Origin of the sequence: Nodosilinea sp. FACHB-141 (genome assembly GCF_014696135.1) — a bacterium.
Classification (GTDB): domain Bacteria; phylum Cyanobacteriota; class Cyanobacteriia; order Phormidesmidales; family Phormidesmidaceae; genus Nodosilinea.
On the sequence record NZ_JACJPP010000007.1, the window covers coordinates 344682 to 574141 of the forward strand.

Below are 229460 nucleotides of genomic sequence, written 5' to 3' on the forward strand. Positions count from 1 at the left end.
TGCACCACGCCGCTGATTACCACCATGCCCACACCCAGCTCTTGTTAAGAGCTTTGGAATGGGAACGACAGCGGCGCCACCCAGATCTGCTGCTTGAGGGTGACGAGCTAGATCAATACCAGCGTTGGCTGGTGCAGGCTAACGGGCGATCGCACCATCGACCCATTCAGCTGCAAGCCCTATATATTACTGAAAGTGCCCGCCACCAGGCCAGCCAGGGTAGTGCCGTAGCTCTAGGCATGGGCTGGATCAGGCGCTGGCTTTAGCTGACCTAGCTCGATGCGCTGGTGTAAAAGCGTAGGGCAAACCGCCAAAACCGATTTGCCACCACCATGAGTACCATCGCCAGCAGCGCCGAAGCCAACAGCCAGCCGCGCCCGCCCTGGTTGAGCATGGTCTGGGCTGGTACGGTCGTCAAAAACGCCACCGGTACCACAAAGGTAAAAAACGCTCGGTAGGCCACCGGGTAGGCTGCGATCGGAAATCGCCCTGCCTCTAGCAGTCCCCGCAGTACCTCGGTGACGTTGTAGATTTTGACAAACCAAATGCTAGTGGCACCCAGCATAAACCACAGGCTATAGAGGGTCAGCGCCCCGAACAGCAGGGGCAAGATGGCCAGGGCATAGTCGGCCCAGCCCAGGCCCAGGCGCGTGCCGCCGTAGCCAATCATCACTAGGCCAAATAGCACGTCGGGCAGGCCCCAGGGCGAGACCACCCGGGTTGAGAGCCAAAACTGCGAGCTGATCGGCTTGAGCAGCACAAAGTCGAGGGTGCCCTGTTGCACCTGACTAACGATTTTGTTGAGGTTAGGAATGAGCACCGTGGCGGCAAAGCCTTGTAGCACGGTAAACAGCCCCAGCACCAGCAGGGCGGCTTCCCAACTCCATCCAGCGAACTCATAGCCGGTGCGATAGAACAAAAACAAGCCAAACAAGCTGCCCACCAGCCCGCCCAGGCTAATTAGAGCAGTGACCAAAAAGTTGAGGCGATACTCTAGCTCGGCGGCGATCGCCGTGCCCCAAAACAGTCGCAGCACCTTCCAATAGCGCTCCATTAGGCCCCCATGCCAGAATATTGCTTCAGCCCCTGCCGCCACAGCCAGCGGTTGAGCCCCCAAAACAGCGCCGACCAGAGTACCATCGCCGCAAACCCTTGGGCCACATGATCCGGGCGGTTAATCAGCAAACTGGCCGGGAAATAAATCAGGTACGGAAAGGGCGTCCACAGCACCACCTCGCGCACCGCGTCAGGAAAGAGAGAGAGGGGGGCAATCATGCCCGACAGGAAGGTGTAGAGCAAAAACCAAAACTGCTCTAGGGCGCTGGCCCGCTCCGTCCAAAAGGCCGCCAGAGCAAAGGTGTACTGCATGAGAAACCGCAGGCAGAAGGCCAGGGCGATCGCCAGCAGACCCAGAAGCAGATTGCCTAGACTGGGCAACCAGGCAGCGTAGGGGTAGAGCAGCAAAAACAGCCCCACCAGCAAGAAAGCAAAGGGCAGTCGGGCAAAGCGTTCCGACACGTGGCTAAAAAAGTGCCGCCAGGCCGGGTCGATGGGCTGCAACAGGTAGGGCGACAGCCGCCCTTCCACCACCTCCCGCTCAAATTCCCAGATCACCCAGACCACGGTGAACTGCCGCACCAAGAACACCGCCAAGAAATATTGCACCAGCTCGGTTGGGCTGAGGTCGAATTGGTTGCCTTGGGCCGCTTCGACCCATAGGCCCATGAGAATCAGTGGAAAGGTGCCAGACAGCACCCAAAACACCAGCTCAGCCCTGTATTCCACCATATAGGCGTAGTACACCGACAGCATGACGCGAGAAATTTTTAGTGCTTGTTTCACCTGGAGCTCCTCGTTAGCCTTCTCATACTAGGATGCTACCGCTGGTTGGAGGGCTGAGGTGCGACGGTCTGTCGATGGGCAGATATTTTCCAAAGTTTGATGTTTTCTGCGGGTAGCTTTAACTTTTTGCCCAAAAGAAAAGATATGCTTGGAATTGTATTCGGTAACTTTAGATACAGAATTTTTGGAGTGTTCGCTATGTTATCTACTCAAGAGCAGGCTCGGCAGCTATTGGCCCGTACCCGTCAGCAGCAGCAGCATCGCCGAGCCAACATGCTAGGACGTTCTACCCACGAAGTTTTGCCTTCCGAGAACCCTCAGGCCTAGGCTGAAATTGTCAGCTTCGACAGCTGGGTCATTGAGTAGGTTGACCACTTAGTCCGGTGTCACTCAGCAGGGACTTGGGCTAACTTAACCGCTCATTAACCCCAGCGATCGCCCCCACAACCATGATGAAAGTGAACCAACCATGCATTTCTGCAATGCGGTTCGCACCTGACTCATATCTAGACCCAGCGATCGCTGGGTCTTTTTTATGCTTAAAGCTGCTTGAAATCACAGATCTGGGTTTCACCTCCAGGCGGTACCAGCCGCACGACGTTCCCTCATCTCCCTTAAGATCAGGTCTTCCAGACCTAATTCGCGCCCGCTGTTAGTGAGAGTGTTTCGCTTTATGTTCTGGTTGAGTATTGCGTTAGCGAGTGCCCCGGCAGCCCTCGCTCTGGCTCAGGGATCCGGGGCAGACCCGTTGTTTTTCGCGTCGCTTCAGCAGCAGCTGGTGCAGGCACTGGCCTGGATTGACGGTCTAGGGGCGATCGCACCCCTAGTCTTCATCCTGCTCTACGTCGTGATTACCGTTGCCTTTGTGCCCGCCTCAATCGTGACCCTGGGGGCCGGCGTGGTGTTTGGGGTGCTCAAAGGCTCGGCCCTGGTGTTTGTGGGGGCTATGCTGGGGGCCACGGCGGCGTTTTTGGTAGGCCGCTACGTAGCGCGGGGCTGGGTAGCCAGCAAAATCGCCAATAACCCTCGCTTTCGGGCCGTCGACGATGCGATCGCCAGGGATGGCCGCAAGATCATCTTGCTGCTGCGGCTGTCACCGGGGTTTCCCTTCAACCTGCTCAACTACTCCCTAGGGATAAGCCAAATTTCCCTCAAAGACTACGTGGTGGGTACGGTAGGCATTTTGCCTGGCACAATCATGTACGTCTACCTAGGGTCGCTGGTAGGCAACCTGGCCACCCTAGGAGCCGACAGCAGCCAACCCCCCGTAGCCGCCACAGTGCAATGGATCCTTCGCATTGTGGGCCTAGTGGCCACGGTAGCAGTGACGCTCTACGTCACCCGCATCGCTCGCCGTGCCCTCAACGAAGCCATCCCCGAAGACTCCCCTTCTCCAGAAAACCCTTAGTTAGCCCCACCCCCTCACCCTCCCACTCCCTACCCCTTACCCTCCCACTCCCCACCCCCCGGTCCGCTATGCTGGTCTACGGTGTTTCGGGTCTAGACGCATGCCCACGGCAATCAACCCGATGAGTTGGCTAGGCCGTCTGGTCTGGGGAATCGTGCTAGCGCTGGCGCTGCATGGGGCCATGGTAGGGCCGGGATTGGCCCAGACTGTCGACACCGAGCCGGTATTTCTAGACGGCCTTTTTCTATTTGAGGTACCCGCGGCCGGGGATCTCACTGCGGTAGAGCGGGCCCTGGCTATTGAGATCAACCTGGAATCGCTGATCGAAAATGCCAACCCGGTGCTGGTGCGCACCGAAACCCGCAGCACTGGGGAAACAGGGGGGAGTAACACAGTTATTTTCGCGGGCGATCGCTACATCATGACGGTCACCAGCGCCGATGTCGGCGTGGGTGGAGCCAGCACACCCCAGGTGCAGGCTGATCGCTGGGCAGATGCCCTGGCTGTTGCCCTCACTCAGGCGCGTGCCGAGCGTCAGTCAGGCTTTTTGACCCAGGCGCTAGTCAAAGCTCTGGCCGCCCTGGCTGCTGCTCTGGTGCTGCATCTGCTGACGGGGTGGCTGTGGCACCGCTGGCTCAAGCCGCTGCTTGAACGCCTATCCTTTTGGCCCACCGATTCAGAGCACCACAGCACGGGGCTGAAGCTGTTGTTTCGGCTAACGCTGGTGCTAGTGCGTGGGACGGTGTGGTTTACGGCGGTGAGCTACATTGCCAAGCTGTTTCCCCTCACGCGCCGGGTGAGCTACCGAGTGTCGAGTAGTTTGCAGGAGGGCCTGTTTGACCGCAGCCTGCTGCTGGGCAGCCGCTCCTACTCACTGTTTGATTTGCTGATGGTCATGGCCACCCTGCTGGCATTGGTGGTGATTGCCAGCACCTTGACCAATCTGATGCGATCGCGCGTTCTGCAGGTCACCGGCATTAGCCTGGCCGCCCAAGAAGCGATCTCGGTGCTCTCGAAATACACCCTAATTTTGCTGGGCACCGTGGTGGTGCTTCAGCTTTGGGGCATCGATCTCAGCTCCATTGCCCTGATCGCTAGTGGTCTTGGTATTGGAGTGGGCCTGGGCCTGCAAGGGCTAGTTAAAGACTTTGTCAGTGGTCTCGTGCTCGTGTTTGAGCGCCCGGTGCAGGTGGGTGACTTTGTTGATTTTGGTCAGGTCAAAGGCACTGTTGCCCGCATTGGCTCGCGCAGCACCGAAATTCGCACCCTTGACCATGTCTCGATCATCGTGCCCAACTCCCGTTTTTTAGATTCAGAGGTGATCAACTGGAGCCACGGCAACCCCGTATCGCGCATTCGCCTGCCGGTGGGGGTGTCTTACAGCGCTGACCCTCAGCAAGTCAAAATTGCCCTGCTCGAAGCCAGCCAAAAAAATCAGGAAATTTTGACGGCTCCTGCCCCCCAGGTATTTTTCCTAGGCTTTGGTGACAGCGCCCTCAACTTTGAGCTACTGGTATGGATTGCTCAGCCTAGCCGCCAGCTGGTGATCAAAAGCGATCTGTACTTTGTGATTGAGGCTAGCCTACGCCACCACGACATTGAGGTGCCGTTTCCCCAGCGCGATCTGCACATTCGTTCGGGGTACCTGCCCATGTCCCGCCCATCGGAAGCACAGGAATATTTGGACCAGGCGGGCAACGAGTCAGCCCGTAGGTCAGAAGAGGCCTAGCAACACCGTTGATTTCTGTAAGGCCAGACTGAGGCGGATCGTTCTCCTGGTGGTTATGACAATAGAGACCTAATGCTGAATGCTGGTTGGCGATCCTTAGTGGAGTAGGAAAAATAACGGTTTTTCTGGTAGAGGCGCCTCTTTTTAAGCTGAGACAATTGAATTTAGACCTAGCCTGATCAGGGCGAACCACAGCGCTTTGGAGGGCAGCAAAAAATAAGGAGCGCTTTAGGGAAAGTTAGCTAAAATTACAGCCGTATTTGCAGAGAAACCGGGGTTCTATACCCACACGTTCCCGAATTGGTCGCCTAACGGGTTTCTCGAGTGAGGAGTATAGGGAGCTAATTTCCATGAAACCAGTCTGGCCCAACGTCCCCCTTAGCCGCTGGTCAAAGCGGCTGTTTAAGTCGCTTGCGCTGTTTATTACCTCGGTCTTTCTGGTCACTGGCCTATCGGTGCCAGGGTACGGTGCGGCTCAGCCCACAGCGCTAACGCCCAACACTGATGCCGAAGCTGGATTGGAAGTGTTGATGGCCCAGGAACCGAACACCTCGGGCAACGCCACCCTCTACTTTGAAACCTCTACCTTTACCATTAGCGTCTTTCCCAGGAATTCTCAAACCCTGCGGATGAATGTCTACAACAGAGAAACTCGGCAGTCTGAACAACTCAATGCTCCTGTTACCCGCCGCGACGGAATTATCAGTAGCGACTGGATAAGCTATGACAGCTTTGGCTCGCGCGGAGGCCGCAACGTTGTCTACCGGGCTAGTGGCAACCTAAGAAACAACCAGGCCCGCCTCGAAATCGTTGAGGTCTCCACCAGTGCCATATTGCTGAGCCAAAACAGCACCAGCGTTCGAGACTTCTTCCTTCCCGGAGCTAACCCTAACCCTGGCCCTAACCCTAACCCTGGACAGGGCGACCTGCTCAACCGCACGCTTGTGGGCTTTGATACCCAAAATCACTCGGTTCGGGTGTTTAACGACAACGGCGTAACCAAGCTGAATGTCTACAACAGAGTCTCTGGTCAGCCGCTGGTCAATGGTCTGACTGCCACCGCAGAAGCCACTGAGATTGCCCCCTACCGATGCTGGGTCAACTACTTTGGCGGTCAAAGTTATGGCGGTGCTGCGGCCCGCTACTTCGTTCGAGTCAGCGGTGATGGACAGGCACGGCTGGAGGTGATTGCCGCCAACGGCGGGGTGCTACTGTCAGAACCTAGAGTCAACTCTGCGCCTCTGATCACTAATATTCCCCAGGCCGATCGCCCCGCTTGTTTTGGCAGCGGCGCCACCGTGCCCGATGGGGCTGGCCTAGAGCCTTTTGTGGCTGCCGTCTTTGGTGGTGACAATGAACTCCAGCGGGTGCGCCAGGTGCTACCTAGTGGCAGCAGCCAGGGTGTAGGTGGTTTGACCTGCGTCATCAACCCTCGCTTTGAGGATGCGCCCCAGGGTCGATTTATCAGTGCGGCGGAGTGCAGCGATCGCAACGACGCCAGTGCGGTAGTCAATTTCTTGCGGGGCCGCGGGCTCAACTCTCGCTTGGTCTATCGCAACTTTAGATATCGCTAGAGCTGAGTAGCCGGAGTTCTCGGCCAGAAGTCGAAAAACACGCAAGAAAGGGGGAGACAAGGCTGTCTCCCCCTTTCTTGCGTCATGGACTTTACGGGGCTAAGCGGGCCTTTTTGAGGCGGTTCTCTTCATACCAAGCGGCGATCGCCGGTACCCAAGCGGCAAAGTGGGGCCAGATCTCTTCGCACATCTTCTGCGCCTCGAGTTGGGCGTCGGCCTTCCAGCGTAGGTCGAGCAGGTGCATTACCGATCGCACATTGGCCGACATCACCCAGTGCTGACGAATATCAAAGGGAATCAGCCCCCGAGCGTGCTCTTCGGCAAAGCCCTGGTCAATACGGGTCTTGTAGCGACGGCTGGCTTCCAGGCACCAGTCAACATCCTGCTGGCGAGCTTCAGGGGTGTATTCGTACTTCTTGCCCTGGCGATCGGTGTAGTAGCCCAGGGGTCGCAGGTAGAAGACTTCTTCCACCTCGCGTTTGCCGTCTACCACGTCGAGAATGCGCTGCCCGGTATATCGAAAACTCTGTACATCGAACGAAACGCCGACCCGATGAGTACGGATCTGCTGCATGGTGCTGTGGGGAAACCAGCCGACGTTAAACACAATCTGCGGGTGCTCTAGTGGGCCGTAGTGACCCCGTCCGCCCTTGAGCAGACTGGTGACTAAGATTTCGCCGCAGCGCTCCTCGCTGGGCCATTGCGCGCGATCGTGCGCCACAAAGCCCTCAGCGTAGTCTTGGTGCATGGCGGCATACATGGTCTGTTGAGGGTTTGGGGTCTGGGAAATGACCTCAACGGTGAAGCGATCCATAGCGCAGATTTCTAGAGTTTAAATGTCTAAGTATTCCACGTATTCAACAGTGCGCCGTCCCTTGGGAGCAGATTCAGACGCACGAGTCGGTGTGGTGGTAGATGCCTCTGGCGTTTTTTCTAAGGCGCTACTTGAATGCTGCTCCAGGCCGATTTGCTCTGGTGATGCTTCCAAATGCCCCAATTCTGAGGGCTTGAGAGATTCTGAAATGTCTGGTGCTGCAACAAACTGCGGCTCTAATTCTGGCTGTTTCAGCTCGGCAGCGTCGGATGCAAAGTCTACAACGAAGGCAGCGGAGGAACTTGGCGGTAGTGGTTTGGCCGATCGCAGTAAGCTCTGCCCCTCTTCTAGGGCCGATCGCACGATCGCATCGCTCTCTTGGCCCAGCCGGATTTGAAAGCAGTCGAGCAGGTGCGATCGCACCGACATTCCCACCAGATACTCTTCATTGCCCTGGGCCAGGCGTACCAACCGTCGTACGGCCACCAGACGCTTTAGCGGGTCAGGGTGGCTCAGCAGACCCAAATTGTGATCCACCTGAGTTACGGGGGCAGCATCCCACAAATCATCGCTGCGCTCGGTCGAACGAGACGATCGCAGCAGTGCCCCCACCGCAAACAGTGCTAGCGCTCCCTGTCCGGTGAGCAGCAGCGCCATCAGCAGCGAGTGGGTATTGTGCCACAGGGCGGTAAAGGTATAAGTGCTAACTCCCGTGACCAAACCCAACATCAACGCCTGCTGCTGTGGGGTAGACGGCAGCGGTAGCCCCTGCTGAAGACGCTGCATCAACCCCTTGCGCTGACGCGGCGAGAGCTGCAAAATCTGTTGATAGGCCACCAGCCCGATCCCCGCCGAGATGACCAAGGCACCGTTGACCAGGCCCAGGGCCAAGCTACCCAAGCCCAAGCCCCACATCTGAGGATGCTTGAGCAGCAGCGATCGCCCCTCAGCGCTGTTTTTCGACCACGGCAGCGACAGCCGCCACCCCTGACGCAGAAGCGCTGACCTAGGGCGCGGCGACGGCGGCGGTGAAACATTTAGAGCGGGTCGAGAAATAACGGGAGAAACCACGGGAAGCTTGTTGTAGGCGTGATGAACCAAGGCTTAGCATAGCCTGCCCCCCTATCTTAGGCTCCTTTTCGCAGGAAAACTAAAAGCTCCAGCCCTCGAAATTATCTAATAATTGCCGACAGCTAACCCTCTCCCTCTCCCTCCTTACCTCCCTTATCTCCCCCACCTCTAAGCCACACAGATACCGTACTGAGGCAGCAAATCATGGATGACATAAAAGTGGTGAGCTCGCAGCGCATCGTGAAAAAGCTTCCAGTTGCTGTCTAAAAACTGGGGCGAGTAGGGCAGGCGAGACTCTATGCGATGGCCTAAGGCCGGTCTTTGACCATCGCCCTCGCCGACAATACCCAAAGCCTTGTGTTTCCACGAGCCGTAGCCATTAGCGATATAGCTCACCTGGGCAGGGCCAAAGCTAAAGGAACCCTGGGCAATGTGGTCTATCCACTGGCGGTGACGACAGTCGCCCTCTCCTAGAGTGGTTTCAAACAGCATCGCGATTTTGTCCTTGTCGGCCGCTGGCAGCCCTGGCACATCGGCATCGGCATTCCCCAATCGGTAGCGCTGCATGGCTTTGCAGAGTTCATTAGCCGCTGCCAGATAGTCTTTGGGGTTGTCGCGGCTGATTTTTTCGCCCCGACCGTTGGTGTAGCCCCAGCGCAGGTAAGGTTTATCGGGGTTGCTCAGCACCGTGCCGTGGCCCAAAGGCAGCGCTCCGCCAATGAAAAAGCCCTTGAGTCGATTCATCAAGCTTTGATCGGGCCTGTCGTTGCCGTCAACCAGGTCACGGGCGCTGTTGATTTCGTGGCTGACCCCCGCAAAGCCCTGGTGAGCCCAGGTATCGGCAAACACGTGCAGGGTAATGCCCAGGCGGTGCAAACCATAGCTGCGGTAGCGCTGCTCAATACACTCACGCACCATGGTTTGGGCGACGGGGCTATTGGGTCGGCAGATCAGTTTTTCAATAAAGGTGCCCGGTGGGTCTTGGCCAGCCGGTAGACCGCCGTTGCCCGGCAAAAAGTGAAAAGGGATCCACACCTTGCAATTCGCCAGTTCTTTGAAGTTGCGGTAGTCGAGCATTTTGTGGGCCGAGCTGATGCGATCGAACATCGCGCCGTTGTCGAAGCGAATCAGCCCCGCTTGGGTAGAGTCGTCAACATACTGAGCGCTGTGGGCCACAATGTCGGCCTCTTGGTGCTCAAAACCGGCCAACCGGGCGCACACGTAGGTAACCCCGTGGTGAAAATCAATTTGCATAACACTGCACGGCTAGCGGCGATCGAAGGGCAATACATCCCAAAACCCAGGGTATGGGTTAGTGTGCCCTGCCAGCGTTAAGCATTGTGATGTGGGGTCTAAGGGTTTCAGGTTTAGGGTTCAGGGAGTAAGAGTTGCGATCGAGGTTACGCCCTAACCCTTATACCTTGCACCCTGAACCTTTTATCCTCTCTTAGTTGACTTGGGGAGTCGCGCTGGTGGCTTGCGATCGCGCAAACGACTGGTGAATCGCATTCAACACCGGGTCGATATCGTCGGTGGTGTCGCCGTAGTAGCTGGTAATGGTGGCGGTTGCGGTAGGGTAGCCCACGTAGGTGATGAATGCGTTGGGCAACGCATCAGGAATGCCGCTAATCCAGAGGCGCACGGCGGTGACTCCGTCGATGGTGACGGCATCGTAGCGGGTGACGGTGTAGCCATTGGCGCGCAAAGACTCTAGCGACTCGCCCACGACCTCGCGGGGAGGTGCCTCCTGCCAGGTGACCTCGGTGCGCATGGCGGGCAGGCTGCCGCTGGCTCCGGCGCTATCAGCGACGAGTTGGGGGGCATCGGCTTGCTCACTCACCTGCCACCCGGCCGGAAACGCAATAGAGAATAAATCTGCGTAGCTGGCGGTTTCTAAAACCGGGGGAGCCTCGGCGGCGGGGGCGGCCTCAGCCGCTACCAGTTGGTCTGGAGCCTGCGCCAGGGCAGGAGATAGGCCAACGGTCAGGGCCGCTGCTCCTAGTATTAAGGCCCAGGTTTTAAGTTGTCCCATCACGACTCTCCCTTGTACTGACTCAACCACTGCTGTTTAGTATGGCCCATGGATAGGATAGGGCGATCGCCTTGCGGGCAGGTCTCCACCGTCACTTCGAGGGCGGCTCTTTGAGCATTGCTCTGGGGATGGTGTTCTGCCCTGGCCCTAGGCGCGAATGCAGAAACTTGCTCACCTGCCAACGCTACACTAACCTTTTAGACCCACCTCTCTCTGCCCATGCCCCCGGCCCCCGACTCTGACCCTAAACCTGGCCATCTCTACGTGGTGGGCACGCCTTTGGGCAATCTCGAAGATATGACTTTCCGAGCGGTGCGAATGTTGCAGTCGGTTGATTTAATCGCTGCCGAAGACACTCGCCACACAGGCAAGCTGCTCCAGCATTTTCAGATCACTACGCCGCAGATCAGCTACCACGAGCACAACCGCCATAGCCGCATCGGCGAGGTGCTGCACCACCTGCAAGCGCGGCAGCACGCCGTCGCCCTAGTGTCAGATGCGGGGATGCCAGGCATTTCTGACCCCGGCTATGAACTGATCGCAGCCTGCGTGGAGGCTGATATTCCCGTGGTGCCAATTCCAGGACCAACGGCGGCAATTACGGCGCTGTGCGTGGCAGGGTTGCCCAGCGATCGCTTCGTTTTTGAGGGCTTTCTGCCCCTCAAGGGTAAGGAGAGAACCGCGCGGTTAGAGGCCATCGGCCAAGAAGATCGCACCATTGTGCTCTACGAAGCACCCCATAAGCTGCTCAAAACCCTTGAGGATTTGGTAGCGGCTTTGGGGGGCGATCGCCCCGTCACTCTAGGCCGCGAGCTGACCAAACGTTTTGAAGAATTTTGGCGCGGCACCCTAGGCAGCGCCTTAGCTCACTATCAGAGCGAAGCCCCAAAGGGCGAATTTACCGTTGTTATCCAGGGGGCGACCCATGCGGTTCCGGTACTGTCTGAGCAAGCCATCAAAGCCGAGCTAGAACGTTTGTTAAATACGGGCATGTCTCGCGCCGATGCCAGCCGTCAACTGGCTAAAGCGACGGGGCAATCGAAGAAAAACATCTACCAACTTTCCCTTGGTATTGACACCGAAAACCCTGCCAACTAGAGGTCTGGCCCTATTGCCCTCTGCCGATAGCATCAGTCCAGATAGGTCTGCAATAGGCGAATTACCGCTGCGACCGAGGCCAGCGATGCCGTCTCCGTCGCGGTGTGGTACTCAGTGGTAGGAATTTGCAGCGTGGTGCCGGTCACTGATCCTTCTGTAGCGGCGGTGAGGCGACCCATCTCGGTGCGGCCCAGGGAGTAAGGTTTTGGGCGGCCCAGGTTTTGGGCGGCGATGTAGTCGTCTTTATAGCTGTAGGAAATGTCGAGCTGGGTGCAGCGATCGGCTAGCTCTTGGGTCGTAGCAGCGGCAAAATCGGCGCTGGCGTCTTTACGGCGCAGGGTGACGAGCTGTTGGTCGGCGGCTTCGCGGCTGTGGTAGGGGCTGGTGTCGAGGGCCACCAACCGCTGAGTTGCGATGCGCTGCCGCTGAAACCACGAAAGGGCATAGCGCCAGCTGCGGCCCGACTCTTCCTGGGCGGTGAATAGGGCCGTGCCCTCGAACCCGCAGCGAAATAAAAAAATGATGATAGCGGCGCTGATCACGTTGTCGAGCTGAGCCGAAATGTAACCATCCTTAAATTGCAGACGATCTAAGAATGAAATCGGGGTACCGGGCTGAAGGTAGTCGAGCCCATCGACCTCAAAAATCAGGTTCTTGCGCTCGGGGCAAATGTAGGAGTTGGTGATGATCCCCTGGCCGATGTAGGTGCCGGTGTAGGGTAGGTGAGCCTGCACCCGCTGCCCCTGAAAGCGGTTCTCAATGGTGTGGAGCATTTGTTCAGACACCGAGTCGCCGGTTAACTCACTCTGGTTGCCCGCAATGAAGGCGGCGTACTGAAACTCGTTGGGGCCGGTGCAGAGCAGCCCGTGGCGATCGATGTGGGCCGACAGCATCAGGTCGTGGGGGCGGCGACCTTGGGCCACCAGCACGCCATGATAGTAGCTGACCTCAGCCCCCACTTCATCTAGTTCGCGCCGCAGCACTCGAAAGAACGAGTCTTCGCTGCCGACCACCGAGGGTTCGCGAATTAGAAATTGCAGAATTTCAAGAAAGTCGGCTAGGCCTTCTAGGGGTGTTGGGGCAGGGGCTAACGAAGACTGGGTTGAGGCCGCGGGGCCAACGAGTTGATCCACAACCAGGTTCAGTGGGCTCATGGGAAAGGGCCTGCCAGAGGTTTGCCTGCGGTGCTGAAAACGTGACTGGGAGGGATGACGCTGGAGCGACGGCCGGCAGCGAGAACGCGATCGCCTCTATATCTATGTATCCCAGAACACCTTCCGCATCCTAGAACAGTACCCCGAAGCCCTGTGACGTTTAGTGAAGCCCAATACAAATCCCGCAGTTTTTTCGCGATCGCATAATCCTGCAAACCCCAGTGGAGAACCGGAGTATAATAGAACGTATCGCTCTTTACCCCGCTTCCCTGTGGATTTGTCTTCTAAAAGTGAATACGCGCTGCTAGCGCTGCTAGAGCTGAGCCCCCACTATGCCAGCGGCGAGCCGCTGCAAATTCGGCAGATTGCTAGCCAGCAGAATATTCCCGATCGCTATCTAGAGCAACTGCTGGCCACCCTGCGCCGGGCGGGCCTAGTCAAGAGCCAGCGCGGGGCACGGGGGGGCTATCTGCTGGCCCGTGATCCGTGGAAGATTACCCTCTATGATGTGGTGAGCTGCATAGAAGGGTTTGAGCCCCAGGCCGACCCCACCCAGGTGTCTAACACGCCAGAAGCGCAGGTTATTCAGGGCGTGTGGGGAGAGGTGCGCCAAGCCGCCGAGGGGGTGCTGCAAAAGTACACCCTGCAAGACATGGTCGAAAAGCGCAACGCCCAACAGCAAGTCGACATTATGTATTACATCTAGGCCAGGCCCATGCGAATTGCCGAAAACGTGACTCAACTCATTGGCCGCACCCCGCTGGTGCAGCTCAACCGCATTCCCCAAGAGGAAGGCTGTTTGGCCCGGCTCGTGATCAAGCTGGAGGGCATGAACCCCTCTGCCTCTGTTAAAGACCGCATTGGCATCAACATGATTGAAGCCGCTGAAGCCGAAGGGCTGATCACCCCCGGCAAAACCACCCTGGTCGAGCCCACCTCGGGCAACACCGGCATTGCCCTGGCCATGGCGGCGGCGGCCAAAGGCTACCGCCTGATTCTCACCATGCCTGAAACCATGAGTTCCGAGCGGCGGGCCATGCTGCGGGCCTATGGGGCCGAGCTAGAGCTCACCCCCGGCGTAGCCGGAATGTCGGGCTGCATTCAGCGGGCGCAGGATATTCTCGACAGCCTGCCCGATGCCTATATGTTGCAACAGTTTCGCAACCCAGCCAACCCCGACATTCACCGCCGCACCACCGCTGAAGAGATCTGGGCCGATACCGATGGCCAAGCCGACATTCTGGTGGCGGGCGTTGGCACGGGCGGCACGATTACCGGCGTGGCAGATGTGCTGAAGCAGCGCAAGCCGGGATTCAAGGCGATCGCCGTCGAACCCATCAACAGCCCAGTGCTCTCAGGCGGGCGACCCGGCTCCCACAAAATCCAGGGTATTGGGGCGGGGTTTGTGCCCGAGGTGCTGAACGTAGCCTTGATTGACGAAGTGGTGCAGGTGGCCGATGAGGATGCGATCGCCTACGGTCGCCGCCTCGCCCGCGAAGAGGGCCTGCTCTCGGGCATTTCCACCGGAGCCGCCGTCAAGGCCGCCGTGGAGGTAGGTATGCGCCCCGAAAACGACGGCAAGCTGATTGTGATTATTCAGCCTAGCTTTGGCGAGCGCTACCTGAGCACGCCACTGTTTCAAGACCCCGAGCTGATGGCCCCCTTGGTGATGAGCTAGTAGTCTGCCAATCCAAAGGTGATGGGTTAGCGAGGTACAGGGTTCAAGGTTTAAGGTTCACGACTGGACTTGAACCATACACCATAGACCCTAAACCCTAGCTATTTGAGCCTGTCACAGTTAGCTTACTTAAGTGCAGTTTCTCTAAGATTCTGTCAATTAGTCCTGCAACCTGTAGCCTAGTGACTGCCAAGGAATTTGACATCGACCGGGCGATCCCGCTGCTGCGTAAGGCCGTGGCCCCGTTTCCCAAAGCTGCCATGTTTCAACTGGCGGAAGAGGGCTTTGACTCGCTCTACGAGCAGCTCGTCGCCTGCATTATTTCCATTCGCACCTACGATGAGGTGAGCGTGGTGGTGGCGCAGCGGTTGTTTGCTCGGGCGCGATCGCCGGAGCAAATGCTAGGGCTAGAGGTAGAAGAGATTTTGGCCCTCATCGACGGGTCTACCTTCGCCGAGAACAAGGCCCCACAGATCTACCAAGTTTCTCAGCAAATTTTGGCTGAATGGGGTGGCAACCTGCCCGCCGACCCCGAAGTGCTGATGCAGTTCAAAGGGGTGGGGCCGAAGTGTGCCCACTTAGCGCTGGGGGTGGCATTGGGCCACCCCTGCATCAGCGTCGATGTGCATGTGCACCGGGTCACTAATCGCTGGGGCTATGTGCAAACCAAATCGCCCGAAAAGACAATGACAGCCCTGGAAGCCAAACTGCCGCAGCCCTACTGGGTTGAAATCAATCGGCTGCTGGTGCCCTTTGGCAAGCACATCTGCACAGGCAATCGGCCCAAGTGTGGGCGTTGCCCCCTAGCTGATATGTGTGCTCAAGTGGGAGTCGCAGCGGCGACTCCCTAGTACTCCCTTAGGAATTCAGGCCTAAAGCGCCTTCACAGCCTCTGGCTGCGTCGCTAAGTATTGCTGAATTGAGGCAGCATCGTCCTGACCCAAGGTGATCTGGTTGTAGGCTGCTTCCAGATTGCCGGAAAATAGCGCCTGGAACCGGAAGCTGCTGTACTGGGTGGGTAAGGGGGTGGCTAATGCGTCTTCCTTACTGATGCCTGCGGCTTTCCAGCCCTCGGCCAGAGTAACTAGATTGTCCAGGTAGCTCTTGAAGGCAACTAAACCCTCGATATCTGTGACGGCACCATGCCCTGGCAGTAGCGTAGCTGTGGGGTAGTCAATCGTGAGCTGCTCTAGGGTAGCCTGCCAGGCGCGAATATTACCGTCGGACACATAGGGAACGCTCTCGTTGAACAGCAAATCGCCCGCGATTAGCACGTTGGCATCGGGCACGTAGACGACAACATCGGTGCCGCCAGAGTGACCTTCAAACTCGCGAATTTGCACGCTGCGCTGGCTTTCTGCCGGTTCTTGCCCATCGCTCAACCACAGATCCCAGGTGCCGCTGATGCTCACGTCGGGCGGTGTGGGGTTGGGGTCATTCTCGCCGTTGCGAGTAAGCATGAACTCGCGAATCGGACCACGCCCAAGAATCGGCAGCTGACGGCTAGCAGCAGCTGGATTTCCCCCTGTGTGGTCGAAGTGGTAGTGGGTGTTGACCACGTACCTTACCGGCAGATCGGTGAGGGTGGCCACGGTTTCAAACAGCAGGTCGCCTAAAGCTTCAGTTTGAAACGGATCGACCACCAGCACCCCGTCGCTGCCGATGACGATGCCGCCATTGCAGATTGCCATGCCCGGGTCGGCGGGCGGAAAGTCTACGCTAGCGATCAGCCCATAAACGCCATCGCTCAGTTCCTCTAGGGTGAGCCCGGCTGACTCTAAGGTGGCGGGGGTAGGGGTATCTTGGGCCGTAGCACGAGGTTGCAAAGTAATCAGACCCACTGCCGTCAGCGTCACCAGTAGCAGCCCTAATACCCATTGCTGTAGCTGTTTCATTGCTTAAAGTCCGGGAAAAATACGATTTGCGGTTTGTCACCCTAAAGTGAACACGTTTCAAACTACAGTTGTTCCACAATATCGAACTTTAGAAATTCTGGCTAGGTGGTCAAGCAATGCCATAGGCTAGAGTCACCTTCATCTAGCAGTATCGAATCCTTTCTGAACCCTCTTTTATAGAATCAGCGCAACCGCACCTCAGCCTGGATGGGCAGATGGTCCGATGCCTGAGCCGCCTCGGCAACGACTTCGGCAGACACCATCTCTAGGGTTTCTGGGGTGTAGAAGATGTAGTCGAGGACGTACTGGGGCTGGTCAGACGGAAAGGTGAACGACGACGGGGCTGTGGGCAGTGCCGATGCCAGCACCGGGGAGTCGAGCAGGATGCCAATCGATCGCGGATCATCGCCCTCGTCACGGTTGAGGCTGCTGTTAAAGTCGCCTATCAGCAGCACGGGGTAGTCCTCGGCGTAGCCTTCGGCTAGATCCCGTACTACTTTGGTTTGGCGGATTCGGGTCGGGGCGTCAAACGCTTCGAGGTGAACGTTGATCACGATCAGGGTTTGGCCCGATACGTCGATTTCGGTGACTTGGGCAACGCGATCGAGGTACAGCGCATTGTAGTAAAACGGATTCGTCGGCACCTTCTCTAGCACTAGGCGTTCGTTGCGGCGAACGGGATAACGGCTGAGCACGGCCTGCCCGGAGATTACTTGTTTGTAGTGGGCCTGGGGTGGCCAGTAGGGAAAGGGCACGTAGCGTTTGTCCCAGTTAACGGCGATCGCCCCAAAGGCCATCTCCAGCGCCGCCGAAACCGCATACTGCTGGTTGAGGTTGAACGATCGGTAGGCGTCAAAGTCAATTTCTTGCAGCGCCAGAATGTCGGGCTGGAGGGTTTCTAGGGCAGCGATCGCAGTGGCCTGGTTGTCATCAAAGAGCGCTTTGTCGCGCTCGACCGCCTGCTGGTTCGTCAGCCCCGACAGGTAGCCAATGTTGTAGCTGACTACGCTAAGCTGCTCAGGGTTGGCAGTGCCGGAAGGGTAGGCCTCGTAGGTGACCAGGTCGTCGTAGTCTGCCTCATTCCAGTTGGGCGAGCTGATGTAGGCGAAGGTGCCCACCAGGGCCACTACCGGCAGCCCCAGGGCGATCGCCACCCCTAAAATAATGTTTTTCATGGACTAATTTTATGGCCTCAGCTGACCCCTCGCGCCTGCCGCTGCGGTTTTGGATTGCCGCGTTGGTGGCGTTTATCAATGCGGTAGGGTTCACGCTGATTATTCCGCTCATCTACCCCTATGCGGTGGAGTTTGGCCTCAGCGATTTTCAGGCCAGTTTGCTAACTACGGCTTATGCTGCAGCCCAGTTTATTGCCACCCCCATTTTGGGGCGGCTCTCCGATCGCATGGGCCGCAAGCCCCTGCTGATTGTCAGCTTGCTGGGCACGGTGGCGGCAAACCTGATGGCGGGGCTGGCCCCGGTCGCCTGGATGCTGTTTGTGGCGCGGCTGCTCGATGGGATCACGGGCGGCAATACCTCCATCGCCCAGGCAATTGTCAGCGATATCACCACGCCAGAGCAGCGGGCGCGGGCCTACGGCATTTTTGGGGCGGTGTTTCGGCTGGGGTTTGTAGTGGGGCCGCCCTTGAGCTACGTGGCACAGCTGGTGCCGCCGCTGCCGGGGTTTACTAGCCTAGGCACGGGATTTTTGTTTTCGGCGGCGATCGCCCTGTTCGCTACCGCGCTCTGCCTGGTGCTATTGCCAGAAACACTGGCAACCGGCTCCAGCAGGTTTCAGTTTTCCTGGCAGGACTTCGGCTTTGGTCGGCTGGTCAGGTCGGCCACCGATAAACGCTTTGGCCGCATTTTTTGGCTGACCTTCTTTAGCGGCTTCACCTTTACGATCTTTACCTTTGCGTTTCAGCCCTTCTTTCTTAAGGTGCTGGGGCAAGACGCTCGCAACCTGGCGATCATGTTTGCAGCGGTGGGGATGATTGGCTTTGTAACTCAGGTGTTTGCCCTAGAGCCGCTGCGGCGACGGTTTCGTCTGGTGCAGATTTTAGCGGGGGCGTTGGCCGCGCGGGGAATTTTGTTTTTGCTGATGCCCGCGTTTCCCAACATCGTGGCGTTTGTGGCGATCGCAGTCGTCTTTAGCGCTGTCAACTCGTTCCCCATGCCGCTGATCGATGCGCTGCTGTCGCTCAACAGCGGCCCGCGCGAACAGGGGGAAGTGATGGGGCTAAACGCGTCGTATCTGAGCATTTCCAATGCGATCGGCCCGGCGACAGCGGGGCTGCTGGTCAGCGTCAGCTACAGCTTTCCGTTTTGGATTGCTGGAGCGCTAACGCTGCTGACCGCCTGGTTTGCCATGACGCTTTCTGGGCGCGGCATAGCAAAGGCATAAGGATTCAGGACTGTGGGATAGCCATCTTGGCTGTCCATGGTCAGGCAGGATGCCTAACCTACAAAAGGTGGATGCTATTGAATTTCTATTCCTAAGCCACCTCTTCCAACACCTCAGCTCCTGTTTCGGCTTCGCCCAGCACGGTGAGAAACTGTAGCGCCATGGCGATGTAGGTAGCGCACTGGGTCGGCGGCAGCTGGTAGAAGGCCTGCCAGGCAGCGGCTTTGTCAGACTCGTAGGCGGCGATGCGATCGGGCTGGTGGTCGAGCCAGCCGAGGCGTACGGCGTGGCCAATTAGCACATCGAGATAGATGTGGTCTTCAAAGTAGAGGTCGGGGTTGACCTTGAAGATTTCGCCCATTTCGCGCAGGGCTTCGAGGTTGACGTGGCGGTATTCAGGAGCCTGGATTTTGTTTAGCAGGTGGGTGATGCGGCGCTCAAAGTTTTGCTCGCCGGGGGTCATTTCAGAGAGAATGCGATCGCTATCCAATCTGTTCTTGCGGTCAAACTTATTGCCGATCACAATGCCCTTGGAGTGCTTCAGCACCTCCCAGACCTGGGTGTAAAACTCCTCCGAGATGCGGGCGATTTCGCCGTCAATTACCCGCTTACGCCACCAGTCGTGGGAAGTGGGCGCTTCGGCTTCTTCGGCGGCTGGTTCGATGTCGTCGGGCACCACCTGCCAGTTGATTGGGTTATGGGGCTTAACGTGCAGCGACTCCCGCCGAAAGATCGCCTGGTTGAGCCCGTCGAACCCGGCCAATACCTGGCGCAGGCGAGTCTTCAGCTCAAACGGGCTGAGGTCGATCAGCTGACCGTAGGCCTCATCTTGAGTAATGCCGCGCTCGCGGGCCAGCTCGCTGGTAATCAGCAGCAGCAGATAGCCCACCCGCAGGGTCATCAGCCCTTTGAAGAGGGAAGGCTCGGCTTTGATCAGAATGCTGAGGTCGATCAGCACCTCCTGGGTGAGCACGTGGTCGCGCACGTCGTCGCCACAGAAGGTGCGAATTTTATCGACAATCTCGCTGTGGCCCATGGGCTCACTAATCAGCGATTCTTCGCTGTAGGATTTGCCCACGGAGATTTGCTTCTGGCGCACCAGCAGCTCGGTCACCGCGTCGGACAGGGTGATGTCGGCCTTCTCTAAAAGCCCGGCTGCTCGGCGCAAGATGCCCCACTGCTCTAGCTGGCTGGCCTTGGCATAGACCTCATCCAGCAGGTCTGCGACAGTGATCGCGTGGTTGGGGCCGCCAAAGCCAGTGTTAAAGCCGCTGCCGTGCAAATGCTTGAGGGTGCTGAGCAGCTCAATTTGCTCGTAGATGTTGTTTGACTGGCGCAGCCGGGTGAGCAAACTGTCGAGGTCGGTTTCGTTCTCTAGGGTGTATTCTTCGAGCAGCGATAGGGGGCCGTCGCGATCGGGCTCAAAGCCCAAGTAGGCTGTCCACAGGGGCGTGTAACCCACGGAGGTGCTGCCCAGCTGGTAGCCGTTGACGTTTTCGACCCGCTCAAGGCTGGTAGTCATCATCAGCTGATGCAGGGGGCCAAGTTTGACGGGGACATGATCGCAGCGATCGTCCTGCAGCTCTTGCATCAGCGCCATCAGCGGCGACTCATAGATCGGTTTGTGACCCAGCTCAAACATGGCGTGGGTCAGCAGCAGTGTCACCGTGGGTCGACCTGGCTCGCGCCAGTGGTCGTAGATGTAGGCTAGCTCGCTGCGAATTTGGGCTACCAGAAAGTGGTAGTCGAGGGTGAGATAAAACCGCTGCTGATCTAAGAACGACGGCAAAAACACCACCGACTTGCCCTTGATGCGAAAAATTCGCGAGGTGGTCAGGCTGCGCAGCCGCCGCACTGGGCGACCACTAAGGTCGAGCTTGTCGTTCTTGCCAATTTCGGCGTAGGTCGACGACAGCTCGGTGGCTGGAAACACCTGCACCGGGTCAATCTCTTCTAGGGTTTGGGTGGGCAGGCCGTAGGTGGCTAGCTCCGTTTGCAGCGCCTTGTCTTCGGCTAGCAGCGCCACCTGCACCACGGGATAGCGGTGATCGCCCAGGGCGCGGTGCCGCCCTAGGGGGTCAATATCGCTGGGTTTGAGCAGCCCGTCTTGAAGCAGCTGCCCCAGTAGGTAGAGGCTCTGGGCCCAAACCAGAGGCAAGTTGTCGTTGGGGAGACGGAGCTGGCTGCCGGGCTTCTGGCGCTCTGCTGCCAGGCTGGCTTCGGGCACATAATAGAGCTCGGGCAGTAGGCCATGGCCGTCGCGATCGACGGTGAGAGCCGCCAAGCGCTCTTGGTAGAAGAGAATTTGGTCGCGATCGCCCTCAAACAAACTGTCTAGCCACAGGTAGGTAAAAAACAGCGGCCACTCGCACTCGATGTGCTCAAACTGCCGCAGTTCCTCGGGTTCATAGTGCAGTCGGTTGGTGTCTTCAATCACGGTCTGGTGACCGTCGCGCAAAAACCGCTTGCAGCCGTAGGGGCCTTGCAGTTTGTCGATAATTTTTTGCCGAGTTTTTTGGGCCAGCTGCTCGTCGTCGATGGCAAAGGCCGGGTAGCCCACCACGCTCAGCAGCGCCGCATCAATCTCCTTAGACCCCGACTCACGGGGCAGCAGCGACTCTAGGGTAATGCGGGCGCGGGCAATCTCATCGGTGAGCACGTGAATAGTTGAGGACTGCCCCCCACGCATGCCAAACAGGTTAAATCCCCGCAGCGCCTCCAAAGCCGCCTTGGCCATGCCCACAGAGCTGGCGTTGAGCTCGGGCTTGCCGTGGTTCATTTTGTTGCCCCGTTCCCAGATGCCGTAGTCGGGGGTACGGTAGGCGCGACCAATGTAATAGACCAGGTTCTGCACAAAGTTGACTTCATCCTGGGTGTAGATGATTTGCAGCCCCGAGGCCGTCATCTGAGCCAGCATGAGCAAAAACACTGAGGTGGCGTCGATTTGCAGGTGACCCCACTCGTCGTCCCCTACTACCGGTAGTCCAGTGTCCGTATCGTACTTGGCGTGCAGCGCCTGAAGCGGATCCTGTCGTTCTTTAAAGTGCTCAACTTTTCTGGCCTGGCGCAGCATTGCCGTGAGTAGGCCGCGCATCAGCTTGACGACGCTCTGCTCTAGCTCCACCGTGCGGCCCCGGTCGTCGTCGAGGTGGCGGTAGGCCAAGCCCACCCCCCACACCGCCAAAATACTGTAGACGTTGTCGCGCACCCAGGCATCGGTGTAGTTGCCGTGGACGTTCACTGCCGTGCTGGCGGGCAAGAGGCCGCTAACCGGGTGCTGCCGCGACAAAATCACGGTTTTGACCTGCTGGTAGTAGCGATCGAGCCGCTCCTGAAGGGAAGCTGAGGACATAGACAGTGACGATAGGAAACGACGGCAGACAGTGAGAGTTAATCGAGTTTTAACCCACTGTAGGGGCGATCGGTCAAGTAATAGTCATGGAGATTACGGAATTCTGATGATTGAGCATAGGGCATTGCTAGGCAGGTGTAGGTTAGATGGCGCGCTAGCAGAACCCAACAAACCCTAGTCCGTTGTTGGGTTTTATTTCGTTTTACCCAACCTCAGTGGATTGGAAACAATCCTTCCTGACAAGATCTAGCCCGCACCCCTCTCCTCCCTGGGAGAGGGGCTAGGGGATGTAGCTTGCTTCCCGCAGGGTGGGCTAGCCGGGACTTTGCGATCTACTGAACCTATGATTTGCTTTGCAGCTAACCTTTGGGCAGTGTATTTAGCCAGTTTAGCAGCAGCGGATTGACCACCTCGGGGCGCTCATCGTGGGGGCAGTGGCCGGTGTCGGCAATACCGTGAAAAGTAACTAGGCTGGGGCGAGCTACATCTTCAGCTAGCCGGCGGTAGACCTCAGCGCCTTTAATGGGCGTCCAGGGGTCATTTTCACCCCAGAGCACCAGGAGCGGTTGGGCAATCTTGGGCAGCAGTTCCTCGGGTTTTGGCCCTGGCGGTGCGGTGACAATGGCAGCGAACACCTTCTGCGCCGTGGGTTTGCAGGCGGGGGTGTAGATCATCTCGATCAGCTCGTCGGTGATGGCGGCGGAGTTGCGGTACACCTGCTTGAGCGAGTTGCGAATGCGACCCTTGCGGCGCACCTGGTTAAACACCAGTGGCCCCACTCGGGGCGAACTCACCAGCCAGGTAAAAGCTCCCATCACCCAGTTCAGCGGCGGGTAGAGTTCTTCAGGGCGGTGGTTGAGGCCCCCGGCGCAGTTGAGCACGGCCCCGGCCCTAGCTTTGTCGGGGTGATTGGCCAGCATCATCAGGGTCAGCAGCCCGCCGATGGAGTTGCCGACGTAGACAGCAGGAGTGCGGATGAACTCAGCCCAGAAGTCGGCCAGCAGGTCTTGCCAGAGGTCGAGGGTGTAGGGTATTTCGGGCTGATCTGAATCGCCAAACCCCAGCAGATCGATCGCATAAACCCGGTGCCCTGCCGTCGCCAGAGCGGGAATGTTTTTGCGCCAGTGGCCGAGGGAGGCCCCAAACCCGTGGATGAGAACGATGGGTGTTCCTTCGCCTGCGACGGTGTAGGCGATCGCATAGCCCCGCCAAGTCCAGGTGTGCTTTTCGATTGACGCCAGCGAGAGGGAAACCAGTTCAGCAACCATAGTTAGAGATGTAACGAAGTGTGACTGTACTCATAATACAGCCGTCCTAGGTTTACTGGTTTTCATTCAAGCCCCAAAACGTTTTCCTCATAGCATTTTCTCGATAGCAGCACTTGGATTTGCTTTTTCTGACAAATGCTAGACAGCACTTGAGTTAGGGCAATTCTCCTGCGTTGTTCTGCTGAGGAGTTGGGGCTCTGCTCTGTCAAATCACTCAAAGTCTGGGCGTAGAGAGTAGTCAGATGCGGATCTTGCTGGACGGCGGTTTGCTCACCCAGCTCATCTAAAAGCTTCTCAAACCCCACGCAGGCCAATCCATAGATAACAAACTTAGAGGAGATCGCCTCAGGTTTGTAGGGACGCTGTTGATCAAGGTTATTGAAGTATCCACCGTGGGTATCAATGCGTCCGCTAAAGTAGTCTTTGGTCAACGCAAAGTAGTCTCCAATGCTCAAAGATTTTTTCCGTTTTGCGTGGCTGAGTACGCCGACGAGTTTTCTATCTGCGTTGGGCTCAATGTAGTCTGTGCAGTCAAAGAAGCTAAACAGCTCACCGATGGGGGTCTCTCCAGGCGCTAGAGCAACACTTCTTTGACGCTCAGATAGCGGAGTTTTATCACGGATGTAGAGGTAGTCAAGGGGAAAACGCCAGGTGATAGAGACCCTGCCCCCAATAGCTAGGGGTTCTCCAGCAATCTCCTCTTGGTGTTGGTATTTGACAAATTTCCCGTCTTTAAACACAGTAAGCTGATCACCGCTTACCTTGAGGGGTTCTCCATAGGCTGAGGCCCAGGATTGATCCTCGGCTTTGTCAAGAATTTCTAGTTTTTCGCCTTTGATTTTGGCGATATGCCCACGCTCAAATATGACGAACTGATCGTCGTCAAAATCAAATAATTTGTCACCTTGAACTCGGCAAAGATGATTTTCTTGAACTGCTTCAAAATACCAGTAGCTATTAGCTTTGTTTTGAAGTGAAACAACCTCTCCACTGGGGAGCTTAACGATCTGCCCCTGCTGCAAACAGTCGATCTTGCTAGCTTGAAGATTGTAGGGCTCAAGAAAATCGTGCAGCACCTCGTAGAGAGGAGCCGTTTCCCCTTGCTCAGAGTAAGTGAGCATCTCGCCTTGCAGGTTGGCGATCGCGTTGCCCTCAACTTTTGCTAGCTGTCCGCCACAGATAGCGCTTTGTACGTGCCCTTGGCTGGTCAGCGTATCCTGTAGTTTAACTAACAGTCCATTAGGAAGTCTCGCTAGAATGCCGTAGTCTTCAAACTGTTCTTTGCTCTCTTCTTTTATCTCTATTCCAGAGCTTCTAACGGTAACATTGCCGAGGCGATAGCCGCCGTCTTGAGTTCTTGAGGGATAGCTAAAATAGTTGGCCGCTGTAGAGGCCAAACGCAGTGCCATATCGCCTTCATTACTAAACAGATAGGCCTCTTCAAATCGACGTAGGGAGGACTGAAGAAAATTAGCCCTTCCAGAGATAATGGTTTCGGCAGGAATATCCGGTGAAACTAGTACCAAACGGCTGAGGCAAAACACATTGCCAACAGCGGGCGAGGGTTTTTTCTGGGGATCGGCTGTGCTCATAGTGCCGACAGATCTTGAGTCAAATACATCCGAAAGAATTCGCACGGTATTGGTGACCACAAAGCCCCCCATGCTGTGGCCAATAAATGATAGCTTGATGCGGCTTTTGCCCCAGTCTTTTTCTGACTCGGGGACATCTTTGGTTAGGGTATTGTCAATTTGGCGCATCAGCTCTACAAGGTCTGGAGTGCCAAAGTTGTTAGCCCGATAGTTGTCTCGAAAGTAAACAACGAACCGCAGCAGGATAATGGTGAATATAGGCGCAAAGAATAAGAGTGCAACAGCCGTTGCTAAGCCAGCAACAATCAAAGATAGAACTGTACCCGGAATCTGAGCAGCAGTTGAAAAAAGACCAAAAAACCAGGATACTAAGCTGATTAGCAACCCTATAAAGCCCACTAAAAGCAGCAGTCCAGGCACAAAAGGCAATGCGTTTCTATAGTTTTTTAGCTGTCTGCTTAAGACCTTTAGTTTGTTCTGTCCTGATTTTGTTAACTCGCTGGGGACAATCTGCTCGGAGGGCCAGCGATAGCCAATTAACACAAAGCCTTTAGATCGGCGTGGGTGGTGGAGGGCAATGTGTTCTTGAATGCTATCAAACCATTCTTTGACGGAGTCTTTGTTGGTGTTATAGCCGTGGATCACAACCAGGATTTCTGCATTGCCCTTGTGTTCTTTGAGATAGCTGGCCATCTCTTCAACATGGGATTCGGGAGTTGCAGAGATAGGGGTGTTGGATGAGGTGCTGTAATCGAGGGGGTCGTCTTCGACGTTGTGGGGGGCGGTACTGGCTACAAAATAACCTGGAAATTTGTCTGAATTCTTAAGCTTCTGAATGAAAAGTAACGATGCACTCATGGTTGATTTCTGGGGGCGTTTGGGAGATTTAACGGGGGCAGAGGTAGGTTTGGTGAAATGAAGCAAACCCTAACGGTCACAGAATTTCGTCGGGGTCCTGTTGGCACTTCACTCAGCCTACGTTGAGAGAGGGGTAAGCAGATTGCTCAAGGTTAGCCCCATTTTAGAGTCAGCCGTCACATACCCCCATTTATTTCAACGAATTGAGGATTACCGTTGGTACAGTGTCTCTGTAAGTAGGCCAAATAGTGGACCGAATGCAAAACCCCTCGGTAGGTTAAGCCTGCCGAGGGGATGCTGAAAGTTCGATGGATAAGCGGGTCAGGCCACGCTGTCTATCCTGCGGGTGGGGCGCTTGCGATCGCTCTTGCGAGTGCCGCCCGCCATTTCATACTCATAGCTGTCTTTGCCATACTTAGCCGCCACAGCAATCAGCATGCGTTCTGAAAGCACTCTAATGTCTTTTTCGGTGTCGCGCACGACGCTAAGGGCGCGGTCTACAAACGATAGCGATTCGTTATAGGTAGCTAGCTGCGATTGCAGCTTATCTAGCTCTAGCTGATAGTTGTCTAAGGTCAGCCCGTCGCCCAGATTTAGGCTGGCGCTGATTGATTTGAGCGCAGCGGCGCGGCGAACGCCCTTTTCGAGCACGGGTGAGCTTCTTTTTTGTCGAGGCATGGGATGCACCTCCATAGAGTTTGCCCCTTTAAAGTGGCACAGGGGTTAATGTCCCGAAACCGATGGTTTTGCGGGAGTTGAGATGTGCTTGCTAGGCTGAAGGGCTCAGTAATTTTGCCGTCATTTTTGAAGAAGAGGGCCAGCATTTCAGCTGGTGAGGATGATGTTTTCTGACAAAAAGAGGACGTTCGTTGAAAATGGGCAAATGAATTCCATAAATAAGAAGCCATTCATAATAAACACTTTCATTTTGGCTTAGATCATGAAAGTGATCCTTATAGATGAGGCAATGAATTCCATAGTCATCTCCATGAATTCAACCAACAGGAACCTATTCACAATAAACACCGGCATCTTCCTTTAGATCATGCCGATGGTCCCTATGAGCGGCGCAATGAATGCGATCAACGCCACTGACTAGAGCGAAGTCAAGCCGCTGCGCTAGGGTGATGGCCTTCTATTTTGCAAAAGAAACCCGGTTGTGGGTGATGACTTTCATTGATGTTGAGCTGCTTATTACAAAGCATCAACGGTGGCTTCGATCTCAGGTCGGGTCGGTAGCGGGCTGCTGAAACCGTTAATCAGCGGGCTTCCCTCCAAACGCTCCTGCGCTGCGGCCCGATCGAGGGGCTGCACTTGCTGACTCAGCGCCTCGATGTCTCGCTCGCCTGGGTATATAAACAGCTGCTCGCCACTGGTTAAAACTACCTCGTTCTCGCTGTCAGCGAGCCGAAAGGCCACCTCCCCTTCCCACGAAAAAATTTCGACCGGGGCATTGGGATCATCTTCAATGTTGACAAACACCGTGGTGCCTCGAATACCGGCAATGCCTGCCGGGGTAACAATTTCTATGGGCTCTGCTAGTGCGCCTTCAACCCAGGTAATCATTTGTCCGGCATCGAGCCGGAGCTGGCTGGGTTGCAGGGTAAGGGCCGCATTGCCGCCGATGCGAAACATTGCTCCGTTGACTAAGCCCACCTCAGCTAGAGCCTGATCGGCGGTGCGAATTTGGTCGCCGTAGGCCATGGTCTGGTTAATCTGAGCTGGCTCAGGCTCTCCCTGTCCTAGGGTGACCGATACGGGGTTGGCGACAATGGCTTGAATGGTGGCGATCGCCTCAGTTTGCCCCTCCGAGCCGGTTGCCGGTTGTGATTCTTGGGCTGGCTCAACCGGCGTCTCAGGGGTGGAGGCGCGATTCCGGAACGGATCGCTCTGCGAATCGCAGCCTGCTAGGGCTATGCCCCCTGCAATTGCCAAGGCAATGGTTAAAGATTGCCCCTTAAGGGCGACGGTTAAAGAGCGGCCCCGCAGGGCCAACGCGATTCCTCTTAAAACATGTTGCATAGTTAGGGTGGGGCTAAGTGTCAGAAGGCTAGGTCGTACCTTTAGGTTATTCAGTTTGAGACGCTGATTTTCCGGCAGGGTGGGGCAGCGAGTCGGTGCTATCGTCGGGTTGACCTCGGCCTTTGGCAGACGCGTCAAAACGGTTGTTGGTCTAATTATTGGAGGTTGAACCCCGTGGAACTGGTGATTTGGCTATCGGTGGTGCTGGCTGTGCTGGGCTTTGGCATGGGGGTGATGGTGCGGGCTTATCGCCGCCCTCTGGGCAACAGCGCCCTCTTTCCGTCCCCAGTGATGGAACTCTCTATGCCTATCGGTGACGATGCTAGAACTCAGTTTGAGGCGGGCTGTGCGGCTTTTGCTAAGGGCCGTTACCCGGCTGCTATCGACCAGTTCACCGCCGTGATGGTGGCCGAGCCTAACTGTGCCGAAGCCTTCCACAACGGTGGACTGGCCTACGCCAACATGGGCACCGATGGGCAGGCCGTGCAGGCGTTGCTCAAAGCCAGCGAGCTGTACGATCGCCAAAGCACCAAGCCTGGGCTCGATCTGGTCAAGCAGCAGCTCGAACAAATCGCCAGCCGCCGGGGCCTCAAACCCAGCACCGCTGCCTAGGGGATTTACCGATGGCCAAACAGCGTCTAGATGCCCTGCTGGTAGATCGGGGCTTGTGCGAATCGCGGCAGCAGGCCCAGCGGTTAATTAGAGCTGGGGAGGTGCAGGTGAACCACGCCGTTGTGGATAAACCGGGCACGGCCTTTGCTGAGGATGTGGAATTGCTGGTGAAGTCGCGATCGCCCTTTGTCTCGCGCGGCGGCGAAAAGCTGGCCAAAGCCCTGAGCGAATTCCCGATCGAGCCCAAGGGAAGGATTGCGTTGGATGGGGGGATTTCGACCGGCGGCTTTACCGACTGTCTGCTGCAAGCCGGGGCCGAGCAGGTCTACGGCATTGATGTGGGCTACGGCCAGGTGGCCTGGGCGCTGCGCCAAGACCCGCGTGTGATGCTGCGGGAGCGCACTAACCTGCGCCACCTTACCCCCGAGCAGCTCTACGGCGAGAATGCTCCTCGCCCTGATCTGGGGGTGATGGATGTGTCGTTTATTTCGCTGACCAAGGTGCTGCCCGCTTTTTGGGCGCTGCTAGTGCCGCCACGCGAGGTGGTGCTGCTGGTGAAGCCGCAGTTTGAGGTGGGCCGCGATCGCGTCGGCAAAAAGGGCGTCGTGCGCGACGCTGGGGATCAGGCCGATGCGATCGCCAGCGTGCTAGCCTCGGCCCAATCCCTCGGGTGGACATACCAAGGGCTCACCTGGTCACCCCTGCTCGGCCCAGCGGGCAACATCGAGTACCTGCTGTGGTTGAGCCAGCCACAGACGGAAGAGAGCTGCCCGGTACCCAGCCTGGATGACCTGAAAACCCTGGCGATCAACGCCCGCCTCAGCCTGGAAAATTAGCCTTGGGCTGCGGCCTTGATTAAAGTGGTCGCGGCGGCTTTGGCCTGGCTAGCGGCATTGGGGCAGCCGTGCATCATGGCGACGACGGTAGCTCCTTGGATCAAAATCAGCAGCTGCTGGGCTAGAGCTTCGGGGTTGGGCAGGTTAGCTTCTTTGACCAGGTTGAGAATGTAGTCGGCGACGGCCTGCTCGTGGGCGAGGGTAATCTGGTAGCCAGGATGCTCGGCATCGACCAGTTCTACCGCTGAGTTGATAAAGGCGCAGCCGCGAAAGTTGGGTTTCTCAATTCCCTCCTGCAAGACGTCAAAAATAGCCAGCAGTGGTGATTCGCCAGAGGCAGCAGCGTGGCGAGCGATCGCGTTTTGGAAGCACTCACGCCAGCTGTGGTGCTGCTCATCGAGCCAAGCGGCAATCAGGGCATCTTTTGACTTGAAGTGGTTGTAGAGCGACATTTTAGCCACCCCCGACTCGGCAATGATGCGATCGATGCCGACGCTGTGAACGCCCTCTTTGTAGAACAGCTCAGAGGCCGCCGCCATAATGCGATTGCGGGCGCAAGGGCGCGAAGCAGATGAGCGAGCCATGAAGTGCATGATATACAGGTCTGTCTGTATAATAACTCAGATGACAGCCCTTTGCCTAAACGCCGTTACCGGGCCAAGCCTTGTTTGTCCGCCTACAGAATTTCTCCAGCTAGTGCAGCAAGATGAATGAGTGCTTTTGCCCCAAGGCTTTTGGCGACTCTTCTAACGATGCTTAGCTAGGCTCTCAAACAAGGGTGTTCTCAGCAGGCTTGACAATATACAGACCTGTCTACATAATTAAAAGTATACAGACCGTTCTACTTAGATTGTTTCACCCCGCAACCCGAGTCTCAGCCTTTTAAGGAGGCATTTGCATGACTGCTACCCTTGCTCCAACTGCCAGCGCAGAACGTTTGACCGCCTTGGCCGAAGGGTTGCGCTCCGTTAGCCCCTTGCCAGCCTGGCCCGGTTTGCCAAGCGCAGAGGCAACTCCTGCAACCTCTGCCGCCATTGTCGAATGGGCCGCCGATGCCTTTGGCCCTGGGCTAGTGATGAGCACTAGCTTTGGTATTCAGGCGGCGGTGATGCTGCACTTGGTCACTGAGGTTATCCCCAATATTCCTGTCGTCTGGGTCGATACAGGCTACCTTCCCGAGGAAACCTACCGCTTTGCTGACCAGCTCACCCAGCGGCTAAATCTGAACCTCAAGCCCTACCAGTCGCCCCTCAGCCCCGCCCACATGGAAGCCCTCTACGGCAAACTGTGGGCCGCAGACAGCGTTGAGGCTCTGAATCAGTACGACCAGATTCGCAAGGTTGAGCCCATGGGGCGGGCACTGCGGGAATTGGGGGCAACGGCCTGGCTGGCGGGGCTGCGATCGCAGCAAACTCACCACCGCAAAACGCTCGATGTGGTGGGTCAACAGCACGGCATTCACAAAATTTTGCCCATCTTGCACTGGAACTCCAAGGATGTTTATGAGTACCTGCAAGCCCACGATCTGCCCTACCACCCGTTCTTTGACCAGGGCTACGTTACCGTCGGTGATTGGCACTCTAGCCGTCCGCTTGTGGCCAGCGATTTAGATGAGCGCGACACCCGATTCCAGGGGCTGAAGCAAGAGTGCGGTATTCACCTAGCGTAGTGGCGTCTGGTTGGAGATCTAGATTCTTCTAAATTTCGGCATCGGTTTGGCTAGGGCAAACGACTGTTTGCCCCTACGAGAGACACTACACCTGGAGCTGACCTCAATGATTGACCTGTACACCTTTACGACTCCCAACGGTCGCAAGCCCGCTATTCTGCTTGAAGAGTTGGAGATGCCTTACACCATTCACTCGGTCAACATCGGCAAGGGCGAGCAGTTTGCCCCCGAGTTTGTGACCATTAGCCCCAACAGCAAAATTCCGGCCATTGTCGATCGTGACACCGACTTGGCGATCTTTGAGTCGGGGGCCATTTTGATTTACCTGGCGGAAAAAGCGGGTAAGCTGCTGCCTACAGAAACCGGGGAGCGCATCAAGGCGATCGAGTGGCTGATGTTTCAAATGGCGAGCGTTGGCCCCATGTTTGGCCAATTTGGCCACTTTCGCAACTTTGCTCCAGAAAAGCTGCCCTACGCCATCAACCGCTACGAGAAAGAAACCCTGCGGCTGCTGGGCGTGATGGAAGGGCAGCTGGCTAAAACCCCCTTTCTAGCGGGCGACTACTCCATTGCCGATATCGCCACCTATCCCTGGGTAGCGGCGGCTCAGAGCCCCTACATGGAGCTGTCCTTCGATGAGTTCCCCCATGTGCAGCGCTGGGTTGAGGCGATCGCGGCGCGTCCGGCCGTGAAAGCTGGCATGGATGTGTTGCAGCCAACCTTTGAGAGCCAGGTTGGCACCGTGGCCTAAGGGGCTGCTGGCAGATCCTTAGGCCGCTCTGTCTTAGCTGTGTACCCCACCGTGCCCCACCGACAAATTATCAGCTTCTGCTGACCTTTCTAAACTCAGTCTCAGCTCCAAGCTTTAAGGTTTTTCCCGGTCCCTTGTTCTGATCTTCCTCTCTGAAGTATTCCCATGTCTTTTGATATCAACGGCAAAGTAGCTTTCGTCACTGGTGCCAACCGCGGCATTGGTAAAGCGATCGCAGCATCTCTCCTCCAGCACGGGGCCACCAAAGTCTACGCCGCGGTGCGGAACCTCGATTCCGCCGCTCCTTTAGTGGCAACCTATGGCGATCGCGTCGTTCCCCTACGCTTTGATTTGGCCCAGCCCGAGACCATTGCCGAGGCCGCCCAAATCGCCACCGATGTAGCGCTGGTGGTCAACAATGCCGGGGTGCTGCGCAATGCCGGGCCGCTGGCTGGAGATGCGATCGCGGCGCTGCAGTACGAGATTGACATGAACGTGTTTGGCCTGATGCGGATGGCCCAGGCCTTTGCCCCGGTCCTCAAAGCCAATGGCGGTGGTGCCTTTGTGCAGCTCAACTCGGTAGCCTCGCTCAAGAGCTTTGCTGACTTTGCTACCTATGCAGCCTCAAAGGCGACGGCCTACTCGATCACCCAGGCGCTGCGGGAGGTGCTGGGCGCTCAGGGCACTGCCGTGGTCAGTGTGCACCCCGGCCCCATTGCCACCGATATGGCCAATAGTGCCGGCTTGGGAGAAATCGCTGAGTCACCGGCTCTCGTAGGCGAAGGCATTGTCATGGCGCTAAAGGATGGCAAATTTCACCTCTTCCCCGACACCATGGCCAAGCAAGTTGGCGCTGCCTACGCCAGCTTTGCCACCAACGTGGTCGAGGCCAGCCTGGTGGAAGGCTAAATTCGATCGCGATCGCGGGGCTGCCCGTAATCAATTGCTGGCCCAGCAGGCACAATGCCGCTAGGGTTAAGCTCGGGCAGCCCCGCGTAGTAGAGCTGCTTGACATGCTCCGCGCTGCACCACTCGGCCACCCCCGGCCGCTGGTAGAGCTCACGGCAGTAGCCCCATAGATTGGGGTAGTCCACCAGGCGTTTAAGGTTAGTTTTAAACAGCCCGTAGTAGGCCAAATCAAAGCGAAACAGGGTGGTGAACATACACCAGTCGGCCAGGGTGATCTGGTCACCCACTAGGTAACGCTGCTGCCCTAGCACCTCCTCCCAGTGATCCAGCGCTTCGAACAGTTCCGTCACCGCGTCATTGTAGGCCGCTTGGGAAGCCGCAAAGCCGCTGCGGTACACGCCGTTGTTGATTGGCTGGTAGATGGCATCCATCGCTGCGTCGATTTGGGGCCGCAGCGCATTGGGGTAGAAGTCGCGCCTGGGAAACTCCGCAAAATCGTTGAATGCCGAGTTCAGCATTTGAATGATTTGGCGCGACTCGTTGTTGACAATGGTTTGGGTCTGCGTATCCCACAGAACGGGCACGGTGACGCGTCCGGTGTAGCTGGCCTTGGCGCGGGTGTATAGCTGCCATAGGTATTCCGCCCCGTAGAGGCTGTCGGGAATGCTGCTGAAGCGCTGTGAGAATTTCCAGCCCTGGTCGCTGATCACTGGGTCAACGATGGAGAGGCCGATCGCCCCTTGCAGCCCTTTGAGTGATCGCAGTAGCACCGTACGGTGCGCCCAGGGACAGCCCAGCGATACATATAAGTGGTAGCGCCCCGGCTCGGCCTTAAAGCCGCTAGAGCCATCCGCCGTGACCCAGTCGTGAAACAGGGTCGGCATGCGCTGAAATTCGCCCGATTCGCTGCGCTCTGTCCATTCTGTGGACCATTTGCCGTTGATCAATCTGCCGAGTGCCATGGGGATGTCCTGGGGTGAGGGGAAAGGTTTGAGTTTTGAATTTTGAGTTCTAAGTTGTGGAGTGAATTCAACACTCAAAACTTAGAACTCAAAACTAATTGAATTGGTAGGCGGCCATGCTGAAGGCTCCGTAGGTGAAGCCGTGATGAATTTGTTTGCCGGGGCCGCCAGCGCCGAGGGCCACGAACAGGGGCAGCAGGTGCTCTTCGCTGGGGTGGTTTTTGGCGGCGTAGGGGGCGTGCTGACGGTAGTCGAGCAGGGCTTGGATATCGTTGGCGGCGTTGGTTGAAGACCTACCCGCCTGGGTAATCGCCTCTGCCAGCCAGTCATCAAAGGCTACGGCCCAAGCGGGCGGTGGGGCATCGTAGTTGCCGTCAAAGGCCCCTAGGTTGTGGGTGGCGGCACCGCTGGCAAAAATCAGTACGCCTTCATCGCGCAGGGGGGCGAGGGCTTTGCCGAGTTGGTAGTGGTACAGCGGCGTTTCGTGGGGTTGCAAAGAGAGCTGCACGACGGGGATGGTGGCCTTTGGGGCTGCCAGAAGCAGCGGCGTCCAAACGCCGTGGTCGAAGCCGCGATCGCAATCTACACGGGTCGAAAACCCGGCCTCAGTGAGTCTAGATATCACCTGCTCTGCCAGCTTTGGACTGCCTGGGGCGGGGTAATTCAACTCGTAGAGCGCCTGGGAAAAACCGCCGAAGTCGTAGATTGTCTTGGGCTGCTCGGCAGCGCTAACGGTGGGCTGCGCCGTGAGCCAGTGGGCCGAGATCGCCAAGATAGCCTTTGGCCTCGGCATGGTCTGCAAGAGCGATCGCAGAAAGTCTTGGGTCGGGCCAGCGCGCAGGGGCAAATCGGGTGCCCCGTGAGTGACAAATAAACTGGGTAGGGAAGCCATAGTTCTAATCTAGATAGTTTTAACTAGAACTATCTGATACAAGACTAGCACCTCCGTCTTGAAACCGACAAGCCGATGCTTAAGGGCTGCTGGTGTCGCTTTCTGCTGCAAGCTCGTGGAGTAGGGCGATCGCGGCTTCAGCCTGAGCCACGGGCACAAACAGGTGGTCGTGGTAAAAGGCTGAGACGGGGTTGACACTAATGCCATGGCTGGCGAGTTTGGTGGCGATCGCCGCCAAAAACCCCACCGCCTCCAGGCTGGAGTGCACCGAGAGCGTAATCATGGCGAAGGTGGCTGAGTAGGGCAGGCCCGCCGCCTCGGCCTGGTGCCGCAGCAAGATCAGCGTTACCCCCTCATCTTCCCTAAAGAACCCAATGGGGTCGAGGTCGAGACCGCTTGAAGCTGCAACGGTGCAAAACACATATTCCCCCTCGCGGAGAGTGGGTTGCATAGACGATAACAGCCGCGTGAGGTTGGTTTCGCCGACCATCTGTTGTTACCTGCTGCTGGTTCTTCCTGAAGAGTAGGGAGCCAAACTCTTGTCCCCTCTCCTCTCGGGAGAGGGCTAGGGAAAGGGTCAATTTTGGCCAATCATACGCTACTCAGCAACGCCTGAGAATTTAGAAACAATGTTGCCGACGGAATATTGACTCGGCGCTGTCTAGAGTTTTCTGCCCCAGTGGAGAGGACGCAGCCAGCGAAACGCTGCTGAATAAATAGCGTAGGGATGCCATGAATGAATGATCAACGCAGACTCGCTATCGTCTGGCTGTAATTCTCAACCTGCTCCGCGAGTTGTGGTCTACACAGATTCTTTGGGAATGGGGGGCGCGGAGTTTAGCCTAGGTCATTTGGTGGCAGCGGTGTCGAGGGATATTGCCATTACGGTGCTAGGGGTCTCGGCTACCGTGGTCGATGCGATCGCCAGCCAGCGGCCCGGTGCTGAAAAAATTGTCTTACCCCCTACAGGGTTTACCTCTATCGCCGCCCATCTCGCTACTCTGCATCGGCTGCGCCCCGACATTGTGCATCTCAATCTGTGTACACCCTGGGCTGGAGCGACGGGCCTGGCGGCGGCTCTGACTCTGCCCCAGGCGCGGGTCGTGCGGGTCGATCAGCTACCGCTGCGAACTACGGACGCGATCGCCCTATGGCGGACGCGATCGCTGTCGCTGCGGGTCGATGCTCACGTCGCGGTAGGCGAAGCCTCGGCCCGGCGAATGGAGGATTTCTATGCTTTGGGCCGCAACACGGTCATCTCTGTGCCCAACGGCGTGCCCGACGTCGAAGTTGAACCTGCCCCAAGCCCAGTCTTAAAAGAGCCCATGCTGGTGGTAGGCAGCGTGGGCCGCCTAGACGCGATGAAGGCCCATGATATTTTGTTGCGGGCGATCGCTCAGGTTGACGATACCCACGTGGTCGTGTGGGGCGATGGGGCAGAACGCCAAGCCCTGGAACATCTGGCTCAGGATCTGGGCATTGGCGATCGCGTTTCTCTGCCGGGATGGGTCAATAACCCTCGCGCCCACTTGCCCAACGTCGATATTTTTGTCTTGCCGTCGCGCTCTGAGGGTTTTCCCTTAGCCATTGTGGAAGCCATGCTGGCGGCCCGACCCGTGATTGCCACGCGCGTGGGCAGTGTAGCAGAAGCCGTGATTGAGCAGGAAACAGGGCTACTGATTGAGAAGAACGATGTCATGGGGCTAGTCAACGCCCTGCGTCGCCTCAAAAATGATGCTGCCCTGCGTGAGCAGATGGGTCAGCGGGGTCGAGCGGTGGCGGTGGCGCAGTTTACGGCTCAGGCGATGGCCCAGCGCTACGAACAGATTTGGCGACAGCTGCTGGCCTCACCGCGATCGCCCCGGCTACGGGTTCCCCGCCCCCGCGACTGACGGAGCGGGCGGCTCCCCCTGCTTAAGCCCATGCTGTTCGATTGGGAAGATCACCGTAAAGGTGGAGCCTTGGCCTGATTGTGATGACACCAAAATTTCACCCTGCATCAAATTCACCAGCTGGGCCACAATGGCTAGGCCCAAGCCTGTGCCTTGTTCGGTATCAGGTGTAGGGCGATGGCTAACCCGGTAGTAGGGTTCAAAAATATGTTTTTGCTCAGCCTCAGTGATGCCGATGCCGCTGTCGGTGACGGTAATTGACCAGCGGCCATCGCTCAGGGTTTCGGCCGCAATAGAGACATGGCCAGTCTCAGTATAACGAATCGCGTTGCTCAGCAGGTTGGTAATGATCTGCTGTAGGCGCAGGGGGTCAGTTTGCACCACTGGGGGAATGCGATCGCACGCCACCTTCAGCTCCAACCCCTTGTTGCGCACTAGCGGTTCAATAATCTCGATGACCGACTGAATCAGCTCGTGAGGGTCGATCGTGACGAGCTTGAGCTTAATTTGGCCATCACCTTTCTGAAGTTGGAGAGTGTCGTTGATCAACCGCAGCAAAAGCCGACCGCTGCGCAATACGCGCTCAATACTTTCTAGATGAGCATAGGAATCTTTGATTTCGGTCTGCTGCTGCTGGCGCAGAAATAAGTCGGCATAGCCAATAATTGAGGTCAGCGGAGTTTTAAGCTCGTGGGTCAGTTTTGACATGTTGTCGTGGCTGGCCCGCACTAAACGCGTCAGCTCTTGATTGGTGAGCTGCATTTGAGCTCGGAGCTGGTCTAGCTCCTCCATGCGGGTTTGGGTATAGCTGTCAAAACAGCGGGCGATCGCCTCGTCAATTACCGCATCAATCAGCCGAATCGCCCACAGCACATCCTTGGGTTCGGCCTGCACCAAATCGGCTTCTAGCTCTGAAAAAATCACCGATCGCAGCAGACGATACTCGCGCGCAATTTCTGCCGGTTCAAACCCTTGCTCAGCGCGAATCAGCCCGTGTTCTAGACTGGCATCATCGATAGTCTCAAAATTTTCTGCCTCGCTGTCGGCCATCATGGCGGCGAGAGATTCGAGCACCCTGGGCAAACTGTCGCGGACCGCATTGAAAGTTAATTCATTGGTGGCTTCAATTTGCTGATCGTTAAAAACCGCGTTGATCCACAACTCAATAATCGTGTCGCGTTTTTGATTCAAAATGGTGCTGAAATCAATTTTCACAGCATTAGCGACTATAGAGCTGAGTCAGGGTCCGGAGGCGATCGCTCAAAGCATTGGTCAGCAACGCCGAACTGCGGTAGCGCCAGCGCCAGTTGCCGTCGTTGCGGCTGGGGTCATTCATGCGCGATCGCCCGTCTAGGTCCAGCAGGTCTTGCAGCGGAATGATTGCCAGATCGGCCACGGAGGCCAACGCCATGCGAATCAGCAGCCAGTTGATGTCTTCGATCGCCTCGGGCGAGTTGTAGCCAGCATAGCGGGCCACAAACTGTTTCTCGGTGTCGCTAGCCTGCTGCCACCAGCCGATCGCCGTGTCGTTGTCGTGGGTGCCGGGGTAGACCACGGTGTTGCGGGTGTAATTGTGGGGCAGGTAGGCGTTGTTGGGGTCATCGCCAAAGGCAAACATTAGAATGCGCATGCCGGGAAAGTCGAAGCGATCGCGCAGCGCTTCAACCTCAGGCGTAATGATGCCCAGGTCTTCCGCCATAATCGGCAGCGTTCCCAGGGCTTCACCCAGGGCAGTGAAAAATTTCTCGCCGGGGGCTTCAATCCATTCGCCGTTGATCGCTGTTTCTTCGCCCGCTGGCACCTGCCAGTAGGCTTCAAAGCCGCGAAAGTGGTCGACCCGCACAATATCGACGTACTGCAAGGTCACCTGAAAGCGCTTAATCCACCAGGCAAAATTAGTTTTTTCGGCCTTATCCCAGTTGTAGACCGGGTTGCCCCAGAGCTGGCCGGTCTCGCTGAAATAGTCGGGGGGCACGCCAGCAATAAAGGCGGGTTCAAAGGTGTCGGGGTCGAGCTTAAATAGCTCGGGAGCGGCCCAAACGTCGGAGCTGTTGTGGCACACGTAAATCGAAATATCGCCAACAATTTTGATGTTTTTGTCGTTGGCATACTGGCGCAGATTCTGCCACTGCTCAAAGAATTTGAACTGCACAAACTGATGGTATTGAATCTGGGCTTTCAGCCTCTCCCGCTGAGCTTGCAGCGCCTCCGGTTCGCGGCGGGCGATCGCCGGTTCCCAAAAATTCCAGCTTTTGCCGTCGTGGTCCTCTAGCAGGGCCATAAACAGCACAAAGTCATCTAGCCAGGAGGCTTGCTCTTGGCAGAACTGGTCAAACTTGGCCTGCTGCTCGGGCGATCGCGCATTCAAAAAGCGCTCGTGGGCCTGTTTGAGATACTGCGTTTTGTGGGCAATCACCTTGTCAAAATCGACCTTCTCCGGATCGACGTCTGTCAGAGGCATCAGCTCGTCCTCCTCCAGCAAACCCTCGGCGGCCAGCTGATCTAAATTGATCAGCAGCGGGTTGCCCGCAAAGGTGCTGAAGTTCATGATGTAGGGCGAATGCTCGTAGCCAGTGGGCCCCAGGGGCAAAATTTGCCACAGCGTTTGGCCACTCTTCGCCAAAAAATCGACAAAGGTATAAGCGGCTGGGCCCAAATCCCCAATGCCGTAGCGGCTGGGAAACGAGGTGGGATGCAGTAAAACACCACTGGCACGTTGAAAGCTCATAGGGGTTCGGCGATCGCACTTGCAAAAGAGTAATTTAGGCCGCATCGAGCAGCCAAGCTGAAACAGTGTGTTGCCACACCATCAGCAATGCTATTGATAGAGGCAAATGTCGGTCGCACGCATCCTCCTAAGGGGTGGGGGTGCCTGGTTCCCGAATACTTGGATAAGCGCGCGTTCTTAGCGTTCTATTTACGTTCTTGGCCTTCCTGTGAATTCTGTGAACGTGTCGCTGCGCAGTCTGACGCGCCGCAGTTGGCAATGGTGCTGTGCTCACTCTGTTGAAGATTCAAGGCTTTCGGCGCTCAGCCGTAGGTTCAAACCAACGCCGTAGCCTGGGGCGCGATCGCGGGATCGCTATTACTTCGGGACGATGACGCTCCTGGCGAATTCCGCTACCGTGGGGGCGGACATTGCGTTGCTAGTGGGTAGGTTGACCTTGAAGAATGAGCCCCTGTGGTTTAAGAATGCCATCATCTACGAAGTGCCTGTGCGGGCCTTCGCCGACAGCAACGGCGACGGCATTGGCGACTTTCGCGGCCTGACTGGCAAGCTAGACTACCTTCAAGACCTAGGCGTCACCGCTATTTGGCTGCTGCCCTTCTTTCCGTCGCCGCTGCGAGATGACGGCTACGACATTGCCGACTATGTGAATGTCAACCCGATCTACGGCACCCTGGACGATTTTAAGGATCTGCTACAGGCGGCGCACCAGCGGGGCATTCGCGTCATTATTGAGCTGATCGTCAACCACACCTCCGACCAGCACCCCTGGTTTCAGCGGGCGCGGCGATCGCCCAAGGGCAGCCCCGAGCGCGATTTCTACGTCTGGAGCGATACCTACGAGAAATACCAGGAAGCGCGGATCATCTTCCAGGATTTTGAAACCTCCAATTGGACCTGGGACTCGGTGGCCAATGCCTATTTTTGGCACCGATTTTATTCCCACCAGCCCGACTTGAACTATGACAACCCGGCGGTGCAGCAGGCCGTGTTTGACGTCATGGATTTTTGGCTAGAAATGGGCGTTGACGGGCTGCGCATGGATGCCGTGCCCTACCTCTACGAGCGCGAAGGCACCAACTGCGAAAACCTGCCCGAAACCCATGCCTTTCTGAAAAAGCTGCGGAAGCACGTCGACGAGAAGTTTCCCAACCGCATGCTGTTGGCCGAGGCCAACCAGTGGCCTGAAGATGCCGCCGCCTACTATGGCGACGGCGACGAGTGCCACATGAACTTTCACTTTCCCCTGATGCCGCGCCTGTTCATGGCCCTGCGCATGGAGGACAGCTTTCCGATCGCCGATATTTTGCAGCAGACGCCTGCCATTCCTGACAACTGCCAGTGGGGCCTGTTTCTGCGCAACCACGACGAGCTGACGCTGGAAATGGTTACCGATGAAGACCGCGACTTTATGTATCGCGTCTATGCCCAAGACCCCGAAATGCGTGTGAACTTAGGCATTCGGCGGCGGCTGGCCCCGCTGCTGGGCAACGATCGCCGCCAGATCGAGCTGCTCAACAGCCTGCTGCTGTCGCTGCCGGGCACGCCTGTGCTCTACTACGGCGACGAAATTGGCATGGGCGACAACGTCTATGTGGGCGATCGCAACGGCGTGCGCACCCCCATGCAGTGGAACTTTGACCGCAACGCCGGCTTTAGCAACGCCAGTCCCCAGCGGCTGTTTTTGCCCCTGATCGTCGAGGCTGAGTACCACTACGCCACGGTCAACGTTGAGGCCCAGCGGGCCAACCCCAGCTCGCTGCTCAACGCCACCAAGCGGCTGATCTCCATGCGCAATCACTTTCGCGCCTTGGGCAGCGGCGATTTTCAAATTCTGCATCCCGACAACCGCAAGGTGCTGGCCTTTACCCGCACCTACGAAGACGAGCGGATTTTGGTGGTGGCAAACCTGTCTCGCTTTGTGCAAACCGTTGAGCTTGATCTACCGGGGTTGAAGGGGTGGGTGCCGGTCGAGATCTTTGGCCGCACCGAGTTTCCCCCCATCGATGAGTCGCCCTACTTCTTGAGCATTGGGGCCTACGCGGTCTACTGGTTTATGCTCAAGCCCCAGGTTGTGCCCCTACCCGAGGTCAAACCCAAGGTAGAGCTGCCGATGCTGCAGCTAGCGGGGGCTTGGCCTACGGCGTTTTCTCAGCTGCAATCGGCCCAGACGCGCGGGTTCACGGCGAGCTTAGAGATCCTGCTGCCCCAGTATTTGTCTAGCCACCCCTGGTTTGGCGGCAGAACCCGCACGGTGCAGACGGCTCGCATTACTGAAGTCATCGCCATCCCCTATCGGGATAGACATGCTCAGATGCTGGAGCTACAGGTCGATTACATCCAGGGCAGCCCCCAGACCTACGTGCTGTTTTTGGCGATGGCCGAAGGGGAGAAGGCGCTCCGTCTGCTCAATGAGGCCCCGCAGTCGGTGGTGGCACGACTCAATCTGGCCAGCAGCGACAACGTAGCGGTGCTATTTGATGCGATCGCCGACAAGTCGTTCTTGACCGCCCTGCTCGAAGGCATTGCTCAGCACCGAGTCTATGAAAATGCCGCCGGTAAGCTGGTGGCTGACACCACAGCCCTATTTGCTGAGCTGAGCAAGGGTGATCCCAACCCATCCCTGGGTGAGGAGCCAACGGGAGACGGCCTGCCCTTTGAAGCTTCGCTGATGAAAGGCTTCCACAACAACACGTCGATTGCCTACGCTAAGACCGGCAGCGTCGCCGCCCAAAACCGACTGATTCTCAAGCTCTTTCAAAAAGTTGAAGAGGGTCAGCACCCCGACTTGGAAGTGCGCCGCTTTTTGGACGAACACCAGCACTTTACCCACATTCCTTCGATCGCGGGCACGCTGACCTACCATCGCCCGGCGGCGGAGCCGATCACCATCGGTCTGCTGCAGGAGTTTATCCCCGACACCCGCAGCGGTTGGGACTACACCCTCGACCATTTGCGCGACTACTTCGACCTCGTGGTGATGGATCAGTCGGATATCGCTGAAGCGCCCATGCCGGTTGGGTCGCCCCTGGCAATGGAGCCAGTGGCCGTGGATGAGCCTCCGACCGAGGTCTTCTTCCCGTTGCCCTACTGCCCGCTGCCCTCCGTTGATTCTCCGATTCCGGCCTGTAAGGCGATCAACAGCTACCTGGCCAACATGCAGCTGCTGGGGCAGCGCACCGCTGAACTCCACCTGGCCCTGGCGGTGGATGCGGATCAGCCCGCCTTCACGCCGGAGCCCTTTACCTCGCTCTATCAGCGATCGGTCTACCAGTACAGCCGCAACCTGACCGGTCAGGTCTTTTTGCTGTTAAAGAATCGCCTGAGTACGCTGCCGCCGGAGACGCGAGCGCTCGCCACCCTGGTCTTAGAGCAGCACGATGCCTGTTTGCAGCAGTTTCAGTCGGTGTTAAACCACAAAATTACCGCTCTGCGGACTCGCTACCACGGCGACTATCACCTGGAGCAGGTGCTCTACACCGGCAAAGACTTCTACATCATTGACTTTGAAGGTGATCCAGCTCGCAGTCTCAACGAGCGCCGCATGAAGCGATCGCCCCTGCGCGATGTCGCCTGCATGCTGCAGTCGTTTTACTATGCCGTCAACGTTGCCCTCGACAAGGAAGTCGAGAGCGGCATGGGGCAATCCGACCATCACCATCAAATGGAGCAGTGGGCCGAATTTTGGTATCGCTGGGTCAGCAGCACCTTTGTTAAGGCCTACTTGGCTACCGCTACCCGCGATAGCTTTTTGCCCAAGACCCAGCAAGAGCTAGAGGTGCTGCTCAATAACTACCTGGTCGAGCAGGCAATCTACAACCTGGGCCGCGAGCTCACCAACCGAACCAACCGCATCAATATTCCTCTGCGCCGCATTCTTCATCTTCTGAAGATCGCCCCCGAGGGCGCTCTGGCTGAGCCTAGAGCCTTGAAGAAGGCCTAACTCAAACCTCAAACTTTAGAAGCCAGCAAGTTGTCCCTGCGGTGGCCATCGTCCCGCAGGAAATTTTCTGCCACCTGCTTTTTGGCCAACAGACCCAGGGTTTGCATCGCCTGCTCAACCTGCTCTGACCAAGGGACCGCCGTATTCAGCCGAAAGCAGTTGCCGTAGCACTGCCCCGAAGCCGAAAACATGACGCCGGGGGCGATCGCAATTCCTTGGGCGAGCGCCTCCTGGTACAGCCGCAGTGAGTCAAACCCTGCTGGCATTTCGAGCCACAGCACATGGCCCCCGGTGGGCCGGGTCACGCAGGTCTCGGCGGGAAAGTAGTCGCGAATTGCCTGTTGAATGTGCACCATTTGGTCTTGGTAAACGCGGCGCAGGTGGCGCAGGTGGCGATCGTAGCCGCCGTTGGCCAGAAAGGCCGCCACCGTGAGCTGAGGTGCGATCGCCGTGTTTTGGTTGAGAATTGACTTCATGTGAGCGATCTTGCCGTGGTAACGGCCCCCGGTGCACCAGCCTATCCGCAGGCCTGGCGACAGAGTTTTGCTCACCGAAGCACAGTAGAGCACGCGATTTTCGGTATCAAAGGCTTTGATTGCCTTAGGGCGGGTGCCTTCAAAGCAGAGATCGCCATAGACATCGTCTTCGATCAGTGGCGTGTCGTACTGGTTGAGCAGCTCCACCAGGTGCTTTTTCTTGCGATCATCCATGCAGCTGCCCAGGGGGTTGCTGAAATTCGACACCAGCAGCACTACCTTGACATCGCCGGTTTGCAGCGCTTCTTCGAGGTGGGGCAGGCTAATGCCGTCGCGGGGGTGGGTGGGCAGGGTCAGCGCCTTCAACCCCAAACACTTCAGCGCTTCTAGCACGGCGAAGTAGGTGGGCGACTCGATCGCCACGGTGTCGCCAGGCTGAGTCAGCGCTTGCAGACAAAAATAGATCGCCTCGTTGGCCCCGTTGGTAATCACCATCTGGTCAGGGTGCACCGAGCAGCCCGCGTCGAGCATGCGCTTGGCAAACTCGGCCCGCAGCTCAGGGCAGCCCAGGGGCGTGCCGTAGGCGTGGGCCGCATTGGTGTTGTCTCGCAGCACCTTGCCCATCAGTCGGTTGAGCTGGGCTAGGGGTAGGTGTTCTAGGGCTGGCAGCGCCGCCCCCAGCTGAATCAACCCCGGATCGCGCATCAGACTAATCACCTCAAAGGCCAGGGAGATATCAATGTCGGTGGCCTGGCGCGGTGGCGCGGTGGGGGCGGGCTCCTGGGGCAGCTGTAGGGTTGTCTGTTTGACGTAGTAGCCCGACTGGGGCCGCACCACCACCATGCCCCGATCTTCTAGTAGGCGGTAGGCTTCCATCACTGTGGAAGTGCTGACCGACAGCTGGGCGCGCAGTTTTCGCACTGAGGGCAGGCGATCGCCCGGTTTGAGGGTGCCCTCGGTAATCAGTTGCTGAAGGCGATCGGCCACCTGTTCGTAGAGGATCTGGTGCGGGGCGAGGGTGATAGGGGAGAGGGGCATGGGTAGGGGGTGGGAGGGTAGGGGAGTGGGGAGATGAGGGAGTTGGCGAAGGGGGAGGATTCTGAAAAGGGGTTTGTTTTGGGGTGAAGTGGGAACAGTTTTGGGGTGAGGTGACCAGAACAGTTGTAAAAACTCAAACTGTTACCAAGACAATTTACGCTAACTGCCTCTGTTTCGATAGGGGGCGATCGCAGAAACTTTACCTATGCCGAATCGATTCGTGCTGTTCCCGTTGGCCAATCGCCTTTCTTAGAGGACAGCTCCATGAAACCCAATAGTTTGTACGCTCAGCTTGAGCTAATTCAAGAGCCGCTTGATCGCCCCATCCAAACCGATTACTCTATTGCTCGGGCTTGGGCAGAGGCTAAGCGGCGTCTCAGTCTGGTAGGCAGTGCCCTGCTGACTTACCTCTGTGGTTCCGCCGACCTAAGCGTGACTGTGAAGCGCGATCGCTGGGGCAATACGCTGTTTGTTGCCCACGACCCAGTCAGCCAGCAGCGCCGTACCTTCAGCTCTGAGCAAGAGCTGCGGGTGTGGGTTGACCAACGCTATTACCAGTAGTGGGTGACATCTTCGATCCTGCGGGGCGGGCCAGCCGACTGGCCTGCCCGCGGGATGGGAGCCAGGGAATAGCAAAGGCTGCGCCCTCAGGGTTTGCGGTGACTACATAGACCTGTGAACTTTGCTCGACGGCACGGGTTATGTGCCAAAGTGAGCGTGCAGATGAGTAGGCTAGACTTGAGAATTTTCTCGGGACTCGCCTTTCTCAAGGCTCAGGAAACTGCCATGCTAGAGCCACTTCGGACTGATTTTGCGCGACGTTGGCCAAAATTAACCTGGAAGCTGGGTTACTGGTTTTTTAGCCCCAAAAAAGTCACCCCGGTTCTGTTGGTGGTTATCGCAGTAGTTTTAGTTACCAGTGAGCCTGAATACAGTTGGCGTATGGCTGTGGCAGGTTTGGCGTTACTGGTCGCCTATGGGGTGGTGATGTCGCCGCTATTTTCAATCCCAGCAACGGCGCTGCTGTCGAGTTGTGTGCCCCGAGACACTGGGGAGTCAGCCGATGCCATTGTGGTGCTGGCCCGGAACGGCCGCATTCAAGGCGATCGCTACAATACAGCGGTCGATATGTTGGCCGAGGGGCGATCGCCCAATCTTTTGATTATGGGCCTCTCCCAGGGAGTCACTGTGCTTAAAGCCCTCGATCAGCGCCACCTGTCGCCCAACCTCATGCTCAGCGCCGTCTGCGTCAAAACCACCAAGCAAGAGGCAGAGTCAGCCGCCGTCGCCCTTGGCGCTAGGGGGTTGAAGCGGGTTATTTTAATCACCGATACTCCCCACATGCTGCGGGCTTGGTTGACGTTCAAGGGGCTGGGGTTTGCCGTCGTCCCTCACATTGAGCCGTTGCCCGTTGGGGTGGCTGGTCGTGAGCGATCGCTGCTAGCCATTCGCGAATATCTAGGCCTGGTTAGCTATGCTGGCCTGGGGCGTTTTCAAAGGAAGTCACCCATTACCCTGCCCCAAGTGGCCGGGGCAATGGCCGACGACTTATCTGCCGATCGCCGCTTTATGACCGCTGAGCAAATTCGGCAAACGTTTAGACTCAGCTGAAATTTTAAGGAAAAGGGTGGAGCCCGATGACCATTTCGCTAACTCAGGTTGATGCCTTTACCGACGCTGCCTTTGGCGGTAACCCCGCGGCAGTGTGCGCCTTACCCGAGGCCCGCCCCGATCGCTGGATGCAGCAGGTGGCCCAAGAGATGAACCTCTCAGAAACCGCCTTTTTCTACCCCGAGGGCGACGGCTACCGGCTGCGCTGGTTTACCCCCACCGTAGAGGTCGACCTGTGCGGCCATGCTACCCTGGCCACCTGCCACGTGCTGTGGAGCGAGGGTCACCTGAGCAACGAACAGCCCGCTATGTTCCATACCCGCAGCGGTGTGCTCACGGCCCGCCGCCTCGGCGATTGGATTGAGCTCAACTTTCCAGCTAACCCGTCTCACCCCATCGCTGAACCTGACGGTTTAGCAGAGGCTCTAGGCGCAACCCCCCAAGCCGTCGTAGAAAATTCCCTAGGCTATCTAGTCGAGCTAGAGTCGGCGGCGGTGGTGCGCGATCTGAGACCCGACTTTGTCGCCCTCGGGCAATTCCCCGTTCACGGCGTGATTGTCACCAGCCGGGGCGAAGCGCCCTACGATTTTGTCTCTCGGTTTTTTGCCCCTGCCCTCGGCATCAATGAAGACCCAGTCACCGGGGCAGCCCACTGCTGCCTCGGCCCCTACTGGCGCGAAAAACTGGGCAAAACCACTTTTCTCGCCCACCAGTCATCGACCCGAGGTGGCATAGTCAAAGTGCAGGATGAGGGCGATCGCATTCGCCTCAGCGGTCAGGCTATCACCGTCTTTAAAGGAGATTTGCTCCACTGATGCAGATCGAGGTCACCACCTGGTATTTGGAAATGCTCGACCCGGCCCAGTTGCGGCCCAAGCTCAGCGAGCATCCCCATCTGGAGATTCGCCAGGCCGAGGTGCCCTGCCCAGAGTTGAGCCGGTTCCTCTATGCCAGCGTGGGCGGCCAGTGGTACTGGTGCGATCGCCTCCCCTGGAGCCGCGATCGCTGGCTCACCTACCTCAACCGCCCCCAGGTCGAAACCTGGATAGCCTACATCTCGGGTACCCCAGCGGGCTATATCGAGCTAGAAGAACACCCCCAAGGCGACGTCGAAATCACCTGCTTTGGTCTGCTGCCCCAGTTTATTGGCCAGGGCATTGGAGGCCATCTGCTCACGGTGGGCATACAGCGCGCCTGGAACTGGGGAGCCAACCGCGTATGGGTACATACCTGTAGCCTCGATGGCCCCTTCGCCTACAAAAACTACGAGTCACGTGGGTTCACCCGCTACGACACCAAAGTCGCGATCGAAGATCTGCCGGATAGCCCCCCCGGCCCTTGGCCAAACAGCAACATCTCGCTCCCTGCCTCCTGAGCGCTACTTCATCGCTTTCTCAGGACGTTGTGCGTTGACGCTCATCGAACAGCATTGTGCTGAGTTGCGCCTTAGGAATGCAGTCCACGCAAATTGTCAACGATCAGAAGCTCCTTGACAAAGCAAGATTCTTTTAATGACGTAGCTTTGGCGCAGGCCGACCGCTCTTTAAAGCGCCCGGCATCACCAGCTTTAGCGGAGCGAGATAATATTTTGGGGACGGCTGATGACTATATATCGAGAATCTTCTGCTGCTGGTCAAGAAATACCTCAGGTCTTTGCCATAGCCTCGCTGCTCAATCAGCCTCTCTAGGTCTAATCCATAGGCAGCCAAAAATAATTTCCCTAGCTGGTGGCTGCCTACCCAAGGTGAACCCGTGCGCTCTAACTCAGCCACAAAAAGATCGTCGATGGCCTCCAACACCTGATTCATGGAAGAAAACGTTGACAAACTTTGCTGAGATACCATAGTTGCTCAACTGCCTGTAGCGACAAATAATCATCTCCGTAACTACAGACTTGCTTAGTGCTATTTCATACCTGAATTTGTGCGGGTTTCCCTACGGCGAGGGCAGAATCATGGCGGCAATCTTCACTGTCCTGCGTTCCTCACAGCATTCGTCCAGATAACGCTTGGTGTTGTTTAGATCACAGTGCCAGAAAATCCCCTGCTCCTACACCAAGTAAAGCCCTTGGGTTTGAACAGCCCAAAATGAATGGATTTAGGCCCATCGGGCGTTTTCGATTTTTGCTCTTGTACTCTCGCTCTTTTGCTATGGCGCTAGTCTTTGGCCCCAGCGCTAGTCTCACCAGGCTTGTCGAGAGTAGCTGAGGCTGAACCAGATTGTTGATCGAGGCGCAAGGCCTGGGCTAAGGCCGATCGCGCCTGGGCTTTTTGTACCAGCGGGTCGAGTTGCTCTACCGATAGCCCACTCAACAGACTCAGTTCCTGGCGGTTCAGCCCCCTCAGCAGCATCTCAACACACCAGGTGGCACGGGCCTGCTCAACGCCAATTGGTTCGCCAGTAGGCGACATAATGCCGGTTGTTACCTCGGCCCATAGCTGCCGCACTCTTAAGGGCGTAATCGGCTGATCGTCTGGCCCCAAAAACATGGCCGATGAAGCATCATTGCGGCTTTTGAGCCAGCGGGTGAGCGGGTTTTTGGTGTAGGTGCCGTAGCGCCGACCCATGATCCACTGATTGAGGGGCACCTGGCGATGCTGAGGGCCAACAAGCAAAATGTGCTGGCTGCTGTCGTAGAGGGCGCTAGCGCGGCTGAGCAGCGGCACCTCTGCTGCCGCTACCCCGGCCCCCAGCAGTACGTAGATCAAGGCATGGGTCTGGTTGCCAGCCTTGCGGGCCGCTTGCATAATCTCATGGACTAATGGGGCGGGTAGGTCGCTCCAGCTCTCTGTGTTGGCGGGAGTAAGGCTAAGCTGGGCTGGGCTAATAGCGGCCACATCGGTCGGGGGGCGCAAGCTGAGCAGCCAACTGACGACACTATCGATAAAAGCGCTCCGGCTGGACCACAGACTGTGAAATTCTGCGCTGCCTTCACCGGCTCCACTGGTGGTGCCGTCGATCGCGGCATAGCCCAGCAGCAGCGCCATCACTAACCCTGCTACTTCCTCAGGGGGGAGGCCGACGGCTTCCCCTGGGGCCAGATGCGCCTCCAGGTACTCAGCAATGAAGTTGCGAATGGTTTGTAGGCCCCGCCCCATGGCCTGGCTATTGTCTGCAGAAAACTGTCCGGCTTCACCAACTACCGATCGCACCAGCTCGGAGAGCTGATCGAGGGTGGCCAAGCACTGGCCCAGAAACTCCCTCAAGGCCTGGTCGATGGGAGCTTGGGCTAGAGCTGCCAGATCAAAGCCGTGGTCTGGGCCAGACAACACCTCAGCCTCAGTCATGACCGCTGCAAGCAAGCTGTGCTTGCTACCAAACTGGCGGAACAGCGTGACCTCGTTAACCCCCGCCAAATCAGCCACCTGCCGAGTGGTAGTAGCGCTTACTCCCTGGCTAGAAAATAGCTGAAATGCCGCATCTACTAGACGCTGTCGAGCTGATTTGCGCTGATCTGCCATGGCAAAAAGAAAGCAACACTTGCATTTTACCAGAGAAGTTTGTTAGGATTAATTTGCAAGCGACACTTGCAAAAGACTCCAGCCGGTCCCTCAGGGGTGCAAAGGAGGCGGGCAAGGACTTCCCTTCGGTCGGACTAACAGACTGGTCGAGGGTTTAACCCTAAAAGAAGAAAAGGACGTGCTATGACAACACTACTGAAACCAGCCCCAGAGAAACGGGAAATCAAAGGCCTAGATTGGACATTGGTCGGCTTTTTAACCGCCATTCACGGCGTTGCCCTGCTAGCCCCGTGGTTCTTTTCGTGGTCGGCCTTGGGGGTGATGGTGGCGCTGCACTGGCTGTTTGGCAGCATCGGCATTTGTTTGGGCTATCACCGACTGCTCACCCACCGCAGCTTGCAGGTGCCCCAGTGGTTAGAGTACGTCATTGCCACCATTGGTGCGATGGCGCTTCAGGGGGGCCCGATCTTTTGGGTGGCAGGGCATCGTCAGCACCACCTCTACACCGAGGATGCTGAAAAGGATCCCTATGCCGCCAGTCGGGGGTTTTGGTGGAGCCACATGTTGTGGATGGTGTACCGCAATCCGGCAGTCTTTAATGGCCAGATTTACCGTCGCTATGCTCCAGATATTGCCCGTGACCCTTACTACCGCTGGCTCGATCGCAACTTTCTACTGCTGCAAGTGCCGGTTGCGATCGCCCTCTTTGCCCTCGGCGGCTGGTCCTTTGTAATCTATGGTGGCTTTCTGCGAATTGCGTTGCTGTGGCACTCGACCTGGCTGATCAACTCGGCAACCCACATGTGGGGCAAGCGACGCTTTCATATTGAAGACAACTCGGGCAATCTGTGGTGGACAGCGCTGCTCACCTACGGCGAAGGCTGGCACAATAACCACCACGCGTTTCCTAACGTGGCCCCGGCTGGCTGGCGCTGGTGGGAAGTCGATGTCACCTGGTACGCCATTCTGTTGCTAGAAAAACTGGGTTTGGCCCGACGGGTAGTGCGGCCTCCAGTGGAAGCTATGGCTCAAGCGCGGTGATACGTGAGGAGCTGTAGCTGTCTCCAGCAATCTCTAGGCTGAGCAGAGCCTAGGCTTAGGGATTGCTCAGATTATCAGGGGGATGGAAGCGAGGGTGGAGGCGATCGCGCACCAGTTCCCCCCTCCCCAAATGCTCTTCGACAATTCGCGGCACATCCCCAGGGGTGACCCGGCAGTACCAGGTATTGCCGGGCATCACTTTAACCGTAGGCCCAGCGCTACATTGGCCCATGCAGTCGCTCTCGGTCACTAAAATGTTGGGGCTCTGGTGCTGCTGAAATGCCGCTAGTACCGCCGCCGAACCGCCGCGATCGCACGAGCGATGCCGACACACCTGCACTAGCCAACGCTTAGAAACCACAGATCGATATCCCTCTCAATGGGTGTCTTGTCGTGAAGCAGTTGTCCTTATATCCACAATGCCCCTGGGATGACTCTCACACCCTACGACAAGCGGGTTAGAGGCTGGTCTTTGAGCAGGGTCCGTAGGCGGCTAACAGTTCGTTCACCCAGAGCGCATCGATCGCACCCTGAAGCTGCCGCTGCTGCTGGCGGAGCGTCTGGGGACTGAGACAGGGCTGCAAGCACGCCACTAGCTCATCGGCTTCGTCAATCAAAAAGTTGAGCAACGGCTCTGCTTCAGCCTGCTGCAAAATCTCACCCATGCGCTCTGCGGCGGCCTGATCAAGGGTAGGGAGCAGCGCTAGCTGGCAATATTCATAGACCGTGGGGCGGTAGGCTAGGGCGCTACTGAGCCATTCGTCAGAGTCTGACATGGAGGTCTCCTACAGCCATTAACCCAAGCCAATTAGGCTCAGGGTTTGATCGAACAACACAGCAATGGGTTACTGTACGGCAACCCGCAAACCAACCAACGGCCCATGACGATACCCAGACCAAGGTTGGTTCCTTGAGGGTTAAGTGTACCCAGCTGCACCGCCGTGACAAGGGTTTTGGTGAAGTTTATGCCCCGGGAGGCAGATCTTGTTAAAGGAATGACGAAGCTTAACCTAGGTGGCTACTAGCGATCGCACCAACCCCTCAAACAGCGGCAGCCCATCTACCCCGCCCAGCACCGCATCGGCAGCCCGCTCGGGGTGGGGCATCAGGCCCAGCACGTTGCCCTGTCGGTTACAAATACCCGCAATGTTACCTAGAGAGCCGTTGAGGTTGGATTCCTCATCCACAGACCCATCGATGCCGCTGTACCGAAACACGATTTGCTTATTGGCCTCTAGCTCGGCTAGGGTAGCCTCGTCGGCGTAGTAGCAGCCCTCACCATGGGCTATAGGCAGGGTGATCACCTGACCCGTGGAATAATTAGATGTCCACAGCAGGTCGGTGCGCTCGACTTTGAGGGGCACGCGATCGCAGATGAACCGCATATCTCGGTTGCGCACCAGCGCTCCCGGCAGCAGCCCAACCTCGGTCAAGATTTGGAACCCGTTGCAAATGCCCAGTACCGGCTTGCCTGCCTTGGCGTGCTCTACCGTAGCCTGCATGGCGGGCGAAAAGCGGGCGATCGCTCCACACCGCAGATAATCCCCATAGCTAAAGCCCCCAGGCACCACCACGATATCCACATCGCTCAGGTCGCTGTCTTCATGCCAGACCATACGGGTGGGCTGCCCAAGAATGTCGCGAGTGACGTAGGCCACGTCGCGATCACAGTTGGCCCCAGGGAAAACGATGACGGCGAATTTCATGGAGAAGGGAGAGGTAAGGGGGAAGTTTTGAATTTTGAATTTTGAGTGTTGAATGAGTTGCCTGAACTCAAAACTAAACACTCAAAACTCAAAGCTTTTACGCTGTCGCTAGGGTTTGCAGCTCAAAACGGTAGTTTTCAATCACCGGGTTAGCCAAGAGCTGATCGCACATGCGATCGAGTTGCTGGCTGGCAGCGGCTTCATTTTCAGCATCGAGGGTGAGCTCAATGTATTTGCCAATGCGAATCGGGCCGACGTTGTCGTAGCCCATGTGGGCCAGTCCAGACTGCACTGCGGTGCCCGCCGGGTCGAGCACCGAGGGGCGCAGGGTGACATAGATGCGAGCGCTGTAGTGGGGCAAGGCTGACTCCGGTGGCGGGGAAAATCCACAATAGTTTGTACCCCTCATCCTACCGTATCAACCGATTGATAAAATTGAGTCAGTACAAGTGAGCCAGCATGGTACGACGCACCCGCAGCCAAGAGAAAGTTTTGACCGTTCTAAAGGGTTTGAGTAAGCCAATTTCGGCCCAAGCTCTCTACGTCGAAATGCGGCAGGACGGCAACACCACAGGGCTTGCCACGGTCTACCGAGCGCTGGATGCTCTCAAGCTGGAGGGGGCAGTGCAGATGCGCACCCTGCCCTCGGGCGAAGCGCTCTACAGCCTGCCCCAAGAAGACCGCCACCACCTCACCTGCCTTCAGTGCGGCAACACTATCGCCATTGACCAGTGCCCCGTCCACGACCTGGAAAAACAGCTGCACAAGGCCCACGAATTCAAAATCTTCTACCACACCCTGGAATTCTTCGGCCTCTGTCCCCGCTGCCAGGGCAGTCTGTCCAGCGCCGAAGCTTCAGTTTCTTAAAGTTCAAGGCTACGGATTGGACTCCTGTTGCCATCGGTAAACCCGCCTGCGTCAATGGGGCAATAGATGACTCCCTAGGGCAAACCAACTAAACGTTCTGCCTTGTAAGTAGGGACGGCACCGATCGGTAGATAGTGCCGGCGAGGGGGGCGATCGCAACTACTACCGATGATTGATGGCGAAGCCAGCCAAGAGAACAATAATCAAAGCTTGAAGGCAGCGGCTATGCGGATTTACTCTACTCCAGTCCAATGCCGGTAGCTCAGTCCTTGTGCTCCTAGGCCGCTTATCCATGGTCAAGTTTAAATCTTACTTTGAGCGCCACTATCCCAACCTAGAGCGCGTTATCGCCATCATTGCTTTAGTCAACTTGGCGCTAGTCTTTTTTGATCTCACCTATCTCAATTTGCGGCCGGTTTATAGGCAGTATTTGTCCCCTGTTACCCAAGTCTATGACCCCGTTAAAGGCATTAAGGCCCATCCTCTAACCGAGCGCTATTCATCTCAAGTTGAACAGCTCAAAAGCCAGCTTGATCAAACTGGACTGCGATCGCAGCCCACCCAAAATTCACTATCAGACTTGCAGAATCTCAGTCAGCAACTGTCGACAGAGCGAGCCTTTGCCGAGCCCCACGGCGACCTTGCCCTAGTTGCCATTCAGCAGGCCCTGCGATCGAGAACAGGTCAGCTCTCAGCCCAGGATGCTTTTAGCCAATTTTGGAGTGCGGATTATCTCGAACAGGCGAATTGGCAAACGGAGCTTGAGTTTTGGGACAGGCAAATTCGACCGTTTTTCCAGGGCAACTATTACCGCACCGTCAACCGGTGGGGTGCGCCAACCGATTATTTTTGGCTGATTGATCTGCCATTTGTCCTAATTTTTGCGGTAGACATTCTGGCGCGCATTAGTGCTACCCGGCGGCGCAACCCGGACTTAACCTGGGTAGAGGCTGGCCTGCGGCGATGGTATGACCTGTTTTTGTTGCTGCCATTTTGGCGCGGATGGCGAGCTTTGCCTGTAGCCCTGCGCTTGTACCAAGTAGATTTGCTAGCGCTAGAAGCGGTGCAGGCCGAGGCCCAGCGGGATGTAATTGTCACGGTTGGGGCTGATATTGCCGGTATTGCCGGCATTGAGATCATCGAGCAACTTCAGGATTCGATCCGACAGGGAGAACTGTTGAATTGGATAGCTCTAATTGACCCAGTGGCTGACTCTGAAAACTCAGTTGATCTGGTGGCCGAGGAAGAGATCACGGCGATCGCCAGCCGCCTCTACCAAGTTGGGGTAGACAACATCTTGCCCCAGGTTCAACCCGACATTGAGGAGCTGGTGCAGCACAGTATTGCCAGAACGCTAGAGCAGATGCCAGGATACCCCCAGCTCAACTATCTACCAGGCTTAGAACAGGTATCTGTGCAGATGATTAAGCACCTGTCTCATTCGGTGGCTCAGGGCCTTTACCGCAGTGTTGCGGGGAGCTTGTTAGACGCTAGAGGTGCAGAAATTACCGCTCGCTTACAGCACAATCTGCGAGAGGCGCTCGCCAGTGAATTGAGTCAATACAACACCCGCAAAGAGATTGAATCGAGGTTAGTCAGCGCCTTAGACAAATTCAAAATCAAATATGTGAAGGCCTTGGCAGAGGCGGGTGGCGAAACGCTGGCTAACCACACAGAGCTCTTGCGCAAGCAGCTCAGCTAACATTGCTGCTCTCATAAGCCTTTGCATCAAGCAGCTATATCTTTGATCCCCTAACCTATTCCCTCCCAAGTAAGAGGGTGAACAGGTCGAAAAACCTTAAACTTTTAAATATTGTTTAGCCGCGAGCTGACCCACCTAGAGTTGGTCAGGCTTGAAATGGCGCCAGCTTAAGTTTGAGGCTGTCTTATTGCAAAAATAGATTGGTAGCGATACCTCAAGGACGGCCTTAATACGGTTATCAAAAGACTCTAGTTGAAGGGTTTTGCTTAGTTAGTTTTTAACTTCTATTCTTCTAAAAACTTTTGGTAGCTATGAATTGCAGATATTAACCACAAATTATGCAACGAGTACTAATCATCGGCGGCTGCGGACGAATCGGCGGCAGTATTGCTAAAGACATTTTGGCTCACACTGATGCTGAAGTGACTATTACCGGGCGCAACCCCCAACTGGGTACCGCAGCTTTAGAAAGACTGGGTTCCAAAGTGCAGTTTCAGCTGTTGGACCTGACGAATCAACCGGAGGTGGAAACAGCGGTCGCTAAGGCAGATCTGGTCATTCATTCGGCTGGCCCTTTTCACTACCGAGATGTTGGTGTTTTGCGCGCCTGTATTGATCAGGGAGTTGGCTACACCGACGTTAGCGATGAACGCAGTTTTACCCGCAAAGCCCTAGCCTTGCACGCTGAGGCCGAGGCTGCCGGGGTGACAGCCGTCATCAATACTGGGGTGTTTCCTGGTATCTCAAACAGCATGGTGCGCCAAGGGGTCGAAGCCTTAGACAAAGCGACCTCGATTCAACTGAGCTACATCGTTGCTGGTTCTGGTGGTGCTGGCGTGACGGTGATGCGAACTACTTTTATTGGTCTGCAACGCCCCTTCGAGGCCTGGCTGAACGGTATCTGGCAATCGGTGAAACCTTACTCAGGTCGAGAAACTTTGGAGTTCCCGGCTCCCTACGGCAAGGCCAATGTCTACTGGTATGACATGCCCGAGTCGATTACTCTACAGGAAACCTTTCCGGTAGATAATGTAATTACAAAGTTTGGCGTAGTGCCCGACTTTTATAACCACGCTACTTGGGCAATGGCCAACTGGCTGCCACCAGTGGTGTTGCGCAATCGGCAAACGGTAGAGTTTTTAGCCCATGTCAGTCATTCTATGACCAGTGTGACCGATCGCTTTAGCGGTACTGGGGTGGCTATGCGCTGTGACATCAAGGGGCAGCAAGGGGGGCAGGATGCTCACTACGTCAGTACCTTTGCCCATGAAAGCGCTGCGATCGCCACTGGCCTGGGCACAGGCAGTATTGCAGAGCTGATGCTAACTGGCAAGCTCAAATGCCCTGGGGTGCACCCCGTGGAGCAAGCGCTACCCACAGATTTATTCAAAGCCACGATGGATTCTCGTCAGCTAGAGATTCGTGAAACCATGAGCCAAGTCGAGGTGACTGCTTAACTTGCTCAAGAGCAAAAATAGAAGGGCGAAAAACTAAAAAATGCTCAATAGGCTTGAATCAGGACATTCTGCGCTGTCCTGATTCAAGCTTTATCTGCTATATAAATCACACTTTTGGGCTGGGCGCGATCGCACAACCTATTGAGTTAAGGCTCTAGGTGTCGATACGCCTTTTTTTGTGCTAAATCATAGGGATTTTTGTTTTAGTGCTCATTGAACAAGCACTTAGGAGAGCCCCTTTGTAGCTATTCCTGAGCTTAAGCGAGAAGTACCTCGGAAGATTTTTTTAATCTATCTACCTGTAGATTGTCAAACCATCTCATCCTTGGGGTTGAGGTTGGTATTACGACGAAAAAATTATTGTTTGGTTAAGTAACAAATTTTTTTCTTATTCCCGAAAAAGGGGATTGTTATGTATCGGCCAGAAAAAGTACAGGCTTACTTGACCTCCATCAGTGAAAGCCGTTCTCCTGTGGAAGACGCTTTAAAGCGCAACATTTTTAAGTATGGTTTGTGGTTGCTAGGAATTCCGGCAATTATTTATGGTGCGATTGACCGAGGTGTGGCAGCCTTCTCCGGTCCTGTATTCGATGTGACTGACGTTTCCTACTGTTTAATAGGTCTAGTCATTCTGCTGGGATGGGTTTGCATTGGTTTGGCCGAAGATCATTCTGACGGGACCATCCTAAAGGCAGCTCAATCAATTGATTCTGCGATCGCCCCAGCCTCAGAATACATTGCTCAGCAGACCTATCGGCTACCGTTTCCCTACCTGTGTCAGGTTTACCATCTGCTCAACGTTCAACATTTAGAAGACATTCATCGCTTCAGCTTAGGAAATTTGAAGGTAGTTAAAGTCAGCGACTTCCAAGCAACCCAAGAGGGCGGCAAAATTCGCTTTGAAACGATGCTAGACTCTCCTTTCAACGTTCTTCGCATGTGGCGAAACCCAGTGGTTGAAGTGGAGCTGACGATTCATTCACCCCATCAAATTGAGCTAAAAGTGCCAACTTACGGCCAAAAGTTTATTCGGGTTCTATTTAACGTGTTGCCTCTCAATGACAAAGAGCATCACCTGTCAATTCAATTGTTTAGCAACTTAGCATGGCCCAAGGAATTGCTGAAAGCCATATTAATTGTGGCTTCTAGCCTCACCCTTCTTGAGGACCTGCCCTACCTAAACCACTTAGCCAGACGTAACTATGACCGACTGTTTAGCCAAACTTCTGAAAAACGTCGGTCAAGTCAGGCCATGCAGCTCTTTCATCGCTATGCCGATCTCTACAATGGCTCTTGGAAATATCGGCAAATGCAGCTGCTAGATAATTAATGGCTCGTCAATATGGAAAGTCATTCTTCAGACAGTTGCAGTTTACTACAAGTGGCGCAAATTTAGAGGTAGACGAACCTTAGTAGGCTTGGAGGTAAAAATGCCCTGGACTTACGACGAATTCCCAACCTCCATGAAGAATCTGACTGCTGAGGTGCGGCGAAAGGCGATTGATATTGCCAATGCTCTTTTAGACGATGGGTATGAAGAAGGTCGGGCGATCGCGATCGCCACTGCCCAGTCTGAAAAGTGGGCTAAACGCCGCCACAAGCAAATCGCTAAGAAAAATACCGGTGGCACCACAGGTCAGGCCGTTGCTCCCGATGATGAAAAAGATAATGGAGAATCCATTCACGTCTTTGCCGATCCGGAAGAGTCGGGCTGGATTGCAACCCAGGGCCAAAAACGGATTGCTCAAGGTAGCAAAAAGACTGACGTAGTCGACGAAGCAAAAGAGAAGGCCAAGGCTCAAAAGACGGAACTTTGTATTCACAACAAGCAGGGCGACCTTGTTGAAGAACACGACTATTCATAAGAGCGCTAGATCCCTACTTAGATAAAACCCAAATCTCTTTCTTTTCAGGACTTTTCTGAAGATCTTAGAAATGTCGGTCAGTTTCGCAGGATGTGAGTGTACTGGCTTAGCGTGGATTGTGTGATCATCAGGATGGTCAGCGCTAGTTTCTTGAAAATTCTTCAGCTTCAAGCGGCCACCCTTCAATAAAAGCTGCTTGGAAGATGCTAATAGCTTGTAAAGCCTTAATCTGCTGCCGGTACGATGCAGGAGAACTAGCATTTGCTTTAAAGGCGCTGCTGGAAGCGAGCCTATTTAGTGCGCGCGCTTAGTGAAGTAGGGTGGTCTAGACGGTTGTTGGGTCACTTCCAAACTGGCTCGGCAAGTTGCGTTGGATAGCGTAAACGGTGGCCGAAGCGACGTTAGAAGGGGGCTTTCACCCGGTAGGATACTACAGGATATTTAACGCTTCAGCGCGTGCGCCCTCAATGGCGGGGTTGCAAGGTCTATGGAATTACCAACGGAGTAGTCGTTATGGTCGCAATTACATCGGTTCACGGTAGGCAGATTCTAGATTCGCGGGGCAACCCCACGGTTGAAGTCGATGTAGTGCTAGAGGGTGGAGCTAAGGGGCGTGCTGGCGTGCCTTCTGGAGCGTCCACCGGTATTCGCGAAGCGCTAGAGCTGCGGGATGACGACAAAGCCGTCTACGGCGGTAAAGGGGTGCTCAAAGCCGTAGCCAACGTCAACGACACCATTGCCCCAGCCATCCTCGGCATGGATGCAATGGATCTCGCCGCCGTAGATCACAAAATGCTGGCCTTGGACGGTACCGAGAACAAGGGCACCCTAGGCGCTAACGCCATTCTGGGCGTGTCGATGGCCGTAGCTCGGGCTGCTGCCGTTGCCGCCGATATTCCCCTATACGTGCATTTGGGTGGGTCCGACTCGGTGCTGCTGCCGGTGCCCTGCTTCAACATCATCAACGGCGGTGCCCATGCCGACAACAGCGTCGATTTTCAAGAATTTATGATTGCCCCGGTGGGTGCGCCGACCTTTTCTGAGTCGCTGCGCTACGGAGCCGAGGTCTACCACGCGCTCAAGTCGGTGCTGAAAGCGGCAGGATACAGCACCGCTATCGGCGACGAGGGCGGGTTTGCCCCTAACCTCAAGAGCAATGTGGAAGCGATCGAGGTCATTCTCAAGGGCATTGAGAAAGCCGGTCTGCGGCCTGGGGATGACATTGCGATCGCCCTCGACCCAGCCGTCAGCGAGCTGTACCAAGAGGACGGCAGCTATCTATTCTACAAATCCGACAACAGTCGCAAGTCCACCGCCGACATGATTGACCTGTGGGAAAGCTGGGTCAACCAGTTTCCCATTGTGTCGATTGAGGATGGCCTCGGCGAGCAGGACTGGGCAGGTTGGCAAGCTATGACTCAGCGGTTGGGCGATCGCATTCAGCTAGTCGGCGACGATGCTTTTGTCACTAACCCAGCCATCATTGCCCAGGCGATCAAAGACGGCGTTGGCAACTCGACCCTGGTCAAGGTCAATCAAATTGGCTCGATTACTGAAACCCTCGAAGCAATCAAAATGTCCCACGAGGCGGGCTACACCTGCATGGTCAGCCACCGCTCCGGCGAAACCCCCGACGACTTCATCGCCGACCTAGTGGTAGGAGCAATGACCGGCCAAATTAAGTCCGGTGCTCCCTGCCGAGGCGAACGCCTATCGAAGTACAACCAGCTGCTGCGCATCGAAGAAGAACTAGGTGCTAAGGCCCAATACGCCGGTCTCAACACCTTTAAGCGCAAAACTCTGACTGCCTAGGGATCACAACCTCCCATCCCTCTCACGCAAAAGAGGGATGCCTGAACTCAGACTGCCGTGGCCCTGCTGCGGCAGTTTTTGTCTGTAGGGACTGAGCATGCTCAGCCCCTACAGCGGAGTTCACTAAACAGCAATTCGGTAAGAGCCAAAAAATCCCGGCTAAGTCAAGCCGGGATTCGCCATGCCTTCCTAATCCGAACATCGGACTCCTATGGATCGCTAGGCCTAAAGTTATCTGGCAGCTCACACTGCCCCGTCGGTCCCACAACTCTGATATAGCCTCCTCCATCCTGCAATTCCATCTCAAACTCCCCCTGAAATTCAGACAGCACTAGCGCCACCAGCGCCCCGACCAACACAAAACCCGCCGCCGCTGCCACCCCTTTCAACCCCTGCTGAAACGATTCGCTCAACATCCCCGCCCCCTCGGCAATGCCTAAACAACCCTCTAGTGCTTAGTAAGCGTTAGCGAGCAACTGAGACAGCAAGCTGGGTACGGTTATCCCCGTCTAGGGCTGCAAATATTGTCGAAAAAATTCGATTTGCAGCTGTGCGGCTAGAGGCTGATGGCCCGACCCATAGAGGCTGTGCCCTACCCCCTGAAACTCATAAAGGGTAACGGGCACCTCTGCCCGCTCAATCACATCGTGGAAGTTGCGGGCTACATCGACCTGCAAAAAATCTTCGGCCCCATGAAACAACAGCGTGGGGGTGCGAATTGATGCCGCATTGTAGAGGGGCGACGTCTGTAGGTAGGCGCTAGGAGCTTCCATCGGTGTTTGCCCCACCAGGTACGACAGCAGCGACGAGTAGCCCAGCTGCCACTCAGTCAGCGTGTCGAGCAGTGAGCACTGGGGGTTGGCCGCCGCCACTAGCTGAGGGTACTGGCTGGTGAACTGGGCTGTGTAGTAGCCCCCATAGGAGCAGCCCGTGATCCCCACCTGGTCGGCGGTCGTCCACCCCTGCTGAATCATTTGGCGAACGATCTCGGCCCCCTCTTGGAGGTCAAGCTGCCCAAAGTTTTGGTTGTCGGCCAGAGCGCGGTAAAACTCGGGGCCAAAGCCCTCGCGCCCTGACAGGGGCACCACCAGCACCGCTAGGCCAAAGTTGGGCAGCAGATTCAGCGGCATTTCTACCTCGGTGGCAAACTCGTTCGCCATCGAGAAGCCCGGCCCCCCCTGCTGCCAAACTACGATCGGCACCTTTTGGGGCGGGAAGGCGCTGTCCGCGGGTTGAATCAGAAAGCCCTGGCGCTCCCCCTGAGCAGTGGTAAAGCTTACCGGATCCATCCGCACCCGGTTACTGCTGGTCACGGCTTCGTTGATGGTAGTAAGCGATCGCGGCTCTGACGCCCCATCGGTGGTAAGCGCAAACAGCTCGGGCGGCTGGGTCACCGATGAAAAGCCGTAGACCACGGTGTCACCCTTCTCACTAGTCACAATCGACGCCGCATCCACGGAGCCTGGCGGCATCGGCAGGGGAGTAAGGGTTCGCTGGCTCAGGTCGTAGACATGCAGATGGCGGTTGATGCCCTCGGTGCCCCAAAACAGCAGGCGATCGCCGCCTAAAAACTGCCCTCCCGACTCCGTTGGCCCCCGCAGCGCGTTGGCTGCAATCGTATCTAGCACCGTCCCCGCCAGGTCATACACCTCAAAGTAGGCCGACTCAGGAAACACGTAGGAGGGGTATTCCCGACCCGCCACCGCGCTAGGCCGATAGCGCTTGAGCAGCAGCCGAGTGCCATCGGGACTGAGGCTGGCCCCAGCAAAGGTATCGCTACCACGAGCCGGAGCGGTTAGCTCTAGACGTAGCGGTTCAGACTGGGTGAAGTCGAACACCCGCACAGTGCTGTGCTGGTGAAAGGGGTTATCTACCGGATCCAGACGACCCAGGGCATCTTGCACTACGGGCTTGGCCAGGCTAGGGGTGTTGGGAGTGCGATCGTACAGGCGGCGTTCCTCCCCTGATGACATTACCAGGGCCACCTGGTCGCCGCTCTCTGACCAGGCCAAGGGCTGAATCTGCAACCCCTCGGGCAGTTTGGCTACCTCCACTCGACGCAGCGACGGCAAAAACACCACGTAGATGGTGTCCTCGTCTTCGCCGTAGACCCGCAGGGCAAACTTAGAAAAGTCGGGGGCCATGCCCAAGATTTCCCCCTCTTCGGGCTGGGTGGGGTAGACCTGGGTGCGCGATGCGATCTCCGTCACCCGGTTGACGCTGATAATTTCCCAAGGACCGTAGGGATCCTGCTGCACAAACCGCAGGGTGTCGTTGCTGACCCAGCGCAGGGGCAGGTCAGGGCTGACCATGTCGTACTCCAGGGCGAGGGCGTCGCTCAGGGCCCCGGTGCGCAAGTTGAGAAAGTGCAGACTGCGATCTTCTGTAAAGATGCGGCTACTGACAGCTACTACCAAGGTAGATCCGTCGGGGCTCAGGGTGCTGAGCACCTCAATCTGCCGCACCCCGAGCAGGGCATCGAGCCGAGTTTGTTCGGCCTCGGGCAGGGGCGGCACTTCAAATCCCTCAAGCTCTACGGAGATGATCTCTGCTTGGCCTGGAACTGCCGCTATCAGAGCCGTCAGGGTGGCCAGGGTGAGCGATCGCAGCATTGCGGCCCTAAGAGAACAGCGGCGACTTAACCCACTGCCCCAACCACTAAAATTACGCCAGGAATTCGCCACCGTGGCCCTGTAATTAAAGACAAGTCATCATAGCGCCATCCCCATACCTGGCGGGCGATCTAACCAGAGTTTGTTAACAACCCCGCCGCCCCTCTCGCCGAGAGCAGCCCAGCGAGCTACCGTGAAAGAAATTCACCCCCTACCGCCCGTGACCCAGGTCGTGACCCAGGAATTTCAGCTTTCGATCACCCCCCTGGGGCCAGACACTTACCTGCTGCGCACCGAAGTCGTGGCTCCTGGGGTACCCCTGGCCGAGGCCCAGGTCACCTGGCCTCTAGCAACCTGGCTGTCCCAGGCCGAGGCGTTGTTTCAGGATCCACTACAGGCCCTGCTCGCTGCCCCTGCTGCCCCCGTCCCCACCTCTGACCCTTGGACACAACTTGGTCAAACCCTCCACCAGGGCTTGTTTCAGGGACGCATTCGCGATAGCTGGGTCGCCGCTCAAGGCGTTGCTCAAAACCGACGGCAACCTCTGCGGCTGCGCTTGGGGTTTAAAGATAGCCGGGTGCAGCGCCTCCCCTGGGAACTGCTTTACGACGACGATCGCCCCCTAGCCACCGGCCTCGATGTCACCCTGTGCCGCTATTACCAAGCCCAAACGGTAACCGACCTAGCGGCCATGGTGCCACTCTCCCCCGCCAGCGATCCCATCCGCTTACTGGTGATTATCTCGGCCCCCAGCGACCAGGAGCGCCTAGCCCTGCGCCAGGAGGTACAAAGTTTAATCGATAGTCTCCAAGCAACCCGGCTAGGCTACCTAACCTTAGAACTGACGATTTTAGAACAGCCGGGACGGCCTGAGCTGGCCCAGGCCTTAGAGCAGGGCAAGTTCCAAATTCTTCACTATGCAGGCCACAGCGAGGCCGGCGATACTGGCGGCGATCTGTTTCTAGTCAACCGTCAGACTGGTCTGACGGAAAGGCTCAGCGGCGAAGACCTGGCGGGCCTGCTAGTCAATAATGGCGTTCGCCTAGCGGTGTTTAACTCCTGTCGCGGGGCCTACACTCCCCAAGATGATGCTCAGGCCGGCTGGCGTGACCAAAACCTGGTGCAGGCCTTAGTCAACCGAGGGGTTCCTGGCGTCATCGCCATGGCCGATCGCATCCCCGACGATGTGGCTCTCACCTTTACCCAACTGCTTTACCGCAACCTGCACCAGGGCCATCCCATCGACCTCTGCCTCAGCCGAGTACGACAGGGACTGATGTCAGCCTACGGATCAGATCAGCCCTTTTGGATGCTGCCTTTGCTCTACCTGCGCCCCGACTTCGACGGTTATCTCTATGCCCATGACAGCGCCGCTACTTCAGAAAGTGGTTTTGGCGATGATGATCTAGCCGAAACCGCCCTGCTGCTGCCTGACTACAGCACCGACCCCGAAATCTCTAGTTTGGCGGCGGAGGTCTTTACCCAGCAGGCTAAAGATGTCGCCATCGACAGCGCTGCCTCACCCCTCTACGACTGGCTGCAAGATCTGGAGCAGCCCGAGCCTGCTGATCCCGCTGTGACCAACCTGGTACAGCGGTTATCTCAGCCCCAACCTTCAAATAATGGCAGCGGGCCGGGCTCCGATCGCCCCCTAATCGCCGACCCCGCCGAAAGCCTGCTGCCCCAGACCCAGCCTAGCCCGACGCCGCTGTACCCCCTACCCCCAGACCCGAACGCTACTTCAACCGCAGGAGTGCCGCCGCTGACTTGGGCGCTGCCTCGGCGCTGGTCGATGTCTCCTAACCTGCTGGTGTGGGGTAGCTTGGGCCTAGCGGGGTTAGGGGCAGTGCTGGGGCTAGCGACCATCACCCTGACCACCGTCAACCGCCCCACGGTGAGCGACCCGGTTGAGCCACCGGTGGCTAATGACGCTGGCGGAACCTCGTCAACTGCCAGCCCGGCGCTGCTGTCAGGGGCGCTAAATGCGATCGCCCTAGGGCGTACTGACACCGCTCGCATTTTGATCGAGCAGTTACTCGATCGCAACGATCTGACCACCGCTGAGTCAGCGGTGAGCGCCATAGCCGAGTCACAGCTGCTCGACCCAGACCTTGCCTATGTGCGAGGGCGATTGGCCTGGCAGCAAATGGTCGCTGGTAGCGCCGCCGATACCTCCCCCAACGATGCCCTACGCGCTTGGACTCAGGCCATTGAAAGTCGCCCCGACTTTCTTGAGGCTTGGGTGGCGCTGGGGTTTGCCCACATGGCTATGGATGACTACGACCAGGCCATAGTGGCTTGGCAACGGGCGATCGACATTGACCAGCGCCAGCGGCGCGACATTAACCCCGGCAGTGGTCCCCAAGTGGCCGTTCCCGTAACGGTCAATGCCTATGCGGGGTTGGCCCTGGCTCACCACAAGAACAGCGAGCTTGCCATTGCGGCCGAAGAGCAGGCCCAGCTCCAGCAGCAGGCCCAGTCCTACTTCGCCCAGACCCTGGCCCTCGATTCCACCATGGTTAACCCCAATGCCCTATCCCTCAACTGGCGGTGGTCGCCAGCTCTGATTGGCAGTTGGCAAACCACTGTCAGCCAGCTGGCCGTTAGCAGCGGCAACGCAGTAGAGACCAATAACTGAGCTTTTCTCACCGGCTAAAGCGGGTGTTAGCATGATTAGACTACTGAGAATCATTTATGCCCAGCACTCTCGCGATTCTGGCCCATCCCACTCAGGCTACCGCCGTCCTGGATTGGCTCTCAAAGCATGAGGGGGTGTTGACCCACTTTCAAATTATGGCCCCGGCAGAAATGGCCCGAGGCATTGAGCAGGGTTGGGATCTACAAAAAATAGAGCTAGTTGCCCTCAAAGAATCCAACCAGGGGGGCGACATTGAGCTAGCTGCCCACATTCTTGCCGGGGAGGTGGCAGGGGTAATTTTCTTCACTGACCCGGAGGCGCTCGCCTTCGCCTTTCCCAGTTTTTCCCTGGTGCTGCGGGCCTGCCAACTTCAGGGTATTCCCGCCGCCCTCAACGCCATGTCGGCCACACTGCTGCTGCGGGGCATTGCCGAAAGCCAGATTGCTTACCTGATCTTTAACCCGGTGGCCGGTCAGGGTAACCCCAACACCGATCTGGCCTTGATTAAAGAGGTGCTCGAGCCTCAGATTCTGGTCAACGTGATCATGACTAAGCCCGAGCTTGATCCGGCGGAGCAGGCCCAGGAGGTGATCGCTCACATTCAGTCCAAGACTGAGCACGACATGGGCCGCAGCCTGATCATTGCCTCCGGCGGTGATGGCACGGTGTCGGCAGTCGCCGGAGCCACCATCGGGACGGGTATTCCTCTAGGCGTAATTCCGCGGGGCACAGCCAACGCGTTTTCAGTGGGCTTGGGCATTCCCACCAACCTGCGCGCTGCCTGCGAAACGATTTTGGCGGGCAACACCCACGTGATTGATGCCGCCCGCTGCAACGACATTCCTATGATCTTGCTGGCTGGGTTAGGCTTCGAGGCCGGCATGGTCGATGGGGCCAGCCGCCAGCTCAAAAACGAACTGGGTAACTTGGCCTATGTGCTCTCGGGGGTGCGACAACTGGCCGCCGCTGAACCCTTTACCGCCACCCTCGAAATCGACGGTGAGGTGACGACGGTGGTTACTACCGCTATTACTGTCGCTAACGTAGCTCCGCCGACCTCTGTGCTGGCTCAGGGTTTAGGGGAGGTGATCCCTGACGACGGCCTGCTAGAGATTACCATTGCCACCAGCACGACCCGGCTCCAGGGCATTAATGCTCTGGCGTCTCTAGTGGCGGCAGCGGCCTGGGGTAACCCAACCCAACGGGACGACATTACCTGCCTGCGGGCTCGCCGCATTAAGGTAAGTACCGACCCGCCGCAAAAGCTGGTGGTCGATGGCGAGATTTTAGAAGTCAACCCAGTATTGTTTGAGTGCCTACCCGACGCGCTCACGGTATTTGCGCCCCTCCAAACGCTTTAGCCAATTCCAGAGCTGGCAATACGCTTAGCTGAAGGGTCTGGTCATGAACCTATGGGTTGGGTCCAAAGTCATGACCGCGTACCAAGTGCAAACCTTACTTACAGAAAAGGGCTTTGGAGTTGCGATCGCCCAAAGCAAACGTCTATTGGGTCAGAACAGATTCGACGTAGGGGCACTGCATTGCAGTGCCCCTACCAGAAGATTTTGCCTGTCAACGTGTTCTAACTAAATTAACAGCTGCAATAGCCTGGTTCTTTTTAACGAACCGCGCTATGGGCTGTGCTCAGTAACTGAGGAAGTCTAATAGAATTTAGCATTAGGGGCTGTGGTGCCGTTCAGGCCGATACTCCCGCAGCCAGCAGCGTTCTAGGTAGCGCACTTGGTGCAAATACCAAAACCGCCAAGGATTAAGGACGGTTTTGTAGTTGCGACAAAAAACTGGTTGGTGAAGATAGGGCAGGATGGGAAACCGCATTGTTCTAAATAGGATGATCAATAGTGACGAAGCTGGGCTAGCATTCGCTCAAGGTCTTGTTTCAAGGGCAACACAGCAGTCAGCCGGGGCTGCTTCCTCAGTATAGGCAGATGAAAAAAGAGACCCAACACTGGGTCTCTCAGATGGAAAGATAATTAATAATCGAACACAGAATTTAGAGATGGAGCTGACGGGAGTCGAACCCGTGTCCGCTTTGAGTATTAACACACCACTCATTCACAGGCTTAGCCCGTCTAATCCTCAGGGCCGGAACCGCCACTTATCCCGGACGGCGGGATTCTCTGGCTAAGTCTTAGTCAATGAATCCACCAGAGGAGAATCATTGAAGCATCCGTTGGGGTTTGTTCATAGCTCTTAACGGAGTCAAACTATGAACGCTCGCTAACTAAGTTAGAACTAAACTAGGTTTAGGTTAAGCGGCAACAGGTGCAGCTTTACGAGCAAAAGGAACGATGTTGTTCGCATTTACGTTTGTTTTGAGCCTTGATTTACGAGAGTAGACTCACTCTCGGCCTGTATCACAGCGTGACTTTCGTCAAAACGTCGAAACCGTTACAGCCCCACGATATTGCTTACCTAACCATTATAGATCATTGATTTGGATGATCGGTATTTCCCCTGTTCCCTAAATGGGATCAGAGGAATGAAATAGCGGCTAAACGGCTTTGTGAAGGCGATCGCGCCATGGAGACTCTGCCCTCAACATCTCTCTGGGGCAGAAAACCAACGATTCCCACTCTACCCTTGAGCCCACTGCAACCTTGATTAGAAATCCCTTATGCCGCCAATAATCTTTCGTAAACTCGATGGTGTAGTCATCAAAGTATAATATTTGCTTAACGGTTCTGTTTCTGGTGGGGGTTGCCCATTGGCAGCATGCGCCGAAGCAGGCTCTAGATTTTAATCACATCTCATAGTCATAATCAGCATTTTGCCCCATGGGCAGCTGTTTGCAGCAATAAGGACTTCTTACCCCTATGACCACGACCAACGACTCTAGCAACGGTAGTGCCGATACCCCCGAAAAAGAACCAGCCCGCGCCACCCGGGGCCGCACTAAGCGTGCTGCTGCTGGTGGCATTGTCAAAGCCAGCCCTGAGAACGGCGATGTTTTGGTGCTGGCCGACAGCACTCGGGTTGTAGAGACCGATACGCTGCCCAACCATCGTCCTATTGGCTTGGACACCTTTGAGATTGTGGGCACCCTCGGCCCCAGTCACTCCATAGGTCGTCCGATCGGCGCTAACACCTTTGAAATTTTCACTACCGACACCCTGCCGGGCCACCGCCCAGTGGCCGTAAGCACCCTGCACATTGCTGATATTCACACGCTGCCCGGCGATCGCCCCATTGCCGACAATGACGATGTGGATCCCCATCCTTCTATTTTGATGGGCTATCTAGATTAGCTAAACGTCGGGCTGCTGCTGGTGCCCGAATGGGTTGAGCTAAAGGAAATCCGGAGCGTTGCTAGATATAGGTATGAACCAAAACTCCAACGTCTCTTGTAGGGGCAAACGGCCGTTTACCCCTACCCGCATTCATGCTTCGGTTCAGCGACACCAAATCTGGGTTTCCTAAATCCTTTCAACAAAAAAGCTCCTCTAAATGAGGAGCTTTTTTGTTTGGGAAACTGTCTGAATTGAATCAGCAGTTACCTAATCTGCAATCATCTCAAAGCTATACGGCGGGTACGGCAGCAGGATAAACGCTAACTTTCTTGCCGTTCTTGCCGCGACGCTCGAAGGTAACAACACCGTCTACTAGGGCAAACAGCGTATCGTCACCGCCGCGACCCACGTTGTTGCCGGGGTGAATTTTGGTGCCCCGCTGACGAATCAAAATGTTGCCAGCGATCACGGCTTCGCCACCATAGCGCTTGACGCCAAGGCGCTTAGCGTTTGAGTCGCGCCCGTTGCGAGTACTACCTGTACCTTTCTTGTGAGCCATGGGTGTATTCCTTCAACCTACCTACTGTTTAATTTAGCGTGAGTTGGGGAGGCTTAGCTTTCGGCTTCGGCCTCGACCGCCGCCTGCGCAGGAGCGGCAGCAGATTCGCCGGCGATCGCCTTGCCGTTCATCTCAATGGAGTTAATCATGACTCGGGTGAGATCTTGGCGGTGGCCCTGCTTTTTGCGGGTTTTCTTCTTGGGCTGCATCTTGTAAACGATCACCTTGCGGCCTCGCAGATGGCTGACTACGCTGCCTACGACGGTTGCCCCTTCAACTACAGGCTGACCCACCACAGATTCGCCATCGTTGTTGATAAACAGCACCCGTTCTAGGGTGACTTGGTCATCTACATCTAGGGCTAGGCGGTCTACGTCATAGAAGCGACCCGGCTCTACCCGCAGCTGCTTTCCGCTGGTTTCAACAATTGCGTACGTCATTCTTTTACCTCATAACCGCCGTACAGGTGCCAACGACCCCAAGACTGGGGCTCCGCTACGGGAGGCGTTAGCCTTAGGAACCTGATCCGAGCGCATAAACACAGTCTTTCATTATTACGAGGCAGTTCCAGCTCTGTCAAGGGGTAAAGACAGCTGTCTGGGGCTGCGATCGGGGTGAATTTTGGTTTGCCCGTTAGCTGTGCTGCATAAATGGCACAGAATGCTGCCATTTCATCCTGATGGGCGACGGGCCGGCCTGGAAAACGAATTGGGATGTTGAGGCACGTGGGTTTATGGATATTTGGCTATTGGCGGCTCAGCTTGCCTTGGGTGGCGGGGTGCCCCCCTTAGAGATTGAGGAGACAGAGGCACCTCTACAGAGAGGTATCGCAAATGCGGCCCTACCCTCCCTAGCTGGCCCAAACTTGTGCTCCCCTGCAACTAACCCCGACAATATTGAGGCTTGCCCTGCGAAGGGGGGCAGCATGGCGACGGTAGCCCCCACGCCGCCGCCTCGGTCGATGAGTGCTGCCGCCGCTCGCTGGCCTAGCCCCGAGCAGGTTATGACCCCTGGCCGCCGTCCCACCCTTCCCCAGGTAGACCCTCAAGCGCGCCCTGTTACTGGGGCGCAGCTGTATCAATTTCGCACCGCTGCTCTCCAGGCTGGAGAACTCTACGCCCAGGTGGCCCCCTACCGCTACATAACCCGGTGGCAGCGGGCATTTGTCTCCCCGACCCACGGTGACTGGCAGCGGCTGCTGGCGGCAGAGGCGGCAGCTATGGCTCGCGACCAAAGGCAAGCTCCGCTAACCGTGATGGTCGGCGATTCGCTGGCGCTGTGGCTGCCGATAGACGAGCTGCCCGCTGACCAACTGTGGCTGAACCAAAGCATTTCGGGGGAGACCACGACCCACATGCTGGAGCGGCTGCACTATTTTGCCGACACCCAGCCCCAAACCATTCACCTGATGGCCGGTATTAACGACCTCAAAGCCGGAGTGCCCGAGGCTCAGGTGGTCGACAATCTCTATCGAATGATGACCCGTTTACAGCAGCAGCACCCCCAGTCGCGGTTGGTGGTGTATTCCATTTTGCCGACGCGGCTGCGCGAAGTGTCGAGCGATCGCATTCAGCGAGTCAACCAGCGCTTGGCAGCCCTAGCGGTTCACCAGGGGGCTACCTATGTGGATTTGTACACTACCTTCAGCGATCGCCAGGGGCTACTGCGGGTAGACCTCACCACCGATGGGCTGCACTTGAGTTCTCAGGGCTATACCCTGTGGCAGGCAGCGTTAGTCAGTTATTAGCTAGCTTCATATTTGGCGGCAACTCAGGTGAAACGCTATGAGGATACGGCATCGTTGTGGGTCGATGGCGCGCCATAATAGGATCACAATTGCCCTTTGCCAGAGCGAATCACCTGTGCCTAAGCGAGCTGCCAAACCCAAGCTGGGACGACTGGAAAAACTCGACCCCACCGATTATTGGCAGACACAGGCCGATTTTCAGCAGTGGCTCACTGAGGCAGAAACCCTAGACCTGCTGGGTGAAGCGGCTGGGCTGAGCTTAGACTCGCCAGAGAGTGATTCCCCTCCTGAGCTTGGCTATGCCCTGCTGACCGAGACCGACACTGGGGCGCTGGTTCTGGTGGCAGCTCACCTAGAGGAGCCTGATTTGAGCGATCTGGGCCAGCTGCTAGCTTGGGCTGCTACTGAGAATGCCGCCACGGTGATCTGGGTCGCCCCCGATTTTTCTGCGGCAGCCGCGCTAACCCTTGACTGGCTTGACCAAAGCAGTGAGGTCATGTTTTTAGGAATGACCGTGGAGCTTTGGCAGATTGGTAAGGCCGCTATGGCCGCCAACTTTATGCCGGTGTGCGGAGCGGTGGACGATAGTGAAGCGGATCCAGAAGCCGAGAACGTTGAAGACGTTTCCCCCAAGGAGCCAGAGCCAGAGCCGCTGACGCCTTTACAGCAGCAGAATTTAGAGTTTTGGAGCGGATTGTGCGATCGCATGGATCGCCAGGGCAGTTTGGTTAAGCCCGGTTCGCCTACCCCTGAAGCCACCATGGGCTTTGCCATTGCTCGAGCAGGGTTTCGCCTCAACGCCATTCTCGATCGCGACCACGGCAGTCTCTACACCGAGCTGCTGCTCTCAGGTATCGATGCTCAGCCCCACTTTCACCTGCTGGCCGAGGAGCGCGAGGCCATCGCCGACGAAATGGGCCTGCCCTTGATATGGGACGGCACCGGCGACCAGGCCTGCATGGTGGCCAGCACCCTAGCAGAGGTGACTTTGGACGATCGCGATCGCTGGCCCGATTACCAGGCCTGGTTCTGCGACTGCCTAGAGCGGTTCTACGAAGCCTTCTTTGACCGCATCAAGCGACTCGATGCCAACGGCTATCAGCCCTTGCCCAAGCGGGCGGCGGGTTTGACCGATGCGCTGATTTTACCAGCGCGGCCTCGGGGGTAGGGGAGTGGATGGGTAGATGGGTGGATGGGTGAGGGGCGTATGGGGATAGGGGCTGCGGAGCGGTGTCCTTGCGGCAGTGGGGAGAGTTTTGGGGATTGTTGTCGGCCCTATTTACTCGGGAAGGCGGAGGCTCCAACGGCAGAGACACTGATGCGATCGCGCTATACGGCCTACTACCAGGGCAACATTGACTATTTGATCGCTACCCACCACCCGACCCAGCGGTACGGAGGCCAGCGGGCGGCGATCGGGCAGAGCGTGGCGACTACTACCTGGCTGGGGCTGCGGGTGGTTGCTACGGAGGCTGGGCAAGCCGCTGACAGCAAAGGCGTTGTCGAGTTCATTGCCTATTACGCGGGCCCTCGATTGGGTCAAGTGCATGAGCGATCGCGCTTTGTGCGGCAAAAACAGCGCTGGTTTTATCTGGACGGGGATGCTCTGCCCCCGGTGGAGCCTAAGCGCAGCGACCCTTGCTGGTGCGGCAGCGGCCAAAAGTATAAAGCCTGCCACGGCCCCTAAGGAAAATTTGAAGAATTATCGGAAACCCCAGCCATCCTTGCGGCGGCATTCCATACTCATGGCAATCCTGTCCTGATGTTTTGTCAATGTATCTGGGCCGCTACTATGACCGATACCCTACAACCCGCTGAGCTAACTGCTGCACTGACGCCAGAGGCCATCGTGCGAGTACAAGAGGGGGTGGCCACGTCGCAAAATCCAGCGGTGCGCCAGTGCATTGCGATCGATTTGGCCGAGCTGAGTGCGATCGCCCAGGGCACCGCCGATCGGCGCGTGAGCGGTGGCATTCGCCGCTGGGTGATGCGCCGCTTTATCAAAGCCTGCTTTCGGGTGCGCATCGAAAATCCAGAGCATATTCCTACTGAGCCCAATGTGCTGACGGCTAACCACCTCAGTCATTTAGACCCGTTCCTGCTGCTGGCTTTTTGCCCCCCTACCCCCTACTACTACATCCTGGGCGATGCCCGCACCCTCTACAACAAACGCTGGAAGCGCTGGCTGATTGGCTGGGCGGGGGGCGTGATTCCTCTGGAGCGCTGGTGGAAGGAAGAAATGGCCGTAATGGCCGCCGCCGACAACGGACGGGACGATCTCAAGCCCCTAGCGGCGGCGATTCGCGATCACGTGCCCAACGGTAGCTCAATTCAGCAAATGCGGCAGATCGATCAGGCGGTGCAGGCTTTACTAGCCAGGGGCGACGGCGTCATGCTCTTTCCCGAAGGTCGCTTGGGAGAACGGGAGGGGCACATGCATCCCCTGCGGCGCGGCACCGTGCTCTACGCCATGCGCTCTGGGGTACCTATTTACCCAGTGGCGATCATTGGCACCAAAATTCTCTACTTTCGCAAACAAATTACCCTGCGGTTTGGCCCAGCCGTGCATGTTCCCCACCAGGCCCGACCCAAGCGAGTCGCCATCGATGCCGCTCTGGCCGAGCTAGAACAAGCCTTTCAGGCTCTATTGCCGTCCCATTACCAAGAGCCCGAGGGGCCACAGCCGCTGCGCCACTGGCTGAGCCATCTGTTCTGGTAGCTATTCGCCTTAAATAATCGAGCGGAATTCGCGCAGCACAGATTGCCGATAAAAACCCGAAGCCTTGATGTCCAGAGCATTGTGGATTAGCCCTAGGCAAAATATTTGGAAGCCCTTAACGAGATTTGAACTCGTGACCTCTCCCTTACCAAGGGAGTGCTCTACCACTGAGCTATAAGGGCAAGTTGTCGTGGATGGGCCGGGCTGGATTTGAACCAGCGTAGGCGTAGCCAGCGGATTTACAGTCCGCCCCCATTAACCACTCGGGCACCGACCCGCTCTATCCACGATTTATAATCCTAGCATGGAAGGGGAATTACTTTTGGTCAACTTAAAAAAGTTCTGCCTATTTTTTTTGGAAATACGTTTATCGGGCATAGACAAACCAGGCCAAAGCCCAGCCCAGCAAGAGTCCCAGCCCGCCAAACCGCACCGCCTGCCAGAATGGTTCTTGCAGATGCTGCCACGATACAACTCGGCTGGCCAGCTCCATTTCAAAACTGTCGGCGGCTTCCTGCAAGTTTGTTACTTCCTGGGCTGAGTGCTGAGCATCCTCCTCCGCCCCGCCCGCTTGAATCTGCTGAAGCTGTAGCAAATTGGAGACTCCGACCTTAAGCTGGTGTAGGCGTGCTTCTAGCCCTTCTAGCTGATGCATAAGGTCCGTAAGAGAACGGGGCGCTTCGTCGGCACTGCTGCCTATGGTGCCGCGCTGGCTGTGATATCGCTTTTGCCGGTAGCCTGGTTTCATTGTGCAGAATAGAGAAATAGGGATGTTTCCCCAGCAGGGCTGCTAGGGCAGGGTACATCTTCTAGTTAACCCCAACTGGTTTCAGTAACTATGGCTTTTTCGTTTGATCCGTCAATGACGCCCCAGTCGATCGCCCGGGCTGCTAAACCGGCTGCTGAGCTAACCGACCTGGAGCTGGCTCAAATACTGGCGGAGCGCCTAGCCGTTAAGCCTGCTGACTGGCACCGCCTCAACCGCGATCGCCGCGTGCGTGCCAGCGAACAGCTAGCGGCGGCGCTAGTGTTTCTGCTCAAGCAAAATTCTGAGGAAGCTTTGGTACGAGTTGAGCAGGCTGCCGGCTGGCTGAACCGCAGTCTGCAAGCGCCCCCCTGCCCTAGCCACGGCGATCGCAAAACTCGTCTAGCCGAGCACAGCGACTAACTGCCCAAATTTGGCTGAGGAAGCCAAATCAGCTGTCTACAATACTGCTTAGCGAAATTAGTTAGCGAATGAGCGGTAGCCGACGAGGCTGCCGCACCACTTTGCCCAAGTGCAGCTCTCGGCCCTCGTTGTGCCAAATCACTTGATCAAATATTTGGTAGAGAATGTAGAGACCGCGACCGCATTCTCCAGGGTTAGAGGTGCAGTTGTCATCAACGGCTTCGTCGCAGCTACAGGGATGGCTAAATCCGCCGCCTTGGTCAGTGATCACCCACCATAGATGAGACGCTGATGTAGTATATTTAACCGAAATGCACTTAGCCGGATCAAGGCGATTGCCGTGCTTAGCAGCGTTGACAAGGGCTTCTTGCAAGCCTAGCCGCACCTCGGCTTGCCAGGTCGCAGGAACATCTCTCAGCAAGAGTTCTAGAACTGGCTGCAAATATAGGGTAGACACGAAACTCAGGGTGTCCCACTTTTGCTGCTGTGCAGATGGAGAAGTTGCTATCACTCAGGCCATCTCCAATGTCTTGAGTTGAATATTGGTTGAAGACTCTGACTCGCAGTTCAGAGATTAATCAATAAAAACGAATGTGTAACAAGCGATAAAATATTTATATTTTTTGTGGCTTGCTCAGAGTTAGCATTTGTGCAAACCCTCTAACAACACTTCCTCAAAAGCTCCAAACCAAAACAGTAGTTGGTCTAGAAACTTGTGGGAGTGAAATTGTTTTAGGCAGAGCATTACAGCCACTATTTCACTATAGCAAACTTTGCCAGGGCTTCGTCAACGGGAGGCAGTTTTTGGAGCAAACCGCTATTTCAGCACCTGTTTACCTGCACAGAGTGCGGCGAGCCGCATGTTTGAGCCTGCTTGCCTATACCAGGGTAAACGCAACTCTATCTACGCTAAACTCAATCTCCAAGGCATAGAAACGTAATCTGAAAGAGAGATTGCGTAATATTAAGTAACTTAGAAGCGTGAATTTACCCTGGCAAAAGCCGTTTTTTTAGAGGCCTAGGTGCTGTTTGGCCGTACCAGCAACAATGTCAGATGTATCGGTGGTGAGCTGTTGCAGCGCCGATTTAGCATCGGGCTCAGAAAACTGAGCTAGGGCCTGCACTAAGCGGTGGCGCACCTGCCAGTCAGGATGAGTAGTGTAATTGAGCAGCAGGGGTAGGGCACGGCGATCGCCCAGTTCGCCCAGAGCACCAATGGCAGCAGTGGCAATCAGCTCATTGTCTGAGCCTAGGGCTTCTTGCAGAAGGTCAAAGGCCTGAGGCTCACCCAGCTCACCTAGGGCCGCGACTATGCTAAATTTCACTAGCCACTCGTCGGTGCTGTGGTAAAGCGTAGCCAGTTCAGGATAGGCACTTTTGAGCTTGAGCCCACCAATGGTGTCGGCGGCGGCGGCTTGGACGTCGGGGTCAGGGTCTTGGGTGAGCGATCGCCGCAGTAAGGGCTCTACGGTGGCTACGTCTTGCTGCCCCAAACTGGCAATCTGGCTAATAGCGGCATAACGCACCCGAGCATTGCTGTCGTTAGCCGCTAGTTGCACTAGCTCAAAGGCATCGGAGGAGTCCAATTCGCGCATTTGGTTGACCGCCCGCAGCCGATCCCCGTAGTCATCGGAGTGGAGCAGTTCTCGAACCGAGTTTGGGGTAATAGCCATTTTTGTAGAGATAAGTACAAATCTGCTTTCTCTACTATCGGCCATTTTGGGGATCGGCGATAGGGGGAGCGGAGTGGGGGAGTGATGGAGTGGAGAGTTTTGAATGTTGAGTGTTTAGTTTTGAATTGAAGCATTAGCAGGAGAACTCAACACTCAAAACCAAACACTTAAAATTCACCGCCCCATCGCCCTAGGCGTAGCTATTCGCCATTTCTCGCACAATGTCGCCTCGGGTGAGGATGCCGACCACCTGCTTATCAGCATCTATCACCGGCAGACGGCGCACCTGCTTGTCGTGCATCAGGTGGGCGGCTTCGCGCAGAGATTTATCTGGGGCAATGGTGACAACGTGATCGGTCATGACGTCTTTGACCAGTTGGCCGAGGGCTTTGTGGAGTTCCTGGTTGTACTGGTTAGGGGTCTTTAAATAGATCACGCTGTCGAGCAGCATGATATAGGCGGGCATATCGACCCCGGTAGTTTGCCACATCAGATCAGATTCCGACAAAATGCCGACCAGATGATTGTCTGCATTGATCACAGGCAGCCCGCCCACGTGGTTGTCGGCCATCAGCTGAATGGCATCCTTCAGCACGGTGTCGGGGGCTACCGAGATCGGGTTTGAGGTCATTACATCCGCAACGGTTTTGGCCATGGGGTTAGTTCAATACGGGTTGGATGGGTGGGCTGACTGGAATTGATTTCATTCTAGAAAAGGTTCATCGCTAACCGGGTGGCTGTCACAGGTCGTTACAGTAGTGCTCTAGAATGGCGGCGCAGTGGGCGATCGCCCCTAAATGAGCGATCTCATAGCCGTGGGTGTTGTGGGTTGGGAAGCTCAGGCAGGCGGCCCGCGACACGTGGCCAAACTTCATGGCGATCGAGCCGTCGCTGCCAAAGCCGCTAATCACCGCCATTTGAATGGGTAGGTCGTGGGCGGTTGCAGCCCGGCTCAGCTCTGCATTTAGGCCTTCGTCGTAGAGGCCGTAGCCGTCTTGACTCAGCAACACCGGCACCTCGCCTGGCTGAATAGAATATTCAGCCGCTAAAGGGCAAATTTCTAGAGCGATTAGAGCCTCTAGTCGATGGCGTTGGGAGAAGTACAGAGCGCCTACCGCCCCCACTTCTTCTTTGGCAGACGCGACCAGGTAGACGGTCACGGGCGGTTGCTGCAGCCGCTCGGCCAGCATCAGCAAAATCGCCAGTGAGGCTTTGTTGTCGAGGGTGTAGCTGGCGATATGGTCGCCCAGGCGAAAGGGCTGTTTGCGGTGCTTGCCCACCACCACTCGGGTGCCGGGGCGAATGCCGGCGGCAGCGAGCTCTTGGGGCGATCGCTTGGTCTCTACCCAGGCGGTCTCCCAGGTGACCGGCTGGCTCTCTTGCTGGGCTTTCTGGGGCGACTCGTGGGAGACGTGGCGCGAGCCAAAGCTCAAAACACCGCTGATGGTGTGCTGATCCCCCAGCAGATCCATCACGCCCTCACCGTAGACCCAGGGAAACGAGCCGCCCAGCTTGCGCACCGACACTCGCCCGTCGGCGTAGATGCTTTTGACCAAGGTGCCGATCTCATCTTTGTGGGCGGTGATCGCAATGGCCCGGCTGTCATCGCGCCCTGGAATTTTTGCAATGACGTTGTCGGCCTCATCGCGCCAGTGCTCTACCCCCAAGTTGGCCAAGTCAGCCATCAAATGTTGATTGATTTCGTCCTCCGCACCACTGGGCGAATGGCACATGACTAGGTCGGAAATCTTTGTAAACAGAGCGTCGTAGGACATGGGGGGCGGGGAAGATATGGGATGTGAGGAAGATAAAGCAGGTGAAACCCATTTTTGATAGGGGTTTTGATTCTAGCTACTTCCTTATCACCCCATCTTCCTCATCACCCCTATCTCTTCTCGTTAGTCAACTCTTTCCCTTGGGCTCTCTAAAAGCAGAATTATTTGCTTTAAACTTGTGCATCAATCACGTCAGCCTCTCTGGCCTAGATCTCCTTGGGTGCGTTGGGGGATCGGCATTGGGATTGGGTTCCTGCTGTTTGTGGGGATCAGTAGCCAGTTTCGCAGCGAGGCTACGCTTCCCACCCTCGCTCCGCTGCCGCAGGATCCATACATTCGAGCGTATTTTAACCACAACCAGGCGGCGACCTATACCGACCCCTACCGCCAGATCACTCGCCATGGGGATGATTTAGAGCAGGTGGTGGTGGATGCGATCGCCACTGCCCAAACCTCCATTGATGTGGCGGTCCATGAGTTCTCGCTGCCGGGGATCGCCCGCGCTCTGGCCGATCGCAAGGCCGCAGGGGTAGAGGTGAGGGTGGTGGTCGAGAACACCTACAGCACGCCGGTAGCCAAGCGAAATTCTGGAGGGCTGGCCGAGCTAGACGAGCATTTCCAGGACAAGGTCAACGATCTGTATGCCTTCATTGATGCTGACCAGGATGGGGTGCTGAGTGATGATGAGTTGCGCGATCGCGACGTGCTCACCATTCTCGCCCAGGCCAACATTCCCCTCATTGACGACACAGCCGACGGCAGTAAGGGCAGCGGCCTGATGCACCACAAATTTATGGCGATCGATGGTCGTACCGTTGTCACTGGATCCGCCAACTGGACCTTGAGCTGCACCCATGGAGACTTTTCGGATCCAGATAGTCGGGGAAACGCCAACAGCATTCTCGTGATCGATAGTCAGCCCCTGGCCCAGCGGTTTCAGCAAGAGTTTAACTGGCTGTGGGGCGATGGCCCCGGTGGGCAACCCAATAGTCTGTTTGGGCTACAAAAACCTCACCGGCCTTCGGCCCTAGTTTCGCCTCCCGGTTCGGCGCTGGAAGTGCAGTTTTCGCCCACCTCAAAAACTCGGCCCTGGGCCCAGAGCGTCAACGGGCTGATTGCCAAAACCCTGGGCCAGGCCACCCAGAGCATTCACCTAGCCCTGTTTGTCTTTTCTGAGCAGGCGATTAGCGACCAGCTGTTGCCGGTGGCCAATCGAGGAGTGCCCATCAAAACTTTGATTGATCCTGGCTTTGCCTACCGCAGCTATAGCGAAGGGCTCGACATGCTGGGGATCACTATCCCCGACCACAACTGCAAGCGCGACAACAGCGTACCCTGGGCGAATCCAATTACTACCGTTGGGGTGCCGGCCTTGCCGCCTGGCGATAAGCTGCACCACAAGTTTGCGGTGCTTGACCAGAGCGTAGTGCTGATTGGCTCTCAAAACTGGAGTCAGGCCGCCAACACCACCAATGACGAAAACCTGCTGGTGATTCGCAATGCCACGGTGGCGGCCCACTTTGAACGCGAGTTTCAGCGGCTGTACGACGGGGCAGAACTGGGCATGACGCCGCAGTTGCAGGGAGCAATCGCCCGTCAACAGGAAAAATGTGGGTTGTAGCCTTTGCCCCTAGGCCGCCGGAGGACCGAACCAAAGCGCCATGGCATCGCTCCAGCTAACCCGGTAGCTTAGCGGGTCTTCAACGATCAAGGCATCGACGTGGGCTGGCTGAAGTTCTAGCCAGCGTAGGGTTTGGCGCACGCTCCAGCCGCGATATTGGGCAATGCAGCGAATGTCTTGCAGAGTAACGGTGGGCAAAGATGACTGCAACCAGTGGCTTAAGGTATGAGAAGGCACCTGCAATGCCGTTGACAAATCGCGAGAACTACCGTGGTGGCGCAGCTCGAGCCTGAGCCATTCGACTAGTACCTGTACGTTCCAGGGATAATACGCTGTGCTCATGGGAAAACCCGCTAAGTCAATCCCATCAAACTATGTATTTAGGCCTATGTTTCTTAAAGGCAGGTTCGAGGGAGCAGGTTTTTACAGTTCAGTTGATTCTTCAAAACCACGGCCTAAAAGTTGAATCCGCTCACCTCAGCGGCTCGTATCCTAAAAACGTCTTCGGTGACCTGACAGGCACTCTTCCTCAGAAAAGCATCCTCAGGACTGTCCAGGAGATGGCATTTTGAGATGCGAAGACAGACTGAATCAGGGTTTGCATTCTCTAGAAGTGGGTGGGTGCAGGGGTTTGGCTTAGGCTTGTTCAGTCTGAGACTGTTGCCAGTGCTTCATTTCTTCGGCGATGAAGTGGTTGACTAGGTCGCGATAGAGGGCTTCGATCGCATCACCATTCAGCCCTTCTTCCTCGGCCCACACCCGGCGCTGCTGAAGCATGGCCTGAAAGCGATCGGGGGCTTTGACCGCAGTCTCGCTGGTTTTGAACTGAGACGCCGCTTTGACGTAGGCAAAGCGCTGGCCCAGGAGGGCAATCACCTGGCGATCGAGCCGATCAATCTCGGCGCGAATGTCGGCCATGTTTTGGCACTGGTCGGGGGTAGGCATGGGGTTCAGGGTAAAGCGATGTTGCTGAGCTCGGCTTGCAGGGCGGCGATCGCATCATACTCCCGCTCAAACACCCCGGTTAGGTGCTCAAACACCGGCAATACCTTTTGGTAAACCGTCACATTTGCAGGGATTGGCAGATGGCGGTAAGTTTCCCCAATCATCGTCGTCACTGCATCTAGCGACGGCACTCGACCCAAGGCATAGAGGCCCAGCACGGCGGCCCCCAGACATGAGCTTTCGTAATGCTCAGGGATTGTCACCTCGCGGTCAAAGATGTCAGCCATCATCTGCCGCCACAGGGCTGCTTCGGCAAAGCCCCCCGTCGCTTGAATCAGGGTAGCTGGGCCAGCAAAATCTTCTAGCGCCTTGAGCACTAGGTAGAGGTTGTAGACAATGCCCTCTAGCACCGATCGCACCAGGTGTGATTTGGTGTGTTTGACGCTGAGGCCAAAGAACGAGGCCCGCGCGTTGGCATTCCATAGGGGCGATCGCTCGCCCATTAGGTAGGGGTGAAACAGCAGCCCCTCTGAACCGGGAGGCACAGTCTCTGCCATGGTCATCAACAGGCTATAAACGTCTTGGCCCAGGCGTTTGGCAGTGGCCACCTCGGCATCGGCCAGCTGGTCGCGCACCCAGCGCAGGGCAATGCCGCCGTTATTCACCGCGCCACCAATCACCCAGTGGTGCTCGGTGAGGGGGTAGCAAAACAGGCGCTCTCGTGGATCAGTGATGGGGCGATTGACCACAGCTCGCACGGCACCACTAGTACCTACGGTCACGGCCACTCGACCCGGGGTCACTGCCCCCACTCCCAGATTTGACAGCACGCCGTCGCTAGCCCCAGCGATTAGCGGGGTCTCAACTCGCAGGCCCATAGACCCGGCCATGACGGGTTTTAGCCCGGTGAGCACGGCGGTGGTGGGCACGAGTTCGGATAGGGATGAGGGGACAACTCCGGCGATCGCCAACGCCTCTGCATCCCAATCCAGCGTTTCTAAATTCAGCAGACCCATGGCCGTGGCAATGGAGTGGTCGACCACGTAGCGACCCAGCAGCCGATAAAACACAAATTCTTTAATCGAAATAAACCGCGCCGCCTGCTGAAAGAGTTCGGGCTGCTCGTGGCGCAGCCAGGTGAGTTTGACCAGGGGCGACATTGGGTGGAGGGGCATGCCCGTGCGCCGATAGACGGCGTGGCCATTCATCTCGGTCTTGATGCGCTTTTCCCAGCCAGCGCTGCGGTTGTCGGCCCAGGTGATGCTGCGGGTGAGAGGCTGGTCGTTGGCGTCAACCAAGATCAGGCTGTGCATCGCCGAGCTAAAACACAGCCCCAACACCTGCGCTGGGTCAAGGGCGTGGGTATCGACCAGCCCTCGCACGGTTTTGACCACGGCGGCGAAAATTTCTTCGGGGTCTTGTTCGGCGGTGGCTATGTTGGGGGTATAGAGGGGATAGGTCACCAGAGCTTTGCCCACCACCTGCCCCGCTTCGGTAAACAGCACCGACTTGGTACTGGTGGTGCCAATATCGACCCCAATGATGTAGTTCTGATTGGTCATAGAGTAATGGCCTGATGTAGCAGCGATCGCTCGGTGCGCTTAATCAGGCTATACCCCAGCGGCACCGACGACAAAATCAACGCTGCGTCAAATCATGTCGCAGGCTCAATAGATCGCAAAGTCCATGCTAGCCCTCTCCCCCAGCCCCTCTCCCAGGGAGGAGAGGGGAGCCGGAAAAGCCTTTAAAGTTCCTCTCCCAGCTTGGGAGAGGGATTGAGGGTGTAGCTTGCTTTCCGAAGGGCGGGCTAGATCCCGTCAGAAGGGATTGTTTTCGACCTACTGAGGCCATACAACCCGGTCCCATACCCTTTGGGCATGGGACCGAGCCTAGCCGGTTAGTCGACGATCGCTACTCTTTGTAGTGATCGCGCATCGCCTTGTGAATCGTCTTCCACCGCCGTTTGCTGTTGAGAGCAGCGCGGGCATCGTGTCGCTGGTCGAGCCACTGCTGCTCGCGCTGGAGCTTGTGGTAGCTGTGCAGGCGATCGCCGCTTAGATCGCCTGCTGCGATCGCCGCTTCCACCGCACAACCGGGTTCGCCCTGGTGCCGACAGTCCCTAAATCGACAGTCTTCAGCGAAGGCCTCGATATCGGCAAAGGTCGCCTCCAGCCCCTCGCTAGTCGTCCAGAGCTGTAGCTCGCGCATGCCCGGCGTGTCGATCAGCAGTGCCCCCGAGGGCAGGGGCAGCAGGTGCCGCCCGGTGGTGGTGTGCCGTCCGCGACTGTCATCCTCGCGCACACTTTGAGTGGTCTGTTGCTGACTGCCCAAAAAATGGTTGGTCAGCGTAGACTTACCCACCCCCGAGGAGCCAATCAGCGCCACGGTTTGCCCTGCCCCCAGGTAAGGGACGAGCTGTTCTAACCCAACTTCCGTAGCGGCACTAACGGCGTGAACCGGTACGCCAATGGCAACGGATGCGACCTGGTCGAGACAGTCCGCCAGATTGTCGCAGGTGTCCGCTTTATTCAGCACCACAACGGGTGTGGCCCTGCTCTCCCATGCGGCCACCAGGTAACGCTCAAGGCGGCGCAGGTTGAAGTCGCCATCGAGACCAGTCACCAAAAACACAGTGTCGACGTTGGTGGCCACCACCTGGCCTTCGGTTTTGCCGCCCGCTGCCTTGCGCACAAACTCGCTCTGGCGCGGCAGCACCGCATGAATGACGGCATGGGTGCCCTCATCCTGCCGCTGTATGACAACCCAATCGCCTACCGCCGGGAAGGCTTGGCTGTCTGCTGCCTGGTGACGAAATTGCCCAGCGATTTCTGCTGATAGTTCTCCGGCTGGGGTTAAAAGCCGGTAGGCACCGCGATGCTCCAGTGCCACTCGGCCCGCTTCAAAACCGGCCTCTGCCCAAGGGGCAAAGGCGCGATCGCAGGTGGTGCTCCACCCGCCTAATTCAGTTAAGTTCAAGGGTTTTTCCTCAAATGAAGCCTACGTGGGGCAAGGCTTCACGCGGTCAGCCCAATATTTAGGTGCCGCCTAGCCTTGCCGGGAAAAATGTTGGTTGCCACACAAGACCGACTCAGCCATAGGTCATCTCCTTGTCAATCACTTATGGGGCTTGCCCACGACTAGGGCTGCCCACATTCAAGCCTACAGCTCCGATCGCCGCGATCGCGGCAACTCGGTCAGCTTTGCAGCAAATCTATAAATATTGGCAAGCTCGCTAAGACTCTTGCGCGTTCAGGGAACACTAGCGCCCAGAGAACTTTCTATAGCAAACTAGCGACTGTTGAAGGGATAGTGATGATCAATGTTACTGCGGCTATCTTGTTAGCGCTTGGCATAACACTAGATTCTCTAGTAGAAAACTACACGCTTTTGGCGGCGATCGGTATTCTGTTTGCCATGGGGTTCTTCTTATTGATGTATCTGCAATACCCGGTCTTGTTTACCGGCGCGGCGCGATATCCCTTAGCTAGAAAGTGCTTTCCGCTCGTTCGCTGGGCCATCTTTGGCATTTACTTCGCTGACCTGTCTGCTACGCTCCTGCGCTACTACGACGGTCCTGCCCTGAGTGTTTCTATCCACGCCTACAGCATTTGGGCTGGAGTTTATCTGGTGGCCTACAGTCTAGCCATCTTGACCGGGCCACCTAAGCAGCGGCGACGCAAGAAAGTTCTTCGGCACTATCAATGGCGGCAGTGGGAAGGGCAACTGGTTCCCGTGCCCATTTCATCGCTACGGTAGCCAAAACTGGGGCAACCCCTGCAACCCCTGCCGCACGAAGCGATTGACCGATCGCAGCGCCTGAATATGCGGCTCATCGAGAATCACGGGCAAGATCTCCGCAGGCTGCCCTTGACCCGGCTTTGCAATCACCTGGTTCGCCGCCTCTAGCCCCGTCAGTAGGCCTTCTCCTGCGGCCAAAGGTCGTGATGGGGACGATTCAATCATCCGCTATGAGCAGGTTATTGATGGGTGTCTTGGATAACCTCTAACCTCACTATCAGTAACTCTCCTAATCAAGTCGTATCGCGAGGTAATTTACTCTCATCTAACAACCATGCTGTCTGTTAACTCTCAGCTGCACAAAACACCGTTCTAGTCTCATACCGTTCTCTAGGAGTAGTTGAAAGCGATGACAAACTTACCCTTTGAGAGACTGTAACTACCCCTATAGAGCCTGCAGAATGAAGGCTGATTATGTCAAAAATTGAAAGAACAAGTTGATGCAATGCTGAGGATAATAGATATGGCCAAGTCAATACGTTCCCGATGCAAATGCGGCCAAATTACTACAGTTCAGAACAATTTTTGCAAAGAATGCTGGAGCTTGCTGTGGTGGCAGGCGATCGATCTGTCTATGAAAGGACAGCTTCAAACCCCTGTTTCTTTAGGATTCGATAGTATAGGCCAGCATAACCATCGCAGGGTTAACGATTTAGCCGCTTAGTAAGTTGATTTGGATGGATTCGCTATTTGCGGTCAAAATAGTGGCGAACGTAAGAACTTTTCAGAATTAACGCGATTCAGCGTGCATCTAAGCTTTGTAAACGTGCTGCATCATTTTCGTCTAACTCGGTATCAGGAGCGTCATTCAAAAGCCGCTGTGACAATGGTATTTAGGCCTTGAGATGCTGTAAGGGCGGCCAATGCTCGCCAAACGCTAGGGTAGCCAAAACTGAGGCAATTTCTGTAATCCCTGCCGCACCAAATGATTAACCGATCGCAGCGCCTGAATATGCGGCTCATCAGGAATCACCGGCAAAATCGTGGCGGGCTGCCCCTGCCCCAAAGTCGCAATCACGCGGTTCGCCGCCTCTAGCCCCGTTACATAGGCCTTCTCCTGCGACCACGAGCCGTGGCGCGTCACAATCCAATCGCCCGCCATGAATAGGTTGTCGAAGCTGGTGGTGACGGGCAGCAGGTAGCAATAGCTGCCGGGGGCAAAGTGGGTCACCCCCTGGGGAATGCGTACCACGCTGTGGTCGATAATCTTAGCCTCGCCAAAGGCGGGGATGCACCCAGCAAGATCCTGCTGCACCTGCCTGAGCACCTGGTCGTCATCCAGTGCCAGGAGTTGGTTGGCGTGATAGTAGTCGGCCTCAACCACGGTGCCCGGTTCGTCGCGATACTCGTCATGGAGGGCGTTGAGGTCAAAGAATGTCCAGCCGGTGGTGGGGTGAAAGCCAAAGCAGGCGTTGGAGGGCAGGGGAATATTGACTTTGCGATCGAGCCACAGCCGCGCCGCCAGCACGTCGATCGCCCCCAGGTTGCGAATGTCGCGGAATTCTTGGCGATCGCGCAACCCCGCCGACTGCTCCACAATTTTCTTGAGACCGCTGATACCGACGGCAAACACTACGGCATCGGCCTCAAACACTTCGTCGCCGCAAACCACCGCCGTCACCCGGTTGTTCTCCACCGTCACATCCGACACCCGGTGATTGGCGAGAATCTTGCCGCCCGCCCGCTCGATCGCCTCCGTCCAGGGCCGAAAGATCTGCGCCCCTACCGTGCCCCGGCACCAGCGCACGTCAAAATCGGGCTGGTGAGCCAGAATGAAGTAATAGAGCATTCCCAATGCCGCCGCCGCCGAGCACTGCTCGCCGGGGGCAAACAGACCCACCAGCAGCATTGGCTCAAACGACTCGTGGTAGAGCCGGGCCGACACGCCGTACTGGCGAAACAGTTCGCGGGCGGTGATGCGATCGTACTTTTGCCAAGCCTCGTCAGAGTTGTCGAAGTCGATTAGCGCTTGCAGCAGCGGCAGGGCCGAGAGGCGATCGATCAACGGCAGGCGCTTGAAATCGGTATATAGAAAGGTGCCTAGCGGCGTGGGCAGATAGGGCTGCTCCTGAAACAGTGGCGACTCGACCTCTAGCCCCTGGGGTGAATACTGAGACGATCGCGTCCACTCGGTAAAGGGCTGAATGCCCAGCTGGTCGGTAAGGGCAAAAATATTGCGGTAGGGGTACCAAAACCCGTGAATGCCAGCCTCAACGGCGCGGCCCTGGGGCGTTTGCCAGCCCGCTACCAGGCCACCGGGGTAGGCTCCGGCTTCTAGAAGCGTAACCGCGTAACCCTGGCGAGCCAGGTGGTAGGCCGAGCCCAGCCCAGCCCAGCCGGCTCCCACGACAACTACCTTTTTCTGTCCGGTATATTCCGTTGTCATGGCCCACCCATCGTATTGACCTTTTTTACCCTACGTCATTTAGCGGAGGTAGGCATCGACCAAGGCGGTAGATAAGGGCACTGCGACCCAGCAAATCCCCTTACAATTTCTAATTAAAGGGGCTTGTGAAAAACGCTGTGAACGACGTTAGCCTGATCGAAGCCTGGACACTCTGGTTCTCTAAGGATTTGCCCACCAACACTATCCTTTGGGGAATCAGCATCTTTTGGTGGGAGCGCATCGGCAAACTGATGCAGCTTTTGGGCGCGGCTACCATTATTGCCGACATCATTGGTCCTGAAAAAATTCGCCGGTTTGGCACCTCTTTGCAAAGTACCATCGCGCCCAACATCCTAATTCAGTTCCTAAAACAGTGCTTTGATTGGTATGCCGTAATCTTTAGCCAAACTATCCTGAAAGAGTTTGCCGACGGGTCAACAAGAACTGAAACAAAGCGCAAAAATTCTCAACTCGATTTTCTAAACCACGTAATTTGCTTCCTGTTAACGGTCTTGATTATGGCTTCGGCCAACCTATATTCTTTCCACTGGGTCTTCTTGATTGAATTTGTGATTATTTATGTCTGTTTATTGATTTCCGTCGCGCCAATATTGACGGTTTTATTAATTATCGGCCTGACTCTACTGGGATTGGTCATTAATACCACCCTGATCAAGCCTGCGGCGTGGGTTTTAGAGCACCCCTCCCTCGATCGCTCGACAAAAATTGCTAGCCTATTGCTTCTATTGGCTGGCTTTCACTTTGAACTGCTGGCCTCTTAGTGAAAATACCGCCTGTGCCTCAACTAGGTTCATCTATAACTCTTGTTGCGGATTGAGTGCGCCCCGCCAACCAATTACTCGCCTGGTTTTCCCTCAACAGCTTAGGATCAAGGTCAGGCCGGGCATGCATTGCCAATCTATTGTCTTAAACCACCATTTTTAGCTCGATGAACCGTAAAAACCTTGTGAAAAGCGGCGTTAACACTGTGATGGGGGTCAACGAGGCTACCCGCGATACCACCATCCGCCCTGATTTAGCCAATCCCCAGTGGGACAAAGCGGCTACGCTAATCTATTTAGGGGCAACGATCGCCCAGATAGCTGCAATGACTGGGCTGCTGTGGGCCATGGATTTTGCCCTGGGCTACCTCGACACCGCAGCGCTACCTCAGGGGGCGATGGGCGCAATTGCTTGTGCATTTTTTGCCGTGGTGACGCTGCGATCGCGCTTCTTTTCTCTGCTCGACAACACTCGCAACAGCGGGCGCTACCAGTCGCTCCAGCGTCCAGGTTGGGCACCGCCGCCGTTGGCTTTCCCCATCGTGTGGATGAGTATTGCCGTGCTGCGGGTGGTCTCGACCTATTTAGTGTGGTCGGCGATGGGGCAAACTTTCCTGTGTCTGCCGCTCATTCTCTATGTAGCTCACCTCAGCCTAGGCGATACCTGGAATACAATTTTCACGGTCGAAGGGCGCCTAGGGGCCGCCGTGCCGATGGTGATTGTGGGGCCGTTGCTCTCGGCAGCGGTGGTCACGATCAGCTATTACCAAACGCTACCGCTGGCGGGGTGGATTATTTTGCCGTCGTTGGTGTGGCTGGCGATCGCCACCGCTCTTTGCATCAGCCTCTGGCGCTTGAATGGCCAGGAACCCCTCTATCCAGTAGTATCCACAGCCGAATCGTAGGGTGCATCCGCGCAGCGATGCACCACGGGGGACTCGATCCTCGACAACACAAGCGGTACATTACGTTGAGGTCCGTTGACCAAGGTTGAGGGGCCGCGAATGCACCTTACGCAATGGTGCGGCTACCCTAGCTCTTTGCCACCGCTGACATAGGTTAGGCTAGCCGTAATGGCTGCTAACAATGCTGAGCATCCTGTTCTCTTTCCTTGGTGAAGCACCTATGGTCACCCTTGAGCTACGCCAAATTGAGGTACCTCTGGGCAAGAGCCTAGTGCTACGCGACGTGAGCTGGGCCGAGTTTGAAGCCATTTTGGCCGAGCTAGGGAACCACCGCAGCACCCGCATCGCCTACGACAATGGATTTTTAGAGATTATGGCCCCTCTGCCAGAGCATGAATACTTTAAAGAGACCCTTGGCGACGCGGTCAAAGACATGGCCGAAGAACTCACTATAGAATTTGCAAGCTATGGCTCAGCAACTTGGCGGCGTAAGGCCAAGCAGGCCGGCATAGAACCCGATAATTGCTTTTACTTCCAAAACGAGACGCTGGTGCGCGGCAAGCTGGACTTTGATTTAGATCGCGACCCACCCCCCGATCTCGCCCTTGAAATCGATCTCACCAGCAAATCCCTCGATCGCTTCCCGATCTATGCCCGCCTAGGTATACCGGAAATTTGGTGCTACGACAGCGGTGTGCTGACAATTCATCTGCTGGAAGGCGATCGCTACGGGGCATCAGAACAAAGCCAAGTGTTTCCCACTCTGGATATTCGCGCCCTGCCTCAACTGATTGAATCGCAGCGATCGGCAGGGCGGCTGGCACTGCGACGAGCCGTAAGGAACTGGGTAAAAGAACAATCGCAGAGTGCACAGAGCTAAGGCTGCATGACCTCTCTGGTCAGGCCAATTCTCTCGCCAAGTTCAAACACGTTTTCGGTGAACTCGTTGACGTTACCAGAAAATGTAGCGGCTCCCCCGACAAGAGTGGCGGCTGCTGTCCCTGCCGCCATCAACCGCTGCAGCCGTTTGCCAATGCGCTTTGGTTCTTGCTTCTCTGGCTTGCTGAGGTCACTTTCTAGATCATCCAGTTCCATTAGAACATCTGCTTTTTGTTCTTCTGGAAATGCTTCAGATAATTGACGGAGAGATGTTAGCAGACGAACAACATCATCAGCGTTTTGACCATAGTTGTTGATGATTCCGCCGACATTATTACCTTGAACTTGAATGGTTTCGGCAAACCCGCCCGCAAACTGAGCGCCGCGCATGTCATACTTAGGAGCTTTTTGCTCATTAGCCATTGTTTCTACAACCTTTGATAGTCGAGTTCGTTCTTGTCGCTCAAAGCTAAGAAAATCTCTGATGTCTCCTAAGTGGGCTCCTTGCAATCGGAGCTTTTGCTCATACTGAGCTTCGAGGGCAGCGAGTTGATAGGCATAGCGCTGCTTTATTTCTGTTTCAATAGCCGCTCTGTCGGCCTCAGCGCTAACCTCTAATCGAACAACAAAGGCACTTCCCTTGCTCTCCATACCTTGAATGGAGATGTCTTCGTCGGGGCAACTGGTTCTCAAGTCTTGGAAGGATTGGAAAAAGGCTTGCCAGTCAATGCCCTCGGTGAGAGTGATGTCGATGGTTTCTAGCGCACTGGCGATAATCTGAAATCGCTGAGTAAATTCGCCTGAGGCAAACGTGCTCTCTGGGGCTATGGGAAGACGACTAGAGAATTGCCCAGTTTGCTGGTCATAGGTGCGAAAAATGTAATCGCATTTGACATCCTCAAGGACGGTTGAGCTACCAATCTGCCAGTCGGCTATACAGGCTCCTGTGAGTCTTGTTTGGGTGAGATTGGCGTGAAGAATCTGAGATGCATTGAGGTTGGCGTTGCTGAGGTCGGCATTGCTTAAATTGGCGTTGCTGAGGTCGGCGTTGCTGAGGTTGGCATGGCTGAGGTTGGCGTTAATTAAGTAGGCTTTGCTGAGGCTAGCTTTGCTAAGGTTGGCATGGCTGAGGTCGGCGTAGCTGAGGTCGACGTTGCTCAGGATGGCGTTGCTGAAATTGGCCTCGTTGAGAGCGGCGTAGCTGAGGGCGGCATCATTGAGATTGGTGTTATTGAGATCGGCACTGCTGAGGCTAGTGTTGCTGAGGTTGGCGTTGCTAAGGTTGGCATGGCCGAGATTAGCGTTGCTAAGGTTGGCGTTGCTAAGGTTGGCGTTACTGAGGTTGGTGTTACTGAGGTTGGTGTTGCTGAAGTAGGCGTTGCTAAGGTCGGCACCGCTGAGGTCGGCACCGCTGAGGTCGTCGAACCAGAGGGATATTTCAATTCTGGGATTTTGCTGTCTCCAGGCATTCCAGACCTCGCTCCCTTGCTTGAGCAAAGTAACTTGGTTTTCATTTGCCATTGCCGTTGAGCCTGCATCTTCTCACCCTAGACTAGGCGTTTCGCCGATCGGTTCCCTATCCTTGCTGGCCCTTTGGCGAAATTGTTGGAGGAGATAGCGGCAACCGGGAAGCAAAATATTGACCGCGACTATTGCTATGAGCGATCGCAACTCGAAGCCCGTGGCCCTGCCAAATTATAATAAGATGCCAACGCTGGTAGAAGAACTGCAGGAAGCAGCGGCCTTTGACGGTGAAGCGCGATCGCTGCAACATTATTGGCCGCATTAGCCTACGACCAGCGCTAAGGTTACTTGATCACGGCACAGGCAATGCGCCCGCCCGAACCGCCAATGGGTTGCGAATAGTGGTCATCTTTGTCGGTGTGAATGATCAGCGCTGTACCGTCGTCATCCAGCAGTTTGGCAGCCCCGGAGTCTAGGGCAACGATGTCGCTGTAAAGCTCAACTTCAACAGTGCCATCGGCAGCAACAACCAGGTTGGGCAAATTGCCTTCGTGGGGGCCATCAAGGTTGCGAAACCCATGAGGCTGGTTGAAGGGGTTCACATGGCCGCCTGCCGATTTAAACGCGGTTAAATCAGAGCAATCGCCCACGGAGTGAAAGTGCATGCCGTGGTAGCCGGGGGGCAGATCTTTGGCCTTGAGATTCACCAATACTCCTTTGTGCCCCTGCTCGACTTGCACCGTGCCAATGGTGTTGCCGCTGTTGTCAATTAAGTCAGCCTGGGTAACGAGCGCATCGGCAAAGGCGGGGCGAGCCAGCAGGGTCAGGGCACCCAAGCACAGGGTCACACAAATAAGCTTGAATCGATTGAGGAGGGCCAGCATAGGTTTATCCATAGCATCTGCGGTTAGATCTTAATGGATTGAACTGCTGGGTAACGGCAGGCTCCTACGCTTTTAAGGCTGCCGTGGTAAAACGTAAGCATTGCCACGCCTGTCAGAGCACTCCCTGCACGGGGCACTCGTAAAGCAATGCATCCTATGTGGATCCTCAGAAATTAAGCCTGACAAACCCCTAGGCCGATCGCACTACTGTCGGATGGAATGATGCAAATTCTCCACGGCACTTGGATACCTCAGCCCGCTACCGACTTTGTGCAGACAGGGGGCTTTTACCTGTGGATAGAAACCGAGGCTAAGAACTGCCAGCGTTGGCAAAGTCTCTCTAAAGGAGAATCGCCCCACACCCATCCTCAACATTTGTCCGAGGCCGATTTAGCGGCAGTGCTCACTGATGAGCTAGGCCTGAAGTCGCCCGATCGCCGTCCCCCAGAGTCCTTCATCGCTCCTCGCACCTTTTTACTGCCCACAGTGGATGGTCAGCCTCTTCCCTCCCTAGAGCTATCCCGCTATTTAGAAGTAGACATCCCAGACAGCTTTGACTGGCAGTACTGGCAGATCGATTGCTACCAACCCGTGCTCGCCGACATCATTGGCCTGCTGAACAATCTGCACTTTCTCGCTGTCTACAACCTGGCGGAGGTGCAGATGGGTGCCGATCTGCTGTTTTGGTACCACTACACCCAGGCGTTTAAGCAAGTCATTCTGCGCGATCAGTACATTCCAGCTTTGAAGTATCGGCAGCCTGCTGGTGCTGAGGCATCTACCCAGCGCAAAGCAGCAGGAACAAAGACGACAACCAAACAGCAGGCCGCTAAGTCAGAGCCAAAGTTTGAGATTTACCCCGGCTGGGAAATTATTGGCGATCACTACCACGAACACATCCAAACCTACATCGACTACATGCCCCTGCTCTGCGTCGCTGGGTTTGAGGAACCGCCCCCAACGCCGACGTTCTACGATCGCGAAACCCTGCTGCGTCACTTTTCAGAATGCTGGCTAAACGAACTGGTGCGGGGTACAGCGTTTCCCCAAAACTTTCTTAAAACTGTAGAAGGTACGCTAATTCAGGATTGCTTAAAGGCTGATCTTCAGCGTCCTACAACATCGGCGGCAGCATTAGAACAATATCAGCAGTGGCAGGGATGGCGCGATCGCATCGTTCGCACCCAAACCGATCGGACCTTCTATCTCTACTTTCATCTGCAAGACCCGGTCAAATCAGACGATCCCTGGCAGCTTCAGTTTCAGATCGCCCCCAAGCACGATCCCTCCCTTAGAGTGTCTCTCGACGACTACTGGCGCATGCCTCCCAAGCAGAAAAAGGAGGTGAAAGCCCAGCTCGGCAATGACTTTGAGCAGCATTTACTCATGAACTTGGGCTACGCCGCCCGTATCTACCCAGATCTGTGGCATGGCCTAGAGACCGACAAGCCCGTCGGCATCTACATGAATTTAGACACCGCCTTCACCTTCCTCAAAGAATCGGCCTGGGTGCTAGAAGATGCCGGCTACAAAGTGATCGTCCCCGCCTGGTGGACGCCCAAGGGTCGCCAGCGGGCCAAGGTGCGGCTGCGGGTCAAAGGCAAATCGGCGGGCGGTAGCGACAAATCAAAGGGCTACTTTTCCTACGACACTCTAGTGCAATACCAGTACGACCTAGCGATCGGCGACCAGCCCGTCACTGAGCAAGAGTGGCAGCAGCTCGTCAATGCTAAGTCGCCCCTGGTCAAATTTCGCGGCCAGTGGATTGAGCTAGACCAAGACAAAATGCAGCAAATGCTGGAGTTTTGGCAGCAGCAGGCAGCCGAAAACCCTGAGATGAGCCTGCTTGATTTCATGCGCCTGACCAGCGGCGAGGCCGATGACAGCCTGGAGGTGGAGTTCGATCGCGATGACGCCCTAGCCACCATGCTCACCCACCTCAGCGACAAAACCCGCCTCGCACTTACCCCCGACCCCACCCAGTTCCAGGGCCACCTGCGCGACTACCAAAAGCGCGGCCTTTCCTGGTTGCACTATTTAGAGAATCTGGGCCTGAATGGCTGCTTGGCCGACGACATGGGTTTGGGCAAAACCGTGCAGGTAATCGCCCGCTTAATTCAAGAGCGAGAAGAGACGGCCCAACCGATTCCTCCTACACTGCTGATTGCGCCCACCTCCGTCGTCGGTAACTGGCACCACGAAATCCAAAAGTTTGCGCCGCACCTGCGGGCGGTGGTGCACCACGGCGGGGAACGCAACCAAGACACCAAAGCCTTTAAGGCCCTCTGCTGCGCCCACGACGTGGTGATCACCTCCTTCACCCTGACCCGCAAGGATGCCAAGCTGCTAGAGGGCATCACCTGGCACCGCATCGTGCTTGACGAAGCCCAAAACATCAAAAATCCCAAAACTGCCCAGACCAAAGCCATTCTCAAGCTCAACGCCAACCACCGCTTGGCCCTCACCGGCACCCCGGTCGAAAACCGCCTGATGGATCTGTGGTCGATCTTCAACTTCCTCAACCCCGGCTACTTGGGCACCCAGACCCAGTTTCGCAAGCAGTTCGAGCTGCCCATCCAAAAAGAAAACAGCCCCGCCCGCTCCGCCACACTGAAAAAGCTGGTGGAACCCTTCATTCTGCGGCGCCTCAAAACCGACCAATCGATCATCAAAGATCTGCCCGACAAGGTCGAGCAAAAGCTGTTTTGCAACCTCACCCCCGAGCAGGCTTCCCTCTACGAAGCAGTGCTCAAAGACGTCACCGAACAGATCGAAACCAGCGAGGGCATCCAGCGTCAGGGGTTGATTCTCGCCACCCTGACTAAGCTGAAGCAGATCTGCAACCACCCCCGCCAGTTCTTGCAAGACAACAGTGAGTTTGCACCGGAGCGATCACACAAACTCAGCCGCCTGCTGGAAATGCTCGACGAAGTCGTAGCCGAAGGCGAAAGCGCCCTGATCTTCAGCCAGTTTCGCGAGATTGGCGACGCCCTAGAGTACCACCTGCGCCACACCTGCCACTACAACACCTACTACATCCACGGCGGCACCAGCCGCAAAAAGCGCGAGCAGATGATCGCCGCATTTCAAGACCCCGACACCGAGCCCGCCATCTTTGTGCTGTCGCTGAAGGCGGCGGGGGTAGGCATCACCCTCACCCAGGCCAACCACGTCTTCCACTTCGATCGCTGGTGGAACCCCGCCGTTGAAGACCAGGCCACCGATCGCGCCTTCCGCATTGGCCAAAAGAAAAATGTTTTCGTCCACAAGTTTGTCGCCATGGGCACGCTCGAAGAACGCATTGACCAGATGATTGAGGATAAGAAAAAGCTGGCGGGTGCGATCGTCGGAGCCGATGAATCGTGGCTGACAGAGCTAGACAACGACGCCTTTAAACAACTGATCGCCCTCAACAAAAACGCCATCATGGAATGACCAAGTAGCGATTTACCTGAGCTTCGTTTGTTAAATCCCTGCTTTGACAAGTGAAGCTTAGAATTCTGTTTATGAAAATCCCCAACGCGGCTCAAGCTATTGTTGATATTCGTAAGTTGCGGGAATATTGCCTAAATCTTAAGCACGACGATGGCAAGCACAAAGCCCGATTATTTCTATCCATTCTTGGCATGACGGCTGACGACGCAGAAGCGTTACGGCAAGTGCTGCTCGAAGTCGTGCAGACCCACGAAGCCCGATTGGGCAGACAAGACCAGTTTGGGCAACGCTACACCTTAGATTTTGAAATCGAGTGGCAAAATAAAAGAGCAACGTTGCGGAGTGGCTAGATCATCGAACCTGGTTCAGAGGAACCCAAGTTGACGACCTGCTTTTCCCTTTAGTTTATGGAGGTGACCCGCAACATGAATAGCTCTCCTAAGCTCTTAGATGTTGTAGCTTTGGCGGTTGACCTGCCTCAATACAACCTCTGGCGGGGGCAAGTTGGCACTGTTGTTGAGACCTTGGTCGATGGGACTGCCTTTGAAGTCGAGTTCAGCGATCGAGAAGGACGTACCTACGAATCTTTAGGGCTGCTCCCAGAGCAAATAATGGTGCTGCACTTTGAACCTGCACCGCCAGAGACCAAAGTTGAAATGGTTACGGCTTAATCAGTGAAACCAGCACTGGAAGCTAGCGATGGCAAACTTTAGCCGCACTTGGTGGGGAAAGAACTTTATCAATGCGATCGAGCGCTTGACCGACTCGGGCCGATTGCAGCGGGGGCGATCCTATGCCAGCGGCGGCAAGGTTAAAAGCTTTGAGATCGACGGTGGGCTAGTCACTGCCAAGGTGCGTGGGTCGGTGAACCCCTACTTTGGAGTAACTACAGAACCAACGTACACAACCACGATCGACTTTACGCCGATCAGCAAAGTCAAATGGGCGGATGCGATCGCCCTCATTGCCTCCAAAGCTAGCCTCATCTCCCGGCTGCTGCTGAATGAAATTCCCGACAATATCGAAGACAGTTTCAAAACCCTTGAACTAAACCTGCTGCCCGCCAGCGCCAAAGACTTTAAGACCCAGTGCTCGTGCCCCGACTACAGCAACCCCTGCAAACACATCGCCGGGGTCTACTACCTGATCGCCGCCGAACTCGATCGCGATCCGTTTCTGCTCTTTGAGCTGCGAGGCTTACCCAGGGAAGCGCTGAAAGCAGAGCTAGCTAAGTCTCCCCTAGGGCAAGCGCTCTCATCAGAACTCTCGGCCCAGCAGCGATCGCCCGACCCTGTAGAGCACTACTACACCCAGCCCCAAACTGTCGAGGCGTTGTCCCCCAGCCTGAAGGAATTTTGGCAGGGAGAGAAGCGCCTACCTCAGACGATTGAGGCCGCCACAACCTCGACGGTGCCAGCAATTTTGGTCAAGAAGCAGGGCGATTTCCCCGCCTTTTGGACGCGTGACAACTCATTTATAGAAGCGATGGAAAGCCTTTACGATCGCGTCCGTAGCAAAAACAAAGACCGCCTGTAGTGGTTAGTTGATCTTGCGGTGTTGTTCTCTAATCCACTGGCGAAAAGCTTTAACCCAACTGGTTTCTCCCATAGTTTGGCTGGTCTGCAAAAACCGCAGCAGGGTATCTTGCCGCAGGAGTGGTAAGACGGTTGATGCGGCTTGAGAGCAATACCTGCCATTAATTAGAGCGAATATTGTTAGCGTTGCACCGTCAAATCGCCAGACCTCTGGCACGCCCAGGGCTGCATAAATCGCTATGCGATCTAGAAAACTGCTAGTGTGATCGATCTCGATCGCCAAATCGGGCGGCGGGTCAACGGTCAAATCGATCTCATCCTTGCCGCGAACCGCCTGCTCATGCTGAATGTAGTAGCACTGATCTGGTTCCAGCCCTTTGCTCAGGTCTTCTCGGCTCCAGGTGGTAGAGCCCAGGCTGCGAATTTCGGTCTCGGTTTCTTCAGTGGTGACTTCCACCATGCGACCCATGAGCTTTTTGTAGCTTTCGTAGGGAGGCAACGGCACCATGATTTCTAAGGCTCCCTGGTCGTAGGTGAGGCGTTTACTAGGGGCGGCCTCCAAATCGCGGCTTAAGCTCTGGTAAGTGGCCCAGCTTACCCCCTGCAAGACCACCTGGCGCTGGGGCGGAACTAAAACTGCGGTCATGGAAGAACTTTTAGACCAATCGTTCCTGTATGCCTATCTTAAGATCAGTGCAAGAACACCGCTACGGGTACGCGTTTATAGGCTGGGGTCCCCGCTCGTTTCTCAATTCGCGCCTTCATCAACACATTGGCTTCGGGGTAAAACATCAGCGCCGCGCCCGATCGCACCTCCCCAAAAATAATCTCAATGTTGTCGAGCTGCCCCGCATCCCCCCGCACGCTGACCCGCTGGTGCTGCGCAAAGCCCGATCGCTCAGCATCTGAAGGATTCATCAAAATGCAGTGGCGGTGGGGCATACCTCGATACTCGTCGGCTTCCTTGTAAACCACGGTGTTGTGCTGGCCGTAGCTGCGTCCGGTAATTAGCGCCAGCACCATAGCAGAAGGTTGGGTATTAGGTAGGCCAAAGTCTTGCAACGTAGGCAGCGTCAGGTCGGGCAGCGGCGTTGGCTGCATCTCCGCCTTGCCCGAGGGCGTGGGGAATTTGGGTTCTAGAAAGATGCGACCGCTAATGGTGAACTCAGCGCTGGTGTCATCGATCTCGCCAATTTTTTCGTAGCCGGGAATAGCCTGGGCGATTAGCTGACGCACGTAGCGGGTGTCGTGTAGTCGCCGCCACTGAATTGGATCTTCCCCATGAATGCGGTGGGCCAGCTCCGCCAAAAAGTCGATCTCCGTCACTAGGTCGCCCTTAGTAAGGTGGGTTTTGCCTGGGCTATTGAGCCGCACAAAGTTGTTGCCCGACTCGACGGTGGTTTTGTGGGGGTTCTCAAAGCGGGCGTAAACGGGCACGATGATCGTGTTTTGTTGCGCCAACCCGTGGAAATGGCCCTGGTTTGGCTTGGTCGCGAGGTAGATAATCGTGTCAATGTTGCCCAAGGCGCGCTTGGCTTGGGTGAGATCCGGGTTGGCGGCGTAGAGGTTGCCCCCCAGGCACAGCAGGGTATCGACTTCACCGCGATCGCTAGCTTCGATCAGAGCACGGGCGTCGTAGCCCGATTCGCGTTTGAGCGATTTGCCCAGCAGTTTCTCTAGCGCCTCGCGAATGCTGTCTTTGAGGTGGGCCGTCACCCCCATCGAGCCAAAGCCCTGCACGTTGGAGTGGCCCCGAATGGGCATCAGGCCCGCGCCGGGTTTGCCAACGTTGCCGGTCATCAGGGCGGTATTGGCGATGCTATAGATGTTGTCAACGCTGTTGGCCTGGTGGGTGATGCCCATCGCCCAGGCGAAGACGACGTTCTGGCTGCTGTGAATCATCTCCGCAGCGGCAATAATCTCCGTCAGCGTGAGGCCGCAAGTGGCAATGATCGACTCCCAATCAGCAGCGGCCACCTGGTCGATCACCGCTTGCCAATTCTCGGTGTGAGCCTTGAGGTAGTCAAACTGCACCCAACCCCGCTCTAGCAGCACCTTTTGAATGCCCACAAATAGGGCCAGGTCGCTGCCGGGTATCGGCTGCAAAAACATTGATGCAATGTCTTGGCCCTGCACTAGGCGCAGCGGGTGCGCCGGGGAGCCAAACTTGGCCAAGCCCACCTCTCTAACCGGGTTAATGACGAGAACTTTGCCGCCGCGATCGCGCAGTTCGATCAGCTCATTCATCAGCCGGGGGTGGTTAGCAGGGGCGTTTGACCCTACTAGCACCACGCAGTCAGCTTGGCGCAAGCTCTCCAAGCTAACCAGCGAAGTGCCGGTGCCAAACACCTTATTCAAACTGACGGTCGAGGGGGCGTGACACAGGTCAGAACAGTCGGCCAGGTTATTGGAGCCGAGCGCCCGCACCATCAGCTGGAGCAAAAAGGCCGCCTCGTTGGACGATCGCCCCGAGCTGTAGGAGGCCACCCGTTCTGGCGGCAGCGAAAAACCAGCGGTGGTGAGCTGGTAGATCTCTTCCCAAGCGATCGGTTCGTAGTGGTCAGACCCGGCCCGCCGAATCACTGGAAAGCTGAGACGACCGAGGCGATCGGCTTCGCGGGAGGTGAGCGCTTGCAGCTCAGAAATAGTGTGGCGGGCAAAGAAATGATCGCCCAGGCCCGGTTGCAGCTCGGACGAAATGGCCTGCACGCTTTTCATACAGCGCTGAAGCGGTTCTTCTAGCTCGTTGATAAAGCCGCCGTTTTGCCCCCCGGTACCCCAAGCGCACGATAGGCAGGCGCTCTTGTGAAACAGGGTTTGCCAAATCTGTGGCCCCTGGGGTGAGAGAGTCTTTTGTGCCCAATATTGAATGATCGGTAGACCGCCACCGATGGGCATATGGTCTGCCGTTGGCTCAGTAGCAGACAGATTTTCGGGCAAATCGCGATCGCTGGCGGCAGTTGAAGGAGCTTGATCCTCAGTCTGGTCAAGTTGAGTCATGGTCAAAGTCTCGCAACAGCTGCCCTCTATCACTATAGCGAGGGTGCCGGATGCCAGAAGGTCAGCCAAAAGGTAGAGAGTGAGCTGTTTGGGGCAGCCGCGCACTCTGTACCAGAGTTACCGGGTCGTGAATCTGAATTTGCCCGGTTCTCACGACCGTTCCGTAGACGCCGGCATTGTTGTCGTTCAGCTGCGCAACCGCCTTCATCACACGCGGCGTTTGCTCTCCCGTTTCTGGATCGAGGTTGATGATTATGCACCGTCCGTTTTGCTTTGTGACGTACACGGCTGGTCCGGACTCTTCTTCGCCAAACACCAATGTGCTCCCGACCCAGTTGTCTTCGGCAAAAGCTCCTTCGCCACCATCAAGCACAATATTGGCTCTGAAGCGCCTCCTATCGATATCAACTCCACCTGCGCGACACACGTGTGCGACGGTCGCCGAGTTAATTACAGAGACGGTTGAGTCGTCGAAGATGCCGTTCCGCAGGTGCATCATCTCGACGCGCCTGCCAAAGCGATCGCTGACCTCACGGTTCAGTTCTTCGCTCAACAGTTCAAAACAATCTCCGGATGGTGTCAGGACGTGAGTTGGCTGGGGCTCATCAAACGATTGCTTAAGTCCGCAGGGCCGATAGAGAATTAACTGCGGTAATCGACTTGCCGTCAACCATGGAGATCCACTGTTGGTGTTGAGGCGACGGAAAGCAAACCGGCGATCGCCGAGTAATCCGTGCCAGTCTAGAAATGCCGACTCCATCGACGTACCTGCCATCGACTTGACTGGATAACACACGAGTTCGCCTACACGTCCGGGTTTGATGGTCATGTGTCTTCCTCCATCTAACTACTGATTTAATGCTGCCGCGCTACTACTTTTGAACCATCTATTTCTTTGCTATCGTCATTTACAAAAGCCAGCAATTATCGAAGCTTTTGTCGCTACGTTGAGTGTGGAGCGTATCTCTAAAAACTAGGAATGAAAGGCGAGATTTTTTTGTTAAGAAAGGTTAGCGTGGGAGGTTAAATCTTAGTGCTTGTTGGATTACTCTGTGAGCTGGCAAAGCCTATGCAGGCTTAACCCAAGCAACAGCTGAGTTTTGACGGATATGTGGCGATCGGTCGTTTTGAAGGTCTCTCCACAACCGTTATGCAATAACTATATGAAAGGGTAGAGGCAGGTGTATAAGCCTCAAGATAGAAAGTTTTGGGGTGGTAGCTCTATGTAAGGGGCCTCAGTTGTTTTGTTGCTTTAGCTGTGGCAACGCAGTTGAGTTCATGGTTGCCCCTCTGTTTGCATTTTCTTTGTCAGCTCAATAAAATTTTCGGCTCTGCTTTTGAGAGCGTCAGGATTAAGAGAAGAAAGTTGCATTAAACTACCCTTTTGTCAGGATTTAAAGGGGTAATCTCCTGGGTCAAAGAGTGTAGAACTACTGCTATTCATCGCGGTGCGCGACAAATTAGGAAATATTTGCTCAGGTTCATAGGCCATATACTTTATCAATTTTGCTAAAGATTCTGCCCACTGATGACGCATAGAGACATAGGACTCAACGCCTGCTTCTGGGTTAGCAGTGATTGAAATGCCTTCCATTTCCAAACGTTCTAATGCCTGGTAGTAATGCTCCCGCCATCGGGATTCTTGCAGCTCCTGGGATGGGACTCGAATGTGAGGTAGGAGGGTATGACAGATTTCTTCTAGTAAATGCTTGCTGCCAAACCAAAGCTCTGCCGCACCGGCTGAACGTATGATAGAGCGGTACTTTCTCTGATCCAAAGCACTGCCGACTAGGGTGGCCACATCCATTGTGAGATACAAGATGCGGGGCAGGGCATAGTAGTCTTGAGAATAGCGAAAGTAGAGCAGAACTGGATAGGATTTATTAGATTCCAGCAGCTCCATCAAATTTTGGGCAGTTTCCGAAATATCCTGATTGAGAGTATTGATATTGTTGTCTGCGGCTAAACGAGCTAAAAGTTCTGCGGAGTCAGCAGTATCGGCAGTACCATGATGCAAACTGAGGGCAAATGACTTGCGTCTAGTGAGATTGCTATAAATCGCTGTGACGTAGGAAAGGGTCAGAGTCAGCACTGAGTAACCCAATATGCCTTGTAGGACAATCAATAATCGCTGGAATGACGTTTGAGGAGTAAAATCTCCTATCCCTAAGGTTGTTAGAGCAAAGCCTACATAGTAAACAGCGGCGAAAAAGTCTGTTGGAGATTCTCCCTCTTTTACTTGAATCGTGGTACCGAGGGCAGGCCAAACAATCAGAGCAAACCCGACCAGCAGCAGCAGCACCCACACTCCAACAATCGTGACGATGATAGCGGGACCACCGTAGGACAGGAAGTGATCGCGTCGTTTCTTTAACGGAGCAATGCGGAGAAATAGCCACCAGACCGCTCTCGCAACTGGGATACTCAAGACACTACTTTCAGACCGGGGATGCAACACGGTTAGAAAAATATCTGCCAGTGCCAGTAGAACAATAACAGTACCAAGACTTATGAGGATAATTTGCATGATTGCATGAGTGACATAAATAGCGTGAGAAGGTATGCACCCCTGCAAGAAACAATGGCTAAACTGGCATGAAATGACGCTCTAATCTGCTTATTCTCCTAATTTTAGAGGCAACGCTATCTTCGAATTGACACAATTTAGAAGTACTTAGAAGAGATATAGATATTCCCCAATTAATGAACTCTCAGTTCTTTGCCCTTAGAGCTTCTTTTCAACATCCAGAGAAAAGACTAATAAATTTTTGGGAAGATTGGCTCTGACCTAGGTAAACCCTTTGTTTCTTAAGGGATACCTCTTTAGGAACATGACGAAGTGTTGGACGAACCAAGTGTATATAGTTACGCTTGTGCGCCCGGTGAAGGGGATTGCGGAAAGTGTGGCAATTCATCATTCAGGTAGACCCAAGGGGCTGCGCTTGATGTCCAAATATCCAGCGCGGGAGCAAAACCGCTTTGATCGTCAAACGTTGTAAAGCGTATGGATGTGAAATCTGGCATCGCTTCGCCGGCAGTGAACAAGGGACTACCGCAGTTTGAACAGAAGCTTCGCGTTGTCTGAGAGCCACTTGATGCGCGAACAGAATATTCTTTGGGTGAGCCGGTGACTTTGATGGTCTTTGTTAATACGACTACGCCAGATGCGAACGGTGCGCCACTGGAGAGTTGGCAATCACTGCAATGACAATTCAGCATTGCCAGAGGCGTACTGTGACACTCGTAGCGCACAGCACCGCAAGCACAGCCACCTGAAAATGGAACGTTCATAAAAGACCTCTTTGCTTGGCTCTTCGTGGAATTTAGTTAGTAGGTTGAGTTGAGCTAGCGATCGCGATCGCATAGCGTGTGCTTTGCACTCAGCGTCTCCTTTAGGAGAAAGCCCAACACCTGCCGCTGAGATTGTTGGGTTTCCTTGGTTAAGCCAACTTACAAGAGATCTGCGATCGCACTCGTTAAACAATTACCCTGCAATAGTATCAGGCAAGAGGTTCCACTTTGCTTGCAACTTTATCAACGGAATGTCCCAAAGGGTATTCCATTGCATACCGAATAGGGGATAGGCTTGTTTGCCCATACGCCACCCCTCAGCTAAGGCATCCATTAGCTGTTCTGCTAAATCTAAATCCTCGACTGCTGCTTTTAGCAAGTTTTTAGCCAGCATCGCAAATGAGAATCGTGAGGCCCTCAATTGTGCTGCCACAAATGCTTGCAACTTGGTTTCACCTGCCATACTAGTATCAGCATTAATGACAACGTGCCAAATATCATGAACTTCGGCGAGATGGGCTATTAGGTAGTCGTAGTCATTCTCAACTGTCTGGCTTTGAATTGGATTTAAGCTGTTACGAAGCAAATGATCTGAGTAGGCATGGCCTAGAGTTTCTGAGGGCAGAGAATGGAGTTGTTGCAGGTCTATAGCACCTAGAAGCAATCGGTTTTGAATAGCCGCTCTTGCTAAAGGATGAAGGGAGAGAAATTCTACTGTTCGTCTAAATCCCTCTTCATCATTCAAGGCACTTGCTAGATTCCAGATGGCCTGAAAATCACCGTAAGGGGCCTTTACTATTTGCATGAAGCGCTCAAACGCCAGCGTCTTCCATTGGGAGTGCTGACTAATCGAGTCTTTGGCGTTCATGGAACCCCCTTACCTCGACGTTTTTACAACCCTATCAAGGCTTCCGTCGAGATGATTACTTAAGTTCTAATACATCACGACAATAACGTCTGTAAACCCTTTCAAATCTTAAAGTTTTGACGAGCGGCTTTAAGTACTTTTGAGTGAGTAAGTTATGCCAAAGCACGTTTGCTGATCACCTCTCTCGCGAGAAAACTCAACATCTATCCTTGAAGGTGTTGGGTTTCCTCGTAAACCCAACCTAAAAGAGATCTGCAATCTCCCTTAAATATCAATTGGCAAACACTTCCATACAAGGCTGTAATACACGATCAAAGCCAGAGTATTGACTCGTATCAAATTGAAAAAGCTTTGAACTACTAATGCTACCGTCTTCAACTGTGGTGCTTTGTGTACCCTCCATCGGGTCGTCAAGAGTTGTCTCAACCTCTAAACTTGATCTGACAACTTGCTTAAAGCAGTTTCCGCTACCGTCCTCACTTGCCCAACCGATTATGGTGTTACCTTGTTTTTGTAACAATAAAAGATTACTGAAATCATCAAACGGTGGTTGTTCTGTACTGAAAAAATAATCTCCATCGGATAAGTCCTGTACTTTCATGCCTGTAGAGATAGCCGATTCTTCATTACTTGCCTGAGGATTTGCATCAGAAGATTGGGTTGAGTTTATATTCGTAGGAGGATCAATAGCTTGTTCTCCCTTGCAACTCGCAAGTGACATAACCAAGCTAACAGAAAAGCCAATTCTAAAGATAAATAAAATAGTTCTCACGTTAATCAAAATCCCACAAAAATTAAAGTCTGCTGCTCGATTAATTGCACTCAATCTTCAGTTGAGTTAATTAGTAGATTGACTAGATCACCAGGGTTCATTCTTGCCCAGAGAGAGCAAATGTTCATAGAGAGCCTCATCTATTCGATCAACAAGTTTTGTCACGTGGGCTAAAAAGCTTTTACCCCAAGTTTTATGAACTGTTTCCTCATGTCTAACTCGATGCGCAATGTCGCCTCTGACGCTAATGTAGTGATCTAACTCCGCACATACAGTTTCTACAGTTGTATCATTCCATGTCCAATTAGAAGTAATATCAGATATTCCTAGCAAATCTGAGAAAAGTGCACGAACTTGTTTCGACTTGGGTGTATTAAAGCTTGTGATCCATTTGTCTTGTGCAACATCTTTGTGGTTTCTCAATACACTCTTCCACCCTGAACCAGCTAGTTCCCAAATTTTTCTTTCATCCTTTTGGCTCATTAACTCCCGAGACACAAGAGCTTTAACTTTGGAAGGAATAAAACTGGGATCGTCAGATTGACTAAGTAGGAAATCGAAACTCTCCACAGATACATCTTCAATATAAGCCTCCCAACATGCTGAAATCAAGATAATAGCTGATCGGTTAAGAACATCGGCTTTGTGTCTGCGTTTCTTTCCCGTGCCTGGCAACTCAGCGTGAATATGCCATAACAATTCAATATCTTTTTTATTGTCATGGAAATTTATGCTAGACCGTGAAGACATAGAACTAATACTACAAATAGCACTTGTGCTTGATAAAGTGTCTATACTCCTAACTCCTATGGATAATTGAGTCAATGCGGCATGTTTCAGGCATACCTAATGTTGCCCGTCACACAACCTTGGAGCCTAACTGATAACTCTTGGCGGTCGGTGTACATCGGCGTTGTTAGGCAGCAAGTTTAATTCAATCCAACATAGCCACATAAATCGGAGTACCAACTATTAAATCCTTTTCCTTATATAACACCTTTGCCACGAATTCCAGGTTATGCGTTATCGGCGGAAGTGCTTTTAACCCAGCCCACACAGCCCTCGAGAAAACATCGGATTGCTCACTTTTGTCTTCTTCAGTCTCAATTGCACTTTTTAAGAACTCTAATATGTAGTAATTAAGAGAATGATTGGCATCAGCACGTTCGGCTGCACCAATAACACTTGTGCTTGATCCAATCAACGCAATTGTCTTTCCATTAACAATGCCGCCAAAAAAAACAATATCAGCGGCATACTCAGATACAATTCCATATTTAAAGAAGGTCGTACCAGAAATGTATTTACCTGGTGAAGTAACTGTACCAGTATCCTCATGCTTGTTTATGTATTGGCTCACTGCATGAAGTCGCTGGGGTAAACTAACATCATTCCCAGTTGGATTTCCTTTAAAGGTTCCTGACAGAACACCAACATTAACTGTAACTTCCGCAGATATACCTTTTAGAAATTCAGGCGGAAGCTGAGTGTAAAGCATGTCAACTTTTGCGCGAGAAATGTAAATGTAATATTTCACAAGCAATTCCTATTCAATAAAAATATTCGATTTCTCAGTCTAATACTGTAGTAAAAGAAGCGCCCTAAAAACAACCTTGCTGTACTGCCTTAGCTAGAAGATGAAGCCGCCTAACTATATATTAAGTGTCAGAGCCGCTGGATGAGATTCCTCATGCTCGGCATTATCCATTGGATTTTTTGAATAATACTTGCTTCTTAAGGAATTAAACATCAAACCTGTCAATGAGCCCTGCACCTCAGGGTGCCATCCAGCAAGTTTGAAAGTCAAGCATGGGGAGTGAGGATGTTATCTATCAGAAGTGCTGGATAATACCCCACTACCAGGGGTTATTCATTGTCTACTAAGGCCATCATCTCAGCACTTCCACTCGACCAAGCGAAGGAAGCAAATCGCCTCAAGCATTTTACTACGGTTGACGAGTTGCTTTTGCGCTAGTACACTCATCCACTAAGCCGTTCGACCAGAGCGGTTGCTACACAGAACTCGAAAACTTTGGCGCTGCCGGAAGGTGCGGCTAACACCGACCGACAGCTAACCCCGCAAATCTAACGGGCAGATTGCGAGGCTAGGGAGATCGTACCCTAGTCACTCCAGTTTGCACTTCAACTGCGGGTGGCTAGGGTTTTCGCGTTCTGTTTTCCTCACCCTTCCACCCCTTGCGGGGGCAGGGCTTGCTCACTGCAACCAAAAAAGGAAACAGAACCGATGTTTGAATATCTCGAACCAGACGCCAGCAATAACCAAGAAACCGGCTCCCTACCGCTGCCGCCCGGAGGCACTAACAAAGGCACCCGGCCTCTAAACCCCGAGAAAGTGCGCCACCTGCTCTACGGCAGCCTGGCCGCCATCGATCGCACCATCAAAATTCTCCATTCCTTCGGCTACGCCGACCCCAACGACTGGAGCGACCCCATCCCCGTGCCGCCGAGCAGTGCCGCCGCCACCGACCACCCCAACCAATGGATGGTGATCATGACCAAGACCTTGCTCATTAAGTAGCGGTCCCCAAAGAGACCGGGTGCCTGCTGCTACTAGCAACATCTTGAGTCAAAACAACAAACACCCGGTCTCTAAACGCAAACTGGCACAGCTGTTTAGCGATCTGCGCCCGCTGATCGTTAATTGCAGCCCTGCGATCGCTAAACTGGCATAGCTGTTTGGCAAACTGGCACAGCTGTTTAACGATCTGCACCCTGTGATCGTCAATTGCAACCCTGTGATCGTCAAACTGGCACAGCTGTTTGGCAATTTCACCCCGCAGTTTAGCTCTGCGCCAGCTACAGCAATTCCTTTGCCCTGCGTTTGCTAGTTTCGCTCCGCCATTTGACCGAGGTTTGGCTAAAACCTCCTGTTTCTGGTGCGATCGCAAACTCCCAGGGGCAGCATTACCTCATAAGACTACGCAGAACCAATCAAAAAGCCGCTTTATTGTTCTGTGTTGCAGAGTTCCTGAAAATCGGGCCTTAGGGCCAAAAAATTCCCTTAAAAAAACCAAACTCCTAAATGTAATGAGGTAACTCTTATGGCTATTGTTGACACCAGCCGCCGGCTACCAACCCGCTCCATGCTGCAAGATATCCAGGCCTACGAAGGGCTTGCCGCCGTCAAAGACTACACCACCCGTCGCCCAGAAGCTTCCGCCGAAGCGCTGCAAGCCAACCTGGCTGCCATGCAGGCCAAGCAGCAAAAAGAAACCGAACTAGCAGCTCTAGCCAAAGCCGCTGCCGACGAAGCCCGCCAAGCCGAGTGGGAATTCCACAAAGGCGTGATTGCCATGAAAGAAAACGTACGAGGTACATTTGGCCCCGATAGCCACGAAGCCCAAGCCGTCGGCTACAAGAAAAAGTCTGAGCGCAAGCGCCCCCGTCGCCGCGCGGTGGCTTAGCAACAGGTACTCACATTTTAGATCTACAACCCAAAGCACCCCGGCCTCTTGATGAAGTCGGGGTGCTTTGAGCTCATCTTGGTTTCGGTAGTAGTCCCAACTTTACTGCTAGAGAGTTTAGCCAGGCGCTCCTACAACTTCTTTTTTGACCGCCCATCAGTGAGCGTCTACCTGCGACAGCATGTGAGTGCCCAAAATGCCGGCATCGCACATGCGGCACTGCCGACGACCGTAGTTACCCACTGTATTCACCCCCATCACCGCCAGGGCCAGGGCCGACGGCAGCTCGTAGGGGTCTGCGGCCGTGTAATTCACCGCGTAGCCCAAATCTTCTAGACAACCTACCGTCAAACGGCTCAAAGGATTTTGCCCCAGATTTAAGAAGCCCGTCATTAGCTCATTGCCAAATACAGCTTCTCGCCAGTGGCCATCTCGGGTGCCTTGCCCCCCCGTATTAGCCACTGGCACTGGCGTCATACCCTGGGCTCCAACCAGCGCCGCAAATTCCCGCATTCCATTTTGGCCCACGTAGGTCGGGTTGGCCGACCCCGCCCCCACCAGCAGGTTCTTAATTTGCCAAATGGTGCCAATCCCAAACACATGGCCCATCTCGTGAATAATCACATCCAGCAGGCCGCCTTCCATTTCCAGGCGGGCCAAATCGCCCATGTCAAACTCCATGACTCCGGTGATGGGCAGCATCGAGCCGCTGCGCAAGCGAGTCGGGCCTGCCTGCCCTAGCACTCCGTTGGGGCCATCGATCGACAGACCCCGTGCTTCAATCAAGATATCGTCGATGGTTTCGCCATTGACCACGGCACTGGGCAAATCGCCAATGATAATCTCTGACCAACGGGCTGCCGCGACTTCAAAGACGGCTCGCTGAGTAGCGGTCAGCCCCCCCAAGAAACGCAGTTGAATGGAAAACTGAGAGGCGGGCAGCGCATCTGGCTGATCGGGTTCAACCACCAAATCGAGCGACCAACGGTTGAGAACTCCCCCGTCCATAAAGGCTTCGTCTTGAATTTGCAGCGTCCAGGTGCCGTTAGGATTGCTATCAAGCAGCGGGGCTAGAGGCTGCTGGGGCCGAAATGTTCCTTGAAAAGGCGCTATGCCCTCGCTGATCACAATTCCCGCCCCATCGTCAAAGGTAGTATCAAAAAAGTTGTCGCCGTTGCCGCCAGCATTGCCGACTAGCAGCACCGATGCTCCGCTGGGGGCACTGAGAGAAATTCTCAGATCGCTGGTATAGGTATGTACTAGATCGAGAGTGACACTGATACGTTGAAGCGAACCTGGAATGTTGGCTACGTCAATCGAGGATGTGACGGCGGTAGGCGCAAATCGCGAAATTTCTACCGCCGTCTCGTTAGAGAATACTTGCTTCATAAGGAGGCTAGATGCACTCGAAAACTTCAGACCAAGGGCGCGATCGCGCGATCGAGGGACTTCTCTTACTCAAAGACGTCCGACCCTAGGGTAAGACACCTAGCCACCAAAATAATTAGCCAAAAGGTAGATCAACTAGGGCAGCAATGCGCTTTGCCACACTGCAATTTTGCCTTTATCTGCGTGTGGACGGGCGATCGCTAAAAATCATCAATCAAGCCGCTCAGGCGAGCCAGCACAGGGTCTTCAGGCACCTCTTCGACCTCTTCTGCATAGTGCACATCGTCTGAGACTGGCTGGGGAGAAACTGGGACAGGAGAAACAGTGCCCCCCAGTTGAGTCATCTGGAGAGCCAACTGCTGTATCTGAGCCTCTAATCGCTCTAACCGGTTTTTCTCTTGGGCAAAAAAACGCTGCTCTACGCTGAGCAGCTGGACCTCAAGGCTCTCAATTCGTTTGTCCGCTGATGTTTGACTAGGGTAAGAGTGATTACTCAGCAAAAGCTGGTGGAGAGCTTCTTTACAAAGGCCGCTAAAACTCAAGCCCGGTTGTCTATCTAGCTCAGCTTTCACAGCCGCTAATAGATATTGATCAAGCTCACTTTGGCGAAAAAGAACCAACTTTTTTGTCTGGCGTAACCACTTCAATACCATTACTCTTATCCTGAAACCATAGTGCCACCCACTGGTCAAAACCTCTTCCCAATCGACCGCAGAATTCGCTTTCCTAAACTATTCAAGCAAGCAGAATCAACCTTCAATTGGGAAGAGACTAGGCATGGCTAACGCCAAATCAAGAGACCTAAGCTGCCGTACGGGCCGCACGGGCCGACGCCATTTGGGCTTCCCCATAAATATACTGCCCTAGGGCGTTAGCTTGTCGGCTCGGCGTAGCGAGGTGAGCATTGATCTTGGCCTCTCTCAGCAAGCGCTGAATATCTTCCCAAAAGAATTCGCCACCACCACCGGTGAGAATGACATCTGTAACTCGCTCTGGCAACCAGGCCAACAATCGGTTGCACATCTCTCGCGAGAAATTCTCTTTGAGGTTGGGCAAAATATCATCTAAGTTAGTGGGCCGATTAGCTCCCCGCGGGCGGTAAAATCGTTGCCCTTGAGGCTGATTTACAGCCGCGATTAACGCTAAAGACTGACTATCAGCTCCCTCAATTTGGGCTGCCACCTGCTCATAAAACTGGCTCATGGCAAACGCTTCACTTCTCGAAACGCCACGAGCAAACCTAAAGTTATCGACCATGATGCAGTCGGTGGTTTGGTGCCCAATATCTACGATCGCGACCGGCAGCTTAGTAAAGTCAACGTTAATGTCTTTCTTCTCTTGCACCTCATTCCACAGAATGCTGCCATACCCCTCGGGCATGACCCAAACCTTGTTGATGTTAATAGTAATCGGTTCACCCCGATAGCTCATCACATGCGGCCCCAGCAGCAAGCTCATCAGCTGCTCTTTCTCGCGCTCAAACTGATCTTGGGAATGATAAGGCAGCCCCAGAACTACCGAAGTTTCATCTCGCATCTGAAAGTAACCGACACAGGCCAAAACCTTGACCAAAGCATCGTTGACTTTAGATTGGCCTACCCCTAAATTAGCGCCAAAATCTTCTGCCAGCTGTCCCATGGCATAGCCGCTACCCTGGTAAACCATCCAAATGTCAGATAGAGGATCCGTTGCACGGGCCTCGAATGCGCCTCCCTGCACTTGTTCTATCGACAGATGTTTGACATTCGCCGGAATGAAGACAACACCACTAGGATCGCGGCTGATAGAAGTTTTTGTAGAAGTTCGCCCCAAATCGACACTGAGAATAGATTTGGACGACACAATGTTTTCCTTAGGTGCTGCGGCATCGCCTGTAGTTCTCACTGGCGAAGTCTGGTTCATCGGTATAGAAGCAGCTTGTGACATGGTCATTGATTCTGAACCCTTTATCGAGCATCACAAAAACCACCAACCTCATACCCCCGCAGCAAAGCTAAGTCAAAGACCTCTAGGGGCTTTGACGGGGATCGGGTTTTAGACTTGATGGCTAACTGTCCAAGACTCCTAAATCGAAGAAGTGTTCCAGAAAAAGTTTTTCTTTTAAAAGCTGCACTTTAGTATTACAATGCCGAGCATTTAAATAGCTTTGTAGATAACCTACCTGTCAGTAATCTCTGTCCTCGACAGGTCAAAAAGATCACAGAGATTCTTCATCAAAGCCTATAACTCTTACGTTCTATGCCTATTTGCTCCGTCTTTGCAAACATCTATCTGATGGCAGAATAAGCAAAGCTGATGATTCCAGCCCATACCTTATATGCATTAATCAGTTCATGGTATCAATAAACCTCAATTTATTTTAGGTTTGAATGGGCTTGGGCCAGGTATTTTCTCCCGATCAAAAAGAGTCCCGGTTAATTGCATTAGCCGGGACTCTTTTTGTTTACCTCAAAGCAACCCGTGTTGGGTCTGCTTTAGCGGATTAGTAGTCGAAGTCGCCGCCCATGCCAGCGCCAGCGCCAGCGGCAGGAGCCTTAGGCTCAGGCTTGTCGACCACAATGCACTCGGTGGTTAGCACCATCGAGGCGATGGAGGCCGCGTTCTGCAGGCCAGAGCGAGTCACCTTGGCGGGGTCCACAATGCCAGCCTCGAACATATCGACAAACTGGTTGTTGGCCGCGTCATAGCCGATGTTGAAGTCTTTCTCCTTCACCTGCTCAACGATGACGGCACCGTTGAAGCCCGCGTTCTCAGCGATGCGGCTAAGGGGGGCGGTGAGGGCGCGAGTGACGATTTGGGCACCCAGCAGCTCTTCGCCGCTGAGGTTGTCGCTGGCCCAGGCTTCGAGCTGGGGTGCCAGGTGAGCCAGGGTGGTACCGCCGCCAGGGACGATGCCCTCTTCCACCGCTGCCTTGGTGGCGTTGATGGCGTCTTCGAGGCGCAGCTTGCGGTCCTTCATCTCGGTTTCGGTGGCAGCACCGACCTTGATTACGGCCACACCGCCAGAGAGCTTAGCCAGGCGCTCTTGCAGCTTCTCTTTGTCGTAGGTCGACTCGGTCTCGTCAATCTGACGACGGATCTGCTCGCAGCGAGCTTTGACCTGCTGCTCATTGCCTTCAGCCACAACGGTGGTGGTGTCTTTGGTGATGGTGATGCGACGGGCGCTGCCCAGCATATCCACTTTCACGTTGTCGAGCTTGAGGCCAGTGTCCTCAGAGATCACCTGACCGCCAGTGAGCACGGCGATATCTTCGAGCATGGCCTTACGGCGATCGCCGAACCCAGGCGCTTTCACAGCGGCCACGTTCAGCACACCGCGCATGCGGTTCACCACCAGAGTAGCCAGTGCCTCTTTCTCAATATCTTCGGCGATGATCATCAGGGGCTTGCCGGAGCGAGCGACTTGCTCCAGCACGGGCACCAGATCCTGTACCAGGGCAATTTTCTTGTCGGTGATCAAGATGTAGGGCTCATCCAGCACCGCTTCCATGCGCTCGGTGTCGGTGACGAAGTAGGGTGACAGGTAACCCTTGTCGAAGCGCATACCCTCGGTGACCTCCAGTTCGGTAGTCATCGACTTGCCTTCTTCGAGGGAGATGACGCCTTCGCGACCGACTTTATCCATGGCGTTGGCAATCATTTGGCCAACTTCGTCGTCATTGCCGGCGGAGATGGCACCGACCTGGGCGATCGACTTGGAGTCGCCAACGGGACGGGCGTGCTCAGCAATTTTCTCAACCAGGAAGGCGGTGGCTTTGTCGATGCCGCGCTTCAGCGAGATCGCGTTGGCTCCAGCGGCGACGTTGCGCAGGCCTTCTTTAACGATCGCATGACCCAGCACCGTAGCGGTGGTGGTGCCGTCGCCAGCAGCGTCATTGGTCTTGCTTGCAGCCTGGCGCAGCAGAGAGACGGCGGTATTTTCAATATGGTCGTCTAGCTCAATTTCTTTAGCAATGGTGATGCCGTCGTTGATGATTTGAGGTGCGCCGTACTTTTTCTCTAGCACCACGTTGCGGCCTTTGGGGCCGAGGGTAACGGCCACGGCTTCAGCCAAAATGTCGAAGCCACGCTCTAGAGCGCGACGGGCATCTTCGTTGTAGGTGATCGTTTTAGCCATCGGTAAATAATCCTCTCAACAAAAGGTGAATTGTTGAACTAACTGCGTTTAGTTGACGTTTGTAGGGTGTGTTACGGCTTTGCCTAACGCACCGGGCTCGCTTTGAAGGGCTGTTTCGAGTGGATGAGACATCTCCTTAAGCGCTCTCTGAGTGGTGCATTGCTTCGCGAATGCACCCTACGGTTGGGCGGCGATCGCATCGGTTAACGGCGGGCGGTGCCCACCCTACCTGGCCAAAATCGCCAATCAAAAATAGGCCTAGCCAAGGGCAGCTAGAATATCAGACTCGCGCAGCAGCACGTAGTCATCGGTGCCGAGCTTGATGTCAGTGCCGGCGTACTTGGAGTAGAGCACCTTGTCGCCGACTTTGACTTCCACAGGCTGGAACGAGCCATTGTCATCGCGCTTGCCGGGGCCGACCTGCACCACTTCACCCACCTGGGGCTTTTCTTTAGCGGTGTCGGGCAGCAAAATGCCGCCAGCAGTTTTTTCTTCAGCTTCGCTGACCTTGACCAAAATGCGATCGCCCAGAGGCTTCACAGTAGACACACTCAGGGTGACTGCGGCCATAACGTACCTCCAAAGGTTTGCTTAATGAATGTTGAATCGGACAGGACGCGTTAGCACTCTCGCATCCTGAGTGCTAATTTAGCCGCCAGAAAGTTATCTCGGCAATTCTCTGGGAGGTGTGGTTTGCCGTACTTGGGTGGGAGGGTGGATGGGTAGGTGGGTAGGCGGGTGGATGAGTAGGGGGTGCATGGAAATGCAGTGCAGGTTCAGAGACTACGAGGCTTAACTTCTTGCTTACTCATCCACCCATCCACCCATCCACCCGCCTACTCTCCCACTTCCCCACTCCCCACTCACCCCTGCCACTCCCCAAACACAATCGACTGCGCTGCTTTCCCAATTCGCCCTAGGTCTTCGTCGAGCAGCGGTGGCCACACAACGCCAGCCTTTTGCCCCTGGGCGTAGAGCTGGCGGCTTTCGTAGGAGAGGATGAAAAGGGCCTGGGTGAGGGTGCGATCGAGGGTGGGTTCGTTCTTTAGGCCTTCAAACAGCGCCTTGAGGGCGAGCAGCAGAGAGGTGACCTGCCCAGGCACGGGCGGTTTGCCCTGGCGCAGGCAAGCGATAAAGGTATCGGGCAGGTCTTCGCGGGTGCCAAGGGTTTGGCGGACGACAAATTCGCGAGAGGTTTCAAAATCCATAGGGTAACGGTAGCTGAATTAGGGTGATTGAGCCCCGCGTGTGCTGATGGTTGCGCTTGAATCAAGGCTAAGTTTACCGCCTGGTCGGATTTCAGCAGCATGGAACTGTAGAACGGTGCCTCTTCTTCAATTGATAAGGCGTCACAGTATGCGGGCAAGCTGAGCATAACTGGCGTCGTCCGTCGTTAACCCAAACCTATGCAGGTGAGTATGACCATCCCTTCTCCACTGGCAGCTCCTTTAGCGGTTCCTTTTGTCGATTTGACCTGGCAGCATGGGCCGTTGCAGGAGACCATTCAGGGGGTAATTAACGCCGTTATCACCCAGGGAGACTTTGTGCTGGGCCAGGCATTAGCTGACTTTGAGGCGAACTTTGCCTTGGCCTGCGGCACGCAGTTTGGGGTAGGGGTCGGCTGCGGCACCGATGCGATCGCCCTCGGTCTGATCGCCTGTGGTGTTGCCTCCGGCGACGAGGTGATCTTGCCCGCTAATACCTTTGTGGCGACGCTGATGGGGGTGCTGCGGTCAGGGGCGACGCCCGTCTTTGTGGACTGCGATCGCACCACTGCCTTAATGGATCTCGATGCTGCTGAGCGGGCCATCACCCCCCGCACTCGCGCCATTTTGCCCGTACACCTCTATGGCCAAATGGTTTCGCCGCAGGGACTTCTGGATCTGGCCCACCGTCACCAGCTGATTATCTTTGAAGATGCGGCCCAAGCTCACCTAGCCCAACGCGAGGGCTACACCGCCGGTTCCATCGGCCTGGGGGCTGCCTTTAGCTTTTATCCCAGCAAGAACCTTGGCGCGTTGGGTGACGGGGGCATGTTTGTCACAGGCGACGGGCTGGTTGCCGGGACGGCGCGATCGCTGCGCAACTATGGCGCCACCAGCAAGTACTACCACACCGAACCCCAGGGTACCAACAGCCGCCTCGATACCATGCAAGCCGCTGTGCTCAACGTTAAACTCCCCTATTTACCGGGGTGGAATCAGGCTCGCTATGCGATCGCCCAGCACTACGATCGCCGCCTTGCCCCCCTGGTTGAGCACGGCATCCTCCCCATGCACAACGATGCTGGCCCCGGCCATATCTACCACCTCTACGTGGTGCGCATCACCGACACCTGCCCCAGCGATCGCGCCCATCTTCAAGCCCAACTCGCCAATGCTGGCATTCAAACCGGCATCCACTACCCCATCCCCTGCCACCTGCAACCCGCCTTTAGCGCCCTCGGCTACGGTCCCGGCAGCTTTCCCCAGGCCGAAGCCCTCAGCCAAGAGATTCTCTCCTTACCCATGTATCCCGGCATGACTTTCGAACAGGTCGATTACGTCGTAGACGCTATGGTTGAAGCAGTAACCGCCGCTAAGTCTGTCGGTGTTTTGCAAGCCGTGAGTGGGTAGGGAGTAAGTGGGTAGGGGTTAAGCAAGTTTTAGCAGCACACAGATTAGCCCTACCCCTCACCCCTCATCCGCCCGCCCCTCGCCCGCCCACCCCCTAACTCCCCCACTCCCCATGCCCTCCCTCCGCCGCTACCTCACCCCCCCTTGGGCGATCGCCGCGCTCCTAGCAATCCTCTACGGGCCGCTGCTGCTGCACTGGGTCGATGGCTGGCTGAACAAGTCCATCAGCATTCAGCACGAGTACTTTAGCCACGGGCTGTTGGGGCTGCCCTTTGCTGCCTACATCGCTTGGGGAAAGCGCCAGGCCTGGGGCGAATTGCCAAATCGCTGCCATCCCCTGGGTCTGAGTTTGGTGGGGTTAGCGGGTCTGATGTATCTCACCCGCCTGCCTGACTGGATGAATCTATCGCTGCCGATCATGCTGGTGGGGCTGTGCCTGAGTCTAAAAGCCGTCGAGGGGCTGCGGCTGCAGGCGATTTCTCTCATCTTGGTAGCGCTAGCAACGCCCAACCAGCTGCCTTACTTGATTGAGCCCTACGTTTTGCCCTTGCAGCGTTTGATTGCGTTGGTGGCGGGGTTCTTGCTGGTGCAGCTTGGCATTCCGGTGACGGTCGAGAATATTTATCTGTTCGTGAACGGCCAAACCGTGGAGGTTGCTCCCCATTGCGCCGGGCTCAAAATGCTGTTTACCGGCCTCTACGTCGCTCTGATGCTGGCCTATTGGACTGGGGCCTATACGTCGCGGCTGAGAACAGCTCTTTTCTTTAGCGGCACAGTAGCCATCAGCGTGGTGGGCAACATTCTCCGCAATGCGTTTTTGAGCTACTTCCACGGTACGGGGCGCGATGGCGCTTTTGATTGGCTGCACGAGAGTTGGGGCGGCGACCTCTACTCGGCTCTGATGCTACTCACCATCATCCTGTTGCTGCGACTTATTCAGGAGCGGGTGCCCGATCGCCTCAATTTGGCGGTGCAGTCGCCGTCATCGTCGGTGTAGGTCTGTTGTTTGTAAAATGCGATCGCTCCTATGACCCCTCAGCCTTCGTCTGCTAGCCTGCTCCCCAGCCGCTGGGTCAACTTAGTTTTGGTGGTTGTGCTTACCGCTCTGGCGGGGATGGCGATTGTGCCTGCCTACCTGAGCGGGCAGTGGCCCTGGGCCAACAGCCCCCAAGTCGCCCAAATCGATCAGCTGCGCGCCTTGCAAAAAGAAGGCCTGACCTTGCCCGGCTGGCAGCAAACCACCGTCGAGCCCGTCCCCATCAACCGCCAAACCTGGACCCTGGTAGAGTATCGGGCAGATTCCCCTGAGGCCCAGTCAGCTCCGGTGCAGCAGTTTGCGGTGTTGCTGTACCCCCAGCCCTGGCACAGCAACCAGCCTCAGCTGGAGTGGATCGATCTGGCCGGGGCGCAAAAATGGCGCATTGAGTCGCGGCGCAGGCTCAAGGTTACCTCTCCTCAGACTGGGCCGGTGGAGGCCAGGTTTTTTCGGGCCTGGGGCGATCGCCAGAGCTTTGCGATCGTGCAGTGGTATGCCCTGCCCAGCGGTGGCCATCCGTCGCCCAGCCACTGGTTTTGGGCAAACCAATGGTCCCAGCTCACCCAACACCGACTCACTCCCTGGGTGGCGGTGAGTTTGCTGCTGCCCATGGAGCCTCTAGGCACGATAGATGCCTATCAACCCCTGGCTGAAACCTTAACTGGACTCATTCAGCAACAGATCACCGCTGCGACCTTTAAATGAAAAAATGCCTGCCCCGAGTACCAGGGCAGGCAACCATAGTGAGTAGATTGGGCTTGAGCGACCCAGATAGCTTGGCACCCTAGACTTCGGGCAACGATGCTTGCGGATTAACAGGAGTATGTTGAGCATACGGGTGACCACAGGTGTTGCATCGCTGCTGGTTGAAGCTGGCAGAGCCATAGCGCTCTCGACTATCTTGAGAAACGGCTGTGTAGCCTTTGCCGTGAGGGCACTTGAGAAAGACCGGGCTATAGGAGCTGTTGTCTTCAGGAAATAAGCTGATCTTTTCGGTGAGATACTCGCTTAAGTAAGTGCGTTGGGCAGCTGTAGGTAAATCGTTTTCTTCTACATCGGTATAAAAGTAGTCGATAAACTCTAGCCATTCAATCAGCTGGTCATCCTCTTCAGCACGGCTCCAAATCTTGCAAATTTGTGCCACCTGCTGATCAGAGTCCATATCAGAGTTTGTGATCAACAGATAATAGTTCCACACCTGAGCTTTTTGGTCTGGGCTCAGATTAGAAAGAAATTGTTGATCTAGAGTGGGAGTTTTCATGGTGTTTGATTGAACGCTCCACGTTCTTTATGATGTTGCTTGACACAATCGAGGCACCAGACCACTTAACGCTACTGTTCATTAAGTAAGGAAACAACCCCTTGATGGTGAATATCAGGTGAATTAAACCAATTAAAGTGGTCTAGCCTCTTTAAAGCAGCAGTATCTAATAAAATTTGCTGGCGCCTCCTTCATACAACTCGAGAAATACTTTGCGCAGTCGTTCTAGAGCACGCGATTCACGTTTTCTCAGCGCTTGAGCGGAGGGCACAACGACATCCTCAGACGCTGCCATGTATTTGTAATGCTGGCGGATTTGCTCGTAGGTTTTACGGTAAAGAAACTTCATGCGAATGAGTTCCTGATCGTCTTTAGAAAGTCGGTTTAGGGCAACTTCTAAATACTCCAGCTGCTCAATCAGCTCAGACTCCATCAGCGGGTTTTTAGGATGCTGCGCTAGCTGCGTTGCCATGGCAACTTTGCGTTCATCCTTAATTGTGGTGTCGACCTTGCCCCTGAGAATATTTAGGCAGACCTGACGCAGCCAAACCTCTGGCTTTTTTATCGGTTGGTCATGCTTGAGAATATACTCAACTCCCCGTTTAATTCCCTCAATCACCACATCGTCTAGATCAATGTTGGCAATGTGCCACTGTCGGGCAAAGCGAATTAGAAATTTGTACAGTGCGGTGCCCTTAAACTCGTCGGGCATGAGCAAATAGCTCACGGCCGTAACAAACTCCTGCACCAAGTCATAGCTAGGCCCATGGTTAGCGGGCTGCTTTGGGGGGGTATTGGTGGCGTTGGTCATTGCCAGAGTCCTCGTAGGGTGAGCGGGGGGCTAACGGAGAAAAACAGATACCAGTCAGGGTTGATCAGCTTTAAGTCGGTAGTTCGCTCCAGAGGAAAATCGGGGCATTTGGTCAGTTCACTCAGATCGGTTTGAGCATTTGGGCGATCGACGTGGGGCTGTAGCTTTGTTTGAAAAAGCGTTTTGAGGTTGTCTAGCACCCGCCGCGTAAATCGCACGGCGCTAGCAATCCAGCCCTTAAATCGCAACCGATTGGGTATATCGGCAGCATCTGAGTCGGTAACAGCGAAATGGCGAACCATCGATCTATGTCCTCAACGAACGGTGCAACGAATTGAACTATCTGTGAGGTAGTGGGTTGCAGCAGCAAAGTGTGACCGGTTCAGCGGGAAGTTTTTGGCACAGGTTTGGCGATCGCCGCAACCTGCGCCACTCGTTCTTAAACGGGCTCAATCAGCAGGGTGTTGCCCTGGCGATCGATCGGGCGAATTGCATCGCCAGCCTGAAAGCTGTAGCCTGACAAGGCAGCACGAGCCGTCCAATACACGCCGTTGACGCGCACGACCCACTTCGAATCTGGCTGCACCACAGAGTGAATCACTCCAACGCCAGGGTAAAATTTGTCGTCAAGCACGGCTTTTACTGGTGTATTCAAAATAGACATGGCAGATAGGCCTCCTTTCTTCCCTTGCTAGTAAGTGGGGACAGAGGCCAACGTGTGACATATGTAGTACGCTGCAGCAATAAAAAAGCTCACCCTAACAGGGCGAGCTTTTGAGATATCAGCATAGATTTTGGCGCTAGATCGCGATCGGCGAGGGGCAAAGTCTAATCAACTGCCACTTCGGCCGGTAGTCGATATTGTCGAGGTGAAGGCTAGTCCAAGCGCTTAGCGCGATTAGGATACCCAGGGCAATGGCGCGCATGTAGAACGCAAAGGCAGATACGTAGCTCATAGGGTTCGCTCCCAACGCTTACCCCTTTTAGTAGCGCTGGGAGAATGGGTGTGACGGCGGTGCCCCTACTTCCTAGGGTTTTGTTGGAGCAAAGGTTTTTTGCAGGTCCACCAGCTGTCCGGTGTGCCGCTATTTTCCCTTACTCGACTACTAAGCGGGAGAGGCTGGTGCCGGGGTAGTAGTTGCCCAAAATTTGAGTGTAGTTATAGCCCTTAGAGGCCAACTCCATAGCGCCGGTTTGGCTCATGCCGTTACCGCCGTGAGCGGCTTGCACGATCGCATCCGATGCCGCATAGAGCGATTCGACAATGCCGCCGTTATAGCTAATGAACTCACCCGTAGTGTCAGCCACCGCCGCCTGGGTCGTGTTGGTCTCTTTAGCAATACCCTTGTAGGCTTGGTAGCGCTGGGTATTGTCGAGGTCGTAGGCACGCTGGGCGTGGCGCACGTGGTGCACCAGCGCGTAGGAGCGAGCGGCTACTGCCTGGGCCTTGAGCGCTTCGGCTGGCCAGCCCACGTACATTTCGCTGCCGACAACGCTGCTGAGGTAGTCGTGCATCAGCACAAAGTTGACGGCCATCAGACCCGAGCCGTCGGTGATCATCAGCACGCGGCCCTTATACCAGCTGTCGCCTACAAAGACATAGCCGCCTTCGCCGGGCTCTAGCCAGGCGGTGTTGCCGAGGGTGCAGTCGCCAACAGCCATGCCAGACCCCTGGGGTTTGAGCACTAAGCTACTCTGGGCCGGCAGGTTGCAGTGGTTTTGGCCATTGATATCCATCAGGTAGCCGTCTACAGAGGTAGCCACCTCTAGGCTGGAGGCGTTTTTGGCGACTGCCACCCGCATTTCTAGGTTGGTGTCAATGGTTTTGCCGGGGTCAAAAGCGGCACCAGCGTTGCTAGGGGCTGGTGGTGCCGATGGTTGGGGCAGCGATCGCGTTGGGCCAGAGTTAGCCGTCGGATTGGCGGCTGGAACTGGAGCCTTGGCGGCTGGGCTAGCGGGGGCTGCAGGAGCCTTAGCGGCCGGGGCAGGAGCCTTGGCTGCGGTACTAGCTGCCGTGTCGCTGGCAGGAAGCGTGGCCTGCACCAGCAATCGCCGCGCCCGATAGAGATCGACAATGGACTGACGCACCATGCCCGTGGTCTCCCACAGGACCGGGCTGAGGTTGCCGGCTTTGGTATCTCGCCCCCCAAAGGGAGCCGCCGATACCTGCACCAGCAGTAGGCCAGCAAAAACTAACCCACCGAAAATCTTGATTCGACGGCTCTTGTTACCCATTGCCAAAGATGATGGCAACGGCTTGGCATGCAGCGGTTTGAGCCGAGCAGATTTGAGTCGCACCGGTCTCAGCTTTGGCAGCTGAGCTTTCCAGAGATCTCTCATGGTGGTTTAGCCCAATACCCACATGTTATGTAATAGGACCATAGCCAGAAGCATTTTCACACTCAAGGATAAACGTTAAAAAATGCGTCAGCTCAGACATATTCGTAACATATGTCTAAAGACATAGATTTATGAGATTTAGATGTTTATAGCTTATAGAACGGCTTGTAAATTCTTGCAGAAGATCCTCCAGGACTTTATCAGCCTTAAACATTATGCTCAAAAGTTCCTGACCCGAGCATTAGCGAGCGCGGTATAGGAGTTTGCATACCACCTTCCCATAAATCCCGACCGTTTAAGGGCCACAGCTAGACCGTCTAAAGGAGACGGTTTTTGATCCCCTCAAGTTCCCAAGGTTGTGAAAAAGTAGGTTGCTGTCGCCTAAATTTGCCTAGAGAGGTGTGCATTCGTAGTGGCTGTAGGGATGTCCACCGCTGCCCGTTTGGCTCAGCTGCTGGCATCCGTTGGCGCTCAAATCTGAGCCAATATGGACAAACCAGAGGTCGAAGGGGCGAGGCATGGTTGAGAGAATTTCGGCCAGCTTTTCTTCGGGGGGAGCCGTGGGGTTGCTGGGCAGGGTCCAAAGGAAGAATTGGGGCGGCACAGTCCACCCGCTATCTGGGTCATTGGGGTTGAAATGGCGGTGGATCTCCCAACCGATGCTTAACATTTCATGGCCAATCACCGTAGGCTTGCCTTCTTCAATGGTGGCGGGAAAGCCTATGAGCACCGGGTAGGTTGATTCTGCCTGAATAGTGCGAACCAGCTGGGCCGGCGCAAAATATTTGGCAAAGGCCAGATTGCTCACGACAAAGAGAGCACTGGCCAAACCGGCAATCCAGAACAGTTGAACACTGCGACGTCCGGAAATTTTTTGTTGAGTAAAGGGAATTTGGATCGATCGCGGTTGGGCTGTGGTCTCTGGCCAGTAGACGGCCAATAGCCCCCCCACCAGCACCATCACACCGGGATGGAAAACAAAGTTGTACCGATGCCCTCGGGTGATATCCATTCCTAAGCTATAGGTGATCGCAAAAAAGAGGGCGATCGCCGCCAGCACAAACCCACCCATCAAAAATAGGCCAAACCGGCCGTTGTCGGATTGGCTCACCAGGTGCCTAGCCCTCACCAGCTGTGCCACCATCCACAGCAGCACGGGCAGCAGCACCAGCACCGACAGCACTACAGCGGCAATGCCCACAACGCCTTGGGCATTGGTGATAGGCGTGATCACCATGAAGATCAGCCCGACGAGGGTCTGGGCGATCGGGTCGAGCCACACCCTGGGCTGGCTGAGGTCAATGGCCAAATTGGAGGACTGGCTGCTGCCGTAGAAATTGAGCAGTACCGGCAGCCACACTAGGCAGGCCGCTAGTGTTCCCAGCATGACTCCGTAGAGCCGTCGCCAGGAGCGCTGCCAGAGGACCTGGGGCTGGGTTCGCCCTTGATAAATAGCTAGGGTTACCAATACCAGAGCCTGGGCCAGCAGCGCCAGCACCGTAAAGTAGTGGGTAGCAAACGCCAGGGCATTGATCCCTACCCACAGCAGCGCTAAAGGGAGAGAAATTGGTTGGGGCGTGGCTTCTCCAGGGCGGGGGCGGCGCAGACTCCAGCCAGCCACAGCAAAGCAGGCTAGCCCCAGCGCCACCATGAGAGTAGCCATGCTGTAGTGCCGAGCCTCTTGAGATAAGGCCACCCCAAAGGGCGACACGACCATAAAGGCAGCCCCAATTTGCCCCGCCAGTACGGAGCGAAACCCTAACCACCCGGCCAGATACACCGCTGGAGCGGCTAAGGCCCCAAACAGGGCAGGCAGGGCGCGCGTGGCCCAGGGTAAGGCTACCCCCTGTGCGGTGGGAAACAAATTCATCCACAGGTGGGCAATCGCAAAGTAGGCCGGGGGATGGTTATCCTCCTGCATGAGGTAGTGAATGGTTGAGCCCACGGTCGCCTCGGGCCGAGGCTGAAGGGGCGTCAGCAGCTGGTCTAGGGAAACGACCTGATCGAGGGGGGCCGAATAGCTGCTGTTACCCAGGGTGAAGATCACCGTGGCTGCCTCGTCCATCCAGAGGGGCTTGCTCACCAAAAATGAGAGGCGCAGGGCCAGGGCTAGGCCAAACCACAGCAGCATCCAACCGGCTGCGGGTGGCAGCTGCCATGTTTTGAATAACCGCATAACACCGCCCAAAAAGTCTCAGAGCTGATGATACTCCCCAGCCGCTGCTCTAGGGCAGTTTGCCTGGGACACGCCCTGGCGATCGCGCCTCTTGAAGAAGCTAGAGAGCTACAAAAAAATAGGGCCCCAGCCTTGGCTGAAGCCCTAAAAATGCTGGATTAAGCGATCGCTTAAATGGCGACGTCGGATACCGAGTTGAGACCCACAATGTCTTCATAGGCGGCGGCAATGATGCACACCGACAGCGGAATTGTGACGAGCAGGCCAACACCCAGCAGAATGGCACCGCCAACATTCAGCAAGAAAATCATCAACAGCAGCCCAAAGAACGAAAACCACTTCTTAGTGATCAGCTTGCGGCTGGTTTCCATCGCCTGCCAGAAGTCGGCGCTTTTGTCGATCACCAGCGGTTGGGCAAATAGATAAGCCACGGCCAGGTAAACGCCTGGTAAAACCAACAGCAAAAACCCGATAGCGATCAAAACACCCGAGACGAGCGAAACCAGAAAGAGGGGCAGAAACTTGTTAAACCCTTGAAAAAAGTCGTTAAATACCGCATTGCGATTTCGCGCTATTTGGAAGGCTACAAAGTAATAACCTGCGGTAAGCGCCGGGGTAACTATGTTGAAGGCCAAACTGAGAATGCCGCCGCTGGGACCGTCTGCGCTTCTGGTGCCAATGGGAGCAGGCAGAATAGAGATCACAATTTGAATAAGCACCAGCAGCAGCGTAAACGCGACAAACAGCGGTGCTTTAGCCTTAAAGATCTCCCACCCGCGGCTAAAGTAATCACCGATTTTGACCTCGTAGTCTCGACCGGTCAAATCAGAACTAAAACTACTCATCGTTCTCCACAATCCCCAAAGATTATTGAGTAGGATATCGGTTTCACATTAACCGAGGGTGAAAACGCGGCAAAAATTAACCTGAGGGCACCTACCTTAGGGCTGATTTGTAACTAGTTCTAACGCTGAAGAGAGAATTTCTTGGCAAGCATTGTGGGGACGATCGCTTCAGTCGACTACCGGACTGCCGTGGTGGTGGATCATGTACCACTGGCCGGCCATGCGTTCAAACCCATTGGTCGCCATTGACCTAGCTTCTAGGCGGCGATTGCCGAAGCGATCGCTCCCGGCTTCGCCGCCGCTAATTTGCAGCACGTTCTCAATCAGGACTACGTAGGCCAGGTCGCCGCTGATCTCAATGGTGAGAATGTCGGTGTCGATTTCGAGGTAGCTGGTGTTTTCAAAGATGCGTGCCCAGGCCTCGCGGATATCGACCCAGCCTTTGAGGGCATCGCGCCCGGGGTGAATGCAGAGACAGCCCATGCCCTTCGACCAAACCGTCTCCATGGCTTCGATGTCCTTTTTCTCGAAGGAGCGGTAGAAAGCCTGGTTTGCGGCCAAGACCAGTTCGCGATCGCCAGCCATAGGGTCCTCACTGATAAGATACAGGGGCTTTCCCTGCCTCCCGTCTTGAGCATAACCAACGGTAGGGGGAGGCAACCACCTTCGGCAGCAAAGTTGCACAGCTCATGCTAAAACTCGCCAATCTCTGTAAGCGCTACGGTTCTAAGCCAGTTTTGCAAAATCTCAGCCTGAGCCTACAGCCGGGGGAAATTTACGGTCTGCTCGGCCCCAACGGGGCCGGAAAAACCACTACCATCAACATCATCTGCGGCTTGCTCAAGGCCGATAGCGGCACGGTCACCATCGGCGATCGCCCCGCCGGAGAGGCCACCAAAGCCTGGGTAGGGGTAATGCCCCAGAGCAACTTGCTCTACGGCAGCCTCACCTGTAGCGACAACCTATTTTTCTTTGGCCGCCTCTACGGTCTCTCTCGCCAGGACTGCCAGCGGCGGGTGGATGTCTGCCTGGAGTCGGTGCAGCTTTTAGATAAAAAACACGTGCCCGTCGAGCGGCTCAGCGGCGGTATGCAGCGGCGGTTGAGCATGGCAGCGGCGATTCTGCACCGCCCCAAGCTAGTGATTCTCGACGAGCCCACCACTGGGCTAGATATTGAGGCTCGCCAAGAACTGTGGCAGCTGATTCGCCAGTTCAAATCAATGGGGGTGACGGTGCTGCTCACCTCCCACCTGCTCGATGAGGTCGAGCGCCTGTGCCAGCGGATCGGCATTTTGCGCCTGGGCGAGCTGCTGGCGGAGGGCACTCTGGAGGAACTGCGATCGCGCATTCCTGCCCAGGAGATTGTCACGGTGGAAACGAAGGATCCGCAGGGGGCGGTCGCCCGGGCTCGGCAGCTTGGCTACCCCCATCGCACCTACGGCGGCGACCTAGCCTTTTGGGTGCCTGACCAGCTTGAACTTAAGGATCTGCTCGATCGCTTCGACGGCATTTCCCTCGACTCGATCGCCCGTAGCCCGGTGAAACTGGAGCATGTTTATTTGGAAGTGACTCGGCAGCCTGAGGGAGTAGGGGGTGAGGGGTAAGGGAGTAGGGGGGTAGGTATAGGGTTTAAGGTGTAGGGTGTGAGGTGTAAGCCAAACCTATGTCCTGAAGCTTGCACCTTACACCCAGCCATTCAAGCCCGCCTCAGCTATTCGCTAGCACCACATCCAGAGGATGGACTTAGCTACGCACGGGTTTTTTCCGGAGATTGCTAATCGCTTGCGTCGCTTGAGTGACTCGACCTGAGTTCTTCAAGGACCATCGTCGCTAGCTTGGTCGAGGCTCCCGCTGCGCCCCGCACCGATCGCAGCTCCTGGCGCATCGCCATCAGCGCATCTGGATCCTTCAAATACTCCACCACCTCTGCGGCCACAGTTTGAGGGTTGAGCGGGCCAATGCGCTCGGGCACCACCTCGCGTTTCGCCCAAATGTTGGGCCAGGCAAATAGCCGCCCCTCCTTATATATTTGCCGCAACACCAGCCGGTTAATCAGTTTGGCGAAACCATCTCCTAGTAGAGGCAGGTTGGCCAGCAGGCCCGGAATGCCGTCCCAGGCTTTCATCGCCTCTAGCTTTTGGGTGGGCAGCAGCACCATCATTGGAATGCCGAGGGATCCCAATTCTGCGGTGTTGGCCCCCACGGTGGTCAGGCAAAACCGCATCTGCCCCATCACGTCGTAGGCAGGGGTGCTCTGCCACAGTAGTACCTCTAGCCCACTGGGGGTTCGCAATCGGGGTAGGGCCGCATCTGGTTCTACCAGTTCGGCCGTTGTGGCCCCCTCAACCAGGCGAATGTCTGGGTTGCTGGCCGCGTCGGCAAATTGGGCTAGCGCCTCTAGCGACAGCATCGGCGCCACCGGAATCACAAACTGGGTCTGGGGCCGCAGGCGACGGATGGCCTCGGCGGTGCCCAGGGCGAAGGGCAACCCCACGCTGAGCTTGTTCTTTTTTGAGCCGGGCATGAAGCCAACCAGGTCGTAGTCGGGTTTGAGGTGAAGAGCATCGCGCACCTGCTGCTCGTCTCCATCGCCCTGCACGTCGGCCATCAGGTCGCCAATCACCTCACACTTGCTGCGAAACTCATCGGGGGCCGCTTCGATAATGTTGGCCGTCATGCAGCCAAAGCGATCGATCCAGCGGTGCCAGCGGGCATCCCACTCAGCATAGATGACGGTGCGATAGCCCAAGCGCTTGCCAAACACGACCGGATAGATCTGGTCACCCCCCAAAAACAGCACCACGCCGTGGGGTCGCCAGTCCCAGTTCTCCGCCGTTTTGCCGGACAGCAAAAAGGAGAAGAAATGCTCTGGCCCCTGGACGCGATCGACCCCCGGCAGACAGCGGGCCATCTCGGCCTCACGCCCCGAGGCGTTGGCACAGGGCGACAGCACTACAGAGATGCGAACCTGGCTGGAGTCGGGGTGGTGCGATCGCAGCGCCTTTACCACCGGGCGCACCCAAGTCGAAATCTCTCCCGGCCCGTTGGAGAGAATCAAAATATCGCCGGGGGTGGCAGCTGGGGTGGTCATGGGGGCAACGCTCATCGCTGGGAAATACCTTGTTCCGGTACTATCAAATCACCATGATACGGACTCATGTTTACGCCGGGCTGGGGTGCCAGCGATCTGGTGCTCTGATAGCGGTGGGATAACAGTCTTTGGTTGTAGGGCGATCGCTACCAACAGGCCGAACAGTTTGTTTTCTGCAACACAACGATACGTAACTTAGGCTACACGCCTGCTTTCTCAGATTTAGGTTCCCCACTTTTACCATTCTCATGGAAGCTGTTGAAGCCCTCAAACTCCTTTAAGGTAAGAATTCTCTATGGGCTATAAAAAGTGGCTCCAGGGAACGCTGGGTTCCCAAATGCCATATTTATGAGAATGCTGATAAGCACTGTTACAATCTGGCGACTTCCTTCAGGATCGTTGTCGGTGTCTGATCCCGGTGCTAACGTCTGAGTCATGGTTCGGATAGCCTCACAGCAAAAAGAGTTAAAACCATGACCCAACCCTACAGAGCATCTCTCTTAGCGCATTAGGCCAGCGCCCTGTCACTCGGTTCAGATTCAGCGCGTAGCTACGCCCCTTGCCCTCATCATCTGAACTCAGCACACACTACGGGTAGTTCTGACTTATTCAACATTTTTCGACCCGACTTCACTTACGGCTGTAGTGCTACAGAATTCAGCTCTTCGCTAAACGGCTGATTCTGCTCAGCACCCTAACTCTAATTACGCTGGCTGAAATGCTTCAGACTCAGCAGGAGGTTTATATGCTTTTTCACGGTAAAACCGCCTTGATTACTGGCGCTTCTCGTGGCATTGGCCGTGCCATCGCCCACTCTCTAGCGCGCCAGGGCATGCAGCGCATTTTGCTCGTTGCCCGTAGCGCCCAACGATTGGAGGAGGTTGCTGCAGAGGTGCGGCAGCTGGGGGCAGAGGCCGTTATTCTGCCCGTAGATTTGACCGATCCGATCGCCGCCAACGTGGTGATTGCCCGCGCCTGGCAGCACCACGGCCCGGTGCATTTGTTGGTGAACTGTGCTGGGGTGGCCCACCAAGCCCCCTTTTTGCAGGCCAAACTGCCTCAGGTACAGTCTGAGATTTCGACCAATTTGATTGGGCTGTACACGGTTACCCGCCTAATCGCTCGCCGAATGGCGACTCGCCGGGAGGGCTGCATTGTCAACGTGTCGAGCCTAATGGGTAAGGTGGCGGCTCCAACTATGGCTACCTACTCAGCGACCAAGTTTGCGATCGTGGGCTTTACCCAAGCGCTGCGAGGTGAACTGGCTCCCCACCGGGTTCGTGTGGTTGCCCTGCTGCCCTCGCTGACCGACACCGACATGGTGAAAGGGTTTGAGCGATTTCGCGGAGTGCAGCCCTCAACCCCAGAGCAAGTGGCTGAGGCGCTGGTGCAGGGGCTAAAGCAAGGCCAGTCTGAGATTTTGGTGGGTTGGCAAAGCCACGCCGTGATCTGGGTGCAGCGATTGGTGCCCTGGCTGGTCGATTCTATGGTGCAAATTTTAGCCCCGGCCAAACCGGTGCAACGTCAACAGCGCCCCGTTCGTTCTACTTGATTGGGTTGTCAGGTTAAAAGGCTAGTAGGTTGAACTCTCCGACTTTCGCACCTGGCGACCTGCGAGGCTTGTCCTAGAAGGGCCGAAGCTACTTGGCAGTAGCAGTGGTGCCAAAGAAGTCAATACGGTAGTCGGTGATCGTGACCCCAGTGCGGGCTTCGATCTGCTGAATCAGGTCGGCGGGCAGGGTGACGTCAATGTCGATGATTTCGTTGGTGTCAAGGCAGTTGACGTGGCTGTGGGAGTCACTCAGGTGACCGTAGAGCCGACCATCGGCGCGCTCAACACACTCGATAATGCCCTGCTCGGAGAGGGCGTCGAGATTTTGGTAGACAGAGGTATGGCCGATCTCGCGGCCCTGCTGATTGAGGCGATCGTAGATTTCGCGGGCGGAGAGGTGGCCCTGGTGCTGCCACAGGAGTTCTAAGATGTAGCGTCGCTGCCGACTTAGCCGCATGCCAAGGGCCTGGCAGCGCTCAATGGCATCATCCAGACAGGTGATGGGCTTTTTCAGGACAGCTGACTCATCCATGGTAGAGGAAGTAATTCATAGTCAGTACCACTTTAACTTGTTTGAAAGAATCGTGTCTAGAACTACAAACATAGGGTAGAAACTTGGGGTTAAATCTGGCCTCATCAAACATGAAAGGCCTGGTTGTTCGTCGCCTCTGTTGTCCAGTCCATAGGAGTTTTAGCGTCTACATACAGTCTGATGAACCTAGCCGTAGATGAATCTATTAAGTTCTGCGGCTGAGCTATTTCTTGCAGCCACAAGTACTGAAGGCCCCAAACCGGAGTTCTGGACACAGACAGGGGTTTGATCTAGTGGGACGCTTCGGTAGCAGAGGTTTGAGTGGGTATAAACTCGCTCTCGAACGTCAGCGGAGCAGGTAAACCCGCGAAGGTGAGCTGCCCACTAAAGCTGTCTCCCTCGTGGGTACCGGCGATCGCAACCCTCTCGACCGACTGCCCACAGACCGTCATAGCCGGTGAGCGACCGATCAGATCAAGATCGGGAGAGCGCCATCTCCCGTCCAGGGCGAAGGGCTCTCCTCCTGCTTCGGCCGGCTTCGCCTCGGGGCTGGCTGCCGCTAGCGCTCCGTTGACGAAAACGCCCGACTGCTGAAGACGCAACTCCAAGGCGGGGGGCTCGGAACACTGTTCGCTGGGCTCAATTTGCAATTGATAGTTACCTTCGATCGCGGTTGGGGCTTTTAGGCGGGTTGTGCCATACCGGCTGACTACGCTAAAGAGGGTTACCACAGAGCTAATGGCAACCCCGTAAAAAATCAAAGACTTTCGATCAAAGTGGCTCAAAGCGCAATCCTCGACGGAATAAATATAGTTGAGAAACAGGGAAACCGAGCGGATTTAAGCGGTCAACTAACTAGGACTCGCGTTTGCCGAAGTATTTAAAACAGAGGCCAAATGGGGAGAGGCCACCTGACGATATTTGCGGGTGATGAGCAGTGACGAGTGGCAGTGGTTAGACAAAGCATCGGCGTAGCGCCCTAAGGTTTGACGCTCTACTCCCCACTCACGGCTGGCTCCAGCGATAGTTAGATCAGCGCTGCGAGAGGCTTCCACAATGGCTGGGATTGGTTCACGAGTAGATTGCACAAGCGTTTCGATGCGATCGCCCATCACCTCGTTCATCCGAGCTATCACCGTACTAAACTCATTGCTCAATGTGTGTTCGCTATAGTCGTCAATCATAAGCTGCAAGATTTTTAGGCGACATGTCGGTATATTAGCCACCAACCGTAGCCCCAGCTCTAACGCTAAGTCATTGTGCGGACTGGCCATGTAAGGGACCAAAACGGTGTCGATAGACGTCAGATTTCGCCCGACAAAAACAGCCACATCTTTGGGTACTGCACCTAACACTTGCCCTACCCGACCACCCAACCGGTTTTGGTCAAATACGGGGCGGTGCCAACCCATCACAATTAAATTGGTGTGCTCTAACTGAGCGATGTCTGAGGTTTCGCGCGCTACATCGTTAGTAACTCGAACAATCGGAAAAATGGTTTGCTTCGATGCAGCAACACCTAAGGATTCAATTAACTGATTGAGCGATTGCTGTCGTTGCTCAATTAGGCGATCGATTTCGGTAGGAGTAGTTGAGAAAGCAAAATCTTCCTGCATCTCAACTAGGTTTAAAAGATCAACCCTCGCAGATGGTTGGTTCCCAGCAAGCTGCACGGCCAATCTGAGCAACCCCTTCTGGCTTTTAGGGTTGGCAACGGGCACCAAAACCCGGTAGGGCGAAGTCTCCTGCCCACCGTCTTCGGCATCAGCCTCTACATCCGTCTCTAGAGCATCCAGGCGCATTAGCCGCTTAGGATATATCAGCTCTAGCAAGGGAGAGGTCATGAATGTTGTTACCAGAGCCATGATGACCAGCATCGTGAACAATAAAGGAGTGACAACCCCCAGCTCTAGCCCAATGTTGAGCACAATTAGCTCAGTTAATCCTCGGGTATTCATTAACCAACCCAAGGCAGACGATTCTCGGTGATCAATTCCAGAGAATCGGGCTGCTACATAGGTGCCGACGTATTTACCTACAATAGCCACGCCGATCACGGCCAAACACAGTAGCCACTTTCCAGGGCTATTGAGCAAGCCCACCTGAGTTTTTAACCCGCTGTAAGCAAAAAATACTGGTAACAGAAAAATTAGGACAAAGTCTTCAGTTTTTTCGGCTAATTCTCGGGTGAGACCGACATTTTTGGGCATCACGGCCCCGAGCAAAAACGCGCCAAAAATAAAGTGAATGCCGATGGTTTCTGTGATTAAGGCCGATGCTATCACCGCCATATAAATTCCGGCAACGAGCAACTGCGATAGTTTGCCGGTGCGCTCGTAAAATTTACCCAGGTTGCGGAAAAACCGCTGGCCTACCGTCACCATCAACCCGATATAAATTAAGGAGAAAACGACGGTTGGTAGAGCGCCTACCATACTGTTGGTGCGAGTTACCGTGATCGCCAAAGCTAAAACACACCAGGCGGTCACATCATCCACTGCGGCACAGGTTAATGCCAGGGTGCCCAAACGACTTTTTTGCAGATTATTTTCGGTGATGATGCGGGCTAGCACCGGAAATGCCGTAATGGCCATCGCAGCGCCTAAAAATAGGGCAAACGCTGTAAATGAAACGGCCCCATTAGAAACCAGTGGGTAAAGCAAAAGCGCCAAAATACTCCCCATGGAGAACGGCGCCAAAATACTGACGTGGGAGATCAAGATAGCAACATCAAGATTCCCTTTTAGATACTTGGGGTTGAGCTCAAGCCCAATCAAGAACATAAAGAAGATCAGCCCCACCTGCGACAGCACGTTGAGCGAAGGCATGATTTCCGCCGGAAACAGCGTTGCCTGCCACGTAGGCGCTAACCAACCCAAGAGCGAGGGGCCTAACATGATGCCCGCGACAATTTCGCCAATGACCAGAGGTTGTTTAATTTGATTAAACCCGTACCCTACCAGTCGGGAAAGGCCAATAACGACCAAGATGGCGACTAAAACGTGAATAACAATTTCCGTTGGACTCATGTAGCCTTATATCCTCAACAGGTAGAGCAGACTCATTCACAAAACTCGCGTCATAGCATTCTACCGATAGTGTCAAGACCCCTTACTTTATGGGGATCGTAGCCGGTCAGCATTGGGCATAGATTTTAACTTGATCTAATCTCTCTCCTGTAGATAAATAAATCTCCACCTAAGAGCCGATTTCGTTTAAGTGTGGAAAAACTATGCTTTAAACATGGTTTGGTAGGGCTAATTGCTAGCTGTTAGCTTCTACTGAGTAATAGCTTTTAGCAAGGAAGATGTAAATATGAACATTAATGAAAGAAATAATCAAATACCGAATCCTAACCACGATCGCGACCCTAAGCTGACGACTGAGCATAAGCCAGATCCTGACAGCAATCCAGACCCGATTACTGGGGAGCATGGTGCTCGCCCCGTGGGTACAGGGGTTGGTGCCGCCAGTGCGGGTGCAGTGGGCACTGCTGTGGGGGTTATTGTCGGTGGCCCAATTGGGGGTGCCGTAGGTGCTGTGGTCGGCTCGGTTGCCGGTGGGTTGTTGGGTAAGGGAGTAGCTGAGACGCTAGACCCCACCGTTGAAGACGAGTATTGGCGCCATAACTATGCCACTCGCCCCTATGTAGAGGTCGATCATAGTTATGAAGACTATAGCCCTGCCTACCGTGTTGGCTATGAAGGCTACTCGACTTACTCAAAACAGGGGATGTCTTACCAAGATGCTGAACCCCATTTGAGACAGAGCTATGAGCAGCATGGCACCCATCGCATAGGCTGGGATAAAGCAAGGCACGCTAGCCAAGACGCATGGCACCGCCGTGAACATAGTGTTTCTGACAATGGGACTACTATCAAGTAGGCTCTAGCCGCGATCGCTACACACCACACTTGCGGGTTCCAAAGATTTCTTTGGAACCCGCAAGTTGTTTTGACTATTAACAAATTGGGTTGACTAACAACTGCAGAGTGATATCAATTGTCCTGCTTAACGTAGTCAAACTTAGGCAGGTAGCTTAACGATGAAGGTGGTTCCTTTGCCTTCTGCACTTTCGATTTCGATCGTTCCTTCGTGGGCCTCGACGATATTCTTGGCTAAGAATAGCCCTAATCCCCAGCCAGTCTTTTCTTCCGCAGCGGGAGTCCGACGAAATTGCTGAAACAGAATGGACTGAGTATCTGAAGGAATGGGAGAGCCTTGGTTGTGAACCGAAAGGTGAATGTGGTTGTTACATTCGTAAAGCTTGACCGTAATCGGCGTATCTGTATCACCATACTTCACGGCATTACTGGCTAAATTTTCAATGACTCGCCGAATTTGTTTGCGGCTGCAGTTGCTGGTAATGTTTGGGTCTGAGACTACGACAAAACGGTCTCCGTAGGTGAAGTTCAGGTCTTCAATGATGTCTTTGAGCAACTGAGCGAGGTTGCATTCCTCAAACTCTAGCTTTATGCTTTGACCTGCCCGTAGTCGACTGGCATCGAGCAGGTTTTGAATCATTGCATCCATGCGATCGATGGCGCTAATCATTCTTACCGTGATGTCTAGGTGAGCATCGCCTCGCTCAAACCGACGCAAAATTAGCTGCGTTCCCATCTTGACGATATTAACCGGACCTCTAAGGTCGTGGGTTAATGTCACCATAAACATTTCTTGGATATCTCTAAGTGTGTGGGAGAACTGTGTTGCGGCGTCGTTAACGGCTTGCTCAATGGAGTCGATAATAATGTCGCGCTCTCTTACCTCTAAAGGAGTTTCCTCCTCTAAGACCTGAAATATAACTTGGCGAAGAATGTGATATTCCAGAATGAGCTGGCTGACGGTGTAGTCAGCGTAGCCAGCGCGCTCATGGCCATGCTGCTTGCCAACGTGGGTGCTTTTTAGCTTAATTGTCTCAATTTGAGCCGAGGTTTTATCAGTTTGATCTGAGATTGCATCAGCCAGATGATTTAAGTAAACGGGCAAAGAGTTTTGTAAGGCTAGCGAGTCTTGATGAATTGATGCGCTCAACTCGTCACGAGTTCGCCTCTCCCAAATCTCCAGAATTTTTTTAGAATTCTGCCTAAGACATTCAGAAACTGAGTTCGACACCGTTTGTTCTGAGGATTGGGAAGCAGGCATTCTAAAATCGGTTATTTAAAATAATATCGAAACAGTTATATCAGGTAGCCTCAGAGAGATTCATCACCCATTTGGTAGAAGATGATTATCGGTAAGTTGCTGTCTGCAATCTTGTGCTGTTAGACATGGTAGAGCGATGCAATGGGCAGTTTAGGTGTAAATTCGATCGCTTTGAGCAGGTTTCTTCTATAGATTAAGCTTAAGTAAAATATCAACAAAGTAGATAGTTGCGAAATTTGCGATCACACATTACAGCGCGATCAAGCAAAACTAGCTGATAGCTAATGGCAATTTAAGGGATCGTTAGCTGCTTCGCTTCTCAGTTGAATCGCCCAGAGAAATTGTCGCCTAGGGTTAGTACCTAAGCATCTGTAATATTTCGAACTGACTATGCTGAAGAATGTTTGAGGGGCGATCGCTGCCCTTGATGACTCTAACCTCTGTCTTGCCCCGCTGGGGGCTGTTCTAAGACTAATGGGTAGCTATATGAGCGATTAGGAGTAGATGGTCTTGCGGATGCCGGGTAGCATAATGATTTGACTAGCAACTGTGGGAAAGGGGTGAAGCGTTGGGGATCAAGGCGATCGTTGTCTCCTCTAATAGACTCCGCAGCGCATGCCATACAAGTAAATGGTAGACAAAACGCCTAGACGAATTGGTATTATCTTGGACTCGCTTGCTAAGCGCATCGCCTTAGCAGCCCCCCAGCCCGCGCCGATATCATCTGGTGGTCAGGCGCTTTCGCTGAAGTGGTATCTCGTCCTATTGGTTGCGGGGACGTTGCTGCCGGTGGTGCTGTTTGCTGCTGCAGTCGTGTTTAGGCTGTCAAGCCAGGAGCAGGCTGCATCGGAGCGGCTGATGCTTCGAGAAGCCCGCAATCTGGCCTCAACCGTAGAAAGTGAATTTTCAAGCACAACTCGAACTCTACAGGCCTTAGCGGCTTCTGAGCAGCTTTATCAAGGCGACCTCGACAGCTTTCACAGTGAGGCGCAGCGGCTAACGGCGACGCAACCTACCTGGCTGACGACAATACTGCTGAAGCCCGATGGGCAAGAGCAGCTGAACAGTAGGCATTCCTTGAGCATGCCGCTAACCTACACCCCTGAGTCAGACAGTCTAGAGCAACTGGTCAAAACCCGTCAGCCTACGGTAGGTAACCTGGGTGAAGGGCAGCTGGGGTTCGACTTTACCTTTCCGGTGCTCGTACCCGTTATCCATGAGAGCAACTTACAGTACGTTCTGACGGCGCTCATTACGCCTGAGACCCTGGCTAAAGTTGTGGTTGCTCGCCTTCCGGTCGACGGAGAGTGGACGCGCGTCATTGTCGATGGTCAAGGTGTTGTCGTCGCTCGCACCCGCAATCCTAAGCGCTTCGTCGGCAAATCTGGCACACCCTCCTTCTTACAGCGTGTTGGGGCCACCAAAGAGGGCGTCTATCGAGATACCAGCTTGGATGGGAAGCAGGTATATGTCGCTTTTAGTCGGGTTCACAACACCCCTTGGACGGCGGCGGTCACGGTGCCGGTGGATGTGATCCAAAGGCCTATGCAGCGGGCAATGTGGTTGGTGATCGGGCCGGGTTTAGCGCTGCTTTTGGTGAGTGGCGTGGGTGCTTTTTTGCTGTCGCGCGAGATTTCTCGCAGTATTACCAAGGCTGCCTTAGCTGCCGAAGCCTTGGCTAACGGTGAGCCTCCCCAGGTGAGCACACTTTCCATTCGGGAAATTGTTTTGCTGGGGCAATCGCTAGAATTTGCGGCCGATTTGCTGTCGCAGCGGGAGCGAGAGCGCACCGAACACCTCATGCGTGCAGAATCTGCTAGAGAAGAAGCGGAGGCAGCCAATCGCATTAAGGATGAGTTTTTGGCAGTGCTATCCCATGAGTTGCGCACACCCCTAAACCCTATTGTGGGTTGGTCAAGCCTACTGCGCACTGGCAGGCTAGACCCTCAAAAAACGGCGTTTGCTTTAGAAGCGATCGAGCGCAATGCTAAACTGCAAACCCAGCTGATTGAAGATCTGCTAGACGTTACCCGCATTATGCAGGGGAAGCTGAACTTCAATATGATGGCGGTTAATTTAGGAGCGATAGTTGAGGCCGCTATCGGAACGGTGCGGTTAACTGCAGAAGCCAAGTCGATTAATATTCAAACTGATTTAGATTTGACGGTGGGGCAAGTTTTAGGCGATCCTACCCGTCTTCAACAGGTGATTTGGAATCTGCTCAGCAACGCTATCAAGTTCACGAATGAGGGCGGGGAGGTGATCGTTCGACTAGCGAGGGCTGGCTCCCAGGCTCAAGTTCAAGTTAGCGATAGCGGCAAAGGCATTGACCCCGATTTTATTGCTCATGTATTTGAATATTTTCGTCAGGAGGATGGTACAACCACCCGCAAATTTGGCGGCTTGGGGTTAGGGCTAGCGATCGTTCGCAATCTGGTGGAGCTGCACGGTGGCACTGTGCAAGCAGAAAGCCCTGGAGAAGGTCAGGGGGCAACGTTTACTATAAGGCTGCCGCTGCTGGAGCGTGAGGGGTAGTGCGATCGCACCACCTATCCTCAACCCGCCCACTCGGCACATAATTGAGCTAATACTGGCTAGAACAGCTAGCTGACACACAACCGCTCAAAGAACCTTTGCAGCGATTGCTAGAACACCGCCCTGATGGAGGAAGTTTGCATGAGCGAGCCTGAAAAACCGATCGCTATCTCCGTTGCTGAAGCTCCGCTACGAACGCGACCGTCACTCTACCCAGAGCCCTTTGCCTCTAAAATGGCGGGTCGTGAAAAGAGACCACTGGGAAATATTTTTGGACTGTCGAGCTTTGGTGTTAACCACGTCACGCTAGCGCCCGGTGGAGTTTCGGCCTTGCGTCATGCCCACACCACTCAGGATGAATTTGTTTACATTATTTCAGGTCAACCCACTCTAGTAACTAACGCTGGCGAAACACTGCTGCAACCTGGCATGTGTGCTGGCTTTAGAGCAGGGGATGGCGATGCTCACTGCTTGATTAATAAAACCAGCGAGGATGTTGTTTACCTTGAGATGGGCGATCGCAGCCCCAATGATCGGGTTTCATATCCCGACGACGACATTGAAGCGGTTCTCACCCCAGATGGCCAATGGCAGTTTAACCACAAAGATGGTTCGCCTTACTGAGCTAAATTCCGCTTAAATCTCGCTACAGCCGTTCATGCCACCTAGGCGCTAGGGCTAAGGGTTTTCTCATCGGCCTTACCCGCGATCGCCTGCTCGGCCATGGCCTTCAAGCGCTGAATGCGATCGTCGGTGGAAGGGTGGGTCATAAACAGCGTCATCATCCCTTCTTTAGAAAGAGGGTTGACAATAAACAGCGGTGCAAAGGCCGGATTGCCGTGGATAGGCACTTTTTGCCCCGTTTCCTCCAGTCTTTCTAACGCCCGTACCAGCGCTAGAGGGTTGCCGGTAATCTCAGCGGCTCCGGCATCGGCGGCATATTCTCGCGTTCTCGAAAGGGCCATGCGCAGTAGCCCAGCGGCAAAGGGAGCAATCACTAGCAGAAACAAAATGGCCAGGGGGTTGTTGCCGCGTCGTCCCCCGGCTCGGGCCATCGGAAAATACAGTGCCCCAAAGGTCAGAATGCGGCCTAAAAAGGTCAGCGACCCGGCCAGAGTGCCCGCTACCGCCTGGGTAAGAGTATCGCGGTTGCGCACGTGGGTCAGCTCGTGGGCGATAACGGCATCGAGTTCCTCGTCGGGCAATAGCTCAATAATGCCCTTGGTAAGGGCGATCGCGGCGTGATTGGGGTCGCGCCCCGTGGCAAAGGCATTGGGCGACTCCGACGGCACCAGGTAGAGGGTGGGGGTGGGAATGTTGGCGCGATCGCTCAGTTTTTCTAGCCGCTCATACAGCTCTGGAGCCTCTTCGCGGGGCGTAGGCTGGGCCTTAAATGCCGCCAGCGCTGCCTGGTCAGAGTAGTACCACGAGCCGAAGCTACTCACTGCCGCAAAGCCTAGCCCGTAGAGCAAGCCCGTCTCATTGCCGACTAGCAGGTAGCCCGCCAGCACAATCAGCCCGCTGAGCAACGCTAATAGCGCGAGGGTTCTGAACAAATTCATTCCAACCATAGATTGCTCCTCAGGCCATTGTCTGTGCTCTACAGCATCTCAGAGGTTGATGCGGCTGAGGTCTACCCAGGGAGAGAAAGCCAGGGATGTTGGCAAACGCGAGGGGCATAAGAATTAAGCGTTACACTTGGGCCTAGAGGTTAAATCGCGGGCCAATAGTCATGTATGAGATTGTCGTGGCGCTTCCAGAAGAGACCGCAGTTGCCTTGAATACCTCACTGGCGGCGATGGGTGAGGAAGTAAGATTGGCTGCAGCCATGAAGCTGTTTGAACTGGGCCGTCTTTCGTCTGGAGCAGCAGCAACGCTAGCGGGAATGTCGAGAACAGTGTTTTTGACGAAGCTAGCCGATTACGGCGTTAATACCTTTAATTTGACTGAAGCTGAGCTGGCTGAAGACTTGGCCAATGCTTGAGGTCATTGCTGATACCTCAGTCATGCAATACCTATTTCAAACCAATCATCTCTTCCTGTTGCCCAGTCTGTATGACAATGTAGTGCTGCCTGATGCCGTTAGAGATGAGCTGGAAACCGGTCAAACTCTCGGCATCTCGCTACCTAAACCAGGTGATTTTGAGTGGATTCAGCTCGTTTGCATAGATGAACAGAGCCTTGTACCTCAAATACCGGGACTGGGGCGGGGAGAACGAGAGGTTTTATCGCTAGCGGTAAATCGACCAGGCTCTGTGGCCTTATTGGACGATGGCTTAGCTAGGCAGTATGCGAAGCGTCTGAAGATTGGCGTTACTGGTACGCTAGGGGTTTTGCTAAAAGCCAAGCAGTATGGGCTTATTGTTGAGGTCGGATCGGTTTTGAAGGCTTTAAACCAGCTTGGTTTCCGGGTCAGTGAAGAAACCCGGTTAGGAGTTCTGAGGCTAGCCGCCGAAGCCTGATCACAAGGCTCTGCTTGGCAGAGTTCGCAGTATTAGCGACAACAACATAAGCAGTACCCCTAAACCGGTGAGTCAATCAACCCAGGATGCTCCTGCGGGCGAGGGCCGGAAGTATCCCAGAAGAAGCGGCGTTCTTCAGCGGTGATGGGGCGATCGTTGATGCTGGCTTCGCGGCGGCGCATGAGGCCGTTTTCGTCGAACTCCCAGTTTTCGTTGCCGTAGGCGCGGTACCACTGGCCAGCGTCGTCGTGCCACTCGTACTGAAAGCGTACCGAAATGCGGTTGTCGCTGTAGGCCCACACCTCTTTGATCAGGCGGTAGTCGAGTTCCTTATCCCACTTGCGACGCAAAAAAGCGCGGATGGCGTCGCGGCCCTGAAAGATTTCGGCCCGGTTACGCCAGTGGCTGTCTTCGGTATAGGCAAGGGCAACGCGCTCGGGGTCGCGGCTGTTCCAAGCGTCTTCCGCCATACGAGCTTTAGCGATCGCAGTCTCTAGCGTAAACGGGGGGACGATGGGAGTGGGCATAGGGGTGGATGAGTGGATGAGATGGGGAAGATGGAGAGAAGGAAAGGGCATAGGAAAGGCTGTTAGCGATCGCCAACAGCCCAGGGATTGTGAGTCAGGACGCGTAACCGGGGTCTACCACTTTTTGTAGGGCAGGAATTTGCCGTTCATGATCACTTTGACGCGATCGCCCTTCGGATCCTCAACCTTTTCTATATCAAGGGTGAAGTCGATGGCGCTCATAATGCCGTCACCGAACTTTTCGTGAATCACGGCTTTCATCGGCATGCCGTAGACCTGCATGATCTCGTAGAAGCGGTAGATCAGCGGGTCGGTAGGGATGACGGGATCGAGTCCACCTTTGACGGGGAAGTCGGTCAGAGCCTCGACCAGGGAAGCGTCGGCACCGAGCGCTTCAATGATCTTGGTGGCCTCTTCCTTAGAGGCGCTGGCCTGGCGGTAAAAAACGGAGGCAAGCCACACTTCGTCGCAGCCAGTTTTGGCTTCGAGGTCAGCAAAGCTGAGGCCAGCGGCTTTTTTGGCAGCCAGTAGTTTTTCGGTAATCGCGGAAATGGTCATAGCTAAAGTCCTCTTAAGTACGTCTAGTGGTCAATTCCGGCTCCCCTCTCCCTTAGGGAGAGGGGTTGGGGGAGAGGGTCAGAGGATCTGGCAGGATTCTCTGGTATGTAGCCACAGTGGGCGGTAGGTTACGGCAGAGCGAGGATAGTGTGAGGGAGCCGAGGTTGAGTGACCACCCACCCTACGGTTATTCGAGGTATACCCATCCACCCCCTACCCATCCACCCCATCACTCCCCTACTTCCCCACCCGCTCCGCCTCTACCGCGCGGGTTTCCCGAAACAGATGACTCTCCATCTCGGCCTTGAGGCCTTGGTAGGCGGGATGCTGCTGAATGGTTTCGCGATCGCGGGGCCGAGGGAAGGGCACCTCTAAAATTTCGTCGATGCGGGCGGCGGGGCCACGGGTCATCATGACGATGCGATCGCTCAGTAGCAGCGCCTCTTCGATGCTGTGGGTAATCATGATCACGGTCTTGCGCTGTTGTTCCCAGATGCGCTCGACCTCCTCCTGCAAAAAGGCGCGGGTGAGGGCATCAAGGGCGCCAAAGGGCTCATCCATCAGCAACATTTGAGGGTTGATGGCTAGGGCGCGGGCAATGCCGACCCGCTGGCGCATGCCGCCCGAAAGCTCGTGGGGGTGCTTGCGCTCGGCCCCGCTGAGGCCCACCAGCTGAATGTGCTCTTTGATGATGCGATCGCGCTTTTTCGCCGAAATCTTCGGGTCCACGGTTTCCACCGCAAACCGCAGGTTTTCTTCCACCGTCATCCAGGGCATCAGGGCGTAGTTTTGAAAGACCATGCCCCGGTCTGGCCCCGGCCCAGCGATCGGGGCACCGTTGAGCAAAATTTCGCCGCTAGTGATCGGGCTGAGACCAGCAATCATATTCAGCAGAGTCGATTTACCGCAGCCCGAGGGGCCGATGATCGACACAAAGGTATTCGGCTCAATGTCAAGGTTGATATCTTGGATGGCGACGAAATCGCGGCGGGTTTTGCCAGTGAGCTTGCTAAACAGATCTTTTTTGCCGGAAAAAACCTTCGCCACCTGGCGAATCGACAGCTGAGCTGTCTGCGATCGCATATCAACCGGGTCAACCGTGTTAACGGGAACAGTACTCATGAGTTTCGACCAAAGGCAACAAATTTTTCGAGGGCGGCAAACAGGCTATCCAGCAACAGCCCTGTCAAACCAATGATGAAAATGGCCACCAAAATATTTGGTATCGACAGGTTGTTCCACTCGTTCCAGATGAAATAGCCGAGGCCCGTGCCGAGCAGCATCTCTGCCGCTACAATTACCAACCAGGCAATGCCCATGCTGATCCGCAGACCTGACACAATATTGGGCAGCGCCGCCGGAATTATTACCTTCCAGATGGTGCGCAGGCGTGAGGCCCCCAGGGTTTTAGACACGTCTAGGTAATCCTGGTTGACGTTGGCCACCCCAAAGGTGGTGTTGATCAGCGTCGGCCAAATGCTGGAGATAAAGATGATGAAAATGCCGGTTTTCTCAGAATCGCGCAGCAAATACAGACCTAGCGGTAGCCAAGCCAGAGGCGAAATCGGCTTGAGCAGCTGCACGTAGGGGTTAAACGCCTTAAACGCCACCGGCGAAATGCCGATCAAAATGCCAAGGGGCACCGCCACCAACGAGGCCGCAATATAGCCGATCGCCACCCGCCGCAGGCTAATTAGCAAATTCCAGCCGATGCCGAGGTCATTGGGGCCGTTGCGGTAGAAAGGATTAGTTACCCACCACCAAAATTCTTTGATGGTCTCGGTGGCGGTAGGCACGCCCTTCACAAACCAGCCCGATTTTGCCCCAATTTCCCAAAACAGTAGAAAGGTGCCAAGGGAGAGCATAAACAGCGCGAACGCTCTCACGTTTTCGTTGTGCCAGAGCGGTGTCTGCCGCTCCGCTCTGTTCAATCCAGGCGTGCTGTGACTTGCCGCCATAGTTCAATACCTCCTAAAAACTGCGCCAGCAAACCTGCTTTAGACCGGCCTCAAGCTACCGATGGGACCCAGGTCTAAGCCTTGAGGAAACTTATTTACCAAACTGGTCAATTTGGCCTTTGACATAGTCCGCCGACGCGGTTGGGTCAAAGGTGTCGAAGGCTAGGGTTTCGGTGCGATCGGTCTCGAAGGGGGGCTCTTGACCCAGCTCTAGGGCCAGCTCGCGGGCCAGGTCAGTTAAAAAGACCTCTTCGCCGACCTGGTCGATGTCGCTGTTGCTGACGGTTGCAGCGGTGTTGCCCTCCCCCAGCAGCTCCCAGCGCACCAGCTGGGACGAAATCCACTTGGCGAAACTCTGCCAGGGGTAGGGCTCAAAGCCGATGCGATTGGGCTCTGAAAGGGTGTTGCCTTGGCCATCGTCAAAGTTGCCGGTCAGCACCGCTTCAACCACCTCTGGAGGCTGGTTGAGAAAGGCGCGATCGGAAATCGCGGCGGCAATCTCAGAGCGGTTGGCAGGATCTTGGGCGTAGCCCGCCGCCTCGATGATCGCCTTATTCAACGACCGGAAGGCGTTGGGGTTGGTGGTAATCCATTCGTCGCTGGCGGCGAAGGCACAGCAGGGGTGTCCGTCCCACAGCTCTTTGCTGAGCATGTGAATATAGCCAGCGCCTTCGTACACAGCCCGCTGGTTGAACGGGTCGGGCATCAGCATGGCGTCAATATCCCCAGCGATGAGCTGGGCAATGCTGTCTGGCGGGGGCACGGGACGAATCTGCACGTCCACGTCAGGGTCGAGGCCACCGGAGGCTAGGTAGTAGCGCAGCAGCAGGTTGTGCATGGAGTAGGGGAAAGGCACGCCGATCACAAAGCCCTTAAAGTCGGCAGGGCCATCTACCTTGCCCTTGTGGCGCTCGGCCACGGTAATGGCCTGACCGTTGACGTTTTCAATGCTGGCCAGCTTGACGCCAAAAGCAGCGGAGCCGAGACCCAGGGTCATGGCGATGGGCATGGGGGCCAGCATGTGGTAGGCGTCGAGTTCGCCTGCGATCGCCGAATCCCGCACCGCGCCCCAACTCGGCATTTTCACCACCGTGGCGTTAAAGCCGTACTTTTCGTAGAAGCCCAGGGGCTCCGACATAATGATTGGCGTCGCGCACGTGATCGGGATAAAGCCCACCTGAATGTCGGTTTTCTCCAGGTTGCTAGTGTCAACGGGGGCCACGGTCGACTCTTCTGCCGCAGGCTTGTCGCTCCCACCAGCGCAACTGGCCAGGGTGACCAGCGCCGCACCTACGGCCATATTGCGCAGAAACTCTCGACGGGTTGCTCCACTGTTGCGTACCGAGTCAGCAAAGAAGAGCCCGGCCTGGGGGCCAAAGGCGGCCGCAAAGGCATTTTCTAATCCACCAGCCTGCTCACACAGCGCCAAAATCAGCTTTTCGCGTTGGGGGTTGTTGTGGCCCACTCGTTTGAGAAAAAGTGCCTTGCGCAGCTCATAGGCGTTGACGGTGTCGGCGGCGCGCAGCTGGTTTTGCTTATAAACCCCCATTTTCACCAGGTCGTCGACCATATCGACCGGGTCTTGGGGCATGGTTTCCATAAACCGCAAGTGATCACCCGTAAAATGCACCGTGCCACAATCCCGACAGGGGCGACCGGGCAGCATCAGGGATGGTGATGCGCAACCCAAACTGCCCCAGTCGTTGAGCGACTTTGCTACTGCTGAAATGGCCATAAACAGATGGTTGAACGCGACAAAAACCTTTCCCCGGCCAACTTGAAAACCCGGCTGAACTACTTAGGCGACAAGCACTGATCTGCCCTGATCGCCCTACTTTTGCTTGCGGGTTGGATTAAGTTACTAGACAGGTTACCAAGCCTAAATCAAAAGCGCACTGGAGCAAATTTTGGATGTAGTAGGACTTTCTTTTGAAAATAATTTGAAGCCTAAAACCAAGCACTAATCTGTTGTTTCTGATACAGAAACTTGTCTCCATGCTTGGGGAGAAACACCGTGGAACTGACGAAATTGACGGGTGAAATAGCCCGCATCACTATAGCCTGAAGCTTCGGCAATTTGGCGGATGCTATTGGCAGTAGTGGCCAGCAGAGTTTTGGCTTCGGCCAAGCGGCGCTCAATAATCCACTGCTTTATCGTACGCCCGGTGTGTGACTGCACCAAATTAGTTAAATAGGCTGGGGAATAGCCTACATTCTGGGCCACATCGTTGAGGCTGATTGGCTTTTGGTAGTGGGCTTCAATAAAGCAAAAGACGTTGGCTAGCTTGGGTTCGACGGGAAAAATGTTGGTCGATAGGGAAGCCTGAGACGGTTCTTGGGGGTGGCTTCCCTCATCGGCGTAAAGCTTTGAGAGTTGCTCCTGGCGCTGTAAGCGGCTGTTGATGGCGGCCAAAAACTGCTCGACGGTGCAGGGTTTGGTTAAGTAGTCGTCAGCCCCTAGCTCCATACCTCGGCGCAGGTCAGCCATAGTCACTTTAGCAGTGAGAAAGATGAGGGGAATTAGCGCCGTCTGCCTTGTTTTACGTAGGGCAGAGAGTACTGAGTAGCCATCCATATCAGGCATCATGATGTCGCACACGACTAAATTGGGGGTATGCTGCTGGGCCATCGCTACCCCAGTGGTGCCGTCGCTAGCCCCCACGGCACGAAATCCCTCAAACTCTAGGCATTTGAGAAAAAGATGGCGAGTTTGGGTTTCGTCTTCAATGATGAGAATCGTCTTCACAGTAATTCTCGTTTTTGGGTCAGCAGCATTCTCTGTGGCGGTTAAAGTACTAATTTTTATAGATTAAATTTACTGGATTAAGTAATATCAATACAACCCAAACGGAGTCCAAGAGCTGAGCTGCCGCTTGGAAAAATCCAAACTTTTATCAAGACGCTTGTCACTACTATTGAGAGTAGTTAATTTGGCTATATTTCTGTAGTAAACCTTAGGGGAACATGCTGTTGTATAGGGTGATACTTTCTCCCTCGTCAGCGCGATGGCCTTGGGGTTTACTTGCCCCTGGAGTCGGCAAAATGTTTTGTTGCGATCGCTACCCAGATGACTCAAACCTACTGGCTACCCCCTAGAGAGACTGCTTCGCCCACCGCACCCCTGGGGCAGCTAGAGCACCTGCGCCGCCAGCACCAGCTAATTCTCAATGCCGTGGGCGAGGGCATCTACGGGCTGGATATGGCGGGCAACGTCACCTTTGTAAATCCTGCTGCTGCTGCCATGATTGGCTGGTCAACCGACGAGCTGATCGGTCAGTCGATGCACGCAGTCATGCACCATTCTCTGGCCGATGGTCGCCCCTACCAACGGGAGGCCTGCCCAATCTATGCGGCCTTTCAAGATGGCAGCGTGCGCCGGGTGACCAATGAGGTGTTTTGGCGCAAAGATGGCAGCAGCTTTCCGGTGGAATATATCAGCACCCCCATGCGTGATGAAGAGGGGCGACTGATTGGCACGGTGGTGACCTTTCGCGACATTACCCAGCGGCGCTGGGCTGAGCAGATTTTGCAGCGGGCCAACGAAGAGTTGGAGCAAAAGGTGCAGGAGCGCACGGCTGAGCTGCAGAATGCCAACCAGCAGCTGCGGCAGCTGAGCGACCTGCGATCGCGCTTTGTCTCCATGGTCTGCCACGAGTTTCGCAACCCGCTCAACAACATTGCGCTGACGGTATCGTCGCTCAACCGCTACGACACCCAGCTGCGTCCCGACGAAAAAACCGACTACCTGCTCACCATCAACGCCAACGTTGAGCGCATGACCCAGATGATCGACGACATTTTGGTGATCGGCAAGATCGAGGCCAAGGTGTTGGAGGTCAACCCCAAACCATTAGATCTAGTAGCTTTTTGTCAGGAGCTGTTGGCCGAGGGCGATTACCGGCGGCCCCAGTGCCCAATTCAGTTTGGCTGCCGCAGTCGCCAGGTGCTGGCCTGTTTGGATGAGCGGCTGCTGCGATCGATCCTCAGCAACCTGCTGTCGAACGCGATTCGCTATACCCCAAGCGATCGCCCCATCGGGCTCAAACTGGCCAAGCAGCGGGGCCAAGTCATCTTCAAGGTGCAAGACGAAGGCATTGGCATTCCTGCAGGCGATCGCAGGCAGCTGTTTGAGCCCTTTCACCGCGGCCAAAACGTCAGCAACATTCCCGGCACGGGGCTGGGCCTGAGCATTGTGAAGCAGTTTGTGCAGCTCCAACAGGGCTCTATTAGAGTCACCAGCCGGGTGGGAGTGGGAACTACTTTCACGGTTAGCCTGCCAGCGTAGTGGGCTTACTTAAGAGGTGGCAGGAAGCCTGCGGCTGAGCGATTCGCGAAGCGTAAAACCCACGGCATCCTAGAAACAGGAACCGACTCGGAACGATCCTCGTTCCAGAGTCGCGTCTGGATCCGCTCTGCATTTGCTTTAGGGCGATCGCCCCTGGTGCAGCATCGAATCAGTTAGTCTGTGCCACAATTATCGCCGTGTGATGGAGAGCTGACATTGTGACACAGCAGTTAGGCAAGGGCCTTTTACTAGTCGCGGTGACCCGTTGGACGAGGTCTTTGACCATTGCAGGGTTAGTCGGGGTGGGCCTGCCCATGCTGCCGATCTTGGCCCAGGCTGAGATTCCATCTGGGCAAAACCAGCCTGCTGGCACCGCCGCTCTTCCCGACAACCTAGAGCTATACCTCGAACTCACTGACGATTCCGAGGCAGAGAGCTTTCCCCTAGTTCCTACCGCCGAGCCAGCGCCCGCTCCCCGCCCTGGGCGGCGGCCCACCCATGTGCCGTCGGCGCCGCCGCTGCCTCCCTCCCAGCGTCCTAGGGTGCTTCAGCCCGTTAATTCAGACAATGCCACAGTAGACTCGCCCAGTCCCACCTCGGGTGACCCCGCCGAGCAGATTGCCCCAGCGGTGATTGAGCTGTCGCCCACCGGACGCCCCCCCAGCCCGGTAGTGTTTCTGGCCATGCAGCAGGAACTCAAGAATCTGATTGGCCGCTTTGAGAGCGCCCTGATTATGGCGAACTCGCTGGATGCGCCCACGGCGCTAACTCTGCCCGATCGCTCACCCGTGCTCACCGCTGCCGCCGACCCGGTGAATGTGGCTGGGGGGAGCAGGGCCTATCTGCACCCTACCCTGGGCGAGGCTCAGCAGCTTTTAAACGATTGGGATGGGCTGCTGGCGGCGGGTAAACACAGCGAGGTGCGCGATCGCTGGCTGGCCACCCGCACTGCCCTGTGGGAGAACTTTCCCACCGAGCGTCCCATTAACCAGGGTGAGATTCGCGCCATGTGGCTCGATCGCGGCACCATTGTGCGAGCCAGATCGCCCCAGGGGCTGAGCGAAATCTTCGACAAACTGGCGGCAGCCGGCATCAACACCGTTTTCTTTGAAACTGTGAATGCGGGCTATACCGTCTACCCCAGCCAAGTGGCCCCCGAGCAAAACCCCCTTACTCAAGGCTGGGATCCCCTTGCTGCCGCCGTGGATTTGGCCCACCAGCGGGGCATGACCCTACACGCCTGGGTGTGGGTGTTTGCGGCGGGCAACCAGCGCCATAACCGCCTGCTCAACCAGCCCGCCGACTACCCCGGCCCGCTCATCTCACGCCACCCCAGCTGGGCCGCCTACGATAACAGCGGCAGCCTCATCCCCCGCGGGCAAGACAAGCCTTTCTTAGACCCCGCCAACCCCGAGGTGCGTAGCTACCTCACCCGGCTGATGACCGAAATCGTCACCAACTACGACGTCGATGGCCTGCACCTCGACTACATTCGCTACCCCTTTCAAGACCCTGGGGCTAACCGCACCTACGGCTATGGCGAAGTCGCTCGCTGGCGCTTTCAGAGCATGACCGGCGTTGACCCCACTACCATCAATCCCCGACCCGACGATGCCCTGGAACGCAACCAGCAGATTCAGCAGCAGGTGCTTTGGGAGCGCTGGAACGAGTTTCGCGTGCAGCAGGTGACCTCGTTTGTGCAATCCATCTCCAGCACCCTGCGGCGGCAGCACCCTGAGCTGGTCATGTCGGCGGCGGTGTTTGCTAACCCCGAGCACGAGCGGTTGCAGCGCATTCAGCAAGACTGGGGAGCTTGGGCCAGAGCCGATTACCTCGACTGGGTAGTGCTGATGAGCTACGCGGGCGACACCAGCCGCTTTGAGCGCATTGTCTCCCCCTGGTTGGTGAATGAATCCTTTGGCTCAGCCTTGGTGATCCCAGCGATTCGCCTGCTGAACCTGTCGAATGCCGCCACCCTCGACCAAATGCAGGCCAGCCGCGACCTACCCACCCCCGGCTATGCCCTGTTTGCTGCCGCCGATCTAAATAGTGAATTAAACGCCGTGCTGGCCCAAACCCAGAGCGGCAGCCCGCCTGGCCTCACTACTCCCTATGCCATGGCCGCTAGCCGCTACGCTGCCCTCCAGCGCGAGTGGAGTTGGCTGCTGGCTCACCAGCGCCTCTGGATGGATCGCAATGCCCTAGAACCTTGGATTAGCCAGGTCAACAATCTGGGCAGCGAGTTTGACGTCCTGGCCCAAGAGCCATCGCGGCGCAACCTAGAAACTGTGAAAGCCGAACTGGCTAGGGTGCGCGCCTCGGTGAACCAGGGGATGTCGGTGGATACGGCAAATAGTGGCTATAGGGTGCGCTCGTGGCAGCATCGGCTGGCTGCGATCGAACAGTTGCTAGAGCATGGAGAGAAAACTCAGCCGTAACAGTGAAATGCGTTGGGTAAGCACCATAGCCAGAGAGCTAGGTCATGAATATCAAACTTTGGTAGGAGAAGCCCCTAAAAGCCTTAGAGGGCATATCTAGCGAAGAATTTTATAGGGAGATTTGGTTTGGACAAGGAGAAAAAGCGTCTTCTCTATAAGAATTGTCTTGTAATCTCCTTGACGACTTCATGCTTGAAGATTTTGTTTATTAACAAATGGTTTGCTGTCCGAAACTCAAGTTTTTAAGGAGAGAACTTATAAGTAAGATGCAAGCTTTCAAGAATAAAATATTTTTCTACCCTAATCCTCAAAACATTTTGGACGATCAACTGTAGAAAGAAATTTCTCGACTTGCAGCTCGTTCCAATGAAGGTTTTCGCAAGTGAAGGTCAAGCTAGTACTCGCTTCCATTTTCTAGTTTTGAGCTAATCCTAGACTGGCTCGAAACTCGACTGACCGCGATCTATTGTCAAACTGTTTAGTGGACAATGTGTATGATTCGGCCACGTCAGAGGTGGACATCGGGCTCGACCATAGTCCGCCTTCGCAAAGCTCAAACTTTGCTGGGTAACGACATAGTTATTGACTACGTTGAGGAAATCACTAGTATGACGCAGAGAACATTGGCCCTATCAGCCGGGGGCATTCAAATCAGCGGATGCACAGGCCCCATACTGAAACCTCTAATTCACAACAATTAACTGGTTAATAATTGCAACCCAACAATTGTCATGAACGATAGACGGACAGCAGTTAAAGACTTTGGGGATCTTCGGGTAGGGGTACGGTGAAGTTGGCTTGTTTAGCTATCAACTCTAGAAATTTAGCAGTGCTGCGATCGGGGTCGTAGACCCCGTTTTCCCATTCGCTGACGGTTTGGCGACGTACGCCCATTTGCTCAGCAAACTCCATCTGAGTAAGGCTCATATGCTTGCGCAGGGCACGAATAGCATCTTGCTGCCAAACGATTTTGCCGTCTTTTTGCTCAATGTTGTACTGGGACTCAAACTTGCGAAAGGTAACAGTTTTACTATCTACATCAATGGCGTAGACGTGGTAGCCCGCTCCTACCCAGGCTCCAGCTTGGAGAGCGGCGGGGGTATCACGGTTACTCCACCAGTTTTTGCGCTCAACGGCTGAGTGGGGTAGCGGGTTCCCAAGCAAGTCCTCGATGTCGGTAAAGGTCAGCAAAACTTCAGCCTTGCCAGAGGTCTTTAGGTGATTAAACAGAGGATAGTACTTGCTGCCGGGTTTCATAGGTGGGCGCGATCGCGACTCAATCTCAGCGGTTAACCATATGACTCTCTATAATGACGCAAAAACCTGACTTAATGACCGCAAGATTGGCAAGACATGAAGAATTTCTGATCTGGATGGTTCACCGCATCTCCCGAAGTTAACTGTCTTTAAGGAGAAGAGCGGTCGCTATTTACGATTACATCGTGAATGCTGTCCTTGCGCCAAATATTTTCTCTGTTGCGCTGACATCCATAGATTCGTTACGGTAACAAAGCTGACTCTGCTCGATATCGCCTCATCACCTATGGCCCGCCCTGAACTCGACCCATACACTATTGACCGCGTCATCGAAATGGCCTAGGAAGATCGCACACCCTTTGAGGCAATTGAGACTCAGTTTGGGCTAGCAGAGAAACAGGTGATTGCCATCATGCGTAGCCACATGCAGCCCTCTAGTTTTCGCCTGTGGCGGAAGCGGGTGACGGGGCGCAATACCAAGCATCAGCACAAGCGAGACTTTGCCCTAGGCCGGTTTAAGTCGGCTAACCAAAAATAGAGGCGTGGCATCTCATCTGCAGGCCAAGCCCTGCGACTTGTGCCAGGCCCCAGCGACAGTGCGGTACCGCATTCAATGTGCCCCTGGGGCAATCTGGGTGTTGGCCTGCCCCCACTGCCAAAAAACTCAAAGTGAGCAGAACCCCAATTATCGCTATGGCGGCACCTGGAAAGCTCGCCTCAAGAAGGGCTAGCCCCCACCGATTTCTATTGCCGTAGTTGCTTTTCTCTAAACCCAAAAAGACTCTGTAAAATCACCTAGACTTGTTTCAAGCTTATTAGAAATCTTGGTGATTCTTCACAGACCAAGATTAAACCAGGTTATGTTGAGGGAACTATAGGTGTAACCGTTAATCGCCTAATGCACATAGCCATGAAAACTTCCACAGTTCTGGTGCATTCAACCCTTGCCCAAGCTCCCGCCGCCAGTCGGCCCCAGCTTGATAACCCTTGGATGCTCTCGTCTGGGGGGTTACTAGTACTATTGCTAGGGTTGGGTGTTTATTCTCACCTGCAAACTCTCCGCCTGATGAAGCAGCTCAAATTTGAAACCTACAAAAATCAAGAGCTGCAAAAAAAGGTCAAACTAGCGCTCAAAACCATCAGCAAGATGGAGCAAAACCCTGACCTAATTCACTCGCGCGAATTTAACCTCGACTACCTGCGCATGCGCATGGACGAAGAGCATTTCCACACGTCAATTGTGAACCAGCTCAAGGTCAAAGTTAAGCAAAAAATTAGCGTCGCTCTGCGTCCTCGACAAGCTGAAGAAGGGCTGATCGGTGTTGCCAGCAAGCCCCGCGTGGTAGATGAGATATTCGATGTTGAGTATGCCCCTCAAGACAACCCCACTGCGAGAAAGCGAGTGCTGTTTCGCATTCAAATTCGGCTGGCCAAGCTGCCGACCCAGGCCACCTCTTCGACCATCGGCCAGCTGGTTGAATGCATTGAAAACTTTATGAGCCCCGATGCCGAAGAAACCCACTGGCAGCCCACTATTCAGGGCCGCATTGCCAATATGCATTGGGACCAAAAGGCCAAGCCCACTCCTCTGCTGGTGATTGAACAATCTAGCGAAGGGGCCAATGTGACGTTGCGCAGCCGCAATGAGCTGCCGGCCAGCATGAGCAGCACCAGCAGCGTGCCCAAAAAGAAACCGGCCTAAGCGCGCTGCGCCCGGTTGACTACAGTCAATTGGTCAATAGACAGCGGATGCCATTGCGGTGACATCCGCCACTGGTGCTGGGGCCGATCGCGCCTCAGCCATATCCGAGAGAATGGCGTCGAGCAGCTGCTCACGCAGATCGGGAATGACCGCTAGGGCCCGAGTCCAGTCGGGAATTTGAGTGCCGGTCGGGTCGTCGAGGTACTGATTGCCGGCTTCTAAAATCACCTGTTCAAAGGTTTCGATGGTGATTTCTTCTTGGTGGCGATCGTACTCTAGACCGTTGAAGCGGGCATCGACGAAATACTGACGGGCGAGGTTTTGGGCCTCGCGGCGATACTTAATCCGCAGGGCGCGAATGTGATCTTGGCCAATCACCACCTGCTCGGTTTCGGTCAAGGTTCTAAACACCGACTGCAAAATGTCGCGGCACATTTTTTGCAGCCCCGAGTTGGTTGAGCTGCCTAGGGTCTGGTGCTTGTGCTCAAAGACGCCCAGGTCGATTTGGGCAATGCGCTTGAGGGAGACGTTGCGATAAACCTCAGCCAGCAGGCCCACTTCTAACCCCCAGTTGCCAGGGATGCGGGTGGTCAGCGCCAGGTCGGCGGAGAGGGCAAACTCGCCGGAGAGGGGGTAGCGGTAGGCGTCGAGGTAGCGCAGATAGTCGCGGTAGCCAAACAGCTCCATCAGTGAGGTGATCAGCGGGGTCACAAAAAGCCGGGTAACCCGACCGTGCATGCTGCGGGGATCGCCGCCTACGCGAGCGTAATAGGCTTTGCTGAAAGCGATGCCAAAGTCTTGCTCCAGTAGGGGATAGAGCAGCTTGAGAGGGTAGGCGCGATCGTAGGTGACAATGTCGGCATCATGGAGGGCGATCGCCGCCGCGTGTAGAGAAGCCACCCCCAGCCCCAGCCACACAGCCCGGCCTTTACCCTTAAACCGCAGCAGGTCTAGCCCCTTGTCTTGGAGGGTTTGCAGAATGTCGGTAATGCGCGGGCCATTCTCCCACAGAACAAAGGTGGGCTGGGGCAGCGGCTCGAAGAACTGCACCGCATGGCGATACTGCTCAAAGGTATCGGCGTAGAGGCAGACAATAACGTTATTGACAAAGGGAGAGTGACTGAGGTGGTCGCGAATGGTTGTCAGGGCCGGGCGCTCTAGCTCTTCGTAGAGCGATGGAATCAGCACGGCGGTAGGGTTGGTTTGGCTAAGTTCGGTGAGACGCTGCTCTAAACGCTCGAAATCGTACCCCAGGTCGTGGATGGTGGTGATTAGCTCTTGCTTATAGTCCATGCCCTGATATCCCTAAAATGCTAGGTCTCATCATAGGGATAAGTGGCGATCGCAAGATGTCTGAATCACTACCCGATGCTCAACCGCCGCCCGGCGATCGCAGATTGCACCCTAGGCAAAGTCGTGGGCCAAAATCGCCTGACCGCGACGGTAGAGCTCCTCGGCATAGCCCGTCCAGGTGCCCTGGCCCCAGTAGCGAAAGCAGCTGGTTTGCAGCAGCAAATTGTGAATCAGGGCGTTGCGATAGCGGTGCTGGCGCTCTAGATCATCGCCTCGCTCGGGTTGACGAGCCATGGTTCGGTGAAATTGGGCAGACAGGCGCTGCATGGGGTCGAGCACGTTGTCGTAGCCCTGCACCCAGCTGCGATCGCCCGTCCAAGAGCCGCCTTCCATGGAAAAATTGCTGTCTTCGGCGCGGAGGGTGGCGATCGCCTCCGCCACGGCATCGGGGCCGCTGGCGTCACCCATAGCTTGCCAAAGCCGTGACTGCCCCACCGCCTGACAGATCGGGAAGGTCTCTGGTCCGGCCCCCGCCGCTGCCAACAGCTCTAGGTATTCGGTGCCGTTAAAGCCCACTACACCCCGGTGACCGCCCCCCTGCTCGCGCATTTCGTACCACGATCGCATAAAGGCGCTGGGGAACTCATTCATCATCACGCCGCCGTTTTCGCCGTCGCTGATTTGGCTGACCAACTGCGGCACCGTGGCGTTGCCGAGGGCAACCTGGCTCAGGGTCTTAGCTTCCCAGTAGGGCTGCATCTGACCCACTAGCTTAGTGTCAGACCCTTGGGTTTTGATCAGCACCACAATTTCTTCGACCTCGCCCTGGGCGTTGCGGGCGATCAAGCGGTGGGGCAGGTGGGGCTGCGATAGACCATGACCCTCTACCGATTCCACTGTGTGCTCTTGCACCAGCATCCAGCGGTAGCCGCAGTCTTTGAGGGTTTTGACAAAAGCGTAGAGCACATCGGGATGGTTAGGCAGGTGCATCTCCGGCGGCGAAAAACCTCGTACCCGAGCCAGGGCTTCGGCCCCAAACAGAGCGGCAAAGTGGTGCTGCCAGGCGCGAATGTGCAGCTTGAGGTCAGGCACGGGGGTCGAGGGCACTACCGCGTGGCCCCAGCAGGTGCCTAGCCATTCGACGTAGGGTTGATAGGTGGGGTCGCAGGCCAGTCGACGCAGCTTAGCCAGAATATCTTGCCGGTCCATCTGCTGGAGGCCCCACAGCAGGGTGCCTGAGTAGTCGAGCATGACGCGGGGGTTGCAGCCCTGGTTCACCAGCTCTGGAATGAAGTCGCCTAGGCGGGCGTAGCAGTAGGCGAAAGTGCCGGCGTTGTGGTTGTCCCCGTCGTAGGGGTGCTCAAACATGTACTGGAGGTGGTTGATGAGCTCACCCGTGGCCCCAGCGGGAATGGTGGGCTGGTGCATGTGCAGGGCGATCGCAAACCCCGCCGAAATATCTGCCAGGTTCAGGTTGGTGCGGGGCAAAAACACCGGCTCCGGGTTGGCCATGATGCCGGCAATATCGGCCTCTCGACCCGACAGCGGGGGCAGCCCGTCTTCAAGGGCGGGCCAGTCTATAGGGGAGAGCATAGCGCTGGTCATCCAGAAACCTCCGGGAATTGGCCTCCCGTACTTCGGGCGAGCCTATGGTCACTATTTAGTGTTACACCGGTTGAAGCACTTACACCACCGCCAGTAACATTTCGTGGCGGTGGGAATCGCCTCTCAGTAAAGGAAGCCGAAAACAGGCCTTTGTCTCTATCGAAAGAGGTATTGCAGAGTCGGTCACGCGATCGCAGAGCATGCAGCAGGGTCGGCTCTATTGCCCTAGCTGAGCCGATCGCCATGGCGACGATAAAAAACGCTAAGTCCCTTTGATACAAAGAGACAGAATCGGTATGCTAACCCTCATCTCGGCTGGGCATCAGGGCAGATTTGTGCCGGGCTGCAAGCAAATCTCAACCCCACAAAATGCCTGAACCACTGACACGACAGCTCATTCCCCTAGCAGAAGATTTCTTTTGCGATGGTCACTACTACCTGCTCACCTCTACGAGCCTAGGGGGCAGCGGGCTCACAGCCGAGGAGTTATCCAATGTCTTGGGTCAAGCAGATGAGCAAGCCATCAACAATCTGCTGATGCGCGGCATTTGCATACCTCTATTTTTTGATGGCGATTGTGCACTGGATGGCCATACAGCGATTGTCTTGGGCAACCTGACCGAGCCGGAAGAGCATAATTGGATTGCAAAGCTGGCTTGGAAACTAACGATTCCCTGCGGCAAATTTGTCATTCACTGTGGAAGGGGTGATGCAGACGAGTTAGCCTATGCGATCGCAGGAAATCCGCCTGAGCCAAACTATCGAATTTTCCAGATTATTGACGTTCCCCCAGGCAAATACTTAGTACAAATCTGCGCTTATCTCTCCAGCATGACTGTGCAGCTATCGCTGAAAGAACACGATAAACACGGGAACTTAAAAAAAGAATACTGACCTAAAAGAATGGTACCAACGCCATCGTCCTGGATTGGCTGGCGTGGGCTACATTATCCAACTGACTTCTCTTAAAACGGAGCCTCCCTTGCCTAAGCTTGTGCCTGAAATTGGCTGGTGCGGAACATTTGAGTTTCGTCCACTAAGCTTTGACTAACGCCGATCAAATCAAAGATTTTAGATAGCTTTGAACAACCTAAAAATAAATGGATTCAGCCTGTGAGTCGGGCCGAATCCATTAGGATGTCTAAGTGTGTTGAGCTAGCAACTGAGTTTTTGAATTTCAATTGACAGCATTTTTAGAGTTACCTATTTAAGGTAGCTAAAATCCTAGCAGACTACGCCCAAGAAGACCTATTCCATAAGCGTTTAGTTGAACCTATAACAAACGTTTGAATAGCCTAAACTGCAAAAATTGCTACATTTTGGGGTTCCCTCCCTGAGTAGGTTGAGTGGGTTATGACTATGATTTCCACAGTGTTTTGAGTTCCGGAGAGTAATCAGACGTGGGTATTCGGATTCTGGCAACGTTGGCGATTGCCCTTTGCTTAACCCTAGGGCTATTTCCAGGAGAGGCATGGGCACAGGCCCCTGACCCGCTTGAAGCGGCAGCTGCAGCCCAAACTGCGGCAGATACAACATTCATGTTGTTCTGTACAGCTTTAGTACTTTTAATGACGCCGGGCCTGGCGTTTTTCTATGGCGGTTTTGTACGCTCTCTCAACGTTCTTAATACGTTGATGATGAGTTTTGTACTCATGCTGCTCGTTGGCGTCACCTGGATTCTGTGGGGATACAGCCTGGCGTTTGCTCCTGGAACGCCCTTCATCGGCGGATTGCAGTGGCTCTTTCTAAATGGGGTTGGGCTAGAGACTACTGACTACTTGCTTGGGTCTGAGCCAGAGGCCGTCGTATCCTATGCTGCGACAGTTCCCCACCAAGCATTCATGATGTTTCAGGGCATGTTTGCCATCATTACGCCTGCCCTAATTTCGGGAGCTTTGGTAGGGCGACTAAAGTTTAAGACCTATTTCTGGTTTGTTTTACTGTGGTCCATATTCATTTACTGCCCTTTAGCTCACATGGTGTGGGCCAAAGGCGGATTTATGGGTCTATATGGTGGCTTTGGTGCCCTTGATTTTGCTGGCGGCACCGTTGTCCACATTAGTTCTGGAGTTTCTGCCTTGGTGGCGGCCTTAGTTTTAGGCAATCGCAGAAGCTACCCCAGTGGGCTCACAGCGCCCCACAATGTACCTTTCATTATGTTGGGGGCTGGCCTGCTTTGGTTTGGCTGGTTCGGGTTTAACGCAGGCAGCGCCTTAGCTTCGGGAGGGTTAGCCACTGTTGCCTTTGTTGCTACCAACTGTGGTGCTGCGGCAGCAGGTCTAGTTTGGATTTTGATGGAGTGGGTGTTGACAGGTAAGCCGACGGCGGTGGGTCTGGCCACGGGTCTGGTTGCCGGTCTAGTAGGCGTTACCCCTGCGGCTGGTTTTGTGACTCCGGTGGCGGCCTTATTAATTGGGGGCATTACTGCGTTTTGCTGCTACTACGCCATTCGCATCAAAAACAAAATGGGTATTGATGATGCCCTAGATACTTTCCCCGTGCACGGAGTTGGAGGGACTGTAGGGGCAATTCTGACCGGGGTTTTTGCCAGTACCGATGTGAATGAGTTTGGCGCCAATGGCCTGCTCTACGGAAATCCGGGACAACTGGTGAAGCAGATAGTAGCAGTCGCGATCGCCTATGTGATTGCTGGCGTGGGCACCTTTGTCTTGCTCAAAATTCTGCATGCAATTATGGGGTTACGGGTTTCCCCTGAGGTAGAAACCCAAGGTTTGGACCCCGCAGAGCATAGTGAGGTTGGGTACGGTGAGCAGTTAACTTCTGATTTCACTGCGACAACTACCAGTCACCCCAGTCATTAGCCGACACTGTAAACGGTGCCTTTTCAAACAGCAGGAGCTAGAGTACTAGAAGGCTGAGTATTCTGGCTCCTGTCGTTTTTGGGGGCAAGCTAACCCTGCGCATTGCCATGGTTGACCGACCGATTCATCCAAGCCCCCATCAATTGCGCCAAATTCCCCAATTAAGCATTCTTTGGATAACGGGCGGCTTATTTACAGGCATTATATTGCTGGAGCTAATCTCATCAGCAGATTATGTCTTTAGCTATCTGTACATTGGCCCCATTCTGCTCGCCACCCTACGATTAAGCTCACGTTTTGCATTTCGTTTGACGCTGCTGGCGTCGTTTTTAACCCTCTTTAATTTGTGGATTCCCGGTAGCCACATCATTACCCCCTACACGATCGGCAATCGAATTATTGCAGTTGCTGCGATAGTGGTGGCGGGGGTGCTAAGCCATCGTAATCGCTCCTATGAGGAAGCTATTGCCCAACAGCAAACAAAGCTACAGCTACAAGAACAACTGGCCACCTTTCGGGAAAATTTTGTCTCCACCTTGACCCATGACCTTAAAACGCCTTTGTTGGGGGCGATAGAAACGCTAGAAGCCTTTCAGCAGGAGCGTTTTGGCCGTGTCACGGAGGCTCAACAACAGGTGTTGGCAACCATGATGCGCAGCCAGAAAACTAGCCTGCAACTAGTTGAAACTGTACTAGACATCTACCGTAATGATGCAGAAGGAGTTCAGCTCAGAAGATCGCCCGTCAATTTAGTTGAATTGATAGAACAAGTTGTTGATACTTTAAGCGATCTGGCATCGAGCTACCGGGTTTCAATTAGCTTCAGCCCAACAGCTATAGCGGCAGAGGCCTGCTGGGTTGATGGAGATTGTTTGCAGCTTCACCGGGTAATATCAAATTTGTTAATTAATGCTATCTATCACTCACCTATAGATGGCAGAGTTGACATCGTTTTAGAATCTTGGCAGGATTCTGAACCCAATCAGCAGGTGGTGAAAGTATTAGATGAAGGGTTAGGGATTCGTCCAGAAGAGCTGCCCCAGCTGTTTGAGCGATTCTACCAGGGGTGTAGCGATCGGCAGGCAAAGGGTTCGGGTTTGGGTCTATACTTGTCTCGACAGATTATTGAGGCCCACGGTGGCACAATTTGGGCTGAAAACCGTGTTCCTTGCGGAGCGGTATTTGGCTTCAGTCTGCCGGCATAATACAGCTGACTCCCCTTACGAATATTGACCATGGACGCTCCACGGCTGCGAGTTCTCTTGGTGGAAGACGATGAACTATTTCGCCTAGGGTTGCGAATGAAATTGCAGCAGGAAGCCGATATCGACAGTGTGACAGAGGCTGGAGACGGCGAAACGGCGATCAAACTGGTGGAGCAGCATGAGTTTGATGTAGTTTTGCTCGATATTGGACTGCCTAGAATCGGCGGAGTTGAGGTCTGCCGGCAGATCAAACAACAATATCCCCAGTTGCCAATCTTGGTGCTTACATCCCGGACTGATAGCGTCCTAATTAATCAGTTAATTGCGACGGGAGTGCGAGGATATTTTTTGAAAGGCGGTGCTCCAGAAACTCTGGTATTGGCCTTGCGATCGGTGATTGCTGGTGCCTCTTGGTGGGACCACACGGCAACTCTTGAAATTCAAGGTATTGCCCAATCAAAAAGAGCCCCTGAGTTTCTGTTGACGCCGCGAGAAAAACAAATTTTGCAGCTCATTACGGTAGGCAAGACAACCCAAGAAATTGCCGAAGCTTTCTACATTACCCCAGGCACAGTCAGAGTTCATATTCACGCCATTCTGCAAAAGCTGGATGTGCGCGATCGCACCCAGGCCGCCCTCCTTGCGCTGCAAAAAGGCCTGATTACCTCGCCCTCTAATGCCTAAGTTCTGCTTGGACAAGGGCTTGAGTCATTAGCAACACGCGAACAGCCCGCCACTCTAGTCCGGCGAAGGTCAGTAACGCTAGACCAGCGCAGCAATTGCTAAACCGCCCCAACGGTGCTCCACCGCTCGATAGGAAACTGTTTCACAGCTCTAAACTAGCCAAATGTAGGCCAGTGCCAGGGTCAGCAGGGTGAGCGGCAAACCAAAGCGCAGGTGCTGCCAGAAAGTGACGGCATAGCCCTCCCCAGCGGCAGCTTCCACAACGATCAGGTTGGCCACCGAGCCAAATAGGGTGAGATTGCCCGCCAAGGTAGAGCCTGCCGCCAGCAGCAGCCAGCTTTGGGTGTCTTCTGGGGCAATCAGCCCTTGAATCAGCAGGACCGCAGGCACGTTGGAGATCAGGTTAGAAAGCCCTGCTGTTGTTACTAGCAGGCCGGCGGGGTGAGCGACCCACGGAGCGACGGCATCGAGCACCTGAAGCGATCGCACCGCCTCGGTGAGAATAAACAACCCCGAAAACATGACTAGCAGCGACCAATCGACCGCCCCCAGCACCCGCTGAGGTTTGATGCGGCGGGTAATCAGCAGGGCGGCGGCGGCCAAAAAGGCCGACTCGGCCAGGGGAAGACCCACAACAAACGCGGTTAGCATTAGAGCAGATACCACCGTGGTTTTGACAAGCAGCGGTCGGTGCAGGCGCAGGCGGGGCAACACTGGCGATGGGCAGGGAGTCAGCGATCGCACCTCCGGGTAAATCAACCACAGCAAGCCGACTTGTAAGGACAACCCCATTACTGCGATCGGCAGCAGCGCCTGAGCAAAAGCCAAGTAGCCAATGTTTGAAAACGACCCCACTAAGATGTTCTGCGGATTGCCGCTGAGGGTGGCAAGGGAGCCAGTGTTGGTCGCCCCGGCGATCGCCAGCAGGTAGGGTACCGGGTTGAGCTTGAGCGCCCGGGTGAGCTGTAGGGTCAGCGGCGTGCTCACCAGGGCCAAGGTGTCGTTGAGAAACACCGCCGACAGCGCCCCCGTGCCCAGGGTCAACAGCACCAGCAGGCCCAGGGGACTGCTGGTCAAGCGCAGCAGTTGCACCAGGGCCAGATTAAAAAAACCGGCGTAGGAGAGGTAGGCGTTGACCACCATCATGCTGAGCAAAAACACGATGGTATTGGCATCAATGGCGGCCCACGCGGCTTCTAAAGACAGGGTGCCCAGGGCCACCAGCACCGCCGCGCTGACCAGGGCGATGGTGGCCCGATTCATGCGCAGGCCCGGCACGTAGCCCAGTGCCAGCCCCAAGTAGCTGAGCACCAGCACCAACCCCTGCCCCAGAGTCAGCCAGTTTGAGGTCAATGTCATACCAGAGGCCAGAAATATGGCGAAAGAATGAAAATAGAAGAACGAAAATTAAGAAATGCCTCCTAGATTAAATCGTGGCATTTGGGTTTGTCCTAACTTCGACTAAACCTGATTCATTGGCGACTCCCCTCCTCTGCTAACTGCGCTAAACCACTAGCTGGGGGTGAGCCGACTGGGGCGGGTTGAGCTCAATGGTGGCTACTACCTGCCCATGATCGGACTGCCAGGGTTCGATCGTTTCATCTAGCAGAGTTTGGTCGAACAGGTGGTCGTTAAACACCGACACATAGGTGACGCGGCCAATGCGATCGCGGTTTTGGGCCGAAAACTCTTCGCTCACCATAATGTGGTCAAGGCTGTCGTAGTGGCCGTTATGAATGTAGGTGTAGTAGTGGTCGCCGTAGCCCAGCCGGGCCTGAATGTCTTTGACCTGATAGAGCAGCACGTCCCACACGGGGGCTTTTTTGCGGTAGGGCCAAGATTCCCAGGGGGGGTGCCCAGTTACGATCTGGGTGGTGACGGCGGTGTGGTTATCGTTGACGTCGCCCATGACAATCACTGGATAGCGGCGATCGCGCAGCCCCTCCATCAGCAAAAACCGCAGGGCAGCGGCCTCGGCGGTGCGGCGAATCAGCGAGCGGGCGTGGCCCTTGGCAATTTCGACCGGATCGCTGCGATCGACACCGTTGGTCATCATTGGCCGCTTTGACTTCAGGTGCACCACAAACACGGTGCAATGAATCGTCTCTGTCAGGGCCAAATCGACCGCTAATACCGGGTGCGAAAACCGCCGAATTGGGATCTCAGCCCCCTCTAGATCCAGCACGCTTTCGGGCGGAAAGTTGTCGTACATGCGCTGCCCCAGCACTGGAAACCGAGTCGCCAGCGCCACCCCAGGCCCCCGCCCAAACCCCTCGGCCATAACAACTTCATGCTGCTGGTGGTATTCACTGCGGTGCAGAGCTTCTTTCAGCGCTCCCCGATGAAACACCTCCTGAAAGCCGCAGATGTCCACCTTCATGCGATCGAGCTGGGCCCCAATCCAGGTGAGCTTTTTCAGGTAGTTAACCTGGGAATGGACTTCGCCAGGGTAAAACTCGCGATCGGGCAGCATCAGGTTGTTGAGGTTGAAGGTGCCGACGCGAAACTGATTGCGTTCCATAGCTGCCGCTGAGTGGGGGTGCGTTTAAGAATAGCGCCGTTGCCGCCAGTGGCTATAGATGCCGTTCAAGGGATGGGAGGATTGGGCAAGGGTTCGTTGGAGAGGGGCTCGATCGCCATGTCTTCAGGGGCGTTAGTTTCAGCAAACTGGGCGTCTTGCAGCGTTAGCTTGATGGCCGCTAAAACTTGAGAGGTGACCTGCAAAAATGACTGTTTTCGAGAATTCACCCAAAACTGCGCCTCAAGGTTTACGGTGCTGGGAGTCAGTTCTCGCACCAGCACAATGGGTTCGGGGTCAAGCTCAACCCCTTCAACTTGCTTCATCTGCTGCTGAATGCGGTTGAACAGGTCGGGCAGATCGGCGTTGTGGTCAATGCCCACGGTGACACTGCTGAGGCGCACGGGCGAGGCGGTGTTGTTGGTAATGCTGCTCTGAAATACTTCCTGATTGGGAATGTAGACCAAGCGGCCGTCGTAGGTTTGCACCGTGGTGGCCCGCAGCTGAATTTGAGTCACCGTGCCCTCGAAATTGTTAATGACGATCTGGTCGCCAATGCGAAAGGGCCGGGTGGCCAGCAAAATCACCCCAGATATGTAGTTGCTCAACACATCGCGCAGGCTAAAGCCGATGGCGACACTGGTCAGGCCCAAAGTGCCAAGCAGAGCGGCAAAGTTGAGCCCCATTACGCCTAGGGCCACTACAGATCCTAAGGTCCACACGCCGCCATAGCAGAGGCGGCTGATCAGCTCTTCGGTGGTGCGATCGCCCTCGGTTTTTGAGGCCCACACCAGCACGGCGTGGCGCACTACCGCCGCTAGCAGCCAGGTCAGCACTAGCACCACCAGCGCCCCCAGTAGTGCGGGTAGGTTATCTAGGGTGTTTCTCACCATCTGCTGAGAGGTGCCGCGAATGCGATAGGACACCGCCGCCGCCAGATTAGTACGGGCCATCGCCTGGTTGAGCAGGTCGGCCCAGCGCTGAGCCAGGGTGGCCATATCAGTGTCAAAGTCCAGCGCGTCTTGCTCGGTCACAGTCATGATCACCCGCTGGTTGACTTGCAGGGTGGCCAGGTCGCGATCGCCATCAACGTTGACGGTAATAGGGTCTGGGTTATCGGTCTGGTTGAGCAAAGCGGCAATGCGCCGGTTGATTTGCCCGGCCCGCTCAACCGCGCTAACATCGGGCAAACCTCCCACCTGCAATACGGGCTGCCCCTGCACCAGTACGTCGGCAAAAAATTGCTCCGCTGGCTCTACCGCTGTTTGAGCAAAGGCGGGCAGTCCAGCGTGGGGCACCGGCCAGCTAAAGATCAAGGCCAGTCCTAGACCGAGCGCTAGCAGCCAGAGCCGCCGATGGTTCTGTCTTCCCAAAGCCATACTGTTGTTTAACTCCGCTAGGCCCATTACCCGGCAGTTCTTGCCCGGCAATCCTTCATTCAACCCCATCTCGGGCGCTATGGCACACCCCACCTTGGCCTCAACCCACCGCCGACTCTTGATTACTGGTGCTAGCGGCTTTTTGGGCTGGCATCTGGCCCGCGCAGCCCAGGCGACCTGGCAGGTCGAGGGCACCTACCACCGCCACGTTCCGCCGCTGCCAGGGGTCAAGCTGCACTGTATTGATCTGACTGATGTGATCGCTCTCAACGAGTGGCTTACACAGGTCGCCCCCGACGCCGTGATCCACACCGCTGCCCTGTCGCAGCCCAACCGCTGTGAGCAGGAGCCCGACCTCTCCTACGCCATGAATGTCGAAGCGACGCGGGTGCTGGCTCAGTTTTGCGGCAGCCACCAAATTCCCTTGGCCTTTACCTCTACCGACCAGGTGTTTGACGGCCTGGCGGCTCCCTACGACGAAACCTCGCCTCCCAACCCCATCAGCGTCTATGGTCGCCACAAGGTCGAAGCTGAGACCATCATTCAGGCCTTACACCCCGCCGCTGTGATTTGCCGCATGCCGCTGCTGTACGGTCCGCCCAGCCCGACGGCAGAGTGCTTTTTGCAAGGCTTCTTGCGCACGCTGGAAGCAGGGCAGCCCCTACATCTGTTTACCGACGAGTTTCGCACTCCGGCCTACGTCGAAGATGCCGCTCTTGGCCTGCTGCTCGCCCTCGAAAAAACCTCTGGCCTGCTGCACCTTGGCGGTCCCGATCGCATCAGTCGCTACGACTTTGGCCTGCGGATGGCCGAGGTCTTTGGCCTCGATAAAGACCTCATTCTGGCCAGCAAACAGGCCGATGTGACCCTACCTGCCCCCCGCCCGCCCGATGTGTCGTCTGCCAGCCAAAAGGCGTTTGAGTTGGGTTATCGCCCGCGCGGCATCATGGCGGGGTTGACAGCTGTGAAAGAATGGTCGCTAAGCTCTCGCACTCAATAAACCTTTGGGGCTTGGAGCCTGTGCATTCTCACCCCCTGCTGCCATGGATGATGACAAGCTGCCCCCGGTTTGGCAAAGGATTCTGATGCTCAGTGGTCTAGCGGCAAGCATTTTAGTGCCCCTGATTATCGGCATGGTGGGGCACAGCAATCGATCGATTCAGGCTAATAACATGGGCTTGCGCTCCGTTGATGTGCTTGGAGAACCGCCCCGCTCTGAAGCAGAAAGCCTAGGCAAGTGGGCGGTTAGGCTGATCAACGGCCACTCTCACGCGCCGCTGCCCGAGGTCGCCCAGCAGGAGCTTCAGCTAGAGACGCCGGGGGTTGATCTGGTGGCCACCTTCGAAGGCGTCAGCTTGGCTGAGGACGGGAAGATTTATCCCTACGATGACGGCTTGGGCAACCAGATCATCGGTTACGGGCACCTGATCCAACCCCATGAGCAACAGTCAGGGACCATTGACATCGACGGCGCATTGGTACCCTTTGCCAAGGGTATTAGCCAAGCCCAGGCTAAAACTCTGCTCGATCAAGACTTGAAGCCAATTCGCCAAAAAATCGACGATCTTGTTACCGTTGAGCTTACCAACAACCAGCGCGATGCCTTAGCTTCATTCGTGTATAACATTGGGCTACAGGCTTTTGAAGAAAGCACGCTGCTGAAAAAGCTCCATGCTGGCGAGTACGATGCCGTGCCCACAGAACTGATGAAGTTTACTAAGGCTGGCGGTGAGGAGTTTCCTGGCTTAGTTAACCGGCGTAAAGCCGAAGTTGAGCTGTGGAACACACCCGATGCCTCTACCCAAGAGTAGAGTCCTGCGTTGTGCTGTTAATCACCAAAAGTTGTTCTAGGCACTGGTTTGGCAGAATCTGCACGGCTTGACATCTATTGAGAGATAGACGCCAGGATTAAAAACTGTAAAGTAAATTAAAACCCAGCAGCTTAGGGAATTCAAGGCATGGTTGTTCAACGGTTTCGATCGGCCAGGGGTCTCCTTGGCCGCTCATCAGGGCTTTTAATCATGGCGGGTATTGCGATCGCAACGGTAGCCTGTGGCAAACCCGTAGAGCCCGCCGCCCAGGCCCAGCCCGAGCAGCAAGAGGGCCCCGCCGTAGTCGATACAGCCGTAGCTGCCGCCGGCGAAGATTCGAGCCGCATCTACACTGGCACCACTAGCCCAGCGCGGGAGGTCTCGCTGCGATCGCAGGCCGAAGGTCGGCTGCTCTCCCTCACCCGCGACGTGGGTGACACGGTGCAGCAGGGCCAGGTGATTGCCACCATCGACAATGTGCTGCTGCAAACCGCCGTGGGCGAGGCCCAGGCCGAACTCGCTGCCCGCCAGTTTGAGGTCGCCCAAGCCGAGGCCGAACTGGCCGACATTCGCACCTCCATTGAAGACGCGCGGGTGCGGCTTCAGCAGGCCAGCAACGATGCTCAGCGCTTAGTGACCCTCGCCTCCCAAGGAGCGATCTCGACCCAGGCCGCCGAGCAAGCTCAAACCACCCTGCGAACCTCGGAACAAGCCCTGGCCTCGTCCCAAGAGCAGGTACGTACCCGACAACAGGCCGTTGCGGCCGCCCAGCAGCGCGTCGAAGCCCAGCGATCGATTTTGCGCGAGACCCAGCAGCGCCTCTCCTTTGCCAACCTAACGGCCTCACTGTCAGGTGTCGTGCTCGAGCGCGTCGCCGAACCTGGCGATTTAATTCTTCCTGGCGAAGCCGTCTTAACCCTGGGCGATCTGTCAGAAGTGCTGGTGGTGATTGAAGTGGCCGACAGCAGCCTCAGCGAATTTAGCGTTGGGCAGTCGGTTGAGATTGCCATTGATGCCTTCCCCAACGAAACCTTTACCGGGCAGGTGACGCGCATTTCACCGGTAGCCGACAGCACCTCGCGCCTTCTGCCCATTGAAATTACCGTGGCCAACCCCGGCAGCCGCATTGGTAGCGGTCTGCTGGCTCGAGTGACCAGCACCGGCAATCAATCCGATGTCGTAGTTGTGCCCGAAAGCGCCCTAGAAACCGCAGAAAACAGTGACAACCAAATTTTTGTCGTCACCGAAGCCAAGGGCGACCCGGTGGTTGAGTCACGATCGGTGCAGGTGGGCGATCGCGCCGATGGCCAAGCCACTATTCTCTCTGGCCTCGCCCCTGGCGAACAGTATGTTGTGCGCAGCAGTCAGCCCCTAGAAGCCGGGCAAGCCGTAGAGCTTAGTTTGACCTCCGAAGGTTGAGGAAAGTTTTGAATTTGAAGTTTTGAATTAAGCGCTTCATAGAGAACTCAAAACTACCGTCACCATCCCACCGCTCCGCCCCTCCCACCCCTCCACCCATGACTACCCCCTCCTCCTTTCCTAAGAGCAGCTTTAGCATTAGCGGGCTAGCCATTCGGCAACACATTGGCACCCTCATGCTGACGCTGACCGTCTTTGTGATGGGCTTTTTTATCACTACGCAGCTGCCGGTGGACCTGCTGCCCGCCATTACCTATCCGCGCATTGGCCTCCGTGGTGATGCGCCAGGACTGTCACCGGAGGTGGCGGTGGATGAGATTACTCGGCCCCTAGAGGAAGCCCTGGCGACCACCGAAGGCGTGGTGCAGGTGTTTTCTCAAACCCGAGAAGGTCAGGTCAGCATCGATTTGTATTTTGAACCCGGCGGCAATATCGATCAGGCTCTCAACGATGCCACGGCTACTCTCAACCGCGCCCGCGGCACTCTGCCCGAAACCTTTGAAACACCGCGCCTGTTTAAGGTTGATCCCTCTCAGCTACCGGTGTATGAAATGGCGCTCACCTCCGATAGCCTGAGTGCCCAAGAGTTGCGCATCTTTGCTGAAGAAGAGTTAGCCCGAGAGGTTCAGCAGGTACCCGGTGTAGCTAGCGCCGATGTATCGGGTGGGGTCAACGAGCAGGTGCAGGTGAATGTGGATTTGCGCCGCTTGCAGGCAGTGGGCATTGGGGTAGCCGACATCATTGATGCGCTCAGCGATCGCAATCAGGATATCTCCGGTGGTCGCCTGCGCGGTGGTGACGAGGAAACCCTCACCCGACTGGTGGGCCGCTTTGAATCGGCAGAGGAGCTGCAAAACCTACCCATCACCGTACCCGGCACCGACCCTCCCCAGCAGGTGCTGCTACAGGATGTGGCCACCGTCATTGATGGCACCGAAGAGCAGCGGGTTTTTGTCTCTCTAAACGGTGAGCCCGCGGTCAAAGTCAGCATTCAGAAGCAACCAGCGGCTAACACTATAGATGTAGTGGATGGAGTTAAGTCTAAGCTCGACCAGATGCGCCAGGCAGGTCAAATTCCTGAGGGGATGGAGACCGTTGCCACTCTCGACGAGTCGCGGTTTATCCGCAGCTCCATCAACAACGTGACGGGCTCAGGTCTGTCTGGAGCTGCTCTGGCTGGCCTAGCCGTGCTGCTATTTCTAGGGTCTTTACGGCAGACATTTATTATTTTGCTGGCTATTCCCCTAGCTAGCCTGGTCGCCCTGGTTCTCATGGGGTTGTTTGGTCTGTCCCTCAACGTATTTAGTCTGGGCGGGCTGGCCCTGGGTGTGGGCATTGTGGTCGACAACTCCATTGTGATGCTCGAGAACATGGCCAACCGGGCTGAAGAAATGGAGCGATCGCGCCAGACCGGCGGGGTTTACAGCCGCAGCGAAGCTATCTTTCAGGCCGAAGCTAGCAGTCAGGAGCTAGAAGGAACCTTAGTAGCCGCTACTACCACCAACCTGGTGTCGGTGCTGCCCTTTTTGCTGATTGGCGGCTTTATCTCACTGATCTTCAACGAACTGATTTTGACCGTTACCTTTTCTGTAGCGGCCTCCCTGGTGGTGGCCTTGACGGTGGTGCCTGCTCTGGCTGCACGGATGGTGATGGGGCGCAGCACCCAATCGCTCCAGAGCTGGGGGCCATTTCGCTGGTTTAACACCCGTCTCGAAGGCGTTACCTTGGCCTACGGGCGTTGGCTCAGCCGTGCCCTGCGGCATCGCATCATAATTATTGCTCTGGCTCTGCTGGTGTTTGGCGGCAGCAGCATTTTTATGCTGGGCCAAATTCCCCAGGAAATTTTGCCTCGTATTAGCACCGGGCAAGCTCGCGTTTCCGTCCGTTTCCCACCCGGTACGACGGCGGCAGCTAACCAGCGGGTCATGCAGGCGGTAGAAGAGTTTCTGCTGACTCAGCCTGAGACCGACTACGTGTTTACTACCGCTGGCGGCTCTCTCTTTGGCACTAGCACCAGCGAAAACACCCTGCGTGGCAGCAGCACAATTACGCTAAAGCCTGGCACCAACACGGTGGGCTACGTCGATCGCGTCAATGCTGAACTCAGCAAGTTGCCCGTAGTGGACACCCGCATTAACGTCACTCCCGAGTCGGTGCGAGGGCTGTTTTTGAGTAATTCTCCGGTGCGCGCCGATCTCGACGTGGGCCTGCAAAGCGAAGATACCGAAGTCCTGCTACAGGCTGGCCAGCAGGTTGTTGAAGCCCTAGGCCAACAGGCTACCCTAGCCCGCTATCGACCCGATGGGGAAGAACCTCAGGCAGAGGTGCAGATTCGCCCCGACTGGGCCAGAGCTGAAGACTTGGGCCTCACGGCCGCCGATATTGGCACCACCATTCAGACGGCGCTGACGGGGTCAATTCCGACCCAGCTACAGCGGGGCAACCGCCTGGTAGACATCAAGGTGCAGCTTGAACCCGGCACTGTGCAGCGTTCCTCTCAACTGCTGGATATTCCGCTATTCACTGACGACGGCCAGCTGGTGCAGCTGGGCGATGTTGCCGAGGTCGGGCTAGGGGAGGCCCCCGGCCAAATTCAGCGCATTAACCGGCGGCAGGTGTTTTTAATCTCTGGAGACCTGGCGGAGGGGGCTAGCCTTAGCGAAGCTCTAGACGAAGTCCAAACCGTGATCGCTAGCCTTGAACTCCCTGAAGGAGTAACCGTCCTGCCCAGTTCGGCGGCGGCCACCAATGCTGAGCTACAGGACGCCTTAGTCACGCTGGGGGCGTTATCTGCCTTTCTAGTCTTTACGGTCATGGCGGTGCAGTACAACTCGCTGATCGACCCGCTGGTGATTATGCTGACAGTGCCCCTGGCGCTGGCGGGCGGCATCTTAGGCCTGTATGTGACTCAAACCGCGATCGGCGCCACGGTGGTTGTCGGGGCTGTGCTGCTGGTAGGTATTGTGGTCAACAACGCCATCATTATGGTGGAGTTGGCCAACCAGATCTATAAAGCTACCGGCTGCTCTCGCCAGGAAGCCATTCTGCGCGCTGCCCCTCGTCGCCTACGCCCCATTTTAATGACGACCATCACTGCGGTGCTGGGCCTGTTTCCCCTGGCCCTGGGCATTGGTGAAGGGTCTGAATTCTTACAACCCTTGGGCATCGTGGTGTTTTTCGGGCAATCTCTGGCCACGGTGCTGACGCTGTTTATCATTCCCTGCTTCTATACCCTGCTCCATGGCGGGTTTGGTTCGGGCGGCAAAGGGGCGATCGCCGAAGACGACTCGATTGAGCCGGTAGATTCGTCTGAAGTTTTTCAATCTTAGAGGACGAAATTCTCAGCCGTTAACTACAAAATCCCACCTAGATTCACTAGGTGGGATTTTGTGATTAGCCGCTTGCTTGCGTCAAGATGCTGCCGCTGAGCAGAGAGTTCTAGTCGGTATTGATCATGCCCTCTTCAGGGTTAATGAGCCGCCAAAGCTTCTGCTTGATCTGGGTGTCAAAGACTTCCCACTTGAGCCGGTTGAACTCCGAGTTTTCATAAAAGCCCGACAAAAAGCCCACCGGAATTTCGAAGCCGCCGGCCATTGATCGCCCGCCGCCAAAGAAGCGACCCTCGCTGTCTTGGCCGAAGGCTTCTTTGATAAATTCGTCGGGGTCAAGGGTGATTTTGCTGGTGCGCAAAGAGCCAATCACCACCTCGCGCTCTTCATCCTCGTCGTGAACGATGCCGTAGACCACGGCGGTGTGCACGTTTTCTTCGGTCACCAAAAAGTCTGCCGCCTGGGGAATAGCGTCGCGGTCGTCGTAGCGCAGATAGCCGACCCCGGCAATAGAGACGTTGTTTTGCACCTTGCGGTTGCGCAGCGATCGCTCAATCACATCCATCACTCGCTTGGAGCGCGAGGCTTGCAGCACCGCACTGAGCAGCTGCCCGTCGTAAAACTGGCTCAGGTAGGCCGCCGCCATAAAGTCGCTGGGCCCAGCGTGCATGAGCTGGTTGGTGTCGGCCCGCAGGCCATGCATAAGGGCGGTGGCACACTTGGTGTGCTTGCTGTTGTTGCGATCGAGGTTCAGCAACCCCTGCTGCAAATACTGGGTCAAGATGGTGGCCGTAGCCCGAATGTGGGGGCGCAGATCGATGTATTCTGCGTCTAGCTTAGACTGGGGGGCATGGTGGTCGATCACCAGCACTAGAGGCAGCCCCCCCTCCCGTAGGTGTTCGTAGAGTTGGCTCGTCGTGCCTTGGTTATCGACCAGCACTAGCCCTTGGTAGTTAGCCAGGCTAGCACTATCGGCGGCGGTTAGCCAGCGGCGGGCAGGCAGGCCCGTAAGCCGGACGAGGGCAATGTTTTCCTGGTGGCTGAGGGTGCCCGCGTAGACAATGTCGCACTCGATTTTGTAGTTGCTGGCAATCAGCTTGTAGGCCCAGGCTGACGATAGCGCATCGGGGTCAGGGAAATCTTGCAGCAGCACCAGGTGGCGATCGCCGCGGTGCCCCTCCAGCAGCCGACGCACCGCCTGTACCGGATCTTCAGAGTCACTGTCATTCTCGGGGCGGGGCACAAGAGAAGTCATCCCGCTGCCGTTAGAAAAGGTGGCTTCAGCGGTCTCAGAGTCTAAATTGAATGTCATCATGGGCAATTCCTTGTGCGACAGCGCGCTCGATGGTAGGTAGACATAGCCCCTTAGTGCAAAGACAAGGGATAGACCTCAACGGCGTTAGGAAAGCTAACGTCAACCCGCTTGGCTCACCATCGTCTTGATTCAAAAGCGCTGTCAATAGCGCCGCGGCCCTACTTAATTATCGCAAATTGCAGCGGAACTGTTAGAGTCACCCGATAGAGTCTGATGCAAACGGTTATCAGGCTATGGGATTTCAAGCCCCATGGCCTAAGGCAGCACCCTAGGGATGAATCTGCCGGCAGTCGAGCAGCGATGACGCCGTCGAATACTCTTGAAGCACTCATGCACTAGAACAGTTACGAAATCCCAATGACGTACTTCTTCCACTCCTGGTGTACGCCGCTGTGAATCTGCCGCGTCACCTCAAAGTAGAGACTGCTGTGGGGCTTACGGGGTTGGCTAAAAAGCGGCATGTTGGCCTCCCGCGGGGTGCGGTTGCCCTTTTTCACGTTGCAGCGCACGCAGGCGGCTACCATATTTTCCCAAGTGTCGGCGCCGCCGCGCGATCGGGGAATCACGTGGTCGAGGGTGAGCCCGTCGCCGCTGTAGGCGCAGTATTGACAGGTGTGGTTGTCGCGCTGGAGCAGGTTGCGCCGGGTAAGGGGAATATCTTTGTAGGGCACCCGCACGTAGTGGCGCAGACGTATCACCGTCGGCAGCGGAAAATCGGCGTAGACAAACTTGCCGTTATGCTCAACCCGCTCCGCCTTACCCTTAATAATAAGGACGACAGCCCGACGCCAGCTCGTAATGTTGAGCGGTTCATAGGAGGCGTTGAGCACCAGAACCTTACCCATTCGAATGCGTGGATAATTGGCTAAAGAATATTTGGATTGATGTTAGCACAGAAGCTAAATTGAGGTTTTTGACCTCTGGTAGACTGTCCTGAAGCCGGTACCTTGCGATAGCGTTGGCACATCTGATGGCCGGTTCTGGCGCTATGATGAGGCGCTAGCCCCGGTGGTGAAGGAGGAACACAATGCTGAATTGGGATCACACTCCAAGCCTGGAGCCCATGCGCTGCTGCCGTGCCTGGGTTGAAATTAATCTGGCGGCGCTGCAGCACAACGTGCGCCAGTTTAGAGGGTTGCTGCCCGCCACCACCCAGCTGATGGCGGTGGTTAAGGCCGATGCCTACGGCCATGGGGCCGTCACCGTTGCCCAAACGGCGCTTCAATCTGGGGCCACCTGGCTCGGCGTCGCCACCGTCCCCGAAGGAATTGAGCTACGGGCCGCAGGCGTTCAGGCCCCAATCTTGGTGATGGGGGCGGTCAACAGCCCCGAAGAAATGCAGGCGATCGCCCACTGGCGGCTCCAGCCCACCCTAGTAAACCCTAAGCAGGCCCTAGTTTTTTCCGATACGCTTTCTGGCCTAGCCGCTGCCCGGCCGGTGGGGGTACACCTTAAGATCGACACCGGTATGACCCGCCTGGGATTTCCCTGGGCCGAGGCCGTCGACTTTGCTCGGTTTGTGCGGCAGTTGCCCCACCTCAAAATCGACAGCCTTTACTCTCACCTGGCCACTGCTGACAGCCCTGACCCCACCATCATGCAGCAGCAGCAGCAGCGGTTTAAAACGGCGCTAGGGCACCTCCAACAGCAGCAGTTGCTCCCTCCCCGACTGCATTTGGCCAATACCGCCGCCACCCTAGCTGACCCTGATCTCCACTACGACCTGGTGCGAGTTGGTCTAGGGCTCTATGGCCTCTACCCGGCCCCCCATTTGCAATCGCGGCTCGACCTACAGCCTGTCATGCAGGTCAAAGCCCGCATCACCCATCTCAAGGATGTGCCCGCGGGTACCGGCATTAGTTATGGCCATCAATACGTGTGCGATCGCCCCCTCCGCCTAGCAGTGGTCGGCATTGGCTACGCCGATGGGGTGCCGCGGGTGCTCTCCAACCGACTCCAGGTCATGGTCAAAGGCCGCCTAGCCCAGCAAATCGGCGCTATCACCATGGATCAGCTGATGCTGGATGTCAGCCATATCCCCAGCCTGCAAGAGGGTGATGTCGTCACCCTGCTGGGCCGCGACGGACCCCACATCATTGGCCCAGACGATTGGGCTGCTATGGCCAACACCATCAGCTGGGAAATTCTCTGTGGCTTTAAGCACCGTCTGCCCCGCATTGCAGTGGAACAGCCCTTAGCAGCCTCTACCGCTGTCCAAAGCTAGCTAAAGCCTACTCAGGGCAGCTAGCAGCGTTCCCGGCGATGCGGTTGGGTGGAGCAGCGAAAACAGGTGACAGTAGCGCAATCGCCCCTGCGCATCTAGCACAAACTGCGCCGGCAGGGGTGCCCCCAGCGCTTGCCCAGTGTGGTAAGCGCGAAAGCTCGCTCCCGCGGGGTCGCATAGCAGCGGCAATCTTAAGCTCAGATCTTCTACCGCCGCCTGAGCTTGACGCTGGGGCTGATTGCCGATCGCCAACACTTCAGCTCCAGCGTTGCGAAACTGGTCGTAGACCTGATTGAACGCCACCAGCGAAGCATACCGCTGAGGGCTGTAGGCTATCTCTGCTAGGAGGCGACAAAAGAGCAAGACCACCGGCTGCTTACCACGCCAGTTAGCCAGGCGCACAGTGCGCTGGTAGGTGACATCCCATAGGGCAAAGTCGGGGCATATCTGGCCGAGGGGCAGACCTAAGCGAGGGGGCAACGGCAGCCAATAGCGCCAGGTAGTAGCCTGGTCTGGTAGTGGCGCGATCGGGGTCATCAGGCGAAAAAATGACGATACAACAGCGGCAGGGCAGGGGCGAACGAGACAGTGTCGCTAGACCTCAGCAAAAAATTCCCTTGCCTTCACCGGGTCGGGATTCATAGTTTTATCTCCGGGTTGCCAGTCAACCGGGCAAACCTCATCGGGGTTGGCCTGCACATGCTGAATGGCCTGTAAAACTCGCAGGGTTTCATCGACCTTACGGCCAAAGGCTAGGTTGTTGATCGTGGCATGCTGAAGCACTCCGTCCCGGTCGATGATGAACAAGCCCCGTAGCGCTACCCCACTGTCGGGGTCGAGGACGTTGTAGGCAGCGCTAATGTCTTTTTTGATGTCAGACACTAGGGGATAGTTTAAGTCACCTACCCCGCCTAGCTTACGCTCAGTTTGGATCCAAGCTAGGTGAGCAAATTCGCTGTCTACAGAGATGCCTAAAATCTCGGTGTTGAGAGCCTTAAACTCACTGAAGCGATCGCTAAAGGCCGCAATCTCCGTAGGGCAGACGAAGGTAAAGTCGAGGGGATAAAAAAATAGGACCACATATCGGCCCCGGTAGTCGGATAGCTTAACAATCTTGAAGTTCTGGTCAACTACGGCGGTGGCGCTGAAGTCGGGTGCCATCTGGCCAACCCGCAAACAGTCATCTCTTATCTCAGGCATGGACTCATCCCTCAAGGTCTTACCGCCATCGCGCAGTACCATCATAGTACTTTGGCCAGAGAAAACCCTCCCTGCATCCCTGTCCGCTCTTGGCTTTACCACAACTACAGAGTGATAAAACCTTTTAATGCGTCACCTCAACGAACCTTAGTCAGAGAAAAGCTAGACCAACGCTTGCTGGACAGACTATTGAACCGTTAAGAATGGCTCAGGCGGGATTTGAACCTGCGACCAAGGGCTTATGAGTCCCCTGCTCTACCACTGAGCTACTGAGCCGTAGCATCGATTTTTCCTAACTGGGGCTTACCCCTATTAATCAACCCACAGTTAATGAATCTATCACAGAATTAGTCCACACACCAAGCCATATCCAGCATTTTTTTGATAGAAAATATTCTACAAAAAGCGGGCTAACAGCAATGCCAGCCCGCGCTACTAAACTATGGCTAAACCATCTAGCGATCGGGTAAGTAGGCCATGGGATTAACGGTACCGCTGCTGGGTAAGTGCACCTCGAAGTGGAGGTGAGGGCCAGTGCTGTAGCCCGTGCTGCCCATCTCAGCGATCTGTTGTCCCTGGCTAACTTGCTGCCCCTCACGCACTAGCAAACGGCTGTTGTGGGCGTAGCGGGTCAAACTGCCGTCGGAGTGACGGATATCTACCAAGTTGCCATAGCCACCGGAATTCCAACCCGAGCGCGCGACAACCCCCGGCGCTGCCGCCACAATCGGCGTTCCGACTGGGCCAGCAATGTCAACACCGCGGTGCATGCGGCCCCAACGCCAGCCGTAGCCAGAAGTCAGGGTGCCACGGGTAGGCCAAATGTAGCCGTTGGAAAGACGAGGAGCCTCGGGTAGAAACTCGTTGGCACCCGGCATCATCGGCATGTTGGGAGACACGGTCTGCCCCACTGGCATGCTCGGCGCAGTCCGATAGGCATCAGCACTTAGGGGAGCAGCCGCTAGCAGCTGACTAGGAGGAGCGGCGGCATCCACCTGCTCAGACTCATCAACCACGGCCTCATCGGCTGGGCTCAGAGCAGCGATCGGCTGAACCTGATCTTTGGCGGCATCGGTAACTGTCCACTCTGAATCAGCAGCAGGCGATGCAAGGGTTTGGGCACCCTCTCTAGCGGTTAGGGCTGTCGAGCTGGCCGGTTCGGGGCCACCTACTGCGTTAGCAGCCACAGCTTCCGGCTCAGGGCTGTGATACTCCAGCGCGGCAGTCTCTGGGGTTGCGCTGGTGACACGGCTGCGCTCAAGCTCTTGACGAGCTTCACGAATTCGCGCGTTGAGTTCGTCGCGGTTAACCTGGTTACTATTTGACTCACGAATGCGGGCTAAGTGATCGCGAATGGCCTGCTCACGGGTTCTATGAGCAGCCGCTAGACCGCTGGAAGGTGAGCTAACCGCTTCTTCCGTCGCCGAGGCTAGGGGAATGCTTAGGCTGTCGCCGACTGATAAAGCTTCAGGCTGGTTAACAGCGTTGTTGTGGCTGAGAAGCTCATCTAGGGTGAGGCCGTTGCGAGAAGCAATCGACCACAGAGTGTCACCCGGCTTGACTTGATAAGACCTTACGGTACCAACCTCAGCGGTTGAAGTCGCCGCCGCCGTTCTTGGAGGCAGTGCTGCTACGGTGAAATCTTTCTTGGCCTCTGGGGCCGAAGTGTTGGTAGTTGCTGCAGGAACTGAGGCGCTGGTAGCTGCAACGGGTTGCGACGACTGGGCGGCAGCAACAGGACGCTCGACCTCTTCCTGGTGGAGCGGCAGGCTAGCAAAAGACTCAACTGGCTCAACCGATTCACTGGATGCTTGACTAGCTGCCTCGTCAACCTTCGCCATTTGCTGAACAGCGGCGGCTGGCTCAACGTCAGCGGTCAGATCTGCCGCAGGCTCCCGGATGGCCTCTGGTTCAAGAGTAGGGACCGCAGCTAAGGGGAGTGAGTCAGAGACGAGGCTGTCAGCGCCAACTTCAAGTTCTTCTGAGGAGAGCTTGTCTAGGTTAGCCGCAGCAAGATCTTCTTCAGACAGCTCATCTTCACCTTTGAGAGCCAGAGCATCCTCTAGCTGCCAAGCTTTCTCCAACTCATCTACTGTGGGTACGTCGCTGGTTGGCAACAAGCTGCTAGCAGTTGCTAAATCACCACCGACGCCCCCAGCAGCATTGGCCTTGAGAGCCAAGCGAGAGACATCAGCGCTAGCAGTCAAACTGGCCATTCCTACGGCAGGAACTCGAATAACCTGCCCAACCCGTAGTACATCGTCACCAGCAATGCCGTTGGCCATCTTGATGGCTTTAACATCGGCCTCGTGCTGGGCAGCAATTTGCCAAAGGCTTTCCCCTGCTTCAACGGTGTGATAGGACGAAGTTGTCTCGGCAGAGACTAACTTGGGCGTCTCGGGTTGATCCCGATTGGCCGCAGGTAACACCGTCAGGTTAGTGCCGTCGGCAGCGAGAGCCAATTCTGGCTCAGTGAAAAACGGAGCGGACGCTCCGAACGATAGGGCTAGGCCCAGCATGGCTGCCGAGGTTTGTACTCGACGATAACCTCCTGAAGGCTCAGATTGAGCGCTGCTCAAGCTAGAGGGCAGGCAATCAGCTTCAGACTCTTGGGGAACTACGCGTTTCAAGGAACGACCTCCTGTAAACCAGCGCTTAACAACCTATGAAAGCCCCACTACCCATCCGATGGAGGTACCGCCAGTTGGCAGAAACTCTCTCGTTAGAAGTAGCGACAAGGCAAGGTGTTAGCAGAAGAACAACAACGGATCGACAGATTAACGCCTCGGCTAGGTAACATTACCCTGCTTTCGGCAACCTAGGCAAGTTTACATGACTTAACACGAAAATCAATACCCAGGGTCTCTCTGTCATTTCCCTGAACACTAGGCTCGTGACCGGGAACTTAATGAGCACAACATAAACGTTTAACCCCAAAAAAAAGTATTTGGCAAGCGTATTGTTTGGACTTGACTGAGCTGGCTAACTGTAGCGCTAGCCTGGTTTCTGAGGCCACAAACTACTGTGGTTGAGACCGCAAACCCTTTGCCCACAGGGCTGATCACCCACAGGGCAAAACGCACGATTAGACCTCTATAACCAATGGCAGATGTCGAGACAGAAACCATCCAAGTAAGTTATATAAATTTCTTATCTCGACTGTCCCAATTTTGTATCCTCGGAAACCACTTATTTTTATTGCTAGCTTTTTAACGCGATTTTGCCCCGAAAAACGCTTGCGTTGGGGGTTTCGCCCCTTTTGGCCTACGGAGCAGATTGCGCCATAGGTTCCACAACTCAGCTCAGTGATCTATGGGTATGACATTACTCAATAGCTATTAACCATTTCCCATCCTGTTCTAGGGCCTTAAACGTAGCCTTCATCAAACTCTGTTAGCTAAGGCAACCCTAGCGCTCAAAGCTAAGCTGGGTCTTGGTTACTAGCAATACCTAGTGTGGAATGTGGGTGAAAGAGGTGAAGCTGGCGTAGGGTCTCGTAGAGTGCTATGGCGGCGCTTACGGAGAGGTTGAGACTGCGCACCACGGAGCGATCCATGGGAATGTAGGCAGTTTCGTCACAGGTGGCCAGGACTGACTTGGGGAGGCCTTCGGTTTCGCTACCAAATAGCAGCCAGTCATCGGCGCGATAAGTCAAATCTGTATAGCTACATCGCCCAGAGGTACTAAAGCCAATGGTTCGCCCTCCCTGCTGGCGCTGCTGGGTGTAGAAAGTATCCCAGTCGGTGTGCAGAGTGAGGTTGACTTGAGGCCAGTAGTCGAGCCCGGCTCGCTTAAGGGCGCGATCGCTGAGGTCAAACCCCAGGGGGCCAACGAGGTGTAGAGGAGTGGTCGTGGCGGCGCAGGTGCGGGCGATATTCCCTGTATTGGGGGGGATCTGGGGCGTGACTAAAACAATGGTGGGCATAGATAGGAGAACCAAAATACCAAATGGAACAGCGAGTGAGGGATGAATTTAGGGCAGCGGTGGAAATGTCTAGGGGATATAGATTTTATTAATACTTCCCTCAGTAGTTTTACCCTGTGCGGAAACTGATTGGAAAAAGGGGATCGGGTTCTACTGAAGAAAGCTTTCCTTATTGCACCTATAAGTAAATTTTTACTTAGAAGGCCGCGATCGCGGCGCTAACCCTAAGAAACTTCCCCTAAGCGGCGCAGGGTTCGCACAGATCGCGAGCTAAGATCCCCTCGCTGTCCGCCACTTCAGCAATCGCATTTTGAATCACCTGCTGCACCGGCTGCCCGGCTTCGTGCTGCCGCAGCCACCGCTGGGCTTCGTTACCTTCCCGCAGAATTTTCTTCACCGGGCTGAGGAAGCAGCTAAGACCATTGGCTTTGGCGATTGGCCACACCTCATCATAAAGCTGTTGGATCCAATCTCGGGCAAGAATTGGGCGACCGTTCTGCCAGTGGCGCAGTTCGGCCTCAAGGCTTTGACTGGCAGCGGCCATTTCGTTGGCATCGGTGAGGGCTACTAGGTCATGGTTGCGGCTGGCCTGAGGTAGCTCACTCAGGATCAGCGGGTCTAACTCCGGATTTTGAATCAGCTGGATCAGACGAGCTTCGAGCAGGGCCGCCACCGCCAGCAGCGCCACCGGGTCGCTGATCAGGTCGCAAATGCGCAGTTCTAATCGGTTGAGGTTGTAAGGGCGGCGATCGCCGTTGGGCCGCACCGAGGACCACAGATGGCGCACGTTTTGCATAGTGTCTGCTGCCAGCTGGGCTTCCATCCACTGAATGTGGTGGGCGTGGCTGGTGAACAGGGGCACGTGGGCCGGGGTTTTGGGAAACACCTGCCAACGACTAGAGTGAGAGCCCGTAGCTTTCCCACCCAGAAACGGCGAGGAGGCGGTGAGAGCCAGGTACAGGGGGGCTTCGACCCGCACTAAACGACATGCTCGCATCAGAATTTCCGGATCCGAGATGCCAATGTTGATGTGGACACTGGCGGTAACTACGGTGGTGCCGTAGGTTTGCTCGATGTAGGCGTGATAGGGGTTGCTGGGGTCAGAGCGGTAGAAGCGATCGGTATCGCCGAGGGCTAGGGTGCTGCCAGGCACGAGGGTGTAGTTGCCCAATCCCCTGAGGTAATGGCGCAGCTCGTGGCGGGGGCGCACCAGCTCGCATAGCAGCTTCTCGTATTGGCACAGGGGCGGGGTGGTGTACTCGACATTGCGGCTGTCGGGCTCGCGCACGAAACCATTGAGATCCGCCACAATCCGATCGGAGAGGCCGACCACATCCCCGCTGGGGGTGCCGGTATATATCTCAATTTCAAACCCTTTGGACAGCAGCACGGCATTCCTCGCTGGAGACGGCACTCTATATATATTCAGTCAGTTGATCGCTGTTCTCATACTATCGGCAACCCGGTCCCCCGTTCAGGCGCCGGGGGAGGAGGGTTCTAGACCAAGAGGGTCGCTAGGAAAGGGCTGCTGTCGTCAGGGCGATCGCACGCTTAGCGGCATAAGCGCGGGCAATGGTGTCGCAGCGCTCGTTGCCGGGGTCGCCGGAGTGGCCGCGCACGTAGATCCACTGCAAGGGGCGATCGAGGGTCTGGTTCACCTCGGTGGTGACGCTGTCTAGGGCCTCCCACAGATCGCGGTTAAGCACAGGCTTTTTGGCTGAGTTCACCCAACCGCGCCGCTTCCAGCCAGCGATCCACTGGGTAATGCCCTTGAGCACGTACTCGCTGTCGGTGTGAATGGTGACGGTCTCGGTTTGGCCGCTGTTGCGCAGCAGGGTCAGCCCAGCGATCGCCGCCTGCATTTCCATGCGGTTGTTGGTGGTGGGAGATTCGCCGCCGCCGATCTCGTGAACACCGCCATCGACCAGATACAGCACCGTACCCCAGCCGCCGGGGCCAGGATTACCGGAGCAGGCACCGTCGGTGTAAATTCGCTGAATGATTGCCATTGTTTCGATCTCGTCCTTAAAAAATCGTTAATTCAGCCGTGGGGGCTTTGCGGTACTAGGGGGCATTCTAGAGCTAAGACCGGATGTCCTCCCCGGACAACCTCCATTCAGGTCATGGGCAGGGTGCACCTATTATCGTCACGGTTATCCCAACGGTGAAGTTAAACCCATGATGCTACGAGAACTAAAAGCTTTTGAGGCTTGCTGGCTAGATCTTAAGGATGTTTATCCCACCAACGGCCAGGACAACATGCTGATTGCCCACGCTATGGGTCAGCTAGTCGATTGCCTCGCCAAACCAGCCCAAGTGGAGCAAGATCTGCCGGGCCATTTACAGGGGCTGTTTCGACGGCTGGCGCTAGCTTACTTTCAGGGCTACTCTCCCGCCGAAGGGCAGTTTGAGGCCGCCGTAGTCGTTTTGCCCATTCCCCAGCCCTGTCCCCGCAGCGATCGCCAGCGACGGCAAGATATCTCAGCGGCGGTCGAACGCGTCAAAGCCCTGGCCCAACAGACCCAGTCCCGCATGTGTACATCTCGGGGGCAGGCCGCCCAGTGTGCCACCTCGGAGATGGAAACCCTAATTATTGAGTTTCCAGACTGACTAGACCAGCTTAGCCCCAGCCTGATAGAAGAGTCAGGTTAACCCTCCAGAGATAGGGGCGGGCGCGGTATCTTAGTGCTATGGCCTATGAACCGCTGCACCATAAGTATCGCCCCCAGACCTTTGGCGCTCTGGTGGGGCAAGATGCGATCGCGACTACCCTCACCAGCGCCCTCAACCAGCGGCGCATTGCCCCTGCCTACCTGTTCTGCGGTCCTCGCGGCACGGGCAAAACCTCCAGCGCCCGCATTTTGGCGAAATCGCTCAACTGCATTGCCCAAGATCATCCCACCCCTAATCCCTGCGGCATCTGCGAAACCTGTCGCTCGATCACCAACGGCTCGGCCCTCGACTTCATCGAAATCGACGCCGCCAGCAACACCGGGGTCGACAACATCCGTGAGCTGATCGAGCGCGCTCAGTTTGCCCCGGTGCAGTGCCGGTACAAGGTTTACGTCGTGGACGAGTGCCACATGCTCAGCACGGCGGCGTTCAATGCTTTGCTCAAAACCCTGGAAGAGCCGCCCAGCAATGTGGTGTTTATCCTTGCGACCACCGACCCCCAGCGGGTGCTGCCGACGATCATCTCTCGCTGCCAGCGGTTTGACTATCGGCGCATTCCCCTAGAGCCGATGATCGCTCACCTGCGGAAGATTGCCGATCAGGAAAACATCGTTATCAATGACGAAGCCCTGCGGCTGGTGGCTCAGGTTTCTCAGGGGGGACTGCGCGATGCTCAAAGTTTGCTCGACCAGCTCAGTTTGCTAGCGCCTCCTGTGGAAGCCGATGCGGTGTGGGACCTGGTCGGGGCCGTACCTGAGCGCGATCTGCTAGCCCTGGTGCAGGCCATCCTCAGCGACGATGGCACCGCCGTGCTCGACGGTGCCCGCAAGCTGATGGATCGGGGTCGGGAACCGCTGATTGTGCTGCAAAACCTGGCTGGGTTCTACCGCGATCTGCTGATTGCGAAGACGGCGGGTGATCGCCACGACCTAGTCGCCATCACGCCCCCCACCTGGGCCGACATGCAGACCCTAGTGCAACCGCTCGATCCAACGGTGCTGCTGTTGGGGCAACAGCACCTGCGCAGCGCCGAGGGACAGGTCAAAAACACCACCCAGCCTCGGCTGTGGCTAGAGGTGACGCTGCTGGGGCTGCTACCCTCGACGCTGGCCGGTCAGGCGGGTCGGTCGGTCGGAGCGATCGCACCTCTTTCAGCGCCCAGACCTACACCCCAGCCTGCACCACCGATTAGCCCCCTATCACCAGTACCTGCACCGCCGCCTGAGCCTTCAAACTTGGGTACACCGCCGGGGTCTGCCAATGGATCATTGCCAAAAGACGAAGCCATCCCCGTACCGGCTGCTGCCTCCGAGCCGCCCCCCGACAATAGCCAAAACACACCACCCACAGACGATGCCACCCCAGCTCCCAACTTAGGGCAGCTATGGCTTCAGGTGATAGCCGTACTAGAGCCCCTAGGCACCCGTGCCCTGATGCAGCAGCAGGGCAGCTTGCTATTCTTCGACGGTGTAGTGGCCCGAGTGGGCATTAGCTCTAGGCCACTGTTTAAGATGGCCCAGGGCCGAGTCGAGAATGTAGAAGCGGCCTTTCAGCAGGTGCTCAACCACAAAGTGCAGGTTTCCCTAGAGGTGTTGCCTGACCCAAAGCCTGAGGCCCCAGCCCCCAACATTTCCCAGGCGCCGGGGCAGAAAAATATCACCCCACCGGCTCCAGTTGTTCTCAGTCCCCCGCCCCCGCCCGTCGTCTCAACGCCCTCGGCAGAAGCGTCAGTAGAATTGGCCGCAACTCCTGAACCTGCTCTCGCGGCAGACACTAGTCCCGCTGCTCCTGCGCCATCATCACTGCCTGCCATTGCCAGTGACTTTGACCGAGCCGTGAAAAACTTTGCCCATTTCTTTAATGGGCAGGTGGTCGATTTGGACGAAGATCTGAGCCCTGGACTCGATACAACGCTGCTGAAGCCCTCTGAGGCGGCGGCTAAGCAGCCCTCCCATGCCGACAAAGACGTGCCGTTTTAGGGCGATCGAGTACTACGTCTAAAATCTCAACTCAGAGTTAAACAGGATCCGGTATCAGCCGGTCTCGTTTAGCCAAAGGTGCCGCCATTCCAGCCCCACATGGCACCGGGGGCATCAGCAAACTCGATATAGGTACGATTTTTGGGCACTCCCAGGGCAGTCTCTAGCTGGGTGCAAAACTCCTGGCTCATAGCATGGGTTTTGGCACCGCCCATGGTGCCCACGCTTTTGATCTCGACATAGCACACGGGGTCTGTGGTGCCACCAAAGGTCATGGGTATGTCAGCTTCAAAAGCTGTCATTACGTAAGATTCTGGCTTGCCCAGGTGGTTAGCCAGACTGGCGGAAAGCTCCTTGAGTAGCCCTTCAACCTCGGCTCGGTCGGGAGAGGAGACGGATGTCTGGACTTTGATTAGAGGCATGGGTGTGGTGTGGGGAGTGAGGGCGGTGGGCAGGGTGGGGGAGATGGGGAATGAGAAGAGTTCTTAATTTTGAATGTTGAGTTGTACCAGTAAGGCCCAAACTCAACACTCAAAACTGAGAACTTAAAACTCATCTATCCATTTAGCCGCCGTAGTTCCAGCCGGTGCTTTCGAGCAGGAGGGGGTCGCCTTCGCGGTGAATTGCGGCACCGACTACTTCGCCCACAAAGACCGTGTGGTCGCCATGCTCTACAGCGCCCACCACCCGACATTCCACGTAGCCCAAGGTGTCTTTGATGATGGGGCAGCCGGTTTCAGGACCGGGGTAAAACTCGACATCTTCAAACTTGTTGCCCACCCGGCGCAGGGGCTTAAAGAAGTTTTGGGCCAGCTCTTTCTGCCCAGCTTCTAGAAAGCTGAGGGCAAATACGCCGCTGGATTTCACCATGGCGTGGGAGGTGGAGTCGTTTTTGACGCAGTTTACCACCAGGGGGGGCTGGAAGGAGGCCTGCATCACCCAGCTCGCCGTGAAGCCGTTGAGATCATCTCCATCTTTAACGCCACAGATGTAGAGTCCATGGGGAATCTTGCGCAAAATGGTTTTCTTGGCTTGCTCGTCTAGCACAGGACACCTACAGAATGCAGCTTTAGGGGCAGTGTAATACAGCTTTTGCCCCCGACTCTACCCAATTGGTCATAAAAAAGGCGCACCGCAGTGCGCCTAGTGTGGTGTGTGATGCCCTAACCCTATTTGTTGGGTTGGGGAGTCATGCGCAAGTAGGGCTTAATTTCGGTTACGCCTTTGGGGAAGCGCTGCTTAGCTTCCTCGGTGGGAATGGTGGGAGATACCACTACGTCGTCGCCGTCTTTCCAGTCGACGGGAGTGGCCACGCTGTAGTTGTCGGTAAGCTGTAGCGAGTCAATCACCCGCAAAATTTCAGCAAAGTTGCGTCCGGTGCTCGGCGGATAGGTAATGGTCAGTCGCAGCTTTTTGCTGGGGTCAATGACAAACACGCTGCGCACGGTCACCTTTGCGTTGGCGTTGGGGTGGATCATGCCGTAAAGGTCGGAGACCTTTTTATCGTCGTCGGCAATGATGGGGTAGTTGACATTTACGCCCTGGGTTTCGTTAATGTCGCCAATCCAGCCTTGGTGGGAATCAGCGCTGTCTACGCTGAGGGCAATGACTTTGGCGTTGCGCTTGTCAAACTCGGGCTTGAGCCTAGCCACGCTGCCCAACTCAGTGGTGCAGACGGGGGTGTAGTCAGCGGGGTGCGAAAATAGCACTACCCAGCTATCACCAGCCCAGCTATAAAAGTCAATCTCACCCTCGCTGGTCTGCTGGGTGAAGTTAGGTACCTGATCGCCAAGTTGAAGCGCCATCTCAAATCTCCGTTTAATCTCGACAGGGTGCAAATAAAGTTGCTCAGCGTTCACGTTCGCTATTCTCCCACAAACCCCGGTATTCCGGTCGGGGTTTAGAGGATTATCTTAAGGATTGTAGCGTAGGCGCTTGTGCTACGTGCGATCGCCCGATTACCTCCTGAGCGCCCACAACAGAAACACCTAGGGACATGCCCCAGGTGCCTCAAAATCGTTGCTCGACCCCACAGTGGGGAAACTCTAGTGGAACCCTCATTACTTACGCCTAGAACTGGCGATCGAAAACCTTAGGCGCATAGGCACTGCACCCGTCGCAGGGACCCATAGGATTCATAGCGCATCGCAGGTAGGGCGATCGCGCATTTAGATCGCAAGTGATGTCGCCAATCATATAGCCCAGGCCATCGACATAGTGCATATCGGTGTTGCCATCGAGCAGCTTGAGCATGCTCTGGCCCAAGGCCGTCGGCATAGCTGAAGTGTTGCTGCCGCACTTTTCATCTCGGTCAGCCCGCACGCTTAAGTAAGCTGACACCAGGGCTGGGGTAAGACCGACAACGAAAATCAAAATGATGACGAGCATGAACCTATCGTCCGAAACTAGCAAGGTCATCCTAACGCGATGAATTGGCAGACCAGCCCAATGCCGGTAGGGATTGGTACGTACCGTTGCGTTACTTAGTCTTTCGCAACATAAACCAACAAAGGCCGCCCCTCTCTTCTACGCTAAATCAGAGGTGAAGTCGCTACCAGTCGTGGCTACATGTATATGTAGCGAGAGGTGACGCCTTTGCGCCCAGAAAGTTCCCGACTATAGATATTGTTTTAGTAAATTTATAGTTAGACTTTGGGTAGGAACGCTTTTTGACCCAGTTCTCTCTCAAAATCGCCTTGTTTTCCTATCACCTGAATAAGATCCTGAACTTTCCAGAACTTTCATGTATTGGCGGATCTTGATATATAGCCGATTATCAAAACATCCTGTAGACTCGCGTGTGCTCCAAAGCTAAGACCGGGTAGGGCCACAGGACATTGTGGAGGTTCGCTCCTCAGTGATAGCGCCTTTCCCGGCTTTTTACTTTTAAAACCCAAATATTGGAATCTCAGTTCCGCTAGACTGCCCTCTGGTGCTCACCTCCCCTTAGATAGCCTAGCCCTGAGGAGTTGAAGACGATAGCTCCTACCTACAAGCCTGTAGACGTGGCAGAAGTAGTAGCTATAGCGGGTAAGGTCTAGGTCAGAAGAACTCAAAAGGTAAGGATTAAAGCCAGATGGGTGTTCTTTTCGTTCTTTTGCTATAGCTGATGGACGCGGCGATCGCAGCGGTTTTGCCCAACCCCTTTGCCAAGCTGTTCGATCCCATAGCGCTCCACTTTTGGCTAATCCGCCATACTGACAGCTTCAGCCATGGCGTAGACTTGCAGCCATTCTTCCACCACATAGGGAGCCGCAACTAGTTGGGCAGTGCCTCCACCCCGCAGTGGCACCCGCAGCGTTAACGGAATCGGGCGCTGAAGGTCGGCCAACACGGCATCTATGCTGTATTGGGCAACGCTATCGGGCAGCGCTTGGGTTTGAGGGTCGAGCTGGTGCGGCACTTGCCATTGGGCACTAGTACCGGTTTCAATGGCTAGGTCACGGTTGTGATCCGTGATTCCCCGTCCCGGAAATCCCACCAAACGTAGGTAGGTACCTTGAAGAGTACCTTCGATGTAACGCTTGAACACCGTAGCCTGCCAAGCTAGGTCGTTCTGGTCACGCAAGCTCTGGCGCGAACGGTACGTCGTTTGCCCAGGCTGCTCGTGATAGGTGTGAATAGAGGCTAGGGCTGGCTCAGCCAACGCCAGCAGCAGCAAACAGCCTAGCAGGAGGGCCAGAACTGTCAGCCGCAGGGCACGCCAGAGGTGATGCATGGGGAGATGAGGGAGATAGGGAAGATGAGGAGATGAAGACGGTGGGAAAGTCAGCCACGGCTTCGGCTGCTATGCCTATTATCTCCTCCATATCCTCACCTTCCTCATATCCTCACCTTCTACAACTGGCTCATCTGGTTGAGCGTTTGTCGATAGCCTGCAGCTTCTCCCTGCTGTAAAAAGAGCTGGGCGGCTTGCTCAAAGTCGCGGCGAGCACCGGCATCATCCCCCAAGCGGGCGCGTACCACCCCTCGGTTGTAAAACAGCCTTGGGTCGGCGCTGTTGGAGGCGCTCACAATAGCCTGAGTGAGATCTTGATAGGCATCCTGGGGCTGGTTCACCTGGAGGTAAGCCGAGCCGCGAGCCGAGTAGGCCTCTAGGTAGCTGGGTTGCGCTGCAAGGGCCTGACTGTAATCGTCGATCGCACCAAAAACATCCCCCGTAGACAGGCGAGCGTCGCCCCGAGCCTTAAAAGCTTCCGCGTAGGCGGGGTCGAGGAACAGCGCTTCGGTATAGTCGGCGATCGCGGCGGTCGCATCCCCCGCTTGTAGTAGCGCATCGCCCTTTTGTTTGTAGGCCATGGCCGAGTCAGGATTGAGCTGTAGCACCTGCGCAAAGTCTTGCTGGGCTCCGCCCAAGTCGCCCTGGCTGGCTCGAACAGTGCCCCGACTCATGTAGGCTTCAGTCAGCTCGGGGTTGAGCTCAAGGGCACGATCCAAATCTTGTAAAGCCCGCCCAGGTCGGCCCTGGCGGAAATAGACGTGGCCACGGTTGAGGTAGGCCCGGGCCAGTTCAGGGTCGCGGTTGACGGCCTCGTTGAGGTCGCTCAAGGCCGCGTCAAACAATCCTAGGTGGTAATAGGACACACCGCGCCCCATATAGGCTCGCGGCAGATCGCCGTTCAGCTCAATGGCCTTGCTAAAGTCAGCAACGGCTGCGGTGTAGTTGTTTTCCTGCTCTAGGGCAAAGCCCCGCAGTACGTAGGCTGTCGGATTGTCGGGAGTCAGCTCAATAGCGGTGGAAAAATCTTCGATGGCGAGATCGTAACGACCCTGTTCGCTGTCGATGAGACCGCGGTAGAGATAAGCTTCTACAGAATCTGGGTTGAGCTCTAGAGCGGTGTTGAAATCGGCCTGAGCCTGGCTAGACTCTCCTTGGCGATAGTAAATGCTGCCTCGGGCAAAGAGGGCGTTAGCGTTGCTAGGGTCAAGGTCGAGGGCCTGGTTGAGGTCGATGAGGGCGCGATCGTAGTCGCCCTGCTCAGAGTAGATTAGGCCCCGGTAGAGGTAGGCGTTGGCCAGACTAGGATCCTTTTCGATCGCTAGGTCAAAGGATTCGAGGGCAGCGTCATAGTCACCGCTGTTGTAGCGTTCCACCCCCTGGTTGTAGGCACCAATAGCCGATAGACCGGGCTCAGCTGCCTCCGGTTCGGGCGCTTCAAGCTCAGCTGGGGTAGGCTCAAGGCCTTCGAGGTCCATCTCCTCGGGGCCAGCTGCCTCAGGTTCCATGACTTCAGGTTCAGCGGGAGCTTGGGCATAGCCCCTCCCAGGGGTGGCCCCAATCATTAGGCCCAGACCCAATAGCAAAATGGCGTAATGCAGTTTCATGGCTTCCCCTCAACCGACGGTTTTTGCAGATTCAGTAGGCTGGTGCTGCCCCTAAGCAGACTGTTTTGTCAGCATACCCACCCACGCCCCTGGCGCTAATGATAGGTCAGCTTATTTGGTTGAGAGACGGGTTTAAAGAGTTTTTTCTAGAATTGTAAGTACCCGCTGTCAGCTTTTTGCCTTCATAGCAGCGGCGGTGGCAAGGAGATAACATGGCGATCGCACGTTGGTCCATTGGTCTGCTGCTGGGGGTCTTGCTGTGGCTGGGGCTAGGGCACTATGCCAAGGCCCAAAGCGAAGCCCGCATAGATATGCGATTAAGTAGTCTGGAGTCTGAACTCGGTCGACTGAGATCCCAGGTCAGACAGATAGAATCTCAGCTCTCCATTCCCAACCGTCCCGCCCCTAGCCTGCCCACAATTACTTCACCCGGGGTCGAGCCTTCCCTTGACGAGCAGTTCGACAACCTGGCCACGTTAGCGATCGAACTCAAGCAGCAGGTCAGGCAGCTTGAAACTCGGGTCACACAGCTTGAAAGAGCTGGCTCTTAGGCACAAATCCTATTCCTTTATTGGGCTGTGATGGCAGCCGACTTGGTTCTTTAGTTCCAAGGCCTTTGCTGCTCTTGCTGGGCCTTAGGTGGGCTAGGAAATTTTTTGTGGCGGGGCGGGCGATCGCTCTGCTGTACCTTGCGAGCCTTTGTGTCCTAAATGGTGGACCTCACTGACGGTTGAATTCCTTCTTTTTATCCACTCAGTTGCCCTTATATCCTCCTTCTTCCTTATCCCCTCTATCCCGCCTTCCGTGTAAGATGAGAGCATGAGTTACATCCCTTTACACGCGTCGGCCCTATGTCGTTTTTTCGGTCTTACATTGCGCCCCTGCTGATTGTGCTGATTTTTGCGGTGGCAATGCTGGCAGTGAGCGCCCGCATCTTTTTGCCCAGCGATATGATGGCTCCTGCCCCGATCGAAGAGCCGATATCGGCGATGGGGCTGATGCCTACGGCCCAGGCCGATCTAATGATGCCTGAACTGTCGGAACTCATCCACGGGCCTCAGAGCATGCGGGTTGAGGGATAAGCTCAGCTTTAAACCATTCACTTAAAGCAAATTACTAATAATGGAAACCCCCGACAGAGCGTCTGCCGGGGGTTTCTAAATTTAAACCTTATAGCCTGTAACTAGACACAATGGACTGGATTATTTTCCTCCAGACAGGATGTCGTTGAAGCAATTCGGAGACAGCAGCACTTAGACTGATTAACTTGAGAGTTTTCCTCAAGAAAGTTCCGATTAAATAGAGATGTTTAAATGCCGTCGTAAAGAAACCATCGCGTGGGGTTTATAGCGTCTCTAGGCATTTCTTGCAGAGCTCTCATCAGTTACAGCGAGGAAATATCAACAACCGAGTAAAGTGCTGCTGGTATTTGACGAGATAGATTCAGACGTTAAATCGATAACGTACCTCCTATTTAACAAGACTGAACTATTCGATCTGTCGGGGAAGAAATCGTTTTTTTGAGTCAGGTGATTTGCTTCCTTATTCACTAAGATACTCTCCTCATTTGCCCATGGCTAGGGATGATACCAAAGTTTATGGTTGGGTTAACAGCCGCTATCATTCTGTTGAAAAGCTCAGATTTTAACTTAGGCTTAAAGCGGCAGAAGCGCCCTTGGGCTGGGATGTCGGAGCTATGGTGGGGGCATCCAGAGGCTACTATTAGTAGGCGGTTGCCTTTATAGAGGTGACCCACTGATTTCAGCCAGAGGCGCAAGGGCAAGGAGCGATCGCAGTGACGCAGATAGAACAAATTACCGGTACCGGCATTCCCCTTACAGGCAACGACATCGACACCGATCGCATCATCCCGGCTCGGTTTCTCAAGTGCGTGACCTTTGACGGGCTGGGCGAGCAGGTGTTTGCCGACGATCGCGCCGCTCTAGAAGGTCGCCATCCCTTTGACCAGCCCCAGTACCAGGGGGCGACAATTTTGGTGGTCAACCGCAACTTTGGCTGCGGCTCGTCGCGGGAGCACGCTCCCCAGGCAATCGCCCGCTGGGGTATTAAAGCTGTGCTGGGCGAGAGCTTTGCAGAAATTTTCTTTGGCAACTGCGTCGCGATCGGCATCCCTTGTCTGACGGCCACTGCCGAGGTGGTAGGTCAGGTGCAGGCCGCGCTAGACGCTGATCCTACGACGGTGGTGACGCTCGACCTGGCAACTCAAACCGTGACCGTTGGGGCCGAGGCCGGAGCTGTGTCTATGCCCGAGGGCGTGCGTCAAGCGTTCTTGGCGGGCACCTGGGATGCTTGCGGTCAGTTGGTAGCCAATGCCGACGCCATTCGAGCCACGGCGGCAACGCTGCCCTACGTAGCCTGGTAAGCTCACGGCTTCCGTGTCTCCACCCATAGATTTGCAACGCCCTGTGGATTTTGCCGCAGAAATAGGCACTCTCTAGGGAGATCCCTCACCCCCCATGCGGGCTTTGCTATGGTTTCTTCTGCTGTGCGATCGCTGACCCCCTGGCTGCAAGCCGATTTGGCCCTGCCGGGTGCTACAGCTGCAACCCTGGGCAATACGGTGTGCCGCATGGCTCCCTTAGCCATCGAGCGCCCCACCTTGGGTCGCGTGCCGGCGATCGCGGCAGCGGTGAAGCAGTTGGTAGCCCAGAGCATGAGGCTGCGATCGCCTCTGGGCGGCTGGCCCGCCGACCTGCCCCAAACCCCTGACAACCTGGCCCCCTACCTAAGCGAAGAAACTGGGGAGTTGTTGGACCTATTAACGGCGTCAACCCTACCAGTGCCTTCCGCCAGCGTCCTGGTACCGGTGCCCCACCTGGTGCCCCACCTGCTGTGGATGCTTGCCAGCAGTGGCTACGAAGTGATGCGCCTCATTGAGGGTGTGCAGGCCCGCATCTTTAGTCCTCAGGCGCAGGGGGCAATCCGCATTGTGCGCCTGATGCCGGTGCTCACCCTCACCTCGGAAAAGACCGGCTACGCCCTCGATCTGGTAACTCAAACAGATCCGGTGTCGGCGCTATATCTGGCTAAAGATGTCGAAATTCAACTGTTGGAGAATGACCTGGACGGCCAGCTCCTGTCCTGTGGTGACCTGTTGGCTCAGGTGGCTCAGCAAGTAGTAGGCTACACCCAGCCTGGCTTGGGCGCTTTACTCGTTGACGGCTGCGAAGTTGATGCCCTCCGTCCCTTTCAACCTTGGCAGAACGGCATTTTGCACCTTCGCCTGCACCTGGCCGAAATGGAGACTCAAGGTCCATCTCAGCCCTATAGTAGCCATGGCGAGGCAATGCCCGACGCGCTGTATCTGCCGCCGGGGGGTAAGCAGAGCGCTGGGACAGCTGTATCGGGCTTTACCCTAGATGACTTTGCCAGCACCCTGGTCGATGGCCCAGACGATGCTACCGCTGGCGTGCTGGGCGACTGGCTCACCTTTACCGATGAACGCTGGATTCAAACTTTTCTGAGTGCCTACGCCGAGCAGGTTGTGGCGCAGCATCTACCCCAAATGCTGCTGGGTTCAGAGGGTGACCGGGAAGATCTTTGCAACCGCGTCACCTACGCCGCTACCGATCTGGTGCAGGGAGCCAGCGGCCTATTTAAGCACACCTTTGTCCATGAGCCGGTGTTGGTAGCGGACCTGTGGCCCCGGCTGCGCTGGCACTTAGCCCAAAGCTCAGAACGGGTGATGCAGCTGATGGGAGGCGTATCGGCCCAGGTGCTGCCTCCAGGACTGAGCTGGCAGCAGGGCAGCCTCTACCTGCGCCCGCTGATGCAGCTTACTACCTCTAACCGCAGCTGGATTGTGGACTTAGGCCGAGGCCGACTTTTGCCCACTGCGCCTCAGGCGCTACCTGGTGAGGCTGCCGTCGATGTGGCCGATGACCCGTGGGGACCGCCGCTCACGGTGGCCGATCTAACCGCGCTTGTGGATCACGATCTGGGAGCGCATACACCTGCGATCGCGGCTCTGCGCCAGGGCACCCCAATTCATCTGCACCGGCTCGATGGCGAGGCTGGCTGCCAGGCAGGGCAGCTCACCCTCGACTGGTGCTTTACTCTGCAAACTACGCTGTAGCAACAGATTCTCAGGACGGTTGTTCTCTGTTCCAACGATGGCAAAAGCCGTAAATGTTTGTGCCAGAGACATCCCGAGCCAGGGGGCAAATCGCCTAGAGTGAGATCGAACTGTGGCGCATCCCAAAGGCTTTAGATATCGTGTCTCCAGAGCTAACTCCAGGGCTAATTCAAGAGCCCATCTACCTCTACAGCATTTGCCCTCGCCCCTTGCAGCCTCTGCCCTTACCCCTCGGACTGGCTGCACCCACCCGGTTGATTGCCGTAGATAATGTTGCCGCCATAGTTGAAACCGGCGTTGATCTAGAGACCCTGCAGACCGACGAACCGCGGCTGCTCAACGCGGTGCTCAGCCACGATCGCGTCATCTGTGAGCTGTTTCAACACACGCCCCTGCTGCCCCTGCGGTTTGGCACTCAGATTGCTTCCATTGAGCATCTCAAAGTTCACCTGGCCAGCCAGGGCGCCGACTATGCCGCCAAGCTCGCTATCCTAGGTCACCAAGTTGAATACCAGCTCAAGCTGATCGCCCAACCCGCTGAACTGCCGCCCCTAGCTGAAGGGCTCACCGGGCGCGACTACTTTCTGGCGAAAAAGCAGCGCCTCCAGGATCAAACCGCCGCCCAAGAGCAGCAACACTATGAGCTTGACCAGGTGCTCAACGACCTTCATGCCACCTACGACAACTACATTGAGGCCGAAAGCCCCGCTGGAGAAGCGCGAGTGTATCTGCTGATCGATCGCGCCGATGCCGAGAGCCTAGAGCAGCGGGTAGAGGAGTGGCGATCGCAGACCAACCACTGGACTCTCATGCTCAGCGACCCTCTACCCCCCTACCACTTCGTCTAGGAAATCTCCTTAACTCGTCCTACCCATTCACCTGATCCCTTACGGCCCGACCTGAAACTCTGGATAGGCCTCCATCGCGTGCTCGCCCAGATCAAGGCCTTGAATTTCCTCGGCTTCAGATACGCGAATGCCCACAGTGGCCCGCAACGTCAGCCAACACAGGAGGCTAAACGTGACGGTAAACGCCCCCACCGCCGCAATCCCCAACAGCTGCACCAGCAATTGCTGAATGCCGCCTCCCATAAACAAGCCGGCTAAGGGCCCATCACCGCCATACCAAGAGTAGCTACCAGGGCCAACGCTAAACAGCCCCAGCGCAACGGTACCCCACGTGCCACAGACTAGATGCACCGACACAGCGCCTACTGGGTCATCAATTTTCAAGCTGTCCAGCAATGTCACTGAAAAGACAACAATCACCCCTCCCACCAGACCAATGAGTGCTGCACTGCCCAGGTTAACGTAGGCGCAGGAGGCGGTAACAGACACTAGACCCGCCAGCACCCCATTGATGATCATTGATAGGTCGGGCTTGCTGAGGTAAATCCACGAGGTGACGGTAGCAGCTAATCCCCCCAGGGCACCAGCGATGTTGGTGGTCACGACAATATGGCTGATGGGTAAGGGGTCGGCAGCCATGGTGGAGCCGGGGTTGAAGCCAAACCAACCCAGCCACAAAATCAGGCAACCCAGAGCAGAAATGCTCAGATTGTGCCCCGGCATGGCAACCGGACGAGCCTGAAAGCGCCCCAGCCGTGGCCCCAGCAAAATAGCTCCAATCAGCGCGGCCCAGCCACCAACTGTGTGCACCACGGTAGAGCCGGCAAAATCGTAAAAGCCCAAATTAGCGAGCATGCCGTCGCCCCACACCCAGTGGCCGGTGATTGGGTACAACAACCCCACCAGCAGCAGGCTAAAAATAAAGAAGGCTAAGAATTTGATGCGCTCCGCCACGGCCCCAGACACAATAGTGGCCGCTGTACCCGCAAAGGCTAGCTGAAAGAAAAATTTGGCATTTAGCGGTACCCCAGCCCAGGCCAAGGCACTATAGGTGCCTCGGTAGGCATCGCCAACAGCGGGGCTGTTGTCGGCTCCTTGCAGCAAAAAACCAGACGTGCCAAATAGAGGGTTGCCGTCACCAAACATGAGTCCAAAGCCGACCACCCAAAAGGCCAGGGTTGAAAGACCGAACACAATCAGATTTTTGGCCAACAGGTTGACGGCGTTTTTGCTGCGGCAAAAGCCGGTTTCGAGCATGCAAAACCCGGCGTTCATAAAGAAGATTAAAAAGCTGGTCAACAGCACCCAGGCTGTGTCTAGCGCCACCTTGAGGTCGGCCGTAGTAGCGCTTTGGGCAAAAGCAGCCGGACAGAAAATCAGCAAGCTCCCTAGAGCCACCCAGGGTATATAGCGCCACCGTCCCCCTGGCCTGCTCAACGGGTGCAAAGGTTGCTTCAAGGCTCGTTGTGGTTGCTGCAACATAACGATCACGTGTCTCCCAATCGGCTCTCTGCTAATAAGCCCATAGGTTGCCACGAATTACAGTTCATGGTGCAAGTTTTTATACTTCCTGAGGGCAAGCCATGGGGCGATCGCCTTTATCTGCGGCGAGTCTCAATCGTTATGTGGTGCTACATACCCTCTCTGCATAGTTTAAGTGAAATCCCGTAGAAGCCTTGATTTTTTGGTGGAGTTACGCAAGCGCAAAAGAGAGGATCTAGCCGAGGCTTCTGAAAAAGCCTGATTGGTAGAACGCTATTGCTGCACTAAGTCTAGAAACCGGACTGCTGCTTGGTTAGCCCACAAGCAGGTGCTATATCAGCCTGTGGGCGACAGCACCTTAGCCAGGGCTAAACTCAGCTCTGGAAACTGGGGTGACTGTAAAATGGCCTCTCCCTGTAGCACCTGAGCTTCATACAACCCGTCTACTAGAGTGAGTACAGTCACCTTTGCCTTCGCTGGGTCTACAATCCAGTATTCTGGAATGCCTCGGACCGCATACTCCGATCGCTTGTAGCGGTAGTCGCGGTCTTCATTGGCTTTGCCCGGCGAAACTACCTCAACCACCAGCAAAGGGGCAGGCATGTCTTCAGTGATGGTGCTGCGGCCCGTGTCTTCTAACAGCGCCGCCAAGTCTACGCCCAACACCAGCAAATCCGGAATCCGCACTCGTCCGGATACCACGACTTCGGTATCCATGCGGCGCAACCAGTGGAAGGGCACGATTTGCAAAAACCGTTGTAATAAAAACAACGAGATCAGCACATTTCGCGGACTCTCTGGTGGCATCTCAATCACTTCCCCATCCACAAACTCACAGAGAGAATCTGAGTCTGTTTCCAGACTGAAGAAATCGGCCAGAGAGAGCTTAGTGGCAACCATCAATAACTCCGGGCAACCGTAGGGTGAGCACTGCCCACCAATAGGGGATTAGTTTGTGCCCCATCCCCTTACCTCCAATTTTACTCGTCTGCCTCTGGCTCGTAGGTGGAGGCGATCGCGAGTTCCTTGAGCTGCGATTCGTCTACACCAGAGGGAGCCTGGGTGAGCAGACAGCGGGCCTGCTGGGTCTTGGGGAAGGCGATCGCATCGCGGATCGACTCCTCGCCCGCCATCAGCATGACGATGCGATCGAGCCCGTAAGCAATGCCGCCGTGGGGCGGGGTGCCATACTCAAAGGCTTCGAGCAAAAAGCCAAACTTGTCGTGGGCTTCTTCGGTAGTCAGGCCAATTGTTTCAAACACTTGGCTCTGCACCTCGGGCTGGTAGATGCGCAGGCTGCCGCCGCCAATTTCATAGCCGTTGAGCACCATGTCGTAGGCCACGGCGCGAGCAGATTTGAGGTCGCCCACGTCGTCGGGGTGGGGAGCGGTGAAGGGGTGGTGCAGAGCCTCTAGCCGCTGCTGGTCGGCGTTCCACTCAAACATAGGAAAGTCGGTGACCCACAACAGGTTGAGGCTATCTGTGGGAATTAGATCCATCTCGCGGGCGATCGCCTGGCGCAATCGATCCAGGGTGGCATTCACCATCGCGGTTGGCCCCGCCCCAAACAGAAGCAGCGTGCCTTCGGTGGCTCCGGTGCGGCGCAGCAGTTCTGCCATTTGCTCAGGGCCGAGGTTGTCTTTAATCGCCCCAATGGTGTCCACCGCACCGTCGGCCCTTACCCGCACATAAGCTAGGCCCTTGGCCCCAGCATCGGCAGCGATCTTAAACAGGTCGCCACCGGGCTTAATGCGCACGTTGGAGATCTGGTCGTTGCCGTTGGGGATGGGTAGCACCTTGACGATGCCGCCGTCGGCTACCGCGCCAGAAAATACTTTAAAGCCGCAGTCTTTCACCAGGTCAGACACATCTACCAGCTCCAGGCCGTAGCGGGTGTCGGGCTTGTCGCTGCCGTAGCGATCCATCGCCTCGGCATAGGTGAGCCTCGGGAAGGGGCGGGGAATTTCAACGCCTTTTACAGCCTTAAAAATATGGGCTACCAGAGCTTCATTCAGCGCTAGAATCTCGTCCTGGGTCATGAAGCTCATTTCCATATCGAGCTGGGTGAACTCGGGCTGGCGATCGGCGCGCAGGTCTTCGTCGCGGAAGCAACGAGCGATCTGGTAGTAGCGATCGACTCCCGACACCATCAGCAGCTGCTTGAAGAGCTGGGGCGACTGGGGCAAGGCGTAAAACTCGCCAGGGTTGACCCGCGAGGGCACCAGGTAATCGCGCGCCCCTTCTGGAGTGGAGCGGGTGAGAATGGGGGTTTCGACTTCGTAGAAGCCCTCCTGGTCTTCGAGAAATCGGCGAATGGCTTTGGTGACTTCGTGGCGAATGCGCAGGTTCTGGGCCATGCGATCGCGCCGCAAATCTAAATACCGATAGCGCAGCCGCAGGTCTTCGCGCACGGTTTCCGAATCGGCGGTGGAGACCTGAAACGGCAGCGGTTTGCGCACCGCGTTCAGTAGCTCGATGGTGTCGGCGTAGATCTCAATTTCACCCGTGGGCAGCTTGGGGTTCACAGAGCCCTCCTGGCGCTGGCTGACCCGCCCCTGAATTTTGACCACATACTCGTTGCGCAGCGGGTCAGCTTGGGGATAGGAAGCCGGAGTACGTTCTGGATCGCTGACAATTTGCACGACGCCAGTGCGATCGCGCAGATCAATAAAAATAACGCCCCCATGGTCGCGGCGGCGATCGACCCAGCCGAACAGGGTAACGGTGCTGCCAATGTCGCTGGCCCGCAGGGTGCCGCAGTAGTGGGTGCGCATAGTGAACTGCTTATATTTCAAATTTCAAAACCTTCCCATTATCTAGGATAGTGGGTGAGCTTGAAAGCTATTTTTTTCAACCAATTCCTGACAAAATTCTCATCTGCACCCCTAGCCCTATTGAGGCCGCTGCACCGACAATTTGGAGCCGGGGTCGCTGTTGTTATCAGGAGCGTAAAGCTATGGTCTGGGTGCGATGCGGGCAGCAAAGCATTGCCGATGTGGAGGCGATCGTATTTGATAAAGACGGCACCCTGGCCGACTCCCTGAAGCTGTTGCACCACACTGCCCTGGCGCGGGCAGAGACCTGTGCTAGGGCCGCAGGATTTGGAGATGCGTTAATTCCGGCTCTTTTAGACTGTTTTGGCGTGTCTGCCAGCGGCATCGACCCCGATGGGCTAATGGCGGCGGGCACCCGCGAGGCCAACAAGCAGGGGGCCGTAGCTGTGTTAGCGCAGGCTGGCTATCCTCCACAGAAGGCGACGGAGCTAGTGGCAGAATGCTTCGCGGCGGTTAACGCCAAGCGCAAGGGCAAGGCCGCCTACACCCCACCCTTTGAAGGCACCGCCGCAATGCTAGAGCGAATGCACCACAGTCCCTTAAAAATCGGGGTGTTGTCATCCGATAGCCCAGCCTTTGTCGAAGAATTTTTGACCCATTATGAGCTGCTGCCCTGGGTAGATGCGTGGCAGGGTACTAGGCCAGAGGATCCGCCTAAGCCCGATCCAACGCTGCTGGGGGTAGTGTGCGATCGCCTTCAAGTCTCAGTCGCGCACACCCTGGTCGTTGGCGATAGCTGGGCCGATCTAGCATTGGCAGAACAGGCTCAAGCAGCAGGATTCATTTCTGTCTCAGAACCCTGGGGGCGATCGCCCGTTGTAGGAGCTAGCCTGGTATTAGCGCACTGGGATGATTTGGCCGTGCTAGCTGTTGGTTCCCCAGATTTCGAAATTTAACAATGCCTTGACCTTGCAAAATGGAGGCAAAAACGATGGTGTCGTGGGTTTTAAAGGAATGGCAGGTGGCTGTGACGGCACTGCTACAAGGCGAAACCATTCTGCTGCTGCGCAAGGGTGGCATTCGCGAGGCTAAAGGACAGTTTTCGCTGGCGGCCCGGCAGGTGCTGCTGCTGCCCACCGTCGAGCATCAAAAAGCGGCCCTGCTGAAGGATGCCTTTCGGCCCCTGATGACAGAGGAAGCCGATCACGACGACCAGGTTCGGTTTGACGGGTGGGCGACCATTACCCACGCCCTGCCCCTCACTGCTGAAGCAGAGGTGGCGGCTCTGCTACCCTACCTGGTATGGAACGAGCAATTTGTGGCAGAGCGGCTCAACTGGCAGCCCGATCGCCCGCTCTACGGGCTGTTGCTAAGGGCCTACCGTTTTCAGCAGCCGTTGCTGCTGCCTCGTCACAAGGGCTACAGCGGCTGCCGCTCCTGGGTGGAGGTCGGCCAGGAGGTGGGAGTGGAGAATAGCACTCCAGCTCTTGCGGAGGCAGATTATCAGCAGCAGGTTGAGGCTATTTTGGCGCATCTGCCTGCGATAACTCCGAGCCTGGCAGAATAGGCGTAATCATGGCTTCTAGAGCGCTTTGCAGGTCGGCAGTGAGCTGGGCAACGGCCTGTTTGCGATTGGTTTTGTAGTCGGGCCAGCGATCGCTCACCGAGATCGGCTCCCCCACCGTGAGCACCGCTCGCTGTGGCCCCAGCTTGGGCCGTGGAAAGGAGTTTTTGCCTTGAATTAAGCACACCGTGTCGCGCAAAATCATCACCGTTTCGGCAAAGCGCTCGGCGGAGGGTCGCTGGCGCACGTATTGGCCCGTAACAGCGATAAAGCTCTCCACCAAGCGCATGTGCCACATGCGGAGGGAGGCTTCTTCGGCCTCGCGATTGGCTAGCCCCATCTCCACTGCTGAAAGTCGCGGGTTGCCCACAACGTCTTGGCGAAAGATATGCTCCCACCCGGCTTGCTCAATGCGGCGACAGCGGTCAATGGTGCTGCCTTTGGGCAGGAGCTGAAAGTAGGTTTCGGCCACCTGTAGGGCCGCATTCATTAGGGCTTCGAGGCGACTGCTCAGGGCGTTAGTTGGGGGCACGGCATCGGGGCGATTGCTGGAGTCAACCGCAGGAATCGCCACACGATACACCCGGCGGTAATAATTTTCTAAGAGGGTGAGCAGACGCTCCCCCAGATTAGAGAGCCGACGATAGCGCTGCTCGATGGCGGTTTTAGAGGTGTCGCCGGGCGGGTAGAGATGCTGTCGGGGAGCCAGACTAGTCTCCTGTTCTAGGCGATCGAGCCAGCGATCAAGTTCGCGCCAGGGCGGTGTGATGTAGCGATAGGAGATGCCCAGGGGGGCGATCGCCATCTGCTCCGCTCGTCCCTGGTTGTGCAGATCATCTACGCACCAAAAGGCCATCTGGGCTACCCCCGGCTCTAGAGGGCTGACAATTTCGGTGTGGCCATTGTTGCCGCCCTCGGGGGCAGCGGCGAGGGGAAACTGACCATTGGCCAGCAGCTGGCGAGCCGATCGCAGCCCCTGGCGATCGACCTTGCCCCGTTGGATGGGGGTGCCGCCCAATTTGGCGTAGAGCTTGCCGACCCAAGCACCAGCCCAAAGGGGAATGCCACGATCGTAGATGAAGTGCACGTGAACCGGGCGCTTGAGCTCGACACCTAATTCTCGGGCTCGCTGGGGTACCGTGTACCACAGCAAATGGCCTATGCAAAATGAGTCGAGCGGGCTGGGATGGCGAAAGGCCAGTAGAAACCGGGTTTCTCCGGCATCAAATGCTTTGTACAACTGCACCAGCCCTTCGGCGTTGACCACCTCTACGTGCTGAACTTGTTCTCGCCAGCGCATCCAGTAGGGCAGCCCCAGGCGCACCAGGGCTAGCACCCGAGTATCCAGCGCGGGGGGAATAAAGCTCAACGGCGGCTGAGCACGGGTGGAGGGGTTCACGGGTTTAGCCCCCGGCCAGAGCATTAATGAATACCCCGATGATATAGCAGAGCAGCGCCAAACTCCGTTGGTGCTGGTAGCGGATTAAAGCTCATCAGTGGAATTGCGGAGAAACTATAAAGCTTTTATAAGCAACCCTAGCCCTGGCATTGTGCCTACCGTAGAAACCCAGTTTAATGGCAAGAGCCAAACCCGACCGGGCGAGGCGCTTGAGGAAAATCGTCACGTGTGGTTATCACAGTCCCTAAGGAGTTTCTCTACAACGCCCAACGTTACCTGTTGAACTTTGGGCCGGTGCATAAGCCAGGTACACCACAACCATGTCCCTTCCAAACAAGGCTACGGCCCAGGCTGCGGTTGGTGGATGACCTGTTCTAGAGACGTAGTTAGCGGTAAAACGACGGTTTGTTATGGTTTCCTCCCCCTTCTTTTCTGCCAACTCAGATCAGCGATCTAGCACTACACCCAAAGGTTCAAGTGGTGGCGCGATTCGCGAAGCGACCCCAACGGGAATCGCCTCACCCCCCTGGCTGCTAGATACGCTCTTTCGCAACATGAGCTATGACCTTGAGCAAGTGGCCGATATTATCGACCCCATTCTGACAGCCCAAAACCACTGCTACCGCACCGATTGGTATGTGCAGGGCATTGTGGCCGACGATCGCGCCTTTCTCAGCACCAACATCAACGCCGAGCGCGCCATTGAGGTCACCCCGTGTGGCACCCGCTGGTTGCTGGGGCAGGGCCGTTGCTGCGCCGTGGCCATGTCCCGGCCGGGAATTGCCGACTGCCATGCGGCGCTCAACTTTGACTCCCTGCGAGGCTTCTTTCTCACCGACCTGGGCAGCGATGGGGGCACCTGGGTGAACGGACGCCGCCTGGCCCCGGCCCAGCGCCACTACCTGCAAGACGGCGACTTGGTGAAGTTGGGCAGTCTGCGGTTTGAGTTTTTGCAGCAGCGCTGCGACCAATCGGTGTGGTACGACGCTTAATAGCGCTGGTAGCGCATGCCCGGCAGCTGGGTGACTAGACCCATCAGCTCTAGCTGCACGAGGGTGGCCAGCACCTCCCCAGTGGGCTGGGCCAGTTGCTGCACCAGGCCGTCGAGGGAAATGGGTTCGCTAGTAATGGTGGCCAGTACCTGGGCCATGGTGGGGGATAGGGGCGGTGTCACCGGAGGACTTACCGGCGGGCGATCGCCCTTTCCAGTCAAAGCGCTGCCCGCCGATTCACCATTGCTAATTTGGGGCATCTGTCCGAGAGCGGCGATCAGCGTCATGTCGTTCAAAATCATCTGGGCGCCCTGATTGATCAGCCCCAAGCAGCCCTCGCTGTTGAGGTTATCTAGCGACCCCGGCACCGCAAACACATCGCGGCCATAGTCATTGGCCAACTGCGCCGTAATCAGTGCTCCCGATCGCGCCGGAGCCTCGGTCACTACCACCGCTCGACTGAGCCCGGCAATGATGCGGTTGCGGCGGGGAAAGTGGGCGCGATCGGGGGGTGTGCCGTTGGGGTGCTCACTGAGCAGCAGACCATGGCGGGCAATGCGATCGTGCAGATCGCGGTTGCCCAGGGGGTAAACCTGATCAACCCCCGTTCCCAGCACCGCAATGGTGAGACCATGGCTGTCTAGGGTCTGCTGGTGGGCGTAGCGATCGACCCCCTTAGCCAACCCCGAGACTACGATCACATCGTGGGCCACCAGTTGCTGGGTCAGGCGGCGGGTCCAGCGCTGACCGTAGTCTGAGGGGTTGCGAGTGCCCACCACCCCAACCGATGGCACCAAGTGCAGAGCACCCGCCAGCTCCGGCTGCCCCCGATAAAACAGCAGCGGCGGCGGATCAGTAATTTCGTAGAGCAGGGCCGGGTACTCTGCATCTGCTGGAGTCCAAAAATTGGGATGCTGTTGTTCGTAGCTGGCTAGTAGCTCTAGCGGAGAAACCGTCTGCCGATACTCCACCAGTTTGGATCCCGTCCCTAGGCCAATGCCTTCCACTTCCAGCAGAGCTGCTCCCTCAGCATGCCAGGCGGCAGATAGGGTGCCAAAGTGGCTGCACAGTCGCTTCAACAAAATTGGGCCCAGGCCATGAGCCTGGGCCCAGGCTAGCCAATACGCTCGTTCTGCCATGCTGGACGGGGGTTAAAATCTCCCGCTCAGTATGCCCGCATCGTGCTGCAAGCCCTACCGACGCGCCCTGGGTAAACGCTGGGTGCCGCTGCGCCTAAAGAGACTGCCCAGGGGCAGCCGTCTCGGGTTGAGCTGTCGCAGGGGTGCCGGCAGTTCTAAGGTGGTGGTGGGCTCACCCCCAGGCGTCATCCACCATGCGTTGATGGTGCCTCCGGCAAAACCGGCCACTGCCCCCAGCAAAATGCTGGGCACCACGCCATAGCCCAGCAGCAAGAATATAAATAGAAAGGCCAGCCAAATTTTTAGCGCTGGTGGAATAATTTTGTCGGCCACCGGTACATCCTCTTTGGGGCGCTAGTGAGGCTAGGCAAGTGCCTATGCCCCTACTATAGCGGCTATTTGCTGGGGCACCGCTTGGGTCGTATCGATCGCCTGCACCAGCGGCTGCTCGACCTCAGTAAAGGGCTCCATGTGCTGGCGTTGAAGCACCGCTACAGTCGCATCAGCAATATCCCCCGCGCGATCGCGCACCCGCTGCTCCAATACCTCAAGGGGAGCCGTGCAGTGCAGAATGCTCACCGGCAGTTCCGCCTGCTGAATGGTCTCAATTGCGGTTTGGCGCAAAGCTTGGCGATCGTACTTGGCGTCGAGAATCACTGGGTAGCCGGTCTGAGCCAGGGCAATGCCAAGGGTGAGGAGGCGATCGTAAGTCTTCTCCGTCATCTCTGGGGTGTAGAGGCTGTCATCGCCCCGCTGGTCTAAGGGCACCCCGGCCAGGTGCTTGCGCACCGCATCGCTGCGCAGGTGAATGGCATTGATGTGACTAGCCAACTGCCGAGCGGTGGTGGACTTGCCCGAGCCAGACAGCCCGGCCATTATGTAGATTGCACCGCTGCGGGGTTGGCACACCGACCAGGCGAGGCGGTAGTAGCCAGCCGCCGTCTCAGCCGCTTGCTGCTTGGTCGCTTCATCCACTGACGGATCGCCGAGCAAAAATGAGGTCACCTTGGCTCGCACGTAGGCCTGGCGGCTAATGTACAGGGGCAGCAGCTGCACCCCTTCCCAGTCGCCGGTGCGCTCTACGTAGTGATTCAAAAACACCGTGGCCAGTGTGGCGCAGTCCTTAGATAGCAAATCCATCACCACAAAGCCGACGTCGTACATCACATCGACGTAGCGAAAGGGCTCGTTAAACTCAATGCAGTCAAAGAGATAGAGCTGCCCTTGCCAGCGACACAGATTATTGAGGTGCAGGTCGCCGTGGCAGGCGCGAATCCAGTTTTGTTCAACCCGCCGTTCAAACAGATCGCCATGGGCCGCGAAGAAAGAGTCGGTGTAGGTCTTGGTCTCATCGAACTGGGTTTGGGTCTGAGGGCCGCCGATAAAGCCAGTGGTTTGCTGGTAGTTTTCGTCAAAGGCCTGGCGAATCTGCTCTACCGCACCAAAGGTGCGAATGTGGTCATTGGTTTCGGCCCCCAGGTGAAAGTCAGCCACGGCCGTTGCTAGCTCTGCCATCAGGGATTCGGTGAGTTCGCCGCGATCGAACAGGGCGCTCAGCAGCGTATCCTGCGGGAACTGCACCATTTTGACGGCATACTCCACGGTCGTGCCGCTGCCGAGGTGATAGGTCTCTCCGGTTTGGCCCAGAGCGACTACTTCTAAGTAAAGCGCCCCGGCCCCCCGCTGGTTAAGCCGCAGCTCTTCTTGGCAAAAGTGATGCCGCTTTTCCAGGGTGGAATAGTCTAGAAAGCCAAAATTTACCGGCTTTTTCACCTTGTAGGCGTAGTCACCAGTCAGCAGCACATAGGACACGTGGGTTTGCAGCAGCCGAATGGGCTCAACTACCGGGTGGGGATAAAACTCCGGCTGACTCATCTGCTGAATCAACTCGGGAAGTGCAAAATCGGCCATACTCTACCTGCCAAAAACTGCCTAACGCTACAAAGGGGCCAGGAATGTGTTTCCTAGCCCCTAGGGATTAAAACCTGCCGTATTAGCAAGTCTATTCTGCCGCCGCTTCGTCCTCGGTTTCGCCGTCAGCCATGCGGCCCTGAAGCACTGTAGCAATGGTTTGAGTTTGGTCGCCAGCTACCACAGCGCCCTCGGGGAGCACCAGGTCAGCCACGGTGAGTGAGTCACCCACAGCCAGCCCAGACACATCCACCTCAATTACCTCGGGGATGTCGATAGCCTTGCACTTGACCGTAACTTCGTTGATCTCAGTGTTGAGCACACCGCCCTCGTCTTTCACACCTGTGGGCTCCCCCACAAAGTTGAGCGCTACGCCCACTTCCACAAAATCCTGGGCCTTAACGGCAAAAAAGCTGAGGTGGTACACGATTTTCTTCCAGGGGTGAGCCTGAACTTCCCGCAGCAGAGCCTTGCCATTCCAGGGCATATCTGGAATTTTGAGGTCAATCATGGTGTTGTTGACCGCAGCCTTGCGCAGCAGCAGGTCAGCATCTTTTTGGTTGACAGTCAGCGACACCGACTCAGTGCCCTGGTGGCCGTAAAGGACTACCGGCAGCAGCCCTTCACGGCGCAGGGCGTTAGGCTTGGCCTTTGCATCGCGCGATTTGCACTCAATAGTCAGTTCCATGGAAAATCCCCCCGTTAAAAATAAATTCAAAAAACAAACTTGCCAAGCCCTAGGCTACCTGGGACTCGCCATTCTCGTAGAGCAGCGCCCGTTTCGGCCCGTGAATGGGGTCCTCTACGATGATAGTCTGGTCGCGGCTGGCCCCAAGCGACACGATCGCGATCGGGACCTCCATCAACTCCGCCAAAAACTTGAGATAGTCTAGGGCAGCTTTGGGCAGGTCGCTCAGCGATCGGCAGTGGTCAGTGGGCTGTTTCCAGCCGGGCATGGTTTTGTAGATGGGCTTGCAGCGGCCAAAGGCCTCGGCACTGGCCGGCAGCTCTTCGCAGCGCTCGCCGTCCAGTTCGTAGGCCACGCACACCTCAATCTCATCCACATCGTCGAGCACATCGAGCTTGGTGACAGCGAGGCAGTCGAGGCCGTTGATGCGCACCGCATAACGACCAATCACGGCATCAAACCAGCCGCAGCGGCGGCGACGACCGGTGGTGGTGCCAAACTCGGCACCGCGATCGCAGAGCAACTCACCCATGTCACCGGTCAGCTCGGTGGGGAAGGGGCCTTCCCCAACGCGAGTGGTGTAGGCCTTAGCCACCCCAATCACCCGGTCAATCACCGTGGGGCCAATGCCGGTGCCAATGCAGGCCCCCCCCGCCACCGGGTTAGAGGAGGTAACGTAGGGATAAGTGCCGTGGTCGAGGTCGAGTAAAGTGCCCTGGGCCCCTTCAAACAGCACGTTTTTGCGCTGGCGAATGGCTTGATAGACATGGAGGGAACTGTCAATAATGTGGGGCCGCAGCCGCTCAGCATACTCAATGTATTCGTCAATCACCGCCGCTGGATCGAGGGGGGCGAGATCGTACAACTTTTCGAGAATGCCGTTTTTGTACTGAATCGTCCACTCCAGCTGCTTGCGGAGGCGGGCGTAGTCCATCAGGTCAATGACGCGGATGCCAATGCGCTCAGACTTGTCGGCGTAAGTAGGGCCAATGCCGCGCTTGGTGGTGCCGATCTTATGGTTGCCCCGGCGCTCCTCCGACGCCTGATCGATCAGGCGGTGATAGGGCATGGTGACGTGGGCCGCGTTGGAAATGAAGAGGTTTTTAGTGGAAATTCCTAGCTCGACCAGCTTGTCGAGTTCGCCAATTAGAGCCTTAGGGTCAATAACGGTGCCGCTGCCGATAACGCACTCAGTATCGGGGTAGAGAATACCGGAGGGAATCAGGTGCAGCTTGAAGGTTTGATCTTTAACAACGACGGTGTGACCGGCGTTGACCCCACCCTGGTAGCGCACAACTACGTCTGCCGAACGACTCAGCAAATCGGTAATCTTGCCCTTACCTTCGTCGCCCCACTGGGCCCCAATTACTACAACGTTTGCCAAGGGAATTCAGGCTCTAAAGTTCACACAAATTCCCATTATCACTAGGTAAATGTAATTGTGTCAACTTCAAGATCTTGTGACTCTGACTAAAGGTAACGCTACCTAGAGCCCGAACCCTTAGCAAATTAAATGTGTTTAACCTTATACCCAATGAGTGAAATATGCGATAGAACAGGGGAATATCTAGTTTACATTTCTTTAGATTTTTCAAAGACTCGCGATGGTATTGGCACAGCCTCTCTGCAGGGGTTAAGTCGGCTCTGAGAGGCCATTGCGAGCCCAGCCCATCTATAAAAGCTGCACTACAAAAGCTTCATTAAGGCGGAGGTTGCCGTGAGTCTATATGCTGAACTACACCGTCATCTAGGCGGTTCTGTTGTACCCCGAGTCCTGTGGCGCTATTTTGAGCGCAATCGCCCCGATCTGTCGGGCCAGTTTGCTGATTACCCAGCGTTTGAGCAGTTTTACACCCGTCCCCGGAATACTCTTGCGGAGTATCTAGAGCTGCATACCCTCGTCGAGAGTGTGCAAACCTACGAGGCCTTACCCTACTTCATCTATCGCCTGATTCGGGGTGCCTACATTTTTGAAAACCTGGCCTACTTAGAGCTGCGCTATACCCCCTACCTGCGCACCCCTGAGCATTTGACCCAGAACCAGCGCATTGAGGCGATGGCCGAGATTGTAGAAATTGTCGGGCGAGCCAGCCAGCAGCCTGAGTATCCCATTGTGACCAAGCAGATTCTCTGTATGCACTCGCGGCTGCCCCACGAGGTGAACCAGGCAATTGTGGAACTGGCGGGGCAATATCCCGAATATGTGTGTGCGGTCGATGTGGCGGGCGGTGACGCGAAGTACGGCGATCGCATCGACGAGTTTACCCAGCTCTACCAGCGCGCCCAGGATCTAGGCCTCAAAACCACCGGCCACCTCTACGAAACCGTCGATGGCGACCATCCCAAATTGCTGCCCTACCTGATGCGCATTGGCCACGGCATTCAAATTCCGCTGCGGCACCCGGAGCTACTGCCTGAGGTAGCGGCGCGGGGGCAGTGCCTGGAGGTGTGCCCCACCACCTACCTCAAGACCGGCACCCTAGACGAAATCAGCCAGCTCAAAGTCGTGTTCGATCGCTGCTTTGAGGCCGGGGTCGATATTGCTATCTGCACCGACAACGCCGGGCTGCACAACGTGCGCCTGCCCTTTGAGTACGAAAACCTGCTCACCCACGACGTCATCGGCTTTGAGGAGCTGCAAGCTTGCCAGGAAGCGGCCTTTCGCCACGCCTTCGCCTGGCCTCACAGCCAGCCCCCCTCCACGCTGCTGACCGACATGCTGCAAGTGCCGCCCGTCAGCCCCCTACCCACTAGGGAGTTGGCTGAGAGGGGCTCGCTGTCTTAACAGGCCTGTTCTAAACTAAGGTTGCACCGGTTTTGGTCGCATTTCTGGCAATGCTGCTGGGGCTGGAGCAATAGGTTCGCAACACCGTTTAAGCAGCGGGGCTAGGGTATGCCACCTCGACTTCTATCTACGGCTAGCCAAGTGCAGAGCCTGTTTACGGCCCCGCCGCTGTTGTCTACCCAGGGCTTTTGCTGGCATGGTGCTCACGTAGACTGTCGCTGGGAACCGCCTGGAGCCATTGAGGAAGAGGTGTCTACGCCCTGGCACAGCGTTGTGTTATTTACTCAGTTCCCTGAATCAGAACCGGTCTGGGCAGAACGCTCGATCGATGGACGATTCAAATCAGAGCGGGTGCATCCGGGGGACATTTTGGTGCTGCCCGCTGGGGTGGGGCAGCGATCGCGCTGGAATGTCCCCGGCGAATTTATGAACCTAGTCTTTGAGACTGCTGCCCTAGGGCGATCGCTCGACGAAGCTGCCGACGGCACCACCTTTGAGCTCATACCTCACTTTGCTACTCAAGACCTCTTGGTGTTACAGCTAGGGCTGTGTCTCAGGCGGGTGCTCCAAAGTGGTGGTGAGCGTCTCTACGCCGAAGCGCTCACCACGGCCCTGGCCGTGCATCTGCTGCAAACCTATGCCACTCGCAAGCCACAGCTCAAAACCTATGGCAACGGTCTGGCTAAGCCTCAGCTAGAGCGGGTGATGGACTACATTCACAGCCACTTAGATGCTGACTTGAGCCTAGAGACCCTGTCCACCCTGGTGGGGATGAGCGCCCACTACTTTGCCCAACTGTTTAAGCAGTCCACTGGGGTCGCGCCCCACCAGTACGTCATTCGCTGCCGGGTACAGCAGGCCAAAACGCTGCTGGCTCAGCCCGACCTCCCCATTGCCGATATTGCCTGCCGGGTAGGCTTTGCCCACCAGAGCCACCTCAACCGTCACTTTAGGCGGCTGGTGGGCACGACCCCTGGCCAATGGCGGCAGGCAAACCGTTTCTAGGGCCGCTCTGTTGTCGTCATTAGGGTTGGCTTTGGCGTTTGGGTAATACCTGCATCGAACAGTGAGCCAAGAGCTTTGCATAGCCTCTTGCCGTGAGGGTAGAGGTTAGGCGCGGCGATCGGAAGTTTGTGCAAACCAGCGGAAGAACTTGCAAGACAGAGCGCGATCGCCCTGGCGATACTAAAACCATGCGCTCTGACTGGAGAAACGCCCATGGTGCTGCTTGAAACTCGAACCGAACCTATGGTGATTAACTTCGGCCCTCATCATCCCTCCATGCACGGTTGCTTTCGGATTATGGTCACCCTCGACGGCGAAGATGTGATCGACTGCGAACCCGTGATCGGCTACCTGCATCGCGGCATGGAGAAAATTGCCGAGAGCCGCACTTCCACCATGTTCATCCCCTACACCAGCCGGTGGGACTACTACGGTGGCTTGTTCAATGAGGCCGTCACCGTCAACGCCGTAGAAAAGCTGGCGGATATTGAGGTGCCCAAGCGGGCCAGCTACATTCGCGTGATTTTGCTAGAGCTGACCCGCCTGGTCAATCACCTGCTGTGGATCGGCCCCTTTGTGATGGATATGGGGGCGCAGACGCTGTTTTTCTATGCGCTGCGCGATCGCGAACCCATTCTCGATTTGTTTGAGGCGGTGAGCGGCTACCGCATGGTCAACCACAACTATTTCCGGGTGGGGGGTGTGGCTGCTGACCTGCCCTACGGCTGGACGGAGAAATGCCAAGACTTTGTGGATTACCTGGCCCCCAAGCTCGACGAGTACGAGCGCTTGGTCACCGACAACCCAGTGTTTCGCCGTCGCTGCGAAGGGCTGGGCGTCGTCACCCGCGATGAGGCTATAGGCTGGGGCTGCTCTGGCCCCATGCTGCGGGCTTCTGGCGTCCAGTGGGATCTGCGCAAAGTCGATCATTACGAATGCTATGACGACTTTGACTGGCAGGTAGCCTGGCAGACCGAGGGCGACTGCCTAGCCCGCTACCGGGTGCGTCTAGATGAAATGCGCCAGTCACTCAAGATTATTCAGCAGGCTCTTGATGGGCTACCAGGCGGTCCCTGGGAAACCCTTGAGGCCAAGCGCTTGGCCGAAGGGCCAAAGTCGCCGTGGGATAGCTTTGACTACCAATTCATTGCGAGAAAAATTGCCCCCACCTTCAAAATTCCTGCTGGGGAGCACTATGTGCGGGTCGAGTCAGGGCGAGGTGAACTGGGCATTTTTCTGATCGGTAACGAGACTCCCATGCCGTGGCGGTGGAAGATTCGCCCTGCTGACTTCAACAATTTGCAGCTACTGCCCTACCTGCTCAAGGGCCAAAAGGTGGCTGATATTTTCGTTATTCTCGGCAGCATTGACGTGGTCATGGGGTCTGTGGATCGGTAGAGCGCTAATGCCATGGTCAGCACTCTGGCCAAAGCACAGCATTGGTGCTGGTGTGGGAACGCGCTATAACGCGTCAATTCGGCTTAGCGCCATCCCTATTGGTCGATGGGTTGGCACATAGCAAACAGGGTTCAGACATCTCTGCCTGAACCCTGTTTGCTATTTATCTAGGTTTGGTCTTTACGAGCAAATCTAGGAGTAGAGGCTTAGTAACCGCCGCGGGAGAAGCTGTCGCCACCGCCACGACGACCGCCGCCGCCACCACCGAAGTTACCACCGCCGCCACCGCGATCTTCACGGGGCTTAGCTTTGTTAACTTTGAGGTCACGGCCCATCCACTCAGCGCCGTCTAGGGCTTCGATAGCTGCGTTCTCTTCAGAATCGGCAGACATCTCGACGAAGGCGAAGCCGCGCATACGCCCGGTTTCACGATCGGTGGGAAGTTGTACCCGCTTAACAGACCCGTACTCTGCAAACACAGAGGTTAGGTCTTCGCTGGTAGCGTCATAGGACAGGTTGCCTACGTAGATTGACATATCTTTTCTCCAAAAATTAAAGGATGTGCAGAGCAAAATTTCGGAGAGAAGTCTGTCAATGGAAAAACGGAAAAATTCGTTAGTACTAGAAACAAATGCTGCTAACCGATCTCTATATCTCTGGAGACACCCTAGCACGTTTGAAAAGCTGGTGGAACCCTAGAGGGTCAAATCGCTCAATAAAAACTAGTTATGGAGTGACAAACCCCGTGCAACCGTATATCTAGCGTTTTAATTGTAAAGTTTTGTATGTTTTGATGGTGCCAACTTTTGGACAAATTACTTGCTCCAGATCAGTTTTTAGCCGCCTTACCAACCTGTTCGAGGGGAAAGGGCAGCAGGTGACGCCCGGTTTCCTGAACCATCCCCGTGGGAGAATGGGCATTTAACTGAGATTTCACCTATGCCTGCTGCATACATTGAAAACGAAACCGAGTTTGATGCGCTTCTAAGTGCAGAGTCGTTATTTGTGGTCGATTGCACAGCGGCCTGGTGTGGCCCCTGCAAGTTGGTGGCCCCGCTGATGGATCAGCTGGCCGACGAATACGGCGATCGCGTCAAAGTCCTCAAGCTTGATTTAGATGCCAATCAGGCTGTGGCCAAGCGCTACGGCATTCGCAGCATTCCCGCCGTGATGTTCTTTCAGCAGGGAGACGTAGCGGAAACCTTAGTGGGGGCGAAAAAGTATGACGAATATAGTGAGACCCTAAGTAAGTACCTGAGCTAGGGCATTTGCCTCCGCCCAATCTCTTTAGTCGCCAACGTTGTAGGCGCAGGTCGCGATGGTTTAGGGCCAGTTGACCAAACCGCTCGTGGATAGAGCAACTGGCCAAGCTGCGATCGAGGGTTAAGGGCAGATCTAGGCATAACGTCCACACCCCCGTAGACTGAGGACAACCGATTGATCCAACAGCAGGGCGGGCGATATGGAAATTCTTTTTGTAGCAGCGGAAGCGGCACCCCTGGCTAAGGTCGGCGGTATGGGTGACGTCGTGGGTTCCCTGCCTAAAGTGCTGCGCAAAATGGGGCACGACGTGCGCATCTTCATGCCCTACTACGGCTTTTTGCCTGACAAGGTCGATATTCCTGAAGAGCCGGTGTGGAAAGGCACCGCCATGTTTAACGACTTTGCGGTGTACGAGACTACTCTGCCTGAGTCTGACGTGCCGGTGTATCTGTTTGGTCACCCCGCCTTTGACCCCCGTAAGGTTTATGGTGGCGATGATGAAGCCTGGCGGTTTACCTTTTTTGCCAACGGCGCGGCTGAGTTTGCCTGGAACTACTGGAAGCCTCAGATTATTCACTGCCACGACTGGCACACGGGCATGATTCCAGTGTGGATGCAGCAGTCGCCCGACATTAGCACGGTGTTTACCATCCACAACCTGGCTTACCAAGGGCCGTGGCGGTGGGAGCTAGAGCGCATTACCTGGTGCCCGTGGTACATGCAGGGGCACAACACTATGGCGGCGGCGGTGCAGGCTGCCGATCGCGTCAACACGGTGTCGCCCACCTACGCCCAGCAGATCAAAACTCCCGACTATGGCGAAGAGCTAGAGGGGTTGCTGTCGTTTATCAGCGGCAAGCTAGGCGGCATTCTTAATGGCATCGATGACGAGTCCTACGACCCGGCCACTGACAGATATATCGTTAAAAACTTTACCCCTGACAGCCTCGAAAATCGCCGCGCCAACAAGATAGCGATTCAAGAAGAACTGGGCCTAGAGGTCAACTCAAAAGCCTTTTTGGTAGGCCTAGTGGGTCGCCTGGTGGAGCAGAAAGGGCTGGATCTGATTCTGCAAATTTTGGACCGCTTTCTCTCCTACACCGACGCGCAGTTTATTCTGCTGGGCACGGGCGATCGCTACTACGAAACCCAGCTCTGGCAGATGGCTAGCCGCTACCGGGGTCGCATGGCCACCTACCTCCTCTACAGCGAGGGGCTAGGCCGCCGCATTTATGCTGGAGCCGACGCGTTTCTAATGCCGTCGCGGTTTGAGCCCTGCGGCATCAGCCAGATGATTGCCATGCGCTACGGCTGCATTCCGGTGGTGCGGCGCACGGGTGGTTTGGTGGATACGGTGCAGCACCACGACCCCGAGCACCACACGGGCACGGGCTACTGCTTTGACCGCTACGAGCCGCTGGACCTGTTTACCTGCCTGATTCGCGCCTGGGAGGGCTACCGCTTTAAGGATGCCTGGCGGGCGCTACAGCGGCGGGCCATGGAGCAAGACTTTAGCTGGGACAAATCGGCGATCGATTACGTCAAGCTCTACAGCGAAATGCTGGGGATCGACTTTAAAGACCAGCTGTCTAAGCCCGAGCTAGCCCCAGCTACGACCTCTCCCCAGGAGCCGCTAGCGGTGGTGGATGCGACTCTACCCAAATCTCCGCTAGCAAAGTAGAGCGGCGAGCCCTGCGGGACGGACGGTACTGCTGTCTGTCACTTGTGAGCGGTTTGTAGGGGGGAAAGTGTGGCAGATTAGTGGTTTCTGTTCCACGAGGCACCTATGAGCGATGGTAACGGTTCGGCAGCGGGAAACCTGACCCAACCCGGTCTACCCGAGACCGGAGCTTTGCCCAAGCGCCGCCATATTGTGCTGACCTCTCACTCTAATCGGTCGGGGCTCAAAGGGAATCCGGTGCAGTGGGGCCATGGGGATCCTCTGCAGCGCGGGGCGATCGTGGCGACGGTCACCGATCCAAACCACCGCAACGCCATTGGTACTCATTCCGGTTCCTATGCTGTGTACCGCGCTCTGGCAGTGGCCAGTGGAGTGCTGGATCCGGATCATAGGCCTGACTTTACCAATACCTCCCCTGCGATCCCTATTGGCCCTCACCCTAGCTGGGCTGACCCTGAAAAAATTGTCTCCCTAGACCCCTTTGGGGCTTTGGTTGGCGATGTCTATCGCGACAAGATTGCCGAAGGCCTCGACATTCGCCCCACGATCGCTGTCACCCGCGCCCACATTCAAATGCCGGAGCTGCTAGAGGCGGTGCGCCAGGGGCGAATTAAAGAAGACGGCGAAATCGTCAAACCTGGTGGCGACCTAGTGGTCACTAAGGCAGCCGTGGAGCCGGTGTGGTATCTGCCGGGGGTAGCCCAGCGCCTGGGCGTCAGCGAAGACGAGCTGCGCTACGCCCTGTTTGAGCAAACCGGCGGCATGTTCCCTGAGCTGGTGACGCGGTTTGATGTGAAGGTGTTTTTGCCCCCCATCGGTGGCATCACGGTGTATATCGTGGGCGATCCTGACGCGATTACTGATCCGGCTCGCCCCCTAGCGGTACGGGTTCACGATGAATGCAATGGCTCGGATGTGTTTGGTTCTGACATTTGCACCTGTCGCCCCTACCTAGTGCACGGCTTGGAAGAATGTATTGCTACGGCTCAGCAAGGGGGCGCGGGGCTGATCATCTACTTCCGTAAGGAAGGGCGCGCTCTAGGGGAAGTAACAAAATTCTTGGTATATAACGCCCGCAAGCGGCAGGAAGGAGGCGATCGCGCCGATGCCTACTTTGCCCGCACCGAGTGCGTCGCTGGGGTGCAGGATGTGCGCTTTCAGGAGCTGATGCCCGACGTGCTGCACTGGCTAGGGGTGACCCGCATCGATCGCTTCGTGTCGATGAGCGACATGAAATACAACGCCCTAGTGCGATCGGGTATTGAGATTGTTGAGCGGGTGCCGATCCCCGACGACCTGGTGCCCCCCGATGCGCGGGTAGAGATTGAGGCCAAGAAGGCGGCGGGCTACTACACCGACAAAGTAGCGCCCACCGAGGAAGATCTGGCCCAGGTAAAGGGGCGGGGTTTGGAGTAGGAATGGTAGCAGACAGCGATGGGATGGTGGGCGGTGCCCACCCGACAGCAGCAGAGGCAGCGATCGCTTACCTGCAAAGTCCGCAGGCCATTCGCGATCGCACCCGCGTTCTCTTCACCCTGGCCGAGCAGGATCAGCTCCAGCATTTTCGCTACCATCCCGAAGCACTGCCTGCTACCGCTGCCTACGTTCTCGACGTCATGCAGCAGCAGTATCCCGATGGCGAGATTCCTTTTCACTCTCGCTGGCGGCATTTTGAGGTGCAGGGGCGATCGCGCCTAGACCTTCTAGAGCCAGAGTTATCGAGACTGGATCTACTAGAGCAGGCAAGGCTGAAGGTGGATTTGGCGATCACCAGCGTGCTGCTGGACGCTGGAGCCGGGAGTCGGTGGCGGTACGTGGAGCCAGGGACGGGAATTGAGTTTCAACGGTCGGAGGGGTTGGCGATCGCCAGCTTCCACAGCTTCACTGCGGGACTTTTCTCTAGCCAACCCGACCATCCCTGGCAAGCAGACGCCCATGGGCTCACGCAACTCACTGCTAACCAACTTGCCCAAGCCTTCCAGGTTAACAACGACAATCCACTATTGGGACTCGAAGGACGAGTAGCGCTGCTGCAAAAACTCGGCCACACCCTGCGCCAGTGGCCCCAATTCTTTGGGTCTGACCTTCCCCGACCAGGTCACTTGGTGGACTACTGGCTACAAATTGCCTTCCAGAGTCAGCTATCAGCAACGACCGTTTTGCAAACCATTCTGCTAGGCCTGGGGCCGATCTGGCCCGGACGGGTAGAACTGGCGGGCACCAATCTCGGCGACGTATGGCCCCATCCTCAACTGCCCGATACTGGCTCCGGCAGCAACCTTGTCCCCTTCCACAAGCTCTCCCAGTGGCTCACCTATTCGCTGCTGGAACCCCTGCAAGACCTCGGCCTCACCATCACCGATCTCGATCAGCTCACCGGCTTAGCCGAATACCGCAACGGGGGGCTGTTTGTGGATATGGGTGTCCTCAGCCTCAAAAATTCTGCTGATTTTGAGGTCGCCCATCCGCCCAATTCTTCACTGATAGTTGAATGGCGCGCCCTCACCCTCTGTTTGCTAGACGACCTCGCCACCCACATTCGCCAGTCGTTAAACCTGGATGCCGAAACGCTTCCCCTGGTAAAAATTCTCCAGGGAGGCACCTGGACGGCGGGGCGACAGATCGCTGCGGAGAGGCGATCGGGGGGAGAACCGCCGATTCAATTGGCCAGCGATGGCACGGTGTTTTAGAGTTCAAAAATTCAAAATGGAGAATTCAAAACTTTGTAAATCCTTCGGACTGGCTTTGCCTACGTGCAGCGTCTTTGCAGGAGAAACTTTGAGTTTTGCATTTTCCCCTTCCCTCACCCACCCATCCTCCTCTCTACTAACCTATGCCTGATCTCCACCTCATCGACCATCCCCTCATCCAGCACAAGCTCACCCTGATGCGGCGGGCCGAGACCAGCACGGCAAAGTTTCGCACGCTGCTAAAGGAAATCAGCCTGCTGATGGCCTACGAAGTGACGCGCGATCTGCCGCTGAAGCTAGAAACCATCCAGACACCCATGGCCACGATGGAAGCTCCGGTGCTGGCTCCGGAGAAAAAGCTAGTCGTCGTTTCGATCATGCGGGCGGGGCAGGGCATTCTCGACGGCATCTTGGAGCTGATGCCCTCGGCGCGGGTGGGGCACATTGGCCTCTACCGCGATCCCCAAACCCTGCGGGTGATTGAGTACTTCTTCAAGGTGCCGGAGGATTTGAGCGATCGCGACGTTCTCGTCGTTGACCCGATGATCGCTACGGGCAATACGGCGGTGGCGGCACTGTACCCGTTAAAACAGGCTCAGCCGCGATCGCTCCGCTTTCTCTGCCTGCTCGCCGCCCCCGAGGGCATTGCCCACTTTCACCGCGAACACCCCGACGTGCCCCTCTACGCTGCCGCCGTAGATGAAAAACTGGACGAGCGCGGCTACATCTTGCCCGGCCTGGGGGATGCAGGCGATCGCCTGTTTGGCACTAAGTAGCAACGCCAAACCTCATTCACGCTTGATCAGCCTTGTTCCTAACGTTTGAATGTTCAACTAAACGGTTGCCCTAGACCCGTAGACGCTCCTATGAGATGCGGCGGCTCAAGCTCCTGGTCAGAGTTGAGTGGCGCTAAATTCTCTCAGCCAATTGACCTGTAGCAGATGAAGTTTGAGTAGGAAAGCCAAAATGCCACAACTTAAGACTATTGAGCTTTTCTTAATTTCTCGCTCTTCTGTTTTCATGCTTTTGCGATCGCAAAAGCATGAAAACAAAACGTTGGCCTACACTAGCTTCATAAATTTGGGTGGCTGACGCAGACTTATAAATAGCCTTAGTCTTAAGGAAATCAGCATTTATTATCTTTAAGTCGTGACACAACAGATGGAACTATTTTTTAATCTAGAATTCATGTAGTCAACAAATTGATTAAGATAATTGAGAACAGTTAGTTTTTACCTAAGCACGTTATCCGGAAGTAGCAAGGTATCGCGTAAAGCTATGTAAAGCGGCTTCTAGCAATATTTAGAATTATTCATGACGCTTTTGTTACATCAAAAAGGCTTTAGAGATAAGGGTTACAGAGCTTGACGCCAGAAAAATTCGTTCCTCGATGTACTAATTCACTTAACTTCATACTTCTAAATCAGCGGCTCATAATATTGTCCTTCATATTCTTTTAAGGACTCTAAAAGTGAGCTAATTGGGGCATTTGCAGCGTTTGTCAGCATTTTTTGAGGCGAGCTGAGCAACGGGCTGAGGAGTTTTTAGAGCCGGTTAACAGGTCTTTTTCTTTCGTTCAGCAGTTTTGTCGGTTGGCTAGACGACAGAGTTTTATTCGCAGCCAGTTAAAATGAGGTCAATCTCGCTAAAAGCCTAAGGCTCAAGACAGGCCTTTGATTCATGCTGGGCGAGAGAACCAATCCATAATTGGGTTTGTTGGTGTAAAAGTCTCAAGTCATTGAGACCAAGTTGTCAACGCGAATGGTGAATTGCCCTGTAATTTGTCTTGGGTAATGCGATCGCCCCTACAGGCAGTCTGACCATCGCGGCATCTGCTTCGAGCCTACGGGCTGCCAGCGAATTCTTGTGTGATTACTACAGTATTAAGGGTTCTTATGGCTAAGCAATCTATTCGTCTGCCCGAATCAAACACAACGACAGAAGTGCCACTGTCGTTAGAGTCGGCAGGTGTTGCGCTCGATGCCGAAGCGCAGGTGAGCCAAATTCAGCAGGCGTTGGTCAACAACTTGTACTGGGTACAGGGCAAAGATGAACAGTTTGCCAACGCCCACGACTACTACACAGCGCTGGCCCACAGCGTGCGTAATCAGCTTTTGCAAAAGCGCATTCGCACCGCCAAAACCTACGCTCAAGAGCGGGCGAAGACGGTCTACTACATGTCGGCCGAATTTTTGATGGGGCGTCAGCTCGGCAATGGCCTCATCAACCTGGGCCTCTACGACACCATGCGCCACGCCCTAGCCGACTGCGGCCTCGACCTTGACGAACTGTTAGAGCGCGAGGCTGAGCCTGGCCTGGGCAACGGTGGACTGGGTCGACTCGCCGCCTGCTTCATGGATTCGCTCACCACCCTCAACCTGCCAGCGGTGGGCTACGGCATTCGCTATGAGTTTGGCATCTTTACCCAGCTGATTCGCCAGGGCCACCAGGTTGAAGCGCCCGACAAATGGCTCAGCTACGGCAACCCCTGGGAAATTGCCCGCCCCGACTATCGGGTCGAAATCAAGTTTGGCGGTCACACCGAGGTCTACAAAAAAGACGGCGACGACGACTATCAGGTGCGATGGATCCCAGCTCAGACTGTGATTGGCATTCCCCACGACGTGCCAGTGCCGGGCTATGGCACCGAGAACGTCAACCTGCTGCGCCTGTGGAAGGCCGAGGCCGGCGAAGCCTTTGACCTCGATGCCTTTAACGCTGGCGATTATTTTGGGGCCGTGGCCAACAAGATGATCTCCGAGAACATCACCAAGGTGCTCTACCCCAACGACGAGACCCGCCAGGGCAAAGAGCTGCGGCTGCAACAGCAGTACTTCTTCGTCGCCTGCTCGCTGCAAGACATCATTCGTCTGCACCTGCGCGACCACGGCAGCCTAGAGAATTTGGCCGAGTTTGCCGCTATTCAGCTCAACGACACTCACCCGGCTATTGGTGTCGCCGAGCTCATGCGCCTGCTGATCGACGAATATAACTTTGAGTGGGCCGCCGCCTGGCAAATCACCCAGCGCACCTTTGGCTACACCAACCACACTCTCATGCCCGAGGCGCTGGAGAAGTGGTCGGTGGACTTGTTTGGCAAGCTGCTGCCCCGCCATCTCGAAATCATCTACGAAATCAACCACCGCTTCCTGGCCCAAGTCAAGCTGCGCTACCCCAACGATCCCGATCGCCTCGAGCGCCTTTCTCTCATTGAAGAAGGCGGCGAGCGCCGGGTGCGGATGGCCAACCTAGCCTGCGTCGGCAGTCACGCCATCAACGGCGTCGCCGCCCTGCACACCGAGCTGCTCAAGCAGGAGGTGCTGCAAGATTTCTACGAGCTGTGGCCCGACAAGTTCAGCAACAAAACCAACGGCATTACCCCCCGCCGCTGGCTGTTGCAGTGCAACCCCCGCCTGGCGCAGTTGATTTCTGAAACCATCGGCGACAGCTGGATCACCAACCTCGACGATCTCAAGCAGCTAGAAGCTCACCTAGACAACGAGGTATTTCGCCACGCCTGGCAGGCCATCAAGCAAGAGAACAAGTGGAGCCTGGCCCGCTACATCCACGACACCGTGGGTATAAAGGTCAACCCCGACTCGATGTTTGATGTGCAGATTAAGCGCATCCACGAGTACAAGCGGCAGCTGATGAACGTGCTGCACGTGATTACCCTCTACAACCGCATGGTGCAAAACCCTGGGGATCACGTCGTGCCCCGCACGGTGATCTTTGGTGGCAAGGCGGCCCCCGGCTACGCCATGGCCAAGCTGGTGGTGAAGCTGGTTAACGCTGTCGCCGATGTGGTCAACAACGACCCGATTGTGGCCGGGCGGCTGAAAGTGGTGTTTTTGCCCAACTACAACGTCTCCCAGGCCCAGCGTCTGTTCCCAGCCTCTGACCTGTCAGAGCAGATCTCAACCGCTGGCATGGAGGCCTCGGGCACTGGCAACATGAAGTTTGCCCTTAACGGCGCACTCACCATCGGCACCCTCGACGGCGCCAATGTGGAAATCCGCGAAGAGGTGGGAGCCGACAACTTCTTCCTGTTTGGTCTGACCACTGAGCAGGTCGCCGCCTGCAAGGCCGTGGGCCACAACCCCTGGTGCTACTACGACACCAACCCCGAGCTAAAGCGCACCTTGGATGTGATCGCCTCAGGCCTGTTTTCGCCCGGTGAGCCAGACCTGTTCTTGCCCATCCTTGACTCGCTGCTGGTGGATGATCCCTACATGGTGATGGCCGACTTTGCCGCCTACGTGCAGTGCCAAGAGCATGTCAGCCGCACCTATGAAGACCGCGATCGCTGGGTGCGCATGGCCATTCTCAACACCGCCCGCATCGGTAAATTCTCCGCCGATCGCACGATCGCTGACTATGCCCGCGAGATCTGGAAGGTGAAGGCGGTGCCGGTGGCTGGAGAGTAGGAGCGTGGATGGGTGGATGAGTAGTCGGGTGGATGAGCGATTCCGTTGATCCTAATTCCCTACCCATCTACCCCCTACCCATTTACCCCCTACCCATTTACCCCTCTCCTCGCTTCGGCGGTTCCTTGAGCGCCGCCACGAGCAGGCAGACAATGCCGATGTTGATACACACGTCGGCTACGTTAAAGATCGGGAAGCGAATTAGCCGAAAGTCTAGGAAGTCAATGACTTCGCCAGACAGGAGGCGATCGATGCCGTTGCCTAACGCCCCGCTGAGAATCAGCCCGTAGCCCACCTGCTCCCAGCGGTTGGGCAATCGTGCTTTTAAACCCAAAGCAATCAGCCCCAGACTGACGGCTAGCGATAGCCACTTAAGCCATTCACCGTTGTTGCTAAACAGGCTGAAGGCAGCCCCGCTGTTGGTTACATAGGTAAAGTAAAACACCCCTGGCCAGATTGGCAGCGAGTCGGGTGGAGTGGTGAGTTCAAAAGTTTGAGCTACCCAAAACTTAGTCAGCTGATCGAGGGCCAGCCCAACCCCAGCGGCGATCCAAAACCAACGATTGCGCACTCTCATGGGCCTAGTAAAACAACAGCTGTCGCAGCACCAGCGACAGCACTGCCACCGCACACACTATCACCAGATGGCCCGGTATCGGCAAAATAGAGTATCCCACCAGCAGCTCCCAGTAGGAGGCCGATACAGTCTGCAACCAGCCTAGCAGGGAGGCAAGAGTCAGGTAAATAATGCCTAGCCCGTGGATGATGCCCAACCCGCTGAGGCAGCTCAGTGCCAAGGTCTCCAGCTTGGGCGGGTTTTGAAAGGCCAGGTAGCCGCACACCCATCCAGCGGGCACAAAGCCAATTAGGTAGCCAAAGCCCGGCTCACGCACGTAGCTCAGACCACCCCCCTGGGTAAATACCGGAAACTCAAACACCCGAAACAGCGCCAGTCCCAGCACTAGGTAAGCAACCTGCGACAGCGCCGCCGCGTTTTTGCCTCCCACGCAGCCGGTCAGCAGCACAGCCCCTACTTGAAAGCTCACCCCCAGCGACAGCAGCGCCATACCAGACTGCCCCCAAGTCCAGGGAGCGTTGAGGGTAAACGCTTCCATCCAGGTGGCTACAATGGTGAGAACCAACCCAATCAGAGCCCACAGTAGTTCGAATGGTGCTAGCACTGGCGATGTCTTCACCCGTTGGCGGCAGAATTCAGACATTCACATTAGCAGGGTTTGTCAGACTGGGCACGGGTTAACAGAAAGATTTTTGCCCACTATTAGGCAGCGACAAAGGCATCTCAGTCGCGCACATTCCCCCGCAGAGATTTAATCTGCCCACGCTTAGCTTTGCTGTCGAGGCGTTTTCTCTTGGCAGTTTTTGAGGGTTTGGTGGGTTTGCGCTTTTTAGGCGTAATAGTAACGCTTTGAACTAAACCCTTGAGGCGATCGAGGGCATCTTCTCTGTTTTGCTCTTGGGTGCGATGCTGCTGGGCTTTAATGATGACAATTCCCTCTTTGGTGATGCGGCTGTCGTTGAGGTTGAGCAGACGTTCTTTGTAGAGGGGCGATAGAGAAGATGCATTGATGTCAAACCGCAGGTGAATGGCAGTGGCAACTTTGTTGACGTTTTGGCCCCCCGCCCCCTGAGAGCGGACGGCGCTCAGCTCAATCTCGCTCAGCGGAATGGCGGTGCGGTTGGTAATTTGCAGCATGAAAAATTGAGGACGCTATCTACACCATAGCCAGATTGAGCCAGGATGCAGCATAAAGCCTTGTCAGGTAACGACTTCATGCCGTGTGGCATCTCTACATTCTGGTTGATTGCCTGCTCGACGGGTTTATTTACTTTGAAGTCAGAACGTTGCTCACAGGGTGCTTTATCCTTGTGGGCAAGCGTTTTGAAGTATTCCACCTAAAAAGTATTCTGGTTAAGCACACGGACTTGGCCTTTGAGTCTAGTCGTTGCAGAACCTTGAATAAGTATTTAGCGGAACACTCCTAATTGAGAGCGGCAAAATCAACTAAAGGAGCTTAATGATGAGAGAACGCAACTGTGCACTAATTTTAGGTATTTTATTTACGGCCTTGGGTCTGGCTGGATTTGTCCCAGCTCTTGTATCGCTTCCCTCACCGGAGGTGGCTGGTGCGGCCCCCCTGCCAATTGATTTGGGAGACACCTATGTGCAGGGTTTTGGCTATCTTTTTGGCCTTTTCCCGATTAACTTGATGCACAACCTAGTTCACCTAGCGGTTGGCATCTTTGGTATCTCGGCTTCTACCACGGTGGGCGGTGCTCGTCTGTACAATCGGTTCTTTGCAATTTCTTATCTGTTGATTGCCGTTATGGGTTTGGTACCCGTGGCTCATACCACGTTTGGCTTGATGCCGATTTTTGGCAACAACGTTTGGTTCAACGCCGTTACAGCGTTGATAGCGGGCTATTTTGGGTTTGTTGCACCCGACAAAGAAACCAGCCTCAGCGTTTAATGATCTAGGAGTGGTAGGCTTGGCCTTCTAAGCCCACCGCTCTTAGGTTCTGTTTGGTTAAGCAAGGTTAGCTTGCTCAAGCATTTTTAGAAGGTTGACGTAATTGAACTCGAACCGACGATCCCCACGATATTTAGGTAGGGTTTCAGCATTGCGAGAAATTCTGGTTAGCTTTATGACCTCATTGCTAACAACATGAGCCTGCCGCTGCCAACACGCCGGTGCAGCTTAGCCCTAATCTCTACACAGGGCTGACAGCATTGTCATGAACAAGACGGCGATCTCTGTCTAAGCTTCGTAGCCAAGATAGAACGTCTCTGTAAACGGTGTAGAAGACTAGTTGGCCAACCTAGTGCGTTGGAAAGACAAACCCATTGCCATGTCGATTGTCCAGGGTTAGTTAGTCGGTGTAGCCCACTTTACTCTAGGTTATACCCTCACCTACGCAGCCTTTTTGATTGGCACTACAGCTGGGCGATTTGGCTGACAAGGGGCTCAAAAAATCTAAGTCTTTCTCACGTGAAGTTGTTATGAATCATAAAGCTTAGTCGTGAGAAGCCGCGCAGTTAGAAGGGACTAACTGCGCTTTTTTATGGTGTCAAAAATTAGGTTACGACCTTTGACCGTTGAGGATTGCTCTGGAAAGGTAAAGCATGGATAAAAGCATTACTGCAACAGCCTTAAACGGGGCTAACTAGGAGACACCATGACAGAGCAATATACCCACAGAGGCATCGGTTTTTTCCCTAAGGAGGAGCAGGCCGAGCAAGCTATTCGAGCCTTACAATCATCCGACTTTCCGATGGGCCAGATCTCAATTTTGGCCAAGCAATTGGCAGACGATGTAGTGGCGGGGGGCGCTAAGACAGGCTCTGAGGTCGAAGGGCAAGATATCAACGACTCTAAACGATTGCCGCAAAATGCTCTAGCAGGAGGATTTTGGGGTGGTTTGCTAGGCGGCCTGACCGGTTTGGCAATGATTCCTGGGGCGGGCGCGGTGATAGCGGCAGGCTCCGTTGGTGCGGCTTTGGCTACGTTAGCTGCTGGACAAGGGGCAGGGGCCTTGGCGACGTCAAACCTCAAGGCTGGGTTGCGTTCCCTGGGCGTTCCTGAAGACCAGGCTGGAGTCTTTAGCGATCGCTTAATTGGCGCAGAGTTTATGGTGATTGTCGATGGCAGCCAGGAGGAAGTGAGCCAGGCTGAATCGGTTTTAGCTGGCCATAGCATTCAAGTCTGGGATGTCTATCCGACGCCGCAGTCTGAAGTCGGTTCTAAGTAGTCGATTCTAATTGGAAAGAACGATTGCGTCAGGGCCAATTGGGAGCTTTTAGATTGGTTGGGCGATCGCCTAAACGTCAATCTATTCCTTTCTAATGAGGATGTCCTAGACTCCCATTTCTAGACTGAAAACGACGACCTAGATAAAGCCTTTCTAACGCGATCTTAGTCTTCCTCGACAAGTCGTGACTGAGACCAAAGCCGTGATCGCAGCAGGTGCGCGCTGAGGTGTTGGCGAGGCTGTTTTGCAAGCTAGAGCCACCACTATTAGCCATGATCGACTCTCCTTCCTCAGGTACGGCAGAAAAGCCCAGTGCTTTTCCGATCAACGTTAGGCCGTTTAAGGTGGCCGGGTTTTTGATCGGGTTTGGTCTGGGCGGCTTTATTGACGCCATTGTTTTGCACATGCTGTTGCAGTGGCACCACCTGGTTTCGGGCCGGGTACCAATGAACACTTTGGTAGGTTTGCAGCGCAACGTTTTTTGGGATGGAGTTTTGAGCGCTGGTATGTGGTTGGTCATCGTGGTTGGGCTGGCTGTGCTGTGGCGCGGTATGCAGCAGGTCCCCATTGTGCCTCTCACCACCTCAGCTTTTGTGGGATGGATTTTGATGGGGTGGGGCGGATTCCAGCTCTTCGACAGCGTCTTTTTTCACGCTCTGCTGGGCCTGCACCACATCCGGCCAGGACCTAATTATTTGGTCTATGACGCGGCCTTTTTTCTAATTGGCTTTGTGTTGATTGGATTAGGTTTTCTCATGACGCGTAACCAAATTGATGCTTAGCCATTTTTCCTCCTAGCAGCCCTGCTGGTGCTGGTTGAGCGGCTCGATTCACTGCGATCGCCGTTTCGTCTTCTAGTACGGCTCTGAGAAAGGGCGATCGCGGGTCTTTTTAGCACTTACCCTGTCCTATCTTGTTCTGTCTAAAAAAGAGTCACTAGGAGCGTTTGTCTGCTTGCCCAAATCAGCGGCATTGTCTATGTGCTGGTTTGCTTAGCTTTGTTCCTACTGTCGAGCACAGTGGTGGACAAATTTTGGAACGTTTCACGAAAGAGCTGCTGAGAGAGATTGTGTTGCTGCTCTGTGGCGCGGGGCAACTACTCTGGGCCACTCTATGGCCTGCTCCGGGGTCACTCCCAGGCTCTGAAGTCTTAAGGAAAAAACACTTCACCATGATCTTGAAGGTTGGCATCAGCTTTTTCCTATGTCGTCAAGGGCACGGCTGAGGCCCGGATACTTTCACCTCAAGAGGAAGATGTGCTGAAACTTCTCGATCTATATAGTTGTTCCAGAAGAGCACAATGGTAGATATAACGTTTCAGAACATTTTTAGTTCTGAAACTCAGCGTGCTTGTATTGTTCGTCACTTCTTTTAACAAATTACTTAGTGCATCATTTTTGCTTCCATGGATTTAAATCCTTCAGTTAGAACCGATGCGCCGTTTCCGGTTGTGGGGATGGCGGCTTCTGCGGGTGGCCTGGAAGCGTTCATAGATCTGATCTCTAACTTGCCAGCCGACACGGGCATGGCATTTGTGCTGATTCAGCATCTAGCGCCTGACCATGAGAGCCAGCTGGCTGAAATCTTGGGCAGAGTCACCCCAATGGTGGTGCAGCAGGTGCAAGACCAGATGGCGATCGCGCCCAACCAGATTTACGTGATTCCGCCCAACACCCAAATGACATTGATAGATGGGGCCTTTTGTCTGGCGGCGCGCCAAAAAACTCAGGGCAAATATATGCCGGGGGATGCGTTTTTTGAGTCGTTGGCCGCGGATTGGGGCAATAAAGCGATCGCAGTCGTGCTGTCGGGCATGGATGGCGACGGTTCGCAGGGGTTAAAAGCGATTAAGGTGGCGGGCGGTGTGACCTTTGCCCAGTGCGAAGACAGCGCCAGGTATGACAGTATGCCGAATACGGCGGTTGCTACCGGAGACGTTGATTTTGTGCTGCCGCCCGAGGCGATCGCCGCAGAGTTGGTCAACATCAGCCGCAGCCCGTTGTTGACCGTCTCAGAGCCGCTTCAGGGCGTGAAGGCGGACGATGCCCTAACTACTATTTTTGCGCTGCTGCGAAAGACGAAGGGCGTTGACTTCACGCATTACAAATCTAAGACGATCGATCGCCGCATGCAGCGCCGGATGCTGCTGTATAAGCTCGACACCTTGCAGGACTATGCTCAATACCTGCAAGAGCACCCGGCTGAGGTGCAAGCCCTACATGATGAGATTCTGATCCACGTCACGAGTTTCTTCCGGGACCCAGATACCTTTGAGCAGCTAAAAACAAAAGTTTTTTCGACAATTAACCAAAACAAAGCCGTAGACACGCCCATTCGAATCTGGGTGGCGGGGTGCTCGACGGGGGAAGAAGTCTACTCGATCGCCATTTGCCTACTAGAGTTTTTTAGCGATCGCGCCACTGTTCCGCCGATTCAAATTTTTGCCACCGACATCAGCGAAGCCGCGATCGCCAAAGCGAGGGCAGGCGTTTACTTAGAAAGCCAGATGGGGGGCGTCTCGCCCGAGCGGCTCAGCCGCTTTTTCTTTCCGGTGGCCGCCGGAGGCTACCAAATTAGCAGCGCTGTCCGAGAACTCTGTATCTTTGCGCGGCACGATTTAGGCAGCGATCCGCCGTTCTCTAATCTTGACCTGATTAGCTGTCGCAACGTGCTGATTTATCTATCGAGTGCGTTGCAAGAGCGCATCATCGCTATTTTTCACTATAGTCTCAACCTCAACGGCTTTCTCATGCTGGGCATGTCTGAAAGCGTCAAAACCGCCTCAGACCTATTTGCGTCGGTTCACGAGCCCGCCAAAATTTATGCGCGCAAGCTGACCTTGACTCGTCCCCTGTTTTCATTCACCACCAGGGTTCACCCCGCTGTCGGTGGCGAGCGCCCGCCGCGAGTGATTGAAACCACCAGCAACAATTTTGATGTAGTGCGAGAAGTTGACCAGCTAATCGCCGCTCGCTACGCCCCGGTGTCTGTAATTATCAACGACCAAATGCAGATTCTCCACCTGCGCGGCGACACCGACCCCTATCTGAAGCTACCCACCGGCACCACTGACCTCAACGTGTTGATGATGGCCCGAGAAGGGTTAATACTGCCCCTGCGCACCGCTATCTATCAAGCTCAAACTCAAAACATTGTGGTGCGACAAGAACAGATTCAGCTGGAATCGGGTGAGGACTCAGCGTACCTCAATCTAGAAGTGATTCCATTTCAGCCGACCACTGCATCCACAGTTTATTTTTTGGTGATCTTTGAAGCAGTTTTGCTGCCGGTCACGCCCTCCCCGGCTACATTAGCTGAGCATCAGGAACCGGAAGACCTAGCGCGTGAAATATTGCAGCTTCGTCAAGCTCTATCCGCTGCGATTCAGCGAGAACTTTCGGCGCAGGCGCATTTGCAGGCGGTGATTGAGGAACACAGCCACCTCAACCAAAATCTGCGAGTGGCCAATGAAGAAATCCTGTCGAGCAATGAGGAGTTACAAAGCACCAACGAAGAGCTCCAGACGGCCAAAGAAGAGATTCAGGCTACTAACGAAGAACTCTCCACCACCAACGACGAACTGCGCAGCCGCCACCTGCAACAAATTCGAGACAATAGTGATCTCAACAACCTGGTTGATAGCATCAGTGTGCCGATCCTAATGCTCAACAATAAGTTGGAAATTCGTCGGCTTACGTCCACAGCGCAGCGTCTGTTCAACTTCATTCCTAGCGATGTCGGCAGACCGTTTAGCGACCTTCGCACCGATTTTGACGTTTCCAGCCTAGAGTCTATGGCGTTAGAAGTGCTAGAGACGCTCAACACCAAAGAACAGGAAATTCAAACTCGAACCGGCTATTGGTACTCCCTGCGGATTCGTCCTTACCGGACGACAGAAAACCTGATTGACGGCGTAACCATAGTTTTTCTCGACATCGACGCGCTCAAACGCCATGCTGCCATCTTGGAGGCGGCTCGTGACTATGCAGAAGCGATCATTGAGACGGTGCCCACCCCCTTAGTTGTGCTGGATGCCACTCTGCGAGTGGACATGGTCAATCGCGC

207 protein-coding genes, 3 tRNA genes, 1 other RNA gene and 1 pseudogene (2 of these 212 cut by a window edge) are annotated in these 229460 nt (G+C 55.6%); 95 read left to right on the plus strand and 117 right to left on the minus strand.

Going from position 1 to position 229460, the window contains the following annotated elements; translation table 11 throughout:
* On the plus strand, window positions 1-266 hold the final stretch of the coding sequence (locus H6F59_RS04975; protein WP_190695933.1) for a toll/interleukin-1 receptor domain-containing protein. Its footprint begins 478 nt before the window's first position; 266 of the gene's 744 nt are visible here — the last part of the coding sequence; its start codon lies beyond the left edge, outside the window; its stop codon occupies window positions 264-266.
* Window positions 267-271: 5 nt separating this feature from the next.
* On the opposite strand, the gene H6F59_RS04980 is transcribed toward H6F59_RS04975, so the two are convergent.
* Entirely contained in the window at window positions 272-1054 is a 783-nt protein-coding gene (locus H6F59_RS04980; RefSeq protein ID WP_190695936.1) for an ABC transporter permease, read from the minus strand.
* Complete coding sequence (locus H6F59_RS04985; protein WP_190695939.1) at window positions 1054-1842, minus strand: ABC-2 family transporter protein; 789 nt, start codon at window positions 1840-1842, stop codon at window positions 1054-1056. Before H6F59_RS04985 ends, H6F59_RS04980 begins: the two co-directional genes overlap by 1 nt.
* Before the next feature lie 198 nt (window positions 1843-2040).
* Here H6F59_RS04985 and H6F59_RS26700 point away from each other — a divergent pair, with 198 nt between their 5' ends.
* From H6F59_RS26700 to H6F59_RS05000, 4 genes are all read left to right on the plus strand, one after another.
* The gene (locus H6F59_RS26700) at window positions 2041-2169 is read left to right on the plus strand and encodes a hypothetical protein (RefSeq protein WP_255524857.1); all 129 of its coding nucleotides are present in this window, start codon (window positions 2041-2043) and stop codon (window positions 2167-2169) included.
* 346 nt (window positions 2170-2515) lie between these two features.
* Window positions 2516-3250 carry a TVP38/TMEM64 family protein gene (locus H6F59_RS04990; protein WP_190695941.1) on the plus strand — a complete coding sequence of 245 codons (735 nt, stop codon included), beginning with the start codon at window positions 2516-2518 and terminating at the stop codon, window positions 3248-3250.
* Window positions 3251-3350: 100 nt separating this feature from the next.
* Complete coding sequence (locus H6F59_RS04995) at window positions 3351-4979, plus strand: mechanosensitive ion channel family protein (protein WP_242021273.1); 1629 nt, start codon at window positions 3351-3353, stop codon at window positions 4977-4979.
* Between the two features lie 350 nt (window positions 4980-5329).
* Window positions 5330-6553, plus strand: coding sequence for a hypothetical protein (locus H6F59_RS05000; protein WP_190522085.1), 1224 nt, complete (start codon window positions 5330-5332; stop codon window positions 6551-6553).
* A 91-nt stretch (window positions 6554-6644) separates the two neighbouring features.
* Here H6F59_RS05000 and thyX read toward each other — a convergent pair whose 3' ends face one another.
* The 4 genes from thyX to H6F59_RS05020 all read right to left on the minus strand — a co-directional run bounded on the left by thyX (window position 6645) and on the right by H6F59_RS05020 (window position 10470).
* Complete coding sequence (gene thyX / locus H6F59_RS05005; protein WP_190695944.1) at window positions 6645-7367, minus strand: FAD-dependent thymidylate synthase; 723 nt, start codon at window positions 7365-7367, stop codon at window positions 6645-6647.
* A gap of 18 nt (window positions 7368-7385) precedes the next feature.
* Entirely contained in the window at window positions 7386-8438 is a 1053-nt protein-coding gene (locus H6F59_RS05010; protein ID WP_190695948.1) for a hypothetical protein, read from the minus strand.
* Window positions 8439-8606: 168 nt separating this feature from the next.
* Complete coding sequence (locus H6F59_RS05015; RefSeq protein ID WP_190695951.1) at window positions 8607-9692, minus strand: DUF6765 family protein; 1086 nt, start codon at window positions 9690-9692, stop codon at window positions 8607-8609.
* Between the two features lie 193 nt (window positions 9693-9885).
* The gene (locus tag H6F59_RS05020) at window positions 9886-10470 is read right to left on the minus strand and encodes a hypothetical protein (protein WP_190695954.1); all 585 of its coding nucleotides are present in this window, start codon (window positions 10468-10470) and stop codon (window positions 9886-9888) included.
* A 219-nt stretch (window positions 10471-10689) separates the two neighbouring features.
* Between H6F59_RS05020 and rsmI the strand changes: the two genes are divergently transcribed.
* Window positions 10690-11568, plus strand: coding sequence for a 16S rRNA (cytidine(1402)-2'-O)-methyltransferase (gene rsmI, locus H6F59_RS05025; protein ID WP_190695957.1), 879 nt, complete (start codon window positions 10690-10692; stop codon window positions 11566-11568).
* Between the two features lie 32 nt (window positions 11569-11600).
* Here the strand turns inward: rsmI and H6F59_RS05030 are convergent, their stop codons facing one another.
* Window positions 11601-12722 carry a peptidase M42 gene (locus H6F59_RS05030; protein WP_199325608.1) on the minus strand — a complete coding sequence of 374 codons (1122 nt, stop codon included), beginning with the start codon at window positions 12720-12722 and terminating at the stop codon, window positions 11601-11603.
* A 271-nt stretch (window positions 12723-12993) separates the two neighbouring features.
* Between H6F59_RS05030 and H6F59_RS05035 the strand changes: the two genes are divergently transcribed.
* From H6F59_RS05035 to nth, 3 genes are all read left to right on the plus strand, one after another.
* Window positions 12994-13428 (plus strand): Rrf2 family transcriptional regulator, encoded by a 435-nt coding sequence (locus H6F59_RS05035; RefSeq protein WP_190522099.1) that lies wholly within the window; start codon window positions 12994-12996, stop codon window positions 13426-13428.
* Window positions 13429-13437: 9 nt separating this feature from the next.
* On the plus strand, window positions 13438-14400 hold the full coding sequence (gene cysK / locus H6F59_RS05040; protein ID WP_190695960.1) for a cysteine synthase A: 963 nt from the start codon (window positions 13438-13440) through the stop codon (window positions 14398-14400).
* A gap of 182 nt (window positions 14401-14582) precedes the next feature.
* Window positions 14583-15251 carry an endonuclease III gene (gene nth, locus H6F59_RS05045; RefSeq protein ID WP_190695962.1) on the plus strand — a complete coding sequence of 223 codons (669 nt, stop codon included), beginning with the start codon at window positions 14583-14585 and terminating at the stop codon, window positions 15249-15251.
* 21 nt (window positions 15252-15272) lie between these two features.
* On the opposite strand, the gene H6F59_RS05050 is transcribed toward nth, so the two are convergent.
* Both H6F59_RS05050 and H6F59_RS05055 read right to left on the minus strand, forming a co-directional pair.
* Window positions 15273-16295 carry an MBL fold metallo-hydrolase gene (locus H6F59_RS05050; protein WP_190695964.1) on the minus strand — a complete coding sequence of 341 codons (1023 nt, stop codon included), beginning with the start codon at window positions 16293-16295 and terminating at the stop codon, window positions 15273-15275.
* A gap of 182 nt (window positions 16296-16477) precedes the next feature.
* Window positions 16478-17470 carry an endonuclease/exonuclease/phosphatase family protein gene (locus tag H6F59_RS05055; protein ID WP_190695966.1) on the minus strand — a complete coding sequence of 331 codons (993 nt, stop codon included), beginning with the start codon at window positions 17468-17470 and terminating at the stop codon, window positions 16478-16480.
* Window positions 17471-17481: 11 nt separating this feature from the next.
* On the opposite strand from H6F59_RS05055, the gene H6F59_RS05060 reads away from it, so the two are divergent.
* Complete coding sequence (locus H6F59_RS05060) at window positions 17482-18696, plus strand: MFS transporter (protein ID WP_190695967.1); 1215 nt, start codon at window positions 17482-17484, stop codon at window positions 18694-18696.
* A 91-nt stretch (window positions 18697-18787) separates the two neighbouring features.
* Here H6F59_RS05060 and H6F59_RS05065 read toward each other — a convergent pair whose 3' ends face one another.
* The 5 genes from H6F59_RS05065 to H6F59_RS05085 all read right to left on the minus strand — a co-directional run bounded on the left by H6F59_RS05065 (window position 18788) and on the right by H6F59_RS05085 (window position 27788).
* Complete coding sequence (locus H6F59_RS05065; RefSeq protein ID WP_190695969.1) at window positions 18788-22048, minus strand: glycoside hydrolase family 15 protein; 3261 nt, start codon at window positions 22046-22048, stop codon at window positions 18788-18790.
* Between the two features lie 359 nt (window positions 22049-22407).
* On the minus strand, window positions 22408-23316 hold the full coding sequence (locus H6F59_RS05070; RefSeq protein ID WP_190695971.1) for an alpha/beta fold hydrolase: 909 nt from the start codon (window positions 23314-23316) through the stop codon (window positions 22408-22410).
* A 62-nt stretch (window positions 23317-23378) separates the two neighbouring features.
* Entirely contained in the window at window positions 23379-25766 is a 2388-nt protein-coding gene (locus tag H6F59_RS05075) for an alpha/beta hydrolase (protein ID WP_190695974.1), read from the minus strand.
* Between the two features lie 321 nt (window positions 25767-26087).
* Window positions 26088-26444 (minus strand): hypothetical protein, encoded by a 357-nt coding sequence (locus H6F59_RS05080; RefSeq protein ID WP_190695977.1) that lies wholly within the window; start codon window positions 26442-26444, stop codon window positions 26088-26090.
* A 516-nt stretch (window positions 26445-26960) separates the two neighbouring features.
* Entirely contained in the window at window positions 26961-27788 is an 828-nt protein-coding gene (locus H6F59_RS05085) for a FecR family protein (protein WP_190695981.1), read from the minus strand.
* Window positions 27789-27962: 174 nt separating this feature from the next.
* Here H6F59_RS05085 and H6F59_RS05090 point away from each other — a divergent pair, with 174 nt between their 5' ends.
* Both H6F59_RS05090 and H6F59_RS05095 read left to right on the plus strand, forming a co-directional pair.
* Window positions 27963-28400, plus strand: a complete 438-nt coding sequence (locus H6F59_RS05090) for a hypothetical protein (protein ID WP_190695984.1) — start codon at window positions 27963-27965, stop codon at window positions 28398-28400.
* 11 nt (window positions 28401-28411) lie between these two features.
* The gene (locus H6F59_RS05095; protein ID WP_190695987.1) at window positions 28412-29236 is read left to right on the plus strand and encodes a TlyA family RNA methyltransferase; all 825 of its coding nucleotides are present in this window, start codon (window positions 28412-28414) and stop codon (window positions 29234-29236) included.
* Here the strand turns inward: H6F59_RS05095 and H6F59_RS05100 are convergent.
* Entirely contained in the window at window positions 29233-29820 is a 588-nt protein-coding gene (locus tag H6F59_RS05100; protein WP_190695990.1) for a TetR/AcrR family transcriptional regulator, read from the minus strand. The genes H6F59_RS05095 and H6F59_RS05100 overlap by 4 nt on opposite strands.
* Before the next feature lie 314 nt (window positions 29821-30134).
* Between H6F59_RS05100 and cysH the strand changes: the two genes are divergently transcribed.
* From cysH to H6F59_RS05115, 3 genes are all read left to right on the plus strand, one after another.
* The gene (cysH, locus tag H6F59_RS05105) at window positions 30135-30905 is read left to right on the plus strand and encodes a phosphoadenosine phosphosulfate reductase (RefSeq protein ID WP_190695993.1); all 771 of its coding nucleotides are present in this window, start codon (window positions 30135-30137) and stop codon (window positions 30903-30905) included.
* A gap of 106 nt (window positions 30906-31011) precedes the next feature.
* Window positions 31012-31656: a glutathione binding-like protein gene (locus H6F59_RS05110; RefSeq protein ID WP_190695996.1), complete on the plus strand. Its 645-nt coding sequence runs from the start codon at window positions 31012-31014 to the stop codon at window positions 31654-31656.
* 165 nt (window positions 31657-31821) lie between these two features.
* The gene (locus H6F59_RS05115) at window positions 31822-32565 is read left to right on the plus strand and encodes an SDR family oxidoreductase (RefSeq protein ID WP_190695999.1); all 744 of its coding nucleotides are present in this window, start codon (window positions 31822-31824) and stop codon (window positions 32563-32565) included.
* On the opposite strand, the gene H6F59_RS05120 is transcribed toward H6F59_RS05115, so the two are convergent.
* The 3 genes from H6F59_RS05120 to H6F59_RS05130 all read right to left on the minus strand — a co-directional run bounded on the left by H6F59_RS05120 (window position 32562) and on the right by H6F59_RS05130 (window position 34909).
* Entirely contained in the window at window positions 32562-33527 is a 966-nt protein-coding gene (locus H6F59_RS05120; RefSeq protein ID WP_190696001.1) for a glutathione S-transferase family protein, read from the minus strand. The two genes, H6F59_RS05115 and H6F59_RS05120, sit on opposite strands and share 4 nt — an antisense overlap.
* A gap of 94 nt (window positions 33528-33621) precedes the next feature.
* Window positions 33622-34419: a class III extradiol ring-cleavage dioxygenase gene (locus tag H6F59_RS05125; protein ID WP_190696003.1), complete on the minus strand. Its 798-nt coding sequence runs from the start codon at window positions 34417-34419 to the stop codon at window positions 33622-33624.
* A 79-nt stretch (window positions 34420-34498) separates the two neighbouring features.
* On the minus strand, window positions 34499-34909 hold the full coding sequence (locus H6F59_RS05130; protein WP_190696005.1) for an ACT domain-containing protein: 411 nt from the start codon (window positions 34907-34909) through the stop codon (window positions 34499-34501).
* 250 nt (window positions 34910-35159) lie between these two features.
* Here H6F59_RS05130 and H6F59_RS05135 point away from each other — a divergent pair, with 250 nt between their 5' ends.
* Window positions 35160-36311, plus strand: coding sequence for a glycosyltransferase family 4 protein (locus H6F59_RS05135; RefSeq protein ID WP_190696007.1), 1152 nt, complete (start codon window positions 35160-35162; stop codon window positions 36309-36311).
* Here H6F59_RS05135 and H6F59_RS05140 read toward each other — a convergent pair.
* Complete coding sequence (locus H6F59_RS05140) at window positions 36285-37526, minus strand: HAMP domain-containing sensor histidine kinase (protein WP_199308961.1); 1242 nt, start codon at window positions 37524-37526, stop codon at window positions 36285-36287. The genes H6F59_RS05135 and H6F59_RS05140 overlap by 27 nt on opposite strands.
* A 4-nt stretch (window positions 37527-37530) precedes the next feature.
* Complete coding sequence (malQ, locus tag H6F59_RS05145) at window positions 37531-39039, minus strand: 4-alpha-glucanotransferase (protein ID WP_190696009.1); 1509 nt, start codon at window positions 39037-39039, stop codon at window positions 37531-37533.
* Between the two features lie 370 nt (window positions 39040-39409).
* Here malQ and treS point away from each other — a divergent pair, with 370 nt between their 5' ends.
* Window positions 39410-42982 carry a maltose alpha-D-glucosyltransferase gene (gene treS, locus H6F59_RS05150; RefSeq protein WP_190696012.1) on the plus strand — a complete coding sequence of 1191 codons (3573 nt, stop codon included), beginning with the start codon at window positions 39410-39412 and terminating at the stop codon, window positions 42980-42982.
* 8 nt (window positions 42983-42990) lie between these two features.
* Here treS and H6F59_RS05155 read toward each other — a convergent pair whose 3' ends face one another.
* Window positions 42991-44496, minus strand: coding sequence for a PLP-dependent aminotransferase family protein (locus H6F59_RS05155; protein ID WP_190696015.1), 1506 nt, complete (start codon window positions 44494-44496; stop codon window positions 42991-42993).
* A 264-nt stretch (window positions 44497-44760) separates the two neighbouring features.
* Here H6F59_RS05155 and H6F59_RS05160 point away from each other — a divergent pair, with 264 nt between their 5' ends.
* The 4 genes from H6F59_RS05160 to H6F59_RS05175 all read left to right on the plus strand — a co-directional run bounded on the left by H6F59_RS05160 (window position 44761) and on the right by H6F59_RS05175 (window position 47482).
* A complete protein-coding gene (locus H6F59_RS05160) occupies window positions 44761-45057 on the plus strand; it encodes a hypothetical protein (RefSeq protein ID WP_190696021.1) in 297 nt (98 codons plus the stop codon).
* Window positions 45058-45438: 381 nt separating this feature from the next.
* Window positions 45439-46107 carry a YdcF family protein gene (locus tag H6F59_RS05165; protein WP_190696025.1) on the plus strand — a complete coding sequence of 223 codons (669 nt, stop codon included), beginning with the start codon at window positions 45439-45441 and terminating at the stop codon, window positions 46105-46107.
* Between the two features lie 26 nt (window positions 46108-46133).
* Window positions 46134-46922: a PhzF family phenazine biosynthesis protein gene (locus H6F59_RS05170; RefSeq protein WP_190696028.1), complete on the plus strand. Its 789-nt coding sequence runs from the start codon at window positions 46134-46136 to the stop codon at window positions 46920-46922.
* The gene (locus H6F59_RS05175) at window positions 46922-47482 is read left to right on the plus strand and encodes a GNAT family N-acetyltransferase (protein ID WP_190696031.1); all 561 of its coding nucleotides are present in this window, start codon (window positions 46922-46924) and stop codon (window positions 47480-47482) included. The genes H6F59_RS05170 and H6F59_RS05175 overlap by 1 nt, the downstream gene beginning before the upstream one ends.
* 781 nt (window positions 47483-48263) lie before the next feature.
* Here the strand turns inward: H6F59_RS05175 and H6F59_RS05180 are convergent.
* On the minus strand, window positions 48264-49568 hold the full coding sequence (locus H6F59_RS05180) for a TetR/AcrR family transcriptional regulator (RefSeq protein ID WP_190696034.1): 1305 nt from the start codon (window positions 49566-49568) through the stop codon (window positions 48264-48266).
* Between the two features lie 183 nt (window positions 49569-49751).
* Here H6F59_RS05180 and H6F59_RS05185 point away from each other — a divergent pair, with 183 nt between their 5' ends.
* A complete protein-coding gene (locus H6F59_RS05185) occupies window positions 49752-50609 on the plus strand; it encodes a fatty acid desaturase (RefSeq protein WP_190696037.1) in 858 nt (285 codons plus the stop codon).
* Window positions 50610-50664: 55 nt separating this feature from the next.
* Here H6F59_RS05185 and H6F59_RS05190 read toward each other — a convergent pair whose 3' ends face one another.
* The 4 genes from H6F59_RS05190 to purS all read right to left on the minus strand — a co-directional run bounded on the left by H6F59_RS05190 (window position 50665) and on the right by purS (window position 52724).
* Entirely contained in the window at window positions 50665-50970 is a 306-nt protein-coding gene (locus H6F59_RS05190; protein WP_190696040.1) for a ferredoxin, read from the minus strand.
* Between the two features lie 97 nt (window positions 50971-51067).
* Window positions 51068-51385 carry a hypothetical protein gene (locus H6F59_RS05195; protein ID WP_190696043.1) on the minus strand — a complete coding sequence of 106 codons (318 nt, stop codon included), beginning with the start codon at window positions 51383-51385 and terminating at the stop codon, window positions 51068-51070.
* Between the two features lie 234 nt (window positions 51386-51619).
* Window positions 51620-52315 (minus strand): phosphoribosylformylglycinamidine synthase subunit PurQ, encoded by a 696-nt coding sequence (purQ, locus tag H6F59_RS05200; protein ID WP_190696047.1) that lies wholly within the window; start codon window positions 52313-52315, stop codon window positions 51620-51622.
* 97 nt (window positions 52316-52412) lie between these two features.
* Window positions 52413-52724: a phosphoribosylformylglycinamidine synthase subunit PurS gene (gene purS / locus H6F59_RS05205; protein ID WP_242021275.1), complete on the minus strand. Its 312-nt coding sequence runs from the start codon at window positions 52722-52724 to the stop codon at window positions 52413-52415.
* A gap of 50 nt (window positions 52725-52774) precedes the next feature.
* On the opposite strand from purS, the gene H6F59_RS05210 reads away from it, so the two are divergent.
* From H6F59_RS05210 to eno, 6 genes are all read left to right on the plus strand, one after another.
* Window positions 52775-53182, plus strand: coding sequence for a Fur family transcriptional regulator (locus tag H6F59_RS05210; protein WP_073609102.1), 408 nt, complete (start codon window positions 52775-52777; stop codon window positions 53180-53182).
* 292 nt (window positions 53183-53474) lie between these two features.
* Window positions 53475-54884 (plus strand): hypothetical protein, encoded by a 1410-nt coding sequence (locus H6F59_RS05215; RefSeq protein WP_190696054.1) that lies wholly within the window; start codon window positions 53475-53477, stop codon window positions 54882-54884.
* Between the two features lie 338 nt (window positions 54885-55222).
* Window positions 55223-56341 (plus strand): saccharopine dehydrogenase family protein, encoded by a 1119-nt coding sequence (locus H6F59_RS05220; protein ID WP_190696057.1) that lies wholly within the window; start codon window positions 55223-55225, stop codon window positions 56339-56341.
* A gap of 412 nt (window positions 56342-56753) precedes the next feature.
* Window positions 56754-57671: a hypothetical protein gene (locus H6F59_RS05225; RefSeq protein WP_190696061.1), complete on the plus strand. Its 918-nt coding sequence runs from the start codon at window positions 56754-56756 to the stop codon at window positions 57669-57671.
* 100 nt (window positions 57672-57771) lie between these two features.
* Entirely contained in the window at window positions 57772-58206 is a 435-nt protein-coding gene (locus H6F59_RS05230; RefSeq protein WP_190696064.1) for a DUF2188 domain-containing protein, read from the plus strand.
* A gap of 513 nt (window positions 58207-58719) precedes the next feature.
* Complete coding sequence (gene eno, locus H6F59_RS05235; RefSeq protein ID WP_190696067.1) at window positions 58720-60018, plus strand: phosphopyruvate hydratase; 1299 nt, start codon at window positions 58720-58722, stop codon at window positions 60016-60018.
* Window positions 60019-60227: 209 nt separating this feature from the next.
* Here eno and H6F59_RS05240 read toward each other — a convergent pair whose 3' ends face one another.
* Together H6F59_RS05240 and H6F59_RS05245 are read right to left on the minus strand one after the other, a co-directional pair.
* Window positions 60228-60434, minus strand: a complete 207-nt coding sequence (locus H6F59_RS05240) for a hypothetical protein (RefSeq protein WP_190522176.1) — start codon at window positions 60432-60434, stop codon at window positions 60228-60230.
* A gap of 93 nt (window positions 60435-60527) precedes the next feature.
* A complete protein-coding gene (locus tag H6F59_RS05245) occupies window positions 60528-62630 on the minus strand; it encodes a S9 family peptidase (protein WP_199325610.1) in 2103 nt (700 codons plus the stop codon).
* Window positions 62631-62823: 193 nt separating this feature from the next.
* Between H6F59_RS05245 and H6F59_RS05250 the strand changes: the two genes are divergently transcribed.
* Both H6F59_RS05250 and H6F59_RS05255 read left to right on the plus strand, forming a co-directional pair.
* The gene (locus H6F59_RS05250) at window positions 62824-65268 is read left to right on the plus strand and encodes a CHAT domain-containing protein (protein WP_190696072.1); all 2445 of its coding nucleotides are present in this window, start codon (window positions 62824-62826) and stop codon (window positions 65266-65268) included.
* A gap of 56 nt (window positions 65269-65324) precedes the next feature.
* Window positions 65325-66629: a YegS/Rv2252/BmrU family lipid kinase gene (locus H6F59_RS05255; protein ID WP_190696075.1), complete on the plus strand. Its 1305-nt coding sequence runs from the start codon at window positions 65325-65327 to the stop codon at window positions 66627-66629.
* Window positions 66630-66945: 316 nt separating this feature from the next.
* On the opposite strand, the gene H6F59_RS26125 is transcribed toward H6F59_RS05255, so the two are convergent.
* Both H6F59_RS26125 and ssrA read right to left on the minus strand, forming a co-directional pair.
* Complete coding sequence (locus H6F59_RS26125) at window positions 66946-67104, minus strand: hypothetical protein (protein WP_206755194.1); 159 nt, start codon at window positions 67102-67104, stop codon at window positions 66946-66948.
* A 179-nt stretch (window positions 67105-67283) separates the two neighbouring features.
* Window positions 67284-67687, minus strand: a transfer-messenger RNA (tmRNA) gene (gene ssrA, locus H6F59_RS05260).
* 415 nt (window positions 67688-68102) lie between these two features.
* Here ssrA and H6F59_RS05265 point away from each other — a divergent pair.
* Window positions 68103-68534, plus strand: a complete 432-nt coding sequence (locus tag H6F59_RS05265; RefSeq protein WP_190696079.1) for a hypothetical protein — start codon at window positions 68103-68105, stop codon at window positions 68532-68534.
* A 271-nt stretch (window positions 68535-68805) separates the two neighbouring features.
* Here H6F59_RS05265 and rpmA read toward each other — a convergent pair whose 3' ends face one another.
* Window positions 68806-69075 (minus strand): 50S ribosomal protein L27, encoded by a 270-nt coding sequence (rpmA, locus tag H6F59_RS05270; RefSeq protein WP_190522184.1) that lies wholly within the window; start codon window positions 69073-69075, stop codon window positions 68806-68808.
* Window positions 69076-69128: 53 nt separating this feature from the next.
* The gene (rplU, locus tag H6F59_RS05275) at window positions 69129-69515 is read right to left on the minus strand and encodes a 50S ribosomal protein L21 (RefSeq protein ID WP_190522185.1); all 387 of its coding nucleotides are present in this window, start codon (window positions 69513-69515) and stop codon (window positions 69129-69131) included.
* A 293-nt stretch (window positions 69516-69808) separates the two neighbouring features.
* Here rplU and H6F59_RS05280 point away from each other — a divergent pair, with 293 nt between their 5' ends.
* From H6F59_RS05280 to H6F59_RS05295, 4 genes are all read left to right on the plus strand, one after another.
* Complete coding sequence (locus H6F59_RS05280; RefSeq protein ID WP_190696082.1) at window positions 69809-70822, plus strand: GDSL-type esterase/lipase family protein; 1014 nt, start codon at window positions 69809-69811, stop codon at window positions 70820-70822.
* 115 nt (window positions 70823-70937) lie between these two features.
* Entirely contained in the window at window positions 70938-71990 is a 1053-nt protein-coding gene (locus tag H6F59_RS27245) for a DUF4268 domain-containing protein (RefSeq protein ID WP_190696085.1), read from the plus strand.
* 39 nt (window positions 71991-72029) lie between these two features.
* Window positions 72030-72509, plus strand: coding sequence for a YchJ family protein (locus tag H6F59_RS05290; protein ID WP_190696088.1), 480 nt, complete (start codon window positions 72030-72032; stop codon window positions 72507-72509).
* Window positions 72510-72614: 105 nt separating this feature from the next.
* A complete protein-coding gene (locus H6F59_RS05295) occupies window positions 72615-73541 on the plus strand; it encodes a 1-acyl-sn-glycerol-3-phosphate acyltransferase (protein ID WP_190696090.1) in 927 nt (308 codons plus the stop codon).
* A 110-nt stretch (window positions 73542-73651) separates the two neighbouring features.
* On the opposite strand, the gene H6F59_RS05300 is transcribed toward H6F59_RS05295, so the two are convergent.
* The 3 genes from H6F59_RS05300 to H6F59_RS05310 all read right to left on the minus strand — a co-directional run bounded on the left by H6F59_RS05300 (window position 73652) and on the right by H6F59_RS05310 (window position 74289).
* Window positions 73652-73723 (minus strand) — tRNA-Thr (locus H6F59_RS05300).
* Between the two features lie 13 nt (window positions 73724-73736).
* A tRNA-Tyr gene (locus H6F59_RS05305) sits at window positions 73737-73818 on the minus strand.
* Between the two features lie 90 nt (window positions 73819-73908).
* Window positions 73909-74289: a hypothetical protein gene (locus H6F59_RS05310; RefSeq protein ID WP_190696093.1), complete on the minus strand. Its 381-nt coding sequence runs from the start codon at window positions 74287-74289 to the stop codon at window positions 73909-73911.
* A gap of 114 nt (window positions 74290-74403) precedes the next feature.
* Between H6F59_RS05310 and H6F59_RS05315 the strand changes: the two genes are divergently transcribed.
* A complete protein-coding gene (locus H6F59_RS05315) occupies window positions 74404-74709 on the plus strand; it encodes a DUF6439 family protein (protein WP_190697189.1) in 306 nt (101 codons plus the stop codon).
* A 61-nt stretch (window positions 74710-74770) separates the two neighbouring features.
* Here the strand turns inward: H6F59_RS05315 and H6F59_RS05320 are convergent, their stop codons facing one another.
* The 4 genes from H6F59_RS05320 to H6F59_RS05335 all read right to left on the minus strand — a co-directional run bounded on the left by H6F59_RS05320 (window position 74771) and on the right by H6F59_RS05335 (window position 78157).
* Window positions 74771-75220, minus strand: coding sequence for an ATP-binding protein (locus H6F59_RS05320; protein ID WP_190522195.1), 450 nt, complete (start codon window positions 75218-75220; stop codon window positions 74771-74773).
* A 499-nt stretch (window positions 75221-75719) separates the two neighbouring features.
* Window positions 75720-76382, minus strand: a complete 663-nt coding sequence (nblB, locus tag H6F59_RS05325) for a phycobilisome degradation protein NblB (RefSeq protein WP_190696097.1) — start codon at window positions 76380-76382, stop codon at window positions 75720-75722.
* 190 nt (window positions 76383-76572) lie between these two features.
* The gene (locus tag H6F59_RS05330) at window positions 76573-77037 is read right to left on the minus strand and encodes a CBS domain-containing protein (RefSeq protein ID WP_190696100.1); all 465 of its coding nucleotides are present in this window, start codon (window positions 77035-77037) and stop codon (window positions 76573-76575) included.
* A gap of 85 nt (window positions 77038-77122) precedes the next feature.
* Window positions 77123-78157, minus strand: a complete 1035-nt coding sequence (locus H6F59_RS05335; protein WP_190696103.1) for a M42 family metallopeptidase — start codon at window positions 78155-78157, stop codon at window positions 77123-77125.
* 262 nt (window positions 78158-78419) lie between these two features.
* Between H6F59_RS05335 and H6F59_RS05340 the strand changes: the two genes are divergently transcribed.
* Window positions 78420-79778 (plus strand): phospholipase D-like domain-containing protein, encoded by a 1359-nt coding sequence (locus H6F59_RS05340; protein ID WP_313887119.1) that lies wholly within the window; start codon window positions 78420-78422, stop codon window positions 79776-79778.
* 9 nt (window positions 79779-79787) lie between these two features.
* Here the strand turns inward: H6F59_RS05340 and H6F59_RS05345 are convergent, their stop codons facing one another.
* From H6F59_RS05345 to rsgA, 4 genes are all read right to left on the minus strand, one after another.
* Complete coding sequence (locus tag H6F59_RS05345) at window positions 79788-80120, minus strand: hypothetical protein (RefSeq protein WP_190696109.1); 333 nt, start codon at window positions 80118-80120, stop codon at window positions 79788-79790.
* 294 nt (window positions 80121-80414) lie between these two features.
* Window positions 80415-80723 (minus strand): isochorismate lyase, encoded by a 309-nt coding sequence (locus H6F59_RS05350; RefSeq protein ID WP_190696112.1) that lies wholly within the window; start codon window positions 80721-80723, stop codon window positions 80415-80417.
* A gap of 5 nt (window positions 80724-80728) precedes the next feature.
* Window positions 80729-82285 (minus strand): gluconokinase, encoded by a 1557-nt coding sequence (gene gntK / locus H6F59_RS05355; RefSeq protein ID WP_190696115.1) that lies wholly within the window; start codon window positions 82283-82285, stop codon window positions 80729-80731.
* Between the two features lie 349 nt (window positions 82286-82634).
* Window positions 82635-83699: a ribosome small subunit-dependent GTPase A gene (gene rsgA, locus H6F59_RS05360; RefSeq protein WP_190696119.1), complete on the minus strand. Its 1065-nt coding sequence runs from the start codon at window positions 83697-83699 to the stop codon at window positions 82635-82637.
* A gap of 336 nt (window positions 83700-84035) precedes the next feature.
* Here rsgA and H6F59_RS05365 point away from each other — a divergent pair, with 336 nt between their 5' ends.
* Window positions 84036-84479 carry a hypothetical protein gene (locus H6F59_RS05365; protein WP_190696122.1) on the plus strand — a complete coding sequence of 148 codons (444 nt, stop codon included), beginning with the start codon at window positions 84036-84038 and terminating at the stop codon, window positions 84477-84479.
* Here H6F59_RS05365 and H6F59_RS05370 read toward each other — a convergent pair.
* Window positions 84471-84686 carry a hypothetical protein gene (locus H6F59_RS05370; RefSeq protein WP_190696125.1) on the minus strand — a complete coding sequence of 72 codons (216 nt, stop codon included), beginning with the start codon at window positions 84684-84686 and terminating at the stop codon, window positions 84471-84473. The genes H6F59_RS05365 and H6F59_RS05370 overlap by 9 nt on opposite strands.
* Before the next feature lie 712 nt (window positions 84687-85398).
* Window positions 85399-86907, minus strand: coding sequence for an FAD-dependent oxidoreductase (locus tag H6F59_RS05375; RefSeq protein WP_190696127.1), 1509 nt, complete (start codon window positions 86905-86907; stop codon window positions 85399-85401).
* Between the two features lie 188 nt (window positions 86908-87095).
* Between H6F59_RS05375 and H6F59_RS05380 the strand changes: the two genes are divergently transcribed.
* From H6F59_RS05380 to H6F59_RS05390, 3 genes are all read left to right on the plus strand, one after another.
* Window positions 87096-87689: a hypothetical protein gene (locus H6F59_RS05380; protein WP_190696130.1), complete on the plus strand. Its 594-nt coding sequence runs from the start codon at window positions 87096-87098 to the stop codon at window positions 87687-87689.
* A gap of 167 nt (window positions 87690-87856) precedes the next feature.
* Complete coding sequence (locus H6F59_RS05385; protein ID WP_190696133.1) at window positions 87857-88594, plus strand: TspO/MBR family protein; 738 nt, start codon at window positions 87857-87859, stop codon at window positions 88592-88594.
* 220 nt (window positions 88595-88814) lie between these two features.
* Window positions 88815-89474: a Uma2 family endonuclease gene (locus H6F59_RS05390; protein WP_190696137.1), complete on the plus strand. Its 660-nt coding sequence runs from the start codon at window positions 88815-88817 to the stop codon at window positions 89472-89474.
* On the opposite strand, the gene H6F59_RS05395 is transcribed toward H6F59_RS05390, so the two are convergent.
* Complete coding sequence (locus tag H6F59_RS05395) at window positions 89471-90994, minus strand: pentapeptide repeat-containing protein (protein ID WP_190696140.1); 1524 nt, start codon at window positions 90992-90994, stop codon at window positions 89471-89473. The two genes, H6F59_RS05390 and H6F59_RS05395, sit on opposite strands and share 4 nt — an antisense overlap.
* Before the next feature lie 118 nt (window positions 90995-91112).
* On the opposite strand from H6F59_RS05395, the gene H6F59_RS05400 reads away from it, so the two are divergent.
* The gene (locus H6F59_RS05400) at window positions 91113-91262 is read left to right on the plus strand and encodes a hypothetical protein (RefSeq protein WP_190696143.1); all 150 of its coding nucleotides are present in this window, start codon (window positions 91113-91115) and stop codon (window positions 91260-91262) included.
* Window positions 91263-91281: 19 nt separating this feature from the next.
* Here the strand turns inward: H6F59_RS05400 and H6F59_RS05405 are convergent, their stop codons facing one another.
* Window positions 91282-91833: a superoxide dismutase family protein gene (locus tag H6F59_RS05405; protein WP_199325612.1), complete on the minus strand. Its 552-nt coding sequence runs from the start codon at window positions 91831-91833 to the stop codon at window positions 91282-91284.
* A 210-nt stretch (window positions 91834-92043) separates the two neighbouring features.
* Here H6F59_RS05405 and H6F59_RS05410 point away from each other — a divergent pair, with 210 nt between their 5' ends.
* The 4 genes from H6F59_RS05410 (at window position 92044) to H6F59_RS05425 (ending at window position 96792) form a co-directional block, all read left to right on the plus strand.
* The gene (locus H6F59_RS05410; protein WP_190697194.1) at window positions 92044-95256 is read left to right on the plus strand and encodes a DEAD/DEAH box helicase; all 3213 of its coding nucleotides are present in this window, start codon (window positions 92044-92046) and stop codon (window positions 95254-95256) included.
* Window positions 95257-95327: 71 nt separating this feature from the next.
* Complete coding sequence (locus tag H6F59_RS05415) at window positions 95328-95606, plus strand: DUF6883 domain-containing protein (RefSeq protein ID WP_190696146.1); 279 nt, start codon at window positions 95328-95330, stop codon at window positions 95604-95606.
* A gap of 75 nt (window positions 95607-95681) precedes the next feature.
* A complete protein-coding gene (locus tag H6F59_RS05420) occupies window positions 95682-95927 on the plus strand; it encodes a DUF4926 domain-containing protein (RefSeq protein WP_190696149.1) in 246 nt (81 codons plus the stop codon).
* 28 nt (window positions 95928-95955) lie between these two features.
* Window positions 95956-96792, plus strand: coding sequence for an SWIM zinc finger family protein (locus H6F59_RS05425; RefSeq protein ID WP_190696152.1), 837 nt, complete (start codon window positions 95956-95958; stop codon window positions 96790-96792).
* A gap of 3 nt (window positions 96793-96795) precedes the next feature.
* Here the strand turns inward: H6F59_RS05425 and H6F59_RS05430 are convergent, their stop codons facing one another.
* The 9 genes from H6F59_RS05430 to H6F59_RS05470 all read right to left on the minus strand — a co-directional run bounded on the left by H6F59_RS05430 (window position 96796) and on the right by H6F59_RS05470 (window position 106259).
* Window positions 96796-97437, minus strand: coding sequence for a Uma2 family endonuclease (locus H6F59_RS05430; RefSeq protein WP_190696154.1), 642 nt, complete (start codon window positions 97435-97437; stop codon window positions 96796-96798).
* A 44-nt stretch (window positions 97438-97481) separates the two neighbouring features.
* The gene (locus tag H6F59_RS05435) at window positions 97482-99689 is read right to left on the minus strand and encodes an FdhF/YdeP family oxidoreductase (protein ID WP_190697197.1); all 2208 of its coding nucleotides are present in this window, start codon (window positions 99687-99689) and stop codon (window positions 97482-97484) included.
* 163 nt (window positions 99690-99852) lie between these two features.
* Window positions 99853-100620 carry an MOSC domain-containing protein gene (locus H6F59_RS05440; protein ID WP_190696157.1) on the minus strand — a complete coding sequence of 256 codons (768 nt, stop codon included), beginning with the start codon at window positions 100618-100620 and terminating at the stop codon, window positions 99853-99855.
* Between the two features lie 558 nt (window positions 100621-101178).
* The gene (locus H6F59_RS05445) at window positions 101179-102318 is read right to left on the minus strand and encodes a potassium channel family protein (RefSeq protein WP_190696160.1); all 1140 of its coding nucleotides are present in this window, start codon (window positions 102316-102318) and stop codon (window positions 101179-101181) included.
* Between the two features lie 338 nt (window positions 102319-102656).
* The gene (locus H6F59_RS05450) at window positions 102657-103082 is read right to left on the minus strand and encodes a GFA family protein (RefSeq protein WP_190696163.1); all 426 of its coding nucleotides are present in this window, start codon (window positions 103080-103082) and stop codon (window positions 102657-102659) included.
* 193 nt (window positions 103083-103275) lie between these two features.
* Window positions 103276-103950, minus strand: a complete 675-nt coding sequence (locus H6F59_RS05455; RefSeq protein WP_190696166.1) for a Coq4 family protein — start codon at window positions 103948-103950, stop codon at window positions 103276-103278.
* 271 nt (window positions 103951-104221) lie between these two features.
* The gene (locus H6F59_RS05460) at window positions 104222-104776 is read right to left on the minus strand and encodes a hypothetical protein (protein ID WP_190696169.1); all 555 of its coding nucleotides are present in this window, start codon (window positions 104774-104776) and stop codon (window positions 104222-104224) included.
* A 33-nt stretch (window positions 104777-104809) separates the two neighbouring features.
* Window positions 104810-105472 carry a HEPN domain-containing protein gene (locus H6F59_RS05465; RefSeq protein WP_190696171.1) on the minus strand — a complete coding sequence of 221 codons (663 nt, stop codon included), beginning with the start codon at window positions 105470-105472 and terminating at the stop codon, window positions 104810-104812.
* 184 nt (window positions 105473-105656) lie between these two features.
* Window positions 105657-106259 carry a DUF7019 family protein gene (locus H6F59_RS05470; protein WP_190696174.1) on the minus strand — a complete coding sequence of 201 codons (603 nt, stop codon included), beginning with the start codon at window positions 106257-106259 and terminating at the stop codon, window positions 105657-105659.
* Window positions 106260-106967: 708 nt separating this feature from the next.
* Between H6F59_RS05470 and H6F59_RS05475 the strand changes: the two genes are divergently transcribed.
* Entirely contained in the window at window positions 106968-107261 is a 294-nt protein-coding gene (locus H6F59_RS05475; RefSeq protein WP_190696177.1) for a hypothetical protein, read from the plus strand.
* 523 nt (window positions 107262-107784) lie between these two features.
* Window positions 107785-108147, plus strand: coding sequence for a hypothetical protein (locus tag H6F59_RS05480; RefSeq protein WP_190518874.1), 363 nt, complete (start codon window positions 107785-107787; stop codon window positions 108145-108147).
* 156 nt (window positions 108148-108303) lie between these two features.
* On the opposite strand, the gene H6F59_RS05485 is transcribed toward H6F59_RS05480, so the two are convergent.
* From H6F59_RS05485 to H6F59_RS05510, 6 genes are all read right to left on the minus strand, one after another.
* Window positions 108304-109536: a proprotein convertase P-domain-containing protein gene (locus H6F59_RS05485; RefSeq protein WP_190696179.1), complete on the minus strand. Its 1233-nt coding sequence runs from the start codon at window positions 109534-109536 to the stop codon at window positions 108304-108306.
* Window positions 109537-109736: 200 nt separating this feature from the next.
* Complete coding sequence (locus H6F59_RS05490; protein ID WP_190696182.1) at window positions 109737-110228, minus strand: plasmid segregation centromere-binding protein ParR; 492 nt, start codon at window positions 110226-110228, stop codon at window positions 109737-109739.
* Window positions 110229-110337: 109 nt separating this feature from the next.
* Window positions 110338-111468, minus strand: coding sequence for a ParM/StbA family protein (locus tag H6F59_RS05495; protein WP_190696184.1), 1131 nt, complete (start codon window positions 111466-111468; stop codon window positions 110338-110340).
* Between the two features lie 550 nt (window positions 111469-112018).
* The gene (gene groL, locus H6F59_RS05500; protein ID WP_190696186.1) at window positions 112019-113653 is read right to left on the minus strand and encodes a chaperonin GroEL; all 1635 of its coding nucleotides are present in this window, start codon (window positions 113651-113653) and stop codon (window positions 112019-112021) included.
* Window positions 113654-113911: 258 nt separating this feature from the next.
* Window positions 113912-114223, minus strand: a complete 312-nt coding sequence (gene groES, locus H6F59_RS05505; protein ID WP_073609036.1) for a co-chaperone GroES — start codon at window positions 114221-114223, stop codon at window positions 113912-113914.
* A 293-nt stretch (window positions 114224-114516) separates the two neighbouring features.
* Complete coding sequence (locus H6F59_RS05510; protein WP_190629410.1) at window positions 114517-114861, minus strand: Dethiobiotin synthetase; 345 nt, start codon at window positions 114859-114861, stop codon at window positions 114517-114519.
* 210 nt (window positions 114862-115071) lie between these two features.
* Here H6F59_RS05510 and H6F59_RS05515 point away from each other — a divergent pair, with 210 nt between their 5' ends.
* The 3 genes from H6F59_RS05515 (at window position 115072) to H6F59_RS05525 (ending at window position 118009) form a co-directional block, all read left to right on the plus strand.
* The gene (locus tag H6F59_RS05515; protein WP_190696188.1) at window positions 115072-116268 is read left to right on the plus strand and encodes a DegT/DnrJ/EryC1/StrS aminotransferase family protein; all 1197 of its coding nucleotides are present in this window, start codon (window positions 115072-115074) and stop codon (window positions 116266-116268) included.
* A gap of 112 nt (window positions 116269-116380) precedes the next feature.
* Window positions 116381-117265: a cyanoexosortase B gene (gene crtB / locus H6F59_RS05520; protein WP_190696190.1), complete on the plus strand. Its 885-nt coding sequence runs from the start codon at window positions 116381-116383 to the stop codon at window positions 117263-117265.
* A 30-nt stretch (window positions 117266-117295) separates the two neighbouring features.
* A complete protein-coding gene (locus H6F59_RS05525) occupies window positions 117296-118009 on the plus strand; it encodes a cyanoexosortase B system-associated protein (protein WP_190696191.1) in 714 nt (237 codons plus the stop codon).
* A 79-nt stretch (window positions 118010-118088) separates the two neighbouring features.
* Here H6F59_RS05525 and H6F59_RS05530 read toward each other — a convergent pair whose 3' ends face one another.
* The 9 genes from H6F59_RS05530 to H6F59_RS05570 all read right to left on the minus strand — a co-directional run bounded on the left by H6F59_RS05530 (window position 118089) and on the right by H6F59_RS05570 (window position 125322).
* The gene (locus tag H6F59_RS05530; protein ID WP_190696194.1) at window positions 118089-118565 is read right to left on the minus strand and encodes a hypothetical protein; all 477 of its coding nucleotides are present in this window, start codon (window positions 118563-118565) and stop codon (window positions 118089-118091) included.
* A gap of 166 nt (window positions 118566-118731) precedes the next feature.
* Complete coding sequence (locus H6F59_RS05535) at window positions 118732-119376, minus strand: sigma-70 family RNA polymerase sigma factor (RefSeq protein WP_190696195.1); 645 nt, start codon at window positions 119374-119376, stop codon at window positions 118732-118734.
* A complete protein-coding gene (locus H6F59_RS05540) occupies window positions 119373-119678 on the minus strand; it encodes a hypothetical protein (protein ID WP_190696197.1) in 306 nt (101 codons plus the stop codon). The genes H6F59_RS05535 and H6F59_RS05540 overlap by 4 nt, the downstream gene beginning before the upstream one ends.
* 137 nt (window positions 119679-119815) lie before the next feature.
* Window positions 119816-120040 (minus strand): NfeD family protein, encoded by a 225-nt coding sequence (locus tag H6F59_RS05545; protein ID WP_190696199.1) that lies wholly within the window; start codon window positions 120038-120040, stop codon window positions 119816-119818.
* A gap of 136 nt (window positions 120041-120176) precedes the next feature.
* The gene (locus tag H6F59_RS05550; RefSeq protein WP_190696201.1) at window positions 120177-120332 is read right to left on the minus strand and encodes a hypothetical protein; all 156 of its coding nucleotides are present in this window, start codon (window positions 120330-120332) and stop codon (window positions 120177-120179) included.
* A gap of 139 nt (window positions 120333-120471) precedes the next feature.
* On the minus strand, window positions 120472-121716 hold the full coding sequence (locus H6F59_RS05555) for a SpoIID/LytB domain-containing protein (RefSeq protein ID WP_242021277.1): 1245 nt from the start codon (window positions 121714-121716) through the stop codon (window positions 120472-120474).
* Between the two features lie 391 nt (window positions 121717-122107).
* Entirely contained in the window at window positions 122108-123892 is a 1785-nt protein-coding gene (locus H6F59_RS05560) for a hypothetical protein (RefSeq protein ID WP_190696202.1), read from the minus strand.
* A 170-nt stretch (window positions 123893-124062) separates the two neighbouring features.
* Window positions 124063-124737 carry a hypothetical protein gene (locus H6F59_RS05565; RefSeq protein WP_190696204.1) on the minus strand — a complete coding sequence of 225 codons (675 nt, stop codon included), beginning with the start codon at window positions 124735-124737 and terminating at the stop codon, window positions 124063-124065.
* A gap of 168 nt (window positions 124738-124905) precedes the next feature.
* On the minus strand, window positions 124906-125322 hold the full coding sequence (locus tag H6F59_RS05570) for a nuclear transport factor 2 family protein (RefSeq protein WP_190696206.1): 417 nt from the start codon (window positions 125320-125322) through the stop codon (window positions 124906-124908).
* A 104-nt stretch (window positions 125323-125426) separates the two neighbouring features.
* On the opposite strand from H6F59_RS05570, the gene H6F59_RS05575 reads away from it, so the two are divergent.
* Window positions 125427-126341, plus strand: a complete 915-nt coding sequence (locus H6F59_RS05575; RefSeq protein ID WP_190696209.1) for an ABC transporter ATP-binding protein — start codon at window positions 125427-125429, stop codon at window positions 126339-126341.
* Window positions 126342-126511: 170 nt separating this feature from the next.
* Here H6F59_RS05575 and H6F59_RS05580 read toward each other — a convergent pair whose 3' ends face one another.
* Window positions 126512-127828, minus strand: coding sequence for a lipid-A-disaccharide synthase (locus H6F59_RS05580; RefSeq protein ID WP_199325650.1), 1317 nt, complete (start codon window positions 127826-127828; stop codon window positions 126512-126514).
* Between the two features lie 745 nt (window positions 127829-128573).
* Between H6F59_RS05580 and H6F59_RS05585 the strand changes: the two genes are divergently transcribed.
* The gene (locus H6F59_RS05585; protein ID WP_190696215.1) at window positions 128574-129380 is read left to right on the plus strand and encodes an SDR family oxidoreductase; all 807 of its coding nucleotides are present in this window, start codon (window positions 128574-128576) and stop codon (window positions 129378-129380) included.
* A gap of 88 nt (window positions 129381-129468) precedes the next feature.
* On the opposite strand, the gene H6F59_RS05590 is transcribed toward H6F59_RS05585, so the two are convergent.
* From H6F59_RS05590 to H6F59_RS05600, 3 genes are all read right to left on the minus strand, one after another.
* Window positions 129469-129912, minus strand: a complete 444-nt coding sequence (locus H6F59_RS05590) for a Fur family transcriptional regulator (protein ID WP_190696218.1) — start codon at window positions 129910-129912, stop codon at window positions 129469-129471.
* A gap of 290 nt (window positions 129913-130202) precedes the next feature.
* The gene (locus tag H6F59_RS05595) at window positions 130203-130643 is read right to left on the minus strand and encodes a hypothetical protein (protein ID WP_190696221.1); all 441 of its coding nucleotides are present in this window, start codon (window positions 130641-130643) and stop codon (window positions 130203-130205) included.
* 120 nt (window positions 130644-130763) lie between these two features.
* Complete coding sequence (locus H6F59_RS05600) at window positions 130764-132941, minus strand: cation:proton antiporter (protein ID WP_190696223.1); 2178 nt, start codon at window positions 132939-132941, stop codon at window positions 130764-130766.
* 286 nt (window positions 132942-133227) lie between these two features.
* On the opposite strand from H6F59_RS05600, the gene H6F59_RS05605 reads away from it, so the two are divergent.
* Window positions 133228-133797 carry a hypothetical protein gene (locus H6F59_RS05605; RefSeq protein WP_199325616.1) on the plus strand — a complete coding sequence of 190 codons (570 nt, stop codon included), beginning with the start codon at window positions 133228-133230 and terminating at the stop codon, window positions 133795-133797.
* 141 nt (window positions 133798-133938) lie between these two features.
* Here the strand turns inward: H6F59_RS05605 and H6F59_RS05610 are convergent, their stop codons facing one another.
* Complete coding sequence (locus tag H6F59_RS05610; RefSeq protein ID WP_397192941.1) at window positions 133939-134901, minus strand: sensor histidine kinase; 963 nt, start codon at window positions 134899-134901, stop codon at window positions 133939-133941.
* An 822-nt stretch (window positions 134902-135723) separates the two neighbouring features.
* On the opposite strand from H6F59_RS05610, the gene H6F59_RS05615 reads away from it, so the two are divergent.
* Together H6F59_RS05615 and H6F59_RS05620 are read left to right on the plus strand one after the other, a co-directional pair.
* The gene (locus H6F59_RS05615; RefSeq protein ID WP_242021278.1) at window positions 135724-137592 is read left to right on the plus strand and encodes an ATP-binding protein; all 1869 of its coding nucleotides are present in this window, start codon (window positions 135724-135726) and stop codon (window positions 137590-137592) included.
* Between the two features lie 141 nt (window positions 137593-137733).
* Window positions 137734-138216 carry a cupin domain-containing protein gene (locus tag H6F59_RS05620; protein WP_190696232.1) on the plus strand — a complete coding sequence of 161 codons (483 nt, stop codon included), beginning with the start codon at window positions 137734-137736 and terminating at the stop codon, window positions 138214-138216.
* Window positions 138217-138257: 41 nt separating this feature from the next.
* Here the strand turns inward: H6F59_RS05620 and H6F59_RS05625 are convergent, their stop codons facing one another.
* Window positions 138258-139163 carry a M48 family metalloprotease gene (locus H6F59_RS05625; RefSeq protein WP_190696235.1) on the minus strand — a complete coding sequence of 302 codons (906 nt, stop codon included), beginning with the start codon at window positions 139161-139163 and terminating at the stop codon, window positions 138258-138260.
* A 161-nt stretch (window positions 139164-139324) separates the two neighbouring features.
* On the opposite strand from H6F59_RS05625, the gene H6F59_RS05630 reads away from it, so the two are divergent.
* Complete coding sequence (locus H6F59_RS05630) at window positions 139325-139576, plus strand: UPF0175 family protein (protein ID WP_190696238.1); 252 nt, start codon at window positions 139325-139327, stop codon at window positions 139574-139576.
* Window positions 139569-140054, plus strand: a complete 486-nt coding sequence (locus H6F59_RS05635; RefSeq protein WP_190696241.1) for a DUF3368 domain-containing protein — start codon at window positions 139569-139571, stop codon at window positions 140052-140054. The genes H6F59_RS05630 and H6F59_RS05635 overlap by 8 nt, the downstream gene beginning before the upstream one ends.
* Window positions 140055-140113: 59 nt before the next feature.
* On the opposite strand, the gene H6F59_RS05640 is transcribed toward H6F59_RS05635, so the two are convergent.
* The 6 genes from H6F59_RS05640 to H6F59_RS26960 all read right to left on the minus strand — a co-directional run bounded on the left by H6F59_RS05640 (window position 140114) and on the right by H6F59_RS26960 (window position 145843).
* Entirely contained in the window at window positions 140114-140581 is a 468-nt protein-coding gene (locus tag H6F59_RS05640; RefSeq protein ID WP_190696244.1) for a nuclear transport factor 2 family protein, read from the minus strand.
* Between the two features lie 114 nt (window positions 140582-140695).
* Complete coding sequence (cynS, locus tag H6F59_RS05645; protein ID WP_190696246.1) at window positions 140696-141139, minus strand: cyanase; 444 nt, start codon at window positions 141137-141139, stop codon at window positions 140696-140698.
* A 237-nt stretch (window positions 141140-141376) separates the two neighbouring features.
* Complete coding sequence (locus H6F59_RS05650; protein WP_190696249.1) at window positions 141377-142261, minus strand: ABC transporter ATP-binding protein; 885 nt, start codon at window positions 142259-142261, stop codon at window positions 141377-141379.
* Entirely contained in the window at window positions 142258-143097 is an 840-nt protein-coding gene (gene ntrB / locus H6F59_RS05655; RefSeq protein WP_190696252.1) for a nitrate ABC transporter permease, read from the minus strand. The genes H6F59_RS05650 and ntrB overlap by 4 nt, the downstream gene beginning before the upstream one ends.
* A 91-nt stretch (window positions 143098-143188) precedes the next feature.
* Window positions 143189-144763, minus strand: a complete 1575-nt coding sequence (locus H6F59_RS05660) for an ABC transporter substrate-binding protein (RefSeq protein ID WP_199325652.1) — start codon at window positions 144761-144763, stop codon at window positions 143189-143191.
* 294 nt (window positions 144764-145057) lie between these two features.
* Window positions 145058-145843, minus strand: a complete 786-nt coding sequence (locus H6F59_RS26960) for a response regulator (RefSeq protein WP_190696259.1) — start codon at window positions 145841-145843, stop codon at window positions 145058-145060.
* A 321-nt stretch (window positions 145844-146164) separates the two neighbouring features.
* On the opposite strand from H6F59_RS26960, the gene H6F59_RS05670 reads away from it, so the two are divergent.
* Complete coding sequence (locus H6F59_RS05670) at window positions 146165-147382, plus strand: PAS domain-containing sensor histidine kinase (protein WP_190696261.1); 1218 nt, start codon at window positions 146165-146167, stop codon at window positions 147380-147382.
* Between the two features lie 218 nt (window positions 147383-147600).
* Window positions 147601-149820 carry a family 10 glycosylhydrolase gene (locus tag H6F59_RS05675; protein ID WP_313887120.1) on the plus strand — a complete coding sequence of 740 codons (2220 nt, stop codon included), beginning with the start codon at window positions 147601-147603 and terminating at the stop codon, window positions 149818-149820.
* 753 nt (window positions 149821-150573) lie between these two features.
* Here H6F59_RS05675 and H6F59_RS05680 read toward each other — a convergent pair.
* Window positions 150574-151077, minus strand: coding sequence for a DNA-binding transcriptional regulator (locus tag H6F59_RS05680; protein ID WP_190518790.1), 504 nt, complete (start codon window positions 151075-151077; stop codon window positions 150574-150576).
* A gap of 286 nt (window positions 151078-151363) precedes the next feature.
* Here H6F59_RS05680 and H6F59_RS26270 point away from each other — a divergent pair.
* From H6F59_RS26270 to H6F59_RS05695, 3 genes and pseudogenes are all read left to right on the plus strand, one after another.
* Window positions 151364-151615 (plus strand): annotated as a pseudogene (locus H6F59_RS26270) (TIGR03643 family protein).
* Window positions 151616-151619: 4 nt separating this feature from the next.
* Window positions 151620-151808, plus strand: coding sequence for a hypothetical protein (locus H6F59_RS05690; protein ID WP_190697306.1), 189 nt, complete (start codon window positions 151620-151622; stop codon window positions 151806-151808).
* A gap of 179 nt (window positions 151809-151987) precedes the next feature.
* Window positions 151988-152779 (plus strand): hypothetical protein, encoded by a 792-nt coding sequence (locus H6F59_RS05695; protein ID WP_242021280.1) that lies wholly within the window; start codon window positions 151988-151990, stop codon window positions 152777-152779.
* 33 nt (window positions 152780-152812) lie between these two features.
* Here the strand turns inward: H6F59_RS05695 and H6F59_RS05700 are convergent, their stop codons facing one another.
* Complete coding sequence (locus tag H6F59_RS05700) at window positions 152813-154072, minus strand: glucosyl-3-phosphoglycerate synthase (protein WP_190696264.1); 1260 nt, start codon at window positions 154070-154072, stop codon at window positions 152813-152815.
* Between the two features lie 111 nt (window positions 154073-154183).
* Window positions 154184-155677 carry a glycosyl hydrolase family 57 gene (locus H6F59_RS05705; RefSeq protein ID WP_190696267.1) on the minus strand — a complete coding sequence of 498 codons (1494 nt, stop codon included), beginning with the start codon at window positions 155675-155677 and terminating at the stop codon, window positions 154184-154186.
* 369 nt (window positions 155678-156046) lie between these two features.
* Between H6F59_RS05705 and H6F59_RS05710 the strand changes: the two genes are divergently transcribed.
* The 4 genes from H6F59_RS05710 (at window position 156047) to H6F59_RS05725 (ending at window position 160388) form a co-directional block, all read left to right on the plus strand.
* Window positions 156047-156571, plus strand: coding sequence for a hypothetical protein (locus H6F59_RS05710; RefSeq protein WP_242021281.1), 525 nt, complete (start codon window positions 156047-156049; stop codon window positions 156569-156571).
* Between the two features lie 506 nt (window positions 156572-157077).
* On the plus strand, window positions 157078-158499 hold the full coding sequence (locus H6F59_RS05715) for an ammonium transporter (RefSeq protein WP_313887121.1): 1422 nt from the start codon (window positions 157078-157080) through the stop codon (window positions 158497-158499).
* Window positions 158500-158606: 107 nt separating this feature from the next.
* On the plus strand, window positions 158607-159704 hold the full coding sequence (locus tag H6F59_RS05720; RefSeq protein WP_190696270.1) for a sensor histidine kinase KdpD: 1098 nt from the start codon (window positions 158607-158609) through the stop codon (window positions 159702-159704).
* A 30-nt stretch (window positions 159705-159734) separates the two neighbouring features.
* Complete coding sequence (locus tag H6F59_RS05725) at window positions 159735-160388, plus strand: response regulator transcription factor (RefSeq protein WP_190696273.1); 654 nt, start codon at window positions 159735-159737, stop codon at window positions 160386-160388.
* Window positions 160389-160538: 150 nt separating this feature from the next.
* Here the strand turns inward: H6F59_RS05725 and H6F59_RS05730 are convergent, their stop codons facing one another.
* The 3 genes from H6F59_RS05730 to H6F59_RS05740 all read right to left on the minus strand — a co-directional run bounded on the left by H6F59_RS05730 (window position 160539) and on the right by H6F59_RS05740 (window position 164354).
* Window positions 160539-161747, minus strand: a complete 1209-nt coding sequence (locus tag H6F59_RS05730) for an anion transporter (RefSeq protein ID WP_190696276.1) — start codon at window positions 161745-161747, stop codon at window positions 160539-160541.
* A gap of 145 nt (window positions 161748-161892) precedes the next feature.
* Entirely contained in the window at window positions 161893-162909 is a 1017-nt protein-coding gene (locus tag H6F59_RS05735) for an endonuclease/exonuclease/phosphatase family protein (RefSeq protein ID WP_190696278.1), read from the minus strand.
* 65 nt (window positions 162910-162974) lie between these two features.
* Window positions 162975-164354: a mechanosensitive ion channel family protein gene (locus tag H6F59_RS05740; protein WP_242021282.1), complete on the minus strand. Its 1380-nt coding sequence runs from the start codon at window positions 164352-164354 to the stop codon at window positions 162975-162977.
* A 10-nt stretch (window positions 164355-164364) separates the two neighbouring features.
* Here H6F59_RS05740 and H6F59_RS05745 point away from each other — a divergent pair, with 10 nt between their 5' ends.
* The 4 genes from H6F59_RS05745 to H6F59_RS05760 all read left to right on the plus strand — a co-directional run bounded on the left by H6F59_RS05745 (window position 164365) and on the right by H6F59_RS05760 (window position 170844).
* On the plus strand, window positions 164365-165285 hold the full coding sequence (locus H6F59_RS05745; RefSeq protein WP_190696282.1) for an SDR family oxidoreductase: 921 nt from the start codon (window positions 164365-164367) through the stop codon (window positions 165283-165285).
* 43 nt (window positions 165286-165328) lie between these two features.
* Window positions 165329-166096, plus strand: coding sequence for a lysozyme (locus H6F59_RS05750; RefSeq protein ID WP_190696285.1), 768 nt, complete (start codon window positions 165329-165331; stop codon window positions 166094-166096).
* A 147-nt stretch (window positions 166097-166243) separates the two neighbouring features.
* Entirely contained in the window at window positions 166244-167515 is a 1272-nt protein-coding gene (locus tag H6F59_RS05755; RefSeq protein WP_190696288.1) for an efflux RND transporter periplasmic adaptor subunit, read from the plus strand.
* A gap of 98 nt (window positions 167516-167613) precedes the next feature.
* The gene (locus tag H6F59_RS05760) at window positions 167614-170844 is read left to right on the plus strand and encodes an efflux RND transporter permease subunit (RefSeq protein ID WP_190696291.1); all 3231 of its coding nucleotides are present in this window, start codon (window positions 167614-167616) and stop codon (window positions 170842-170844) included.
* A 109-nt stretch (window positions 170845-170953) separates the two neighbouring features.
* Here the strand turns inward: H6F59_RS05760 and H6F59_RS05765 are convergent, their stop codons facing one another.
* Both H6F59_RS05765 and H6F59_RS05770 read right to left on the minus strand, forming a co-directional pair.
* Window positions 170954-172156 carry a bifunctional oligoribonuclease/PAP phosphatase NrnA gene (locus H6F59_RS05765; protein WP_190519010.1) on the minus strand — a complete coding sequence of 401 codons (1203 nt, stop codon included), beginning with the start codon at window positions 172154-172156 and terminating at the stop codon, window positions 170954-170956.
* Between the two features lie 347 nt (window positions 172157-172503).
* Window positions 172504-173004, minus strand: coding sequence for an HNH endonuclease (locus H6F59_RS05770; RefSeq protein ID WP_190696295.1), 501 nt, complete (start codon window positions 173002-173004; stop codon window positions 172504-172506).
* Between the two features lie 182 nt (window positions 173005-173186).
* Between H6F59_RS05770 and alr the strand changes: the two genes are divergently transcribed.
* A complete protein-coding gene (alr, locus tag H6F59_RS05775; RefSeq protein WP_190696298.1) occupies window positions 173187-174383 on the plus strand; it encodes an alanine racemase in 1197 nt (398 codons plus the stop codon).
* Here alr and H6F59_RS05780 read toward each other — a convergent pair whose 3' ends face one another.
* From H6F59_RS05780 to rnhA, 7 genes are all read right to left on the minus strand, one after another.
* Window positions 174384-174920 carry a peroxiredoxin family protein gene (locus H6F59_RS05780; RefSeq protein ID WP_190696301.1) on the minus strand — a complete coding sequence of 179 codons (537 nt, stop codon included), beginning with the start codon at window positions 174918-174920 and terminating at the stop codon, window positions 174384-174386.
* 57 nt (window positions 174921-174977) lie between these two features.
* Window positions 174978-175583: a peroxiredoxin gene (locus tag H6F59_RS05785; RefSeq protein ID WP_190696304.1), complete on the minus strand. Its 606-nt coding sequence runs from the start codon at window positions 175581-175583 to the stop codon at window positions 174978-174980.
* Window positions 175584-175787: 204 nt separating this feature from the next.
* Window positions 175788-175859 (minus strand) — tRNA-Met (locus H6F59_RS05790).
* A gap of 179 nt (window positions 175860-176038) precedes the next feature.
* Window positions 176039-178213 carry a peptidoglycan DD-metalloendopeptidase family protein gene (locus H6F59_RS05795; RefSeq protein WP_190696306.1) on the minus strand — a complete coding sequence of 725 codons (2175 nt, stop codon included), beginning with the start codon at window positions 178211-178213 and terminating at the stop codon, window positions 176039-176041.
* Window positions 178214-179004: 791 nt separating this feature from the next.
* Window positions 179005-179508 (minus strand): tRNA (cytidine(34)-2'-O)-methyltransferase, encoded by a 504-nt coding sequence (locus H6F59_RS05800; protein WP_190696309.1) that lies wholly within the window; start codon window positions 179506-179508, stop codon window positions 179005-179007.
* 238 nt (window positions 179509-179746) lie between these two features.
* Window positions 179747-180898 carry a glutamate--cysteine ligase gene (gshA, locus tag H6F59_RS05805; protein ID WP_190696312.1) on the minus strand — a complete coding sequence of 384 codons (1152 nt, stop codon included), beginning with the start codon at window positions 180896-180898 and terminating at the stop codon, window positions 179747-179749.
* A gap of 124 nt (window positions 180899-181022) precedes the next feature.
* Window positions 181023-181517, minus strand: a complete 495-nt coding sequence (gene rnhA / locus H6F59_RS05810) for a ribonuclease HI (protein ID WP_190696315.1) — start codon at window positions 181515-181517, stop codon at window positions 181023-181025.
* A 169-nt stretch (window positions 181518-181686) separates the two neighbouring features.
* On the opposite strand from rnhA, the gene H6F59_RS05815 reads away from it, so the two are divergent.
* Together H6F59_RS05815 and H6F59_RS05820 are read left to right on the plus strand one after the other, a co-directional pair.
* The gene (locus tag H6F59_RS05815; RefSeq protein WP_190696319.1) at window positions 181687-182118 is read left to right on the plus strand and encodes a hypothetical protein; all 432 of its coding nucleotides are present in this window, start codon (window positions 181687-181689) and stop codon (window positions 182116-182118) included.
* Between the two features lie 80 nt (window positions 182119-182198).
* Window positions 182199-184160: a DNA polymerase III subunit gamma/tau gene (locus H6F59_RS05820; protein WP_190696322.1), complete on the plus strand. Its 1962-nt coding sequence runs from the start codon at window positions 182199-182201 to the stop codon at window positions 184158-184160.
* A 68-nt stretch (window positions 184161-184228) separates the two neighbouring features.
* On the opposite strand, the gene H6F59_RS05825 is transcribed toward H6F59_RS05820, so the two are convergent.
* The 6 genes from H6F59_RS05825 to H6F59_RS05850 form a co-directional block, all read right to left on the minus strand.
* Complete coding sequence (locus H6F59_RS05825; RefSeq protein WP_190696324.1) at window positions 184229-184582, minus strand: phenylpyruvate tautomerase MIF-related protein; 354 nt, start codon at window positions 184580-184582, stop codon at window positions 184229-184231.
* A gap of 142 nt (window positions 184583-184724) precedes the next feature.
* Window positions 184725-185207 (minus strand): flavin reductase family protein, encoded by a 483-nt coding sequence (locus H6F59_RS05830; protein ID WP_190518736.1) that lies wholly within the window; start codon window positions 185205-185207, stop codon window positions 184725-184727.
* A 122-nt stretch (window positions 185208-185329) separates the two neighbouring features.
* Window positions 185330-185965 (minus strand): peroxiredoxin, encoded by a 636-nt coding sequence (locus tag H6F59_RS05835; protein WP_190518735.1) that lies wholly within the window; start codon window positions 185963-185965, stop codon window positions 185330-185332.
* A 265-nt stretch (window positions 185966-186230) separates the two neighbouring features.
* Window positions 186231-186548 carry a DUF6464 family protein gene (locus H6F59_RS05840; protein WP_190696326.1) on the minus strand — a complete coding sequence of 106 codons (318 nt, stop codon included), beginning with the start codon at window positions 186546-186548 and terminating at the stop codon, window positions 186231-186233.
* A gap of 796 nt (window positions 186549-187344) precedes the next feature.
* A complete protein-coding gene (locus H6F59_RS05845) occupies window positions 187345-187878 on the minus strand; it encodes a DUF3122 domain-containing protein (protein WP_190696328.1) in 534 nt (177 codons plus the stop codon).
* A 119-nt stretch (window positions 187879-187997) separates the two neighbouring features.
* Window positions 187998-189485, minus strand: a complete 1488-nt coding sequence (locus H6F59_RS05850; RefSeq protein WP_190696330.1) for a tetratricopeptide repeat protein — start codon at window positions 189483-189485, stop codon at window positions 187998-188000.
* Between the two features lie 212 nt (window positions 189486-189697).
* Between H6F59_RS05850 and H6F59_RS05855 the strand changes: the two genes are divergently transcribed.
* The 5 genes from H6F59_RS05855 (at window position 189698) to H6F59_RS05875 (ending at window position 194429) form a co-directional block, all read left to right on the plus strand.
* Complete coding sequence (locus H6F59_RS05855) at window positions 189698-190036, plus strand: hypothetical protein (protein WP_190696333.1); 339 nt, start codon at window positions 189698-189700, stop codon at window positions 190034-190036.
* 300 nt (window positions 190037-190336) lie between these two features.
* Complete coding sequence (locus H6F59_RS05860; RefSeq protein WP_190518728.1) at window positions 190337-190567, plus strand: hypothetical protein; 231 nt, start codon at window positions 190337-190339, stop codon at window positions 190565-190567.
* A gap of 713 nt (window positions 190568-191280) precedes the next feature.
* Window positions 191281-191868: a 3-isopropylmalate dehydratase small subunit gene (leuD, locus tag H6F59_RS05865; RefSeq protein WP_190696336.1), complete on the plus strand. Its 588-nt coding sequence runs from the start codon at window positions 191281-191283 to the stop codon at window positions 191866-191868.
* A 108-nt stretch (window positions 191869-191976) separates the two neighbouring features.
* Window positions 191977-193581 (plus strand): hypothetical protein, encoded by a 1605-nt coding sequence (locus H6F59_RS05870; protein WP_190696339.1) that lies wholly within the window; start codon window positions 191977-191979, stop codon window positions 193579-193581.
* A 140-nt stretch (window positions 193582-193721) separates the two neighbouring features.
* The gene (locus H6F59_RS05875) at window positions 193722-194429 is read left to right on the plus strand and encodes a GvpL/GvpF family gas vesicle protein (protein WP_190696342.1); all 708 of its coding nucleotides are present in this window, start codon (window positions 193722-193724) and stop codon (window positions 194427-194429) included.
* A gap of 39 nt (window positions 194430-194468) precedes the next feature.
* Here H6F59_RS05875 and H6F59_RS05880 read toward each other — a convergent pair whose 3' ends face one another.
* The 3 genes from H6F59_RS05880 to aspS form a co-directional block, all read right to left on the minus strand.
* Complete coding sequence (locus H6F59_RS05880; protein WP_190696344.1) at window positions 194469-195911, minus strand: ammonium transporter; 1443 nt, start codon at window positions 195909-195911, stop codon at window positions 194469-194471.
* Window positions 195912-196247: 336 nt separating this feature from the next.
* On the minus strand, window positions 196248-196811 hold the full coding sequence (locus H6F59_RS05885; RefSeq protein WP_190696346.1) for a Uma2 family endonuclease: 564 nt from the start codon (window positions 196809-196811) through the stop codon (window positions 196248-196250).
* 80 nt (window positions 196812-196891) lie between these two features.
* Window positions 196892-198685 (minus strand): aspartate--tRNA ligase, encoded by a 1794-nt coding sequence (gene aspS, locus H6F59_RS05890; RefSeq protein WP_190697218.1) that lies wholly within the window; start codon window positions 198683-198685, stop codon window positions 196892-196894.
* A gap of 182 nt (window positions 198686-198867) precedes the next feature.
* Here aspS and H6F59_RS05895 point away from each other — a divergent pair, with 182 nt between their 5' ends.
* Both H6F59_RS05895 and H6F59_RS05900 read left to right on the plus strand, forming a co-directional pair.
* Window positions 198868-199641, plus strand: a complete 774-nt coding sequence (locus tag H6F59_RS05895; protein WP_190696348.1) for an HAD family hydrolase — start codon at window positions 198868-198870, stop codon at window positions 199639-199641.
* A 20-nt stretch (window positions 199642-199661) separates the two neighbouring features.
* Window positions 199662-200252, plus strand: coding sequence for a DUF1802 family protein (locus tag H6F59_RS05900; protein WP_190696350.1), 591 nt, complete (start codon window positions 199662-199664; stop codon window positions 200250-200252).
* Here H6F59_RS05900 and H6F59_RS05905 read toward each other — a convergent pair.
* Window positions 200206-201648 (minus strand): 1-acyl-sn-glycerol-3-phosphate acyltransferase, encoded by a 1443-nt coding sequence (locus tag H6F59_RS05905; RefSeq protein WP_313887125.1) that lies wholly within the window; start codon window positions 201646-201648, stop codon window positions 200206-200208. The two genes, H6F59_RS05900 and H6F59_RS05905, sit on opposite strands and share 47 nt — an antisense overlap.
* A 410-nt stretch (window positions 201649-202058) precedes the next feature.
* Here H6F59_RS05905 and H6F59_RS05910 point away from each other — a divergent pair, with 410 nt between their 5' ends.
* Window positions 202059-202640 carry an FHA domain-containing protein gene (locus tag H6F59_RS05910; protein WP_190518705.1) on the plus strand — a complete coding sequence of 194 codons (582 nt, stop codon included), beginning with the start codon at window positions 202059-202061 and terminating at the stop codon, window positions 202638-202640.
* Here the strand turns inward: H6F59_RS05910 and dprA are convergent.
* The 5 genes from dprA to H6F59_RS05935 all read right to left on the minus strand — a co-directional run bounded on the left by dprA (window position 202637) and on the right by H6F59_RS05935 (window position 207762).
* Window positions 202637-203779: a DNA-processing protein DprA gene (gene dprA / locus H6F59_RS05915; RefSeq protein ID WP_190696355.1), complete on the minus strand. Its 1143-nt coding sequence runs from the start codon at window positions 203777-203779 to the stop codon at window positions 202637-202639. The genes H6F59_RS05910 and dprA overlap by 4 nt on opposite strands.
* A gap of 54 nt (window positions 203780-203833) precedes the next feature.
* Window positions 203834-204112, minus strand: coding sequence for a hypothetical protein (locus tag H6F59_RS05920; protein ID WP_190696358.1), 279 nt, complete (start codon window positions 204110-204112; stop codon window positions 203834-203836).
* Between the two features lie 42 nt (window positions 204113-204154).
* Complete coding sequence (locus tag H6F59_RS05925; protein ID WP_190696362.1) at window positions 204155-205690, minus strand: bifunctional aminoglycoside phosphotransferase/ATP-binding protein; 1536 nt, start codon at window positions 205688-205690, stop codon at window positions 204155-204157.
* A 91-nt stretch (window positions 205691-205781) separates the two neighbouring features.
* Window positions 205782-206378 (minus strand): 50S ribosomal protein L25/general stress protein Ctc, encoded by a 597-nt coding sequence (locus H6F59_RS05930; protein WP_190696365.1) that lies wholly within the window; start codon window positions 206376-206378, stop codon window positions 205782-205784.
* A 49-nt stretch (window positions 206379-206427) separates the two neighbouring features.
* On the minus strand, window positions 206428-207762 hold the full coding sequence (locus tag H6F59_RS05935) for an adenylosuccinate synthase (protein WP_190696369.1): 1335 nt from the start codon (window positions 207760-207762) through the stop codon (window positions 206428-206430).
* A 333-nt stretch (window positions 207763-208095) separates the two neighbouring features.
* On the opposite strand from H6F59_RS05935, the gene H6F59_RS05940 reads away from it, so the two are divergent.
* From H6F59_RS05940 to H6F59_RS05950, 3 genes are all read left to right on the plus strand, one after another.
* A complete protein-coding gene (locus tag H6F59_RS05940; protein ID WP_190518690.1) occupies window positions 208096-209163 on the plus strand; it encodes an adenosine deaminase in 1068 nt (355 codons plus the stop codon).
* Window positions 209164-209271: 108 nt separating this feature from the next.
* Complete coding sequence (locus H6F59_RS05945) at window positions 209272-210168, plus strand: helix-turn-helix domain-containing protein (protein ID WP_190696372.1); 897 nt, start codon at window positions 209272-209274, stop codon at window positions 210166-210168.
* 213 nt (window positions 210169-210381) lie between these two features.
* Entirely contained in the window at window positions 210382-211566 is a 1185-nt protein-coding gene (locus H6F59_RS05950) for an NAD(P)H-quinone oxidoreductase subunit H (protein WP_190696375.1), read from the plus strand.
* A gap of 206 nt (window positions 211567-211772) precedes the next feature.
* On the opposite strand, the gene H6F59_RS05955 is transcribed toward H6F59_RS05950, so the two are convergent.
* Window positions 211773-212102 (minus strand): RNA-binding protein, encoded by a 330-nt coding sequence (locus H6F59_RS05955; protein ID WP_073606395.1) that lies wholly within the window; start codon window positions 212100-212102, stop codon window positions 211773-211775.
* Between the two features lie 403 nt (window positions 212103-212505).
* On the opposite strand from H6F59_RS05955, the gene trxA reads away from it, so the two are divergent.
* From trxA to H6F59_RS05985, 6 genes are all read left to right on the plus strand, one after another.
* Window positions 212506-212829 (plus strand): thioredoxin, encoded by a 324-nt coding sequence (trxA, locus tag H6F59_RS05960; protein WP_190518682.1) that lies wholly within the window; start codon window positions 212506-212508, stop codon window positions 212827-212829.
* 199 nt (window positions 212830-213028) lie between these two features.
* A complete protein-coding gene (glgA, locus tag H6F59_RS05965; protein WP_190696378.1) occupies window positions 213029-214510 on the plus strand; it encodes a glycogen synthase GlgA in 1482 nt (493 codons plus the stop codon).
* Between the two features lie 105 nt (window positions 214511-214615).
* Complete coding sequence (locus tag H6F59_RS05970) at window positions 214616-215926, plus strand: GTP cyclohydrolase II (RefSeq protein ID WP_242021283.1); 1311 nt, start codon at window positions 214616-214618, stop codon at window positions 215924-215926.
* Between the two features lie 2 nt (window positions 215927-215928).
* The gene (locus H6F59_RS05975) at window positions 215929-217200 is read left to right on the plus strand and encodes a URC4/urg3 family protein (protein ID WP_190696381.1); all 1272 of its coding nucleotides are present in this window, start codon (window positions 215929-215931) and stop codon (window positions 217198-217200) included.
* 143 nt (window positions 217201-217343) lie between these two features.
* On the plus strand, window positions 217344-217976 hold the full coding sequence (gene upp / locus H6F59_RS05980) for a uracil phosphoribosyltransferase (protein WP_190518675.1): 633 nt from the start codon (window positions 217344-217346) through the stop codon (window positions 217974-217976).
* Window positions 217977-219095: 1119 nt separating this feature from the next.
* Window positions 219096-221627 (plus strand): glycogen/starch/alpha-glucan phosphorylase, encoded by a 2532-nt coding sequence (locus H6F59_RS05985; protein ID WP_190696384.1) that lies wholly within the window; start codon window positions 219096-219098, stop codon window positions 221625-221627.
* Between the two features lie 97 nt (window positions 221628-221724).
* On the opposite strand, the gene lspA is transcribed toward H6F59_RS05985, so the two are convergent.
* The 3 genes from lspA to arfB all read right to left on the minus strand — a co-directional run bounded on the left by lspA (window position 221725) and on the right by arfB (window position 223341).
* Window positions 221725-222204: a signal peptidase II gene (gene lspA / locus H6F59_RS05990; protein WP_190518671.1), complete on the minus strand. Its 480-nt coding sequence runs from the start codon at window positions 222202-222204 to the stop codon at window positions 221725-221727.
* Between the two features lie 4 nt (window positions 222205-222208).
* Complete coding sequence (locus tag H6F59_RS05995; RefSeq protein WP_199308798.1) at window positions 222209-222847, minus strand: biotin transporter BioY; 639 nt, start codon at window positions 222845-222847, stop codon at window positions 222209-222211.
* 80 nt (window positions 222848-222927) lie between these two features.
* Window positions 222928-223341, minus strand: a complete 414-nt coding sequence (arfB, locus tag H6F59_RS06000; protein ID WP_190696387.1) for an alternative ribosome rescue aminoacyl-tRNA hydrolase ArfB — start codon at window positions 223339-223341, stop codon at window positions 222928-222930.
* Window positions 223342-223663: 322 nt separating this feature from the next.
* On the opposite strand from arfB, the gene H6F59_RS06005 reads away from it, so the two are divergent.
* The 4 genes from H6F59_RS06005 to H6F59_RS06020 all read left to right on the plus strand — a co-directional run.
* Window positions 223664-224116 carry a DUF4383 domain-containing protein gene (locus H6F59_RS06005; RefSeq protein WP_190696390.1) on the plus strand — a complete coding sequence of 151 codons (453 nt, stop codon included), beginning with the start codon at window positions 223664-223666 and terminating at the stop codon, window positions 224114-224116.
* 706 nt (window positions 224117-224822) lie between these two features.
* On the plus strand, window positions 224823-225395 hold the full coding sequence (locus tag H6F59_RS06010) for a hypothetical protein (protein ID WP_190696394.1): 573 nt from the start codon (window positions 224823-224825) through the stop codon (window positions 225393-225395).
* A 272-nt stretch (window positions 225396-225667) separates the two neighbouring features.
* Window positions 225668-226177, plus strand: a complete 510-nt coding sequence (locus H6F59_RS06015) for a DUF2243 domain-containing protein (protein WP_190518664.1) — start codon at window positions 225668-225670, stop codon at window positions 226175-226177.
* 623 nt (window positions 226178-226800) lie between these two features.
* On the plus strand, window positions 226801-229460 hold the 5' portion of the coding sequence (locus H6F59_RS06020; RefSeq protein WP_190696396.1) for a chemotaxis protein CheB. 1468 nt of this gene lie beyond the right edge of the window; 2660 of the gene's 4128 nt are visible here — the first part of the coding sequence; it begins with the start codon at window positions 226801-226803; its stop codon lies off the right edge, out of view.

Coding starts and splice junctions, on each gene's coding strand:
- H6F59_RS04980 (WP_190695936.1), bottom strand. CDS start 1,054: ATGGAGCGCTATTGGAAGGTGCTGCGACTGTTTTGGGGCACGGCGATC.
- H6F59_RS26700 (WP_255524857.1), top strand. CDS start 2,041: ATGTTATCTACTCAAGAGCAGGCTCGGCAGCTATTGGCCCGTACCCGT.
- H6F59_RS04990 (WP_190695941.1), top strand. CDS start 2,516: ATGTTCTGGTTGAGTATTGCGTTAGCGAGTGCCCCGGCAGCCCTCGCT.
- H6F59_RS04995 (WP_242021273.1), top strand. CDS start 3,351: ATGCCCACGGCAATCAACCCGATGAGTTGGCTAGGCCGTCTGGTCTGG.
- H6F59_RS05000 (WP_190522085.1), top strand. CDS start 5,330: ATGAAACCAGTCTGGCCCAACGTCCCCCTTAGCCGCTGGTCAAAGCGG.
- thyX (WP_190695944.1), bottom strand. CDS start 7,367: ATGGATCGCTTCACCGTTGAGGTCATTTCCCAGACCCCAAACCCTCAA.
- H6F59_RS05015 (WP_190695951.1), bottom strand. CDS start 9,692: ATGCAAATTGATTTTCACCACGGGGTTACCTACGTGTGCGCCCGGTTG.
- H6F59_RS05020 (WP_190695954.1), bottom strand. CDS start 10,470: ATGGGACAACTTAAAACCTGGGCCTTAATACTAGGAGCAGCGGCCCTG.
- rsmI (WP_190695957.1), top strand. CDS start 10,690: ATGCCCCCGGCCCCCGACTCTGACCCTAAACCTGGCCATCTCTACGTG.
- H6F59_RS05030 (WP_199325608.1), bottom strand. CDS start 12,722: ATGAGCCCACTGAACCTGGTTGTGGATCAACTCGTTGGCCCCGCGGCC.
- cysK (WP_190695960.1), top strand. CDS start 13,438: ATGCGAATTGCCGAAAACGTGACTCAACTCATTGGCCGCACCCCGCTG.
- H6F59_RS05050 (WP_190695964.1), bottom strand. CDS start 16,295: ATGAAACAGCTACAGCAATGGGTATTAGGGCTGCTACTGGTGACGCTG.
- H6F59_RS05055 (WP_190695966.1), bottom strand. CDS start 17,470: ATGAAAAACATTATTTTAGGGGTGGCGATCGCCCTGGGGCTGCCGGTA.
- H6F59_RS05060 (WP_190695967.1), top strand. CDS start 17,482: ATGGCCTCAGCTGACCCCTCGCGCCTGCCGCTGCGGTTTTGGATTGCC.
- H6F59_RS05065 (WP_190695969.1), bottom strand. CDS start 22,048: ATGTCCTCAGCTTCCCTTCAGGAGCGGCTCGATCGCTACTACCAGCAG.
- H6F59_RS05070 (WP_190695971.1), bottom strand. CDS start 23,316: ATGGTTGCTGAACTGGTTTCCCTCTCGCTGGCGTCAATCGAAAAGCAC.
- H6F59_RS05075 (WP_190695974.1), bottom strand. CDS start 25,766: ATGAGTGCATCGTTACTTTTCATTCAGAAGCTTAAGAATTCAGACAAA.
- H6F59_RS05080 (WP_190695977.1), bottom strand. CDS start 26,444: ATGCCTCGACAAAAAAGAAGCTCACCCGTGCTCGAAAAGGGCGTTCGC.
- H6F59_RS05085 (WP_190695981.1), bottom strand. CDS start 27,788: ATGCAACATGTTTTAAGAGGAATCGCGTTGGCCCTGCGGGGCCGCTCT.
- H6F59_RS05095 (WP_190695987.1), top strand. CDS start 28,412: ATGGCCAAACAGCGTCTAGATGCCCTGCTGGTAGATCGGGGCTTGTGC.
- H6F59_RS05100 (WP_190695990.1), bottom strand. CDS start 29,820: ATGGCTCGCTCATCTGCTTCGCGCCCTTGCGCCCGCAATCGCATTATG.
- cysH (WP_190695993.1), top strand. CDS start 30,135: ATGACTGCTACCCTTGCTCCAACTGCCAGCGCAGAACGTTTGACCGCC.
- H6F59_RS05110 (WP_190695996.1), top strand. CDS start 31,012: ATGATTGACCTGTACACCTTTACGACTCCCAACGGTCGCAAGCCCGCT.
- H6F59_RS05115 (WP_190695999.1), top strand. CDS start 31,822: ATGTCTTTTGATATCAACGGCAAAGTAGCTTTCGTCACTGGTGCCAAC.
- H6F59_RS05120 (WP_190696001.1), bottom strand. CDS start 33,527: ATGGCACTCGGCAGATTGATCAACGGCAAATGGTCCACAGAATGGACA.
- H6F59_RS05125 (WP_190696003.1), bottom strand. CDS start 34,419: ATGGCTTCCCTACCCAGTTTATTTGTCACTCACGGGGCACCCGATTTG.
- H6F59_RS05130 (WP_190696005.1), bottom strand. CDS start 34,909: ATGGTCGGCGAAACCAACCTCACGCGGCTGTTATCGTCTATGCAACCC.
- H6F59_RS05135 (WP_190696007.1), top strand. CDS start 35,160: ATGATCAACGCAGACTCGCTATCGTCTGGCTGTAATTCTCAACCTGCT.
- malQ (WP_190696009.1), bottom strand. CDS start 39,039: ATGAGCTTTCAACGTGCCAGTGGTGTTTTACTGCATCCCACCTCGTTT.
- treS (WP_190696012.1), top strand. CDS start 39,410: ATGACGCTCCTGGCGAATTCCGCTACCGTGGGGGCGGACATTGCGTTG.
- H6F59_RS05155 (WP_190696015.1), bottom strand. CDS start 44,496: ATGCCCCTCTCCCCTATCACCCTCGCCCCGCACCAGATCCTCTACGAA.
- H6F59_RS05160 (WP_190696021.1), top strand. CDS start 44,761: ATGAAACCCAATAGTTTGTACGCTCAGCTTGAGCTAATTCAAGAGCCG.
- H6F59_RS05165 (WP_190696025.1), top strand. CDS start 45,439: ATGGCTGTGGCAGGTTTGGCGTTACTGGTCGCCTATGGGGTGGTGATG.
- H6F59_RS05170 (WP_190696028.1), top strand. CDS start 46,134: ATGACCATTTCGCTAACTCAGGTTGATGCCTTTACCGACGCTGCCTTT.
- H6F59_RS05175 (WP_190696031.1), top strand. CDS start 46,922: ATGCAGATCGAGGTCACCACCTGGTATTTGGAAATGCTCGACCCGGCC.
- H6F59_RS05180 (WP_190696034.1), bottom strand. CDS start 49,568: ATGGCAGATCAGCGCAAATCAGCTCGACAGCGTCTAGTAGATGCGGCA.
- H6F59_RS05185 (WP_190696037.1), top strand. CDS start 49,752: ATGACAACACTACTGAAACCAGCCCCAGAGAAACGGGAAATCAAAGGC.
- H6F59_RS05195 (WP_190696043.1), bottom strand. CDS start 51,385: ATGTCAGACTCTGACGAATGGCTCAGTAGCGCCCTAGCCTACCGCCCC.
- purQ (WP_190696047.1), bottom strand. CDS start 52,315: ATGAAATTCGCCGTCATCGTTTTCCCTGGGGCCAACTGTGATCGCGAC.
- purS (WP_242021275.1), bottom strand. CDS start 52,724: ATGAGGGGTACAAACTATTGTGGATTTTCCCCGCCACCGGAGTCAGCC.
- H6F59_RS05210 (WP_073609102.1), top strand. CDS start 52,775: ATGGTACGACGCACCCGCAGCCAAGAGAAAGTTTTGACCGTTCTAAAG.
- H6F59_RS05215 (WP_190696054.1), top strand. CDS start 53,475: ATGGTCAAGTTTAAATCTTACTTTGAGCGCCACTATCCCAACCTAGAG.
- H6F59_RS05220 (WP_190696057.1), top strand. CDS start 55,223: ATGCAACGAGTACTAATCATCGGCGGCTGCGGACGAATCGGCGGCAGT.
- H6F59_RS05225 (WP_190696061.1), top strand. CDS start 56,754: ATGTATCGGCCAGAAAAAGTACAGGCTTACTTGACCTCCATCAGTGAA.
- H6F59_RS05230 (WP_190696064.1), top strand. CDS start 57,772: ATGCCCTGGACTTACGACGAATTCCCAACCTCCATGAAGAATCTGACT.
- eno (WP_190696067.1), top strand. CDS start 58,720: ATGGTCGCAATTACATCGGTTCACGGTAGGCAGATTCTAGATTCGCGG.
- H6F59_RS05240 (WP_190522176.1), bottom strand. CDS start 60,434: ATGTTGAGCGAATCGTTTCAGCAGGGGTTGAAAGGGGTGGCAGCGGCG.
- H6F59_RS05245 (WP_199325610.1), bottom strand. CDS start 62,630: ATGCTGCGATCGCTCACCCTGGCCACCCTGACGGCTCTGATAGCGGCA.
- H6F59_RS05255 (WP_190696075.1), top strand. CDS start 65,325: ATGCCCAGCACTCTCGCGATTCTGGCCCATCCCACTCAGGCTACCGCC.
- H6F59_RS26125 (WP_206755194.1), bottom strand. CDS start 67,104: ATGCGGTTTCCCATCCTGCCCTATCTTCACCAACCAGTTTTTTGTCGC.
- H6F59_RS05265 (WP_190696079.1), top strand. CDS start 68,103: ATGACCACGACCAACGACTCTAGCAACGGTAGTGCCGATACCCCCGAA.
- rpmA (WP_190522184.1), bottom strand. CDS start 69,075: ATGGCTCACAAGAAAGGTACAGGTAGTACTCGCAACGGGCGCGACTCA.
- rplU (WP_190522185.1), bottom strand. CDS start 69,515: ATGACGTACGCAATTGTTGAAACCAGCGGAAAGCAGCTGCGGGTAGAG.
- H6F59_RS05280 (WP_190696082.1), top strand. CDS start 69,809: ATGGATATTTGGCTATTGGCGGCTCAGCTTGCCTTGGGTGGCGGGGTG.
- H6F59_RS05290 (WP_190696088.1), top strand. CDS start 72,030: ATGGGGATAGGGGCTGCGGAGCGGTGTCCTTGCGGCAGTGGGGAGAGT.
- H6F59_RS05295 (WP_190696090.1), top strand. CDS start 72,615: ATGACCGATACCCTACAACCCGCTGAGCTAACTGCTGCACTGACGCCA.
- H6F59_RS05310 (WP_190696093.1), bottom strand. CDS start 74,289: ATGAAACCAGGCTACCGGCAAAAGCGATATCACAGCCAGCGCGGCACC.
- H6F59_RS05315 (WP_190697189.1), top strand. CDS start 74,404: ATGACGCCCCAGTCGATCGCCCGGGCTGCTAAACCGGCTGCTGAGCTA.
- nblB (WP_190696097.1), bottom strand. CDS start 76,382: ATGGCTATTACCCCAAACTCGGTTCGAGAACTGCTCCACTCCGATGAC.
- H6F59_RS05330 (WP_190696100.1), bottom strand. CDS start 77,037: ATGGCCAAAACCGTTGCGGATGTAATGACCTCAAACCCGATCTCGGTA.
- H6F59_RS05335 (WP_190696103.1), bottom strand. CDS start 78,157: ATGTCCTACGACGCTCTGTTTACAAAGATTTCCGACCTAGTCATGTGC.
- H6F59_RS05345 (WP_190696109.1), bottom strand. CDS start 80,120: ATGAGCACAGCGTATTATCCCTGGAACGTACAGGTACTAGTCGAATGG.
- H6F59_RS05350 (WP_190696112.1), bottom strand. CDS start 80,723: ATGCCTACCCCCGACCAGTGCCAAAACATGGCCGACATTCGCGCCGAG.
- gntK (WP_190696115.1), bottom strand. CDS start 82,285: ATGACCAATCAGAACTACATCATTGGGGTCGATATTGGCACCACCAGT.
- H6F59_RS05365 (WP_190696122.1), top strand. CDS start 84,036: ATGATCAATGTTACTGCGGCTATCTTGTTAGCGCTTGGCATAACACTA.
- H6F59_RS05370 (WP_190696125.1), bottom strand. CDS start 84,686: ATGATTGAATCGTCCCCATCACGACCTTTGGCCGCAGGAGAAGGCCTA.
- H6F59_RS05375 (WP_190696127.1), bottom strand. CDS start 86,907: ATGACAACGGAATATACCGGACAGAAAAAGGTAGTTGTCGTGGGAGCC.
- H6F59_RS05385 (WP_190696133.1), top strand. CDS start 87,857: ATGAACCGTAAAAACCTTGTGAAAAGCGGCGTTAACACTGTGATGGGG.
- H6F59_RS05390 (WP_190696137.1), top strand. CDS start 88,815: ATGGTCACCCTTGAGCTACGCCAAATTGAGGTACCTCTGGGCAAGAGC.
- H6F59_RS05395 (WP_190696140.1), bottom strand. CDS start 90,994: ATGGCAAATGAAAACCAAGTTACTTTGCTCAAGCAAGGGAGCGAGGTC.
- H6F59_RS05405 (WP_199325612.1), bottom strand. CDS start 91,833: ATGGATAAACCTATGCTGGCCCTCCTCAATCGATTCAAGCTTATTTGT.
- H6F59_RS05410 (WP_190697194.1), top strand. CDS start 92,044: ATGCAAATTCTCCACGGCACTTGGATACCTCAGCCCGCTACCGACTTT.
- H6F59_RS05415 (WP_190696146.1), top strand. CDS start 95,328: ATGAAAATCCCCAACGCGGCTCAAGCTATTGTTGATATTCGTAAGTTG.
- H6F59_RS05420 (WP_190696149.1), top strand. CDS start 95,682: ATGAATAGCTCTCCTAAGCTCTTAGATGTTGTAGCTTTGGCGGTTGAC.
- H6F59_RS05425 (WP_190696152.1), top strand. CDS start 95,956: ATGGCAAACTTTAGCCGCACTTGGTGGGGAAAGAACTTTATCAATGCG.
- H6F59_RS05430 (WP_190696154.1), bottom strand. CDS start 97,437: ATGACCGCAGTTTTAGTTCCGCCCCAGCGCCAGGTGGTCTTGCAGGGG.
- H6F59_RS05435 (WP_190697197.1), bottom strand. CDS start 99,689: ATGCCCATCGGTGGCGGTCTACCGATCATTCAATATTGGGCACAAAAG.
- H6F59_RS05440 (WP_190696157.1), bottom strand. CDS start 100,620: ATGACCATCAAACCCGGACGTGTAGGCGAACTCGTGTGTTATCCAGTC.
- H6F59_RS05445 (WP_190696160.1), bottom strand. CDS start 102,318: ATGCAAATTATCCTCATAAGTCTTGGTACTGTTATTGTTCTACTGGCA.
- H6F59_RS05450 (WP_190696163.1), bottom strand. CDS start 103,082: ATGAACGTTCCATTTTCAGGTGGCTGTGCTTGCGGTGCTGTGCGCTAC.
- H6F59_RS05455 (WP_190696166.1), bottom strand. CDS start 103,950: ATGAACGCCAAAGACTCGATTAGTCAGCACTCCCAATGGAAGACGCTG.
- H6F59_RS05465 (WP_190696171.1), bottom strand. CDS start 105,472: ATGTCTTCACGGTCTAGCATAAATTTCCATGACAATAAAAAAGATATT.
- H6F59_RS05475 (WP_190696177.1), top strand. CDS start 106,968: ATGTTTGAATATCTCGAACCAGACGCCAGCAATAACCAAGAAACCGGC.
- H6F59_RS05480 (WP_190518874.1), top strand. CDS start 107,785: ATGGCTATTGTTGACACCAGCCGCCGGCTACCAACCCGCTCCATGCTG.
- H6F59_RS05485 (WP_190696179.1), bottom strand. CDS start 109,536: ATGAAGCAAGTATTCTCTAACGAGACGGCGGTAGAAATTTCGCGATTT.
- H6F59_RS05495 (WP_190696184.1), bottom strand. CDS start 111,468: ATGACCATGTCACAAGCTGCTTCTATACCGATGAACCAGACTTCGCCA.
- groL (WP_190696186.1), bottom strand. CDS start 113,653: ATGGCTAAAACGATCACCTACAACGAAGATGCCCGTCGCGCTCTAGAG.
- groES (WP_073609036.1), bottom strand. CDS start 114,223: ATGGCCGCAGTCACCCTGAGTGTGTCTACTGTGAAGCCTCTGGGCGAT.
- H6F59_RS05510 (WP_190629410.1), bottom strand. CDS start 114,861: ATGGATTTTGAAACCTCTCGCGAATTTGTCGTCCGCCAAACCCTTGGC.
- H6F59_RS05515 (WP_190696188.1), top strand. CDS start 115,072: ATGACCATCCCTTCTCCACTGGCAGCTCCTTTAGCGGTTCCTTTTGTC.
- crtB (WP_190696190.1), top strand. CDS start 116,381: ATGCCCTCCCTCCGCCGCTACCTCACCCCCCCTTGGGCGATCGCCGCG.
- H6F59_RS05525 (WP_190696191.1), top strand. CDS start 117,296: ATGACCCCTCAGCCTTCGTCTGCTAGCCTGCTCCCCAGCCGCTGGGTC.
- H6F59_RS05530 (WP_190696194.1), bottom strand. CDS start 118,565: ATGAAAACTCCCACTCTAGATCAACAATTTCTTTCTAATCTGAGCCCA.
- H6F59_RS05535 (WP_190696195.1), bottom strand. CDS start 119,376: ATGACCAACGCCACCAATACCCCCCCAAAGCAGCCCGCTAACCATGGG.
- H6F59_RS05540 (WP_190696197.1), bottom strand. CDS start 119,678: ATGGTTCGCCATTTCGCTGTTACCGACTCAGATGCTGCCGATATACCC.
- H6F59_RS05545 (WP_190696199.1), bottom strand. CDS start 120,040: ATGTCTATTTTGAATACACCAGTAAAAGCCGTGCTTGACGACAAATTT.
- H6F59_RS05550 (WP_190696201.1), bottom strand. CDS start 120,332: ATGAGCTACGTATCTGCCTTTGCGTTCTACATGCGCGCCATTGCCCTG.
- H6F59_RS05555 (WP_242021277.1), bottom strand. CDS start 121,716: ATGAGAGATCTCTGGAAAGCTCAGCTGCCAAAGCTGAGACCGGTGCGA.
- H6F59_RS05560 (WP_190696202.1), bottom strand. CDS start 123,892: ATGCGGTTATTCAAAACATGGCAGCTGCCACCCGCAGCCGGTTGGATG.
- H6F59_RS05565 (WP_190696204.1), bottom strand. CDS start 124,737: ATGAGTAGTTTTAGTTCTGATTTGACCGGTCGAGACTACGAGGTCAAA.
- H6F59_RS05570 (WP_190696206.1), bottom strand. CDS start 125,322: ATGGCTGGCGATCGCGAACTGGTCTTGGCCGCAAACCAGGCTTTCTAC.
- H6F59_RS05575 (WP_190696209.1), top strand. CDS start 125,427: ATGCTAAAACTCGCCAATCTCTGTAAGCGCTACGGTTCTAAGCCAGTT.
- H6F59_RS05580 (WP_199325650.1), bottom strand. CDS start 127,828: ATGACCACCCCAGCTGCCACCCCCGGCGATATTTTGATTCTCTCCAAC.
- H6F59_RS05585 (WP_190696215.1), top strand. CDS start 128,574: ATGCTTTTTCACGGTAAAACCGCCTTGATTACTGGCGCTTCTCGTGGC.
- H6F59_RS05590 (WP_190696218.1), bottom strand. CDS start 129,912: ATGGATGAGTCAGCTGTCCTGAAAAAGCCCATCACCTGTCTGGATGAT.
- H6F59_RS05600 (WP_190696223.1), bottom strand. CDS start 132,941: ATGAGTCCAACGGAAATTGTTATTCACGTTTTAGTCGCCATCTTGGTC.
- H6F59_RS05605 (WP_199325616.1), top strand. CDS start 133,228: ATGAACATTAATGAAAGAAATAATCAAATACCGAATCCTAACCACGAT.
- H6F59_RS05620 (WP_190696232.1), top strand. CDS start 137,734: ATGAGCGAGCCTGAAAAACCGATCGCTATCTCCGTTGCTGAAGCTCCG.
- H6F59_RS05625 (WP_190696235.1), bottom strand. CDS start 139,163: ATGGTTGGAATGAATTTGTTCAGAACCCTCGCGCTATTAGCGTTGCTC.
- H6F59_RS05630 (WP_190696238.1), top strand. CDS start 139,325: ATGTATGAGATTGTCGTGGCGCTTCCAGAAGAGACCGCAGTTGCCTTG.
- H6F59_RS05635 (WP_190696241.1), top strand. CDS start 139,569: ATGCTTGAGGTCATTGCTGATACCTCAGTCATGCAATACCTATTTCAA.
- H6F59_RS05640 (WP_190696244.1), bottom strand. CDS start 140,581: ATGCCCACTCCCATCGTCCCCCCGTTTACGCTAGAGACTGCGATCGCT.
- cynS (WP_190696246.1), bottom strand. CDS start 141,139: ATGACCATTTCCGCGATTACCGAAAAACTACTGGCTGCCAAAAAAGCC.
- H6F59_RS05650 (WP_190696249.1), bottom strand. CDS start 142,261: ATGAGTACTGTTCCCGTTAACACGGTTGACCCGGTTGATATGCGATCG.
- ntrB (WP_190696252.1), bottom strand. CDS start 143,097: ATGGCGGCAAGTCACAGCACGCCTGGATTGAACAGAGCGGAGCGGCAG.
- H6F59_RS05660 (WP_199325652.1), bottom strand. CDS start 144,763: ATGCTGCCCGGTCGCCCCTGTCGGGATTGTGGCACGGTGCATTTTACG.
- H6F59_RS05670 (WP_190696261.1), top strand. CDS start 146,165: ATGACTCAAACCTACTGGCTACCCCCTAGAGAGACTGCTTCGCCCACC.
- H6F59_RS05680 (WP_190518790.1), bottom strand. CDS start 151,077: ATGAAACCCGGCAGCAAGTACTATCCTCTGTTTAATCACCTAAAGACC.
- H6F59_RS05695 (WP_242021280.1), top strand. CDS start 151,988: ATGAAAACTTCCACAGTTCTGGTGCATTCAACCCTTGCCCAAGCTCCC.
- H6F59_RS05700 (WP_190696264.1), bottom strand. CDS start 154,072: ATGGACTATAAGCAAGAGCTAATCACCACCATCCACGACCTGGGGTAC.
- H6F59_RS05705 (WP_190696267.1), bottom strand. CDS start 155,677: ATGACCAGCGCTATGCTCTCCCCTATAGACTGGCCCGCCCTTGAAGAC.
- H6F59_RS05710 (WP_242021281.1), top strand. CDS start 156,047: ATGCCTGAACCACTGACACGACAGCTCATTCCCCTAGCAGAAGATTTC.
- H6F59_RS05720 (WP_190696270.1), top strand. CDS start 158,607: ATGGTTGACCGACCGATTCATCCAAGCCCCCATCAATTGCGCCAAATT.
- H6F59_RS05725 (WP_190696273.1), top strand. CDS start 159,735: ATGGACGCTCCACGGCTGCGAGTTCTCTTGGTGGAAGACGATGAACTA.
- H6F59_RS05730 (WP_190696276.1), bottom strand. CDS start 161,747: ATGACATTGACCTCAAACTGGCTGACTCTGGGGCAGGGGTTGGTGCTG.
- H6F59_RS05735 (WP_190696278.1), bottom strand. CDS start 162,909: ATGGAACGCAATCAGTTTCGCGTCGGCACCTTCAACCTCAACAACCTG.
- H6F59_RS05740 (WP_242021282.1), bottom strand. CDS start 164,354: ATGGGGTTGAATGAAGGATTGCCGGGCAAGAACTGCCGGGTAATGGGC.
- H6F59_RS05745 (WP_190696282.1), top strand. CDS start 164,365: ATGGCACACCCCACCTTGGCCTCAACCCACCGCCGACTCTTGATTACT.
- H6F59_RS05750 (WP_190696285.1), top strand. CDS start 165,329: ATGGATGATGACAAGCTGCCCCCGGTTTGGCAAAGGATTCTGATGCTC.
- H6F59_RS05755 (WP_190696288.1), top strand. CDS start 166,244: ATGGTTGTTCAACGGTTTCGATCGGCCAGGGGTCTCCTTGGCCGCTCA.
- H6F59_RS05760 (WP_190696291.1), top strand. CDS start 167,614: ATGACTACCCCCTCCTCCTTTCCTAAGAGCAGCTTTAGCATTAGCGGG.
- H6F59_RS05765 (WP_190519010.1), bottom strand. CDS start 172,156: ATGACATTCAATTTAGACTCTGAGACCGCTGAAGCCACCTTTTCTAAC.
- H6F59_RS05770 (WP_190696295.1), bottom strand. CDS start 173,004: ATGGGTAAGGTTCTGGTGCTCAACGCCTCCTATGAACCGCTCAACATT.
- alr (WP_190696298.1), top strand. CDS start 173,187: ATGCTGAATTGGGATCACACTCCAAGCCTGGAGCCCATGCGCTGCTGC.
- H6F59_RS05780 (WP_190696301.1), bottom strand. CDS start 174,920: ATGACCCCGATCGCGCCACTACCAGACCAGGCTACTACCTGGCGCTAT.
- H6F59_RS05785 (WP_190696304.1), bottom strand. CDS start 175,583: ATGCCTGAGATAAGAGATGACTGTTTGCGGGTTGGCCAGATGGCACCC.
- H6F59_RS05800 (WP_190696309.1), bottom strand. CDS start 179,508: ATGCCCACCATTGTTTTAGTCACGCCCCAGATCCCCCCCAATACAGGG.
- rnhA (WP_190696315.1), bottom strand. CDS start 181,517: ATGGCAATCATTCAGCGAATTTACACCGACGGTGCCTGCTCCGGTAAT.
- H6F59_RS05815 (WP_190696319.1), top strand. CDS start 181,687: ATGATGCTACGAGAACTAAAAGCTTTTGAGGCTTGCTGGCTAGATCTT.
- H6F59_RS05820 (WP_190696322.1), top strand. CDS start 182,199: ATGGCCTATGAACCGCTGCACCATAAGTATCGCCCCCAGACCTTTGGC.
- H6F59_RS05825 (WP_190696324.1), bottom strand. CDS start 184,582: ATGCCTCTAATCAAAGTCCAGACATCCGTCTCCTCTCCCGACCGAGCC.
- H6F59_RS05835 (WP_190518735.1), bottom strand. CDS start 185,965: ATGGCGCTTCAACTTGGCGATCAGGTACCTAACTTCACCCAGCAGACC.
- H6F59_RS05840 (WP_190696326.1), bottom strand. CDS start 186,548: ATGCTCGTCATCATTTTGATTTTCGTTGTCGGTCTTACCCCAGCCCTG.
- H6F59_RS05845 (WP_190696328.1), bottom strand. CDS start 187,878: ATGCATCACCTCTGGCGTGCCCTGCGGCTGACAGTTCTGGCCCTCCTG.
- H6F59_RS05850 (WP_190696330.1), bottom strand. CDS start 189,485: ATGAAACTGCATTACGCCATTTTGCTATTGGGTCTGGGCCTAATGATT.
- H6F59_RS05855 (WP_190696333.1), top strand. CDS start 189,698: ATGGCGATCGCACGTTGGTCCATTGGTCTGCTGCTGGGGGTCTTGCTG.
- H6F59_RS05860 (WP_190518728.1), top strand. CDS start 190,337: ATGTCGTTTTTTCGGTCTTACATTGCGCCCCTGCTGATTGTGCTGATT.
- H6F59_RS05870 (WP_190696339.1), top strand. CDS start 191,977: ATGGTTTCTTCTGCTGTGCGATCGCTGACCCCCTGGCTGCAAGCCGAT.
- H6F59_RS05880 (WP_190696344.1), bottom strand. CDS start 195,911: ATGTTGCAGCAACCACAACGAGCCTTGAAGCAACCTTTGCACCCGTTG.
- H6F59_RS05885 (WP_190696346.1), bottom strand. CDS start 196,811: ATGGTTGCCACTAAGCTCTCTCTGGCCGATTTCTTCAGTCTGGAAACA.
- aspS (WP_190697218.1), bottom strand. CDS start 198,685: ATGCGCACCCACTACTGCGGCACCCTGCGGGCCAGCGACATTGGCAGC.
- H6F59_RS05895 (WP_190696348.1), top strand. CDS start 198,868: ATGGTCTGGGTGCGATGCGGGCAGCAAAGCATTGCCGATGTGGAGGCG.
- H6F59_RS05900 (WP_190696350.1), top strand. CDS start 199,662: ATGGAGGCAAAAACGATGGTGTCGTGGGTTTTAAAGGAATGGCAGGTG.
- H6F59_RS05910 (WP_190518705.1), top strand. CDS start 202,059: ATGGTTTCCTCCCCCTTCTTTTCTGCCAACTCAGATCAGCGATCTAGC.
- dprA (WP_190696355.1), bottom strand. CDS start 203,779: ATGGCAGAACGAGCGTATTGGCTAGCCTGGGCCCAGGCTCATGGCCTG.
- H6F59_RS05925 (WP_190696362.1), bottom strand. CDS start 205,690: ATGGCCGATTTTGCACTTCCCGAGTTGATTCAGCAGATGAGTCAGCCG.
- H6F59_RS05930 (WP_190696365.1), bottom strand. CDS start 206,378: ATGGAACTGACTATTGAGTGCAAATCGCGCGATGCAAAGGCCAAGCCT.
- H6F59_RS05945 (WP_190696372.1), top strand. CDS start 209,272: ATGCCACCTCGACTTCTATCTACGGCTAGCCAAGTGCAGAGCCTGTTT.
- H6F59_RS05950 (WP_190696375.1), top strand. CDS start 210,382: ATGGTGCTGCTTGAAACTCGAACCGAACCTATGGTGATTAACTTCGGC.
- H6F59_RS05955 (WP_073606395.1), bottom strand. CDS start 212,102: ATGTCAATCTACGTAGGCAACCTGTCCTATGACGCTACCAGCGAAGAC.
- trxA (WP_190518682.1), top strand. CDS start 212,506: ATGCCTGCTGCATACATTGAAAACGAAACCGAGTTTGATGCGCTTCTA.
- glgA (WP_190696378.1), top strand. CDS start 213,029: ATGGAAATTCTTTTTGTAGCAGCGGAAGCGGCACCCCTGGCTAAGGTC.
- H6F59_RS05970 (WP_242021283.1), top strand. CDS start 214,616: ATGAGCGATGGTAACGGTTCGGCAGCGGGAAACCTGACCCAACCCGGT.
- H6F59_RS05975 (WP_190696381.1), top strand. CDS start 215,929: ATGGTAGCAGACAGCGATGGGATGGTGGGCGGTGCCCACCCGACAGCA.
- upp (WP_190518675.1), top strand. CDS start 217,344: ATGCCTGATCTCCACCTCATCGACCATCCCCTCATCCAGCACAAGCTC.
- H6F59_RS05985 (WP_190696384.1), top strand. CDS start 219,096: ATGGCTAAGCAATCTATTCGTCTGCCCGAATCAAACACAACGACAGAA.
- lspA (WP_190518671.1), bottom strand. CDS start 222,204: ATGAGAGTGCGCAATCGTTGGTTTTGGATCGCCGCTGGGGTTGGGCTG.
- H6F59_RS05995 (WP_199308798.1), bottom strand. CDS start 222,847: ATGTCTGAATTCTGCCGCCAACGGGTGAAGACATCGCCAGTGCTAGCA.
- arfB (WP_190696387.1), bottom strand. CDS start 223,341: ATGCTGCAAATTACCAACCGCACCGCCATTCCGCTGAGCGAGATTGAG.
- H6F59_RS06005 (WP_190696390.1), top strand. CDS start 223,664: ATGATGAGAGAACGCAACTGTGCACTAATTTTAGGTATTTTATTTACG.
- H6F59_RS06010 (WP_190696394.1), top strand. CDS start 224,823: ATGACAGAGCAATATACCCACAGAGGCATCGGTTTTTTCCCTAAGGAG.
- H6F59_RS06015 (WP_190518664.1), top strand. CDS start 225,668: ATGATCGACTCTCCTTCCTCAGGTACGGCAGAAAAGCCCAGTGCTTTT.